The following is a 218,714-nucleotide window of genomic DNA, read 5'->3' on the forward strand; positions in this document are numbered from 1 at the left end:
GCCGGGTGGTGACGCGGGCCAGGCCGGTGCCGCCCGGCGGGGCGACCACGGGCGGCGGGGGCAGCTTGCGCTCGTAGCACCACAGCCCGAACCGCACCGCGGCGGCGGTGGCCACCGACAGCAGGACGGCCGCGTACAGCTCGGGCAGCCGTCCGGGGGTCGCGCTCAGGAACTGGGCGATGAAGTACGTCATGAACGCGAACACGCCGAGGCTGTGACCGCGCGGCCCCCAGCGACGGGCGTACACGCCGGCGCCGACCACCGCGAGGAAGGCCAGGTCACGGGCGACGGGCTGGTCGTGCAGCCCGGCCGCGAGGGCGAGCACGGGCAGCCCGACGGCGGGCAGCAGAGCGGTGGTGGCCATCTGTCCGCGCACGGTGGCGTCGGTGACGGTGAACAGGGCGAGCAGCGCGGCCAGACCGCCGGTGACGGCGCCGACGAGGGAGTGTCCCGCCAGACCGCAGACCACCACGGCGAGGCCCACGCCGAGGACGGCCCGCGTGGCGAAACGCAGCCGCGTCCGCCCCGGGTCCGGAGCCACGAACACCCTCTTCAGCACTGCTTTCCGCCCCCTTGATCGACCGGCATGAAAAAGGCGCCGCGGAATCCGCAGCGCCATCGACGCCTCCATGACAGCATCACTGCCGCCACTGGCTCAAGTGAGCTCGTGATCAATGGGCCAATGGCCTACTCCTTCGGGGCAGAGTCCGGCCGACACCGGGCCAACGGACCACCTCACCTGGTCCAGCCGGGTCGCGGGGTACTGGGCCATTGGTACAGTCGAGGAAGATCAACAAGCCGACGAGGAGGCCGGGCGCGATGGCCGTGGACGAGCTCGACACCCGCATCCTGCGGCTGCTCCTGGAGCAGCCGCGCACCAGCGTGCGCGAGTACGCCCGCATCCTCGGCGTGGCCCGCGGCACGCTCCAGGCGCGGCTGGACCGGCTGGAGCGCGAGGGCGTCATCACCGGCACGGGCCCGACCCTGTCCCCCGCCGCGCTGGGTCATCCGGTGCTCGCGTTCGTGCACATCGAGGTCACCCAGGGCCACCTGGACGACGTGGGCGACGCCCTCGCGTCCGTGCCGGAGATCGTCGAGGCGTTCTCGATCACGGGCGGCGGCGATCTGCTCACGCGGGTGGTGGCCCGTGACAACGAGCACCTGGAGGACGTCATCCAGAAGCTCATCAGCCTGCCCGGCGTCGTCCGCACCCGTACGGAGGTCGCCCTGCGCGAGCGCGTCCCGCACCGGCTGCTGCCGCTGGTGGAGTCGATCGGCAGGGCAGCGCCGAGGTAGGAGAGCCCCAGGCCCGGCGGCGGCCCGAGCGGTGGCCCCGCTTCTAGGAGCGGCGGCGGGGCCTGCCGCGGCTGCCGCTGCTCTTGCCGGTGCCCTTCGCGCCGCCCTTGCCGCCGCCCGTGCGCGGGCGGGAGCCCTTCGCCGGGGCGGGCTTGCGGGCCGCGGGGGGCTTGGGCTTGCCTTCCTTGGCGTCGTCAGGGCGCTGACGGCCGCGCGTGCTGTTGACCGTGCGGCCCCGGACGATGCCGATGAAGTCCTCGACGAGGTCGGTGTGGGAGTCCTCCGGCCAGGACAGGGCCACGCTCGACCGGGGCGCGTCGGTGACCGTGCGGTACGTGAGGTCCTTGCGGTGGTGCAGGCGGGCCAGGGACTGCGGGACGACCAGCACGCCGACGCCCGCCGCGACCAGCTCGATCGCGTCCGCGGTGGTCGCGGGCCGCTCGATGGCCGGCTTGCCCGGCAGCCGCTCCCAGCCGAGGACGTCGTCGAGAGGGTGGAAGACCACGTCGTCGGCGAGGTCGGCGACGGTGACCTCGTCGGCGGCGGTCAGCAGGTGGTCCTTGGGGACGACGACGACCGTCGTCTCCGTGTAGAGGGGAATCGCGCTGAAGACCGTACGGTCCACCGGCAGCCGTACGATGCCGGCGTCCGCCTCTCCCGCGCGCAGCACCTCGGGGGCTTCGGCGGCGGCGACGGGGACCAGGGCGAGCGGGACGTCGGGCAGGCGTTCCTCCCAGGTCCGCACCCACTTGCCGGGGGTCGCCCCGGGGACGTACGCGAGCCGGAACGAGGGGGGATCTTCGGGGCCTGTCACTCCGCCAGGTTACCGGCTGCGGCCGCGGGACCCGCACCCGGCGGAGGCCCGTGACGGGCGGGGACGGCGCTGTCATCGGCGGGCCCAGGTCGCTGCGGTCGGGAGACGGAGGTGCTGTGACCGACGGGCGGCGGGCCACGCTGTGGTCGGCGGGCCCGCACCCGGCGGATAGTCTGGTCGGCATGAAGTCGCACCAGACCACCCAGACGATGAAGCCCGCGACCGCGGCGAAGAAGCTGGGTGTGTACCTCCCCGCCACCCCCGCCGAGTTCCAGGAGGGGGTCGTCACGCGCGCCGAGCTGAACGAGATGCAGGCGAACCCGCCCGCGTGGCTGCGGGAGCTGCGACTCAACGGTCCGCACCCGCGCCCGGTGGTCGCGGCGAAGCTCGGTGTGTCCATCGCGGGCCTGGCCCGCGGCGGTGTCACCGAGGCGCTCACCACCGAGCAGATCGAGGCGCTGAAGGCCGAGATGCCCGAGTGGCTGCAGAAGGAGCGCGCCACCCAGGCGGAGGTCCGCAAGGAGGCGGCACGCCTGAAGAAGCGGGACGCGGAGCGGGCGCAGCAGCAGGGGTGACGGCAGCGGGAGTGACGGCAGCGGGGGTGACGGCAGCGGGGAAATCCGTTTGAGGGGCCCGGTGCTCTCCATGATGATCTCCGTCATGTTCTCGCGCCGGAATCGCCGCCCCAAGACCCCCGCTCTCCTCAAGGCATGGGAGCTGCTGGACTCCCATGATGTGTCAGGTGCCCTGCGGCAGCTGCGGTCGGACACCGACAGCCTGCCGCTGGGCGAGGTGGCGCTGGTGGTCGCGCGGACCGCCGAGGTGGCGGGGTTCGACGACCTGCGGCAGGCCGCGACGGCGCTCGCCGCGCGGCCGGAGCAGGCCCAGGCGCAGTACGACTACGGCTACGCCTGCGTCGAACGCGGAGTGTCCTTCCTGGCCGTGCCCGCCCTGCGCGAGGTGCTGCGCACCAACCCGGAGGCGCTGGGCGTGATGCGCGAGCTGGTCTCGGCGTACGAGCGCGAGGGCCGCCACCGGGAGGCGGTGGAGCTGCTCGGCCGCTACGAGGGCGAGTCCGCGCCCTGGCCGGACCGCTATCTGCTGGTCCACAACGCCCTCATGGCCGGCGACCTGGAGCTGGCCCGCCGCCGGCACGCGCTGCTGGGCGACCCCGACGACGCGCGGTGGCTGCCCGCGCGGCAGCGCCAGACCCGCATGCTGGAGCGCGCCGCGGCGGCCGGTCCGCGGGACCTGTCGGACCTGCGCGGCTGGCAGTACGTGATCGGCGGCACGATCCTCGGCACGCTCTCCCCCTACGGCTTCGGCGCCGGGATGAACGGCCGGTTCGCCTGGCTGCAGGACACGCCGGAGCAGTGTCTGCGCGGGCTGCTGCGGCTGCGGGCGCTGCTCGCCGCCGCCGAGGTCGGCCCGCGGTCGGTGTCCCTGCTGCCCGACCGCGACAGCCAGATCCTCGGGCTGGCCGCCGCGGAGCTGCTGGGTCTGCCGGCGGAACCCTTCGAACCCGGCCGCGAGGACACGGTGGTGATCGCCTACGACCTCACGGTGCTGGAGGAGCCCGGCGGCGAGGTGCTGCTCGAACAGCTGGACCAGCGGGTGCCGGGGCAGGTGCTGCACGAGCACGCGAGCTGCTGGACCAGCGCCCCGGTCGTCACCGCGGACAGCGTGGCGCTGCTGCACCAGTCGGTCACCCCGCCCTGGGGCGAGCGGCTGCGGGTGGGCGAGGACGGCGAGGTGGGGCGGGAGCCGGCCGACTCGCGGCCCGCGTCCCGTGTCGCCGAGGACATCCTGGCCGCCGACCCGGCGCCGGACGAGGGCGACGGCGAGACGCCGGCCGATCCCGACGAGGCGTTCGCCGACTTCGTCGCCAGGGTGCGCGGCACATGGCTGCGGGGCGACCGTACGGGGCTCACGTCCAGCGGTCCGGTCCCGAGCGGCCGCTTCGCCTGACCTCGCCGTCCGACCTCGACAGTCTTGTAATGGTTTCTGCACGAAGCGTGCCCAGTTCTGTCAACTCCCTTCTGTGCAGCGCGGGTTGAGCCATGATCAGAAATGCCCCTGGGCGCGCTTCGGAACTGCCCCGGGGATCCTCATGACTCGGAAAGGCTGCGCATGAGCGTGAAAACCGGTCCCCAGCGCTTCCCCGGCTCCAGTCGTGCCAACTGGTACCAGGACGACTATCCCGGTGACCCGATGGAGGTCAACGTCGTCGTCCTGCACACCACCGAGGGCCGCACGCTCCCGGGGTACGGCGGCGGTGCCGTGGCACCCAACCTGACCGCGGTGCCCGACTTCGGGGCGAAGCGGCTCAGGTGGTACCAGCACTTCGACATCGAGGTCTCCTCCCGGGCCCTGGCCAACCGCGGGGACGGCGTGGAGACGAACACCCTGAACGTCTGCCAGGTCGAGCTGGTCGGCACCTGCGATCCCTCGACGCACGCCAAGTGGAAGAGGGCGGGCCACTCCCACATCTTCTGGCCGGACGCCCCGAAGTGGGCGGTCGACGGCGTGGCGAGATTCCTGTCCTGGATGCACGAGGAGCACGGCGTGCCGCTCAGCGGGCCGCGCTCCTGGCCGTCGTACCCCTCCTCCTACGGCAACGGCGGCGGGCAGCGCATGAGCGGCGCCCAGTGGGAGCGGTTCAAGGGCGTGTGCGGGCACATGCACGTGCCGGAGAACGACCACGGCGACCCCGGCTCGATCGACTTCGCCCAGCTCCTCAAGTACGCCCGTGAGGATCTGGACCTCGGTGACGAGCCCGCCGAGCCGGCGCCGGGCACGCCCCGGCGGCCGCCCTTTCCGGGCCGCAAGGCGTTCCGCACCGGCGCGGTCAACGACCATGTGCTGACCCTCGGCCGGCAGCTGGTCAAGCGGGGGTTCGGCGACCACTACCGGGTCGGGCCGAGCCGCCGGTGGGGCGAGGCCGACCGGCTCAATGTGCGCGACTTCCAGAAGTCCCGCCCCGAGCTGCGGGGTGACGCCGACGGCTACCCCGGTCCGCTGACCTGGCGGCTGCTGTTCTCCTGACGACCCGTTCCCTCCGGCTCCGGTCCCAGCCGCTTCGGTGTCAGCCTGGGCCGGGGCCCATGCCGTTGCCCTGGAGGCGTTCGAGGTCGGAGGGGCGCACCTGGATGACCAGGACCGCGACGAGCGCGGCGACCGCGGTGAAGATCGCCGCCATGATGAAGGCGCTGGAGACACCGGCGGCGAGGATCTCGTGGGAGTACGGCGGTGGCAGCTCGCCGGTGCGCTCGAAGCGCAGCTTCTCGGCCGCGGTCGCCTGCCGCAGGAACAGGGGTATCTGCTTGTCGGCCTCGTTGTTGCTGGCCGTGCCGAACATGGTGACCAGGATGGACAGGCCCAGCGAGCCGCCGACCTGCTGGGTGGCGTTGAGCAGGCCGGACGCCGCGCCCGTCTCGCGGACCTCGACGTTGGACAGCGCCATCAGGGTCAGCGACACGAACTCCATGCCCATGCCCAGGCTGAACACCAGGATCGGGCCGAGGATGCTGCCCGCGTAGGTGGAGTGGACGTCGGTCAGGGTGAGCCAGGCCAGGCCGATGGCCGCCAGGATCGCGCCCAGCACCATGAAGGGCTTGGGGCCGTAGACCGGCAGGAACCGTGAGGCGAGCCCGGCACCGACCGCGATGACCGCGCTGACCGGCAGGAACGCGAACCCGGTGGCCAGCGGGCTGAACTCCAGCACGTTCTGTGTGAACAGCGTGAGGAAGAAGAACATCCCGAAGATCGCCGCCGCCAGGCACAGCATGATGCCGTAGGTGCCCGCCCGGTTGCGGTCGGCGAACATGTGCAGCGGGGTGATCGGCTGTGTGGAGCGGCGTTCGATCAGGATGAACGCGGCGAGGACGACGACGGCCGCGGCGAACGACCCCAGGGTGAGCGGATCGCGCCAGCCCTCCTGCGCGGCCCGGATGAACCCGTACACCAGCAGCACCATGCCCACGGTGGAGGTGAGCGCGCCGAGGATGTCGAAGTGGCCCGGATGGCGCTCGGACTCGCGGATCCAGCGTGGGGTGGCGAGCACGATGAGCAGGCCGATCGGCACGTTGACGAACAGCACCCAGCGCCAGTCCAGCCACTCCACCAGGATCCCGCCCATCAGCAGCCCGATCGCGCCGCCGCCCGCGGAGACCGCGGCGAACACCCCGAACGCCCGGTTGCGTTCCGGGCCCTCGCGGAAGGTGGTGCTGATCAGCGCGAGGGAGGTGGGCGAGGCGATGGCGCCGCCGACGCCCTGCAGGGCACGGGCGGCGAGCAGTTGGCCGGAGTTCTGGGCGAGTCCGCCGAGCAGCGAGGCCACGACGAACAGCAGCACGCCGAAGATGAACACGCGCCGTCTGCCGAGGATGTCACCGGCCCGGCCGCCGAGCAGCAGCAGGCCGCCGAAGGTCAGGGTGTAGGCGTTGACCACCCAGGACAGGCTGGTGGTCGAGAAGTCCAGTGACCGCTGGATCTGCGGCAGCGCGATGTTCACGATGGTGATGTCGAGCACCACCATCAACTGGCAGGACGCGATGACCAGCAGAGCCATCGCGTTTCCGCCGCCACCCTGTTGCGGGGTGGCGGTACGTGCTGCGGGAGTCGGTTGCGGATGGCTGCTGCTCATGGGCGTCACACTGCCCTCGCCGGGAGGGTTCGGTGGACGGTGTCCACCGCTGGTCCACCGTTCGACGGTACGCCCGGGCGAGGGGGGTCACCACTCGATCATCAGCGGGCCGTGAGGGGCGCCGTTCCGCTAAGTGGTCGTCCGTGACGCCCTGTTGCCGGCCTCCCGGCGGGGCCAGGTCAGCAGCCCTCGGGGCCGGTCGGAGCCCCGAGTTCGCCAGGGGCCCGCTCTTCGCCAGGGGCCCGCTCTTCGTCAGGAGGCTCCTAGGAAGCTCACGCGTACCTTGCGCTCGGGGTTGTCCTTGTTGGTGTCCACGAGGCACACCGACTGCCAGGTGCCGAGCTCCAGGCGGCCGCCGATGACCGGAAGCGTGGCGTGCGGGGGTACGAGGGCGGGCAGGACGTGGTCGCGGCCGTGGCCGGGGCTGCCGTGGCGGTGCTGCCAGCGGTCGTCGGCGGGGAGCAGGGTGTGCAGCGCGGCGAGCAGGTCGTCGTCGCTGCCCGCGCCCGTCTCGATGACCGCGATCCCCGCGGTGGCGTGCGGGACGAACACATTGAGCAGCCCGTCGCGGCCGCCCGCCGTCTCCCGCAGGAACGCCTCGCAGTCCGCGGTGATATCGACGACCCGCTCCACGGAGCCGGAGGAGATCCGCAGCACTTTGGTGGTGAAGGCATCTGACATGCCTCCCATCCTGACCCATCCGCGCCCGGCGGCGGCGGACCGGCTGCCGGGAAGATGGGCGGGCCCGCCGCGGTTGGTAGAAGCGTGAACACCACACGTGAGGTCGAGGTCGTCGTCATAGGCGCTGGTCAGGCGGGCCTGTCCAGCGCCTATCACCTGCGCCGCACCGGCTTGACGCCGGAGCGCGACTTCGTGGTCCTGGACCACTCCCCCGGTCCGGGCGGCGCCTGGCAGTTCCGGTGGCCCTCACTCACGTACGGCAAGGTGCACGGCATGCACGCCCTGCCGGGGATGGAGCTGGTGGGCGCCGACCCGGAGCGGGCGTCCTCGCAGGTGATCTCCGAGTACTTCGCCCGGTACGAGCAGACCTTCGACCTGCGCGTACGGCGGCCTGTCGACGTCCGTGCGGTGCGCGACGGAGCGGACGGGCGGCTGCTCGTCGAGACCTCGGCCGGCACCTGGACCAGCCGGGCACTGATCAACGCGACCGGCACCTGGGACCGTCCGTTCTGGCCGCGCTACCCCGGACAGGAGACCTTCCGCGGGCGGCAGTTGCACACCGCGCACTATCCGGGCCCGCGGGAGTTCGCCGGGCTGAGGGTCGTCGTGGTGGGCGGTGGCGCGTCCGGGACCCAGCATCTGCTGGAGATCGCCCCGTACGCGGCCGCGACCACCTGGGTCACCCGTCGGCCGCCCGTCTTCCGCGAGGGCCCCTTCGACGAGGAGGCCGGCCGTGCCGCCGTGGCGCTCGTCGAGGAGCGGGTGCGGCAGGGGCTGCCGCCGAAGAGCGTGGTGTCGGTGACCGGACTGCCGCTGAACGACGCGATCCGGCAGGGGCTGCGGGACGGGGTCCTGGACCGGCAGCCCATGTTCGACCGGATCACACCGGACGGGGTCGCCTGGAACGACGGCCGTGAGGTGGCGGCGGACGTCATCCTGTGGGCGACCGGCTTCCGCCCGGCGATCGACCACCTCGCTCCGCTGCGGCTGCGCGAGCCGGGCGGCGGCATCCGCGTGGACGGCACCCGCGCGGTCGCCGACCCCCGCGTGCATCTGGTCGGCTACGGCCCCTCGGCCAGCACGATCGGTGCCAACCGTGCCGGCCGCGCGGCCGTACGGGACATCGGACGCCTGCTGGCCGGCCCGTCGGTCACGATCCCCCGCCCCACCAGGGACGACGCACCGATCCCCGTCTGACGCCCCGCCAGGTCACGTCGTCCCGGACTTCTCGCCCTTCTTCTGCTGCGCGTTGAACTCGGCGACATTGCGCTGATGTTCGGCGTAGTCGGCGGTGAAGCGGGTGTCGCCCGGCTTGACGGTGACGAAGTACAGCCAGTCGCCCGGCGTGGGACTGATCGCGGCGCGTACGGCGTCCTCGCCGGGGTTGGCGATCGGCGTGGGCGGCAGGCCCATGCGCTGGTAGGAGTTGTAGGGGCTCTCCAGCCGGGTGTCGGCCAGCGTGGTCCGCAGGGTGGAGCGGCCGAGCGCGTAGTTGATGGTCGAGTCCATCTGCAGCGGCATGCCGCGCTCCAGCCGGTTGAAGATCACCCGCGCCACCTTGCCCATGTCCTCCTTGGTCGACGCCTCGGCCTGGACGATGCTGGCGATGGTGACGGCCTGGTAGACGTTCATGGCGTTGCGCTGGGCACCGGCGGCGATGGGGGCTCCGTTGAACTTCTTGTTCGCCGTGTCGACCATGTACGTCAGCAGCGACTCGGGCGTCGCCTTCTCCTGGAGCGGATAGGTCGCCGGGAAGAGATAGCCCTCGGGGTTGCCCTCGGCGTCGTTCGGCAGCTTGAGGTTGGCCTTGGCCAGGGACTTCTTGGTGGTACCGGGCGGCAGTTCGAGGGCCTTGTCGACGGCAGCGTAGATCTGGCTCGCGCGCCAGCCCTCGGGGATCACCAGGGAGGTGGGCTTGGCCTGCTGCTCGCCACCCAGGGTCAGCAGCGGCACCGCCACGGCGGTGCCGGCCACGACGGCCCCGGTCGCGATGAGGACGATGCGGCCCCGGCGCGTCAGTCGGATCGAGCTCCGTGGCGGAGTGTTCATCTGCATGCGGGCACGGTAACCCGCGAATCCCCCCAAACCCGGCATATCTTCATCTTGTCGTCTCCAGTCGGGCGTCCCGTCGGACCAGTGCCGCATACCGTCCGTCGAGCTCCAGCAGCTCCTCGTGGGTGCCCTGTTCGGCCACCCGGCCGCCGTCGAGCACCACGATCTGGTCGGCACCCCGAACGGTGGACAGCCGGTGCGCGATGGTGAGTGTGGTGCGGTCGGCCGACAGCGCGTCGATGGCCTCCTGCACCGCCCGCTCCGTCCGGGTGTCCAGGGCGCTGGTCGCCTCGTCGAGGATCAGCACCGGCGGGTCGCGCAGGATGGTCCGGGCTATGGCGAGGCGCTGCTTCTCGCCGCCGGAGAAGCGGTGGCCGCGCTCGCCGACGACCGTGTCGTAGCCGTCGGGCAGGGCCGCGATGTGGTCGTGGATCTGCGCCGCCTTCGCCGCCGCGTGCAGCTCCTCGTCGGTGGCGTCGGGCTTGGCGAAGCGGAGGTTGTCGGCGACGGAGGCGTGGAAGAGGTACGTCTCCTGGGAGACGACGCCGACCGCCCGGGCGAGGGTGTCGAAGTCGAGGTCCCGCACATCGACCCCGTCGAGGGTGACCCGGCCGCCCGTCACGTCGTACAGCCGCGGCACCAGATGGCCGAGCGTGGACTTGCCCGCGCCCGTGGGCCCGACGACCGCGAGGCTGCCGCCGGCGGGGACGGTGATGTCGATGCCGTCGAGGACCGGTCCGCGCCGGTCGTCACCGTCGTAGCGGAACTCCACGTTCTCGAACCGGATCTCGCCCTTGATCCGGTCGAGACGGACCGGCCGCTCGCGCTCGGTGATGTCGATCGGCAGGTCCAGGTACTCGAAGATGCGCTGGAACAGCGCGAGCGAGGTCTGGATCTGCACCCCGGTGCCGAGCAGGCTGACGGTGGGGCGGAACAGACCCTGTTGCAGCGAGACGAAGGCGACGATCGTGCCCAGCGAGACATCGGGGCCGCCGAGGTGGAGGGCGAGACCGGCGGTCCAGTAGATGACGGCGGGCATGGCGGCCATGACGATCGTGATGACCGCCATCCGCCAGCGGCCCGCCATGTTCGAGCGGACTTCCAGTTCCACCAGGCGCTCGGACTCGTCCGCGAAGGTCTTGGTCAGCGACTCGGCGCGGCCCATGGTGCGGCCCAGCAGGATGCCGCTGACCGAGAGCGATTCGGTGACCGTGGCGGCCATCGCCGCCATCTGCTTCTGACGCTGGGTGGTGATCTTCTTGCGCTCGCTGCCCACACGTCTGCTGATCCAGACGAACAGCGGCAGCAGCGCCAGCGAGACGACCGTGAGACGCCAGTCCAGGGCGAGCATCGCGGCGACGGTGGCGATGACGCCGGTGAGGTTGGAGACCAGGGAGGTCGCCGTCGAGGTGACGGTGGCCTGCATACCGCCGATGTCGTTGGCGATGCGGGACTGGACCTCGCCGGTGCGCGTGCGTGTGAAGAAGGCGAGCGACATGCGCTGGAGGCGGCCGTAGACGGCGGTGCGCAGATCGTGCATCACGCGCTGGCCGACCGTGGTGGAGATCAGGGTCTGCAGCACGCCGAACACGCTGGTGAGCACGGCGCTGAGGATCATGCCGAGGGCGAGCAGGGTGAGCAGGCCGGTGCGCCGCTCGGGGATCGCCTCGTCCAGGATCGCCTTCAGCAGGAACGGCGTGGCGACCGAGACCAGCGAGGAGGCGCCGACCAGCAGGCCGACGACGGCCAGTCGGCCGCGGTACGGGCGGAAGAGCGCCAGGATGCGGCGCACTTGCCGGGGCTGCTCACCCGCGTCCGCGGGCGGCGTCCAGGTGGGTTCACGGTCGGGGTGCATGGGCTCCTACGGGATGGCTTCGACGACGGACACGGATCCTAGCTCATTGTTACCTATACTCACAATGAACGGCATCCTGATATTGTTCCCGCATGACCACCCCAGATTCCGAGGGCCTGCTGGCCGAGCAACTCCTGCGGCTCACGCGCCGGGTGCACCGCATTCAGAAGCGGCATCTGGAGCACCGGGATCTGGGCATCACCCCGGCGCAGTCCCGGCTGCTGCGCACCCTGGCCCACTTCGACTCCCCGCCCCGGATGGCGGATCTCGCCGAACGGCTCGAAGTGGTGCCCCGCGCGGTGACGACGCTGGTCGACGGGCTGGAGGCGAGCGGCAGGGTGCGGCGAGTGCCCGATCCGGCCAATCGCCGGGTGATCCGTATCGAGGTCACCGAGCGCGGGCGCGAGGCGCTGCGCGAGCTCCGCGAGGCGCGGCGGTCGGCGGCCGAGGAGATCCTGGCGCCGCTGACACCGGCGGAGCGGGCGGTGCTGCTGGCGTTGCTGGACACGCTGATCGACGGGGAGGCCGAAGGCGTGGGCGGTGGCGTCGGGGCACAGCGGTGCTGAGACGTTCGGGCTGCCGTCGCGGGTGAGGGGCGGGGAGGCGGGCGGCCCGCCGTCGCGGGTGAGCAGCAGGGGGGCGGTGCGTGCGTCGTGGGTGAGCAGCAGGGGGGCGGTGCGTGCGTCGCGGGTGGGGGCAGGCGGGCGGTACGTGCGTCGCGGGTGGGGGCAGGCGGGCGGTACGTGCGTCGCGGGTGGGGGCAGGCGGGCGGTACGTGCGCCGTGGGTGAGGGGCGGGGGCGCTGTGGAGTGCGCCCCTGCCCCCGCGGTCTCGGCGATGTCAGCAGCGCAGTCGGTCCTGGGTGAGGATTCCCTGAGCCGTCGTCAGCGTCCGGTCGTAGCAGCCTTCTGAGCCGTACAGCCGGTAGCGCTCGCTCGATGTGCCGACCGCGTGCCGCTGGTCGCGCGGCACGTTGATGGTGTACGTGGCGTCACCCGTGTAGGTGTCGTCGAGCCGTGACCAGGCGGTACGGGCCTCGCCTCGGGTCTCGGTGACCGTCGCCCGGTCGCCGAGGGTCAGCACGGTGCGCAGCCGGTCGGCGGCGCCGAGGGTGGTGGTGCCGTCCATCGTGTACGTCCGGTGCTCGCGGGTCGTGCGGGCCGGGCCCGGACCGTCGACGGTGCGCGTCTCGCGGTCCGTCCAGGTGGCGTCCAGCCCGTCCACGCTCTCCCCGTCGGTCCAGCGGTGCACCGAGGTGTTGGCCAGGGTGCGGGAGACGGTGGTGGTGACCCGGCCGTGCGAGGTGTCGAGGTAGCCGGTGACGGTGAGCGCGTGGCCGCCTCGGGTGTCGACGCGGTGCTCGGAACCGGGCGTGTACGTCGAGTCGTCGACGAGCTCGGTGGCCTTGACGGACGTCAGCGCGCCGGGGACATGGGCGCGGCCGGCGTCCTGCCAGACGAGGACGTTCACCGGTGTGCTCCAGCCGCTCTGTCCGGCGGGCACCCCGGCGACGGACACCTCGACGCGGTGCGGGCGGCCGTCGTTGAGGATCCCCGCGAACGGCGTCAGGTCGTACTGGATCGGCTTGATGTCGAAGGCGCGCGGCCCCGGCACGACGTACCAGAGGAAGGGGTTGGACCAGCCGCCCGTCCACACGGTCGGGAACGGGGCGGCGATGCCGGCCAGTCGGCCGTCGACACGGATCTGCACCTCGCGGTAGGGGCCGTCGTCCGCCTTGCAGGAGTACGGGGCGTCGGCGGGCACGGTCAGATACCAGTACTCCTCGCAGCCGCCGCCCGATCCGGTGGCGTACACCTCGGCGACGATGCGTTCGCTGTTGCGCGGGGTGGTGAGGGTGGTCCCGCCTGTGCCGTCCGTGCCGCCCTTGCCGTCCGTGAGCGTCAGGACCTGGTCGGGGACGCCGCGGGGCGCGGGGCCGGACGCGTGGAAGGTGAGGGTGACCTTGACGTCGATGACGCCGGTGTAGACGTCGTTGACGACGTTGCCGATCAGCATCTCCACGTCCCCCGCGGTGCGGAAGGTGTCGCTGTAGCGGGTGACGTCCTTCTCCACGGACCACTCGATGCCGTCCGGGGAGGGCTGCGGTGTCGAGGTGCGCAGGATCTCCACGCCGCCGACATGGACGTAGCCGAGACGGTCGTACTGCCGCCCCTTCACCTTGCCGTCGAGGCGCAGGACGACCTTGCTCCAGCGCTCGCCGCAGCCCTCGGGCGGGGCGTAGGCGCCCTTGTAGGGCGTGAAGTCGCGGAACTGTGCCTCGGCGAGGGTGACTTGGCAGGTCTTCCCGGCGGGCTCGGTCACGGGCGGGGCGGCGGTGACCGGGTCGTGCCAGTCGCTGCCGAACTCGGCGGGGACCTCGGCCGATCGCGCCGGGCCCGCCCCGAGGAGTACGCCCGCCAGGAGGGTCGCTCCTGTGAGCATGGACATGATGATCCGGTTTCTCATGTCCGGTGTTCTACGGGGAGTTGGGCGCGGCCGCAATGAGGCGTCCCCCGTGGCCCGGACCGTACCGGGCAGCGGGAAAAGCGCTTGCCATGCGTCGGCGAATGACGCGAACCTTGCACGGTTTGCTGCCGCGGGTCGGCGGTCGCGCCGCTGCCTCCGGTCGGTGGTCGGTGGTCGTCGCTCGCCGTCGGTCGCTGGTCGCCGGTCGGTGGTCGGCGGTCGGCGGTCGGCGGTTGTCGCTCGCCGCCGGTCGGCGGTCCCGCACACTCCTGTCACGAGCCACTGGGACGTCATGCAGATCCAAGACCTTCCGTATCCCGATCCCGGCGTTCCCGACGTACGCTCGGGGCCCCGGTTCCTGTGGTGGCTCGGCCGGAACCAGCTCGGCGGACAGCTGAAGTCGCTCGCCTGGGGGCTGCTGCACTTCCTGTCCGTCTCCGCGCTGCCGTTCTGCGTCGGCCTCGCCGTCGAGGCGGTCGTCGCGCGCTCCGGCACCCGGCTGGCCGCCGCCGGTGGACTGATGGCGCTTGCTTGCGCGGGCAACGCCATCGGCTCCACCGCCCTGCACCGCGCCGCCGTCACCAACTGGATCACCGCCGCCGCACGCGTCCAGCAGTTGCTGGCCCGCAAGGCCGCCCAGCTCGGCTCGGCGCTCACCCGGCGGGTGGCGGCCGGTGAGGTGGTGGCCGTCTCCACCGGTGACGTGGAGAAGATCGGCTGGTTCGTCGAGGCCATGTCCCGCTTCACCGCGGCCGCGCTCACCGTCGTGGCCGTCTGCGTCGGCCTCGCCGTCTACCAGCCGGCCCTCGGTGTGATCGTCGCCGTCGGCCTGCCCGTCCTGGCGCTCGCGGCACTGCCGTTGCTGCCACGGGCCACCCGGCGCGCCGACCAGCAGCGCGAGAAGGCCGGACGCGCCACCGAGCTCGCCTCGGACACCGTGGCGGGACTGCGCGTCCTGCGCGGCATCGGCGGCGAGGAACTGTTCCTGGAGCGCTACCGCCGTGCCTCGCAGGAGGTGCGCCACGCCGCCGTCCGCAGTGCCCGCATGTGGTCGCTGATCGCGGCCATCCAGGTGCTGCTGCCCGGCCTGCTGCTGATCGTGGTCGTCGCCTACGGCGTCCAGTTGGCCCGCGAGGGGCGGATCGCCGTCGGCGAACTCGTCACCGTCTACAGCTCCGTCATGCTCCTCACGTACCCGCTGCGGCACTTCGAGGAGATCGCGATGGCGTACTCCTTCTCCCAGCCCTCCGCACGCCGGGCCGCCCAGGTGCTGTCGCTGGAGCGGGCCACCGACACCGGCGGATCCCTCGCCGCCGATGTGCCGACCGGCGACCTGTACGACCCGGCGAGCGGTCTGCTCGCCCCCGAGGGCCGGCTCACCGCGGTCGTCTGCGGCGACCCCGACGCGGCGGGGCGCCTGGCCGAACGGCTGGGCGGGCATCCGAGCGAGCCCGGCACCTCGGTCCTGCTCGGCGGGGTGCCGCTGGACGACCTGCCGCTGGACACCGCCCGTACGGCCGTGCTGGTCCAGGACAAGGACCCGGTGCTGCTGTCCGGGACCTTGCGGGAGCTCCTCGACGTACCCGCCTCCGGCGCGGTCGACGCCCAGGAGGCGCTGGCCGCCGCCCAGTGCCAGGACGTACTGACCGCGCTCGTGCAGGGCTCGCTGGACACCGTGGACCCGATGGACGCCCGGATCACCGAACGCGGGCGCTCGCTGTCCGGCGGCCAGCGCCAGCGGCTCGCGCTCGCCCGGTCCCTGGTCACCGATCCCGAGGTCCTGGTCCTGGACGAACCCACCTCCGCCGTCGACTCGCACACCGAGGCACGGATCGCGCAGGGCTTGCGGGACCTGCGCGCCGGGCGCACGACGGTGGTGTTCACCTCCTCCCCGCTGCTGCTCGACCTCGCCGACCGGGTCGTCCTCGTCCACGACGGCGAGGTCGCGGCGGTGGGGCCGCACCGCGAGCTCGTGCACAAGGAACCCCGGTACCGCGCGGTGGTCACCCGCGAGACCGACGACGAACCGAACGCGGCTCCCCTGACGGACATCGCCGGTGGCGGAGCGCCGGACGAGGCCGCCGTGAGCGTTGCCCTGGAAGAGATCGAGGAGACGGCATGATCGGCGTCGCGCCACCGGCGTACGACCCGGCGGCCCCGACGACGGCCAGCACCCTGCCCGTCGGCGCCCCGGCCACCGTACGCGCCTACGTGAAGGAGATGTTCCGGCGGCACCGCCGTGCCTTCCTGCTGCTCACCGGGGCCAACACCGTCGCCGTGGTCACCTCCATTGTCGGGCCCTATCTGCTCGGCGACCTGGTGGAACGCGTCTCGGACGGAGCACGCGAGCTTCACCTGGGCCTGACCGCCTCGCTGTTCGTCGCCGCGCTCCTCGTCCAGGCCCTCTTCGTGCGCGAGGTGCGGCTGCGCGGGGCGATGCTGGGCGAGCGGATGCTGGCCGACCTGCGCGAGGACTTCCTGGTGCGGTCGGTCGGGCTGCCGCCCGGTGTCCTGGAGCGCGCCGGGACCGGTGACCTGCTGTCCCGGATCACCACCGACATCGACCGGCTCGCCAACGCCATGCGCGAGGCCGTTCCCCAGCTGGCCATCGGTGTCGTATGGGCGACGCTGCTGCTGGGCGGCCTGGTCGTGACGGCGCCGCCGCTCGCCGCCGCCGTGCTCGTCGCGGTGCCGCTGCTGTTGATCGGCTGCCGCTGGTACTTCAAGCGGGCGTCCGCCGCCTACCGGTCGGAGGCCGCCGGGTACGCCGCGGTGGCCGCCGCGCTCGCCGAGACCGTCGACGCCGGGCACACCGTCGAGGCACACCGCCTGGGCGAACGCCGGGTGGCGCTGTCCGACCAGAGGATCCGCGAGTGGACCGCCTGGGAGCGCTACACACTCTGGCTGCGGTCGGTGCTCTTCCCGGTCGTCGACGTCACCCATGTGACCGTGATGGGCTCGGTCCTGATGTTCGGCGGCGTGTTCGTCCTCCAGGGCTGGATCGGCGTCGGCCAGATGACGACCGGCGCGCTCATCGCCCAGATGCTGGTCGACCCCGTCGGCCTCATCCTGCGCTGGTACGACGAGTTGCAAGTGGCCCAGGTGTCGCTGGCCCGGCTCGTCGGCGTCCGGGACATCGAGCCCGACGCCGGTGACGACTCCGTCGCCCCGGTGGGGCGGGACGTGGACGCCGACCAGGTGCGTTTCGGCTACCGCGAGGGCGTGGACGTGCTGCGCGAGGTGTCCCTCTCCGTCGCCCCCGGCACCCGGCTGGCCCTCGTCGGGCCCTCCGGCGCGGGCAAGTCCACGCTGGGCCGGCTGCTCGCCGGGATCTACGCACCTCGGGCGGGCAGCGTCACCCTGGGCGGCGCCGAACTGTCCCGGATGCCCGCGGAACGCGTCCGCTCCCACGTGGCTCTGGTCAACCAGGAGCACCATGTGTTCGTCGGCTCCCTGCGCGACAACCTGCTGCTGGCCCTGCCGCAGGCGCGGACGGCGTCCGGTGGGGGGAGCGCTGCGCGCGGCGGGGAGGTGGCCGCCGTCGACGCCGAGCTGTGGGCGGCTCTCGCCGCCGTCGACGCGGACGGCTGGGCGCGGGCTCTCGACGACGGGCTGGACACCGAGGTCGGCTCGGGCGGCCACGCGCTCACCCCGGCCCAGGCCCAGCAGATCGCCCTGGCCCGGCTGGTGCTGGCCGACCCGCACACCCTCGTCCTGGACGAGGCCACGTCCCTGCTCGACCCACGGGCGGCGCGGGACCTGGAGCGGTCCCTGGCCCGCGTCCTGGACGGCCGCACGGTGGTGGCCATCGCCCACCGGCTGCACACCGCCCATGACGCCGACCTGATCGCCGTCGTCGAGAACGGCCGCATCAGCGAGCTGGGCAGCCACGACGATCTGGTCGCCGCCGACGGGGCGTACGCGGCGCTGTGGCGTTCCTGGCACGGGTGACGGGGCGGGGGCGCGGCGCCCCGCACCGACGGCGCTCTGCTCCCGACGGCGCTCTGCTCCCGTCGGCGCCTCGCCGCCCGCGCGCCGATCGGCCGTGAGGGCGCCGTGACGCCGCCGTCGGCCGGGGCGGCTCGCGGCCCGACGGACGCGGGAGCGGAGCCCGGGCGTGGGGGCCGGGGCCGTCGTGTCCCGGACCGCGTGGCGTTGCGCGGTTCCGAAAAAGGGTGGAAGTCTGGAAAGCGGCACCGGTCGCGGGAGCATCCGCCGCCCCGGTGACGCCGTGACGGCTCGGGCCCGCACCCGGCGCGACGACGACGCTCCGTGGCCCCTGGCCTCAGCGGCACCGTCCCCACCACCTGGAGGTACCCGTGAACAGCGCCGACGGATGGGGAGACGACGTCTACCAGCCCGACGCGTCCGACCAGCGCGAGGACACCGGGGTGCTCGACGCCGAGGACACCCTCGAGAACGACGGCGTCGGCGACCCCCTCGACCGTGGCTGGTCCCCTCCGGAGCGACCGTGGGCCGTGGAGCACACCGGCGTGACGGCCGCGGAGCGCGCCCAGGGCGAGAGCCTGGACCAGCGGCTGGCCGAAGAGGTACCGGACACGATGCCCGACGACGGGGACGGCATCGGCGACCGCGACAGCGACGGGGAGCTTCTGGACCACGAGGTCGGCGCGGTCCGCTCGGGCCGCCTGGTGGCCCCCGACGAAGGAGCGCACGAGGACGAGGAGAGCGCCCTGGTCGCCACCGACGTCGGCATCGACGGCGCGGCGGCCTCCGCCGAGGAGGCGGCCATGCACATCGTCGACGAGGAGGCCCTCTACGGCTGACCCCGTGCCCGCCCCTCCCCCGACGCCGAACCAGGAGCCTCCATGCAGCAGGACAAGCACCCCGAGTACCATCCCGTGGTCTTCCGCGACCGGGCCGCCGGATACGCCTTCCTCACCCGCTCCACCGCGAACAGCGACCAGACCATCGAGTGGGACGACGGCGAGACCTACCCCGTGGTGGACGTGGAGATCTCCTCCGAGAGCCACCCCTTCTACACGGGCAAGGCGCGCACGGTCGACTCCGAGGGCCGCGTCGCCCGCTTCGAGCGCCGGTACGGCGGCGGCGAGACCGGCGGTGCCGGCTGACCCGGACCGGGTCCGACGGACAGACCGGTTGCTTTCGGTCCCCGGCGGAGGAACGGCACCGACAGGCGGATCGCTCAGATGACGTTGAGCGCGGCCGCGCCGCCCAGCCCGCCGAGCACCATGAACGCCGGCATCAGCACCTTCAGCTCCACCCAGCTGCCCGCCCGGAACCGCAGGGCCTTGGGCGGTCCGACCGGGTACCAGCGCTTGCGGCCCACCGGGATCGGCCACAGGATCGGGCAGCCCGAGACGGTCAGCGCGTCCCCGATGTCGTGCACCAGCGCGCCGAGCACCACCGGCAGGCCCAGCCACAGATACTCCTGGCCCGGTGTCGTGAACAGCCAGTCCGCCCCGTTCCCCGGCTTGTCCAGCACCCCCGCCAGGATCCACGCGCTGGTCGCGGCCAGCAGCCACACCAGGACATCGCTGCTGGAGCCGCGGGCCGCCCGCCACAGCAGGCCCTCGATCGCCAGCACCATGTGGACGAAGAGGATCGCCAGGACCGCCCAGCGGCCGCCCGAGATCGCCAGCACCGAGGTGCCCGCGCCGATCAGCACCGCCCACAGCCAGGTGTGGGTCAGCGTGCGGTGGCCGCCCGAGCGGCGTGCGTCGCCCTGCTTGCGGGTCGCCTTGTAGACGGCGTAGGAGAGCTTGTCCACGATCTCGCACACACCCCGCGACAGCGGACCGAAGGCGCGCGAGATGGTGGCCGCCTTGTGGTCGAGGTCCGGGGCGAGCGCCGCTCCGGCGCAGATCAGGGAACCGACGAGGAGGACCGGCCAGGGCATCGTGTGCCCGGCCGCCGCGGCGGCCGCTCCGACGCCCAGCCAGGCCGCGGCGCCCGACAGTGAGTGTGCTGGTCCCATCATCGCCGTTGCCCGCCCCGTTCCTGGTGTGCCGCTGTGCAGTTGGCCACGTGGACTGACGCCACGTCGGCGACACAGCGTAGCGTTCGCGATCTTCGGACCGGCATCCGATTCCCGCATCGGGCCTCACGCCAGGCAAGATGGGGGCGTGACCCTCATCGATCAGCTCCCGCCGACCGCCGACCCCGACGCCCTCTACGAAGCCTTCGAGGCGTGGGCCCAGGAGCGGGGTCTCACGCTCTACCCCCATCAGGAGGAGGCGCTGATCGAGGTGGTGTCCGGCGCGAACGTGATCGTGTCGACGCCCACCGGCTCCGGCAAGAGCATGATCGCCGCGGGCGCCCACTTCGCCGCGCTCGCCCGTGACGAGGTCACCTTCTACACCGCCCCCATCAAGGCCCTGGTCTCGGAGAAGTTCTTCGAGCTCTGCAAGATCTTCGGCACCGAGAACGTCGGCATGCTCACCGGTGACGCCTCCGTCAACGCGGACGCTCCCGTGATCTGCTGCACCGCCGAGGTGCTCGCCTCGATCGCGCTGCGCGACGGCAAGCACGCCGACGTCGGCCAGGTCGTCATGGACGAGTTCCACTTCTACGCCGAGCCCGACCGTGGCTGGGCCTGGCAGATCCCGATCCTGGAGCTGCCGCAGGCGCAGTTCATCCTGATGTCCGCCACGCTCGGCGACGTCTCGATGTTCGAGAAGGACCTCACCCGGCGCACCGGCCGCCCCACCTCGGTGGTCCGTTCCGCGACCCGTCCGGTGCCGCTGTCCTACGAGTACCGCCGCACGCCGCTGACCGAGACGCTCACCGAGCTGCTCCAGACCCAGCAGGCGCCGGTGTACATCGTGCACTTCACCCAGGCGCAGGCCGTCGAGCGGGCGCAGGCGCTGATGAGCATCAACATGTGCTCCAAGGAGGAGAAGGAGCAGATCGCCGAACTGATCGGCAACTTCCGCTTCACCACCAAGTTCGGCCGCAACCTCTCCCGCTACGTCCGGCACGGCATCGGCGTCCACCACGCGGGCATGCTGCCCAAGTACCGGCGGCTGGTGGAGAAGCTGGCGCAGGCGGGCCTGCTGAAGGTCATCTGCGGCACCGACACCCTCGGCGTAGGTGTCAACGTCCCCATCCGCACCGTGCTGTTCACCGCGCTGACGAAGTACGACGGCAGCCGCGTGCGTACCCTGCGCGCCCGTGAGTTCCACCAGATCGCCGGCCGCGCCGGACGGGCCGGCTTCGACACGGCCGGCTTCGTGGTCGCCCAGGCCCCCGAGCACGTCATCGAGAACGAGAAGGCGCTCGCCAAGGCCGGCGACGACCCGAAGAAGCGGCGCAAGGTGGTGCGCAAGAAGGCGCCCGAGGGGTTTGTCGCCTGGAGCGAGGACACCTTCGAGAAGCTGATCGCCTCCGAGCCGGAGCCGCTCACCTCGCGGTTCCGGGTGACCCACACGATGCTGCTGTCCGTCATCGCGCGCCCCGGCAACGCGTTCGAGGCCATGCGGCATCTGCTGGAGGACAACCACGAGCCGCGCAAGCAGCAGCTGCGGCACATCCGGCGGGCCATCGCCATCTACCGCTCGCTGCTGGACGGCGGCATCGTGGAAAAGCTCGACGAACCCGACGCCGAGGGCCGCATCGTCCGTCTGACGGTCGACCTCCAACAGGACTTCGCGCTCAACCAGCCGCTGTCCACCTTCGCGCTGGCCGCGTTCGAACTCCTCGACCCCGAGTCGCCGTCGTACGCCCTGGACATGGTGTCCGTCGTGGAGTCCACCCTGGACGACCCGCGCCAGATCCTCGTCGCCCAGCAGAACAAGGCCCGCGGCGAGGCCGTGGCCGCGATGAAGGCGGACGGCGTCGAGTACGAGGAGCGCATGGAGCGCCTCCAGGACGTGACCTACCCCAAGCCGCTGGAGGAGCTGCTCTTCCACGCGTACAACACGTACCGCAAGAGCCACCCGTGGGTCGGTGACCATCCGCTGTCGCCCAAGTCGGTCATCCGGGACATGTACGAGCGGGCCCTGTCCTTCACGGAGCTGGTCTCCTACTACGAACTGGCCCGCACTGAGGGCATCGTGCTGCGCTACCTCGCCAGCGCCTACAAGGCTCTCGACCACAACATCCCCGACGACCTGAAGTCCGAGGACCTGGAAGACCTGATCGAGTGGCTCGGCGAGATGGTCCGGCAGGTCGACTCCAGCCTCCTGGACGAGTGGGAGCAGCTCGCCAACCCGGAGGAGATGACCGCCGAGGAGGCGCAGGAAAAGGCCGACGAGGTCAAGCCGGTCACGTCCAACGCACGTGCGTTCCGCGTCCTGGTGCGCAACGCCATGTTCCGCCGCGTGGAGCTGGCGGCCCTCGACCAGGTCGAGGAGCTGGGCGAGATGGACGCCGACTCCGGCTGGGACGCCGACGCCTGGGGCGAGGCGATGGACAAGTACTGGGACGAGTACGACGACCTCGGCACCGGCCCGGACGCCCGTGGTCCGAAGCTGCTCGTCATCGAGGAGGAGCCGCAGAACGGTCTCTGGCGCGTCCGGCAGATCTTCGACGACCCGAACGACGATCATGACTGGGGCATCAGCGCGGAGATCGACCTGGCGGCCTCCGACGCGGAGGGACGCGCGGTCGTCCGCGTGACCGACGTCGGTCAGCTGTGAGCGCAGGAGAGGCACACCGATGACGAACCCGGCCGAGAGACTTGTCGACCTGCTCGACCTGGAGCAGATCGAGGTCAACATCTTCCGCGGGCTCAGTCCCGACGAGTCCCTGCAGCGGGTCTTCGGCGGGCAGGTGGCGGGCCAGGCGCTGGTCGCCGCGGGCCGCACCACCGAGGGCGACCGGCCGGTGCATTCACTGCACGCGTACTTCCTGCGGCCCGGTCGTCCGGGCGTGCCGATCGTGTACCAGGTGGAACGGGTGCGGGACGGGCGGTCCTTCACGACCCGCCGGGTCACCGCCGTGCAGCAGGGCCGCACGATCTTCAATCTGACCGCCTCCTTTCACAAGCCTGAGGAAGGGAGCTTCGAGCACCAGCTGCCGCCGGCCCGCAAGGTCCCGGACCCGGAGTCCCTGCCGACGGTCGCGGACGAGATCCGGGAGCATCTGGGCGCGCTGCCCGAGCAGCTGGAGCGGATGGCTCGCCGTCAGCCCTTCGACATCCGCTATGTCGACCGGCTGCGCTGGACCAAGGACGAGGTCCAGGGCGCCGATCCGCGCAGCGCGGTGTGGATGCGCGCGGTGGGGCCGCTGGGCGACGATCCGCTGGTGCACACCTGCGCGCTGACGTACGCCAGTGACATGACCCTCCTGGACGCCGTGCGCATCCCCGTCGAACCCTTGTGGGGTCCCCGGGGCTTCGACATGGCGTCCCTGGACCACGCGATGTGGTTCCACCGGCCGTTCCGCGCCGACGAGTGGTTCCTCTACGACCAGGAGTCCCCGATCGCCACGGGCGGGCGGGGCCTCGCCCGTGGCCGGATCTACGACCTGGAGGGCCGGCTGCTCGTGTCGGTCGTCCAGGAAGGACTGTTCAGGGCGCTGGGCTAGGTCGTGTCCGCAAAGTCCCGTCGTCCGCCCGGAGGGCGGGCCCCGCGGCGTCTGGTGCGTGCTCTCGGCGTGCCGGGTGGAAGCCCTCGTACTGGACGTACTTGGGCTTTCTCCCGGTGCGGCGAGAGCGCGTGCCAGGCGTCGCGGGGCAGGCTGGACTTTGCGGACACGGCCTAGGCCCGTTCCTCAGGGCCGTTGCGGGACGGGTGCGGAGCGCCGGCCCCGCCTCCGCGCGCGGCGCAGCCGACCCAGCAGTCCCGTCCGAGTGCGGGTCGGCGGGTTCGGGGGCGTATGCCGTTCCGACTGAGGCGCGGCAGTGTCTCGGGGCGTGGGGTGGTGCGGAGCCGGCGCGGGAGCAGCGGCTCCGGGTGTGCGCTGTTCCTGCGGTGGCGCGGCAGCGGTGGGCCGGGGTGCCGGGCGCGGGGCCGGCCGGTTGCCGCGGGCCTCCGCCAGGGCCGCGGTCAGCTCGGAGCCGAGCCAGGCGATCTCGTGCGGGTCGTCGGCCGTCATGATCCGCTCGGCGGTCTGCGCGGCCGGGGAACCCGGTGCGCCGTGGGTGGCGCGCTCGGGGCGGAAGCGGTTCACATAGGACCGTTCCCAGGGGTCCGTGACGAGCTCCGCGACCGCCGCCGGAGCGAGCAGCGACGCCAGTGCTCCGGCGCGCTGCCAGGGGTCTCCCGTCTGACGGAGCAGGAACCCCAGATGACGTGCCCGCCAGTTGCGGGCCCGCAGGTCGACACCCGCGTCGACCTGGCCCCGCAGTCCTTCGGGCAATCGCCCTTTCAGCAGGGTGGTGTTGTTCTCGTCGGCGGCGAACTCCTCCAGTTCCGCGGCGAGGTAGAGCCAGACCACGGCCCGGTAGCGGTTCAGATAGAACCGCACGGGCGTGATGAGCCCGAGGCGGGCGAGCCGGGTGAACCGGGTCGCGGGGATCTCCATGAGGGCGGCGCCGGCACGGGTGCCGACGACGCGCACACTCTCCTGGAGGCCCTGGGGGAAGTCCGGTCGGGCGCGCAGGCGGTCGATCTCGGTGTGCGGGACGCGACGGCCCCCGCCGCCCTCGTCGGGCACGGTGCGCATACGGCCGAGGTGCACGGCCAGGTCGAACTCGCTGCGCCTGAGGCCCAGTTCACGGGCGGCGCGGCCCGGGGTGCGGGTCTGCCGGTCGGGTCGCGTGAGGGTGTCGCCTGACATGTCGGTCTCCCCCGTGGAGTCGGTGGCTCACGCTCTGTGCGTGGCCGGTGGAAAGACCGTAGCCGCCGCGGCCGATCTCGTGGGGAGCCTGTGGATAACTTCGCGGGGGTCGACAAACCGCTGGTCAAAGGTCCATGTTCGGGGTCTGTTCGGGTTTGCGGGCGTCCACGGCGAGGTGCTCGCCGACCCGGTTGACGAGCAGCGTCATCTCGTAGGCGATCTGACCGATGTCGGCCTCGGCGCCGCTGAGGACGCACAGGCAGCTTCCGCTGCCGGCGGCGGTGACGAACAGCACCGCGTCGTCGAACTCGACCATCGTCTGCCGGACCTGCCCGGCACCGAAGTGGCGTCCCGAGCCCTTGGCGAGGCTGTGCAGTCCGGAGGCCACGGCGGCGAGGTGCTCGGCGTCCTCGCGTCGCAGCCCGGTGCTCGCGCCGGTCACCAGCCCGTCGTTGGACAGCACCAGTGCGTGCCGCACATGGTCGACGCGCTCGGTCAGGTCGTCCAGCAGCCAGCCGAGTCCCTGGTTGTGGGCCATGTTCCGCTCTCCCCGTGTGACGTATCCCCCGTGTCGGAGGACCCTTTGCCAGCCTTCCCCACGAGCGGGCCGCCGGGCAAGGAGAACGGGCCCATGGCGGCGAAGATGACCGACGGCGACCGTCCGCCGTACGGCTTCGGGACAGGCCGGGCGGCCGCCTTCGGTGACGGGGACGGGTCGTCACGGGTCACCCCACGGAGTCGAGCAGCCGGGCGGCGTGCATCCGACCCGCGTACTCGACGAGACTGATCAGTACCTCCTTGCCGGAGTCCCGGTCGCGGGCGTCGCAGAGGACGACCGGTGTGCCCTGGTCGAGGTCGAGGGCGCGCGTCACATCGGCGACGGCGTAGGAGCGCGCTCCGGCGAAGCAGTTGACGGCCACCACGAACGGGATGTGCCGATGCTCGAAGTAGTCGACGGCGGGGAAGCAGTCCTCCAGGCGCCGGGTGTCGGCGAGCACCACCGCGCCCAGGGCGCCCTGCGCCAGTTCGTCCCACAGGAACCAGAACCGGTCCTGGCCCGGAGTGCCGAACAGATAGAGGGAGAGCCCGGAGCGGATGGTGATACGGCCGAAGTCCATGGCGACGGTGGTGGTGACCTTCTGGTCGACGCCGTCGGTGTCGTCCACCAACTGGCCTGCCTGGCTGAGCAGTTCCTCGGTGCGCAGCGGCCTGATCTCGCTGACCGCGCCGACCAGGGTGGTCTTGCCCACGCCGAATCCTCCGGCGACCAGAATCTTCAGGGCCAGGGCGGCTGTCTCGTCGCCCGTGGCGTCGGAGTGCTCGGAGACCATGGATCACTTCTCTCGGGAGTGCCGGAACGGTCGACGTGGGGGAACGGGGCGCCGGGACGACGGTGCGTCGGGGGCGTGTGAAGTCGGTGAGGCACGGCGGGCGTTGGAGCGGTCGGACCGACCTGCCGGTGTGGTCACAGGGCTCTCAAGCCTTCGATCACCTCGCGCAGGATCCGTTCGTCGGGTAGCTGCGCGAGGGGTACGGGGCGGGTGACGGTGACGCAGCCGAGTTCCAGGAGGTCGCCGAGGAGTACCCGTACCACGCCGACGGGCAGGTCGGCGTCGGCGGCGAGTTCGGCGACGGACTGGGTCTCCGTGCGGCACAGGTCGATCAGCGTCCGGTGCTCGGGGCCGAGCGCGGTGTCGTCCTCGACGACGGGTGCGCCGGGGTCGAGGGTGACGAGGGCGATGAGGTCGAAGCGGACTCCGGTGGGGCCGGGCCGGGTGCGGCCGCCGGTCATGGCGTAGGGGCGGACGAGCGGCCCGGCCTCGCCGTCGTACCACTGGCTGCCCGGTTCGATCGGGGCGGTGCCCCAGGTGTCGTCGGTCATCGTCGCGGACCGCCTTCTCCACTCATCTCGCGGCGGGCGGTCGCGCGGTGACGCGCGGCGGTGTGTACAGGTGCTCGCCGACGCGCCGGACCAGGCGGGCCATCTCGTAGGCCACCAGGCCGATGTCGGCGGTCACGGCGGTGAGCAGCGCGAGGCAGGAGCCGTCGCCCGCGGCGGCCACGAACAGGAAGCCGTCGTCCATCTCGACCATGGTCTGGCGCACTCCTCCGGCGCCGAAGTGCCGGCCCGCTCCCTTGGCGAGGCTGTGGAAGCCCGAGGAGACCGCGGCGAGGTGTTCGGCGTCCTCGCGGCTGAGGTCGCTGGAGGCACCCACGGCGAGTCCGTCGTTGGACAGCACCACCGCGTGCCGCACCTCGTGCACGCGCGCCACCAGGTCGTCCAGCAACCAGTCCAGTTCGCCGTTGCGCTGGGCGGTGCCTCTGTGCGGATCCTGGATCATGCGGGGTCTCCTTCGCTGCTGTCGCGGGGTGCCCGGCCCATGGGGGTGGCGCCGCGTCCGGGTTGTCTGCCGCCGCCGCGCGCCCAGCCGTCGCGGTAGGCGGTCATGCGGTCCCGGACGAGTTCGGGGGTGCGGTGGTCGTCGGGGCGAGGTCCGGGCGGGGCCTCCTCGGGGCGGACCTGGCGCAGTTGCGGGGCGAGGGATGCCTGGCGGACCCGGCGGGGGAGGTCGTCAGGCGGTTCGGTGGGTTCGGGAGCGCGGTGCGGATGCAGGGCGGTCACCCCCGGCGGTGTGTGGGTGGCGGTCGGGGCGGGGGCGGCCAGTGCCGGACGGTCGGCGGGGTGGGGGACGGCCTCCTGGTTCCGGGGGCCCGCGGGCACGCGCGCGTAGGCGGCGGCCTGGCTCCCGGTGACGGTGGCGCGCTCGGCGGGTCGGGGCGCGGGGGTGCCTTCGACGGTCTGGGCGCGGGAACGTTCCGTCGCCTCGGTGTGCAGGAGTGCCACGGGCAGCAGGACGACGGCGGTGGTGCCGCCGTAGGGCGAGGGCCTGAGGTGGACCTTGATGTCGTGCCGGGCCGCGAGTCTGCTCACCACGAACAGTCCCAGCCGGTCGCTGTCGAAGAGGTCCAGCGCCTCGGACTGCGCGATCCGCCGGTTGGCCTGGGCGAGGGTCTCCTTGCCCATGCCGAGCCCGCGGTCCTCGATCTCGATGGCGTAGCCGTTGCCGACGGGTTCACCGGTGACGCGCACGCGCGTGTGGGGCGGCGAGAACTGGGCCGCGTTCTCGATGAGCTCGGCGAGCAGGTGGGTGAGGTCGGCGACGGCCGCGCCGACGACGGACGCCTCGGGCAGATGCCGTACCTCCACGCGCGCGTAGTCCTCGACCTCGGAGACGGCCGCGCGGACGACGTCGGTCAGGGAGACGGGCATGCGCCAGGCCCGGCCAGGGGCGGCACCGGAGAGGATGATCAGGCTCTCGGCGTGGCGCCGCATACGGGTGGTGAGGTGGTCCAGGCGGAAGAGGTCGCTCAGTTCGTTCGGGTCGTCCGAGCGGCGTTCCATGCTGTCGAGCAGGCTGAGCTGGCGGTGGACCAGGATCTGACTGCGCCGGGCGAGGTTGACGAAGACACCGGAGATGCCGCTGGCCAGCTCGGCGCGTTCCACCGCCGCGCGCAGGGCGGCCCGGTGGACGGTGCCCAGGGCCTCGGCGACCTGTCCTGTCTCGTCCTCGGCCGGCGGGCCGGGCGGGGCCTCCGCGCGGACGTCGATCTCCTCGCCCGCGCGCAGCTTGCGCATGGCGTCGGGAAGTTTGCGCCGGGCGATGTCCAGAGCGCTGTTGCGCAGACTGACCAGTTCGACGACCAGAGCACGGCCGATGCGCACCGAGATGACCAAGGACGCGGCGACGGCGGCCAGACCGAACAGCACCGCCGCGCCGGCCGGGGTGAGCAGCCCTCGGGCGAAGGGGTCCGCGCGGTCGGCGGCGTCCCGCGCCGCGTCCTGTTCGATGGAGCGCATCGTGTGCTGCACGCGCGCGTGGGCGACGTTCCAGGATGCCTCGGGTGCCGCGTCGACGGCCTTGGCGCCCGGCGTGGCGGTCAGGACCCTGTCCTCCGCGGTGGTGAGCCTGGCGTAGGCGTCGGTGTCGGCGAGTTCGCGCCAGGCGGTGCTTTCGGGGCCGCGCAGATCGGCGACCGCGGACTCGGTGAGGGTGCGCCGGAGGTCCACGGCTCCGGTGAACAGGCGCAGCCGCTCACCGGAGAGGCCGCCCGCCAGGCGCGCCGCGGCCAGCAGCGCGTCCTCGCGGGCCAGTGCCTCGCCCGCGCGGGAGAACTCCAGCAGCACGCGCGCGTGGGAGCCGAGTTCGGCGTCCTGGATGCCACTGAGGGCACCGCCCACGGCGAAGGCGTCGGCGATGGTGCGGGTGTAGCGCGCGTAGGTCTCCTGCCAACCGGCGCGTCCCTCGTCCAGCTCGGTGCGCACAGCGCGCAGCCCCTCGGCGCCGGTGACGAAGGCTTCCAGGCGGCGGGCGACTTGGGCGGGCAGTTCCTGGCCGTCGGCGACGGTGTTGCGGTCCCCGAGCCGCAGCCGGGCCACCGCCCGGTCCGTGGTCCGGGCGAGCCTGTCGAGGTCGCCGCCCCGGCCGGCGGACGGGTCGGTCGCGTGGCGCACCGCCACGGCACGCTCCGCCTGCAGCGCGGCGACGGCGGCCGCGACGGGGGTACGGACCTCGGCGTCGACGCGCTGCAACTGCCGTAGCCGGGCGACGTCCTGGGCGGTGGTGACGGTGGCGTACGCCCACAGGGCGAGTAGCGACACGACCGGCACCATCAGCAGGCAGACGATCTTGGCGCGTACGGTGCGCGGGCGCAGGCGTCGGCGCCCCGCGCGCGTGAGCGCCGCGTGCGGCGGGCCGACTGCGCCTTCGGTGTCCAGCGGGCCGCTCGCGGTGTCGCCGTCCAGCCGTCCGACCGTGTGGCCGGGGTCCAGCGGGTCGTCCGTGGTGCCGGCGTCGAGCGGGCCGGGCGTGGGATCGGTGTGCGGCGGATCGGCCGTGGCGGAGGTGTGCGGCGGATCGGCCGCGGCGGAGGTGTGCGGCCGGTCGTCCATGGGTGCGGCGTACGGACTTCCGTCCATGGGGTCCGAGTACGGCGTGCCGAAGGCGGGCCCGGCGGGGTCCTCGTCGGCCGGTCGTCCGGCGTGGGCGCGGCGGCCGCGCGTCGGTGGGGGCGGCGACGGGGTGCCTGCCCTGGGGGTGCTGCGGGGTGTACGCATGGCGTCCTCGCTCGGAAAGGGGGGTCGGGGTGGCGCGCGCTGTCAGCGGGCGAGTTCCACCGGCCGCTGGGCCGAGGCGGTCGCCTCGCGCTCCCCCGCTGTCGGGGAGAGGGCGACGAAGGCCGAGGTCAGGAAGAGGTAGGACCCGAGGCCGACGGCGAGGGGGAAGATGAACTGCATCGCCGTGGCCCCGGCCAGTACCTCGCCGGAGGGCGTGACACGTACGTCCACCGCGAACATGGCGGTGTAGTGCATGCTGCTGACCGCCGCGCCCATGACGAGCGAGGCGACGCTGACCGCCAGGGGCGACTTGATGTTCAGGGCCGCCCACAGGGCCGCCGTCGCCGCGACCACGGCGATCAGCACCGACAGCGCGACCATGACCGGGTCGTACGTCACGTCCCCGTGCAGTCGCACGGCCGCCATGCCCAGATAGTGCATGCTCGCCACACCGAGGCCGGTGGTCAGGCCGCCGATCAGCAGCGCGCGGCCGCGGTCACGGCCGTAGCCGACCGCGAAGACGCCGGCGCTGACGACGAGCATGGCGACGAGCAGGCTGAGGATGGTCAGCGGTACGTCGTAGCGGATGTCGGTGCCGTGGACGCCGAAGCCGAGCATGGCCACGAAATGCATGGTCCAGATGCCCGTACCGATGGCCGAGGCGGCGGTCAAGAGCCAATTGCGGCGCGAGCGTCCGGTCGCACCGAGGGCGCGCACGGTGCACCGCAGCCCGAGTGCGGCTCCGATGCAGGCCATCGCGTACGACAGCACGGGGGTCAGCCAGCCGAAGGTGGCGTGGTCCAGGTGTCCCATGGCCCCGGGACGCTAGCCGTGGCACGGGCGCACAAAGGGGGCGCATTTCGAAAGGTGCTGGAATATGACGGAGAGATGTTCCGGAACGATCGCGTCCCGCTCGAACGTGTGCACACGGACGTCATCCGTGTCGGTGAGGGATCATGCGGAGCATGAGCGACGACCGTACGCACGTCCAGGAGTTCTTCGCGGCCCGCGCGGCCGACTGGGACAGCCGGTTCCCCGACGACGGCCCCGCCTACGAGGCCGCCGTGGCCGAGCTCGGCCTGCGCGAGGGCGACCGGGTGCTCGACGCGGGCTGCGGCACCGGACGGGCGTTGCCGCCGCTCAGGGCCGCTGTCGGGCCCTCGGGGGAGGTCCTGGGCGTCGATCTCACCCCGGCGATGCTGGAGGCCGCCCTGGCGGCCGGGCGGGACCGGTTCGGGCGGCTCCTGCTCGCCGACGTCGCCGAGCTGCCGCTGCGGTCGGACGCGCTCGACGCGGTGTTCGCGGCGGGGCTCATCGCGCACCTTCCCGAACCGGAGGAGAACCTGCGCGAGCTGGCGCGCGTGGTGCGCCCCGGCGGCACGCTGGCTCTGTTCCACCCGATCGGCCGGGCCGCCCTGGCCGCCCGGCACGGTCGGCAGATCACTCCGGACGATCTGCGGGCGGAGCCCAACCTGCGGCCGCTGCTGGCGCGTTCGGGCTGGCGCATGACGTCCTACGTCGACGAGGACACCCGTTTCCTCGCCCTGGCGGTGCGCGCGGACTGAGCCTCAGATCCGCCCGGCGACCGCGGCGGCGAACGCCTCCGGGTTGTCGAACATGACGTTGTGCCCCGCGCCCGGCACGGTCACCACCCGCACCCCGGCCGCCTCCAACGCCTCACGGCCCGCAAGTTCACCGCTCAGTTCGCCCTGGAGGTAGACGCGCTCGACGGGGGCCGCCTCCAGGATCGCGCGCATCACGGGCGTGGATCCACCGACCAGACCCACCGCGCTGCGGTGCAGCGCGCGCGGATCCGTCAGCCGCATGGTCGCCGCCCACACAGGGCCGACCTTCTCCAACACACGCGCGTACCCCTCGTTCACGAATGCCTCCTCCTCCCAGCCGGAGATACCGCTGCTGGCGGCGGTGACCGGCGGGTGCGCGTCCAGGTTGGCCTCGGTGAGCACAAGGCGGGACACCAGGTCGGGCCGACGGTGGACGAGCACGATCGCGACCGCGCCGCCCATGCTGTGGGCGACCATCTCCGCGCCGCTCAGGCCGGCCGTGTCCAGGGCGGCCGCCAGGGCGTCGGCGTGCGCGTCGAGGGCGTAGGAGAAGCGCTCGGGCCGGTCGCTGATGCCGTGCCCGGGCAGGTCGACGAACAGGCTCCGTCGGCCTGCGAGTTCGGGCCGTGCCGCGACATGAGCGTGGTACACGGAGGACACCGACCCCAGACCGTGCACATACACGCGCGCGGGCTCCTCCCCGGGCACCTCCGTCCACCGGATGCAACTGCCCTGATCGTCGAACTCAGCCTGACGCATCGCGCGCTCCCCCGATTCCGTGCCCATCGCTTGCCGACATCCGGACAATACATCGGGACAGCAGTACCTCGTCAACGATGTATTACCTTGCAGGTGTACTACTTGCATGATGTACACCCTTAGCCGGGTATGTCCTGTGCGATGTATCCCCTAGGCGCTGTACCGCGGGTGCGAGAATGCGGTCATGCTGGAGCTCGCCATCCTCGGATTCCTCTACGACGCCCCGCTGCACGGCTATGAGCTGCGCAAGCGGATCACGGCGCTGACCGGGCATGTCCGGCCGGTCGCGGAGAGCACCCTGTATCCGGCCATCAAGCGCCTTGAGAAGGCGGGCCTCCTGGAGCGCGCCACGGAACCGGGGGCAGGTGCCGCGCCCCGGCACGTCCTGTCCTTGACGGAGGCGGGCCGCAAGGATCTGCGGCGTCGGCTCGCGGAGCCCGACCGGCTCGACATCACCGACGAGAACCGCTGGTTCACCCTGCTCGCGTTCCTGCGACACCTGGACGATCCCGGCGCCCAGGCGGCCGTGCTGCGGCGCAGGCTGGCCTTCCTGGAGGAGCCCGCGAGCTTCTTCTACGACGGGGATCGGCCGTTGTCCGCGGAGGAGCTGGACGACCCGTTCCGCCGCGGCGTCCTCACCATCGCCCGTGCGACGTCACGGGCCGAGTTGTCCTGGCTGCGCAAGACGCTCGGCTCACTCGACGCCTGAGGCCGCAGAGGCGTCCGAAGGGCTGGAGACGTCCAAGTGCCGTACCGGGCACCCGCGGACGCCGGGAACCGGCCAGGTGCCCAGTTCGTTGAGCTCATAGCCGTCGGGATAGCCCTTGATCTCCCAGTTCTGCCGCGCGTAGTGGGGCGCGCGGCGAGGGGGCAGCAGCCGGACGGCACGCCCGCGCAGCCGCACCGCCCGGCGCACGAGCGCACGGGTGGCGGCGGGGGGAGGCGTGTAGCGGAAGGCGCGCAGCAGGGAGTCGTCGAGCAGAGCGAGCGTGGCCGTGCGCAGCACGGGAGCCAGCGGCCGCGGATACCAGGAGGCCATCAGATCGAGCGTGGCGTCGGAGACCCGGCGAGCGCGCTCGTCCCAGGCGAAGTGGGCGGCTTCGTAGGAGTCGAGGCAGTCCTCGAACTCCTCGTAGGTCTCGGGGATGTCCTTGATGCCCATACGCCGGCCCAGGGTGCGGAAGTGGTTGGTCGCGGCCACGGTCTCGTGGCGGGAGAACCTGCGCCAGGCGTAGGCGTCGATCCACCGCTTGGGCATCACCACGAACGTGCTCAGGACGTAGCGCATGTCGTCGTTGCCGATGTCGTAGCTGCGGTGCATCTGGTTGATGCGCCGGATCGCGGTGCGGCCCTGCTCGCTGTCGAAGCCGTGCTCGACCACGGCGTCCAGGAGCAGCGAGGTGTCGTCGTAGCGCTTCTGCGGGCGGTCGGTCAGTTCGGCGGTCTCGGCCAGGAGCGCGCCGATGGACGGCACGGCGTAGGTGCGGTAGAGGGCGAGCTCCAGGGCGCGGGTGTAGTCCCAGGGGAACTCGTAGGCCACGCTGAGCCGGAAGATCTCCGAGGCCTGACCGAACGGGTCCATCCTCCGGATCTGTTCGAGCCGCGCGTAGCGCTTCACCGCACTCCCCCTCTTCTGCCATCGAAGCTCCAACTCTACGTTGAGGAGCAGCAGATGAAACGATCAGTGGTGCAGGTGCACCGCACCGGGAGATTCGACGCAGGGGGAAGGCGGTCAGCATGTTCGACAAGATCCGCGAGGCATGGAAGAAGCGCGTGGCCACGCCGCGAGCGGAGCGGCAGTCCGAACGGCAGTCGGAGCGGGACAAGAGGCCGCACAACCTGTTCGAGGCCGCCGCCGTCTACGTGACGGCCTGCGCGGAGGACGACCAGGACCGGATCGACGAGGCGGCCGGGTGGGTGTCTCCGGAGGCGCTGTCGTTCGGGGTGAACGAACTGGCCTGCCGAGCACTGATCGCGCTCGCGCGGGAGCGCGACGAGCCGCCGGGGACGGTGGCCCGCTCGCTCCTGGGCCTGCCGACGGCCTGATCGAGGTGCGGCCGGAGCCGGTCGATTCATCCCGTCACGCCGGAAAACCGCAGCTCCCGGCTGGTCGGGGAGTCGTGACAACGGAGTGCGGGGCGCATTAGGGTGCGCGCGTTCGAACGAACCACTGGGAGGCTGGCATGGCCGGGACGGACGAGGAAGCCGTCGCCGCCGCGGACGATGCGCTGTATGTGCTCACGGCGGTGCTGCTGACGCCCGCGCAGTTCCCGAGCGTGCTGGGTGACGACTATCCCGAGGCGTGCGCCGCCCTGGGCCTGGCACCGCTCGCCGACGGGTACGGCCTGGTGCTCGGCCAGGACGGTGAGGGCGCGCGGTGGACCATCGTGACCGACGACGTCTCCCTGGTGGCCGTGGCCGTCGCCGCGTGGGACTGCGGGATGGAGTACGACCTGTCGCCGGCCGAGCACACGGTCGTGACGGCACTGCCGGGCTGGCCGCTGGCGCTCGCCGTGGCGGCTCCCGGCGTGCCGGCGCCGCACGATCCCGACCCGGCTGTCGCCGACCGGCCTCCGCTGACCCCGCCGGACACGTCCGTCTGGGGGCCCGCGCAGCGCCGGATGGGTGCCGACGAGGTGGCGTTGCAGTGGGCGTCGTGGCGCGAGCGGATCGACGACTCCGTGTTCTCCGCCGGGAACGGTGCCTCCACGGGGGCGCCGTCGGGCTCCTCCGCGCCGGAGGGCACGGACGCGGGGTCGAAGCCGGGCGGCGCTCGGCACGGGGTACGGCGGGTACTGGCGGAGGCGCGGGCCTACGTGGACACGCCCCCGCCGCTGGGTCGGGTCCGGTCCTCGTTCGCGCCGGGTGACGCGCGGACGCTGCGGGCCGACGGTCCCGGCTGGTCGCTGGTGGCCAGGACGGACGACATCGCGTTCGTGCTGCTCGACGAGGCGCCGGGAGAGGTCCTGCCAGTGGGACGCGGGCCGGAGCTGCCGGGTCTGCTGGAAGCGCTCGACAAGATGGCCGTGCGCCCCAGCTGAGGGGCCGGGCGAGGGGCAGGCCGTACGCGTGGCCAGGGCTGACGCCCGGCCGCCTGACGCCCGACCACGCCTGCGGCCCGGCCACGCGCACTGCACCACCACGCCGCGCTCCTCACACGCGTCCACGCCTCACGCGCGTTACACGACCACGCCGCACCCCTCACGCGCGGCCACGGCCCCTGCACGACCACGCCGCACGCCTGGCCTCCGTGCGCCATCGCCGGACCGCGCGTTGTGCCGGAGCGGCCCCGGCGGCGGCGACTGGTGCGCGCCGGACGGCGCCACGCCGCACGCGGGCGGTCGCGTCTCAGCGGCCGAGTTCCCTGCGGCGCGCACGGCGCAGCCGGCGGCGCTGTGAGGGGTCGAGTGCGAGGTAGGCGGCGGCCGGTATGCCCAGCACGATGAGCAGTGCGGTCCACCAGGGCAGCCAGATCAGCAGGATGAGTCCGACCGCCACACCGCCTGCGGCGATCTTCGCGTTGTTCGACATCGGTGTCGCCTCCTTCGCGGCCACTGCCGCTCTCTGTGGTGAGAACGGGTCCGCGCCTGGCGCGGTTCCGGACCGCGACCCTGACTCGTCCCTGATGCCCGTCCCCCAGTCCTCCCTGAGATGCCCCGGAGGGTGATCCAAGTCACTCCCATTGTCGCCCGAGTCGTCCGAAGGATGCTGTACAGTCGACGACTCGACCCCGGTAGTCAAATTTGAGGAATGCGTCATAGCTCTGCAGCGAAACTCCGTCGCACCATCCTCCGACATCTCCCAACTCGCCTCCTTCCACACCACGTTCGTGACCGGTGATCCCGCCCGTACCGGCACGATGGCCTTCTGGCGTTCCGACGCCGCGCCTGCGCCCGCCACGGTGACGGGATCCCGGGCCGACCTGTCCGTGGTCCTGCTGACCGAGGACGGCGTGGAGCAGGCCGACGTACCCGCCCTGCTGCTTCCGTTGGACGCGGCGCTGCCCGTCCTCACGCGCGCGCGTGTCACCGCGAGCGCCGACCGGGCGACCGTGTTCTGGGGCACCGCGGCCGTGTTCGCGCTGCACCTCACCGCGCGCGGACTCCTGCTGCCCGGACTGTCGGCCGACGACCACGACGCCTGGCGCGCCGGGCCGCTGCTCCCCGAGGACCTGGCCTACCTGCACCGGCTCGCCGCCTCGATGCCGCCGGAGGCGCACGCCGTCCCGGTCGGCGGCACCGGCGCACCACGGCTGCCCGATCCCGAGCGGCTGCTGCGCGCCTTCCTGGACGCCGTCGCCGACACGCTTCCCCGCTCCCCCGCCGCGCCCCTCGTGACCGGCGGGCCCGCCTTCGCCGTGCGCGAGCCGCAGCACCTGCCCGAGTTGCGCGCCTGGGCCGCCGATGTCGCCGCCGGGCACGACGCGGGTGTGCGGATCTCCCTGCGCGTGGAGGTGCCGGGGCTCGCCGACGCGGCCACGGACGCCGCCGGACTGGAGTTCCGGGTGGTGCCCCAGGTGCACAGCCTGAGCGATCCCGCGCTGGTCGCGGACGCCGCCGACGTCTGGGCCACCGACGCCGCCTTCGGCCCCCGCGCGCGCGTGGACGCCCTGCTCGCCCTGCGCCGGGCGGCACGGGCCTGGCCGCCGCTCACCCCGCTGCTGTCGGCGGCCGTCCCCACGGGCCTGGACCTCGCCGACGACGAGGTCACCGACCTGCTCGGCGAGGGCGCCCGCGCGTTGAGCGGCGCCGGGGTGGAGATCCACTGGCCGAGGGAGCTGGCCCGCGAACTGACCACGCGCGCGGTCGTGGGCCCGCCCGACGAGGAGGCCGGGGAGCGCTTCTCGGGCCTGCCGTCGTTCCTGTCCGCGGACGCGCTGCTCGCCTTCGACTGGCGCTTCGCCGTCGGCGACCGGCGGCTCACGCGCGCGGAGCTCGACCGACTGGCCGAGGCGAGCCGCCCCGTGGTCCGGCTGCGCGACCAGTGGGTCCTGATCGACCCTCACGAGGTTCGCCGCGCCCGCGCGCGGCAGGACCGCAAGATCACCCCCATCGATGCGCTCAGCGCCGCCCTGACGGGCTCCGTGGAGGTCGACGGGCACAGCGTCCAGGTGCAGCCGACCGGTTGGCTGGCGACGCTGCGGCAGCAGCTCACGGACCCGCAGCCGCGCGAGCCCATCACCCAGCCCGCGGCGCTGAACGCGACACTGCGCGACTATCAGCGCCGGGGTCTGGACTGGCTGGCGCGCATGACCTCGCTGGGCCTGGGCGGCTGTCTGGCCGACGACATGGGACTCGGCAAGACGATCACCCTGATCGCCCTGCACCTCCATCGGCAGACCGAGGCGGAGACGGCCGGCCCGACGCTGGTGGTCTGCCCCACCTCCCTGATGAGCAACTGGCAGCGGGAGATCGAGAAGTTCGCGCCGGGCACCGCGGTACGGCGCTTCCACGGCCCCCGACGCGACCTTCAGGACCTGGCCGACGGGGAGTTCGTGCTCACCACGTACGGCACGATGCGCCTGGACGCCCGCCGGCTGGCCGAGGTGCCCTGGGGTCTGGTCGTGGCGGACGAGGCGCAGCATGTGAAGAACCCGTACTCGGCGACCGCGCGGGAGCTGCGCTCCATCGGCACGCGCGCGCGCGTGGCGCTCACCGGAACGCCGGTGGAGAACAACCTGTCGGAACTGTGGGCGATCCTCGACTGGACGACCCCAGGGCTGCTGGGCCGTCTCGGCTCGTTCCGCACGCGGTACGCGCAGGCCGTGGAGGGCGGCCACGACCCGGCGGCGGCCGAGCGGCTGTCCCGGCTGGTGAGCCCGTTCCTGCTGCGCCGCCGCAAGTCCGATCCGGGCATCGCGCCCGAGCTGCCGCCCAAGACCGAGACCGACCGCGTGGTGTCGCTCACCCGCGAACAGGCGGCTCTGTACGAGGCGGTGGTGCGCGAGACGCTGGAGGAGATCGCCGGCGCGGACGCCATGGCGCGGCGCGGACTGATCGTGAAGCTGCTGACCGGGCTGAAGCAGATCTGCAACCACCCCGCGCAGTTCCTCAAGGAGGACCGGCCGCGCATCGAGGGCCGTTCGGGGAAGCTGGAGCTCTTGGACGAGCTGCTGGACACGATCCTCGCCGAGGGCCAGGGCGTGCTGGTGTTCACGCAGTACGTGCAGATGGGCCGCCTCGTCGAGCGGCATCTGGCCGGTCGCGGGGTGCCGTCGCAGTTCCTGCACGGCGGGACGTCGGTCGCCGAGCGCGAGGCGATGGTGCGGCGCTTCCAGGACGGCGAGGTGCCGGTGTTCCTGCTGTCCTTGAAGGCGGCGGGCACGGGACTGAACCTCACGCGCGCGGAGCACGTCGTGCACTACGACCGCTGGTGGAACCCCGCCGTCGAGGCGCAGGCCACCGACCGCGCGTACCGCATCGGGCAGACGCGACCGGTGCAGGTGCACCGGCTGATCACGGAGGGCACCATCGAGGACCGCATCGCCGAGATGCTCCGTCGCAAGAGCGCGCTCGCGGACGCCGTTCTCGGCTCCGGCGAGGCCGCTCTGACGGAGCTGACGGACGCGGAACTGGCCGAACTGGTCGAGCTGCGAGGGGGCCTGCGATGACGAGGACCCATGACGAGCGCACGTTCGCCGCGCCGCCGCCCTCGCACGGGCGGGCCTTCGCCGGCACCTGGTGGGGGCGGGCCTGGTTGCGGGCCCTGGAGGACGGCGCGCTGGACACGCAGCAGTTGAAGGCGGGCCGCCGTCTCGCGCGCGCGGGTGCCGTGGGCGCGGTGTCGGTGCGGCCGGGGCGCCTGACCGCCGTCGTGCAGGACCGCGACGGCACGGCGCACCGGGCCGACGTCCTGCTGGAGGAACTGTCCGCCGGGCAGTGGGACCGCTTCCTGGACATGGCCGTGGAGCGGGCCGGGCATGTGGCGGCGCTGCTCGACCGCGACATGCCTCCGCACCTGGTCGAGGACGCCGCCGCCGCGGGCGTCGAGCTGCTGCCGGGCCTCGGCGACCTGGAAGCGGAGTGCGACTGCGGGGCCTGGGACCACTGCCGCCACACGACCGCCCTGTGCTACCAGGTGGCGCTCCTGCTGGACCAGGACCCGTTCGTGCTGCTGCTGTTGCGCGGACGCGCGGAGGCGGCCCTTCTGGAGGAGCTCCAGCAGCGCGGTACCGAGCGGACCGAGGAGGCGGCCGAGCCGGACGGGGTGGACGCCGCCGAGGCGTACGCGGCCGGCGACATCCTGCCCGGTCTGCCCGATCCGCCGGTGCTGCCGGACGTGCCGGGCACACCGCCGTCCCTGGACACCGACACGCCCGCCCCTGCGGGGGTCGACGCCAAGGCGCTGGAGTTCCTGGCCACGTGCGCGGCCGCCGAGGCCCGCCGCCTGCTCTCCGCGGCGCTGACGGACGGACCCGAGCGAGCCCCTGCCGAGGCCGGACCGACGCTCGCCGAGGACGCGGTCCGCCTGGCCGCCGCCGATCCCGGACCGGACGCCCTTCGCCGGCTCGCCGACGGGTCGGGCCGCACGCCCGAGGCGCTGGCCGTCGCCGTACGGGCCTGGCGGCAGGGGGGCGCGGCCGCCCTCTGGGTCTGCGAGGAGGAGTGGACGGTCCGCGGCGACGCTCTCGCACGCGCGCGTGCCGCGCTCGACTCGGCCTGGGAGGAGGGCGAACGCCCGCGGCTGCGGGCCCGCGCCAACCGGTGGACCGTCGTCGACGCACCCCACCAGCTCCGCCTGGACCGCACGGGCCGTTGGTGGCCCTACCGCAAGGAGCGCGGCCGCTGGGTCCCCGCGGGCGCGGCGGCACAGGACCCGGCGACAGCCTTGGCCGCGCTGGGAGCGAGCGGGGGTACGGAGGCGGACTGACGGGCTGTGCGCCGACGAGGTGCCAGGCCGACGGGCGGGCGCAGCGCACGGAGAACCCGGAGCCGTGACGGCCGCGGGAAGCGGCCCCGCGCGCCCCGCTCGTCGCCACCCGCACGACGGCAGGCGAACCAGCCGGTTCCCGGCCCCCGCCCCCCCGTGCCGGGGGCGGCCTGCCCCTGTCCCGGACCGGGCCGGCCGCCTCGGCCGGTTCCCCCAACGGGCGAGTTTCCCCAACCCGCCAGTTTTCCCAACCCGCCGGTTTCCCTGACCCGCCGGACTCCCGAACGGCCGGTTTCCCCAGCCGGCTGGGCCACCGAACGGGTCGGTTCCCCGAACCCGTCGGACTCCCCAACCCGCTCGTCTCCCCAGCCGGCTGGACCCCCGAACGGGCCGGTTCCCCGAACCCGCCGGACTCCCGAACCGGCCGTCTCCCGAACCGCCCGTCTCCCGAACCGCCCGTCTCCCGAACCGCCCGTCTCCCGAACCCACCGGCGGTCACCGGGCGTTGTCAGTGCCCGTTGCTAACGTCGCGACCGTGACAGATCGTGACGCGATGAGGGACGAGCGGCGCACGGCCCACCGTGCGGTGCTCGACCATGTGCTGGCGCTCGTCGCGGACGCCCCGTGGAGCGACTCCCTCGTGCTGCGCGGCAGCATGACCCTGCCCGCGTGGGTGGGCGACGCCGCGAGGGATCCGGTCGACCTCGACTGGGTGGTGCTGGAGGACGTGGTGCTCGTCGATCCACTGGACCCGTACCCGTACGTCGACGCCATCGAGGTCGTCCAGCAGTGGCCGGAGGCGGCGGACGGGGCCGCGCGCTACGAGCTCTGGCGGGAGGAGGAGTTCGGTTCCGACGGCAGCCGCCCGCTGCTGCCCCCGGAGGGCCTGCACTGGGTCCGCGCCGACGCCGAGCTGTCGGACCAGGGCCCCCCGTACGCGGACCTGCTGGAGCGCATACGGTCCCGTCCGCAGGCGGCCCCGGGGATCCTGCTCGACGCGGACGCCGCGCGGACCGACGGGACGTGGACATACGTGGAGTACGACACGCCCGGCGTGCGGCTCGTCGTGCCCTGGCGGGCGGACGGCCTCCCGCCGGGTGAGGTGCGGCTCGACTTCGCCCGCGACGAGCTGCTGCCGAAGCCGCCGGTGTGGACTGCCGTACCCAGGGGTGACGGCGGCGCGCCCGTCGTCGTACGGACCGCCGGGCCCGAAGTGTCGCTCGCCTGGAAGGTGTTGTGGCTGCACACCGACAGCGCCACCCCACAGGGGGCTCAGGGCAAGGATCTCTACGACGCGGTGCTGCTCGCCGAGGCGGCGGGCACGCGTCTGTCCGCACGGCTGCTGCGCAAGGTGCTACGGCGCGCCCTGGGCGACGCGGCCGACGGCTTCGGCCCGGACGACGTCACCGGGTGGCGGGTGGACTGGCACGGATTCCGGGCCGAACACCCCTGGGTATCCGGCACCGCACAGCACTGGCTGGGCCGACTGCACCACGCGCTGGGGGATGTCTTCGCGCGCGATGCGGCCGACCGCTCGTCCGTCGGGGCCGGTTCCTCGTGCGGCGGCTCACCCCGTCGAATATCGGGATGACCTGACGACGGCCCACGGGAAGCACCGGCCGGACGCCCTGGCGGACCGACCGAGCCCCGCCGCAGCCACACGACACGACCGGCCCGGTACGGCCCTGACCGGAACGTCCGCCCCGGCTTCCGTCCTGACTCAGCCGCGCGCCCCCAGCAGATGGTCCATGGCCAGCTGGTCGAGGCGTTCGAAGGCCATCCCGCGTGCGGCGGCCGCCTCCGCGTCGAAGTCCTCGAAGGCGGCGCGGTCGGCGAGGAGGGCCTGCAGACCGTCCGCGGCGGTCGGCTGGGCGAGTTCGTCGAGGCGGGACGCGCGCAGGGCCTCCTGCACCTCCGGATCGGCGCGGAAGGCCGCGGCCCGCTCCTTGAGGATGAGGTAGTTGCGCATGCAGCCCGCGGCGGACGCCCAGACACCGTCGAGGTCCTCGGTGCGCGGCGGCTTGAAGTCGAAGTGCCGGGGCCCGGCGTAACCGGCGCTCTCCAGCAGGTCGACGAGCCAGAACGCGGCGCGCAGGTCACCGGCGCCGAAGCGCAGGTCCTGGTCGTACTTGATGCCGGACTGGCCGTTGAGGTCGATGTGGAAGAGCTTGCCCGCCCACAGGGCCTGGGCGATGCCGTGCGGGAAGTTGAGCCCGGCCATCTGCTCGTGGCCGACCTCGGGGTTCACGCCGTACAGCTCGGGCCGCTCCAGGCGCTCGATGAAGGCGAGGGCGTGGCCGACGGTGGGCAGCAGGATGTCGCCGCGCGGCTCGTTCGGCTTGGGTTCGATGGCGAAGCGCAGGTCGTAGCCCTGGGAGGTGACGTACTCGCCGAGGAGGTCGAATGCCTCCTTCATGCGGTCCAGCGCCACGCGGACGTCCTTGGCGGCACCGGACTCGGCGCCCTCGCGGCCGCCCCAGGCGACGTAGACCTTGGCTCCGAGTTCGACGGCGAGGTCGATGTTGCGGATGGTCTTGCGCAGCGCGTAGCGGCGTACGTCGCGGTCGTTGGCGGTGAAGGCGCCGTCCTTGAAGACGGGGTGGGTGAAGAGGTTGGTGGTGGCCATCGGCACGGTCAGGCCGGTGGTGTCGAGCGCCTGGCGGAAGCGCTTGATGTGCGCCTCGCGCTCGGTGTCCGAGGACCCGAAGGGGATCAGGTCGTCGTCGTGGAAGGTCACTCCGTAGGCGCCCAGCTCGGCCAGGCGCTGCACCGTCTCGACGGGGTCGAGGGCGGGCCGGGTGGCGTCGCCGAAGGGGTCCCGTCCCTGCCAGCCGACGGTCCACAGGCCGAAGGTGAACCTGTCCTCGGGGGTGGGCTGGTAGCTCATGCGCGGCTCCTCGCTCGCTCGCACTATTTCGTCATGGCGGTTTACAAATTAGTATGCCGACGCATCTCAGGGAAGGGACAAGGAGTCCCGGAGAGGTGGAACCGGGTCGCCGAGCCCCGGAAACCATGGAAGAACAGCAGGTCGGATCCCGCCCCCGCAGGCAGCAGCAGATCTCGCAGCCCCGCACCGGATGCGACAGGCACACAGGCACACCACATCGCGAAGCCGCACACCAAGAGGGAGAGCCCGATGTCAGCAGCCGAGGGTCCGCTCGTCGTCGGCGTGGACACGTCCACCCAGTCCACGAAGGCACTGGTCGTCGACGCAGCGACCGGACAGGTGGTGGCGAGCGGACAGGCCCCGCACACCGTGTCCTCCGGCGCGGGCCGGGAGAGCGACCCGCGGCAGTGGTGGGAGGCCCTGTGCGAGGCACTGCGCCAGTGCGGTGACGCGGCCCACGAGGCGGCGGCCGTGTCGATCGGCGGCCAGCAGCACGGCCTGGTGACGCTGGACGAGCGCGGCGAGCCGGTCCGCCCGGCCCTGCTGTGGAACGACGTGCGGTCCGCTCCGCAGGCCCGGCGGCTGGTTGACGAGCTGGGCGGGCCGAAGACCTGGGCCGAGCGCACCGGCAGCGTGCCCGGGGCGTCGTTCACGGTCGGCAAGTGGGCCTGGCTCGCCGAGCACGAGCCGGACGCGGTCCGCGCCACGAAGGCCGTCCGCCTCCCCCACGACTACCTCACCGAACGCCTCACCGGCCTCGCCACCACCGACCGCTCAGACGCCTCCGGCACCGGCTGGTGGGCGTCCGGCACCGAGGCGTACGACGAGGAGATCCTCGCGCACGTCGGCCTGGACCCCGCGCTGCTGCCGCGGGTCGCGCGGCCGGGCGAGGTGGTCGGCACCGTGCGCGACAGCCACGACCTGCCGTTCTCCAAGGGGACGCTGGTCGCCCCGGGCACCGGCGACAACGCCGCGGCGGCGCTGGGCCTCGGGCTGCGGCCGGGCACACCCGTGCTGAGCCTCGGCACGTCCGGCACGGTCTACGCCGTGTCGACCCACCGCCCGTCCGACCCCAGCGGCACGGTCGCGGGCTTCGCCGACGCGCGCGGCGACTGGCTGCCGCTGGCCTGCACCCTCAACTGCACCCTGGCCGTCGACCGCCTCGCCGCGCTGCTCGGCCTTCACCGCGACGCGGTGGAACCCGGCTCCTCGGTCACCCTCCTGCCGTACCTGGACGGCGAACGCACCCCGGACCTGCCGAACGCCTCCGGCCTGCTGCACGGCCTGCGCCACGACACCACCGCCGGACAACTGCTGCAGGCGGCCTACGACGGTGCCGTGCACTCCCTGCTGGGCGCGCTGGACCTCGTCCTCGACGAGGACGCCGACCGCTCCGCACCGCTGCTGCTGATCGGCGGCGGCGCGCGGGGCACCGCCTGGCAGCAGACCGTACGACGGCTGTCGGGGCGGCCCGTGCTGATCCCCGAGGCCCGGGAACTGGTCGCTCTGGGCGCCGCCGCCCAGGCGGCCGGGGTGCTCACCGGCGAGGATCCGGCCGCCGTCGCACGCCGCTGGGACACCACGCGCGGGCCGGTGCTGGAGGCGGTGGAACGGGACGAGGAGACGCTCGCGAGGATCACCGGGGTACTCTCCGACGCGGACCCGCTGCTGAGGCGGGGCACCGGCACACACTGACCGCTCCGGCCCCACCGGCACCTATCGAGGACTGACGGAGGCATGACCGCAACGCCGCACGAAGCCCGTTCCGACGGTCCCGGGCGCGCGCTGCCCGACACCCAGCAGGGCATGCGCCGGCGCAATCTGGCCCGGGTGATGCACGCCGTGAGCGCCGAGGGGCCGCTGTCGCGCGCCGCTGTCGCCTCGCGCATCGGGCTGACCCGGGCGGCCGTGTCGACCCTGGTGGACGAGCTGATCCGCACCGGTCTGCTGGAGGAGCTGGGTCCCGAGCGGCCCGGCCGGGTGGGCCGGCCCGGATCGGCCCTCGCGGTCAGCGGCCGGGGCCCGGCGGGGATCGGCGCGGAGATCGGCGTGGACCACCTCGGGGTGTGCGCCGTGGATCTGCGCGGACAGGTGCGGGCCCGTGCGGTACGGCACGGCACCAACCGCGGACGCTCCCCCGAGCCGGTCGTCGCGGAACTCATGGCTCTGATCAAGGACGTGGTCGCCGAGGCGGACGCCGCGGGCCTGTGGCCGGCGGGACTCGCGGTCGCCGTCCCCGGCCTGGTCGCCAGGGACGCCCGTACGGTGGTGCGCGCCCCCAACCTCAACTGGCAGGACGTGGATCTCGGCGCCCTGCTGCCGCTCGGGTACCCGCTGACCGTCGACAACGAGGCGAACTTCGGCGGGCTCGCCGAGCTCTGGCTGGGCGCGGACACACCGCCGGACTTCCTCCATGTCTCCGCGGAGATCGGCATCGGTGCCGCGGTGGTCGTGGACGGTCAACTGCTGCGCGGGACACGCGGTTTCGCCGGTGAGCTGGGACATGTGCCGGTGCGGCCCGACGGACCGCCGTGTGCGTGCGGGGGGCGCGGGTGTCTGGAGCAGTACGCCGGTGAGGAGGCCGTGTTGCGTGCCGCGGGCCTTGAGCCGGGCGAGGACCGGGTGGGTCTGCTCGCCGGGCGGGCGGCGGACGGCGACACCGCGGTACGCCGGGCGCTGCACGAGGCCGGGGAGGCACTCGGCATCGCGCTGACCGGGGCCGTGAATCTGCTGGACCCGCGGGGTGTGGTGCTGGGCGGTGCGCTGGCCGGCCTCGCGCCCTGGCTGCTGCCGTCGCTGGAGGCCGAGTTGGCGCGTCGGGCGGCCGGTCCGGCGTGCACGGTGTCGGTGTCCCGGCTGGGCTCCGAGGGGCCGTTGCTGGGGGCGGCGCACTGGGTGGTGCGGGGCGTCCTCGACGATCCGGCGGGGGCCGCGGGGCAGCGGTGAGCCCGTCCGCGTCCGCCTCCGCGTGCGGGGAGTCCGCCGGTACGGCGGCGGTGCCACGGCCGATCACCCTTGTGGGTGAGCGACTTGTCCACAGCGGTTCCGCCGTCCACGGAACCCGATCACTTCCTTCTGCCCCACCGCCGGGCCCCGTACGGTGATTCTCGCGAGGCACCGCACACGGTACGACCGCACCCGTCTCGCACCCCGACCACCGGCCCACCGCGGCCTGTCCGCAGAACGGAGTGTGCAGCGATGAGCGATCTGCGCGTCCTGACCGTGCGCCCCGAACCCGGCGAGTACGCCTGGACGTTCGGCGGGGCCCCGCCCATCGCGCGGATCACCCCCGGAACCGTGCTCGACCTGTACACGGAGGACTGCTTCGCCGGCCGGGTCCGCTCGGAGAAGGACCTGGTGTCGAAGGTGTGCGAGTTCCCCTTCCTCAATCCGCAGACGGGTCCGTTCCATGTGGAGGGCGCCGAGCCCGGGGACACGCTCGCCGTGCACTTCGTGTCGGTCGAGCCCGCCCGCGACTGGGCCGCGTCCACCACGGTCCCCCTCTTCGGCGCCCTGACCTCCACCCACACCACGGCCACGCTCCAGCCGCCGCTCCCGGAGCGGGTGTGGATCTGGCAGCTCGACCGCGTCCGGCGCACCGCACTGTTCCGGGCGCACGACAGCGACCTCGAGCTGGAGCTCCCCATGGACCCGATGCACGGCACGGTCGGTGTGGCACCCGCCAACCTGGAGGTCCGCTCGGCCCTGGTCCCCGACGCGCACGGCGGCAACATGGACACCCCCGAAATGCGAGCCGGCGTCACCTGCTACCTCGGGGTGAACGTCGAGGGGGCCCTGCTCAGCCTGGGCGACGGACACGCACGGCAGGGCGAGGGCGAGACCTGCGGGGTGGCCGTGGAGTGCGCGATGAACACCGTCGTCATCGTGGAGCTCCTCAAGGGCATCAGCACGCCCTGGCCGCGCATCGAGTCCGACACCCACATCATCTCCACCGGCTCGGCCCGCCCGCTGGAGGACGCCTTCCGGATATCCCAGCTGGACCTGGTGCGCTGGCTGGTGCGTGACTACGGCTTCAGTGAGCCGGACGCGTACCAGTTCGCAACCCAGGCCGTCGAGTCGCCGTTGGCCAATGTGTGCGACACCAACTACACGTGCGTGGCCAAGATCCGCAAGGACTGGCTGCCGGCCCGCGAGACCCACCGCGGACTGCACGCCCGCCTGCGCGAGACGGCGGCGACGCTCCGCAGCTGATCCCGCGCACCTCCTCCCTCAGCCGTCCAGGCTCCGAAAGGCCGACCTCATGCACCGGGCCACACCGCCCCCGACGTCCCTGCCCCACCCCGGCCGACGCCGCGTGCTCAAGGGCGCCGCCCTGGCCGCACTCCCCTACGCGCTGCTCCCCGAGACCCGCGCGGACGCGGGCACCCAGGCCCCCGACCACCCGTCCGCCACCTGGGAGCCGGCGACCTCCTCCAACTACACCCGCGCCGCCCGCCCCACCGACTACCCGATCGACTTCGTCGTCGTCCATGTCACCCAGACCACCTACGACACCACGCTCGCCGTCTTCCAGAACCGGAGGAAGAAGGTGTCCGCCCACTACGTCGTGCGCTCGGCCGACGGTCACGTCGCGCAGTGCGTCCCCGAGTCCGACATCGCCTGGCACGCGGGAAACTGGGACTACAACACCCGCAGCATCGGCATCGAGCACGAGGGCTGGGTCGACCGGCCCGCGTACTTCACCGATGCCCTGTACGAGAGCTCGGCGCGGCTCACGGCGAGGATCTGCCGCAAGTACGGGATCCCCCGCGATCGTTCGCACATCATCGCCCACTACGAGGTGCCCGGCAGCGACCACACCGATCCCGGGCCGCACTGGGACTGGGGGCGGTACATGAGACTCGTCCGGCGCGCGTGAGGGCACGCGTGAGCCGTCCGGCGACACCCGGTCAGAGGCTGCCCGCCGACAGCCCCCGACCGGGCTGCCGCCCCGGCCGACTCCCGGACCCTCGCACGGACCCGACCCGATACGACTCCCAGACCGTCGAACGGACCCCCACCGATCGGTCCCCGCACCGCCGCACGCGGACCCACCGATCTCCCCCCCCGGCACCGCCCCACGGACCCACCGATCAGCCCCCGCACCTCGCCCCGGACCCACCGATCCGCCCCCGCACCCGCGCACCGCCGCTCCGGCCCGTTCCCGACCCATCGATCGGGTGACCGCTGTCGAAACGGTTGTCGGCGCGGACACCCGGAGTGACGATGTCCCCATCCGCATCGCCCTCCGGGAGGCCGAGTTGACCGATCCCTGGGTGGCCCTGGAGCCAGGGGCCGACCCTGTCGAGCAGGCCCGGATACTGCGCCGGGCGCACGAGACCTTCACCCAGGCAGGTACCGTGCCGCGGCCGGTGCGGTCCGTGGTGGCGGACTCGTGGCGGCGTTCGGCACGGGCGGGGGTCGGGCCGGACGGCACCGCCAGCGTGGAACTGACGGACGGCGACCTCGGTGCCTACCGGGCCGAGCATCCGCTGGCGCGGGTGATGCCGTTGGTCCGGGAGCTGATGGGCACCTTCGCGGTGGACGGCGAGCATCTGCTCGCGGTGTGCGACGCCCACGGCCGGCTCCTGTGGGTGGAGGGCCATCCGACGACCCGGCGGCGTGCGGGACGGATGAACTTCGTGCCGGGCGCGCGCTGGGCGGAGTCCGCGATGGGCACGAACGCTCCGGGTACGGCGGTCGCCGTGGACCGTCCGGTGCAGGTGTTCGCGGCGGAGCACTTCAGCCGGCCGGTGCAGCCGTGGACGTGCGCGGCGGCTCCCGTGCACGATCCGCGCACCGGGCGGGTGCTGGGCGCGGTGGACATCACCGGTGGGGACGGCCTGGCTCATCCGCACAGCCTGGGGTTCGTGCAGGCGGTGGCGCGGGCCGCCGAGTCGCAGCTGGCGCTGCTGGCCCCGCGGCGCCCGCCGAAGGACGGGGAGGTGCTGGAGCTGAGCGCGCTCGGCCGGGACGAGGCGCGGCTGCGGATCGGCGGCCGCGGGATCCGGCTGGGCCGGCGGCACAGCGAGATCGTGGTGCTGCTGGCGTGCCGTCCGCAGGGCCTGACCGGCGACGAGCTGCTGTGCGCGCTGTACGAGGACGAGTCGGTGACACCGGTGACGCTGCGGGCCGAACTCGCCCGGCTGCGCGGGGTGCTGGGGCCGGGGTTGCTGGCCTCGCGGCCCTACCGGCTGACGGTGCCGGTGGAGTCGGACGTCGCGATGGTGGAGCGGCGCCTGGTGGCGGGGGCCGTCACCGCGGCCGCCACGGCGTACGCCGGTCCGCTGCTGCCCGCCTCCCAGGCTCCGGGGGTGGTGCGGTTGCGGCGCAGGATCGCGGACGGGCTGCGGAGTGCGCTGATCGACCGCGGGGACCCGGACCTGCTGGCCGACTGGGCGTACGCGCCGTGGGGCGAGGACGACCTGGAGGTGTGGCGGGCGCTGGCCGCGCTACGCCCGACCGCCGCGGTCCAGGCACGGCTCACCGCGTTGGAGACCGAGCTGACGGCACCGGCGATGGCCCAGGGTGTGGGGCGAGGGTCCCGGCCGGTGAGGTAGGCGGCGAGGCGCCGGTCCCTGGGGGTGGCGCCCTGTCGGGGCTCGGGTCTGCCGGCACTTACAAAGAGGGAAGTACCTGACAAATTTGTAGGTACTTGTCCGCCTCTCCGGGGTGGGAAAGCATCGAGGTCAGGAAGTCAAGGAGTCAAGCAGTCCCCTCGATGACAGGAGCACCACGTGAGTGACGCGGTACCCGTGACCGTTCTGGGTCTCGGTGAGATGGGCGGGGCGTTGGCGGCGGCGTTCGTCGCGGCGGGCCGGCCGACCACGGTCTGGAACCGCACCGCCGCCCGAGCCGACGCGCTGGTCGAACTGGGCGCCGTGCGGGCGGGTTCGGTCAGCGAGGCGGTGGGTGCGAGCCCGCTGGTCGTGGTCTGCCTGCTGGACTACGCCGTCGCCCGCGAGGCCCTAAAGCCGGCGGCCGGTCGGCTGCGCGGCAGGACGGTCGTCAACCTGACCAACGGCACGCCCACGCAGGCGGCACAGATGGCCGCGTGGGTGGCGGAGCAGGGAGGGGAGTATCTGGACGGCGGCATCATGGCCGTACCGACGACGGTGGCGACACCGGAGGCGTTCATCCTCTACAGCGGGGAGGAACGGGTCTTCGAGACGCATCGGGCGGCGCTCGAGGAGCTCGGCGCGGCGAAGTACCTGGGCAGTGACATAGGACTGGCGTCCCTGTACGACCTGGCGCTGCTCAGCGGCATGACGCTGATGTTCGACGGGTTCCATCACGCGGTGGCCATGGCGACGTCGGCGGAGCAGGGCAGCGCCTCCGGTTTCACGGAGCTGCTGGTGCCGTGGCTGACGAACATGGCTCGCCTGTTGCCCGCGTTCGCCGCGGAGGTCGACGCCGAGCGCACCTCGCGAACGACGCCCCAGCTGACCCAGGGGCTCGACGTCCAGGTCTCCGGACTGCTCAACATCATGAACGCCTCCAGGGACGCCGGAGTCAGCACCGCACCGCTGGAGCCGGCGATGGCGGCACTCGAAGGGCTGCTGGAAACGGGACACTCCGAGTGGAGCGCCCCGGCCTCGGTGCGGCAGCTCAAGACGACGTAGGCCCCCGTCCCGGCCCGCGGCGGCCCCGTCGGCCCCCTCCGCAACGTCCTCGCAACGTCCGGTTCCCTAGCCTCCCGGCGAAAGCTGCCCGGCGGTGGGCAGCGGTTCATCGGAAGGCACACCATGACCCGTTACGCGGCGCCCGGCTCGGAGGGCGCGATCGTCTCCTACCAGTCGCGGTACGACCACTTCATCGGCGGGGAGTACGTGCCGCCGCTGCGCGGTGGGTACTTCGAGAACCCGAGCCCGGTGAACGGGCAGCCGTTCACCGAGGTGGCGCGGGGCACCGCGGAGGACGTGGAGCGGGCCCTGGACGCGGCGCACGCGGCGGCGCCCGGCTGGGGGCGTACGTCGGTGGCCGAGCGGGCCGACATCCTGCTGAAGATCGCCGACCGGATGGAGGCGTATCTGGAGCCGTTGGCGGTCGCGGAGAGCTGGGAGAACGGCAAGCCGGTACGGGAGACGCTGGCCGCCGACATCCCGCTGGCCATCGACCACTTCCGCTACTTCGCGGGCGCGATCCGCGCGCAGGAGGGCTCGCTGGGCGAGGTCGACGACGACACGGTGGCCTACCACTTCCATGAGCCGCTGGGCGTGGTCGCGCAGATCATCCCGTGGAACTTCCCGATCCTGATGGCGGCCTGGAAGCTGGCGCCGGCCCTCGCGGCGGGCAACGCGGTCGTCCTGAAGCCGGCCGAGCAGACGCCCGCGTCGATCCACTACTGGCTGAGTCTTGTCTCCGACCTGCTGCCGCCGGGCGTGCTGAACGTCGTCAACGGCTTCGGGGTGGAGGCGGGCAAGCCCCTCGCGTCCAGCCCGCGGGTGGCGAAGGTGGCGTTCACCGGGGAGACCACGACCGGGCGGCTGATCATGCAGTACGCCTCGGAGAACATCAAGCCCGTCACGCTGGAGCTGGGCGGCAAGTCGCCGAACATCTTCTTCGACGACGTGTGGGCGAAGGACGACGAGTTCCGGGACAAGGCGCTGGAGGGCTTCACCCTGTTCGCACTGAACCAGGGCGAGGTGTGCACCTGTCCGTCGCGGGCGCTGATCCAGCGCGGTCACTACGCGGAGTTCCTTGAGGCGGCCGTCGCCCGCACACGAGGGATCAGGCCGGGCCATCCGCTGGACACGGACACGATGATCGGCGCGCAGGCGTCCAACGACCAGCTGGAGAAGATCCTCTCCTACATCGACATCGGCCGGCAGGAAGGCGCCCGGATCCTCACGGGCGGGGAACGCATCGAGCACGACGGCGAGTTGAAGGGCGGCTACTACGTCCAGCCGACGATCTTCGAGGGCGACAACCGGATGCGGATCTTCCAGGAGGAGATCTTCGGGCCGGTGGTGTCGGTGACGTCGTTCGACGGCTTCGACGACGCGATCAGGACCGCGAACGACACGCTGTACGGGCTGGGCGCGGGGGTGTGGACGCGGGACATGAACACGGCGTACCGCGCGGGCCGCGCGATCCAGGCGGGCCGGGTATGGACCAACTGCTACCACGCCTACCCGGCGCACGCGGCGTTCGGCGGCTACAAGCAGTCCGGCATCGGCCGCGAGACCCACAAGATGATGCTGGAGCACTACCAGCAGACGAAGAACCTGCTGGTGTCCTACTCCCCGCGCAAGCTGGGCTTCTTCTAGCAGCCGGAAGGGGCCGGTCATGACCGAGGAGATCCCCCGCGTCGAGCTCACCCCCGCGGCCGCCGAACTGGTGCGGCGGCTGCGGGCCGCGCACGGGCCGCTGATGTTCCACCAGTCCGGCGGCTGCTGCGACGGCAGCGCGCCGATGTGCTACCCGGAGGGCGAGTTCCGTACGGGTGACGCGGATGTGCTGCTGGCCGAGCTGACCGTGGCGGGCGTCGAGGAGCCGGTGACGTTCTGGATGTCGCGCAGTCAGTACGCCGTCTGGAGCCATACCCGGCTGATCGTGGACGTCGTCGAGGGCCGCGGCAGCGGCTTCTCCCTGGAGGCACCGGAGGGGGTGCGTTTCCTCACCCGTTCACGAGTCGTCGGCTCCTAGCCATCCCAGGGAAACCCCTGGGCCACTCGCACAAGCCCCGCGGCCACCCCCGCGACCCCGCGACCCCGCCCCCACGCCCCCGCAGTCATCCCTATGGACCCGCCGTCTGGTGCGATCCCCCCGAATCCTGGACAGTTGACGGGACGTCAGGGGAGGACACCGTATGGCGAGTCGGCGCAGACGCCCCCGCATGGGCGGAACGGCACTGAAGGTTCTCGCGGCACTCGGCGTCCTGGCCGGTGCGTCCCTCGCAGGGGCGCCACCGGCCGGGGCCGCCCCAGGACCGGTGCCGCTGGGGCCGGGGGTCGTCTACGAGACGTACGACATCCCGGCGGCCCAGGGCCCGGCGCGCGCCCATGTGCTGAGCGTCGACCTGCGCGAGCCCAAGGTGCGGCTGGACCTGCTGTACCCCGGCCGGGTGGCGGCGCGGGCCACCGTCTCGGCGCTCGCCACCGCCCAGGGCGCGGTGGCGGGCGTCAACGGGGACTTCTTCAACATCACCGAGGTCCAGCATCCCGGCGTGCAGGCCACCGGCGCGAGCGTGGGCCCCGCGATCGCGGCGGGCCGGGCGCTGAAGGGGGCGGTGCCGAACGGACAGCGGTTCGGGCCCGCGCTGCCGCCGGGCACCACCACCGAGGACGTCATCGGCGTGGGCCGGGACCGCCGGGCCCGGCTGGACCGGCTGACCCTGGACGGCGAGATCGCCACGCCCGAGGGCCGGCTGCCGCTGGGCGGGCTCAACCAGTACGCGCTGCCGGTCGGTTCCGTCGGGGCGTTCACCGAGGACTGGGGCAGCGTCTCACGGATACGCGCGACCTGCGGCACGGACACCCACCGCGCGGCCCCGTGCAGCACGGACACCTATGAGGTGACCCTGCGCGACGGCGAAGTCGTCTCCACCGCCGACACTCCGGGCAGCGGGCCGATCGGCGAGGGCACGACCGTGCTCGTGGGCCGGGAGGCGGGGGCGCAGGAGTTGCGCAAGCTCTCCCCCGGCGAGCGGGTGCGGGTCACGCACCGGCTGAGGACGACCGCGTCGGCGATCCCGCTGCGGTTCGCCGTCGGCGGCTATCCGGTGCTGCGTGAGGGCCGCCCGCTGCCCGGTCTCGACGACCGCACGGCCGCGGTCCGCTCGGCGGCGGGCATCGCCGACGGCGGCCGGCGGCTGCTGCTGTTCACCCTGGACGGCTCCCCGGAGTACCGCACCGGCCTGACGATCGCCGAAGTCGCCGAGACGCTGCGGGACCTGGGCGCGGACCACGCCTTCAGCCTGGACGGCGGCGGCTCCTCCACTCTGGTCGCCCGCGTCCCGGGCACGGACGGCGTCAGCGTCCTCAACCACCCCGGCGCGGGCGCGGAACGCCCCGTACCGAACGGCATCGGCGTGTTCACCAAGCCATGAGCGTCAGGGCCGCAGACTGCCGACGAGGTCCGCCGTCGCGGTGAGGCCGCTGTGGATGGTGGGCGCGATGCTCGTGCTGGCGAGGTAGAAGCCGAGCAGCGCGCACACCAGCGCATGGGAGACCTTCAGGCCGCCGTTGCGCAGGAAGATCACCGCCAGGATCAACAGCAGCAGCACCACAGAGATGGAAACGGCCATCGTCAACCTCCTCCGCCACGCCGGTGACGTCCGGTTCACGGCGTTCGGCCGTAAGTGTGGCGTAGCGGAGGGTTCGTCCGGGCGGCTGACATGTCCCCCGAACGTGTGGTGTCTGCCCTGGGTCGGCCGGTGACGCTCAGCCTCCGTGGGCGTCGAGGAACGCCTCCAGGCCCGCCAGGTCGTCCGTGTTGAGGTGGTCGACGTCGGCGGCGAGCAGCTCGGACCACAGCGCCTCGCGGGCCGGTCCGGGCTGGTCGGGCGTGGCCCAGAACCGGACCCGCTGGCCGCGCTCGTGGGCCGCGCCGGTGATGGCGTGCAGCCTCTGCCGCTCGGCCGGCGGGAACGGGCCGACGCCGAGCCAGGTGAAGGTGCGGGTCCAGTTGTCGCTGATGAGGGGGATGAAGGAGGCGGGCGCGGGGCCGCCGAGGTCGGCGAGGCGGCCGTCGTAGAAGGCCCGGCGCACGGTCTGCGCCTCCATGGGTGTACGGGCGGCGCGGTCGCCGGAGATGACCGCGGTGACCGGGCCGGGAAAGACACGGCCGTGCGCGTACGTGGTGAACAGATGCTTGTAGCGGCGCAGACGGCGGTCGAGTTCCCGGTAGGTCGAGGCGCCCTCGGTCTTGATGTCGATGAGCAGTTGCAGCGGCCGGCGGTGTCCTCGGTACACCGAGCCGTGGTTCGCGCGGACGCGGGCGGCGAGCGGGTCGAGGTAGAGCGACTCCAGGGTGCGGGCGGGGTCGAGGTCCTCGGGGTCGTGGGCGACCAGCAGTTGGTCGCCGACCAGGAAGATGTCGGCCTCCAGGCTGCCGAAGCGGTGGGCGAGGGCGTCGAAGAGGGGGCGGGGGTGCTCGTAGTCGTTGTGGGCGTGGGCCCGCCACAGCGGGGTCGGGTGGTGCTTCTTCCGGCCGGCCGCCAGGGCGTCGGCGCCGGGCAGGGCGACCGCGCCCGCGAGGGCGGTGCCGATGGTGGTCAGGGCTCTGCGACGGGTGGTGAGGGCCATGCGCTGCCTCCCTGTGTGGTGACGATCCCCAGCGAGTATGGGGCGTGGACACCTCAAGGGCAGCGTCCGCAACGGGAGTTGGCCGAACCGCCGTCGCTCGTTCACCGTGCGCACCAGGAGACACGAGGTGGGGTGCGGCGGACACGAAGAAGCCCGCCCCGGAGCCGGGGCGGGCTTCTCGGTGCTGTCGCCGGCTCAGGGCGCCCGCAGATCGACCAGCTCGGCCAGCGCCTCCCGATGCGTGCCGGCCGTCCCGTAGGCGATCGAGTCCGCCTTGGCCCGCTTCAGATACAGGTGGACGGGGTGCTCCCACGTCATGCCGATGCCGCCGTGCAGTTGCAGCGCCTCCTCGGCGGCGCGTACGGCGACGGGTGCGGCATGGGCCTGGGCGACGGCGACCGCCACCTCGACGTCGGCGCCGGTCGTGAGCGCGTCGGCCGCGTTCCGTGCCGCGGCCCGCAGGCCGACGACCTCCAGCCACAGCTGGGCCAGCCGGTGCTTGAGCGCCTGGAACCCGCCGACGGGCCGGTTGAACTGCCGGCGCTCCTTCAGATAGCGCACGGTCTCGGTCAACGCCCACTCGGCGAGGCCCAGTTGCTCCGAGGCCAGCAGCCCGGCGGCCGAGCGCAGGGCGCGGCGTACGGCGGGTTCGGCGTCGCCCACCCGGCGGCCCGGCGCACCGTCCAGCCGTACCGCCGCCACCGGCCGGGTCAGGTCCAGGGACACCTGTGGGGTGACGGTCGCGGCGTCGGCGTCCACCGCGTACAGCCCGCCGTCGTCCGCGGGCACCAGCAGCAGGTCCGCCACGGCGGCGTCCGCGATGCCGGTCAACTCACCGTGCAGTCGGCCGCCTTCCTGCCGTACGGTCTTGAAGGCGCCGCCGGGGGCGGCGTTCAGCGCGACGGCGAGGGCGCCGATACGGCGGCCGGAGGCCAGCTCGGCCAGGAGGTCGTCGGCGCCGCACTCCAGCAGGGCTTCGGTGGCGACGACGGCGCTGGTGAGGTACGGCACGGGCGCGACCGCGCGCCCCAACTCCTCCAGCACGACGGCGACCTCGCGGTGCGTGGCGCCCTGACCGCCGGCGGCCTCGGGCACGAGGAGCCCCCCGAGGCCCATGCCGTCGGTGAGCGCCTTCCATGCCTCCAGGTCGTGCGGGGCGTCGGACTCGGTGCGGGCGATGAGGCCGGGCGCGTCGCAGTGGTCGCCGAGCAGGTCCCGCACGGCGGCGCGCAGCGCCTCTTCCTCCTCCGAGTACAGCAGGTCGGGCTGCGTGCTCATCGGGCCAGGTCCTTCCATGCGACGTCCTTGTCGGTGCGCGGCTCGGCGGGCAGGCCCAGGACGCGCTCGGCGACGATGTTCAGCAGGACCTCGCTGGTCCCGCCCTCGATGCTGTTGCCCTTGGACCGCAGATAGCGGTAGCCGGCGTCGCGGCCGGTGAAGTCGACCAGCTCCGGGCGCCGCATGGTCCAGTCCTCGTACAGCAGGCCCTCCTCGCCGAGGAGTTCCACCTCCAGGCCGCTGATCTCCTGGTTGAGGCGGGCGAAGCCCAGCTTCATGCCCGCGCCCTCGGGGCCGGGCTGGCCGGCGACGAGCTGCTGGCGCAGGCGTTCGCCGGTGAGGCGGGCGACCTCGGCGTCGACCCAGAGCTTCAGCAGCCGCTGGTGCAGGTCGTGGGTGCGCAGTTCGGGGCGTTCGCGCCACGTCCTGGCGACGGGGCCGATCATGCCGCCCTCACGCGGAAGCCGCATGCCGCCGATGGCGACGCGCTCGTTGTTCAGCGTGGTCTGCGCGACCCGCCAGCCGTCGCCGACCTCGCCGAGGCGGTGGGCGTCGGGGATGCGGACGCCGGTGAGGAAGACCTCGTTGAACTCCGCCTCGCCGGTGATCTGGCGCAGCGGGCGCACCTCGACGCCGGGGTCGGTCATGTCGCAGACGAAGTAGGTGATGCCCTTGTGCTTGGGCACGTCCGGGTCGGTGCGGGCGATGAGGATGGCCCAGCGGGCGAGGTGGGCGCTGGAGGTCCACACCTTCTGCCCGTCGACCACCCAGTCGTCGCCCTCCCGCCGCGCCCTGGTGCCGAGCGCGGCGAGGTCGGAGCCGGCGCCGGGCTCGCTGAAGAGCTGGCACCACACCTCCTCGCCGGTCCACAGGGGCTTGAGGAAGCGCCGCTTCTGGTCCTCCGTGCCGTACTGGAGGATCGTCGGGGCGGCCATGCCGAGGCCGATGCCGATGCGGCGCGGGTCGTTGTCGGGGGCGTCCGCGGCCGACAGCTCGGCGTCCACGACGGTCTGGAGGCTGCGCGGGGCGCCCAGTCCGCCGAGGCCCTCGGGGAAGTGGACCCAGGCGAGCCCGGCGTCGAAACGGGCCCGCAGAAACTCCAGCCGGTCCGTGGACGCGGGCGGATGCGCGGCCAGGAACTCCCTGGTACGAGCGCGCAGTTCGTCGGCGCCGATCATGCGGCCGCTCCCTTCTCCGGGACGACGGCGACCCGGCCGGTCGTCACTCCGTCGGCGACCCGCTGCACGGCGGCCGCCGCCTCGCCGAGCCCGACCCGCTCGCTGACCAGCGGCTTGATGGCACCGCGCGCGGCCAGGTCGGTGAGCTGTTCGTGGCAGTGCTGGACCAGCTCGGGGTTCTTGGTGTTGTACAGGCCCCAGTGCAGTCCGAGGATCGCGTAGTTCTTCACCAGCGCGTGGTTGAGCCCCGGAGTCGGGATGGTGCCGCTGGCGAAGCCGACGACCACGATCCGGCCTTCGAAGGCGACGACCTTGGCGGACTGGGCGTACGCCTCGCCGCCCACGGGGTCGTAGATCACGTCGGCCCCGCGGCCGCCGGTCGCCTCCTTGACGGCCGCGACGACGTCCTCGGCACGCCGGTCCACGACCACGTCACAGCCCAGCTCGCGGGCGACGGCGGCCTTGTCGGCGCCGCCCACCACGCCGATGACCCGGGCGCCGGCGGCCTTGCCGAGCTGCACGGCCGCGCTGCCCACCCCGCCCGCGGCGGCGTGCACCAGCAGGGTCTCGCCGGCCTGGAGACCGGCCCGGCGGTGCAGTCCGAACCAGCCCGTCTGGTAGCCGATGTGCAGCGCGGCGGCCTCGGCGTCGTCCAGCGCGTCGGGGGCCGGCAGCAGCGCGGCGGCGTCCGCGACGGCGTACTCGGCGAAACCTCCGTACGGCAGCGCGGGGTTGGCGATGACCCGGCGGCCGTCCTCGGTCTCGCCGCAGATCTCCACGCCCGGCGTGAAGGGCAGCGGCGGCCGGACCTGGTAGTGGCCCCGGCACATCAGGGCGTCCGGGAAGTTGATGTTCGCGGCACGCACCCTGAGCAGGACCTGGCCTTCGCCGGGCGTGGGCCGCTCGACGTCGTCGAGCCGCATCACCTCGCTCGGCTCGCCGTTCTCGTGCACTCGCCATGCCTGCATACGGGGCCTCCACAGACTGCTTCGTCCGACCGGGTCACCGCATACTAAGCGGTCGCTTGCCGATCAGGGAACAGTCCCCCCGCAACCGCCCGGCTCCGTCACGCCCGCTTCGGCCGCGCCCGTACGTGCATCCGCTCCCCCTGCGGCCCGAACAGACTCAGGAACTCCACCGGCCCCTCCCCCGTCGACCCGAACCAGTGCGGCACCCGCGTGTCGAACTCGGCGGCCTCCCCCGCACCGAGCACCACATCGTGCTCGCCGAGCACCAGCCGCAGCTTCCCGGACAGCACGTACAGCCACTCGTAGCCCTCGTGGGTGCGCGGATCGGGCTCCACCGAGCGCGGGGGCTCGACCATCTTGTACGCCTGGAGTCCGCCCGGCTGCCGGGTCAGCGGATACAGGGTCCGGCCGTCCCGCTGGATCGGCCTGGCCCGCACCCGCGGATCCCCGACCGGCGGCGCGCCGACCAGCTCGTCCAGCGGCACCTGGTGGGCCTGCGCGATCGGCAGCAGCAGCTCGAGGGAGGGCTTGCGCAGGCCGGACTCCAGCCGGGACAGGGTGCTCACGGAGATGCCGGTCGCCTCGGACAGCGAGGCGAGCGTCACCTCCCGCTCCTTGCGCAGCCGACGCAGCCGGGGGCCGACACCTGACAGTACTTCGTCCGTGGTCATGGCCGTATTGCAGAATCGGCAACAATATTTGTCAATCCCGCGGGGCCTGCGCGACCGTCTTCCGCAGGAGGTGGTCGAGATGACCGAGACATACGAAGTGATCGTCGTCGGCGGTGGCGCGGCGGGCCTGTCCGCGGCGCTGGTCCTGGGCCGCGCCCGGCGCCGCGTCCTCGTGGTCGACGCGGGCGAGCCGCGCAACGCCCCCTCGTCGCACATGCAGGGCTACCTCGGACGGGACGGGGTGTCGCCGGCCGAGTTCCTGGCGGCGGGCCGGGAGGAGATCGCCCGGTACGGCGTGGACCTGGTCCGGGACCGGGTGGTGGACGCGAGCCGCGACGGGGACTTCACCGTCGTCCTCGCGACCGGACGCACCGTCCGCGCCCGCCGCCTGGTCGTCGCCACCGGCCTCAAGGACGAGCTGCCCCCGGTCGACGGGATCGCCGAGCGGTTCGGCCGGGATGTGCTGCACTGCCCGTACTGCCATGGCTGGGAGGTCCGTGACCAGGCGTTCGGCGTGCTGGCGACCAGCGCCATGAGCGTGCACCAGGCGCTGATGGTGACCCAGTGGTCCAAGGACGTGACGCTCTTCCTGCACGAGGTCGCCGAGTCCGAGCTGTCGGAGCAGGACGTGCGGCGGCTCGGGGCGGCCGGGGTGACGGTCGTGACCGGCCCGGTGGCGGGCCTTGTGACCGAGGACGACCGGCTGACCGGCGTACGGCTCGAGGACGGCACCACGTACGAGCGTCAGGTGCTGTTCGTGGCGCCTCGGGCCGTGCCGCAGACCGAGCTGTTCGTGAAGCTGGGCGCGGAGATGAACGAGACGCCGTTCGGCTCCTACCCGGTGATCGACGAACGCGGTCTGACCAGCGTCCCCGGACTGTGGGCCGCCGGCAACGCCTCCGGGTTCGCCGAGCAGGTGATCAACGCGGCGAGCCGCGGCTACCGGGCCGGGGCCACGATCAACGGCGAGCTCCTCATGGCGGACCTGGACGCGGCGGCCGGGGTGTAGCCGGCGCACCGGCGTTGCACCATGGCTGCATGCTGCTGACCCGGCTCGCCGACGTGTCCCGCGAGGTCGCCGCCACCTCGGCGCGGTCCCGCAAGATCGCTCTGCTCGCCGGGCTGTTCCGGGAGGCGGAGGCGCAGGACGTGCCGATCGTCATCCCGTATCTGGCGGGACGGCTGCCGCAGGGGCGGCTCGGCGTCGGCTGGAAGGTGCTGAGCCGCCCGGTCGCGCCGGCCGCCGAGCCGACCCTGACGGTGCACGAGGTGGACGCGCGGCTCACGGCGCTCGGCGCGGTGTCGGGCGCCGGTTCGCAGGCGGAGCGCGCCCGGCTGGTCGGTGAGCTGATGGGTGCGGCCACCGAGGACGAACAGCGGTTCCTGCTGGGGCTGATCACCGGCGAGGTCCGGCAGGGCGCGCTGGACGCGGTCGCCGTCGAGGGGCTGGCGCAGGCGACGGGCGCGCCGCCCGCGGACGTACGGCGGGCGGTGATGCTCGCCGGGTCGCTCCAGGCGGTGGCCGAGGCGCTGCTGGCGGACGGCCCGCCCGCCCTCGACCGCTTCCGGCTCACCGTGGGCCGCCCGGTGCTGCCGATGCTCGCCCACTCCGCGTCCTCGGTGGCCGAGGCGGTGCAGAAGCTCGGCGCGTGCGCGGTCGAGGAGAAGCTGGACGGCATCCGCGTCCAGGTGCACCGCGACGGCGACTCCGTACGGCTGTACACGCGCACTCTCGACGACATCACGGACCGGCTGCCGGAGGTGACACGGGCGGCCAGGGAGCTGGCCGGGGAGCGGTTCATCCTGGACGGCGAGGTGATCTCCTTCGACGCCGACGGCCGGCCCCGGTCCTTCCAGGAGACGGCCGGGCGGGTCGGCTCCCGTGTCGACGTGGCCACGGCCGCCGAGGCGGTGCCCGTCTCCCCCGTGTTCTTCGACGTCCTCGCCGTCGACGGCCGCGACCTGCTCGACCTGCCGTTCGCCGAGCGGCATACGGAGCTGGCCCGGCTGGTGCCCGAGCCGATGCGGGTGCGCCGCGCCCTCGCGCACGGCCCCGACGACATCCCGGCGGCCGAGGAGTTCGCCGCCGAGACCCTGCGGCGCGGCCACGAGGGCGTGGTCGTCAAGGCGCTCGACGCCCCCTACAGCGCGGGCCGGCGCGGTGCGTCCTGGCTGAAGGTCAAGCCCGTGCACACCCTCGACCTGGTGGTCCTGGCCGCCGAGTGGGGCCACGGGCGGCGCACCGGCAAGCTGTCCAACCTGCATCTGGGCGCACGGCGGGCCGACGGGTCGTACGCCATGCTCGGCAAGACGTTCAAGGGCATGACCGACGCGATGCTCGCCTGGCAGACCGAACGGCTCCAGCAGCTCGCCGTGAAGGACGACGGCTGGGTGGTCCATGTACGCCCCGAGCTGGTCGTCGAGATCGCCTACGACGGTCTCCAGCGCTCCACCCGCTACCCGGCCGGCGTCACCCTGAGGTTCGCGCGCGTGGTGCGCTACCGGGAGGACAAGCGGCCGGAGGAGGCGGACACGGTGGAGAGCCTGCTGGCCGCGCATCCGCAGGTGCGGCCGTGACCGGGCGGCGCAGTGCGGGGCTGCTGGTGTTCCGGCACACCGACGGCGGGCTGGAGGTGTTGCTGGCCCATATGGGCGGCCCGTTCTTCGCGCAGAAGGACGCCGGGGCGTGGACGATCCCGAAGGGCGAGTACGAGCCGGACGAGCCGGCCTGGGAGGCGGCCCGGCGCGAGTTCCGGGAGGAGCTGGGCGTCGCACCGCCGGACGGGGAGGCGGTGCCGCTCGGGGAGGTCCGGCAGCGCGGCGGCAAGACCGTCACGGCCTGGGCGGTCGAGGGGGACCTCGATCCGGCCGCGATCACCCCCGGCACCTTCACCATGGAGTGGCCGCCCCGGTCCGGCCGCCGGCAGGAGTTCCCCGAGGTGGACCGGGTCGCCTGGTACCCCCTGGACCGGGCGCGCGAGGTGATCGTCGGCGCGCAGGCCGCGTTTCTCGACCGGCTGGCTGAGCACTCGCCCTGAGCGGCCCTCCCGCGTTGCGGCTCCGCCCGTGGCGCGCGAAGGTCGAGACACAGCCCGCACCCAGGGAGGTTCTGCCATGCCCATCGCGACGGTGAACCCGGCGAACGGCGAGACGCTGAAGACGTACGAGCCCATGGGCGAGGAGGAGCTGGAGCGCCGGCTCCAGCTCGCCGAGGCCACCTTCCGCACGTATCGCACGAGCACCTTCGCCGAGCGCGCCCGGCTGCTGAACCGGGCCGCCGACCTCCTCGACGAGGACCAGCGGGACATCGCGCGGGTGATGACCACCGAGATGGGCAAGCCGCTGAAGCAGGCGCGCGCCGAGGCCGCCAAGTGCGCCAAGGCGATGCGCTGGTACGCCGAGCACGCCGAGGGGCTGCTCGCCGACGAGGAGCCGGACGCGGCGGACGTGCAGGACTCCGGTGCCTCCCGGGTGCGGGTGCGCTACCGGCCGATGGGCCCGGTGCTCGCGGTGATGCCGTGGAACTTCCCGCTGTGGCAGGTGGTCCGCTTCGCCGCGCCCGCGCTGATGGCCGGCAACGTCGGGCTGCTCAAGCACGCGTCGAACGTGCCGCAGACCGCGCTGTATCTGGAGGACCTCTTCCACCGGGCGGGCTTCACCGAGGGCTGCTTCCAGACCCTGCTGATCGGCTCCGCCCAGGTCGACGACGTCCTGCGCGACGAGCGCGTGAAGGCCGCGACCCTCACCGGCAGCGAGCCCGCGGGGCGGGCCGTCGCCTCCACCGCCGGGGAGATGATCAAGAAGACGGTGCTGGAGCTGGGCGGCAGCGACCCGTACATCGTGATGCCCTCCGCCGACCTGGACCGGGCCGCCGAGGTCGCGGTGACCGCGCGGGTGCAGAACAACGGGCAGTCCTGCATCGCCGCGAAGCGGTTCATCGTCCACACGGACGTCTACGACGCGTTCGCCGAGCGGTTCGTGGCCGGGATGAAGGCGCTGAAGGTCGGCGACCCGATGGAGGAGGACACGCAGATCGGGCCGCTCGCCACCGAGCAGGGGCGGGACGATCTGGAGGAGCTGGTGGACGACGCCACGCGCGCCGGCGCGCAGGCGCTGTGCGGCGGGCACCGGCTGCGCCGGCCCGAGCTGCCCGGCTGGTACTACCCGCCGACCGTGCTCGCCGGGATCACCCGCGAGATGCGCATCCACCGCGAGGAGGCGTTCGGGCCGGTGGCCACGCTGTACCGGGCGGGGGATCTGGACGAGGCGGTGCTGATCGCGAACGACTCGCCGTTCGGGCTGAGTTCGAACGTGTGGACGCGCGAGGAGTCCGACGTGGAGCGGTTCGTCCGGGATCTGGAGGCCGGAGGCGTGTACGTCAACGGCATGACCGCGTCGCATCCGGCGTTCCCGTTCGGCGGGGTGAAGCGGTCGGGTTACGGGCGTGAGCTGTCCGGGCACGGAATCCGCGAGTTCTGCAACATCACCACGGTTTGGCACGGTGCGTGAGTGTTGCGCGGCTACGATCCCCGGTGTGAACCGCGAAGTGACTCTGCCTCTGATCGTCGACGACCGCGGGGCCCTGCAGGTGGCTGCGGCCGATGTGAGCAAGCTGCTGCGTACGGTGGGGGCGCGGTGGGTGCATCTGGTCGAGGCCGGTGAGGACGGGCTCGACGAGGACACGGTGGCTGCGTTGACCATCGAGCTGGCGAAGTTGGCCGACCGGATCGACGTCGCCTGTATCGCTCACAGCAGCGGGCAGAGCTGACTCTCGGGGTTTCGCCGTAGGGGTTCTTCGTCGTTGCCGGGTGCGGGTTCACAGTGGCCTGTCGCGCGGTTCCCCGCGCCCCTCGGGACGTCACCTGTCCCCTTGTGGAGTAGTCCACCGCGAGATCGTCGCCTTCTCGGGTGATCGTGAGGTGAGCACCCTCTGAGGTGAACCACCTTCGAAAGCAGGCACGGTTCATGGCGACTTTGTGCAGACCCTCGGTGTCCGTTCCGGAGCACGTCATCACGATGGAGGAGACGCTGGAGCTGGCGCGCGAGCGTCACGCGGATCACCCTCAACTGCCTCTGGCCCTCCGGCTGATAGAGAACACCGGAGTGCGTACCCGGCACATCGTGCAGCCGATCGAGGAGACCCTGAAGCATCCCGGCTTCGAAGAGCGCAACAAGATCTACGAGGCCGAGGCGAAGGCGCGGGTCCCCGCGGTCGTGCAGCGGGCGCTGGACGACGCCGAGCTCCTCACCAGCGACATCGACGTGATCATCTATGTGTCGTGCACCGGCTTCATGATGCCGTCGCTCACGGCGTGGCTGATCAACGAGATGGACTTCGACAGCACCACGCGTCAGCTGCCGATCGCGCAGCTGGGCTGCGCGGCCGGTGGTGCGGCGATCAACCGGGCCCATGACTTCTGCACGGCCTACCCGGACGCCAACGCGCTCATCGTGGCCTGCGAGTTCTGCTCGCTGTGCTACCAGCCCACCGACATCGGCGTCGGCTCGCTGCTGTCCAACGGGCTGTTCGGTGACGGTATCGCCGCCGCGGTGGTCCGCGGGCGCGGCGGGACCGGCGTACGGCTGGAGCGCAACGGCTCCTACCTGATCCCCAAGACGGAGGACTGGATCGCCTACGACGTCCGGGCCACCGGCTTCCACTTCCTGCTGGACAAGCGGGTGCCGGCCACGATGGAGCCGCTCGCCCCCGCCCTGCAGGACCTCGCGGGACTGCACGGCTGGGACGCCGCCGACCTGGACTTCTACGTCGTCCATGCGGGCGGGCCCCGAATACTCGACGACCTCAGCAAGTTCCTCCAGGTCGACCCGCACGCCTTCCGGTTCAGCCGGGCCACGCTCACCGAGTACGGCAACATCGCCAGCGGCGTCGTACTGGACGCGCTGCGGCGGCTGTTCGACGAGGGCGGTGTCCGTGACCGGGCACGCGGGCTGCTCGCCGGGTTCGGTCCCGGCATCACCGCGGAGATGTCCCTCGGCCGCTGGCAGATCGACGAGACGGCGTGAGATGAGCGAAGAGACGATCACCGAGACCGCGCCACCGGTCCGCGACTGGCCGGCGCTGGACCTGGCCGGCACCGACTTCGACCCGGTCCTGGCCGAGCTGATGCGCGAGGGCCCGGTCACCCGGATCCGGCTGCCCAACGGTGAGGGCTGGGCCTGGCTGGTCACCCGCTACGACGACGTACGGATGGTGACCAACGACCCCCGGTTCAGCCGCGAGGCCGTGCTGGACCGTCAGGTCACCCGGCTCGCCCCGCACTTCATCCCGGCGCGGGGAGCCGTCGGCTTCCTGGACCCGCCCGACCACACCCGGCTGCGCCGCTCGGTGGCGCAGGCGTTCACGGCGCGGGGCGTGGAGCGGATCCGGGAGCGGTCCCGGGCGATGCTGGACGAGCTGGTCGACGAGATGCTCGCGGCCGGTCCGCCCGCCGACCTCGTCGAGGCGGTGCTCGGCCCCTTCCCCATCGCCGTGATCTGCGAGCTGATGGGCGTCCCGGCGGCCGACCGGCACACCATGCACACCTGGACCCAGCTCATCCTGTCCTCCGCGCACGGGGCCGACGTCAGCGAGCAGGCCAAGAACGAGATGGGCGCCTACTTCTCCGACCTCGTCGGCCTGCGCGAGGGCAGCTCCGGCGAGGACGTCACCTCGCTGCTGGGCGCCGCCGTGGGCCGGGGCGAGATCACCCTGGAGGAGGCCGTCGGGCTCGCGGTGCTGATCCAGATCGGCGGCGAGGCGGTCACCAACAACAGCGGGCAGATGTTCCATCTGCTGCTGACCCGGCCCGAGCTCGCCGAACAGCTGCGCGCACGGCCGGAGTTGCGGCCCCAGGCCATCGACGAGCTGCTGCGGTACATCCCGCACCGCAACGCCGTCGGCCTGTCCCGCATCGCGCTGGAGGACGTGGAGATCAAGGGGCACCGCATCCGGGCCGGCGACGCGATCTATGTGTCGTACCTCGCGGCCAACCGCGACCCGGACGTCTTCCCCGACCCCGACCGCATCGACTTCTCCCGCAGCCCCAACCCGCATGTGGCGTTCGGCTTCGGACCGCACTACTGCGTGGGCGGCATGCTGGCCAAGCTGGAGTCGGAGCTGCTGGTCGACGCGCTGCTCGACCGGGTGCCGGGGCTGCGGCTCGGGGTACCTCCGGAGCAGGTGCCCTTCAAGAAGGGTGCGCTGATCCGCGGGCCGGAAGCGCTGCCGGTGACATGGTGAGCGGCGAGGGGCTGCTCGTCCCGCCGGGCCACGGGCGGGTCGTACGGACACCGGCGCAGCACGTCACGTTCAAGGTGACCGGCACGCACTCGCGGACGGCGTCCACCTTCGAGGTGGTCGTACCGCCCGGCTTCGACGTCGGCGCGCATGTCCACACCCGCAGCGAGGAGCTGTTCTATGTGCTCGAGGGCGAGCTGGACGTGCTCGCCTTCGAGCCCAGGGTGCGGACGCCGGACAACTGGCAGCGCTGGGAGTCGGCCTCGGGCCACCGGGTGGTGCGCGCGACGCCGGGCACGGTCATCGTCGTACCGCCCGGTTGCCCCCATGCCTTCGCCAATCCGACGGAGAGCCCGGCGAAGATGTTCTTCCAGGCGTCCCCGCCGCCGGATCACGAGCGCTACTTCGAGGAGCTGCTGGAGATCCTGGGCAGCGGGGGTCCGCCGGACCACGCGGCGATCGAGGAGCTGCGGGCGCGCTACGACATCGAACAGCTGACGCCGCTCAGGCACCGGTGACGGGCACCGGCCCCCGCTCAGGCACCGGTGACGGGCACCGGCCCCGCTCGGGCGCCGGTGCGCGCCCGTCGGCACGAGGGGCGCCCGTCCCGGTCCCGTGAGCCGGGACGCGGCTAGCGGATCGGGACGCCGGCCAGGGTGCGGGCGATCACCAGCCGCTGGATCTCGCTGGTGCCCTCGAAGATCGTGTAGATCGCCGCGTCCCGGTGCATGCGCTCCACCGGGTACTCGCGCGTGTAGCCGTTGCCGCCGAGGATCTGGATCGCCTGGGCGGTGACCTTCTTCGCGGTCTCGCTGGCGAACAGCTTGGACATGGAGCCCTCGGCCGCGGTGAACGGCTTGCCGTTGACCGCCATCCAGGAGGCGCGCCACACCAGCAGCCGGGCCGCGTCGATGGAGGTCCGCATGTCGGCGAGCTGGAAGGCCACGCCCTGGTTGTCGATGATCGGGCGGCCGAACTGCTCGCGCGTCGTCGCGTAGTCGAGGGCGACCTCGTACGCGGCGCGGGCGGTGCCGACGGCCATCGCGCCGACGGCCGGGCGGGACGCCTCGAATGTGGCCATCGCCGCGTTCTTCACGCGCTCGCCGCCCGCTGACTTCGCCTTCTCGCGGGCGCGCGCCAGGCGCTCGTCCAGCTTCTCCTTGCCGCCGAGCAGGCAGGAGCCCGGCACCCGCACGTTGTCGAGGACGACCTCGGCGGTGTGCGAGGCGCGGATGCCGTGCTTCTTGAACTTCTGGCCCTGGGACAGGCCGGGCGTGTTCGGCGGGACGATGAAGGAGGCGTGGCCCTTGGAGCCGAGCTCGGGGTCGACGACCGCGACGACGACATGGACGTTGGCGATGCCGCCGTTGGTCGCCCAGGTCTTCGTGCCGTTGAGCACCCACTCGTCCTTGGCCTCGTCGTACACCGCGCGGGTGCGCATCGAGGCGACGTCGGAGCCGGCGTCGGGCTCGGAGGAGCAGAACGCGGCGACCTTCACGTCGTTCGCGTCGCCGTACATCTGGGGGATCCAGGTGCCGATCTGCTCGTCCGTGCCGTTGGCGAGGACGCCTACGGCGGCCAGACCGGTGCCGACGATGGACAGGGCGATACCGGCGTCGCCCCAGAACAGTTCCTCCATGGCCATCGGGATGCCGAGGCCGGTCGGGTCGAAGTACTGCTGGGCGTAGAAGTCGAGGGAGTAGATGCCGACCTTCGCGGCCTCCTGGATGACCGGCCAGGGAGTCTCCTCACGCTCGTCCCATTCGGCGGCCGCGGGCCGGATGACGTCGGCGGCGAAGCCGTGCAGCCAGTCCCGGACCTCCTTCTGTTCGTCGTTGAGCTCCATGGTGAACTCGGCCATGTCCCCTCCAGCGGCGCACCTGCGTGTTACTTGCGGTAACCGCAGTCTGTTACCGGTGGGTAGGAAAAGTCAACTCGCAGATGAGGTGTTAGTTTGCGCTGGCGTCACCGAAACAGCACGGGTGGGGAGAGCACATGGACACCACGCAGCGGACCGAGCAGCAGCGGTCCGCCGACCGCCGACGCCGCGAGCTGCTGGAGGCCGCGGACAGAGTGGTGCTCCGGGACGGGCCGCAGGCGTCGATGAACGCGATCGCGGCGGAGGCGGGCATCACGAAGCCGATCCTCTACCGGCACTTCGGTGACAAGGGGGGCCTTTACGCGGCCCTTGCCAAGCGGCACACGGATGCGCTGCTGGATTCGCTGCGGGCCGCGCTGGACGCTCCCGCGGAGCGGCGGGAGCGGGTGGAGGCGACGCTCGACACCTACCTCGCCGCGATCGAGGCGCGGCCGCAGGTGTACCGGTTCCTGATGCATCCCTCGGAGGGGTCGCAGGCCGGGGATCAGGGGTTCGACGTCGGCAAGCACTCGGCGCCGTTGCTGCGGCGGATGGGTGAGGAGCTCGCGACCGTGATCGAGGAGCGGGTGGATCTCGGGCCGGGGTCCCAGCAGCTTGCGCGGGTGTGGGGGCATGGGATCGTCGGGATGATGCATGCCGCCGGGGACTGGTGGCTGGGGGAACGGCCCTGTTCCAGGGCCGAGTTGGTGCGGAGTCTTGCCGACCTTCTGTGGGGAAGGCTCGCTGCGGCCGGGGACCGGGTCGGGGGGCCCGGGTTCTGACGCCGTCCGCGGGTCGTGGTGAGTTGCTCGCGCAGTTCCCCGCGCCCCTCAGGGACGCTCACTCCACGGCGCCTTTGCGATCTGTCGCTTCAGCCTTCTGTGACGCCAGCCGGTCACCCTGTCCGCGTAGACCGTTCCGTCCAGATGGTCGCACTCGTGCTGCAGGCATCGCGCGAAGAAACCCGTGCCATGGACGGTGACCGGCTCGCCCGTCAGCGTCACGCCCTCCACCACCGCGTGGTCGTACCGCTCCGTGCCGGCCTCCAGACCCGGCAGGGACAGGCAGCCCTCCGGGCCCCGGACGACCACGCCGTCCGTCGCCACGAGGCGGGGGTTCACGATGTGGCCGAGATGACGGACGTCCTCGTCGTCGGGGCAGTCGTAGACGAACACCCGCAGCGGCTCGCCCACCTGGTTCGCGGCCAGGCCGACCCCGTTCGCGGCGTACATCGTGGCGAACAAGTCCTCGACGAGGGCCGCCAGTTCGGGGCCGAAGTCGGTGACCTCGGCACAGGGGGTGTGCAGGGCCGGGTCGCCGAGCAGGGTGAGGGGCCGGACGCGCCCGCGGGCGCCCGGGATCGAGCCGTTTCGCATGCCCGCAAGGGTACGGTCTGGCAGGTCACGTCCGGTGCGTGCCCGGATCGTGACGGTGCCGCGATTCGGGCACGTGAGTGGATCTCGATAGGCTGAGGCCACACCACGTTGCCGTAAGGAATGTCGGCGCGGCGCGTACGCAAGGAGGATCGAGGACTGATGGCAGGCAACTCGGACCCGCTCACGCCGCGGGCCAAGCTCGCCGTGACCGCGGGCAAGGCGGTCGCGGCGGCATCCCGTGCCGCGGGGCGCGGCAGCGGTTCGGTGATCGGCGGACGGGTGGCCCTCAAGCTCGACCCCGACCTGCTCGCCCGGCTCGCCCAGAACCTGGATGTGGTCCTGGTCTCCGCCACCAACGGCAAGACCACCACCACCCGGCTCATCGCCGAGGCGCTCAGGGCCGCGGGGCCCGTCGTGTCCAACGCGCTCGGCGCGAACATGCCGGCCGGTATCACCTCGGCCCTGGCCGGCGGCTCGGACGCGCGCTACGGCGTGATCGAGGTCGACGAGAAGTACCTCGCGGGCGTCGCCCGGGACACCGACCCGAAGTGCATCGCCCTCCTCAACCTCTCCCGCGACCAGCTGGACCGCGCCGCCGAGACCCGGATGCTCGCCGAGAACTGGCGTGAAGGGCTCGCCGGCTGCAAGGCCGTGATCGTCGCCAACGCCGACGACCCGCTGGTCGTGTGGGCCGCGTCCTCCTCCCCGAACGTGATCTGGGTCGCGGCCGGTCAGATGTGGAAGGACGACGCCTGGTCCTGCCCGTCCTGCGGCGGTGTGATGCAGCGCCCCGGCGACGACTGGTTCTGCGGCGACTGCGGCTTCCGCCGGCCCACCCCGAGCTGGGCGCTGTCCGGCGACCACGTCCTGGACCCGCACGGCTCGGCCTGGCCGATCCACCTTCAGCTGCCGGGCCGCGCCAACAAGGCCAACGCCGCGTCCTCCGCGGCCGTCGCCGCCGTGTTCGGCGTGCCGCCGCAGGTGGCGCTGGAGCGGATGTACCAGGTGCAGGCCGTGGCCGGCCGCTATGACGTCGTCCAGTTCCAGGGCCGCGATCTGCGGCTGCTGCTCGCCAAGAACCCGGCCGGCTGGCTGGAGACGTTCTCCCTCATCGACCCGCCGCCGGCCCCGGTGATCCTGTCCGTCAACGCGCGCAGCGCCGACGGCACGGACACGTCCTGGCTGTGGGACGTCGACTACACGCGGCTGACCGGCCACCCGATCGTCGTGATCGGCGACCGCAGGCTCGACCTCGCGGTGCGCCTGGAGGTCGCCGACCAGCACTTCCAGGTGTGCGACACCCTCGATCAGGCGGTGCAGCTGTGCCCGCCGGGCCGGATCGAGGTCATCGCCAACTACACCGCCTTCCAGGACCTGCGCCGCCGCGTCGGCAACTGACCATCAGGGGACTTTAGTGAGCGACAACCAACTGCGGGTCGTCTGGGTCTATCCGGACCTGCTGAGCACCTACGGCGACCAGGGCAACGTCCTCGTCGTGGAGCGCCGGGCACGGCAGCGGGGCCTGGACGTGGCGCGGCTCGACGTGCGCAGCGACCAGCCGATCCCGACCTCCGGCGACATCTACCTGATCGGCGGCGGCGAGGACCGGCCGCAGCGGCTCGCGGCCGAGCGGCTGCGCCGCGACGGGGGCCTGTACCGGGCGGTGGAGAACGGCGCGATCGTGTTCTCGGTGTGCGCCGGCTACCAGATCCTGGGCCACGAGTTCATCAACGACCTGGGCCAGCGCGAGCCGGGCCTCGGCCTGCTCGACGTGGTCTCGGTACGCGGTGAGGGCGCGCGGTGCGTCGGTGACGTGCTCGCGGACATCGACCCGCGGCTCGGCCTGCCCCCGCTGACCGGCTTCGAGAACCACCAGGGCGTCACCCACCTCGGCCCCACGGCCCGCCCGTTCGCCCAGGTCCGCCTCGGCAACGGCAACGGCACGGGCGACGGTACGGAGGGCGCGTACAACGACACCGTCTTCGGTACGTACATGCACGGCCCGGTGCTGGCGCGCAACCCGCTGATCGCCGACCTGCTGCTGAAGCTGGCGCTGGACGTGAACGCGCTGCCGCCGACCGACGACCGCTGGTACGAGGCGCTGCGGAGCGAGCGCATCGCGGCCGCCCAGCAGCCCGCGTAGCCTTCCCCGAAGCCGCCCGGAGTGCTGTGGCTCCGGGCGGCTTTTCGCGTGAGTTCACCGGGGCTCCAGAGACACGCAAGGAAGCTGCGGCATCCTGGGGACGCGGCCCGCCTGACGGACCGTCTGCTCATATGTGCGGGTATGTCCAGCAGGCGGACGCCCCGTGCGGTTCCACCCCCTCACGCCGGTAGGGTGACCGGGATCAAGCCGGACGACGTGGTCCGGTCCCCGGCCCACGTTGCAAAGGTATTTCGGGCTATGCGCATTGGTGTCCTCACGTCCGGCGGCGACTGCCCCGGCCTGAACGCCGTCATCCGGTCCGTCGTGCACCGTGCCGTCGCCGACCACGGCGACGAGGTCATCGGCTTCCGGGACGGCTGGAAGGGCCTCCTGGAGTGCGACTACCTCAAGCTCGACCTCGACGCGGTGGGCGGCATCCTCGCCCGCGGCGGCACGATCCTCGGCTCCTCCCGCGTCCAGCCGTCCCATCTGCGGGACGGTGTGGAGCGGGCGAAGGGGCATGTGGCCGAGCTCGGCCTCGACGCGATCATCCCGATCGGCGGCGAGGGCACGCTGAAGGCCGCACGGCTGATGTCCGACAGCGGACTGCCGGTGGTGGGCGTGCCCAAGACGATCGACAACGACATCGCCGTCACGGATGTCACCTTCGGTTTCGACACGGCCGTGGGGGTGGCGACGGAGGCCCTCGACCGGCTCAAGACCACCGCCGAGTCCCATCAGCGGGTGCTGGTCGTCGAGGTCATGGGCCGGCACACCGGGTGGATCGCGCTGCACTCCGGCATGGCCGCGGGTGCGCACGCGATCGTGGTGCCCGAGCGGCCCTTCGACATCGAGGAGCTGACCGCGGTGGTCGGCGCGCGGTTCGAGGCGGGCAAGCGCTTCGCGATCGTCGTGGCGGCCGAGGGGGCCAAGCCTCGGCCCGGCTCCATGGAGTTCGACGAGGGCGGCAAGGACATCTACGGGCACGAGCGGTTCGCCGGGATAGCGCGTCAGCTGTCGGTCGAGCTGGAGCGGCGGCTCGGCAAGGAGGCCCGTCCGGTGATTCTCGGGCATGTGCAGCGGGGCGGTACGCCGACCGCGTACGACCGGGTGCTGGCCACTCGGTTCGGGTGGCACGCGGTGGAGGCCGTGCACCGGGGTGAGTTCGGGATGATGACGGCGCTTCGGGGGACGGACATCGTGATGGTGTCGCTGGCCGAGGCCGTGGAGACGCTGAAGACCGTTCCTGCGGAGCGGTACGCCGAGGCGGAGTGCGTGCTCTAGGCAGGAAGGCTCTGGCCGCCCCCGGTGACATGGGTCGCCGGGGGCGGTTCTAGTCTTGGGGCGGACGTTTTCGCACAACCCCCATGAAACAGGAGCCGGCGAGATGGATCACAGCGGGCACGGCATGACGATGGATCTGCCGCCGTTCACGCTGGGGCGAGGGCTTCAGTGGTCGCCGGACCTGTTCTTCCTCGTCGCCTGTCTGGTCGGGCTGGCGCTGTACGGGTGGGGGGTCGTGCGGCTGCGGCGGCGCGGGGACGCGTGGTCGCCGGGGCGGACCCTCGCCTTCGCCACGGGTGTGCTGAGCATCGGGCTGGTGATGTGCACCAAGCTGAACGACTACGGCATGGTCATGTTCAGCGTGCACATGGTGCAGCACATGGTGATCAGCATGCTGTCGCCGATCCTGATCCTGCTGGGCGCGCCGGTGACGCTGGCCCTGCGGGCGCTGCCGCCGGCCGGGCGGGGGCGCAAGGGGCCGCGGGAGCTGCTGCTGGCGCTGCTGCACAGCCGGTATCTGCGGGTGATCACGCATCCGGTGTTCACGATCCCGATGTTCATCGCGAGCCTGTACGCGCTGTACTTCACGCCGCTGTTCGACACGCTGATGGGCTCCAAGGTGGGCCACGCGGCGATGATGGTGCACTTCCTCGCCGTCGGGCTGATCTTCTTCTGGCCGATCATGGGCGTGGACCCGGGTCCGCACCGGCCGGGCTATCTGATGCGGATGCTGGAGCTGTTCGCGGGCATGCCGTTCCACGCGTTCTTCGGTATCGCGCTGATGATGGGCTCGACGCCGATGGTGGAGACGTACGCGCACCCGCCGGCCTCGCTCGGCATCGACGCGCTGGCGGATCAGAACGCGGCGGGCGGCATCGCCTGGGCGTTCAGCGAGATCCCGTCGGTGCTGGTGCTGATCGCACTGCTGTTCCAGTGGTACGGGTCCGAGCAGCGGCAGGCCAAGCGCAAGGACCGGGCCGCCGACCGGGACGGTGACGCGGAGCTGGAGGCGTACAACGCCTATCTGGCCTCGCTGAACGCGCGCAGCCGTTGATCCGGGTCCGGGAAAACCGCACCTGATTCCGCCGTTCCGGGGCACCATGGAGGGTACGGACGGACGAGGAGGGTGTCGCGATGCCCGGTTCCACGGACAGCTCCACGAAGACCATGGGGGTGCTCACCGTCGGCGGACTCGTCGTGGTGACGGCCTACACGGCGGTGCTCGGCAGCAACGGCTGGCTGTGGTTCGGCTGGGTCGTGCTGGGACTGATCACCCTCGGCATGGTGGCCACCCGCACCACATGAGGCTCAGTCCCGGCTGAGCCGGGCGCCCGAGTGCACGCCCGGCTGGTACTTCGGCAGCCGGGCGGTCACCTTCATGCCCGCTCCCACGGCGGTCTCGATGACCAGGCCGTAGTCGTCGCCGTAGACCTGCCGGAGCCGGTCGTCGACATTGGACAGGCCGATGCCACCGGACGGGCTGACCTCGCCCGCGAGGATGCGGCGCAGCAGGCCGGGGTCCATGCCGGCGCCGTCGTCCTCGATGACCACCAGGGCCTCGGCTCCCGCGTCCTGCGCGGTGATCTGGATGTGGCAGGTGTCGGCCTTGCCCTCCAGGCCGTGCTTGACGGCGTTCTCGACGAGCGGTTGCAGGCACAGGAAGGGCAGGGCCACCGGCAGTACCTCGGGGGCGATCTGGAGGGTGACGGACAGGCGGTCGCCGAAGCGCGCCCGGACCAGCGCGAGGTAGTGATCGATGGCGTGCAGCTCGTCGGCGAGCGTGGTGAAGTCGCCGTGCCGGCGGAACGAGTAGCGGGTGAAGTCGGCGAACTCCAGCAGCAGCTCACGGGCGCGCTCGGGGTCGGTGCGCACGAAGGACGCGATCACCGCCAGCGAGTTGAAGATGAAGTGCGGGGAGATCTGGGCGCGCAGGGCCTTGATCTCGGCCTCGATCAGCCGGGTGCGGGAGTCGTCGAGATCGGCGAGCTCCAGCTGGACGGAGACCCAGCGGGCGACCTCCCCGGCGGCGCGGACCAGGACGGCGGACTCGCGGGGCGCGCAGGCCACCAGGGTGCCGTGGACCCGGTCGTCGACGGTGAGCGGGGCGATCACGGCCCAGCGGACGGGGCAGTCGGGGGTGTCGCAGGTCAGCGGGAACGCCTCCCCGCGACCGGTGTCCAGGGGGCCGGCCAGCCGTTCGACGATCTCGGCGCGGTGGTGGGCGCCGACGCCGTCCCAGGCCAGGACACCCCGCTCGTCGGTGAGGCACAGGGCCTCGGTGCCGAGCAGGGAGCGCAGGCTGCGGGCCGACTTGCGGGCGCTGTCCTCGGTGAGACCGGCGCGCAGGGCGGGGGCGGCCAGCGAGGCGGTGTGCAGGGTCTGGAAGGTGGCGTGCTCGACGGGGGTGCCCAGGCCGCCGCCCTGGCTCTCGGGGCGGGCGGTGCGCCGACCCAGCCAGAAGCCGAGGGCGAGCAGCGGCAGGACGGCCACACACAGACCCGCGAGGAACATCGTCATGCCTTGGTCTCCGTCCGCAGCTCCTGGCTGCTCAGCTCCTCCGGCAGATGGAAGCGGGCGAGGATGGCCGCCGTGCCCGCCGGGACGCGGCCCGGTGTCGCCAGGGACACAAGGATCATGGTGAGGAAGCCGAGCGGCACCGACCACAGGGCGGGCCAGGCCAGCAGGGCGTGCAGCGGGCCGGCGCCCGGGAAACCGGACATGGTCGCGGCCACGGACAGGAACGCCGCTCCCCCGCCGACCAGCATCCCGGCGGCCGCGCCCGGCGGGGTGAGCCGGCGCCACCAGATGCCGAGGACGAGCAGCGGGCAGAAGGACGAGGCCGAGACGGCGAAGGCCAGCCCGACGGCGTCGGCCACGGGCAGTCCGCCGACCAGGCTGCTCGCCCCGAGCGGCGCCAGCATGGCGAGGCCGGTGCCCAGCCGGAAGTGCCGTACGCCGCGGGTGGGCAGCACGTCCTGGGTGAGGACGCCCGCGACGGCCATCGTCAGGCCGGACGCCGTGGACAGGAACGCCGCGAACGCTCCCCCGGCCACCAGCGCGCCGAGCAGCTCGCCGCCGACCCCGCCGATCATGCGGCCGGGCAGCAGCAGGACGGCCGCGTCCGCGTCGCCGGTGAGGGTGAGCTCGGGGGCGTACAGGCGGCCGAGGGCGCCGTAGACCGGCGGCAGCAGATAGAAGCCGCCGACCAGGGCGAGGACGGCGACGGTGGTGCGGCGGGCGGCGACGCCGTGCGGGCTGGTGTAGAAGCGGACCACGACGTGGGGCAGGCCCATCGTGCCGAGGAAGGTGGCGAGGATCAGCCCGTACGTGGCGTACAGCGGGCGTTCGTCGCGGGAGGCGGCCAGCGAGGTGGACATGCCGCCGTTGCTGCCGCGGTCGGCGGCGGGGACGGTGGTGCCGGGCGCGAAGGTGAGGCGGGTGCCGCCCTCGATGCGGTGGGTGCCGGTGTCCAGGGTGGTGAGGTCGTCGTCGTGGCGGCGGCCGTCGACGGTGCCGGTGACGGTGGCCGTCAGGGGGCGGTCGAGCTTGAGGTCCAGGCCGGTGTCCACGCGGACGCTGCGCTGCTCGCGGAAGGTCGCCGGTTCCTCGAAGGCGCGGCTCGGGCGGCCGTCGTTCTGCCAGGCCAGGATCAGGAAGAGGACGGGGACGAGGAGCGCGGTGAGCTTGAGCCAGTACTGGAACGCCTGCACGAACGTGATGCTGCGCATGCCGCCCGCGGCGACGGTCGCGGTCACGACGACGGCGACGATCACGCCGCCCAGCCAGTCGGGGGCGCCGGTGAGGACGGTGAGGGTGAGGCCGGCGCCCTGGAGCTGCGGCAGCAGATACAGCCAGCCGACGCCGACGACGAAGGCACCGGCGAGCCGCCGTACCGCCTGGGAGGCGAGGCGTGCCTCGGCGAAGTCGGGCAGCGTGTAGGCGCCGGAGCGGCGCAGCGGGGCGGCCACGAAGAGCAGCAGGACCAGGTAGCCGGCGGTGTAGCCGACCGGGTACCAGAGCATGTCGGGGCCCTGGACCAGGACGAGTCCGGCGATGCCCAGGAAGGAGGCGGCGGAGAGGTACTCGCCGCTGATGGCGGCGGCGTTCAGACGGGGGCCGACGGTGCGGGAGGCGACGTAGAAGTCGGAGGTGGTGCGGGAGATGCGCAGGCCGAAGGCGCCGACGAGGACGGTGGCGACGACGACGAGGGCGACGGCGGGTATGGCGTAGCTGGAGTTCATCGGTCCTCGACGGTCGGGGGGCGCGTCGGCCCTCGGCGCTCATCGGGCGCAGGCGGTGCGTTCATCGGTCCTCGACCAGCCGCACGAAGTCCCGTTCGTTGCGTTCCGCGCGGCGCACGTACCAGCGGGCGAGCAGGACGAGGGGGGCGTACAGGCCGAAGCCGAGGAGGGCCCACTCCAGGCGGCGGGCGGCGGGGATGGCGCTGAAGAGCAGGGGCAGCGGGCCGACGAGCAGGGCGAGGACGGCGAGGGCGGTCAGCGCGGCACGCAGCTGGCTGCGCATCAGGGAGCGCACATAGGTGTGACCGAGGGTGGTCTGCTCGTCGATCTCCGTGCGCGGGCGGTAGTGGGCGGGCGGGCGGCGGGTGCGGCGAGGCGGGCCGGTGACGAGAACACGGGCCGCGGTGGGGTCCTGGGGCACGGTCAGGGCCTCCTCATCAGCAGGTCCCGCAGTTCGCGGGCGTGACGGCGGCTGACCTGGAGCTCCTCGGCGCCGACCATGACGCTGACCGAGCCGGCGTCGAGGCGCAGTTCGGCGATGTGGCGCAGGGCGACCAGATGGCGGCGGTGGATGCGGACGAAGCCGCGGGCGCGCCAGCGTTCCTCCAGGGTGGACAGCGGGATGCGGACCAGGTGGCTGCCCCGGGCGGTGTGCAGCCGGGCGTAGTCGCCCTGGGCCTCGACGTGGGTGATGTCGTCGACGGCCACGAACCGGGTCACTCCGCCGAGCTCGACGGATATGTGGTCGGGGTCGGGTTCGTGCACGGGGATGCGCGGGGCGGTGTCGCTGCGCTCGGCGGCGCGTCGTACCGCCTCGGCGAGGCGCTCCTTGCGGACCGGTTTGAGCACGTAGTCGACGGCCTTGAGGTCGAACGCCTGCACGGCGAAGTCCTCGTGCGCGGTGACGAACACGACCAGGGGCGGCTGGGCGAAGCCGCTGAGCAGCCGGGCGAGGTCGAGTCCGTCGAGACCGGGCATGTTGATGTCGAGGAAGACCACGTCGATGGCCTCGGGTCCGCCGGGGCCGCTCTCCAGGGCGCGGTTGATGCGCCGCAGGGCCTCGGTGGCGTCCGACGCGCCCTCCGCGCTGCCGATGCGGGGATCGGCGTTGAGCAGGTAGAGCAGCTCCTCCAGCGAGGGGCGTTCGTCGTCGACAGCGAGGGCGCGCAGCATGAACGTGGAGTGTAGGAGTAATCCGTACGCCTGGACACGTGCCGGGGCAGGAGCGTTTCCCCTGGATAGGGTGCGGCCATGAACAGCAGGACCACCCCGTTCGACGAGCTCGACCGGAAGATCATCACCGCCCTGATGGCGAACGCCCGGACCAGTTTCGCCGAGATCGGCGCGGCGATCGGACTCTCGGCGACGGCGGTGAAACGGCGGGTGGACCGGTTGCGGGACACCGGGGTCATCACCGGGTTCACGGCGACGGTGCGCCCGTCGGCGCTGGGCTGGCGCACGGAGGCGTATGTCGAGGTGTACTGCGAGGGCGCGGCCCCGCCCCGGCGGATCGCGGACGTGGTGCGCAACCATCCGGAGATCACCGCGGCGATGACGGTGACCGGCGGCGCGGACGCCCTGCTGCATGTGCGGGCGCGGGACGTGGAGCACTTCGAGGACGTGCTGGAGCGCATCCGTGCCGAGCCGTTCATCCGCAAGACGATCAGTGTGATGGTGCTGTCCCATCTGATCCCGGAGAGTCCGGAGGCGGGTGCGTCCCAGCCCGCGCCGGAGGACGCAGCAGGCGTGCGTCCGGCCTGATCAAGACGCAGCATTCCTGCGTGGACACGCAGCTTTCGTTTCTTGTCGCCCGTATCCGTCCGTTCTTACCGTGGTCTCGACCCCGTCGATCACCCCAGGAAGCGGAGGGACCCCTCTGTGACCGACAGCCGTGTGCCGCGCCGGCGGCGTTTCCTCGTCTGCGAACCCAGACACTTCGCCGTGCAGTACGCGATCAATCCCTGGATGCATCCCGACGTCCGGGTGGACGTCGACCTCGCCCAGGAGCAGTGGAGCGCGCTGATCAGCGCCTACCGTGCCCATGGGCACGACGTCGACGCCGTGGAGCCGGTCGCCGGGCTCCCGGACATGGTGTTCGCCGCGAACTCGGCGGTCGTCGTCGACGGCCGGGTCTTCGGCTCCCTCTTCCACGCGCCGGAGCGGCGCCCGGAGTCCGTGCACTACGACACCTGGTTCAAGCAGGCGGGCTTCGACGTGCACCGCCCGGAGTCGGTGTGCGAGGGCGAGGGCGATCTGGTGTGGACCGGCCGCTATGTCCTCGCCGGGCACGGGTTCCGCACCACCCGTGAGGCGCACCGCGAGGCGCAGGAGTTCTTCGGGCACCCGGTGATCAGCCTGACGCTGGTGGACCCGTACTTCTACCACCTGGACACGGCGCTGTTCGTCCTCGACGACGACAACATCGTCTACTACCCGGAGGCGTTCTCCCCGGGCAGCCGCGAGGTCCTCGCCCGGCTGTACCCGGACGCGGTGCTGGCCACCCGCGAGGACGCGATGGCGTTCGGCCTGAACTCCGTCTCCGACGGCCGTCACGTCTTCATCGCGCCCCGGGCCGAGGCGCTCTCGGCACGTCTCGCCGAGCACGGCTATGTCCCCGTCCCCGTCGACCTGTCGGAGTTCCACAAGGCCGGCGGCGGCATCAAGTGCTGCACCCAGGAGATCCGCTGATGACCGCACCCGCCTCCACCCGCTCCTCCGCCGAGCTGATCCGTGCCGAGGAGCCGGTCCTCGCACACAACTACCACCCGCTGCCCGTGGTCGTGGCGAGCGCCGAGGGCACCTGGGTCGAGGACGTCGAGGGCAACCGCTACCTCGACATGCTGGCCGGCTACTCGGCCCTGAACTTCGGCCACCGCCACCCCGCGCTGATCGAGGCCGCGCACCGCCAGCTGGACCGCCTCACCCTCACCTCGCGCGCCTTCCACAACGACCGGCTCGCCGAGTTCGCCGAGCGGCTGGCGGAGCTGACCGGCCAGGACATGGTGCTGCCGATGAACACCGGCGCGGAGGCGGTGGAGAGCGGCATCAAGCTGGCCCGCAAGTGGGCGTACGACGTGAAGGGCGTCCCCGCCGACCGGGCGACGATCGTGGTGGCGGCGGACAACTTCCACGGCCGGACGACGACGATCGTCAGCTTCTCCACGGACGAGACCGCCCGCGCCGGATTCGGCCCGTTCACGCCGGGCTTCCGGATCGTGCCGTACAACGACCTGGCGGCGATGGAGGAGGCGATCGACGAGACGACCGCGGCGGTGCTCATCGAGCCCATCCAGGGCGAGGCGGGCGTGCTGATCCCCGACGACGGCTATCTGGCCGGGGTGCGCGAACTGACCCGCCGCACGGGCTGTCTGTTCATCGCCGACGAGATCCAGTCGGGGCTCGGCCGCACCGGGCGCACGCTCGCGGTGGAGCACGAGGACGTCGTGCCCGACCTGGTGCTGCTCGGCAAGGCGCTGGGCGGCGGCATCGTGCCGGTGTCCGCGGTGGTCGGCAGCCGGGACGTCCTCGGGGTCCTGCATCCGGGTGAACACGGCTCGACGTTCGGCGGCAACCCGCTGGCCGCGGCGGTGGGCACGGCCGTGATCGAGCTGCTGGAGGGCGGCGAGTTCCAGCGCCGGGCGCAGGAGCTGGGCATGGTCCTGCGCGGCGGGCTGACCGAGCTGGTCGGCCGGGGCGTGCTCGGCTTCCGGGCGCGCGGCCTGTGGGCGGGCGTCGACATCGACCCGGCCATCGGCACCGGCCGCGAGATCAGCGAACGGCTGATGCGCGAGGGCGTCCTGGTCAAGGACACCCACGGCTCCACGATCCGCATCGCTCCCCCGCTGACCATCACCGGCGAGGAACTGCGGTCCGCCATCGGGGCGTTGGAGAAGGTACTGGCGTAGGGCCATGATCGGCCACCCTCGGCCGGACCTGTTCCGGCCGAGGGCGCCCGCGCCTACACTGACACCTCACGACAGGCCGGTTGACCTGCGAGAACGTGGCGGTTGTGCCGAGTCACCACAGTGAGGAGCGACGCCTTGTTCTACTACCTGCTCAAGTACGTACTGCTCGGGCCGCTCCTGAGACTGGTGTTCCGCCCCCGGATCGAGGGCCTTGAGCACGTCCCGGCCACCGGCGCGGCCATCGTCGCCGGCAACCATCTCTCCTTCTCCGACCACTTCCTGATGCCGGCCGTCCTCAAGCGCCGCATCACCTTCCTGGCGAAGGCCGAGTACTTCACCGGCCCCGGTCTCAAGGGCCGTCTGACCGCCTTCTTCTTCCGCAGCGCCGGACAGATCCCGGTCGACCGCTCGGGCAAGGAGGCGGGCCAGGCCGCCATCCGCGAGGGCCTGGGCGTCCTGGGCAAGGGCGAGTTGCTGGGCATCTACCCCGAGGGCACCCGCTCGCACGACGGGCGGCTGTACAAGGGCAAGGTCGGTGTGGCCGTCATGGCCCTCAAGGCGGGCGTGCCCGTCGTCCCCTGCGCCATGATCGGCACCTTCGAGGCCCAGCCCCCGGGCAAGGTCGTCCCCCGGATCCACCCCGTCGTCATCCGCTTCGGCGAGCCCCTGGACTTCTCCCGCTACGCCGGCATGGAGAACGAGAAGGCGGTCCTGCGCGCGATCACCGACGAGATCATGTACGCCATCCTCTCCCTGTCGGAGCAGGAGTACGTCGACACGTACGCGGCCGTCGCGAAGGCGCAGGACGCCGAGGCGAAGGAGCGCCGGTTCCCGCGGATGCCGCTGACATGACGGGTCTGCCGTCAGCAGATTCCCTCGGGCGCACGGGAGTCGGGCGCCTACCGTGACGGCATGAGACGAGCTGTGGTGATCGGGGCGACGGGTCAGATCGGCCGCCCCACGGTGACGGCACTGGCACGCGACGGCTGGGAGGTGACGGCCGCCTCACGCGGGGGCGGCCGTGACGCGGCCTGGCCCGACGGGGTACGGGCGGTGCGCCTGGACCGCGAGGACGACAAGGCCCTGGAGGCGGTGCTGGGCGACGGCTGCGACGTGCTGGTGGACATGGTCGCGTTCCGGCAGCATCACGCCCGCCGGCTGACCGGCCTCGCCGACCGGATCGGCTCGGCCGTGGTGATCTCCAGCGTCTCGGTGTACGTGGACGACCGGGGCCGCGGCTTCGACACCCAGGCCGAACCCGACGGCTTCCCGCACTATCCGCTGCCGATCCCGGAGACCCAGCGCACGGTGTCGCCCGGCGAGGCGACCTACAGCACGGCGAAGGCGGCCGTGGAGCGCGAACTCCTCGCCGCCGCCGACCGGTTGCCGACCACGCTCCTGCGCGCCGGCGCGGTCCACGGCCCGCACTGCCGCACCCCGCGCGAGCTCTACTTCGTCAAGCGCAACCTCGACGGCCGCCGCAAGAGGGTCATCTCCTACGGCGGCCGCAGCCGCTTCCACCCGGTCAGCGTTCACACCCTGGCCGAGCTGATCCGCCTGGCGGCGGCCCGGCCGGGCGCGCGCGTGCTGAACGCGGTGGACTCCGAGGCCCCGACGGTCACGGCGATCGCGCGGGCCATCGACGAGGTGATGGGCTTCGAGGCCGAGGACGTCCTCGTCGAGGGCGCCCCACCGGCACCGACCGTGGGGCGGACGCCGTGGTCGGTGCCGGTCCCGATCGTCTGCGACATGACGGCGGCGGAGCGGGAGCTGGGCTACCGCCCGGTGGTGCGCTACGCCGAGACCCTGCCGGAGACGGTGGAGTGCATCGAGCGCCGGCTGGCGGAGGGCGACTGGCGGGAGGTGTACCCGAAGATGTACGCCGCGTACGGCGACCTCTTCGACTACGCGGCGGAAGACGCGTGGCTGGCGCGCAGGTGACGTCCCTCAAGGGACGCGGGGAACTGCCCGAACAGCCACGACGAAACCCGCACAGACCCGCCGGCCCCTACGGCTTGGGCACCGCGTGCGGCGCGCACACGACATCCGCCGCGTCCAGCGCCCCGCTCAGCAGATACGCGTCCACCCGGTCGTTGATGCACGAGTTCACCAGGCTGGTCACCCCGTGCGACCCCGCGCCCTTCTCCGTGATCAGCCGCGAGCCCTTGAACCGCTCGTGCAGCTCGACAGCCCCCTCGTAGGGAGTCGCCGCGTCCCGCTCGGCCTGCACGATCAGCACCGGCGGCAGCCCCTTGCGCGAGCGCACCTCGAGAGGCGTCTGCTGCTTCACCGGCCAGGTGGCACACGGCAGGTTCATCCAGGCGTTGGCCCACGTCATGAACGGGTGGTCCCGGTGCAGCCGCGTGTTGTCCCGGTCCCACCGCTTCCAGCTGGTGGGCCACTTCGCGTCCGCGCACTCGACGGCCGTGTACACGGCGTTGCTGTTCTCGGACGCCGCGTTGCCCGCGGTGTCGGAGAGGTCGGGCGCGGCCGCGTCCACGAGGGCCTGGGTGTCACCGGCGACGTAGCGGGAGAACACCGTGGCGACGGGGACCCACGCGGAGTCGTAGTAGGGGGCGCTCTGGAAGAAGGAGATCAGTTCGGCCGGTCCGACGACCCCGCCGATGGGGTTCTCCTTGGCCGTGGCGCGCAGCTGGAGCCACTTGGTCTGGACGGCCTCGCGGGTGGTGCCGAGGTGGAAGGCGGCGTCGTTGGCGGCGACCCAGTCCTGCCAGTCCTTCCAGCGCATCTCGAAGGCGACGTCCTGGTCCAGGTTGGCCTGGTACCAGATCTTCTCGCGGGACGGGTTGACCACGCTGTCGACGACCATGCGGCGCACATGCGTCGGGAACAGCGTGCCGTAGACCGCGCCGAGGTAGGTGCCGTAGGAGACGCCGAGGAAGTTCAGCTTCTTCTCGCCGAGCGCGGCGCGGATGACGTCGAGGTCGCGCGCGGTGTTCGGGGTGGTCATGTGCGGCAGCATCTCGCCGCTGCGTTCGTGGCAGCCCTCGGCGTACGCACGGGCCAGCCCCCGCTGAGCGCGCTTGTCGGCCTCGCTGTCGGGCACCGGGTCCAGCTTGGGCGCCTTGACGAACTCCTGCGGGTCGACGCAGGAGATCGGCGTGGACTTGCCGACGCCGCGCGGGTCGAAGCCGACAAAGTCGTACGCCTTGGCGATCTTGGCCCAGACCGGCGCCTTGGTCACGACGCGGCGCGGGAAGCGCAGCCCGGAGCCGCCGGGGCCGCCCGGGTTGTAGACGAGGGCGCCCTGGCGCTCCTCGGGGGTGCCGGTGTTGCCGATGCGGTCGACGGCGAGCTTGATCTGCTTGCCGTACGGCTTGGCGTAGTCGAGCGGGACGGTGACCCAGCCGCACTGGATGGGCTTCTCCAGGCCCCAGTCGGCGGGGCAGTCCTTCCAGTCGACGCCCGCCTTCGCGGCGCGGGCCGCGGCGATCGCTGCGCCCTGGGCCTCGCTGTAGGTGCGGTGGCGGGTGTCGGTCGGACTGGCGCTGGCCGTGGGCGCGGTCACCGCCCCGGCGATCAGCGCCGCAGCGATCAGCGCACCGGCCGATCCGGCCGCCGCGGTGCGCCGCTTCGCTCTCATGGCTGTCAAATGAGCCTCCCCGTACAAGGTTTCGACACAAGTACGGGTGATCCTGATGGCTGTAGGGTCCCTGACAACAGGGGTGGCCGGTCTTCTTTGCCAATCCGATAACCGGGACACGGATTCCGGTCAGCGGTACGCGTGCTCCAGCCGTTCCAGCCCCTCCTCCAGCGCCCGGCGCAGCCGCAGGGCGTCCGGGGCGACGGCGCTGATCAGCGCGGCCGGCCCGGCGAGCGGCAGCAGGAACGCGCCTTCGCCCAGCCCTTGCGCCGGCACCGGCCGACCGTCGAATTCCGGCCGTACGACGACCAGTTGCCCCACCGCACGCCGCCCCCCGAGCACGGCCGGACCGTCCCACCCGCCGGGCGCCCCCGGCCCGCAGGCGAGCTCCTGGTCGAGCACCGTGCGCCCGGCGACGCGCACCGTGAGACGGCTGGTGAGCGTGCCGGGTTCCTCCCCCGCCCGCCCGAGGACCTGCTCCTCGCGCAGCACCAGCCGGGCCGTGGCGGCGAGGTCGGCGCGTGTGGTGACGTACAGGTCGCTGCCGCGGGCGGAGATCAACTGCTCGGGCAGCCAGCGCAGTTCGCCGCCGTCGGCGACGTCGAGCCGTACGTCGTAGCGCGCCTCGCCCTTGCTCTGACCGGGCAGGGCGAGGGTGGCGGCGGCAGACCCGACGCGCAGCCGGGCCTCCTCCCCCACCTGCGCCCGCAGGGCGAGCCGGTCCCCGCCGAGCGGCCCGCTCATGGCGCCGACGAGCAGCACGCTCGCCTCCCCCTGGCCGCTGCCCCGGACCCGCCGCAGCGCCAGCGGCCCCTCGCCCTCCAGCACGGGCAAGGACGTGCCGCCCCGCCCGTCGGCGCGTGCGGCGATCCGCGCCGTGGCCCGCACCCCGCTCATCCGCGGCCCCGCCAGGCAGCGAGCCGGTCCCGCACCCAGGCGGCGACCTCACCGACGCCCGCCTCGCTCCGCAGCGACTGGAGGACGACGGGCAGGTCGCGCCGCTGGGCCTCGGCATCGGCGGCCATGCGGGCCAGGTCCGAGCCGACGTACGGCGCGAGGTCGGTCTTGTTGACGACGAGCAGGTCGGCGGTGGTCACGCCGGGTCCGCCCTTGCGGGGGATGTCGTCGCCGCCGGCCACGTCGATGACGAAGATCTGCGCGTCCACCAGCCCCTTGGAGAAGGTGGCGGTGAGGTTGTCCCCGCCGGACTCCACGAGGATCAGGTCCAGCGGTCCGACCTCGTCCTCCAGGTCCTCCACCGCCTCCAGGTTGGCGGAGATGTCGTCCCGGATCGCGGTGTGCGGACAGGCACCCGTCTCCACGGCGGCGATCCGCTCGGGCGGCAGCACGGCCTCGCGGAGCAGGAACTCGGCGTCCTCGCGGGTGTAGATGTCATTGGTGACGACGGCCAGGGACAGCTCGTCCCGCAGGGCCCGGCACAGCGCCGCGACGGTGGCGGTCTTGCCGGACCCGACGGGCCCGCCCAGCCCGATCCGCAGGGCGCGGCGGGACCCGTCGGGACGGTGGGCGTCGGCGCTGAGGGCGGCGGGGCCGGGGTGGGAGTGGTCCAGGTGCATGGCGGCTCCTCTTTCTTGCAGTGCCGATCCGGCGGCCTCGGCGGTGCCGTGCTCGGCTGTCTCACGATTGCTCGCCCGGCGGTCTCGCGGCGGGTCTCCTCGGCCGAGCCGGGCGACTCGGCGAAGGGGCGCAGCCCCTGGGGAGGGGAACGGGCAGGGGCGGCGGGGGCGGGAAATCCCGCAGGGGCGGCGGGGCGGGAAATCCTCAGGACGCGAACAACCGCACGGCCCACCCCGCGTGCGCCTCCGCCGAGATCTCCGTCAGCGGCGCCGACGCGGCGGGCAGCGCCTCGACGCCCTCGCCGACCGCACTGCGGGCCGCCTCCACCGCCCGGTCCGCGACGCGGTCCAGCTCCGGGGCGAGCCGGGCCAGCACGGCGGTCGCCCGGAAGGGGTCGAGGCCGAGCAGCCGTACGACCGCGGTCGCCGGGCCGCTCACACTCTCGTACGCCGCACAGTGCGCCGCGTCGAGCGCCTCCAGCCCGGCCGCGCGGGCCACGCACCCGAGCACCACCGGCTGATGCGCCCCCTTGGGAAACCGCCCCGCCAGGGTCTCGAGCTCCGGTGACGGCCAGGTCGCCCGCGCCGCGCGCAGCAGCTGCCGTCCCAGCTTCCGCGCGGTGACCCGCAGGGCGGGCGACGGCGTCCGCGCGTCGGCGGCCGCGTCCAGCTCCCCCGCGTCCAGGCCCAGCGCGGCCGCCGCGGCGAGGGCCGCCGAGACCAGCCCGGTCGTGTGCAGCCGCCCCCGGCAGTACTCCTCCAGGCTCGCCGCGTCCGTGACGCGCCCGGCCTCGACGGCCGCCTCGGCACCGCCGGAGTGCGCGTGCCCTCCGGCGGGGAAGCGGCCGTCGGCCAGGACCAGTAGCGCAGCCCTGGACATCAGAAGAGGAAGTAACGCTGGGCGAGGGGCAGTTCGGCCGCAGGGGTGGCCTCGACGAGGTCGCCGTCGATGCGTACGGCGAAACTGTCGGGGTCGATGTCCACCCGCGGCCGCGCGTCGTTCTCCCGCATGTCCGCCTTGGTCACGGCCCGTGTGGACTCGATCGCCACGAACCGCTTGCCGAGCCCGAGCCGTTCGGGGAGCCCGTCCGCAAGGGCGAGCGGTGCCACGAAGTTGACGGAGTTGGCCGCGGGGGCGCGGCCGATCGCCCCGTACATCGGGCGCGGCAGGATCGGCTGCGGGGTGGGGATGGAGGCGTTGGCGTCGCCCATCTGCGCGTAGGCGATCTGGCCGCTCTTCAGGACGAGCTGCGGTTTGACGCCGAAGAACGCCGGGTCCCACAGCACGAGGTCGGCGAGCTTGCCGGTCTCCACCGAGCCGATCTCACGGGCGAGCCCCTGGGCGAGCGCGGGGTTGATCGTGTACTTGGCGACATAGCGCCGGACGCGGCGGTTGTCCGCGCGCCCGTCGCCCGGCAGCGCTCCCCGCCGCCGCTTCATCACATGCGCGGTCTGCCAGGTCCGCATGATCACCTCTCCGACGCGGCCCATGGCCTGGGAGTCGGAGGAGATGATCGAGATGGCGCCGAGGTCGTGCAGGATGTCCTCGGCGCCGATGGTCGAGGGGCGGATCCGGGACTCGGCGAAGGCGAGGTCCTCGGGGACGGCCGGGTTGAGGTGGTGGCAGACCATCAGCATGTCGAGGTGCTCCTCGACGGTGTTGAGGGTGAACGGCCGGGTCGGGTTGGTGGAGCTGGGCAGGACGTGCGGCTCGGAGACCACGCTCATGATGTCCGGCGCGTGGCCGCCGCCCGCACCCTCGGTGTGGTACGCGTGGATGCCGCGCCCGGCGATCGCGGCGAGGGTGTCACCGACGAAGCCCGCCTCGTTCAATGTGTCCGTGTGGATGGCGACCTGGATGCCCGTGCGGTCGGCGACGGTCAGGGCGGCGTCGATGACGGCCGGGGTGGAGCCCCAGTCCTCGTGCAGTTTCAGGCCGAGGGCGCCGCCGCGGATCTGGGAGAGCATCGCCTCCTGGGAGACGGTGTTGCCCTTGCCCAGCAGACCGACGTTCACCGGGTGGTGCTCCATCGCCTCCAGCATGCGCGCCAGATGCCAGGGGCCTGGCGTGACGGTCGTCGCCTTGGAGCCCTCGGCGGGTCCGGTGCCGCCGCCGACCAGCGTGGTGATCCCGGACGCCAGCGCCTCGTCGGCGATCTGTGGGCAGATGAAGTGGACGTGCGCGTCGATGGCGCCGGCGGTCAGGATGCGCCCGTTGCCCGCGATGACCTCGGTCTCGGGGCCGATCACCAGGTCGGGGTGGACGCCGTCCATGGTGTCGGGGTTGCCGGCCTTGCCGATGCCGGTGATCCGGCCGTCGCGGATGCCGACGTCGGCCTTGATGACGCCCCAGTGGTCGACGATCACGGCGCCGGTGATCACGGTGTCCGGGGTGCCGTCCGCGCGGGTGGCGCGGGACTGGCCCATGGACTCGCGGATGACCTTGCCGCCGCCGAACACCGCCTCGTCACCGGCGTGTCCGGGGCCGCCGCAGCGGTCCTCCTCGATCTCGATCAGCAGATCGGTGTCGGCGAGCCGGACGCGGTCGCCGGTGGTCGGGCCGAACAGGTCGGCGTAGGCGGCGCGGGAGAGCTCAGGCATCGAGGGCACCTCCGGTCTCCCCGCGCAGGCCGGGCACCACACGAGCGCCGGCCAGCGGCACCAGCTCGACCTCGACCGGGATGCCGGGCTCGAAGCGTACGGCCGTTCCGGCGGCGACGTTCAGCCGCTTGCCGCGGGCGGCGGCGCGGTCGAAGTCCAGGCCGGGGTTGGCTTCCGCGAAGTGGTAGTGGGAGCCGACCTGCACGGGCCGGTCGGCGGCGTTGAGGACGGTCAGCCGGGTGACCTCACGGCCCTCGTTGCACACGATCGCGTCGTCCGCGAACAGGATCTCGCCGGGGATCATCGCCGCCCCCTCACACGATCGGGTCGTGGACGGTGACGAGCTTGGTGCCGTCCGGGAAGGTGGCCTCGACCTGGACGTCGTGGATCATCTCCGGGATGCCGTCCATGACGTCGTCGCGGGTCAGCAGCTTGCGCCCGGAGGCCATCAGCTCGGCGACGGTGCGTCCGTCCCGAGCGCCCTCCAGGATGTGGGAGGTGATGAGGGCGACGGCCTCGGGGTGGTTCAGCTTCAGACCGCGGGCCCGGCGCTTCTCGGCGACGTCGGCCGCGACATGGATCAGCAGCCTCTCCTGCTCGTGCGGGGTCAGTTGCACGTCCCACCTCACCTCTTCGCTCCGGACCGTGCGGGGTCCGGTTGCCGCTGCCACGGGGCAACGTGCCTGGTGGCGTGGTGGGGCAGGCTAGTTGGGCCGCGTTTCGCGCACGTTAACCAAGCTGTGCGGGCGCAACGGGGCCCCCTTCCCCCTACCGGGCCCTGCGCACTCGGGTGGAGTCGGTGTCCAGCGGTGTGCCGTCGGCGCCGGCCGGCACCAGCTCCGGCACCGGGGTGCCGTGCTCGTCGACGAGGACGGAGTGGGCCTCGCCGGGCGCGAAGGCGTGCCGTTCTCCCCACTGGCGCAGGGTGACGATGACGGGGAACAGGGCACGGCCGGCGTCGGTGAGCACGTACTCCTGGCGGCGGCCCGAGGGCGCGGGGCGCTGGGCGAGGAGCCCGTGGGCGGTCAGCTTGCGCAGGCGGTCGGCGAGGATGTTGCGCGCGATGCCGGTCCGGCGCTGGAACTCGGTGAACGACCGCGCCCCGTCCATCGCGTCACGGACGACCAGAAGGCTCCATCTGTCGCCGACCAGGTCGAGCGTGCGGGCGACGGGGCAGTCCGGGTCGGTCCAGTCGACGTCCGGTGCGCCCGCGCTGGCGCGTTCCATGACACCTCCCTATGAGTTGCGGATTGAAACCATCATGCCGTACCGTCAAATTGGTTGCAATCTGCTACTGATCGAGCGGGGGGTGCGATGAACGGATGGCGGCGGTCACTGCTCGCGGTGGTGTGCGGTGTCGCGGTGGCGAGCGTCTATGCCGCACAGCCGGTGCTGGAGCCGATGGGCCGCGATCTCGGTGTCTCGGCGGAGCTCGCCGGGTGGATCGTGGCCACCGGTCAGTTCGGGTATCTGGCGGGGCTCGTGCTGCTGGTGCCGCTCGGCGACGTGGTCGACAGGCGCCGGCTGATCGCCGCGCATCTGGCGGTCACCGCGGCGGGGCTGGCCCTGACGGCCTCGGCGTCGGCCGCGTGGGCGGCCTTCGCGGGACTGGCGACGGCCGGGGCGTTCGCGGTCGTGGTGCAGACGGCGGTGGCCTATGCCGCGTCGGTGTCGCCGCCTTCCGAGCGCGGCCGGAACATCGGCGTCGTGACCTCGGGTGTCGTGGTCGGCATCCTGGGCGCCCGGGTCGTCACCGGCACGCTCGCCGACGCCTGGGGCTGGCGCAGTGTCTACGCGGTGCTCGCGGCGCTGTCGCTGGGGCTGGCGGCGCTCGCCCTCCTCGCGCTTCCGCCGGCGGAACGCCCCGGTCCGCGCCCGCGGTACGGGCAGGTCGTGGTCTCGCTCGGGGCCCTGTTCGGGCAGCGCGTCTTCCTGACGCGCGGGCTCGTCGCGTTCTTCCTGTTCGCCTCGTTCGGGACCCTGTGGAGCGGGCTGTCCCTGCCGCTGGCGGCGGCGCCGTGGCAGTTGAGCGAGAGCCGGATCGGGCTGTTCGGCGTCGCCGGGCTCGCCGGCGCACTCGGCGCGGCCCGCGCGGGACGCTGGGCGGACGCGGGCCGGGCGACCCCGGTGACCGGTCTGGCGCTCGCGCTGCTCGTCGTCTCATGGGCGGCGGTCGCGCAGCTGCCGTGGTCGCTGTGGCTCCTCGCCGCCGGCATCGTGGCGCTTGACCTCGCCGTCCAGGCCGTGCACGTGAGCAACCAGCATGTGCTCACGGCCGCGTTCGCGGACCGCGTCAGCAGCGTCATCGGCGGCTACATGGTGTTCTACTCACTCGGCTCCGCGCTCGGCGCGGCGGCGACCACCGCGGCCTTCACCGCCTACGGCTGGGCGGGCTCCAGCCTCCTGGGGGCCGGGTTCGCGGTGTGCGCGCTGGCGGTCTGGGCGGCGGATGGGCGGACGCCCCGCGTCGGCGCGGCCCCGCGCCCGGAGGCCGGCGGACGCGCCCGTGCCGCGGACCCGGCACGCCCGCGCTGACGGACCGGGCAGGCGCCGGTCAGCTCCCGTCCGGCATGCTCATCAGGGCGCGCAGACCGTCCCGCAGGATCTCCACCGGGGCGGGGCCGAACAGCGCCTGCTGGGCGATGAAGCCGAGCACGGCGGCGATCATCGTGCGGGCCACATGGTCGGGTTCGACGTCGACGCGCATCCGGCCGGACTTCTGGTAGAGCTCCACGATCCGCGCCCATGCCGCCCGCACCGCGCCGTAGCCCTCGCGCAGCACGCCCGCGAGCTCGTCGTTGCGCGGGATCTCCGACCAGACCTGGACGACCAGGCGCGGGAAGGCGGGCAGGCCGTCGACGACGAGGTTGGCGCGCAGGGCGAGGGTCCGGCTGAGGACGGCGGCCACGAGTGCGTCGGGGTCCGGGGGCGGGCTCTGCTCCGCCGCCGCCTCGAAGGCCGCGCGGACCTCGTCCAGCACCTCCGCGACGATCGCCGCGATCAGCTCCTCCTTCCCGCTGAAGTAGCGGTAGACCGCCCCGGCCGACAGATCGACCTCCTTCAGCACGTCCTGCATCGAGGTGGCGTGGAAGCCGTTGCGGGCGAAGCACAGGGCGGCGCCGTCGAGGATCTGCCGGCGGCGGGCGTCGAGGTGTTCCTGGGATACGCGAGCCATGTCAGCAAGTTAAAACGAACGTTCCTTCTTGACAAGAGCGGGCGCGAGGAGCACGGTGAGGAGAAGGCAAAACGAACGATCCTTCTTTTTAGCGCCACCGAGGTATCCCGGAGGGGAATGCCATGTCCACCACACCCTCACCGCACACCCGCCGTCTGATCGCGGTCGTCGTCCTGGTCCCGCTCGTCACGGCCCTCGCCCTGTGGGCCTTCGCCTGGCCCGCCTCCCGCACCGCGCCCCGCGACCTGCCGATCGCCGTGGCCGGTCCCGGCACCGTCGCGGTCCAGCTGGAGCAGCGGCTGGAGCGGCACGAGGGGGCCTTCGAGATCCACCGGTACGCCGACGAGGCCGCCGCCCGCCGGGCGATCGAGGACCGGACGGTCTACGGCGCCGTCGTGGCCGACGAGCGGGGCCCCGCGGTGCTCACCGCGTCGGCGGCGAGCCCGATGGTCGCGCAGCTGCTCCAGCAGGCGGTCGCCAAGCAGGCACCGGCCGGGAGCACGCCCCGGACCGTCGACGTGGTGGCCGCACCCGCGTCCGACCCGCGCGGTGCCGCGCTCAACGCGAGCGTGCTGCCGCTGACGCTGGCCGGGATCGCGATGGGCGCGCTGGTCACCCTGAGCGGACTGCGGGGGATGCGCGCGGTGGCCGCGCTGGCCGGCGCCGCGGTGCTGGTCGGGCTGGTGGGGGCCGCCCTCGCGCACAGCTGGCTGGAGGCGCTGACCGGGAACTGGTGGGCGGAGGCCGGGGTGCTGGGCCTCGCGGCGCTGGCCGTGGGCGCGGCGGTCGCGGGGCTCGCGGCGCTCGTCGGCCCGGCCGGGGTCGGGATCGCGGCCGGTCTGGTGATGCTGCTGGGCAACCCGTTCTCGGGAGCGGCCTCGGCCCCGCAGATGCTGCCCGAGCCCGCCGGAGCCATCGGCCAGTGGATGCCGCCGGGAGCGGGGACCACGCTGCTCCGCTCGGTGTCCTACTTCGACGGCGCCGCGGCCACCGGCCCCGCCCTGACGCTCGTCTGGTGGGCGGTCGTCGGGCTCGGCGCCGTCCTGCTCGGCAACGCCCTGAAGGCCCGCACGAGCCGATCCGAGCCGGCCGAGGAGCGGCGGCCCGTCTACGCCGGCTGACCGGCGTCCCGCGAACCGGCCGCGCGTCCCCGCTGTAGCGGACGGGGGCGCGCGGTCTTCCCGTACGCGCGCGGACGAGGGTGCAGTCGACGGCCGTTCGATCGTTACGCTCGCCGATCCTCCGTACGCGCGCGGACGAGGGCCGCCGGTTCGCATCGGCCGCCGGCCGCAGGTCACCGGGACCACGCGGCACCGGCCGGGACCGCCGGGCCGGCACGCACCCGCCGAGGCGCGCCCCGCCGGCCGCCCCGAAGGCAAAGGCCCTATGAGGCCCCCGGCCCCCGGTGCTCCGCCGCGATTCCGAAGCGCTGCCGTTCGCGGGGAGCGGACGCGGCCTCGCGGACCGCGGAGACGGCACTGATGACCTGCTCCTCGGCCGGGGCGTCCAGCGCGTCGAGTCGCTCCAGGTCGGCGGCGGAGACCAGGGCGACCAGGGGCTTGCCGTGGCGGGTCACGACGACCCGCTCGCCGCCGTAGACCACGCGGTTGATCAGGTCGGCGAGCTCAGCCCGGGCTTGCGTCACCGGAATCTCGTAGGCCATGCTCACCACATTACGTCATGTACGTCCTGTACATTTTTGACAGAGGCACTCCCGCTGAGGAGGCGTGAGCCATGACCCGACCGTCCGCCCGCCCCGTCCTGCCCGAGTTCACCGAGCGCACCGGCTTCGGGCCGCGCACCCAGGACCCCTTCTCGAAGCTGCTGGAGGAACGGATCGTCCTGCTCGGCGCGCAGATCGACGACACGTCGGCGAACGATGTGACGGCGCAGTTCATGTACCTGGAGCACCGGGAGCCGGACCGGGACATCTCGCTCTACGTCAACTCGCCCGGCGGCTCGTTCAGCGCGATGACGGCGGTCTACGACACGATGCGCTACATCAGCTGTGACGTGGAGACCGTCTGCCTGGGCCGGGCCGGCACGGCCGCCGCGGTGCTGCTCGCGGCCGGCACGCCGGGCAAGCGGTTGGCGCTGCCCGGCGCCCGGATCGTGCTCCACCAGCCCGCGCCGGCCGAGCCGATGGAGGGGCAGGCCGGTGATCTCGCCCTGCGGGTCGAGGAGTTGCTGCGGGTCAGGGCCGGCCTGGAGGAGATGCTGGCCCGGCACACCGGGCGCAGCCGGGACCAGGTGAGCGCGGACATCGAGCGCGAGCGCGTCCTGACCGCCCAGGAGGCGCTGGAGTACGGGCTGGTGGACCAGGTCGTCCCGGACCGCCGGGCCACCCTCGCAGCCCCGGCCGGAGAGTGAGGCGCCGATGCTGCCGCCCGAACTGCCGCCGCTGCCCGCGCTGACCCGCGCCGAGGGCGAGTTGATCGACCGTTATCTGGAGACGGTCGACCTGCTCGGCCGGATCAACCCCGCCCACCACCAGGACACCTACGCGGGACTGCGCGCCGCCCAGGCGCTGGTGCGCAAGGCGGTCGAACTGCGGGACGCGCTGGCGCTGATGCACCAGCGGGGCGAGTCGCAGCTGCACGCGCCCACGCTCGCGCGGGCGCTGCGCGTCCTGGACGGGGAGCGCCGCACGGCGCGCGTCGCGCTGCCGCCGCGCTCCGACGACTTGGCGTCCTGACGGTCTTCTAAACGGACCAAAGGACGTACCCCCGTTCGGCGTAGAAACTCCTCGTCTTGCGGGGCGTCAACACTTGCGCCAGCCGCTCGCCCTCGGGATGGAAGCACGCGCTCCGGTGCTGGTCCGGGACCCTTTGGGGGTCTTGACAGACGCTCATCGATCAAGCTGTCCACCCGATTGGGCGAGTGGTGAGTAACAACACAAATCTTCGGTTGCGTTGGGTTTTTCGGACACATGTGAGTGAAGATCCCTGTCTGACGACAAGCCCCCGCCACCGCGGCGGGGCGGTCCGGGCGGACGCCGAGTCCTGCCGCCGCCCGGATGACCGGTCGACAGGAGTGGATCGGCAGGAGTGGAGGACCCAAGCACGACGGTCCGCCGGAACATCCGTTCCGAGTGGTCCTTGGGGTGAAGCCGCCTTCGGGCGGCCGGGCTACTTCGCCAGCCCGAATCCGACAGGTCATCCTTCACAGGCGGCTGACGAAGGGTTGCGCATGACCGCGCAGAATCGTGTCCCGTCGCTCATGGCCCGTGCCGGTACGGCCTCGGCCCTCACCCTGGCCGCCGTGGGCGGCTCCCTGATGGTTCCGGGCGCCGCCTCCGAGGCGCAGGCCGCCACACCGGCGACGAAGGCGCTCCAGGTCGCGGCCTCCAAGAAGGGCTCGCCCTACAAGTACGGCGCCACCGGCCCCCACCGCTTCGACTGCTCCGGGCTGACGCTCTACTCGTACAAGAAGGCGGGCAAGACCCTGCCGCGCACGGCGGCCCAGCAGTACAACAAGACGCGCCACATCTCCGCCCGCAACCGCAAGGCGGGGGACCTGGTCTTCTTCCACTCGGGCTCGAACGTCTACCACGTGGGCATCTACGCCGGGAAGGGGAGGATCTGGCACGCCCCGAAGACCGGGGACGTCGTCAGGCTCCAGAAGATCTGGACGAGCAAGGTCTGGTACGGACGCGTCAGCTGACCCGCTTCCGGGCGGTGGCGGCCTCCCTGACGGGCCGTCACCGTCCGGAACCGCTTCACCGGCCCCCGTCCGGCGCCCCGGTGCGCCGGCGGGGGCTCACGGCTCCTGTTGGCCCGCCGCGGTCACCGGCCGGACCGGGACGGTCCACGGCAGTTCGATCGCGACCGTCTTGCCGCCCTCGCGGGTGGGCCGCACGCGCAGCCGGCCGCCGCACTCCGCCGTCAGCCAGCGGATGATGACCATGCCGCGGCCGTTGTCCTGCTGCACCGCGGCCGGCAGCCGCTTGGGAAACCTCGGGTGACTGTCGGTGACGCCGATGCGCAGCTGTTCGTCACGCTCCAGGCGCAGGTCCACCGTGAAGGTGGGTGACTGCCCGAAGGTGTGCTGTACGGCGTTGGTGGCCAGTTCGGAGACGATCAGCCGTACGCTGTCGGCCACGTCCGCGCCGGACGGCAGACCCCATTCCTCCAGCGTGCCGATGACGAAGGCACGGGCCGCGCAGACCGAGGCGGGATCGCTCGGCAGAGTGACGGATGCTTCCAGGTGGTCTGCCATGGCGACGTCGTCCCTTTCCCACAGGACCGCGGTCCGACAAGGATCGGAGGGTTCGAGTACGGTCCCGGACTGGTGCTTCGTCCGCCAGACTGCCACCCGTGCGCCGGTCACGGTGCCGATCCACCAAGATATGCATATATCTGTCGCTCGAAGCGGTGAACTCTGCGACGGCAGAGCGTATTCGGGCGGCCCGGAAGGAGTAGGGAGGGGACCATGCAGCACGGTCCCGCGGTACGCCGCCGGAAGCTCGGTGCCGAACTGCGCGCCCTGCGCACCCGCACCGGGCTCACCAGTGGCGAGGCGGCCCGGCTGGTGGGCTGGCACCAGTCGAAAGTGAGCCGTATCGAGACCGGCGCCAGCGGCGTGAAACCGTCCGACGTACGGCTGCTCCTGGACGCCTACCGGGTCTCCGACCCCGAACTGCGCGAACTGCTGCTGATGTTGGCGGGCTCGGACGACGGCATCGGACGCCATCACTGGTGGCACGCCTACCGCGGTGTACTGCCGCCCGCCTACCGGGACTTCATCAGTCTGGAGTCACAGGCCAGCGCGATGCGCACACTGGAGACCTCGGTGGTGCCGGGGCTGCTGCAGACGCCCGAGTACGCCCGCGCGGTGACCCGCGCCGCGGTGCGGGGACTGCGCGACGAGCCGGACGAACGGCTGGACGCGCTGGTGCAGGTGCGGCTGGCCCGGCAGGAGGTGCTGCGGGCGCGGCCCCCGCTGCGGCTGAGCGCGGTGCTGGACGAGGCCGTGCTGCGCCGGGAGGTGGGCGGACCCGAGGTGATGGAGCGGCAGTTGCTGCGGCTGCTGGAGGCGGCGCGGCTGCCCCAGGTGCGGATCCAGGTCCTGCCGTTCTCCGCCGGGGCGCATATCGGCATCACCGGGCCTTTCGTTATCTTCTCATTTCCGCGCACTTCTGATCTGGACGTGGTTGTTCTCGACCACATGACGAGTAGCCTCTACCTCGAACGGAAAGAAGACCTGGAGGCATACGTCGAGGCTTTCAACTCCCTCCAGGCACACGCCCTTTCACCCGAGGAATCGTTGGATCACATCGCCGGGATCGTGGACGGCGCGTAAGGAGGCACCATGACCGCACTGCCTCGGAACGTCCCCGTGAGCCATCTGCTGGACGGTGCGCGATGGCTGCGCAGCAGCTACAGCACGGGAGCCAACAACTGCGTCGAGACGGCCCGGCTGGCCGGCCGGCTCGCCGTGCGCGACTCCAAGAGGCCGGAAGGACCCGCGCTGCTCTTCTCCCCCGAGAGCTGGGCGGGTTTCACGGCCGCATTCCACTGACCGCCGTTCTCGATCCTGCGGATCGACCGATCTGAATCGATCGGCGGTGACTTACGGCCGTGGTACGCCGACTCATGGCCGCGTCTCGCCGATCACCCGTACCGCGCGTTCGATCTGTTCCCCGGAGAGGTCCCCGCGGGCCGTCAGCCGCAGCCGGGAGACGCCGTCGGGCACGGAAGGAGGTCTGAAGCAGCCCACGGCCAGCCCCGCCGCACGGCAGTCGGCCGCCCAGCGCACGGCCTGCTCCGGGGACGGCGCGCGCACCGAGACGACGGCCGCGTCCGGACGTACCGCCTCCAGACCCAGGGCCGTCAGCCGCTCGTACAACTCGCTCGCCACCTCGCGCGCCCGCGCCGCACGCCCCGGCTCGCGGCGCAGCAGGCCCAGGGCCGCGAGCGCCGCGCCCGCCGCCGCGGGCGCGAGGCCGGTGTCGAAGATGAAGGTCCGGGCCGCGTTGACCAGGTGGTCGATCACCTTGGCGGGACCGAGCACGGCTCCGCCCTGGCTGCCGAGGGACTTGGACAGCGTGAGCGTCACCACGACGTCGTCGGCCCCCGCGAGCCCCGCCGCCTGCGCGGCGCCCCGGCCGCCCTCCCCCAGCACCCCGAGGCCGTGCGCGTCGTCCACCACGAGCCCGGCGCCGTACTCCCGGCAGGCCCCGGCGAGGGCGGCCAGCGGGGCCGCGTCGCCGTCGACCGAGAACACCGTGTCGGACACCGCGACGGCGGGCCCCTCATGGCCGGCCAGCGCCTTGCGGACGGCGTCGGGGTCGGCGTGCCCGACGACCTGGGTCGTGCCCCGGGCCAGCCGGCAGCCGTCGATGAGCGAGGCGTGGTTGCCCGCGTCGGAGACGATCAGCGAGCCGTGCGGGGCGAGCGCGGTGACCGCGGCGAGATTGGCGGCGTAGCCGGAGGAGAAGACCAGGGCCGCCTCGAAGCCGCAGAACGCGGCCAGCTCGCGCTCCAGCGCCGTGTGCAGCTCCGTGGTGCCGGTGACCAGACGGGACCCGGTCGCCCCGCCGCCCCAGAGCTCGGCCGCCTCCCGCGCCCCCGCGATCACCTCGGGGTGCCGGGCCAGCCCCAGGTAGTCGTTGCTCGCGAGGTCCAGCAGCGGCGAGTCGGCGGGCCGGGGGCGCAGGGTCCGTACGAGTCCGGCGCGGCGGCGCAGCTCAGCGGACTCGTCGATCCAGCCGAACGCCATGGGTCCTCCGGAAGATGTGTAGGCGGCGCACAGACACTAACCGCACTGACCGTCACCCAGGGTGTGGCAATACCCACACACCGAAGGGCCTTCGTTGTGCGAAGTCACATTGGCCCGGGGTACATCCGTACGACAGGATCGGCTCTCATGGATCTGCTGAACACGCTGGTGGACAAGGGGCTTCGGCGCGAGCTGCCGACCCGCGAGGAAGCGCTCGCCGTGCTGGCCACGTCGGACGACGACCTGCTCGACGTGGTGGCCGCGGCCGGAAAGGTGCGCCGCCACTGGTTCGGGCGGCGCGTGAAACTGAACTACCTGGTCAACCTGAAGTCCGGGCTGTGTCCCGAGGACTGCTCCTACTGCTCCCAGCGGCTGGGGTCGAAGGCCGAGATCCTCAAGTACACCTGGCTCAAGCCGGACGAGGCGTCCAAGGCGGCCGCCGCGGGGCTCGCCGGGGGCGCCAAGCGCGTCTGCCTGGTGGCCAGCGGGCGCGGTCCGACCGACCGCGACGTGGACCGGGTGTCGGAGACGATCAAGACGATCAAGGAGCAGAACGAGGGCGTCGAGGTGTGCGCGTGCCTCGGTCTGCTCTCCGACGGCCAGGCCGAGCGGCTGCGCGAGGCGGGCGCCGACGCCTACAACCACAACCTCAACACGTCCGAGGGGACGTACGGGGACATCACGACCACCCACACCTACGCCGACCGCGTCGACACCGTGCAGAAGGCGCACTCGGCGGGTCTGTCGGCCTGCTCCGGTCTGATCGCGGGCATGGGCGAGAGCGACCAGGACCTGGTCGACGTCGTGTTCGCGCTGCGCGAGCTGGACCCGGACTCGGTGCCGGTGAACTTCCTGATCCCCTTCGAGGGCACGCCGCTGGCCAAGGAGTGGAACCTCACCCCGCAGCGGTGCCTGCGCATCCTGGCGATGGTCCGGTTCGTCTGCCCGGACGTCGAGGTGCGGATCGCGGGCGGCCGTGAGGTGCATCTGCGCACGATGCAGCCGCTGGCGCTGCACCTGGCCAACTCGATCTTCCTCGGTGACTACCTCACCAGTGAGGGGCAGGCGGGCAAGGCCGATCTGGAGATGATCGCGGATGCCGGCTTCGAGGTGGAGGGCGCCGGGGAGGTCACCCTGCCGGAGCACCGGGCGGCGGCGGGCGGCGGGTGCGGGTCCCACGCGTCCGCGGGCGGCTGCGGTTCGCACGAGGCCGCCGGTGGATGCGGTGCGCACGAGGCCGCCGGTGGCTGCGGCTCCGAGGCGGGCGGCGGGGTGTGCGGTACGGCCGCTCCCGTGCCGGCCGCCCACGAGCCGCGCCCGGACCTGGTCGCCGTACGCCGTCGTGGTGCCGGCACGGACCTCGCGCCCAATGCCTGAGCTGAGCGTGCCCGAGCTGCTGGACCTGGACCGGCGGCACGTCTGGCACCCCTACGGACCGATGCCCGGCACGGCGGAGCCGCTGGTCGTGGAGTCGGCGAGCGGGGTCAGGCTGCGGCTGGCGGACGGCTCGGGCGAGCTGGTCGACGGCATGTCGTCCTGGTGGGCGGCGATCCACGGCTACCGCCACCCGGTGCTGGACGAGGCCGTGCAGGAGCAGCTCGGGCGGATGAGCCATGTGATGTTCGGCGGGCTGACGCACGAGCCCGCCGTGCGACTGGCGAAGCGACTTGTCGATATGTCGCCCGACGGCCTGGAGCATGTGTTCCTCTCCGACTCCGGCTCGGTGTCGGTCGAGGTCGCGGTGAAGATGTGCCTGCAGTACTGGCGCTCGCTGGGCCGTCCGGAGAAGCGGCGGATGCTGACCTGGCGGGGCGGCTACCACGGGGACACCTGGCAGCCGATGGCCGTCTGCGACCCGGACGGCGGCATGCACGCCCTGTGGTCGGGCGTGCTGCCCCGGCAGGTGTTCGTGGACGCGCCGCCCGCCGGGTTCGAGGAGTCCTACGCCGAACTGCTGCGCTCGGCGATCGCGGAGCACGCCCATGAGCTGGCCGCGGTGATCGTGGAGCCGGTGGTGCAGGGTGCGGGCGGGATGCGGTTCCACTCCCCCGCGTATCTGCGGGTGCTGCGGGAGGCGTGTGACGCGCACGACGTGCTGCTGGTGTTCGACGAGATCGCGACCGGCTTCGGGCGTACGGGCGCGCTGTTCGCCGCCGACCACGCGGCCGTGACGCCCGATGTGATGTGTCTGGGCAAGGCGCTGACCGGCGGTTATCTCAGCATGGCGGCCACGCTGTGCACGCCTCGGGTGGCGGACGGGATCTCGCGGGGCGAGGTGCCGGTGCTGGCGCACGGGCCGACGTTCATGGGCAACCCGCTGGCCTCCGCGGTGGCCTGTGCCTCGCTGGAGCTGCTGCTCGGGCAGGACTGGGCCGGTGAGGTCAAGCGGATCGAGGCGGGCCTCGTCGAGGGGCTCGCCCCGGCGGCGGAGCTGCCCGGGGTGCGGGACGTGCGGGTGCTCGGCGCGATCGGGGTGGTCCAGCTCGACCATCCCGTCGACATGGCGGCGGCGACGGCGGCCGCGGTGCGCGAGGGCGTGTGGCTGCGGCCGTTCCGCGATCTGATCTACACGATGCCGCCGTACGTCACCGGTGACGAGGACGTGGCGCGGATCGCGCGGGCGGTGTGCGCCGCCGCGCGCGAAGGATGAACGGAGAGAGGCACAACATGCCGGTCCTGGTGATCACGGGCACGGGCACGGAGGTCGGCAAGACCGTCACGACCGCCGCGGTGGCCGCCGCGGCGCTCGCGGCCGGGCGGTCGGTGGCCGTGCTGAAGGCCGCGCAGACGGGCGTACGGCCGGACGAGCGGGGGGACGCCGACGAGGTGGCGCGGCTCGCGGGCGCGGTGACGACGGCGGAGCCGGCCCGCTATCCCGAGCCGCTGGCCCCGGCGACGGCCGCGCGGCGGGCGGGGCGCGCTCCGGTGCGGCCGTCGCAGGTCGCGGACGCGGCCGCCAAGCTGGCCACCGAGCACGACCTGGTGCTGGTGGAGGGCGCGGGCGGGCTGCTGGTGCGGTTCGACGACGAGGGCGGCACGCTGGCGGACGCGGCGCAGCTGCTGGGCGCGCCGGTGCTGGTGGTCGCCTCGGCGGGTCTGGGCACGCTGAACACCACCGAGCTGACGGCGCGTGAACTGCGGCGCCGTGGCCTGGAGATGGCCGGCGTGGTCATCGGCAGCTGGCCCGAGGACGCCGATCTGGCGTCCCGCTGCAATCTCGCGGACCTGCCGGAGGTGTCCGCCGCCCCGCTGATCGGCGCCCTGCCCGCGGGCGCGGGCTCCCTCGCGCCGGACCGCTTCCGGGCCTCGGCGCCGGGGTGGCTGGCACCGGGGCTGGACGGGACGTGGGACGCGTCCGCGTTCCGGGAGCGGTGGGCGGCGCCGGCCTTCGGGGCGTAGCGGCGGGGCGGTGCCCTGCGGGGCGTAGAAGCGGTGGTGTCCCGCGGGGCGCAGGAGCGGGGCCGTGTCCTGCGGGGTGCAGGAGCGGTGCCGTGTCCCGCGGGGTGCGGGAGCGGTGCCGTGTCCCGCGGGGTGCGGGAGCGGTGCCGTGTCCTACGAGCGTTGGAGCGGGTCCGTGTCCCGCGGGGCGTAGAAGCGGTGCCGCGTCCTGCGGGGCGCAGGAGCGGTGCCGTGTCCTACGAGCGTTGGAGCCTGGCCGTGTCCCGCGGAGCGCAGAAGCGGGGCCGTGTCCCGCGGGGTGCGGGAGCGGTGCCGTGTCCTACGAGCGTTGGAGCGGGGCCGTGTCCCGCGGGGCGTAGCGCGGCCGGTCGCGGGGGTGGGTGCGGGCGGGGGTGGCGGGGCAGAATCGGCGTAAGGCCCGTCCTCGCAAGGAGGTCCGCCATGCCGCTGTGGTCCGCCGCCGTCGGGAGACCGGCGCGGGATCCCGTGCACCACCCGCTCTTCGCCCGCTGGTACGCCCGGGTCAGCGTGGCCGCCGAGACCCGGATGGGCCTGGCGGGGGTACGCGACCGGCTGCTGTCCGGGCTGTCCGGACGGGTGCTTGAGGTGGGTGCGGGCAACGGGCTGAACTTCGCGCACTACCCCGGCACCGTCGCGGAGGTGGTCGCCATCGAGCCGGAGCGGCTGCTGCGCCGCATGGCGGTGGAGGCGGCGCTGCGCGCGGAGGTGCCGGTCGATGTCGTGCCGGGTGCGGCGGAGGCGCTGCCGGTCAAGAGCGAGGCGTTCGACGCGGTCGTGCTGTCGCTGGTGCTGTGCAGTGTGCGGGACGTGCCGCGGGCCCTCGGCGAGGTGCGGCGGGTGCTCAAGCCGGGCGGTGAGGTGCGGTTCTTCGAGCACGGGCGGGGCGGCGGCCAGGTGATGCGGGCCGCCCAGCGCGCCCTGGACCTCACCGTCTGGCCCCGGCTCAACGGCGGCTGCCATGTGGGCCGCGACCCGGTGGCCGCGCTGCGGGACGCCGGGTTCGCACTCGGGCCGTACCGCAGCCTGCTGATGCCGGAGAAGGGGCCCGTGCTGCCGACGTCGTACTGCGCACTGGGCACGGCGTGGCGGCCGGCCCCGGACGCCTCCTAGACCTCGGTGCTCCACTGCCGCAGTTCGTCCGCGATGTCCTGGACGGACGCCTCACCGGTCTTGACCAGGCGGGCGAGGTCGCGGACCTGTTCGGGCGAGGTGACGACCTTCAGGCCGCTGGCGACGAGATAGGCGTAGGCGACGGCACAGGCGAAGAGGGCGTTGGAGCGTTCCAGCGCCGGGCAGTGGATGAGGAGCTGGAGCAGGGCGGCGGCGCGGGCGTGCGGGGTGTCGTAGACGGGGACGTCGAATATCTCGGCCTGATGGCGTGCGACGGCGGCGACGAGCGCACCCCAGTCGGTGACCTGGGGGTCCCCGGGGGTGTTCTGCTCGGCGAGCATGAGCAGCCAGGCGAGATCGATCCTGAGGGTGCTCAACGGTTCAGCGACGGCCTTCGCGCCGTCCCTCGCCGAACTCCTCGGCGAAGACGGACTCGTAGCTCTTCATGAAGTCGGCGGCGGCCTCCACGAAGGTGTGGCCCACCTCGCCGGTGTCCTGTCTGACCAGCTCTTCGATGTAGCGGTTGACGCTCATGCCGCGCGCGAGGGCGCGTTCGCGGGCCGCGCGGGCCGTGCCCTCGTCCACCCGGACGTTCAGCTGGGTCTTCGCCATACCTTGAAGCTAGCGCCGAGGTGCTAGCACCCGCAAGGGCGCTCGAAAGAGATACCGGGTGTGCACCGGCTCACATTAGGCTCGGGCGGACAGGAAGATGCGCCTCGTCCGCGACGGAATGCGCGTCCTCCCCGACGGAACGCCCGTTGTCCCCGACCGAGGAGGCGGCCTTGTCCACACCTGCCGCGGAGCACGACCCGGGACCACCGCCGGTCGACGGTGTCGCCGCCCGGGCCCGGGGGCTGACCAAGGCGTACGGCTCGGGCGAGACGACCGTGCTCGCGCTGGACTCGGTGGACGTGGACATCGCGCGCGGCCGGTTCACCGCGGTCATGGGGCCGTCGGGGTCGGGCAAGTCCACGCTGATGCACTGTCTGGCCGGGCTCGACACCGTCTCGGCCGGTCAGGTGTGGCTCGGCGACACCGAGATCACCGGACTGCGGGAGCGGGAGCTGACCCGGCTGCGCAGGGACCGGATCGGCTTCATGTTCCAGTCGTTCAACCTGATCCCGACGCTCAACGCGCTGGAGAACATCACCCTGCCCATGGACATCGCCGGGCAGAAGCCCGATCCGGCGTGGCTGGACCGGGTCGTCGACACGCTCGGGCTGCGGGACCGGCTGCGGCACCGGCCCGCCCAGCTGTCGGGCGGCCAGCAGCAGCGGGTGGCGTGTGCCCGTGCGCTGGCCTCCCGGCCCGAGCTGATCTTCGCGGACGAGCCGACCGGCAACCTGGACTCACGGGCCGGTCTGGAGGTCCTCGGCTTCCTGCGCGAGGCGGTGGACGGGCTCGGGCAGACGGTGGTGATGGTCACCCATGATCCCGGCGCCGCGGCCCACTCCGATCTCGTGCTGTTTCTCGCGGACGGACGGATCGTGGACGAGATGCGGCGGCCCACGGCGGAGGCGGTGCTGGAGCGGATGAAACGGTTCGACGTGGGGCGGGGGCCGGCGGCGGGCGCCGGCGGCACGGCGGGCGACGGCGGCACGGCGGGCGACGGCGGCGCGGCTTTCGGGGGCGGGGGCGACGGCGGTCCGGCTTCCCGGCGTCCGGCCGACGAAGACGCGGGCGACAAGGGCCCGGCCTTCAGGCGCCCGGCCGACGGAGACGCGGGCGACAACGGCCCGGCCCCCAGGCGCCCGGCCGACGGAGACGCGGGCGGTCGCGGCTCGCTCGGCGAGGAGGGCTGAGTACCCATGCTCAAGGCGACCCTCCGCAGCTTCCTCGCGCACAAGGGGCGGCTGCTGCTGTCCGCGCTGGCCGTCATCCTGTCCGTCGCGTTCGTGGCGGGCAGCCTGATCTTCTCGGACACCGTGAGCCGCACCTTCGACCGGCTCTTCGCGTCCACGGCCGCCGATGTCACGATCAGCCCGGACGAGACGCTCGACGAGGCGGTGCCCTCGGGCTTCACACCGACCCTTCCCGCGGCGCTCGTGGAGCGGGTGCGGCAGGTGGACGGCGTGGCCGCGGCGCGCGTGGACGTCGACGTCAGCGGCATCACCGTCGTGAACCAGGACAACGAGTCGGTGGGCCCGACCACCGGCGCCCCGACCATCGGCACGGGCTGGAACCCCACCGAGCGCAGCCCCGTGGAGCTGACCTCGGGCACCGCCCCGCGCGGGCCGGGCGAGGCGCTGCTGGACTCGGAGACCGCCGACCGCAAGGACGTGGAGATCGGCGACACGCTCACCGTCATCGCCGCGCCCGGCTCCTTCCGGGTGAAGGTCGTCGGCATCGCCACGTTCACCACGACCAACCCCGGCGCGGCGCTGCTCTTCCTGGACCCGCCGGCCGCGCAGACCCGGCTGCTGGGCGACGCGAAGGCCGCCACCGCCGTCACCGTCGACGCGTCGCAGGGGGTGAGCGACGCCGAGCTGAAGCGGCGGGTGGCCGCGGCCCTCGGCGACAGCGCGGGCCGCTACGAGCTGCGGACCGCCGACGAGCAGGCCGAGTCGGACGTGGAGCAGCTCGGCGGGTTCCTCGACGTCATCAAGTACGTGATGCTCGGTTTCGCCGGGGTCGCCGTGCTCGTCGGCGTGTTCCTGATCGTCAACACGTTCTCCATGCTGATCGCCCAGCGCACCCGTGAGCTGGGCCTGCTGCGCGCGCTCGGCGCCGACCGGCGGCAGGTGCGCCGCTCGGTGCTCACCGAGGCGCTGCTGCTCGGGCTGGTCGGCTCCACGCTGGGGCTGGCCACCGGGATCGGGCTGGCGCTCGGGCTGATCGAGCTGATGGGCCTGCTCGGCATGAACATCCGGGCCACCGAGATGGTGGTCGGCTGGGGGACTCCCGTCGCGGCCTACGTCGTGGGCATGGGCGTCACCTTCGTCGCCGCGTATCTGCCGGCCCGGCGGGCCGCCGCGGTCTCGCCGATGGCGGCGCTCGCGGACGCCGAGGTGGCCGGGGTGGGGCGGCCGCTGAAGGTGCGGGCGGTGGTCGGCGTGGTCGTCGGCGCGGCCGGCGCGGCGGCGCTGGCGGGCTGTGCGGCGGCCTCGCGGACGGCGACGGCGGCCTCGCTGCTGGGCCTCGGGGTCGCGCTGACGCTGGTGGCCACGGTGATCGCGGGTCCGCTGCTGGTGCGGCCGGTGATCCGGGTCCTCGGCGCCGGCTTCCCCGCGCTGTTCGGCACGGTCGGGCGGATGAGCCAGCGCAACGCCCTGCGCAATCCCCGCCGTACCGGTGCCACGGCCGCCGCGCTGATGGTGGGCATCGCGCTGGTGGGCGGGATGTCGGTGGCGAGCGCGTCGATGACCAAGTCGTTCGACGAGCAGATCGACAAGACGCTGGGTGCCGACTTCGTGGTGCAGAACAGCAACTTCGTGCCGTTCCCGACGGAGGTCACCGACAAGGTGCGCGCCACCGAGGGCGTCGGCCTGGTCGTCCGGGCGCGGTTCACCCCGGTCGCCCTGCGGCTGCCCGACGGCGACCGCGTCAAGACCACGGCGGCCGGGTACGACCCGCGGCTCGACGAGGTCGCCAACCTCACCTACGCGCGCGGCGACACCGCGGCGGCGCTGGCCGCCGGGCACCTCGGCATGGACGTGGACTTCGCCCGCGACCACGGGGTGCGGGTCGGCACCGTGCTCCCGGTGGAGTTCCGCGGCGGGCGCGTCGCCGAACTGACCGTGGGCGCGCTGACCGACCAGGAGGCCGCCGAGGGCTTCGGCAACCAGGGCGGCGTCTACTTCGGCCTCGCCACCCTGGAGCGGTACGCGCCGGGCGGGCAGGACTCCGTGGTCTACGTCAACGGCGGCGCGGGCACGGGCGACGACGCGCTGCGCGCCGCCCTGGAGCGGACGCTGGAGGTGTATCCGCAGGTCCAGGTGCGGGACCAGGCCGACTACAAGGAGCTGATCCGTGATCAGATCGCGGTGCTGCTCTACCTGGTCTACGCCCTGCTGGGGCTCGCGATCGTCATCGCCGTGCTCGGTGTGGTCAACACCCTCGCCCTGTCGGTGGTGGAGCGCACGCGTGAGATCGGGCTGCTGCGGGCGATCGGCCTGGCGCGGCGGCAGCTGCGGCGGATGATCCGGCTGGAGTCGGTGGTCATCGCCGTGTTCGGCGCGGTGCTGGGGCTCGGCCTCGGGCTGGTGTGGGGGGTGTGCATGCAGCAGGTGCTGGCGCTCCAGGGCATGGGCGCCCTGGCCTTCCCGTGGGGCACGATCGTCGCGGTGGTGATCGGGTCCGCGGTCGTGGGCGTGGTGGCGGCGCTGCTGCCGGCGGCGCGGGCCTCGCGGATGAACGTACTGGAGGCGATCGCGCACGAGTGAGGTCCGCATGGTGGAATTCCCGGTCCACCCCCGGCGGGCATGATGTGATCGTTCCATGACCGACCTGCGGATACGGGCCGCGGCACCCGACGATCTCGACGCCGTCCTCGCCTTCTGGAAGACGGCCGCCGAGGGCACCAGCATCAGCGACGACCGCGAGGGGGTGGAGCGGCTCGTTGGGCGCGACCCGGAGTCGCTGCTGCTGGCCGAGCTGGACGGGGAGCTGGTGGGCACGGTGATCGCCGGCTTCGACGGCTGGCGCTGCCATCTGTACCGGCTCGCGGTGCATCCGCGGCGGCGGCGCCGCGGGATCGGCTCGGCCCTGCTCACGGCGGCCGAGGAACGGTTCGTACGACTCGGCGGGCGCCGTGGGGACGCGATGGTGCTCACCCGCAACGAGACCGCGCAGCACGCGTGGAGCGCGGCCGGGTACGCGCCCGAGGAGCAGTGGCGGCGCTGGACGAAGCCCCTCACCGACTGACTGCTTTGCCGATCCTTTACCATTGGGTGACCGTGAGCCCTCGTACGGGGGCCACTCCCTTCTCGTGAAAGGTGTGAGCGTCCGCCCATGGGCGAGCCTCCCAGTAGCCGATATCGCGCACGTCCCGCCACCCTGTCCGATCATGGGACGGAGGTGACCCGATGACCGAAGTGCTCCTGCTGCTGGTGGCGATCCTGCTCTCGCTGGCCTGCGGCGCCTTCGTGGCCGCCGAGTTCTCGCTCACGACCGTCGAGCGCGGCGACCTGGAGCAGGCGGTCGAACGCGGCGAGCGCGGCGCGGCCGGCGCGCTGAAGGCCGTACGCAACCTCACCTTCCAGCTCTCCGGCGCCCAGCTCGGCATCACCGTCACCAACCTGGTGGTCGGCATGCTCGCCGAGCCGTCGATCTCGCGGCTGATCTCCGGCCCGCTGAAGTCGGCCGGGATGTCGCAGTCGGCCGCCTCCTCCCTGGCGCTGGTGCTGGGCACCGCGCTGTCGACGGTGTTCCTGATGGTCGTCGGCGAACTGGTGCCGAAGAACTGGGCGATCTCCTCGCCGCTGGCCGTGGCCAAGACGGTGGGCAACGCGCAGCGCTGGTTCAGCCGCGCCTTCCGGCCCTTCATCACCCATCTGAACAACACGGCGAACCGCGTGGTGCGCCGCATGGGCATCGAGCCCGCCGAGGAGCTGGCCTCCGCGCGCGGGCCGCAGGAGCTGGCCGCGCTCGCCCGGCACTCGGCCCGCGAGGGCGCGCTGGAGCCGGACACCGCCGAGCTGTTCGTCCGCACCCTGAACCTGGCCGACCTGACCGCGGAGAACGTGATGACGCCGCGCGTCCAGGTGGTGGCCCTCGACGTCCAGGCGACCTGCGAGGACGTCGCCAACGCCACCCGGGCGACGGGCCTGTCCCGGTTCCCGGTCTACCGCGGCAACCTGGACTCGGTCGTGGGCACCGCGCACATCAAGGACGTCCTGGCGGTGCCCGCCGAGCGGCGCTCGCGGGTCCGGGTCGCCGAGCTGATGCGGGAGCCGCTGCTGGTCCCCGAGACCCTCACCGTGGACCGGCTCCTTGACCGGCTGTCCGGCAAGCGGACCATGGCCGTGATCATCGACGAGTACGGCGGCACCGCGGGCGTCGCCACCCTGGAGGACATCGTCGAGGAGGTCGTCGGCGAGGTCCGGGACGAGCACGACCCGCACGAGACGCCCGACCTCGCCCCGGCCGGCACCGACGAGGACGGCCACGCCCTGTACTCCGCGGACGGAGCCGCCCGTATGGACCAGCTCGCGCGGGTCGGCCTGCGACCGCCCGAGGGGCCGTACGAGACCCTCGCCGGCCTCGTCGCCACGGAACTCGGCCGCATCCCGGCCGACGGGGACAGCCTGCGGGTCGGCGGCTGGCGCCTGGACGTGGTCGACGCGACCGGACGCCGGGCCGCGCGGGTGCTGCTGCACGCGCCGCTGGACGACACCGACGAGCCCGAGGAAGGGGGACGGTGATGGTCGCCGTACAACTGCTGATCGGTCTGGCGACCCTGGTCGTCAACGCCTTCTTCGTCGGCGCCGAGTTCGCGCTGATCTCCGTGCGCCGCTCGCAGATCGAGCCGTACGCCGAGCAGGGCGACCGGCGTGCCCGCAGTGTGCTGTGGGGGCTCGAGCACGTGTCCGCGCTGATGGCCGCGGCCCAGCTCGGCATCACCCTGTGCACTCTGGTGCTCGGTGTGGTGGCCGAACCGGCGATCGCGCATCTGCTGGAACCGGCGTTCCACGCGGCCGGTGTGCCGAGCGGCGCGGGACACGCGGTGTCGTTCGTCATCGCGCTGACCCTGGCCACGTATCTCCACATGCTGCTCGGCGAGATGGTGCCGAAGAACATCGCGCTGGCCGAGCCGGTGCGCAGCGCGCTGCTGCTGGGCCCGCCGCTGGTGACGCTGGCCCGGGCGCTGCGGCCGGTGATCTTCACGATCAACGCCTTCGCCAACGCCCTGCTCAAGCTGATGCGGATCGAGACCAAGGACGAGGTCACGGCGACCTTCTCGGACGCCGAGCTGGCCCGTCTGGTGCGGGACTCCGGTGAGGCGGAGCTGATCGACGCGCGCACGCGGGAGCGGCTGAACGACGCGCTCGAACTGGGGCGCAGGCCGGTGCGGGACGTCGTACTGCCACTGGAACGTGTCGTCTACGCGCGCGTGGGTGTCACTCCGGAGGAGCTGGAGCGGCTGTCCGCCGAGTCCGGGTTCTCCCGGTTCCCGGTGGTGGACGAGGGGCGCCGGATCGTCGGCTACCTCCACGTCAAGGACGCCCTGGACGCCTCCCCGCGGGACGTCGCCTTCCGGCTCCGCGACATGCGGCCCATCGCGCGCGTACGGGAGACCACTCCGCTGGACGACGTGCTCACCGCGATGCGGGGCAGCCGTACGCACCTGGCGGCGGCGCTCGGCGACGACGGGCGGCTGGCGGGGCTGGTGACGATGGAGGACGTGCTGCGGGAGCTGTTCGGGCAGCGGGCGTAGGCGCGTGTGCCGGGGCGGGGCGGATGTCCTCGCTGGGTGAGCGGGGGCGTCCTGGGCAGTCTGCCGGGGCGCCCTCGTCGATGTGCCGGGGTGACCGACCGCTGGGTATGTCGGCGGGTTACGATCGCTGACGCCATGCAGACGAATCCCACCCACAGCAGCCTGGTCGCGGTCGGCGACTCCTTCACCGAGGGCATGTCGGACCTCCTGCCCGACGGCACGTACCGCGGCTGGGCGGACCTTCTCGCGGCGCGGATGGCCGCGCGGACGCCCGGTTTCCGGTACGCCAACCTCGCCGTACGGGGCAAGCTGATCGGGCAGATCGTCGACGAGCAGGTGGGCACGGCCGCCGCGATGGGCGCCGATGTGATCACCCTGGTCGGCGGTCTGAACGACACCCTGCGCCCCAAGTGCGACATGGGGCGGGTGAAGGCGCTGCTGACCGAGGCCGTGGAGCGGCTGACGCCGGCCTGCGAGCAGCTGGTGCTGATGCGCAGTCCGGGCCGCCAGGGTCCGGTCCTGGAGCGGTTCCGCCCGCGCATGGAGGAGCTGTTCGCCTGCATCGACGACCTCGCCGCCCGGCACGGCGCGGTGGTGGTCGACCTGTACGGCGCTCCCGCGCTCGGCGATCCGCGGCTGTGGGACGTGGACCGGCTGCATCTGACCGCCGAGGGCCATCGCCGGGTGGCGGAGGCGGTGTGGCAGACGCTGGGCTACGAGCCGGAGGACCCCGAGTGGCACGTGCCCCCGCCGGCGACCCTGCCGCCGGGCTGGGTCACGCGGCGGGTCGCGGACGTACGCTTCGCCCGGCAGCACCTGCTCCCGTGGATCGGCCGCCGTCTGACGGGCCGCTCCTCGGGCGACGGGCGTCCGCCCAAGCGCGCCGAGCTGCTGCCGTACGAGCTGCCGCTGCCCGGGGACGTCGGCGCCGGCGAGGGCAGGTGACGGGGCTCTCGTAGGTTCCGCCGAACGGGGCCGTGGCGTTGGCCTGCACTAATCGCCAGTAAACTCTGGACACGTGACTTCAGCGCCCGCCAAGCCCCGCATCCCGAACGTTCTCGCCGGACGGTACGCCTCCGCCGAGCTCGCCACGCTCTGGTCCCCCGAGCAGAAGGTCAAGCTGGAGCGTCAGCTCTGGCTCGCCGTGCTGCGTGCCCAGAAGGACCTCGGCATCGAGGTGCCGGACGCGGCGATCGCCGACTACGAGCGTGTCCTCGACCAGGTCGACCTGGCCTCCATCGCCGAGCGCGAGAAGGTCACGCGGCACGACGTGAAGGCGCGGATCGAGGAGTTCAACGACCTCGCCGGGCACGAGCAGGTCCACAAGGGCATGACGTCCCGCGACCTGACGGAGAACGTCGAACAGCTCCAGATCCGCCTCTCGCTGGAGCTGATGCGCGACCGCACGGTGGCCGTCCTGGCCCGCCTCGGCAAGCTGGCCGGCGAGTACGGCGAGCTGGTCATGGCCGGCCGCTCCCACAACGTCGCCGCGCAGGCCACCACCCTCGGCAAGCGTTTCGCGACCGCCGCCGACGAGCTGCTGGTCGCCTACGGCCGCCTGGAGGAGTTGCTCGGCCGCTACCCGCTGCGCGGCATCAAGGGCCCGGTCGGCACCGCCCAGGACATGCTCGACCTGCTCGGCGGCGACGCGTCGAAGCTGGCCGACCTGGAGAACCGGATCGCCGGTCACCTCGGCTTCTCGCATGCCTTCACCTCCGTCGGCCAGGTCTACCCGCGCTCCCTGGACTACGAGGTCGTCACCGCCCTGGTGCAGCTGGCGGCGGCGCCGTCCTCGCTGGCCAAGACCATCCGGCTGATGGCCGGGCACGAGCTGGTCACCGAGGGCTTCAAGCCCGGCCAGGTCGGCTCCTCCGCGATGCCGCACAAGATGAACACCCGCTCCTGCGAGCGCGTCAACGGCCTCATGGTCATCCTGCGCGGCTACGCCTCGATGACCGGCGAGCTGGCGGGCGACCAGTGGAACGAGGGCGATGTGTCCTGCTCGGTGGTGCGCCGGGTCGCGCTGCCGGACGCGTTCTTCGCGCTGGACGGTCTGCTGGAGACGTTCCTGACCGTGCTGGACGAGTTCGGCGCGTTCCCCGCCGTCGTCGCCCGTGAGCTGGACCGCTACCTGCCGTTCCTCGCCACCACCAAGGTGCTGATGGGCGCGGTGCGGGCCGGGGTCGGCCGGGAGATCGCCCACGAGGCCATCAAGGAGAACGCCGTGGCCACCGCGCTCGCCATGCGGGAGCAGGGCGCCGAGCGCAACGACCTGCTCGACAAGCTGGCCGCGGACGAGCGGCTGCCGCTGGACCGTGAGCAGCTGGGCGCCCTGATGGCCGACAAGCTGTCCTTCACCGGCGCCGCCGCCGACCAGGTCGCCTCGGTCGTCGGCCGCGTCGAGGAGCTCGTCAAGCAGCACCCGGAGGCCGCCGGCTACACCCCCGGAGCGATTCTCTGACCCGCTTCACCCGGCAGGAACTGGAGGCCGCCCGCGACCGTCTCGTACCGGACGTCGTCGCGGACGGTCTCCATGTGCTGTTCTGCGGCATCAACCCCGGCCTGATGACGGCCGCGACCGGCCACCACTTCGCCCGTCCCGGCAACCGCTTCTGGCCGGTGCTGCATCTGTCCGGCTTCACGCCCCGGCTGCTGAAACCGGCCGAGCAGCAGGAACTGCTGTCGTACGGGCTCGGGATCACCAACGTGGTGGCCCGCGCGACCGCCCGTGCCGACGAGCTGACCGCCGAGGAGTACCGCGAGGGTGGGCGGCTGCTGGCACTGAAGGTCGCCCGGCTGAAGCCCCGTTGGCTGGCGGTGGTCGGAGTCACCGCGTACCGCGCGGCGTTCGACGACCCGCGGGCCCGGGTCGGGCCGCAGGAGCGGACGATCGGGGACACGCGCGTGTGGGTGCTGCCGAACCCCAGCGGGCTGAACGCGCACTGGACGACCGCGACGATGGCCGAGGAGTACGCCCGCCTGCGGGTGGCGGCGGAGGACTGACCACGCCTCGCCGGGGGCGGCTTGAGCGGGGGCGGCGGCTGGGGCGGGGTCGGGCGGCTGCGCGGGGGCAGTGGCGGTGGGTTTTTGCGGGGCGCCGCGGGCGTGCAGGTCGATGTGAGGGGCTTCGTAGGCTTCGTAAGCCGCTGCGGGCTTCCAAGCCCACGGTGAGCGGCTTCGTGCGGGCGCCGCGGCTTCGCGGCCGACGGTGAGGGGCCTCGTGCGGGTGCTGCGGCTTCGTGGCCGACGGTGCGCGGCTTCGTGCGGGCGCTGCTGCTTCGAGGCCGACGGCGAGAAGCTCCGTACGGCGCTGCGGCTTCCAGGCGCTCCGTACGGCGCTGCGGCTTCCAGACCGACGGTGAGACGCTTCGTACGGGCGCCGCAGGCGACCAGGTCGACGTGGGGGCTTCGTACGGGCGTCGCCAGCGCCCTCCCACGACCTGCGCTTCGAGGCGGTCCGGCCGACGGTGAGGGTTTTCGCCGGTCGGCGGCTCATGGCGGGTCCGTCTCCGTGACGATCGCCAGGAGCCGGGCGTCCTCCGTCTCCCCCCGCGTGGCCACCCCCAGCGCCACCCAGCGTCCGCTGGTGTCGGTGCGCCACAGGGACACCTCGTCCACCATCACGCCCACGCTCCCCCACGGCTCGGGTATCTCCTCACCCCGCTCCATGCGCACCCGGAGGGTCAGCGTGCTCCACGGCGGCTGGGCTCCCCACCTCTGGTCCAGCCGCTGCGCCAGCCCCTCCCGGTACGCCTCCAGGTCCTCCGCCGTGCGCGACCGGTGCGCGGCGTCCCCGTCGCCGGCCGCCAACTCCGCTATCCAGTAGCCCGGTCCTTCCCGTCCCACGTCCGACCAGCCGTGCTCCGCCGGGAAGGGGCGGGAGCACAGCCGGTCGATGGTGTCCAGGTACCGCGCGATGTCCATGCCCCCAGTAAACCCGCCGCCACTGACAATTGGCGGGGCGTCAGCCGGGGGCCGGGGCCTGCCGCGGGTCAGGCGTCGCGGCGCCGTACGCTCCACGCCCCGGCGGCGAGGGCGGCGGCCGCCCAGGCGGCGGTCACGGCGAGACCGGTCCAGGGGCTGAGGGTGCCGTCCCAGGTCTGGTGCAGGGCGACCTGACCGGCCCTGTCCGGCAGGAAGTCGGTGGCCTTCCCCGCCACGTCGCCGATGACGAAGGGGACGACGAGGACGAAGGGGACGATGATCGACAGCGCGCCGACACCGCTGCGCAGCAGCGCCGCGAGCCCGGTGGCGAGCAGTGCCATCAGCCCGAGGTAGATCCCGCAGCCGAGGACCGCGCGCAGTTGCTGACCGGTGGTCAGTCCGTCAGCCGCCGCGCCCATCGAGGCACGGGCCGCCCCGAGGGAGGCGGCCGCGGTCACCAGGCCCACCAGGAACGCCGGTACGCCCACGGCCAGCGCCTTGGCCGCGAACCACCGGCCCCGCCGCGGCACCGCCGCCAGGGACAGGCGCAGGGCGCCCGAGTGGAACTCCGCCGACATGGTGAGCGCGCCGAAGGCGATGACGGCTATCTGGCCGGGCAGCACCCCCGAGAAGGCGGTGAACAGCACGTCGGACTCGGGATCGGAGGCCCCGTCGCCCCCGGCGATCGCCGAGAACGCCGTGGAGACGGCGAGCAGGGCGAGCAGCGCGCCGTAGAGGGAGCGCAGGGTGCCGATCTTCAGCAGCTCGGCGTGCAGGATCGGTGCGAACGGCATGGTCAGGCCCCTTGAAGCTGTGCGGTGTACTCGGTCTCGGACGCGGTCAGGTCGAGGTATGCCTGTTCCAGCGTGCCCTCCAGCGCGGTGAGTTCGAGGAGCGGGACGCCCGCCTCGGACGCGAGCCTGCCGATGTCGGCCACGTGCGCGTGGGGCACGGTCCAGGCTCCGTCGTCGCCGGGTTCGGCGGTGTGGCCGTGCCGGGCGAGGAGGTCCCGCAGGGCCTCGCCGTCCGTGGTGCGCACCCGTACCCGTGGCTGCACGCGCGCGTCGATGAACTCCCGCATCGGCAGGTCGGCGAGCAGCCGCCCGCGCCCGAGGACCACGAGGTGGTCGGCGAACTCGGCGGTCTCGTTCATCAGATGGCTGGAGACCAGGACGGTACGGCCCTCGGCGGCGAGCCGGCGCAGCAGGCCGCGGATCCAGATGATGCCCTCGGCGTCGAGGCCGTTGGACGGCTCGTCCAGCATCACCACCGGCGGATCGCCCAGCAGCGCGGCCGCGATGCCCAGGCGCTGACGCATGCCCAGCGAGTAGGTCCGCACCCGGCGCCGTGCGACGGACTCAAGCCCGGTCTCCGCCAGCACCTCGTCCACCCGCCGGACGGGAATGCGGTTGCTCGCGGCGAGGACGCGCAGGTGGTCACGGGCCGTGCGGGAGCCGTGGGCCGCCTGGGCGTCGAGCAACGCGCCCACCTGGCGCAGGGGTTCGTCGAGATCGGCGTAGGCACGGCCGCCGACGGTGGCGGTGCCCGAGGTCGGCCGGTCGAGGCCGAGCACGAGCCGCATGGTGGTGGACTTCCCCGCGCCGTTGGGGCCGAGGAAGCCGGTCACCCGGCCGGGCCGCACGCCGAAGGTCAGGGCGTCCACGGCCCGCCGGCTGCCGTACTCCTTGGTGAGGTCTTGGACGTCGATGCTGGTCATGGCGTCATCGTGGCCGGTGGGGCGGTTCGGCGGCCTCCCCCGCGGGAGGAGTCCGTCTCCCCCGGACGGGGGAGGGCGTTGTCGGTGCCGGCTGCGAGGATGGACAAGTGATCCGCCTGCTGCGCCCGTTCGCCCGGGCCGTGACGTACACCCGATGGCTGCATCTGTTCATGGCCGTCGTGTGGCCCGCCATGTGGATGTACCTGGACGACAGGCATTGGTGGCTGTCCGCGGTCCTGCTCGCCCTCGCCGGTCTGGTGCCGGGCATGCGCACGGTGGAGGGACTGCAGGCCCGGCTGCTGTTGCTGGGGCAGCGGCAGGGCGGGGACGGGCCGGAGATCGTCACGGCGCCGTCCCGGACGTGGGGTGACCGGGGGCGCACGGTCCTGTGGCTGGAGGCGCGGCTGGCGCTGGGTTTCCTCGTCGGCATGCTGACCGTGCAACTGCCCGTCACCACCGAGATGCTGGTGCGGGCGGGACTGCGGCTGGGCGGCGGTGGTCTCGACGAGGGCGCCGTGCTGCAGATCACCGGGCACCACTGGTGGTACGTCGCGCTGGCGCCGCTGCCGCTGGTCCTGCTGGCCGTGGTGGTCGTATTCTCCGGCGAGCTGATCACCCGCCTGGCCGCGCGGTTGCTCGGCCCCTCCCCCGCCGAGCGGCTGGCCGCCCTGGAGGAGCGCACCGAGCAGCTGCTGGAGCGCAACCGCATCGCGCGCGAGCTGCACGACTCCATCGGGCACGCGCTGACGGTGGCCGTGATCCAGGCGGGCGCGGCACGGACCGCGGGCGACCCGGAGTTCACCGACCGCGCCCTGGCCGCGATCGAGGAGACCGGGCGGGCCGCGCTGGAGGATCTGGACCGGGTGCTGGGTGTGCTGCGCGAGTCGGAGCGGCCGGTGAGCAGCAGACCCACGCTGGCCGACGCCGACCGGCTGCTGGAGTCCGCGCGGGCCTCCGGGGCGAAGGTGGACGCCGAGGTGAGCGGTCCGGTGGAGACGGTGCCGGGGCCCGTCTCGCGCGAGGGGTACCGGATCCTTCAGGAGGCCCTGACGAATGTGCTGCGGCACGCGGGGACCGTACCGGTGGGCGTGCGGGTGGCGGTCTCGGACGGCACGCTCGTGCTGGATGTGCGCAACGCACTGCCCGCGGCGGCCGCGCCGACGCCGTCCGGCGGGCGGGGCAGCGGCCTGCGCGGCATACGTGAGCGGGCGGCCCTGCTGGGCGGCCGGGCCCGCACCGGGCCGGACGAGGGGGACTGGCGGGTACGGGTGGAACTGCCGCTGGCCTGACGGCCGCAGGGGCTCGACGAGGGGGTCGGCGGTGCGGGCGGAACCACCGCTGGAGTGACGGCCGTACGGGCTCGACTAACCTGTCCGGATGCCCGTCACCGTACTCCTCGTCGACGACGAACCGCTGGTCCGAGCCGGTCTGCGGGCCGTTCTCGACGCTCAGCCCGACATCGAGGTGGTGGGCGAGGCCGCCGACGGGGCCGCGGTGATCCCGCTGGTGCGGCAACTGCGGCCGGACGTGGTCGCGATGGACGTGCGGATGCCCCTTCTGGACGGCATCGAGGCCACGCGCGCGGTGCTGCGGACGGTGCCGGATCCGCCGAAGATCCTGGTGGTGACGACGTTCGAGAACGACGAGTACGTGTACGACGCGCTGCGCGCCGGAGCCGACGGGTTCCTGCTGAAGCGGGCCCGGCCGGCGGAGATCGTGCACGCCGTGCGGCTGGTCGCGGAGGGCGAGTCGCTGCTGTTCCCGGCGTCGGTGCGGCAGTTGGCGGCGGAGTACGGGGACGGTGGAGCGGGCGGGGGCGGCAATTCCGAGGCCCGCGCCGCCCTGGAGCGGGCCCGGCTCACCGAGCGTGAGGCGGAGGTGCTGCGGCTGATGACGCGCGGGCTGTCGAACGCGGAGATCGCGGCCCGGCTGACGGTGGGCACGGAGACCGTGAAGTCGCACGTCAGCGCCGTATTGGCGAAGCTCGGGGCGCGGGATCGGACACAGGCGGTGATCGTCGCGTACGAGTCGGGGTTCGTGTCGCCGGGGTGAGCGGCAGGGGGTGAGGGGGCGTGTGAACGGGGTGAGTGAGCGGGGTTGCGGAGAGGGCTGGGCGGACGGCTCGTGTGGAAGGGAGGGAGGCTGTGCCGGCCGCCCGCAGGGCGTGGCCCGTGCCGGACGGGGGAACGTGGTGCTTGCCGCCCGTGGGGCGTGTCCGTGCCGGGTGGCGGAAAGGGGTACTGGCCGCCCGCGGGGCGTGTCCATGCCGGACGGCAGAGCGCGGTACTGGCCGCCCGCGGGGCGTGCCTGTGCCGGACGGCGGAACACGGTCCTGGCCGGCCGGGGAGTGTGCTCGTGCCGCATGGCGGAGCGTGGTCCTTGCCGCCCCGTGGGGTGTGTCCGTGCCGGATGGCAGAGCGCGGTCCTGGACGCCTGCGGAGCGTGCCCGTGCCGGATGGCAAAGCGTGGTCCTGCTGGCCCCCGGCCGGAGGCCCGGTCGGCCGTCGCCGCGGGCTCGGTCGGCCCGTGCAGCGGCCTCGGGGCGGAGCGGGCGGTTCCGGCACTCGCCGGTCCTCGTCGCGCCGAGTACGATCCGGCCATCACGCGCTCGAGCTGGGAGGACGGACGGTGGGGCGGCTGACCGGCGGGGATCCCTCGCTGCTGCGAAGGATCAATTCCGCGGTGGTGCTGCACGCGCTGCGTGCCACGGACTGCGCGACGCTGACGGAGATCACGCGCGTCACCGGGCTGTCCCGGCCGACGGTGGAGGGCGTCGTGGAAGGGCTGATCGAGGCCGGTCTGGTCGTCGAGAAGGCGGCCGAGGAGGGCGCCGCCCGGCGCCAGGGCCGGCCCGCGCGGCGCTTCCGGTTCCGGGCCGAGGCGGGTCATCTGCTGGGTCTGGAGATCGGCGCCCATCGGGTCGCCGCGCTCCTCGCCGACCTGGACGGCCGGGTGCTGGGCGCCCAGGCCAAGGAGGTCGACGAGACCCTCGACGCCGACGAGCGGCTGGAGCGGCTGCGCGGCGCGGTGGCCGAACTGCTGCGCCGGGCCGGTGTCTCACGGGCCTCGCTGCGGGCGGTGGGCGTGGGTACGCCCGGCATCGTGGAGGCCGACGGCACGGTGCGGCTGGGCACCGCGCTGCCCGGATGGACGGGGCTGCGGCTGGGCGAGCGGCTGAGCCGGTCGTTCAAGTGCCCGGTGCTGGTGGAGAACGACGCCAACGCTGCGGCGGTCGCCGAGCACTGGAAGGGTTCGGCGACCGAGTCCGACGACGTGGTGTTCGTGCTGGCCGGGCTGAGCCCCGGCGCGGGTTCGCTGATCGGCGGGCGGCTGCACCGCGGGTACGGCGGGGCGGCCGGGGAGATCGGCGCGCTGCATCTGCTGGGGCGCGAGGTGACCCCGGAGACGCTGCTGTCCACGACGGACCAGCCGCTGCACCCGCTGGACGAGCAGGCGGTCGCCGACGTCTTCGCGCGGGCCCGCAAGGGCGACGACGAGGCCCGCGCGGCCGTCGACCGGTTCATCCAGCGGCTGGTGCACGACGTGGCCGCGCTGGTGCTGGCCCTGGACCCCGAGCTGGTGGTGATCGGGGGCTGGGCGGCGGGTCTGGACGACGTACTCGAACCGTTGCGGCGGGAGCTGGCGCGCTACTGTCTGCGGCCGCCGCGGGTGGCGCTGTCGCTGCTCGGCGAGGCGGCGGTGGCCACGGGCGCGGTCCGGCTCGCGCTCGACCATGTGGAGGAGCAGTTGTTCGCGGTGGAGGGCACGGTGACGGCCCGCCGCTGAACCGGCCCCTGGGGGGAGGCCGGTTCAGCGGGTGCTCAGGACGCCTGGCGCTGCGGGTCCTGGTGGATCTCCACCCCGCCGGAGTCGCCGAAGGTGAGCCGGCAGGTGTCCGCGCGGTAGGTGGCGACGGACAGCGCGGCGGTGCGGCCCTCGGCGAGGAACCGGGTGGTGACGACGAGGACGGGCGCACCGGGCAGCCGGTCCAGTTCCTTGGCGTCGTCCGCGCGGGCCGAGCCCAGCTCGACGGCGCTTTCGTGGCCCTCCAGCTCCAGGCGCTGCAGTTCGCGCAGCACCGCACGCGCGCGTGCCGCGCCCGAGGGGGCGTCTATGCCGGACAGGTCCGGCACCGAGGCCCGCGGGATGTGCAGCAGCTCGGCGGCGACGGGCTGGCCGTGGGTCGTACGGATGCGGCGCACCGTGTGGACGGCCTCGTCGGGCGCGGTCTCCAGGGCGGCGGCGACGCGCGCGGGCGGGACCTCCAGGACGCAGTCGACCGCCTGCCAGACGTCCCCGGACGCGCCGGGCCAGGCGTGGGGTTCGCTGCCGACGTCGACGCCCACGCGGGGCGGGGCGACGGTCGTACCGACACCGCGGCGGCGCTGCAGCCGGCCTTCCAGCTCCAGCTGCTCCAGCGCCTGGCGGAGCGTGGCGCGGGCGACACCGAAGCGGGCCGCGAGATCACGTTCGTTGGGCAGGATCTCGCCCACCGAGAACTCGGAGTCCAGTGCCTCACTGAGCACGGTCTTGAGGTGCCAGTACTTCGGTTCCGGCACCGATTCCAGCTGCGTGGTCCCCACCCTGTCCTCCGCAATCGCCGTGATCCGGCGGCCTTTTAGCGCCTTTGTTTATTAAAGGTTGTTGCACTTATCAGCGACCATAGGACGCCCCCCACCCTTGGTCAAGACCAATCCTCGACACCCTGGGCAGTCGGCGGGGGCGGACGCGGCCGAGCGTTCACAGGGCGTTCGCACGGGGCCGCACGGATGACGTGAAGCCGAAACCCCCGCCACGGCGAGGGGGCTGGTGACCGCGAACCGGGGACTACCCACCGGTAGCAATTGCTGACAAGCTGTCCACCAAGAAGCAAGAGGTGTGTCCCCCGGCAAAGGAGCTGCCCTTGTCCGCCACCGTCACCTTGAAAGTCCCCTCGCCCCGGGGCCGGCGGTCCGTGACCCTCTCCTACGCGCGCGTGGGCAGCGGCGAACCGTTGCTGCTGCTGCACGGAATCGGCCACCACTGGCAGGCGTGGGAGCCGGTCATCGACATCCTGGCCGCCGAGCGGGACGTGATCGCCGTGGATCTGCCGGGGTTCGGCGCGTCCCCTTCCCTGCCGGACGGACTCGCCCACGACCTGTCCACGATGACCACCGCGCTCGCCGCCCTGTGCGAGGCGCTGGACGTCGACCGGCCCCATGTCGCGGGCAACTCCCTCGGCGGGCTGCTGGCCCTGGAACTCGGCCGGGAGAAACTCGTCCGGTCGGTCACCGCCCTGTCGCCGGCCGGCTTCTGGACGCAGGCCGAGCGGCGCTACGCGTTCGGCGTCCTCCTCGCCATGTGGCAGAGCGCGCGGCGGCTGCCGCCGCCCCTGGTCGAGCGGCTGTCCCGGACGGCTGCCGGGCGGACCGTCCTGACGAGCACGATCTACGCCCGTCCCGGCCGCCGTTCACCCGAGGCCGTGGTCGCCGAGACCCTGGCCCTCGCCCGCGCCACGGGCTTCACCGAGACCCTCCGCGCGGGCACCACCGTGCAGTTCACCGACGACGTCCCCGGCATACCGGTCACCGTGGCCTGGGGCACCAAGGACCGGCTCCTGCTGCGCCGGCAGGGCGTGCGCGCCAAGGGCATCATCCCCAAGGCCCGGCTGGTGCGGCTGCCCGGCTGCGGCCATGTGCCGATGAACGACGACCCCGCTCTCGTCGCCCGCGTCATCCTCGACGGCAGCCGCTGACGGCAGGGCGAGGCTCCGCTCGGCGCCGGCCGGGTGCACGCCGGAACCCAGAGCCGCTGCGGCGCCACCAGGGCCGGGGCGGGGCCCGGTGCCCTCGACGGCACGTCCGGCCCCGAACGCGTCTTCGTGAAGGCGCACGGCCGGGCCGGGCGTCGCCAACGTCTCTCCGGCGGGCGGCTACCAGTTCTTCGGCGAGGTCGACATCGACGGCGACACCGCGGGGCTGACGGTGCGGCTGCGGGAGCGGGAGCGGGACGGCGGCGTGTTGTTCACGAAGACGCTCCAACCGGGCCGAGTGGGCCAGTAACTGCCGTACTCTCGTCGGCACGTGTCCCGCACCGGCGTCATCTCCCGGTGCGGGGCACGTGCGCGACCGCTCCCGTCGCCCGTCGGCCGACCGCTGCCGAAGTCCGTCGGTCGACCGCTCCCGGAGTCCGCCGGCCGACCGTCCCCGGAGCCCGTCGGCCGACCGTCCCCGCAGTCCGTCAACCGCCCCTCGATGAGGGCGTTTTCGCAGGTCGGACGGATTGTCAGTGGTCGCCTCTACGGTTTTCCCATGACGCGATCCTTGCAGGCCGTGACCTATCGGCGACCCTCCGTGCTGGAATCATCGGCGGACGGGCGGCGGCTGGGGCTGGAGACCTCCCGCGGGGCGACGCCGGGAGGTGCCGAGGACCATCCGCGGTTCTTCTCCGGGTTCCTGACGTCCCCTCAGGCCGCGTCCGCCGCGCTGCTGGCCGTGGCCGACGTGGCGGCCGCGCGCTACTACCAGCCGCAGCGCCCGGCGTCCCTGGACCCGGTCGTCACGGGCAACGGCGACCGGCTGCGCTTCGAGTCGTTCTCCGGCTGCGGCGGCGTGTACGCCCGGCTCGATGTGCTGGCGCCGGGCCTGGACGGCGGCGCGGTGGGGCACGGCACCACGAACGTGGACGTCAACAACCCCTTGCGCGAGGCGCTGTCGCGGCTGGGCTCGGACGATCCGCTGCACCTGCGTGTGGGCCCCGAGGAGTTGGCGGTGACCACGCTCGGCGGTCCGGTCGTGGAGAAGAAGGTGCCGCTGCCCGACCGATGGCTGCGCGGCTTCGCCGAGGCCCAGGTCGTCGCGGCGGGGTTCGAGCAGCGGGCCGAACTGCCCGCCGCCGAGGCGGTGCGGTTCCTGCGGTCACTGCCGCGCACGGCCTCCTCCGCGCGCGGAGGGGCGTCGACCACGCGCTGGGTGGTGCCCATGGGCAGGATTCTCCGGCCCACGACACGTCCGGTACCGGGCGCGGTGTGTCTGCCGGGCCCGGAGCGGCTGGTGGCGCTGCAGCGCGTACTGCGGTTCGCGACGGCCCTGCGGGTGTACGGCCCGACGGGCGCCGCGCACGCCGCCACGGCGACCGCCTGGGAGGTCGTGCTGCCCGGCATGCGGCTGACCCTGACGCTGTCGCCCGACGCCTCGCGCGGGTTCTCCGGCGAGGGCGGTGTGCTGGAGGCGCTCGCCACCGACGAGGCCGTGGGCGACGCGGAGCTGATCTCCGTGCTGCTGGCCTGGGAGCCACGCGTGGACGTCGCCGAGCTGGCGGCCGACTCCGGGCTTCCGGCGGAGCGGGTGCGGGCGGCGCTGGTGCGGCTCGGCACATCGGGGCGCGTGGGGTACGACGCGGCGGAGGCCGCCTACTTCCACCGGGAGCTGCCCTACGACGCCGAGCGCGTCGAGCGGCACAACCCGCGGCTGCGGTCGGCGCGCTCCCTGCTTGAGGCGGGCGCGGTGGCTGTCGACGGGGTGCTGGCGACGGTCACCGCCGAGGACGGTCATGTGCACCGGGTGCGTGAAGCGGCGGGGGTGCTCAGCTGCAGCTGCCTGTGGTGGGCGAGATATCGAGGCGGGCGCGGGCCGTGCAAGCACGCGCTGGCGGTACGGATGGCACGGCGCGGCGGCGCCGGGAGGACGCCGGGGACGGGATACGACGGGGGTGTGCGATGAACACGGTGACGGAAGCGATGCGGGGCGAGGGGACGCGCGCTGATGAGCCGGTCGGTCTTCTGGATGCCGTGCGGGCGGGGCGTACCTCCGAGGTCGTGAGTCTGCTGGACGGGATGACGGACGCCGAACGGCGGGCGTGTCTCCCGGAGTTGAAGGCGCTGCGCAAGGAGCTGCGGACGGCGCGGTGGACCGCGGAGAGCCGTCGTGCCCTGCCCGCGCTGCACGCGGCCGGAGCGGCGTGCCAGACGGGCGCCGCGGGGGTGGCGAACTGGCTCGCGGCGACCGATCTGCGCTGGGCGCAGGCGTCTCCCCGGCTGCTGCTGCATCTGCTCGGCGACCGGGACCCGCGGTGGCTCGCGGACGTGGCGCACCGGCTGGCCCGGCGGCCGGTCACCGCCCGGGTGCCCTATGAGCTGATGGCCGGGCTGGTACGGCTGGCCGGCTGCCCGGTCCCGGTGACCGACGCCTATGTGCGCGGCTGGCTCGACCACATCGACCAGGGGTGGCGGCACGGCGGCACCAAGCTGGACCGGCTGCGCCGCGACCCGCATCTGGTGCCGCTGGTGGCCGCGCTGATGGAGACGGACGAGGTCGGCAGCCGCCTGGAATGGCCGCACGACGACGGTCCGGACAGCTGGACCGGCGCCCTGGCCCGGCTCGCCGACGAGGGGACGCTGGACCGCGGGACGCTGGTGGACGCCTGCGTGGCCCGGCTGCTGCGCGGCGGTTCCGCCGCCGATCAGCGGGTGTTCCTGCGCCTGCTGGACGCCCTCGCCCTGACCCGCGCCGAGGAGCGGTCACGGGTGGCCGACTGGCTGGCGCTGGCGTCGGACGCGGTGTCCCCGGTGGCCGCGCACGCCCAGAGCGTGCTGGCCGCGCTCGCCCTGGACGGCGACCTCACCACGCGCCGGCTGGCCGACATGTCGGCGGCGGTGTTGTTCCGCCCGGAGAAGAAGCTGGTGCGCTCCCAGCTCGTCCTGCTGGGCAAGGTGCTGCTGCGGTCGCCGGGTGGTGCTCCGGAGCTGCTGCCGGCCGCCGCGCAGGCGTTCGGGCATGCGGACGCGGAGGTGCAGGAGCGGGCGCTGAAGCTCGTGGAGCGGCATCTGGCGAAGCTGGACTCGCCCGCGCTCCGGGGTGAGCTGGCGCTGTCCGCCGAGCAGTTGATCCCCTCCTTGCGCGAGCGGGCGGCCCGCACGCTGGGCCTCGGGCCCTGCCTCGGGGAGCCGGTGGTGCACGAGGAGGTCCTCCCGCCGGTGCCCGAGCCGGTGCGGCTCGCGCCGCCTCCCGAGTCCGCCGCGGAACTCGCCGAGGAGATCGGCGCGGTGATGCTGTCGGGCGGCGACGTGCCGTCGTTCGAGCGGGCCCTGGACGGTCTGGTCCGGCATGCCCACCGCGACCGGAAGGGGCTCGTGGAGGCGCTGGCCCCGGTCGTCGACCGCCGCTGGTGGGCTGCCGCGCCCCCCGTGTACGGGATCCGTCCGGCGGACCACTTCGGGCCCGAGCACCGCGTCCTGTCCACCGCCGCCGAGGCGTTCGACCTGCTCCTGGCCACGCTCCACGGCACCGTGCACACCCCGGCTCTGCGCGCGGCCGCGGCCGACGCGACGCGCGGCCACGCCGAGGACTGCGTCCACGCGCCCCTGGCCCGCGCCTTCGACGCCCGTCTGTGGGAGGTGGCCCACCGGCTGCGCACCGACCCGCTGCCGTTCCTGCTGTCCACGCCGACCTGGAGCACGGGCCTGCTGGAACCCGAGGTCCTGGTGGACCGGCTGGTCGCTTACCACCGCCTGGGAGCACGGCCGGCCGAGCAGGACTTCGCCCAGGCCCTGCTGCGGGTGCGGCGCGCGGACCGCGCCACGGCCGAGCACGCCGCCGAGCGGGCCCTGGCCCTGGGCACGGCGGAGGGCGCGCGGCTCGCACGCCGGCTGACCTCGCCTCCCGCGGAGCCCGCGGGACACACCCGGCGCGAGGGAGCCCTGATCCTGGTGGAGATCGGCGAAGTCGACGACGTGCCCGCGGACTTGCCCGCCGCCCCGCGCTCGCTCGGCGATCCGGTGAGCGTCTCCATGGCCCATCGGTACTGCCACCACTGGAGCGAGGAGATACGCCCGCACTGGCTCGCCCTGCTGCCGGAGCGGCGTGAGGCGGTGGCGGCACGGTTCCTGTGGGACCTCGCGGCGCTCGCCGTCGAGGACAGCCGCGGGGCCGGGCGGCTACTGCCCCTGATCGCCGAGTCCGGCGGGGAGGCGGGGCCCGCCGTGCACCTCGGGATCGCGTACGGGCTCGGGGCCCGGCATGCCGAGGACCGGCTCGCCGCGGTGGACGCGCTGCTGACGCTGACCGCGCGCGGGCAGCTGGTGCCGGAGCGGCTGGGCGCGGCCCTGGGCCGGCTGGTCCGCAGCGGTGCGGTGAAGCCGCTGCGGCTCGCCGAGTCGGCGCGTACGGCCGCGGCCACCGGGGCGAACTCCACGCTGTGGGGCGTCCTGCGGCACACCCTGCCGGTGCTGCTCGCCGACCTGGCCGCCGCCGACGGGGCGAGACCCCAGCGGGGGCTCGGGGACCTGCTGGCCGTGGCCGCCGCCTGTGCCGAGCGGTCCGGGGCGCAAGGGGAACTGCCGTATCTGGAGCGGACGGTGGCGCGACGGGGCTCGTCCCGCCTGGTCGCCGAGGCGCGTCGGCTGCACCGGGCGCTCACCGGGGAGGCGGCGGCATGACGTAGTCGGCATGTCCTTCAGGAGGGGACAACACAAGGGTCAGATGTGGACCACGCAATCGTCAAAAGAGCAATAAAAGGCGCAGAAGCGTCCTTAACCCATCGGACACAAAGCGTTCGTGATCACGCAACACCTTTCCTCCACAGTGTCTGTATGAAGCGAAACATGTCTGATGTGACGCGGGCGCGGCACGGCCGCCCCGTCCACCACTGGCGCCGGGACGTGGTCGAACTCGCCGCCCTGTTCACGGCCGTCGCGGTGGCCGACGCCGTGGCGAACCTGATCGGGCACGGCCCCGACGGCCCCGAGCTGCTGGTGGTCTCGGCGGTGGTGCTGATGGCCACGGCGGCGTTCCACACCTGGTGGGCACGGCGCCACGGGCACGCGCCTCCGACGAGTGATACCGGTGCCCGGCCGCACTCCGCGCAGGGTGCGGCCGGGCAGGGGCCGTCCGCCGAGGGGGCGGCCGGGGAGAGCGCGCTGTGGCGGATGCGGACGACGGTGAAGGACGCGCCCGGTTCGCTGGCCGCGCTGTGCACGGCACTGGCGGAGCGGCGGGTGGACATCCTCACGCTGCAGACGCACCCGCTGGGTGAGGAGACGGTGGACGAGTTCCTGCTGCGCTCCCCCGGCGGGGTCACCGCGTCGGAGATCACCCGCCTGGTGGCAGGGGCGGGCGGGGCCCACACCTGGATCGAACGGGCCGACGCCCACGACCTGGTCGACGCTCCCACCCGGGTGCTGGGGCTGGCCACCCGCACGGCCCTGGACACGGCCGAGCTGCCGCTGGCCCTGCGGCAGTTGCTCGGCCGGTGCACCATCCGTTCGCTGCCGGCCGCGCCGGTCGGCGCCGGGGACGCGGGCCGGACGGACGGTGGTCCGGTGGAGGGCGCGCTGGAGGACACGGTGATGCGTCTGCGGGCACCGGAGGGTGGCGTGATCACCGTGGAGCGGCCGTATCTGCCGTTCACACCGACGGAGTTCGCGCGGGCGCGGGCGCTCGTGGAGCTGGACGCGCGGCTCGGGCCGCGGGTGCCGCGCGGCCAGGACGTGCTGATGCTGCCGGAGGGCAACCCCATCACGGTGCGCCGGGCGGACACGGCGGACCTCGCCGCGGCGAAGGAGATGCACGAGCGGTGCTCTTCACAGACGTTGAGCATGCGGTACCACGGGCCGGTCAAGGATGCCGACCGGTATCTGAACCACCTGCTCAGCCCGCGGTTCGGCCGGACGATCGCCGCGCGGACGGCGTCGGGGCGGATCGTGGGGCTCGGGCATCTGCTGTGGGACGGGGACGAGACGGAGATCGCGCTGCTCGTCGAGGACACCTGGCAGCGGCGGGGCATCGGCCGGGAACTGCTCGGGCGGCTGGTCGCCATGGCGGCCGAGGCGGGCTGCGACAGCGTGTACGCGGTGACGAAGGCCGCGAACACCGGGATGGTCGCGGCGATGCGGGGCCTGGGCCTGCCGCTGGACTACCAGATCGAGGAGGGCACGCTGGTGATCACCGCGCGGCTCGCTCCGCTGGGTGCGCCGGGAAGTGCCGTGGAGGCGGCTCGGCAGCTGTCGGGTGGGGGCGAGTTCAGGGACGAGGCGCCGTAGGGGCGGGGGGCGCGGGGCGGCCGCGGGTTTCGCTGCGGCTCGTCACGCGGTTCCCCGCACCCCTTGAGGCGTTGCCGGACTTTAGGCATTGCCTGCCTGAGGACTTACCGGGCGTGAGGCGCTGCCGGGCTGCTTGAGGCGCTGCCTGGTTGCTTGTGGCACTGCCTGGCCTGAGGTTCTGCCTGGCTTGGGCCGGTGCCGGGCGGCTTGAGGCGTTACGTGGCCTCAGACCTTGCCGGGCAGACCTTGCCGGGCCGTCGGCTCAGGCGCCGACACCGGCACCGGCACCGGCGCCGGCTCAGACGCCGGCCACCGTCTCGCGTGCCGCCCCGGTCCGCGTCGTCGTCGGCTCGCCGAGCGCCCGGTCCAGGTCGGCCCACAGGTCGTCGACGTCCTCCAGGCCCACCGACATCCGCAGCAGGCGGTCGGAGACGCCGGCGCCGCGGCGGTCGTCGGCGTCGACGATGCGGTGGCTGATGGAGGCGGGGTGCTGGATGAGGGTGTCGACGCTGCCGAGGCTGACCGCCGGAGTGATCAGACGGACGTTCGCGATCACCTCGTGCGGGTCGCCGTGCACCTCGAAGGCGACCATCGCGCCGCCGATGCGCGGGTAGTGGACACGGGCGACGCGCGGGTCGGCGGCGAGGCGGCGGGCGAGTTCGGCGGCGTTGTCGGAGGCGGCGCGCACCCGCACCGGCAGGGTGGACAGGCCGCGCAGCAGGAGGTAGCCGGCCAGCGGGTGCAGCACACCGCCGGTGGCGAACCGCACCTGCCGCAGCCGCCCGGCGAACTCCTCGTCGCAGGCGACCACGCCGGCCATGACGTCGCCGTGGCCGCCGAGGTACTTGGTGGCGCTGTGCAGCACCAGACGGGCGCCGTGCTCGGCGGGCCGCTGGAGGACCGGTGTGGCGAAGGTGTTGTCGGCGAGCAGCGGGACCGAGCCGCAGGCGTGGGCGACGGCCTTGAGGTCGACCTCGGCGAGGGTCGGGTTGGCCGGGGACTCGACCATGACGAGACCGGTGTCGGGGCGCAGCGCGTCGGCGATGCCGGCCGGGTCGGTCCAGGTGACCTCGGAGCCGAGGAGTCCGGCCGTGAGCAGGTGGTCGCTGCAGCCGTACAGGGGGCGTACGGCGACGACGTGGCGCAGGCCCATGGAGGCCCGTACCAGCAGGACCGCGCTGAGGGCGGCCATGCCGCTGGCGAAGGCGACGGCGGCCTCGGTGCCCTCCAGCCGGGCCAGGGCGGTCTCGAACCGGGCGACGGTGGGGTTGCCCAGGCGGGCGTAGACGGGCGGGCCGTCCGGTTCGGCGCCCGTTTCGGCGAAGGCGTCGATGCGGGCGGCCTCGCCACGGCTGTCGTAGGAGGGGTAGGTGGTGGACAGGTCGATCGGCGGGGCGTGCAGTCCCTGGCGCGCGAGGTCGTCGCGTCCGGCGTGCACGGCCTCGGTGGCCAGGGCCCGGGATGCGGGGCGCCGGCCGGCAACAAGGCCCTTGGGCGTGTCCATGTCGGTGTCCATGGACGGAAAGGGTGAACACCGGCCGGGTCACAGGAATCGAACACCGTGCTACGTTCGGCGAGTGGCCGAATCTGTCGTACTGGATCCGGTCGATCTTCAGCTGCTGACCCTGCTGCAGAACGACGCACGGACGACCTACCGCGATCTCGCCGCCCAGGTGGGCGTCGCCCCGTCGACCTGCCTGGACCGGGTGACCCGGCTGCGGCGGGCGGGCGTGATCCTCGGGCATCAGCTGAGGCTGGATCCGGCCAAGCTGGGCCGCGGGCTCCAGGCGCTGCTGTCGGTGCAGGTCAGACCGCACCGGCGGGAGCTGGTGGGGCCGTTCGTGGAGCGGATCCGGGCGCTGCCGGAGTCGCTGACCGTGTTCCATCTGACGGGCCCGGACGACTATCTGGTGCATGTGGCCGTGGCGGACATGACGGATCTGCAGCGGCTGGTGCTGGACGAGTTCACATCACAGCGGGAGGTGGCGCGGGTGGAGACCCGGTTGATCTTCCAGCGGTGGGACTGCGGGCCGCTGCTGCCGCCTTCGCCCTCGGCGCAAACAGGGTGACGGGCGGCGTCCCCCTCCACCAGGATGGGCCGCATGTCTCAGACCAAGACCCCGCTGCCCCGTGAGGTCGCCGACGCCTATGTCGACGACCTCGTCGCCCTCGATCCGGTCACCGGTACGTACCTCGGTGTGAAGGAGAGTTCGAGCCGTCTGCCCGACCTCTCGCCCGCGGGCCAGGAAGCGCTCGCGGCGCTCCAGCGGGCCACGCTCGCGCGGCTCGACGAGGCGGAGCGGCAGCCCGGCGCGGACAGTGACATCGAGCGGCGCTGCGCACGGCTGCTGCGGGAGCGGCTGACCGCCGAGCTCGCCGTGCACGAGGCCGACGAGGGGCTGCGGGCGGTCGGCAACATGGCCACGCCCGCCCACTCGGTGCGCGAGATCTTCACCGTCACGCCGACGGAGACCGACGAGGACTGGGCGGCGATCGCCGAGCGGCTGCGCGCGGTACCGGGGGCGCTGGCGGGCTACCGGGAGTCGCTGACGCTGGGCCTGGAGCGCAAGCTGTACGCGGGTCCGCGGCCGACGGCCACGTTCGTGGAGCAGCTCGGCGAGTGGACGGACACCGACGGCGAGGGCCGCGGCTGGTTCGAGGACTTCGTCTCGGCCGGCCCCGAGGCGCTGCGCGCCGAGCTGGACGAGGCCGCGCGCGGTGCGACGGCCGCCGTGGTGGAACTGCGGGAGTGGATGCGGCAGGTGTACGTCCCGGCGATCGAGGGCGCGCCGAACACGGTGGGCCGCGAACGCTACGCCCGCTGGTCCCGCTACTACAACGGCACCGACCTCGACCTGGACGAGGCGTACGCCTACGGCTGGTCCGAGTACCACCGGCTGCTCGGCGAGATGAAGAAGGAGGCCGAGAAGATCCTCCCCGGCGCCGAGACGCCGTGGGTGGCGCTCGCCCACCTAGACGAGCACGGCCGGCACATCGAGGGCGTCGACGAGGTCCGCGAGTGGCTGCAGGGCGTGATGGACCGGGCGATCGAGGCGCTGGACGGCACGCACTTCGAACTCGCCGAGCCGGTACGGAAGGTGGAGTCCTGCATCGCGCCGCCCGGCAGCGCGGCCGCCCCGTACTACACCCAGCCGTCGGAGGACTTCTCCCGGCCGGGCCGCACCTGGCTGCCGACGATGGGGCAGACCCGGTTCCCGGTGTACGACCTGGTCTCCACCTGGTACCACGAGGGCGTGCCGGGCCACCACCTCCAGCTCGCGCAGTGGACGTACGTCGCCAAGAACCTCTCCCGCTACCAGGCCACCATCGGCGGGGTCAGCGCCAACGCCGAGGGCTGGGCGCTGTACGCCGAGCGGCTGATGGACGAGCTGGGCTTCCTGACCGACCCGGAGGAGCGCCTCGGCTATCTGGACGCGCAGATGATGCGCGCGGCGCGGGTCATCGTCGACATCGGCATGCACCTGGAGCTGGAGATCCCGGCGGACTCGCCGTTCCACCCGGGCGAGCGCTGGACGCCGGAGCTGGCGCAGGAGTTCTTCGGCGCGCACAGCAGCCGTCCGACGGACTTCGTGGAGAGCGAGCTGACCCGCTACCTCACGATCCCCGGCCAGGCCATCGGCTACAAGCTCGGCGAACGCGCCTGGCTCCTCGGCCGCGAGAACGCCCGCAAGCGCCACGGCGACGCCTTCGACCTCAAGTCCTGGCACATGGCGGCCCTCTCGCAGGGCTCGCTGGGCCTGGACGATCTGGTGGACGAACTCTCGGCCCTCTGACGAGCGAGCGGGGGCGGCGCGGCGACCGGGCCTTGCCGCCCCCGCGTCCTCACCGCGCCGCGGCCGGGGGCGGGGAACTGCGCGACCAGCCCACGACGGCCGGCGGCCGCGACACCGCAGATCCCCTACGGCCCGAGCCCCCGCTCCCCCAGCGGCGGCGCTTCAGCAGCCGCAGTCCTCCGCGCCCACCGGCGCCGTCAGCGGGTCGGCGTCCCGCTGCTCACGCCCCTCCCACGTCTCGTAGGCGAAGCCCTCCCGCACCCAGTACTCGAAGCCGCCGAGCATCTCCTTGACCTGGTAGCCGAGTTCGGCGAGGGCGAGCGCGGCGCGGGTGGCGCCGTTGCAGCCGGGGCCCCAGCAGTACGTCACGACGGGCACGGACTTGTCGAGGAGCTGCTCGGCCTGCTCGGGGATCTGCGCGGTCGGCAGGTGGACGGCGCCGGGGATGTGGCCCTGGTCCCAGCACTCGGTGGAGCGGGAGTCCAGGACGACGAAGCCGGGGTCGCCGCCGGCGGAGAGGGCGGCGGCCACGTCGGAGACGTCGGCGTGGAAGACGAGGCTGGCGCGGAAGTAGGCGGCGGCCTCGGCCGGGGCGGCGGGGGCGACGCGCAGGACGGGGTTGACGGCGGGGGCGGTGGTGGCGGTGATGGTGGTCATCGCGGGGCCTTTCTCGCTGACTGCTCACTGACGCTCGTCACTGACCGCGCTGTCACTGACTGTTCCGATCCGGTGTCGACGATCAGAAATCTACGGCCGTCGATCCTCGTCCTGAAGGGCCGTTCCCCGGCCTGCCCCTTGATCCGCCGGGGATTCCCCTGCTATCCCTCCCTCATGACCGCGTTTTCCCCGGACGCCACCGACTGGCGCATCCTCGACGTCCTCCAGCGCGACGGACGGGCCAGTTTCGCCGAGCTGGCCCGGGCCGTGTCGATGTCCGCGAGCGCGGTGACCGAGCGGGTGCGCCGGCTGGAGGAGGCCGGGGTGATCCAGGGGTACGCGGCGGTGGTGGACCCGGACCGGCTGGGGCTGCCGATCCTGGCGTTCGTGCGCCTGCGCTACCCCAACGGCAACTACAAGCCCTTCCACGACCTGGTGGCCGCGACGCCGGAGATCCTGGAGGCGCATCATGTGACCGGCGACGACTGCTTCGTCATCAAGGTCGCCGCCCGTTCGATGCGGCACCTGGAGGAGGTGTCCGGGAAGATCGGCGCCTTGGGCTCGGTGACCACCAGCGTCGTCTACTCCTCCCCGCTCCCCCGGCGCCCCCTCGGTCAGTGACCGCGCTGCCGCAGCGCGGACCCCGATCTGCCCTTGACGACCTCCAGCTGCGCGTGGATCCGGCGGCGCAGGTCGGGCACATGGCTGACGATGCCGACGCTGCGGTCGCGTTCGCGCAGTGAGTCCAGGACGTCCAGGACCTCGTCGAGGGTCTGGTCGTCGAGGCTGCCGAAGCCCTCGTCGATGAACAGGGTGTCCAGGCGCACCCCGCCCGCCTCGTCGGTGACGACGTCCGCGAGGCCGAGGGCGAGGGCGAGGGAGGCGAAGAAGGTCTCGCCGCCGGACAGGGTCGCCGTGTCCCGTTCGCGTCCGGTCCAGGCGTCGACGACATGCAGACCGAGACCGCTGCGGCCACGGCCGGAGCGGTCGTCGGAGTGGACGAGGGTGTAACGGCCGGAGGACATCCGCAGCAGTCGTACGGTCGCGGCGGCGGCCACCTGCTCCAGGCGGGCGGCCAGGACGTAGGACTCCAGACGCATCTTGCGTTCGTTGTCCGGCGAGGTGCCCGCGGCGAGGGTGGCCAGCCGGGCGACGCGGTCGTGCTCCTCGCGCAGCGGGGCCAGCCGTCGGACGCCGACGGCCGCGCGCGCGGACAGCTTGTCGAGCTCGGCGCAGCGCCGGGCGGCGGCGTCGCGCGCGGAGGCGGCCTCGCGCAGCCGGCGGGCGGCGTCGGCGGCGGCCTGCTCGGCGCGGGCGAGGTCGGCGGGCGGCAGCTGGGCGGCGGCCGCGGTGTCGGCCTCGGCGAGGACGGCCCGTACGGCGGCCTCCTCCTGCTGCCAGGCGTCCAGGCAGCGTTGCAGCTCACGGTGGGCGGTGTCGTCGAGCAGCGCCTCGGCGGCGGCCCGCGGGGTGTCGAAACCGGCCCGGAAGGCGGCGTCGGCGAGCCGGGCGTCGGCGTCCTTGAGCCGCTGGGCGGCGTCCTCGGCGGCACGGGCGGCGGCCGCCGCGGCGTCGAGCAGCGCGGCCTGCCGCTCCAGCTGCGCGGCCCGCGCGGCAACGCTGTCCAGGGCGCCGCGCGCCTCGGCCAACTCGCCCTCCAGTACGGCCCGTTCCCGGTCAAGCGCGTCGCGGCGGGCCGCGCGGGACGCCGAACGGACCTCGGCCTGCCGGCGGGCGTCGGTGCGCCTGCGGTGCTCCTCCTCGGCGCGGCGCAGCTCCTCGTGGGCGGGGTGCAGGTCGGAGGCCGCCCTGCGGGCCTGCGCATGGCGCCGCTCCAGGTCCTCGGCCTCCTCCCTCAGCTGGGCCGTGGGGCTGTCACCGGCCTCGGCGGTGGCGGCTGCCAGCGCCTCCCTGAGACCGGCGAGGCGGCGCTCGTCCTCGGTGCGCTGCTCCTCGGCGCGTTGGGAGGCGGCCAGCGCCCGCTCCTCCGCGTCGCGGTCGACATGCCCGGCGATCCGGCGGGCGGGCGCCGGGTGCTCGGTGGCGCCGCAGACGGCGCAGGGTTCGCCGTCGCGCAGGCCGGCGGCGAGTTCGGCGGCGATGCCGGTGAGCCGCTGTTCCTTGAGGTCGAGCCAGTGGGCGCGGGCCTGGACCGCGCGCTCGGCGGAGGCGAGGGCCTGCCGCTGTGCGGCCTCGGTGTCGGCGGTGAGCCGGTCGCGGCGTACGGCCGCCTCCAGCCGCCTGCGGGCCGGTTCGCGCTGTACGGCGAGCTGTTCGGCGCGGGTGGCGGCTTCCTGGGCGGCGTCGATACGGGCCTGGAGGGCGGCGCGTCCGGCCTCCCACTCGGCGAGCCAGCCGTCGGCCTCGGCGAGGACGTCCTCGTCGGCGCGCTCCTGCCGGTCGAGTCCCGCCCGTTCGGCGAGGAGTTCGGCCAGTCGCTGCTCGGCGCGCCGGGCGGACTCCAGGCCGCCCAGTTCCTCGGCGGCCCGGCGCGCGGCGGCCGCGAGCCCGGCGGCGCCCGCGTCGGCGAAGGAGGCGGGGAGCAGGGCACGCGCGTGTGCCTCGGCGGCGGCCGCCCCGCGGTGCTCGGCGTCGGCGGCGTCGCGCAGCTCCAGTGCCGGCGCCACCGCCTCCGCCTTGCGGGCCCGTTCCATGCGTTCCCGGTCCGCGCGGTGGGCGTCGGACCGCTCCTGGAGCAGCCGCGCCCGCTCCCGCGCCTCGGCGAACCGCCGTTGCAGCCGGGCGGTCTCGCGTACGTCGGCCAGGGCGCGCTCGGCGGCGGCCTGGGCGGACTCGGCGGCGGCGAGCCCGCAGTGGGCGATGGTGAGCTGCTCGCGCGCGGTGGAGCGGGCCACGGCGGCGGCGCTCAGCACCGCGTCGGCGAGGCCCGGCTCCCCCGGTGCCAGCGCGGGCAGCTCCATGGCGCCGCCCGCGGCCTGCTGCATGCGGTGCGCGTCGGCGAGCAGCGCGGCGTCCCCCTCGCGCACCCCGGCCTCGGCGCCGCGGCGGCGCTCGGCGAGCCGCTTCTCGACGTCGGCGAAGCGCTGGGTGTCGAAGAGCCGCCCGAGGAGCTTGCCGCGGGCCTCGGCGTCGGCGCGCAGGAAGCGGGCGAAGTCGCCCTGGGGCAACAGCACGACCTGGCAGAACTGCTCCCGGCTCATGCCGAGCAGCTGGGTGATCTCCTCGCCGACCTCCTGATGCGACCGGCTGAGGTCGCTCCAGGCACCGGCCTTGTACTCGCGCAGCCAGGTCTGGGCCTTGTCGAGCGTGGTGCCAAAGCCCCGCTTCTTCGGGCGCTCCCAGGGCGGCTGCCGGGTGATCTCCAACCGCCGTCCGGCGACGGTCAGTTCGAGGGTGACAGACGTGCGTGTGGCGGGCGCGGCGTGGTCGCTGCGCAGGGCCGTGCCGAGGCGGGCGCCGGGCACCGAGCCGTACAGGGCGTAGCAGACGGCGTCCAGGACGGAGGTCTTGCCGGCGCCGGTCGGTCCGTGCAGCAGGAACAGTCCGGCGGCGGACAGCGCGTCGAAGTCGACGGTGTGGGAGGCGCCGAAGGGGCCGAAGGCGGTCAGGTCGAGGCGGTGCAGCCTCATCGGGCCACCTCCCGGGCGGCCGCGTCCGCGCGGACGGCGTCGAAGGCGTCCCGCAGCACGGCCCGCTCCCGCTCGTCGGGCCCGGCGCCGCGCACATGGGCCACGAAGTCCTCGGCGATCTGCTCGTCGCTGCGGCCCGCCAGGCGCCGGGCGTAGGAGACCTCGGGGTCGTCGGGTGCCCGTTCGGGCTCGAAGACCAGGCTCAGGGTGTGCGGGAAGCGCTCGGCGAGCCGGGCCATGGGGTCGGCCGGGCGGACGGCGTCGGTGAGGGTGGCCTCCACCCAGGACTCCTCGTGCACGTCCAGGGCGGGGTCGTCGAGCAGTTCCTCCAGGGTGCCGCGCAGCCGGGCCAGCGGGCGCGGCACCGGGCAGTCCACGCGCTCGGCCCCGACGCGCCCCTCCGCGTCCAGGTCGACGAGCCACATGCTCTTGCGGTGGCCGGCCTCGGAGAAGGAGTACGGCAGCGGGGAGCCGGAGTAGCGCACGCGCTCGGTGAGGGTCTGGCAGCCGTGCAGATGCCCCAGCGCCACATAGTCGACTCCGTCGAAGACGCCGGCCGGGACGGCCGACACACCGCCCACCGCGATGTCGCGCTCGCTGTCGCTGGCCTCGCCGCCGGTGACGAAGGCGTGCGCGAGGACGACGCTGCGGGTGCCGCCCGCGCGCGTGGCGAGGTCGGCGCGGACCCGTTCCATGGCCGCGGCGAGCACCGCCTCGTGCCCCGGCTTCTCCACCCCGAACTCGTCCTTGACCAGGGCCGGTTCGAGATACGGCAGCCCGTAGAAGGCGACGTCCCCGAAGGCGTCCCGCAGCACCACGGGTGTCCCGCACGCGGCCGGGTCGGTGCGCAGATGGATCCCGGCCCGCCCGATCAGCCCGGCGCCGACGCCGAGCCGCCGCGCGGAGTCGTGGTTGCCGGAGATCATCACCGTGGGCACACCGAGGTCGGCCAGCCGGTGCAGGGCCTCGTCGAAGAGCTCCACCGCGGCCAGCGGCGGCACCGCCCGGTCGTACACGTCTCCCGCCACGACCACCGCGTCCACCTCGCGCTCGCGCGCGGTCGCGACGAGGTGACCGATGAACTCGGCCTGGGCGCCGAGCATGTTCACCCGGTGGAACGCCCGGCCCAGATGCCAGTCGGAAGTGTGCAGGAGCCTCATGATCCCCGAGACTAACGGCCGGGTCTGACATCGCGGGCGGTTGCTCCCGTATCGCCGGTCATGACCCGCCTCGCATACGTCAGTTATGTCCGGGTTACTCCCGATCGATGCCCCCTGGTGTGCCCTGATACCCCCGTCACACCTGCCGGGCACCCGCCTTTCGCGGCAGGATGGACCAGGTGAGCGGGGACACATACGGCGGGGATCGGATCGACTTCCGTAACGGGACATTCCGGGGCGAGGCGATCGGGAAGAAGGTGGAGCATCACCACCACTACGGACCCATGCCGCACGTAGAGGACGCGCTTCCCCCGGCTGCCGCGGAGTTCACCGGACGCGAGGAGGAACTGGACGCCCTGCTGGCGGCCCTGGCTCCGCACGACGCGCCCCGCGACGACGACCACCGCGGGACGAGCGGCACCGACTCCCGCACGGACGGCACGAGCCGCCACCCGACCAGCGCCACCGACGCCCGCACCGACGCCACCGGCCGCCACCCGGCCAACGACACCGACCCCGACACCCACGACACCAACCGCCCCGCGACCAGCGACACCGACCCCCGCACCGACGACACCGACGACACCGGCGGCACCGACGACACCGGCGACACCGGCGGCACCGGCCGGACCCCTCCCGCCCCTCCCACCCCCGTGCCCGTCACCGCCGTCGCCGGTCTCGGTGGTGTGGGCAAGACCGCCCTCGCCGTGCGGGCCGCTCACGCGGCGCGGGAGCGCGGCTGGTTCCCGGGCGGCGCGCTGTTCGTCGACTGCCATGGCTACGACGAGACGCCCGCCGGCCCCGAACAGCTGCTGGAGGCCCTGCTGCGCGCCCTGGGCGTGGCGGCCGCGCATGTGCCGGGCACGCTGGACGAGCGGGCCGGCCTGTACCGCTCGGTCCTGGCCGAGCGGGCCCGCACGCGCGGCCGGGTGCTGATCGTGGTCGACAACGCCTCGCACCCCGCGCAGGTCAGACCGCTGCTGCCCGGCCACACCGCGCACCGGGTGCTCGTCACCTCGCGGGACACCATGCCCCAGCTCGGCGCCCAGCAGCTGGCTCTGGACATCCTGCGGCCGGAGGTGGCGCGGGACGTCCTGAGCGCGGCGCTGCGCACGGCGGCCCCCGCCGACCCGCGCGTCCGGGACGACCCGGCAGCGACCGGGCGGCTGTGCACCCTGTGCGGGCACCTCCCGCTGGCGCTGCAGATCGCGGCCGCCCTGCTGATCGCCGATCCGGGCAAGCCGGTGGCGGAACTCGTGGCGGAACTGGCCGGCTCCGCCACGGTCCTCGACCACCTGGACGACGGCGAGCGGGGCGTGCGGGCCGCCTTCGACCTGTCGTACCGCCGACTCGGCCCGGGGCCCGCCCGGCTGTTCCGCCTCTTGGCACTCGCCCCCGGCTCGGAGACCGGCGACGAGGCGATCACCGTGCTGTCCGGGGCCGACGCCCTGCCCCGGCGGGACCTCGACGTGCTGGTCCGCGCGCATCTGGTCGCCCCCGGCAGCGTCCGGGGCCGCTGGACGCTGCACGACCTGGTGCGGGCGTACGCCCTGGACCGCGTGTCGGGTCAGCAGGAGCTGCGGATCGAGGGCACGCATGCGCGTGCCCGGCTCCTCGCCCACTACCGGCGGCGGGCCGAGGCCGCCGACTGGTACCTGCAGGGCCGTTCGGGCAAGGCGCCGGACGACGCCGGTTTCGACGGGCCCGAGGACGCGCTGCGCTGGCTCGACGGCGAGCGGACCGGACTGATCTCCGCCGCGCTGTGGGCGGCCGACCCCGCCCACGCCCGCGACGGTCTGGGACTGGCGCTGGGTCTGCACGGGTATCTCACCTGGCGGCGCTACTTCGACGACGCCGTGTCCGTCTACCGGTGCGCCACCGAGGCGGCCCGCGCGCTGGGCGACGGCTCCGCCGCGGGCAGGGGCTACAACCGTCTCGCGCTGGCCCTGCGCAACAACCGCAGGATCGAGGAGGCCGTCGCCGCCCACACGCGGGCCTGCGAGATCCACCAGGAGCTCGGCGACCGGTTCGAGGAGGGGAAGTCCTGGGACATGCTGGGAGTCTCCCTGACCGAGGCACGCCGGTACGACGAGGCGATCGAGGCCCATGAGCGCGCCCGCGCGCTGGTGCACCCGTTCGGTGACGCGCAGGTCGAGGCATCGCCCTGGAACAACCTCGGCCGCGCCCTGTTCAAACTGGGCCGCCACGACGAGTCGGTCGTCGCGCTCACCCGGGCCCGCGAGATGTTCCGTTCGGTCGGCGACCGGCTGCGCGAGGCGACCGCCACCAACAACCTGGGGCGCTCCTTACGGGAGACCGGGCGCCCGGAGGCGGCCCTGGCCGCGCACACCACCGCGCGCGCGGTCTTCGAGGAGCTGGGCGCCCGCGAGCGTCTCGCGACGGCGTGGAACGACTGCGGTACGGCCCTGTCCGCGCTCGGCCGGTTCGACGAGGCCGTCGACGCCCATCTGCGCGCCGTAAGGGAGTTCGAGGAGCTGGGTGACCGGCACCGGCAGGCGGTCGCGGGCAACGACCTCGGCGTCACGCTCCGGCGCGCGGGCCGCCCCGAGGAGGCGCGCGAGGTGCACCTTGCGGCCCTGCGCCTCTTCCGGGAGCTCGCCGACTCCCACCGCGAGGGCGAGACGCTGGCCCACCTCGCCGCCACGCGGGCATGCACGGCGGGCGACCGATGAGGCGGCCGCCCACCCCCACCTCACCGCGCCTCGCGAGGACGAGCTCCCTGGTGCTCCTCCAGCCGACGCCGCTGTGCAACCTCGACTGCCCCTACTGCTATCTCCCCTCCCGAGGGCTCGCCCGCCTCATGGCCCCCGACGTGGCCGACGCCGTCGCCGAGACGGTGGCCGCCTGGTCGGAACTCCACCCGGTCACGGTGCTGTGGCACGGCGGCGAACCGCTCACGGCGGGCGTGGCCGGACTGCGGGGGCTGCTCGACCGGTTCCCCAGGGGCCGCGCGCACCCCGTACGCCACGCCGTGCAGACCAATGCCACGCTGATCGACCACGAGTGGTGCCGGCTGTTCCGCGAGCGACGGATCAAGGTGTCCGTCAGCGTCGACGGCCCCGGCCCGGGCACCGGTCCGGGCACCGCCCCCCACACTGCTCCCCTCGCCGGTCCTCCCACCGGGCGGCCCGACCGCCGCGGCCGGGACAGCACCGACCGCGCGCTGCGCGGCATCGCGCTGCTCAAGGAGCACGGCATCCCGTTCGGCGCCATCGCCGTCGTGTCCGACCCTTCTGCGGGCAGGGCGGCCGACCTGCACGAGTGGTTCACCGCGCTCGGCTGCCGCGTCCTCGGGGTGAACCTGGTGGAACGCAAGGGCGTGAACGACTGGTGCGTCCGCGACGAGGAGAACGTCGCGGACTTCTGGGCGGCGCTGGCCGCCCGCGGACGCGCCGACCGGCGCATGTCGCTGCGTGACCTGGAACATGCCTGGCGGTACGTCAGGGCGGAGCTGTCGGGTACGGCCGGGGGGTGGGCCGGCCTGCCGGCGGATCCGCTGCCCATGGTCACCTGGGACGGCCAGGTGGTCCCGCTCAGCCCGGACCTCGCGGGGTTCTCCTCCGCGCGCCACGGCCCGTTCACCGTCGGCGATGTACGGGAGTCCGGCCTGGACTGCTGTCTGGCCCGCGCCGAGGAGAACCCCTGGGTCGCCGAGGCCCTCGACGGGGTCGACGCCTGCCGGGCGGCGTGCGGGCTGTTCGCCTACTGCCGTGGCGGGCAGGCCGCCAACAAGTACTTCGAGACGGGCCGGCTGGACGCGACCGAGACCGCCTTCTGCCGCACCAGCCGGAAACTCCTCATGGAAGGACTGATGCGCGATGCGGAACGAGCCGCCGGACGGGCCCACGGGAATTGAGGACCGCATCCGGTCGCTGGACGCGGAGCTGCTCCCGCCACCGGACGCCGAGAACCCCGAGAACGGCGAAGGCGAGAACGGCGACGACACGGAGCGCCCCCGTCCCGCCACGCTCTACTCCGGCGGCACCGAACCCCCGATCCTGTCCCCGCAGAACCCCCCGCGGCCGACCCCGCGACCGACCCAGCGACCGTCCCCGTAAGCGGACCCTCAGACGTCTCCGTAGACCTCCCCGCCCAGCTCGAACCCGGCCGTCCCCGCGGTGGCGTCGGCGAGCCAGGCGCGGAAGGCGTCCACATCGGCGTCGGGGAGGCCGATCTCGAGGGTCACCTGCTCGGCGTAGCGCACGTCGCGGACCTCGCGGCCGGTGGCGCGCAGGTCGTTCTGGACCTTGCCGGCGCGCTGGTGGTCGACGGTGACGGTGGCCAGGCGGAAGCGGCGGCGGGTGATCGTGCCGAGGGTGTCGATGGCCTCGCCGACGGCTCCGCCGTACGCCCTGATCAGGCCGCCCGCGCCGAGCTTCACGCCGCCGTAGTAGCGGGTGACGACGGCGACGACGTACCGCATGTCGCGGCGCAGCAGCATCTGCAGCATGGGGACGCCCGCGGTGCCGCCCGGTTCGCCGTCGTCGCTGGCCTTCTGCACCGAGGCGTCGGCGCCGATGACGTAGGCCCAGCAGTTGTGCGTGGCGTCCGCGTGCTCCTTGCGGACGCCCGCGATGAACTCCTGGGCCTCCTGCTCGGTGGCCGCGGGGGCGAGCGCGCACAGGAAGCGGGAGCGGTTGATCTCGGTCTCGTGCACGCCCGCGCGGGCGACTGTGCGGTACTCGTCCTGCATCCCGCCACCCTATGCGCTGCGCGCCGGCCCGCCGGGTCTAGGGCTTCCTGCCCCGCGGCACCACCATCTGGGTCAGCAGGGCGCAGCCGGGGGCGAGGGCCTGCCAGGTGTGGCCGTACCACGCGAGGACGGCGATCGCCGAGGTCGGGAACTTGGTGCGGACCGCGTCGAGGGCGTCGTCCAGGTCGCTGCCGGCGAGGGTGAGGACGAGGTCCTCCAGGCCGGGGTTGTGGCCGACCAGCAGCAGTGTCCGCACCTCGGGCGGGGTCTCGCGGGCCACGGCGAGGAGGTCGGGTACGTCGGCGGCGTAGAGGCGGGAGTCGAGCCGTACCGGTGGGGGCGTGCCCCACTGGGCGGAGGCCAGCTCCCAGGTCTGGCGGGCGCGTACGGCCGTGGAGCACAGGGCGAGGTCGGGCAGGCAGTCGGCGGCGGCGAGCGTCCGGCCGGCCACGGGGGCGTCCCGGCGGCCGCGCGGGGCGAGCGGGCGCTCGTGGTCGGGCACGCCCTGCGGCCGGGCCGACTTCGCGTGCCGCAGCACGACCAGCCGGCGCCGGGGCCCCGCTCCCGCGCGGGGCGTCACGCCGGGGCTCCCAGGTCGCGGGTGAGGTCGAGGCCGAGCAGCCGGTCGGCGTAGGCGTACGTCTCGAAGCGGGCACCGTCCGGCAGTTCCGGACCGGCGTCCTCCACCTGCTCCAGGACCCGCAGGACGGCGGGCAGGTCCAGGTCGTCCTCCCATGCCTCGCGCAGCCGCCCGCGTACCTCGGCGGGGATCGGCCGGGACGGTCCGCGCGCCCATCCGGCGACCGCCCGGCGCCAGCGCAGCAGCGTGTCCCGCGCCTCGGCCAGCGCGACCGCGTCCAGCCGGAGCGGTGCGGTGCGGGGGTGTGCCAGCAGGGCGAGGCGGAGCGCGGCCGGGTCGGCGTCGGCGGCGGTGGGGAGGTCGGGCGGCAGCGCGTGCACGGGCGCGACCGTGACATGGACGCCGTCGGGGGACACGCCCACGCCCCGCCCCTCCTCCACGACCTGGAGGACCTGTGCCTCGCCGAGCCCCACCCCGATCTCCCGGCTGTCCTCGAACGGCCGCACCCCCAGCGCCGCCGCGGCCGCCCGCAGTTCCGTCTCCTGCGGCGCGCCGGTCAGCACGGCCCACACCGGTGTGCCGCCCAACTCCAGCGCGCGCACCAGCAGGTCGGCGACCAGCAGCACACGCAGCGCCGTGAGGCCGGGGCCGGTGGCGTGGGCCTCGATCCGGGTCAGGCCCCGGCGGACGGGGGCGGCCGGGGCGGGCTCGCCGGTACGGGCGTCGATGATGCGCAGCACGAGCCGAGCGTAGGCGCGCGTGCCGCGGTGCGCAGTCCTCTCGTACGCATTCAGGTCAGGGCGTTGCCCGGCCGCGGTGGGAATCCCCGTGCGGCGGACGCTGTTGCCGCCCCTGGGCGGCATCCCGCCCGGCCCCGGACACGACCGGGGGACGACGACGAAGGAGGCCAGGGTGTACGGCGACGCAGCGACGGTCCGCAAGATCCTCACCGAGAGCGGTGACACGTGGGCCGTGGTCGGCCTGTCCGCCAACCGCAGCCGCGCCGCGTACGGCGTCGCCGAGGTCCTCCAGCGCTTCGGCAAGCGGATCGTCCCCGTGCATCCCAAGGCGGAGACGGTCCACGGCGAGCAGGGCTACGCCCGCCTCGAGGACATCCCCTTCGAGGTGGACGTGGTCGATGTCTTCGTCAACAGCGCTCTCGCCGGGGGCATCGCCGACGAGGCCGTGGCCAAGGGCGCGAAGGCCGTGTGGTTCCAGTTGGACGTCGTCGACGAGGCGGCGTACGCGCGCACCCGCGCGGCGGGGCTGGACATGGTCATGGACCGCTGCCCGGCGATCGAGATCCCCCGGCTGCGGTAGCGCGGGCCGCGGGGCGGCCGATCTCGGGCCGGCCCCGCGCTCACGTTCAGCGTGCCGTCGCCAGCAGGAACACCACCGCGCCCGCCACCACCGCGAACGCGCCCGCCATCGTGTGCACCCGCGCCCGGCGCAGGGCGCCGCGGACCTGCCAGGCGTGGGCGAGTTCGAGGAGGTCGCGGCGGCGGCGCAGGGCCTGGTCGGCGTTGGCGCGGGCCAGGCCCAGCCGGTACGTGGCCTCGGCGCGGCGGCGCGGGTCGGTCTCGTGGACGAGGAGCGCCTCCAGGTTGGCGGCGACCCTGCCGTGCAGCCGGCAGGCGGCGTCGAGTTCGGCGGGCGTGGTGCCGAAGGGGCCGTAGAACGCCCTGGGCGAGGCGGCCAGTTCGGTGTGCAGGTCCTTGAGCTCGCGCCGCTCGCGCGGGGTCGGGTCGGTGAGGACCCGCAGGGTCGTCAGGCGCGGGGTCAGGGCCTCGCCGGTGTGCCAGATCGCCCAGGCCACGCCCAGTACGGCCAGGGCCAGCCCGGCCGTCGCCAGCGCCAGGTCGCCGCCGTCGCCCACCTCGCCGATCCCGGCGAACGGCAGACCGCCGAGCATCACTCCGCCGACCGCGGCGAAGGCGGCGATGGTCCAGCGGGCGGTGGTGCGCATGTCGGTGACGGCGAGCTGGGCCGCGGAGACGAGGGGCGCCGCATCGGCCGGCGGCTGCTGCGGGTCGGGTGGGGTGGTCACCCCGGCTCCTGCCCGTCGGCTCCGTCATCGCGGCTCGGACCCCACCCGTCCCGGTCGAACCGGGTTTCGCGGATCAGGCTCCACTCGTCCCAGTCGATCCGGGTGGCACCGCCGACGTCCCCTCCGTAAGGCCCCCACTGTGTCCCGTCGTAGAACTCCACCTCTCCCCGCTCGTTGTACCGCACGCTCCCGATCTCCGGCTCGCCCGAGCCGTCGTCACTCGTCATCCCGCTCCTCCCCCTTGGGCCGCACAGGAGTTGATGTAGTACAGCTCTACCTCAACGACGTCCGCCGAACCCCCGTACCAGAACACGCGGGTGCCACCTGCCCGCCGCAGAAGGCCCGCGGGCGGGCGGAGTTGAGCGCCCGGTCGACGTCCGCGGCGACGAGCCTGCGGTGGTCTCCTGCGGTGAGGGTGCCGTCCCCGGCGGAGCGGCGCGCGGCTCCCCCGCTCAGCCGCACGGCGAAGGTGTGCCGCTTCGGGTCCAGGCCGACCGGGCCCTCGCGGGGGACGCCCAGGGGGGCGGATCGGTAGGCGAGTTCGAGGGTCGGCTCGGCCTGCCTGCCGCGCACCTTACAGGCGCCGGTGTCGCCGTCGGGCAGCCGGCCGCGGAAGGGGCACAGGGTGCACAGCCACCGTACCGCGGGTCCGTCCGGTGGGCGGCCGATCCCCGAGCCCCCGTATCCCAAGCTTGATGCCGCTGACGGGGCGACAGACCGCGCCCGCCGCGCTACACCGGAACCAGGGCGTCCGACGGGGCACGCCCGACACGATGGCGCGGGGTGGTCGCGATGCCGTTCGTCGACGGGAACATCGCCGTCAAGCAGATCGACGCCGAGACATGGGAGCTGCTGGAAGAGGTGGCCTACCGGGGGCGCGAGGACACGTTCACCGTGCCGGTCGGCTTCCGCACCGACTTCGCCTCGGTGCCCACCGTGTTCGTCTGGCTCATCCCCCGCTACGGCGTCTACACCAAGGCCGCCATCGTGCACGACTACCTGTGCCGGGAGGCACCGGTGAGCCGGGCCGAGGCCGACGGGGTCTTCCGGCGCGCCCTGCGCGAGCTCGGGGTGTCGCTGCTGCGGCGGTGGATCATGTGGGCCGCGGTGCGGGCGGGCGGCCGGCTGTCCGGGACCGGCGTGGGCGAGCTGCTGCTGTGGCTGCTGGTGACGGTGCCGGCCGTGGCGTTCCTCGCCGTTCCGGCGGTGGTGCTGACGGTCTGGCTCGCGCTGTTCTGGGTGCTGGAGTGGATCGCGTACGCCTTCGCCGGGCGCCGCACGGCCGGCCGGCGGAACGAGCCCAGCTTCATCGGCGCCCCGCGGTCGGACCAGACCTGACCTCCGCTCATTCCTCGTGCACGGGCCGGCCGGCGATGCGGTGGTCGGCCACGCTCAGCGCCTCGGCGACCAGCCGCCGCAGATGCCCGTCGCGCAGGGCGTAGACCACCCGGCGCCCCTCCTTGCGGGTGCTCACCAGCCCGGCGAGCCGCAGCCGCGCCAGATGCTGGCTGACCGCGGGCCGGGCGGCCCCGCACGCCTGCGTGAGCGTCGTGACGTCCGCCTCTGCCTCGGTCAGCGCATGCAGCAGCGCGAGCCGGGTGCGGTCGCCGAGCAGCGCGAGGAGCTCGGCCGCCAGCGCGAACTGCTCCTCGCCCGGAGTGCGCGGGTGCGCATCATGCGCAGATGACAGGTGCATGCGTGCGTTCATACGCACATAATGGCGCCGAGGAGCGGGTACGTCGAGGAGGGCGCACCGGAAGGGGAACGACGTGAACGACCGGCACGGACACGACGACGCACGCGGACACCACCACCAGCACCCGCACGGTCACGGGCATCACCACGAGCACCCCCAGGGTCACGGGCACGCCCAGAGTCTCGGAGACCACCACGGGCACCCCCACGGTCACGGACACCACCACGAGCACCCCCAGGCTCACGCCACCCCGCAGGGGCACGCGCACCGGCCCGGTGCCCGCACGCGCCGCTCCCTGCGCCACCGGCTGGCCCACCTCCTCACCCCCCACTCCCACGAGACCGCCGACAAACTGGACTCCGCCCTGGAGTCCTCGGCGCGCGGGATGCGGGCCCTGTGGGTGTCCCTGGCGGTGCTGGGCGTGACGGCGCTGGCGCAGGCGGCCGTGGTGGCGGTGTCCGGCTCGGTCGCGCTGCTCGGCGACACCGTGCACAACGCGGCGGACGCGCTGACCGCCGTACCGCTGGGCATCGCGTTCCTGCTGGGCGGCCGTGCGGCCACGCGTCGCTTCACCTACGGCTACGGACGGGCCGAGGACCTGGCCGGTATGGCGATCGTGCTGACCATCGCCGCGTCGGCGGCCTTCGCGGGCTGGACGGCGTTCGAGCGGCTGCTGGACCCGCGGCCGGTGGCGCACGTCCCGGCGGTGGCGGTCGCGGCGCTGGTCGGCTTCGCGGGCAACGAGTGGGTGGCCCGCTACCGCATCCGGGTCGGCCGGGAGATCGGCTCGGCCGCGCTGGTCGCCGACGGACTGCACGCCCGTACCGACGGGTTCACGTCCCTCGCCGTGCTGCTGGGCGCCGGCGGCTCGGCGCTGGGGTGGAGCCTGGCCGACCCGGTCGTGGGGCTGGCGATCACGGCGGCGATCGTGCTGGTGCTCAGGGACGCGGCGCGGGAGGTGTTCCGGCGCGTCATGGACGCCGTGGACCCGGCCCTGGTCGACGCGGCCGAGCGCGCGCTGCGGGCGGTGCCGGGCGTGCGCGGGGTCGGTGAGCTGCGGCTGCGCTGGATCGGGCACCGGCTGCGCGCGGAGGTCGCGGTGGTGGTGGACGGCGAGACGACCGTGCGCCGGGCCCACGCCATCGCCGTCGACGCCGAACACGCCCTGCTGCACGCCGTACCCCGGCTCACCGCGGCCCTCGTGCACGCCGACCCGGCACCGGTCCCGGGCGAGGCGGACCCGCATCTGCCGCTGGCCCACCACGCCACGGCGTAAGCGGAGGACATCAGGCGACGCCGAGCCCTTCCAGCACCACCGCGCCCGGCAGTTCGGCGAACGCCTTGCCCGGCACCAGGAGCTTGCCGCGCCGCCGGCCGCTGCCGACCAGGACGTACGGCAGGTCGACGACGGCGGCGTCGACCAGCACCGGCCATGCCTCGGGGAGCCCGACGGGGGTGATGCCGCCGTACTCCATGCCGGTCTCGCCGGTCGCGGTGTCCATCGGCGCGAAGGAGACCTTGCGGGCGCCGAGGTGGCGGCGGACGACGCCGTTGACGTCGGCCCGCGTGGTGGAGAGGACGACACAGGCGGCCAGGGTGGTCTCGCCGCCGCGCCTGCCCGCCACGACCACGCAGTTCGCGGACTGCTCCAGCAGCTCGCGGCCGTAGTGCTCGACGAAGACGGCGGTGTCGGCCCACTCCGGGTCGGTGTCGACGTAGAGGATCTGGTCGGCGGGCACGCTGCCGCGCCAGTGGCGTACGGCGTCGGCGACGGGCCGGGTCAGCTCGTCGAGGCACTCGGGGGCGGGTACGGCCTGGTCGAAGTCTCCGATGGGTGCGCGCATGCTCGCACGCTAACAGCCGTGTCCCGCCCGCCGCTTGGGCGTCTCAGTGCACGGGCGGCACGGAGACCGCGAGCACCAGTTCGGCCGGTTCGGTGCCGGTGTTGCCGTAGGTGTGCGGGGCCGCGGCCTCGAAGGAGGCGCTGGAGCCGGCCGGGACGCGGTACTCGACGCCGTCCACGGTGAGGGTCAGCTCGCCGGCGGTGACATGGAGGAGTTCGACCGTGCCGACCGGGTGCGGGTCGGAGGAGCTGGACTCGCCCGGCATCAGCCGCCAGTCCCACAGCTCCAGCGGGCCGGGCGACTCGGTGCCGGCCAGCAGCCTGCTGTAGCTGCCGGCGTCGGTGTGCCACAGCCGTACCGTCTGCTCGGCGGGGACGATCCGGACCTTGGGGCCCTGCTCGTAGTCGAGCAGGGTGGTGATGCTGACGCCGAGCGCGTCGCCGATCTTGACGACGGTGCCGAGGCTCGGGTTGGTGCGGGCCTGCTCGATCTGGATGAGCATGCCGCGGCTGACCCCGGCGCGGCCGGCGAGCGCGTCCAGGGTGAAGCCGCGTTCGGTGCGCCAGCGCTTGACGTTGCGCGCCAGGGACTGGGTCAGCAGGTCGAGGTCCGCCACATTCCGTCCAATATTCTGAATGACAGAGTTCAGTCGACTGCACTACGGTGAGGTGCACCCGATCGTTCATCGAACTGTACTGCGAGGCGCCGCGTGACAGCACTCTTCGCCCTGGCCACCAGCCTGCTGTGGGGCCTGGCCGACTTCGGCGGCGGACTGCTGTCCCGGCGCCTGCCGTCGCTGACGGTCGTGGTCGTGTCGCAGACGATCGCGGTGGCCGTGCTGGGGCTGGTCGTGGCGGCCACCGGCGGCTGGAGCGAGGCCGGTCCGCGGCTGTGGTGCGCGGTGGCCGCGGGGCTGATCGGCCCGGTCGCCATCCTGTGCTTCTACGAGGCCCTCGCGCGAGGGCCCATGGGCGTCGTCTCTCCGCTCACCACGCTCAGCGTGGCCGTGCCCGTCTCCGTCGGGCTCCTCCTCGGCGAGCGCCCGCATCTGCTCCAGGCCGCGGGCATCGCGGTCGCCGTGACGGGGGTGGTGCTGGCGGGCGGGCCGCGGTTCGGCGGTGCCTCGGTGCAGCGGCGGACGATCGTGCTCACGCTGGTCGGCGCGCTGGGCTTCGGCGCCTGCGTGGCGCTGATCGCCGAGGCGTCCACCACGCTCACCGGCCTGTTCCTCGCCCTGTTCGTGCAGCGTCTGACCAACGTCGTCGCGGGCGGTGCCGCCCTCTGGGTCAGCGTGCGGCGCGGCTCGCCCGCCCTGCCCGAGGGCGGCTTCCCCTGGCGTGCGCTGCCGATGCTCGCCTTCGTGGGCCTCGCCGACGTCGCCGCGAACGGCACGTACTCCGTCGCCGCCCAGCACGGCCCGGTGACGGTGGCCGCGGTGCTGGCCTCGCTGTATCCGGTGGTCACCGCCCTCGCCGCGCGCGGCTTCCTGGGCGAGCGGCTGCGCGGGGTGCAGGCGGCGGGCGCGGGTCTGGCCCTGATGGGGACGCTGCTGCTGGCGACGGGCTGAGTCGGGGCGACGGCTGCGTCAGGCGCCCGGCTCAAGCTGCGCGAGCCGCGCCACCGCCTCCTCGTCCAGTCCCGACAGGGCGTTGAGCTGGTCCGGGGTGACGTCCTTCGGTATCGGCACCGGCGCGGGCGTGCGCAGCGGCGGCTGCCAGCCGTCGTCGGGGGTCCAGCGTCGTACGATCCGGGCGGGCGCCCCCGCGACCACCGCGTGGTCGGGCACGCTCCCGCGCACCACGGCCCCCGCGGCGACCACGACGTTCCGGCCGATCCGGGCGCCCGGCAGGATCACAGCGCCGGTGCCGATCCAGCAGCCGGGGCCGATCTCCACCGGCTCCATCCGCGGCCACTGCTTGCCGATGGGCTCGTGCGGATCGTCGTAGGAGTGGTTCGTGGACGTGACGTAGACGTACGGGCCGAAATAGCAGTCGTTTCCGATGGTGACCGTGGTGTCGGCGATGACATGGCTGCCGCGGCCGAGGACCACTCCGTCGCCGATGCGCAGGATCGGGTCGGGGCCGAGGTCGAGGTCGGGCATGAGGCCGGCGGTCAGGGTGACCTGCTCGCCGACGATGCAGTGGGAGCCCAGGTGGATCCAGGGCTCGCCGAAGACGGTGCCGAGCGGGAAGGCGAGGCGGGTGGCTTCGCCGAGCGCGCCGAAGCGGAAGCGGCCGGGGTTCTCGGCCGTCACCGAGCCGGTGCGCTGCACCCAGGCCCAGCCCGCGTGGACGGCGCGCTGCGCGAGGCGGCGGCGCCAGGATGAGAACGTGTTCTTGCTCTTCGGCACGGGGTCACGGTACTGAGCCTTCGCCGCCGGGGCGGGGTCGCAGGGCTGTGATCTTCGCCCCAACGGGGTGGCGTACTGTCTGCGGCATGGGACAGCGAGCGTTGATCACAGGTATCGGGGGCAAGGAGCCGAAGGTCGACCCGGAGGCGTTCGTCGCGCCCACGGCCTCGGTGATCGGGGACGTGACCCTCGGGGCGGGGGCGAGCCTCTGGTACGGGGCCGTGGCGCGCGGCGATGTCGAGCGCATCCGTGTCGGGGCGCAGAGCAACATCCAGGACAACTGCACGCTGCACGCGGACCCCGGCTTCCCGGTCAGCATCGGTGAGCGGGTGTCCGTGGGACACAACGCCGTGGTGCACGGGGCGACCGTCGAGGACGACTGTCTCGTGGGGATGGGGGCGACCGTGCTGAACGGGGCCGTGATCGGCGCCGGATCGCTGGTGGCCGCGCAGGCGCTGGTGCCGCAGGGGATGGTGGTGCCGCCCAGATCGCTGGTGGCGGGGGTGCCGGCCAAGGTGCGGCGGGAGCTGACGGAGGAGGAGCGTCAGGGGATCACCTTGAACGGCACGATGTACGCCGAGCTGGCCACGGCGCACCGGGAAGCACACGGCGCGTAGAGGCGGCCGGCCGCCCGCGGGCCGTGCGGGGCTGCTCGTGCCCGCGCCGGGCGGAGCCGCGCACGCACCCGGCGCGGCGCCCTCCTCGGGGGCGTTCTACTCCCCGGCGCCCACGAGCTCCGGCTCCGGCTGTGCGGCCGTCGCCTTCTTCGCCTTGCGCTTGATGATCAGCATCGAGGTGAGGCCGATGAGGACCGCCACGACCAGGCCCAGCCACGAGAAGCGCTTCAGCCACTCCTCGGCGACGACACCGACGTAGTAGATGACGGCCGTGGTGCCGCCCGCCCACAGGATGCCGCCGAAGACGTTGGCGATGAGGAACTTCCAGTACGGCATGTGCAGGACGCCCGCGAGGGGGCCGGCGAAGATGCGCAGGAGGGCGACGAAGCGGCCGAAGAAGACGGCCCACATGCCCCACTTCTGGAAGGAGCGCTCGGCGGTGGCGATGTGGCCCTCGCTGAAGTGCCGGGGGAACCTGCCGCCGAGCCAGGCCAGCAGCGGGCGTCCGCCCTTGCGGCCGATGGCGTAGCCGATGGAGTCGCCGATGATCGCGCCGGCGCTGGCGCAGGTGCCGAGGATCACGGGGTCGATCTCACCGTGCTGCGAGGCGAGCAGCGCCGAGGAGACCAGGATGATCTCGCCGGGCAGCGGGATGCCCAGGCTCTCCAGACCGATGACCACACCGACCAGCAGATAGACGGCGAGGGGTGGCACCGTTTCGAGCCATTCCTGGACGTGCAACGCCGCTTCCTCTCCTGTCCGTGCCCTGTGTTCCCGGCGCGCGCACACCGTGGCGGACGCGCGCCGGGGCAGCCTACCCGGTCAGGGGCACGGGCCGGTGCCGCGGCGGGTGGGGCTCACGGTGTCACCGGTCCACCCGCACGGTCGTGCGCAGCCGCAGGTCCTGGGAGGACGCCCCCACCCAGACGGTCCGCAGCCCGGTGCCGAGGACCCAGGCGTGGCGCTCGGGGTCCCAGGAGGACAGCGTGCGTGCGGCGATCCGCACGGTCGCCCGGCGCCGCTCCCCCGCCGCCAGCGTCAGCCTGCGGTACCCGGCCAGCACCCGCACCGGCTGGTCGAGCCGCAGGTCGGGCGAGGGTCCGAGGTAGATCTGGGGCACGGCCACGCCCTCTCGCCGTCCGGTGTTGCGCACGGTGAAGGACACCTCCAGGCCGTCCCCGTCGGGCAGCACCGAGAGGGAGTCGTAGGCGAAGGAGGTGTACGACAGTCCGTGCCCGAAGGGGAACAGGGGCCGCACCTTCTGGGCGTCGTACCAGCGATGGCCGCAGTGCACTCCCTCCGTGTACTCCTCGACGCCGTCCACGCCGGGGTAGCGGCGCGGGTCCCCGGCGACGGGGTGGGTGTCGTCGTCGGCCGGGAAGGTCTGGGTGAGGCGGCCGCCGGGGTCGCAGTCGCCGAACAGGACGGCGGCGGTGGCGGCCGCGCCCTCCTGGCCCGGGTAGTACATCTGCAGCACCGCTCCCGTGCCCTCCAGCCAGGGCATCGAGGTCGCGGAGGAGGTGTTGAGGACGACGGTGGTGCGCGGGTTGGCGGCGGTGACGGCCCGGATGAGGCGGTCCTGGTTGCCGGGCAGGGCGAGGGTGGTGCGGTCCTGGCCCTCGGTGGCGTCCTCGTAGGCGAACAGCACCACATGGCGGGCCGCGCGCGCCGCCGCCACCGCTTCGGCCACGTCCCGCTCCCGGCCGGCGCCGGTGATGCGGCGCAGCCGGAACAGCAGCCCCGCGGCGCCGCCCTCGGCGGTGATCCGCAGGCGGTGCGCGCCGGGGGCGAGGGTGAGCGTCCGGCGGCGTACGGACAGGCCGTCGGGAGCGGTCGTGAGCAGGCCGCCGGGGGCGTACTCGGAGTAGCCGGGGGCGAGCGGGAAGAGGTCCCGGCCGTCGAGGGACACCCGGGGGCGGCCGGTCGGGGCGCCGGAGTAGTGCAGGACGAACGTCCACTCGTCGGCCTCGTCGAGCGTGAGCGTGCCGTCGTACGTCCAGGTCCGGCCGGCGTCGACGCCCTGGCCCTCGCTGTCGAAGCCGGGGGTGAGGTGCGGGAGGGGCTTGCCGAACAGGTCCTCGCCGAGGGTGTGGGTGACCCGGGTGCCCTGTGCGGCGCGGGCCCTGAGGGCGTCGAGGGGGCGCTCGGCCCGGTCGGGGACGACGTGCGCGCTGCCGCCGCCACTGGCGTAGGGGAGCACGCCGGTCGGGCCGATCACCGCGATGTCGCCGGCGGTCAGGGGCAGGGTGCCGCGTGCGTTGCGCAGCAGGGTGGCGCCCGCCTTGGCGACCTCCAGGGCGACCGCAGCGCCGGCCTGCGGGTCGCGCTCGGGGCGCGGGCGCCGCTCGGGGCGCGGGCGCCGCTCGGCGTCGAGCAGCCCGAAGCGGTCCAGGACGGTCAGCAGGCGGCGCACGGCCCGGTCGACGTACCGCTCGGGCACGCTGCCGTCCCGCACCGCGGTGCGCAGCGCGTCACCGAAGTACCGCCCGTCGGGCATCTCCATGTCGAGCCCGGCGGTGAGGGCCTTGACGGTGCTGTGCGCGGCGGACCAGTCGGTCATCACCCAGCCCTGGAACCCCCACCGCTCGCGCAGGACGTCGTCGAGCAGTTCCGCGTTCTCGCAGGCGAAGGTGCCGTTGACCTTGTTGTACGCGCCCATGACCGCGCCGGTCCCGGCGGTGACGGCGGCCTCGAAGCCGCGCAGTTCGACCTCGTGCAGGGTGCGCTCGTCGGCCCGCACGTCGATGGAGGTGCGGTCCTTCTCCTGGTTGTTCAGCGCGAAGTGCTTGACGGTCGCGATCAGGCCCTCGCCCTGGATGCCCTGGATCTCCGCGGCGACCAGATCGGCGGAGAGCAGCGGGTCCTCGGCGAACGTCTCGAAGTTCCGGCCCGCATAGGGGGTGCGGATCAGGTTGACCATCGGGGAGAGCAGCACGTCCTGGCCGAGGGCGCGGCCCTCGCGTCCGATGACCTGGCCGTAGCGGCGGGCCAGCGCCGGGTCGAAGGCGGAGGCCAGCAGGACGGGGGCGGGCAGGGCGGTGGCGTGCCGGGTGACGCGTACCCCGGCGGGGCCGTCGGCCAGGCGCAGCGGCGGGATGCCGAGGCGGGGCACGCCGGGGACGTAGCCCGCCTGGCCGAGGGGGGCGGGGTCGGTGGCGCCGTGCAGCAGGGAGATCTTCTCGTCGAGGGTGAGCCGCGCGAGGAGGCTCTCGACCCGGCGTCCGGCGCCCTGCTCGGGGCGCCCGGAGGCGTGGACCGGGGCGCGGCTGCCGGTGGCGGCCGCCGCGGCGACGGTGACGGCGATGCCCAGCAGACGCAGGGCGGACCGCCGGGGAACGGGGTGGGACATGGCCGTGACTCCTCGGGTGTGCCGGCACGACGAGCGGACCGCGGCCACGCCCGGCCGCGGTCCGCCCCGTGACCTCACTGTGCGTCAGCCCGCACGTGACGGCCCGTCAGGCTCGACCGGCGGGGTGGCGGGTGGCGGGGTGGCGGGGTGGCGGGTGGCGGGGTGGCGGGTGGCGGGGTGGCGGGTGGCGGGGTGGCGGGTGGCGGGGTGGCGGGAGGAGCGCGAGGGCTCCGCGGGCACGACGGCGACCGCGGGGCGGGCCGGGCCGAGGAGACTCCTCCGCCTCCGCTCCTCCCCCTCCCCTCCCCTCCTCGCCTCGCCTCGCCCAGCAGCCCATGCCACTCCGCACTCACCGCCGTGCACTGGAGGCGCCCCGGCCCGTGCGCCGCGAGAGGCCCCTGCGGACGCGCCCCCGAGAGTCCTGGCGCCCACGCACCGCGAGAATCCCGCACCCCAAGCAACCCGAGAGCCCCCGCACCCCAGGCATCCCGAGAGCCCCCGCGCCCACGCACCCGAGCAAGCCGCCCGCCCCGCACCTCCGCGCCCCAAGAATCCCCGCGCCCAGGCACCCCGAGGACTCACGCCCCCGCACCGGAGAACCCGCGCACCCACGCACCCGAGGCCCCCCACCCCAAGAAGGCCACCCGCCCCGTCCCCAGGGCACGACAAAGGCCCCGGCCGAGGCGGGCCGGGGCCTGAAGCAGGTGGCTCAGCCGTTGGGGCGCAGCGTCCACACCACCGTCATCTCGCTGGTGACGGCGCCGTCCTCCCGCTGGATGGACACGGCCACCGGGAACTCCGGCCGCTTGCCCTCGTCGAGCTCGGCGACGACCTCGGCGACGGGACGACCGAGGGTCGCCGTGGCCTTGACCGGTCCGAGCGCGATCTTCTTGAAGGCGATGTCCGCGTGCACCGGCAGCGGCACGGCCCGCGAGAGCTGGTCGCCGAACGCGGCGAGGACGATGGCGCCGCTGGCCGACTCACCGAGGGTGAACATCGCGCCCGCGTGCGGCCCACCGACGTGGTTGCGGTACTCGCTCTGGTCCGGCAGGGCCAGGACGGCCCGCTCCGGGGTGGTCTCCAGGTACTCCAGGTTCAGGGTGCGAACCATGGGCACCGTGGCGGCGAGCAGCTCGCCGATGGACATCTGATCTGCGCTCATGGCGAGGATGTTACCCGTGAGTAGCCCCGTGGGCCAGAGTCTCCCGGCCCCCGCTCGCTCACGTTGGTACGTCCCTGACAAGGGGCGGTGACCGAATCGTGTCCCCGACGGGACTAGGGTTACGGCACATGTGGCCAGGACAGCAGCCGCCCGGGGGCGAGCAGAACCCGCAGAACAACCCGTACCAGCAGCCGGGGTACCAGCAGCCGAATCCATATCAGCAGCCCGGCTACCAGCAGCAGCCCAACCCGTACGCCCAGCAGCCCCAGTGGGGCGCTCCCCAGCAGGCGGGCATGCCCCAGCCGCAGCCCGGCGGCACGGGCGGCGGTGACGGCAACCGGACGAAGCTGGTGGCCATCATCGCGGCGACGGCCGTGGTGATCACCGCCGGCGTGACCGGTTTCCTGGTGCTGGGCGGCGACAAGGACGACGAGGCGAGCGGCGGAGGCGGCAAGAAGAAGAGCCCGTCGCCGACCGCGTCCGCCGACCCCAGCCCCTCCCAGAGCGGCTCGGACGACAATCCGCGCGGCGGTGACGACCTCAAGCCGACGATCGACGGCTGGAAGGTCGTGGTGAACCCCAAGCGCGGGGTCGCCTTCGACGTGCCGGGCGACTGGGAGGTGCAGTCCCCCACGCTGTCGATCGGCTTCGAGGACGACAAGTCGGACGACGGCAAGCCGCTCATCATGATGTCGGCACCGGCCTACTACAAGTCCAAGTGGTGCACCTCCGACGAGAACAAGGACGGCCGCACCGAGGACGCGCACCTGGCCGCGGTCGGCACCAAGGGCGCCGAGGGCGCCAAGACCACCGACGAGGTCGCGGTCAACCAGGTCCCGTGGTGGGTCTACGGCGGCTACACCCAGCCCGACAAGAAGAGCATCACCTTCGACAAGAAGGCCAAGCCCTACACCACCGCCTCCGGCATCAAGGGCAGCATCGCCTGGGCCCGTTCGACCAACACCCCGCAGAAGGGCAAGTGCGCCAGCGACGGCAAGGCGCTCACCTTCGGCTTCAAGAACTCCGAGGGCGCCTTCGTGGCCTGGAACTTCTACGGGGGCAAGGGCGTGAAGGGCGAGGTGCCCGACGAGACCGTCATGAAGATCCTCAGCACCGTGCGCCTGCACGGCGACCCGACCGAGTGAGCGACCCGGTGACCGGCCCCGCTCCGGGCCGGTCACCGGTCAATCCGTTTGTCATACGGCGGTCGGGGCAGGGATAGTCAGCCGGTGAACTCCGCCGCCGACTCGACCCGCCCCGCCCGCGGCCCGCGCAGACCCGAATGGGCCGGGCGCAACTACAGCCTGCTGACCGCAGCCGCGTTCGTCACCAACCTCGGCACCCACGGTGCCCTGATCGCCGCCGCCTTCGCCGTCCTGGACAGCGGCGGCGACAGCGGTGACGTCGGCCTGGTGGCCGCCGCCCGCACCCTGCCGCTGGTGCTGTTCCTGCTCATCGGCGGCGCCGTCGCGGACCGGCTGCCCCGGCACCGGGTGATGGTCGCCGCCAACGCCCTGAACTGTGTCTCCCAGGGCCTGTTCGCCCTCCTCGTACTGGCCGGCGAACCCCAGCTGTGGCAGATGATGCTGCTCACCGCCCTCGGCGGCACCGGGCACGCGTTCTTCAGCCCGGCGGCCGAGGGCATGCTGCTGTCGTCGGTCTCCGGCGAGCAGGCCGGCCGCGCCTTCGCCGTCTTCCGGATGGCGATGCAGGGCGCCGCGGTCGGCGGCGCCGCGCTCGGCGGCGCGATGGTCGCGGCGATCGGTCCCGGCTGGGTGCTGGCGGCCGACGCCGCCGCGTTCGCCCTCGCCGGCGCGCTGCGCGCCTTCCTCGACGTCAGCCACATCCCGCCGCGTGAGGCGGGCGGCGGCCTGCTCGCCGATCTGCGCGAGGGCTGGCAGGAGTTCATCGGACGTCCCTGGCTGTGGGGGATCGTCCTGCAGTTCTCCATCGCCAACGCCGTCGTCGGAGCCGCCGACGCCGTCTACGGTCCGCTCGTCGCCGAGGAGCATCTCGGCGGGGCCGGCCCCTGGGGCCTCGCGCTGGGCTTCTTCGGGGCGGGCACGGTGGCCGGCGCGCTGCTGATGACCCGCTGGAAGCCACGCCGGCTGCTGTTCGTGGGCACCCTGTGCGTCTTCCCGCTCGCTCTGCCCTCCGCCGCGCTCGCGGTGCCGACGTCGGCCGAGGTGCTGTGCGCGGTGATGTTCCTGACCGGTGTGACCCTGGAGGTCTTCGGCGTGTCCTGGATGACCGCGCTGCACCAGGAGATACCCGAGGACAAGCTCTCCCGCGTCTCGGCCTACGACTGGTTCGGCTCGGTCGCCCTGATGCCGCTGGCGACCGCGCTGGCCGGACCGGCGGAGTCGGCGTTCGGCCGGCCCCAGGCCCTGTGGGGCTGCGCCGTGACGATCGTCGCGGTCACCGCGCTCGTGCTGCTCGTGCCCGACGTACGCCGGCTGCGCCGCCGTACCAAGGAGGTGACGGCGCATCCGGTCCCCGGCGCCCCGAACGGCTCACCCGACACCGAAGGCGCCCTCGGGGGGCACGGGTGACGGTACGGCGTCCTCGTCGCGCACCGGACGTGCGTCACCGATGAACCGGCGCAGCCCGTCGCCCTGTTCGACCCGCGCCGGGAAGGCGTCGGCCGCGGTGCGCCGGGCCAGCACCGCGGTGTCCACCGGCCGGTGCCCGGCGACCAGCACCGCGTTGCCGAACCGCCGCCCCCGCAGCACCCCGGGCTCCGCGATCAGCACCAGCTCCGCGAACACCGCGGCGAAGGTGGCGAGCTGCGAGCGCAGGAACGCGAACGGGGCGGCGTCCGCCAGGTTGGCGACATAGACCCCGTCGCCCCGCAGCACCCGCTCCACCTCCCGCGCGTACGACAGCGAGGTCAGATGCGCCGGCGTCCGGGAGCCCCCGAACACATCTCCCACGATCACATCCGCCGAGTCCGCCGCGGCGCCCTCCAGCCACTCCAGCGCGTCCGCCACATACGCGGTGACCCCCGCGCCCGCGGGCAACGGCAGTTGCTCGCCCACCAGCTCCAGCAGCCCCCGGTCGGCCTCGACGACCTCCTGCCGTGAGCCGGGCCGGGTCGCGGCCACGTACCGCGGCAGGGTGAGGGCACCGCCACCGAGGTGCACGACGTCCAGCGGCCGCGCCTGCGGCGCCACCACGTCCAGCACATGGCCCAGCCGCCGCGCGTACTCGAACTCCAGATACGTCGGATCGTCCAGATCCACGTACGACTGAGGCGCCCCGTCGACGGTCAGCAGCCAGGCCCGCTCCCGGTCGACGTCGGGCATCAGCTTGACCGTGCCGTACTCGGTGACCCGGCTGACGGGGATGGCTTCGTTCACCTGTCCATTGTGCCCGCGGCCACGCTCGGCCCGCCCCGGCCTCTCGGCCCTCCCCCGCTTCTGGGCCCGCCCCAGCTTCTCGGCCCTCCCCCGCTTCTCCGCCCTCCAACGCCCCTCAGCCCTCCCACACCTGCGCGACCCTCCCCGCGTACTCCCGAGCCTGCCCGCGCCCCGCCCGCGCGGCCGCCGCGCGGACCTTGGGATCCAGCGGGTTGCGCCCGAACGCCCGCTTGGCGGCGGCCGAAGGCGTCACGACCGCCACCCGGGCACCGCCCCGCGCCAGCCGCCGCCCCTGCTCGGCGGCCGACACCAGCGGACCGCCCCCGGATCCCACCGGCGCCAGCACGACCACCCGGTCGTACCCCTCGGCGAGCTGCGCGTTGGCCGGCGAGTGCGTCCCGCCGTCCATCAGCCGCCGCCCCCGCACGGTGACCGGCGGCCACACCCCAGGCACCGCGCAGCTCGCCGCCAGCGCGTCCAGCAGCGCGACCCCGCTGTCCCGGTCGAACACCCGCAGCTCCCCGCTCGCGGTGTCCACGGCGGTGAGCCGCAGCGGCCGGTCGGGCCACTCGGGCGTGACGAGACGGCCGGCTATCGCGGCCCGCCGGGCCTCCGCGTCGGGAGTGCGCGCCTCAAGAGCCATCCGCCCGACCCGGCGCCCGTACGCCTCGGGAGTCCGCGAGGCCAGTGTCGCCCAGGCGTACCGCAGGAGCGGACCGGCCCCCAGCCGGCCTCCGATCTCCCCCGTCGGCTCGGTGAGTTGACGCTCGTACGTCTCCTGCGTGCTGTCCAGCGCGAGCAGTTGGGCCCCGACGGTCGCCCCCGCCGACGTACCGATCACGACGTCCGCGTCCCGCAGGTCCGCCCCCGCCTCGCTCAGGCCGTGCAGCATCCCCGCCAGCCAGCCGATGCCGCCGCTGCCCCCGCCTCCGAGCACAAGTGCCTTGCCGCCCATGGTGTCCCCGTTCCTCCACGACCATGTCTGCGCCTGCGATCAAGTCTTGCGCACCCCACTGACAACGGCGGACGCGGGGGCCGCCTCCCCACCGGAGACGGCCCCCGCGCAGGTCAGCCGACCGAGGTCACCGTGCCCGCGGCGACCGTCCGGCCGCCCTCGCGGACGGCGAAGCCGAGGCCCGCCTCCAGCGGCACCTCACGGCCCAGCCGGACCGTCATCGTGACGGTGTCCCCGGGCCGTGCGACGGCGAGTTCACCGAGGTCGACCTCGCCGACCACGTCGGCGGTGCGGATGTAGAACTGCGGCCGGTACCCGGTGGCCACGGGGGTCGTACGGCCGCCCTCGCGCGCCGACAGGACGTACACCCGCGCCTGGAACCGGCTGCTGGGCACCACGCTGCCCGGCGCGGCCACGACGTGCCCGCGGCGCACGGCGTCGCGGGGTACACCGCGCAGCAGCAGCGCCACGTTGTCGCCGGCCTGCGCCTCCGCCATGGGCCTGCCGAAGGTCTCCAGGCCGGTCACCACGGTCTCGACCTCCGCGCCGAGCACCTCGATCCGGTCGCCGACCCGCACGGTGCCGCGCTCGACGGCGCCCGTCACGACGGTGCCGCGGCCCGTGATGGTGAGCACGTTCTCCACCGGCAGCAGGAACGGCGCGTCCAGATACCGCTCGGGCATGGGCACATAGGTGTCCACGGCGTCGAGCAGCGCCTCGACGGACGCCGTCCAGCGCGGGTCGCCCTCGAGCGCCCGCAGCCCCGAGACCCGTACGACGGGCACGGAGTCACCGCCGTAGCCGTGCTCGGTGAGCAGGTCGCGGACCTCCAGCTCGACCAGGTCGGTCAGCTCCTCGTCGCCCGCGTCGGCCTTGTTGAGCGCGACCACGATGTGGTCGACGCCCACCTGCCGGGCCAACAGGACGTGTTCGGCGGTCTGCGGCATGATCCCGTCGAGCGCGGAGACGACGAGGATCGCCCCGTCGAGCTGCGCCGCCCCGGTGACCATGTTCTTGACGTAGTCGGCGTGACCCGGCATGTCGACGTGCGCGTAGTGCCGCGTGTCGGTCTCGTACTCGACGTGCGCGAGGTTGATGGTGATGCCGCGCGCGGCCTCCTCCGGCGCGCGGTCGATGCGGTCGAAGGGCACGAAGGTGCCGGCGCCGCGGTCGGCGAGGACCTTGGTGATGGCGGCGGTCAGCGTGGTCTTGCCGTGGTCGACATGGCCCATCGTGCCGATGTTCAGATGCGGTTTGGTGCGGACGTACGCCGTCTTGGGCATGGCTGTACCTCGAAATCTCTGCGGAAGAGATCTCCACGCGGGAGATGGGGACCCCGAGGACCGGCCGACCCTCCCCCTGCGGGGTCCGCCGGACTGTCCGGAGAGGGTCAGCTTCGGGCGCCGTCGACAGCGGCCGGGAAGATCGCGACGGCAGCCTTCGGCGCATCCGCGACGGCGGATGCTGCGAGCGAAAAGGCGTGCCGGAACATGGCGTCGATCATCGCCGAGACGGGGCCGGGCGTCGAACGGTTTTTCCGCCGGGGGCGGTCAGGGCGCCGCACACGCCGAAGCCCCCCGCGGCGAGGGCCGCGGGGGGCTTCCGGTGAGGCGGTCGGGTGCGGCGGGCGGATCCGGCACCGGGATCCGCCGGATCAGTGGGCCAGTTCGCCCGCGTGCGGGCTCAGCACACCCAGCGTGACCAGGACGACCAGCACGACTCCGAGGGCGATGCGGTACCAGACGAACGGCATGAAGCTCTTGGTGGAGATGAACTTCATGAACCAGGCGATCACCGCGTACCCGGTGCCGAAGGCGATGATCGTGGCGAAGATCGTCGGACCCCAGGAGACATGGTCGTTCTCCATCGCGTCCTTCAGCTCGAACAGACCCGACGCGAGCACCGCGGGGATGGCGAGCAGGAAGGAGTAGCGGGCCGCGGCCTCACGCTGGTAGCCCATGAAGAGGCCGCCGCTGATCGTGGCGCCGGAGCGGGAGACGCCCGGGATGAGGGCGGCGGCCTGGCAGAGCCCGAAGATGAGGCCGTCGCGCACGCCGAGGTCCTGCAGACCCTTGCGCGGCCGCGCCGCCCGGTGCCTGCCGCCGGTCTCGTCGCGCGCGGCCATCCGGTCGGCGATGCCGATGATGATGCCGACGACGATCAGCATGGTCGCGGTGATCCGCAGATCGCGGAACGGCCCCACGATCTGGTCCTTCAGCGTCACGCCGAGCACACCGATCGGGATCGAGCCGACGATCACCAGCCAGCCCATCTGCGCGTCGTGGTCCTTGCGCATCGACTTGTCGAACAGCGAGCGGGTCCACGCCGAGACGATGCGGCCGATGTCCTTGCGGAAGTAGATCAGCACCGCCGCCTCCGTGCCGATCTGGGTGATCGCCGTGAAGGCCGCTCCCGGATCCTTCCAGCCCGAGAAGGCCGCGGTCAGCCGCAGATGCGCGCTGGAGGAGACGGGGAGGAACTCGGTCAGCCCCTGGACGAGTCCGAGGATGAGTGATTCGAACCAAGACATGAAGTTACGGAGTCCAAGTGCCGATCGTGGAAAAGGCGACGGACACACCGGGCCCCCGCGCGCGAGGTGGGTGTGTCGAGGGGCAGCGTAGCGTCCCCGGGTGACATCGGCGGACGCAGGGGCGCCGCGAATGATCGTCGGATGATCGGGCCGGGGTGTTGACGGTCGCCGGGAGGGCACTTACGTTGCACGGGGGAAAGCGCTTGCTATGGGGATGGGCGGGGATTTCCCGCGCCCACCCGTCGCCGCGCTCCCTGCCGTCCGACCGTCCGTTCGCCCCGCCCCTTCGCTCCGCTCGCCGCCTGTCGCCCGACCGCCGTTCGCCCCGCCCCTTCGCTCCGCTCGTCGCCTGTCGCCCGACCGCCGTTCGCCCCGCCCGTCGCCTGTCGTCTCGCCCCCGTTCGCCCCGCCGCCTGTCGTCTCGTCGCCCCGTCGCCCGCTCGTCATCTCGTCGCCCGTCACTCTCACCGCCCGCTCGGCCGCTCGTCGCCGGTCGTCTCACCGCCCGCCGTCCCGCCATCCACGTGCCGCCACCCGCCGTCTCACCGCCGGTTGTCCCACCCCCCGCCGCCCCACCGCCCGTTGTCTCGCCGCAGGAGTGCTGATCACCGCCATGTCCCCGTCCGCGACCTCCGCACCCGACGGCCCCCGCACGCCCCTCGCGGGGCGCCGCGTCCGCGTGGCCGTCATCGGTACCGGCGCCATCGCGCGCGTCTCCCATCTGCCCGCGCTGGCCCGGCTCGCCGAGGAGGGCGAGACGGAGACCGTCGCCGCCGTGGACGTCGACGCCGACGCGGCCCGCGCCTTCTGCGCGCAGGGCGGGATCCCGCACGCCTACGACGACCTGGCGCGGATGCTGCGCGAGCAGCGGCCCGACCTGGTCGTCATCTGCACCCCGCCCACCCTGCACCGCGAGCAGACCGTCGCCGCGCTGCGCGCCGGGGCGTGGGTGTGGTGCGAGAAGCCGCCGGTGCCGTCGCTGGCCGACTTCGCCGCCGTCGAGTCGGCGGAGGGGACGGACGGCGGCCCGTACGCGGCGATCGTCTTCCAGCACCGCTTCGGCTCCGGCGCCGCGCATGTGCGCCGGCTGCTCGCCGAGGGCGCCCTGGGACGGCCGCTGGTCGCGCACTGCCAGACCACCTGGTACCGCGACAGCGCCTACTACGCGGTGCCCTGGCGCGGCCGCTGGGACACCGAGGGCGGTGGTCCGGCGATGGGCCACGGCATCCATCAGATGGACCTCCTGCTCGATCTGCTCGGCCCGTGGCGCGAGGTGCGGGCGATGGCCGGGCGGCTGGTGCACGACGTGGAGACCGAGGACGTCTCCACGGCCCTGGTCCGCTTCGAGAGCGGGGCGATGGCCACCGTCGTCAACAGCGTCCTGAGCCCCGACGAGGTCAGCCGTATCCGCGTCGACTGCGAACGCGCCACGGTCGAACTGACCCACCTCTACGGCCATGCCAACGCCGACTGGCGCATCACCCCGGCGCCCGGCGTGCCCGAGGAGGAGGCCGCCGGCTGGCGGGACTTCGGTGCGGACGTGCCGAGTTCGCACCTGGCGCAGCTGCGGGAGCTGCTGGCGAGCATGCGCGCCGGGCGGCGGCCGCGCAGCAGCGGCGAGGACGGGCGCAAGAGCCTGGAGCTGGTCACCGCGCTGTACAAGTCGGCGTTCACGGACACCACGGTCGAGCGCGGCGGCATCGGCCCCGGCGACCCGTACTACACCGCGTTGCACGGCGGCGCCCCCGGCTGGGCCCCCACCGCGGACGCGGGGGTGCCCGCATGACCACCGCACCGCGCCTCGTCCACACCCACGGGGAGCGCGTCACCGTCACGGACCCGGCGACCGGCGTGGAACTCCTCGCCTACGTCTACCGGCCCGAGGCTGCCTGGGAGGCGCCCAAGCCGTACATCCACCCGCTGCGCACGCTGTCGGGCGCGGTCGTCACCGGCTACCGCCCCCACGACCATCGCTGGCACAAGGGCCTGGCGCTCACCGCCTCCCATCTGTCCGGCGCCAACCTATGGGGCGGCAACACATACGTTCATGGAAAGGGATATCTCGAACTACCGGAGCGCGTCGGCTCGATGCGGCACGTCGCCTTCGACGAGGTCGCCGCGTCCGACGGCCGTGCCGTGATCGCCGAGCGGCTGACCTGGCATCCGTACGACGGCGAGCTGTGGGCCGAGGAGGAGCGCCGGATCGAGGTCCACGACATCGAACCCACCCTCGGTTCCTGGGCGTTGACCTGGACGAGCGCCGTGACCAACCGGCGTGCGCTACCGCTGCGCTTCGGCAGCCCCACCACCGCCGGACGCGAGAGGGCCGGCTACACGGGCCTGTTCTGGCGCGGCCCCCGCGCCTTCCGCGACGGCCGCGTCCTCGCCCCGGACGGCGAGGGTCCGCAGCTGATGGGCCGCCAGGCCCCCTGGCTGGCGTACTCCGGCGAGCACGACGGCGTCGACGGCCACGCCACCCTCGTCTTCGCGCACGCCCCCGAGAACGACCACACGGGCGCGTCCGGCACCCACCCGGCCCACTGGTTCGTACGCAACGACCCCTTCGCCGCCGTCGCCCCCTCCTGGGCCTTCTTCACCGAACTGGAACTCGCCCCCGGCGCCACCCTCACCCGCCGCTACCGCGTCGTGGTGGCCGACGGCGCCTGGGAGCGCAAGGAGATCACCGACTACCTGGAGGCCCACCCGTGGTGAGCCCGGCCCCCGGCAGGCGGGTGCCGGGGGCCGGGGCCCACGCCGAGACGCACGCCGCTCCCCCGCCTAGCCTGGAGGCATGGCCGTGGTGCGGGAGCGCGGGGTCGATGTGGCGTACGCGCGCGTGGGCGAGGGGCCGCCCCTGGTGCTGGTGCACGGGGCCGGGCTGGACGGCCGGATGTGGGAGCCGCAGCTCGAGGATCTGGCCGACGAGTACACCGTGGCCGCGTGGGACGAGCCCGGCGCCGGGCGGTCCTCCGGTCTGCCGCGGGGGTTCACCCTGGAGGACTTCGCGCGCTGTCTCGCCGCGGTGATCGGGGATCTGGACCTGGGCCCGGCCCATGTCGCGGGGCTGTCCTGGGGCGGCACGGTCGCGCTGGAGCTGTACCGGCACCGCCCCGACCTGGTGCGGTCGCTGATCCTGGCGGACACCTACGCGGGCTGGAAGGGGTCGCTGCCGCCCGAGGAGGTCGCCGCGCGCGTGGCGGGGACGCGGCGGATGCTCGCGGTGCCGCGGGAGGAGTTCGATCCGACGCCGCCCGGCCTGTACGCGGGCGACCCTCCGGCGAGGTTCGCCGGCCTGCTCGACGCCATGGCGCGGGACGTACGCCCCGAGACCATCGGCGCCCAGCTGCCCCTGATGGCCGAGGCGGACCAGACCGACCTGCTGCCCCGGATCGCCGTACCGGCCCTGCTGATCTGGGGCGAGCTGGACGCGCGGTCCCCGGTGCACTCCGTCGCCCGCGCCTTCGAGGCCGCGATCCCGGACGCCGAACTGGTGGTGCTGCCCGGTGTGGGCCATATGAGCAACCTGGAGGCGCCGGTGGCCTTCGGCCGGGCGGTGCGGGAGTTCCTGGAGCGCGTTCGACGGACATGAAGTCCGGAGCGCGGGAACGCCTGGAGCGCTGAAGCCCTTGCGGCAGCCGAAGCGGTTCAGGCAGCCGAAGCGGTTCAGGCGGCCGTGGGCCCCGACACCGTCCAGCCGGGACTCTGCGGATGGGCCGTCAGATCCTCGTGCCGCACCTCGCCGCCGCAGGCCCGGCAGGTGACGACCGGCACCAGCTCATGGCCGCAGCTGTGCTCGACCACCATCGGGCGGTCGCCGTCCTGACGCAGATGACGGTCACCCCACTCCTTGAGGATCATCAGCAGCGGCTCCAGCTCCAGCCCGGCCGGCGTCGGCCGGTACTCGAACCGCTGCGGGCGCTCGCTGTAGGCCCGCTTGGTCAGGATCCCGGCGTCCACGAGCCGCCGCAGACGCGTGGCCAGGACATCGCGCGGGGCGCCGATGTTGCGCACCAGCTGGTCGAAGCGCCCGTTGCCCAGGCACACCTCGCGCAGCACGAGCAGGGAGTACTTCTCGCCGACCAGCGCCAGGGTGTCGGCGATCGAACAGGGGCGGGGGTCCTTGGGGGCGGCCATGCGCCCAGTCTAGGTGAGGGTTTGATTTCCCAACCCACAGGGTTTGATTTTCCAACTCATGACGCTATGGTGAGTTTGGATTTCCTACTCACTGGTAATCGCCCCGGCCCGTCCGCCCAGGAGGCCCGCACATGCGTGACGCAGTCATCGTCGAAGCCGTACGCACCCCCATCGGCAAGGGCAAGCCAGGCGGCGCCCTCGCCCACGTCCACCCCGTCGAACTCCTCGCCCACACCCTGCGCGCCCTCGTCGAGCGCTCCGGCGTCGACCCGGCGCTGATCGACGACGTCATCGGCGGCACCGTCGACCAGGTCGGCGAACAGGCCATGAACACCACCCGTTACGCCGTCCTGTCGGCGGGCTTCCCCGAGACGGTCCCGGCGACCACCGTGGACCGCCAGTGCGGCTCCTCCCAGCAGGCCGTGCACTTCGCCGCCCAGGGCGTCATCTCAGGGGCGTACGACCTGGTCGTCGCGTGCGGCGTGGAGTCGATGAGCCGCGTGCCGATGTGGTCCAACGTGCCGCCCGGCGCCGACCCCTTCGGCCCCGGCGTCGCCGAGCGCTACCCCGAGGGCCTGGTCCCGCAGGGCATCAGCGCCGAGCTGATCGCGGCCAAGTGGTCCCTCGGCCGGGAGCGGATGGACGCCTTCGCCGTCTCCTCCCACCACAAGGCGGCCGCCGCCTGGGAGAACGGCCTCTTCGACGCCGAGGTCGCGCCCCTGGAGGGCGTCTCGCGCGACGAGTGCGTACGCCCCGGCAGCACCCCGGAGATCCTCGCCGGGCTCAGGCCCGCCTACCACGACCCCGGCTTCGCCGAGCGCTTCCCGCAGATCGAGTGGAACGTCACCGCCGGCAACGCCAGCCCGATCAACGACGGCGCCTCCGCCGTCCTGATCACCTCCGGCGAGACCGCCGCCCGCCTCGGGCTGCGCCCCCTCGCCCGCCTGCACAGCTTCGCCGTCACCGGCTCCGACCCGCTGCTGATGCTCACCGGGGTGATCCCCGCGACCGAGAAGGTACTGCGCCGGGCGGGACTCTCCCTCGACGACATCGACCTCTTCGAGGTCAACGAGGCGTTCGCCAGTGTCGTCCTGGCCTGGCAGCAGGAGACCGGCGCCGATCCGGCCAAGGTCAACGTCCACGGCGGCGCGATCGCCCTCGGCCATCCCCTCGGCGCCAGCGGCACCCGCCTGACCACCACCCTGGTCCACGCCCTGCACGAGCGCGGCGCCCGCTACGGCTTGCAGACGATGTGCGAGGCGGGTGGCTTGGCCAACGCCATGATCCTCGAGGCCGTCTGAGCAGCGTCCCGCGGGAGCACGGGCAGCGTCCCGAGGGAGCACGGGCAGCCTCCCGAGGAAGCACGGGCAGCCTCCCGAGGAAGCGCGGGAACCACACCGCGCCGAGCGGCGCCGGAAGCCGCGCGACCAGCCGCAACGGCGCCGCAGCCGCCGACCGACCGCCCTCGCCACCTCCCGCGGAGCGCTCAGCGCCCCCGCAGCTGATGCCGCTTGCGCCAGGCCACCACCGCGCCCGCCAGCGCCGGTACGGCGATGCAGGCCATGGCGATCAGGAAGGCCGGCGAGGTCGGCGTGGAGGCGCGGGCGCCGGCGACGACGTAGGCGGCGGTGTTCGGGACGCATCCGAGGGCCGTCGCCGACAGGAAGGGCAGCCAGCCCATCCGGGAGATCGCGGCACAGTAGTTCGCCGCCGAGAACGGCACTCCGGGGAACAGCCGCACCGCCAGCATCGAGCGGAACCCGTGCCGGCTGAGCTGCCCGTCCGCGGCCGTCAGCAGCCGCCCCCGCAGCAGCGGACGCAGCGCGTCCTGCCCCAGCACCCGCCCCAGGCCGAAGGCGATGCCGGCCCCGAGCACCGTGCCCGCCACGGCCGCGCCCAGCCCCACCTGGCTGCCGAACAACGCCCCCGCGGCGAGGTTCAGCAGCGGCCGCGGCACGAACGCCACCGTGCACAGCCCGTACGCCAGCGCGAACACCAGCGCCGCCGCGGCCCCGCCCAGGTGCGGCGGCCAGCCGTCCGCCAGCAGCCGCTGCGGCTCGAACAGCAGCACCGCCGACGCGGCCCCGGCCAGCAGCGCGACGAGCAGCGCGAAGCGCGCCCACGGCGACAGCAGCACGCGAGTGACGCGACCCGCCGGACCAACCGGGAGCGGGGCGGGCACGCCCGCGAGCTCCGCGGCTGCGGCAGGAGGAGAAGAAGCGGTGGCGGTGCCCCCGGAGCGGGTGGTGGCATCGAGCGGCATCCGGTGACACTAACCGACAAACATGTCTGATCGCCGTATGGTTCGTCTCATGAGCGTCACAGGGACCGGCCCCCTCCCGGTGCCCGGCAGCGCGCTGGCCGACACCCTGCTGGACCGGCTGACCGATGTCTTCCCCGCCGCCGCGGACCCGGTGCGAGCGGCGACGATGCGCGCGTACATGAAGGACGTCGCCCCCTTCCTGGGTCTGCCCGCGGCCGAGCGCCGCGCCCTCGCCCGGACCGTCCTGCGGGGCACACCCCGCCCCAACGAGACGGATCTCACGGCGCTCGCCCTGCGCTGCTGGCGGCTGCCGGAGCGCGAGTACCACTACTTCGCCGTCGACTTCCTCAGCCGCCATGCCGGCCGCTGCTCCCCCGGCTTCCTGCCGGTGGTCCGGCACCTGGTCGCCACCGTCTCCTGGTGGGACACCGTCGACGCGCTCGCCGCGCACGTCGTCGGACCGCTGGTCGCCGCCCATCCGGCGCTCACCGCCGACATGGACGCCTGGATCGCCGACGACGACCTCTGGATCGCCCGCACGGCCCTGCTCCACCAGCTCCGCTACGGACAACGCACCGACGCCGACCGGCTCTTCGCCTACTGCCTGCTGCGCTGCGGCCACCCCGACTTCTTCATCCGCAAGGCCATCGGATGGGCCCTGCGCGAGTACGCCAAGACCGACCCGGAGGCGGTGCGCGCCTTCCTCGCCCGCGAGGGCGGCCGGTTCGCGCCACTGAGCGTGCGCGAGGCCCTGAAGAACATCGGCAGGTGAACCGCCGGTCCCGCCGACGCGGAGGCTTCCCGTCCGGGCACTGCCACGGAAATATGTCGTGGCCGATCCCTGCCGTTCGCGTAGCCACCCGGTAGCGCTCTGTCAGTGCTTGCCCCTAGGCTTGCCCGCATGTCCCCCGATTTCGAGGCCCTTGGTTCCGTGCGCCCTGTCGCCGGTCCGGTGCGTTCCGCCGCCGAGGTCAACGAGCGGATCCGTGCGCTGTGGCGGCGCGCGGGCGGTTCCCTCACCGCCCAACAGCGCGCGGAGTACGAGCTGTTGGTGGTCGAGTGGGCCGAGGCGATGCGCGACGGCGTGGTGGAGGCGGCCTGAAGCACCCTCAACCCGGCGAACCAGGCCCCGCACACCTCTTGGCTCCACTCGCCCCGCGCCGGACACTGAGCCGATGACGCAGCGCGTGGAGCTCGCGACCGTGATGGACCGGCTGGCCGTGGACGGGCTGATCACCGACTACGCGGTGGCCGTCGACGACGGCGACTGGACGGCGTACGAGGCGCTCTTCGCGCCGGACGGGCGGGCCGACTACCGGTCGGCCGGCGGGATCGAGGGCCGGGCGCGGGACGTCGCCGTATGGCTGGCGGACAGCCTGCGGCGGTTCCCGATGCGCCAGCATCTGATCGTCAACCGCCGTGTGCGGTTCGGCATCCTGGAACGCGACACCGGCGACACGGCCCGCGTCCAGGCCGACTACATCAACCCCATGGGCCGGCTCGACGACGGCTCGACCGCGCCCGACCTGGTCTGCGGCGGCCGCTACGCGTTCTCCCTGGTACGGACGGACGACGGCTGGCGGCTGCGCGAGGTGATCGTCCGCGAGAAATGGCGGCGTCTGCCGGACCGCTCCGGGACTCCTGTGATCAACTGAGCCGATCAGTCCGCCCGGCGATCACGCACCCCGCCGACGGCTACGGCACCGCTGGATCCAGGCGTCGGGCCCGCTGTACGGAGATCGCCGGCGGGGCGACACTGGAACCCCGAACGGGGTAGGGAGGCGTCTATGAGGACGTTCGGCCACTGGCTCACCTCCCCGTGGCGCCGCTCGGCGCTGGCCGCGCTCGCGGGGGCCCTGCCCATGCTCGCCTTCCCGGCCCCGTCGCTGTGGTGGCTCGCACCCGTCGCGCTGGTCCCGTGGATCCTGCTGGCCCGCACCGCGCCGACCGGGCGCAGAGCGGCGTACGACGGCTGGTGCGGCGGGTTCGGCTTCATGCTGTCCGTGCACCACTGGCTGCTGCCCAACCTGCATGTGTTCACGTTCGTCATCGCGGCCCTGCTCGGCGCGCTGTGGGCGCCCTGGGGCTGGCTGGTGCGGCGCTGCCTGGGCGGCGAGCCCGGGGCGCGCCGGGTCACCGCCGCCCTGTTCGCGCTGCCGTCGGCGTGGCTGGTCGTGGAGCTGGTGCGCTCCTGGCAGGGGCTGGGCGGGCCGTGGGGCATGCTCGGCGCCAGCCAGTGGCAGGTGACGCCCGCGCTGCGGCTGGCGTCGGTCGGCGGGGTGTGGCTGCTGAGCCTGCTGCTGGTGGCGGTGAACGTCGCCGTCGCCGTGCTGGTCGCCCGGCGTGCCGCGCGGCTGCCCGCGCTCGCCGCGCTGCTGGCCGGGGCCGCGGTGACGTCGGCGGCCTGGGCGGGGGCGCCCCGGCCGGACGTCGACCACCGCGTCCGCATCGCCGTGGTGCAGCCCGGAGTCGTCCCCGGCGGCGGACCGGACCGCCGCTTCGCCCGCGAGGAGCAGCTCACCCGCGCGCTCGCCGGACAGGACCTCGACCTGATCGTCTGGGGCGAGAGCAGCGTCGGCTACGACCTGGGCGCCCGGCCCGACCTGGCCCGACGCATCGCCGCGCTGTCCCGCGCGACCGGCACGGACATCCTGGTCAACGTGGACGCCCGGCGCTCCGACCGCCCCGGCATCTACAAGAGCTCCGTGCTGATCGACGCGGACGGCCTCACCGGCGACCGCTACGACAAGATGCGCCTGGTCCCCTTCGGCGAGTACGTCCCCTTCCGTTCCGTCCTCGGCTGGGCCACCTCCGTCGGCGAGGCCGCGGGCGAGGACCGCAGGCGCGGCACCCGGCAGGTCGTCATGGACGTGGACGGGCTGCGGATCGGGCCCATGGTGTGCTTCGAGTCGGCGTTCCCGGACATCAGCCGCAAGCTGGCCGACGGCGGCGCCGACGTCCTGATCGCCCAGTCGGCGACCTCGACGTTCCAGCAGAGCTGGGCGCCGGAGCAGCACGCCTCGCTGGCCGCGCTGCGCGCCGCGGAGACCGGCCGCCCGATGGTGCACGCCACCCTGACGGGCGTCTCCGCCGTGTACGGCCCGGACGGCGCCCGCGTCGGCGACTGGCTGGGTACCGAGGCGAGCGCCACGCGCGTGTACGAGGTGCCGCTGGCGTCCGGCACCACGCCGTACGTCCGCTTCGGCGACTGGCCGGTGTACGCGGCGCTGCTGGTGCTCGCGTTGCTGGCCGTGACGGAGGTCGTCCGCACCCGGCTCAGGCCGCGCCGGAACGCTCCTGAACCGCACGTACCACCCGTTCGCACAACTCGTGCGTGGCCAGCGCGTCCCGCGCGCTGAGCACCTTGCCCGCCCGCACGGCGTCCAGGAAGGCGAGCACCGCCTGCTCGATGCCGCGCTGGCGGGCCACCGGCACCCAGTCGCCGCGCCGCCGGACGCTCGGCTGCCCCTTGTGGTCGATCACCTCGGCGAGGTTCAGCACCTGCCGCTTGGTGTCCTGCCCGGAGACCTCCAGGATCTCCTCGTTGGACCCGCTGAGCCGGTTCATCACCCCGAGCGCGGTGAAGCCGTCCCCGGCGAGCTGGAGCACCACGTGGTGCAGCAGCCCGTCCACCACGCGCCCGCGCACGGTGACGTCGTCGACCCGGCCGGGCACCAGGAAGCGCAGGGTGTCCACGACGTGGATGAAGTCGTCGAGGATCATCGAGCGCGGTTCCTCGGGCAGGCCGACGCGGTTCTTCTGCATGAGGATCAGCTCGCGCGGATGCTCGGCGCACTGCGCGTAGGCGGGCGCGCAGCGCCGGTTGAAGCCGACGGCGAGGGAGACCCCGCGCTCCTCGGCGAGCCGCACCAGCCGTTCGGAGTCGGCGAGTTCGTAGGCGAGCGGCTTGTCGACGTACGTCGGTACGCCCGCCTCCAGGAGCCGGGTGACGATCTCGGGGTGCGCCGAGGTCGGCGCGTGCACGAACGCGGCGTCCAGGCCCTGGGCGAGCAGCGCGTCGAGGTTCCGGTGCCGCTGCCCGGCGGGCAGGTGCAGGCTGTCGCCGACCCGGTCGAGGGTGGCGGGGGTGCGCGTCTGCAGGTGCAGCTCGATCCCCGGCTGCGTCCCGAGGACCGGCAGATACGCCTTCTGCGCGATGTCACCGAGTCCGATGCAGCCGACCTTCACGGGTACTCCTTCGCTCCACGGGTGTCCCGGCAGCATACGGCGCCCGCGGTGGCCACCGGTCGGCGATGGCGCCTGAGTGACCGCGGGGGCACCGTGGTTCGCCCACCGGCCACTGCGGACAGGGTGCCGGTGTCGTGCCCGGTAGGTTGACCCCCATGTCCGTACGCATCACCGGCACTTCCCGCGCCGAACTCGTCGCCGACGCCGCCCTCGCCCTGCTCGCCGAGCGCGGGATGCGCGGACTGACCCACCGGGCGGTCGACGAGTCGGCCGGACTCCCCCAGGGCTCCACCTCCAACCTGGCCCGCACGCGCCAGGCGCTCCTCGAACTGACCGTGCGCCGGCTGGCCGAGCGGGATGCCCGCGTGCTGGGCCTGCACGAGATGCCGGACCCGGCCCGCGGCCGCGACTCCGTGCTGGACGCCCTCGCCCAGGCGATGCACCGCGCCCTCACCCTCAACCGCGAACTGACCCTCGCCCGCTACGAACTGGCCCTGGAGGCCACCCGCCGCCCCGAGCTGCGGGCCTACTTCGACGCCGCCGGCACCGTCTTCCGCGAGCAGCTGAGGACCCTGGTCGTCGCGATGGGCTCGACCGCGCCCGAGCGCCATGTGCTGTCGCTGGTGGCCTGGGCGGACGGGCTGATGTTCTCCTGCGTCGCGGGGTCCTTCAACGCCGAGGTGCCGAGCCTGGACGAGGTGCGGGCCGGGCTGCGCGAGCTCGTCGCCGGCATGCTGACGGCCTGAAAACCGCTGGTGGCCCCGCGCCGGACCGGCGATCATGCGGGCATGACGATCGAGCGCGTGACGCCGGGCCTGACCGACGACGAACGCACCATGCTGGAGGGCTGGCTCGACTACCACCGCGCCACCCTCGCCCACAAGTGCGAGGGCCTGACCGACGAGCAGCTGCGCACGGCGTCGGTCCCGCCCTCCGAGCTGACCCTGATGGGGCTGGTGCGGCACATGGCCGAGGTCGAGCGGATCTGGTTCCGCAAGGTGCTCACCGACGACTCGCCGGGGCCCATCTGGTTCAGCGACGCGGACCCCGACGGCGAGTTCCACCTCACCGAGGCGGACACCTGGACGCAGGCGCACACCGTCTGGCAGGACGAGATCGCGGTCGCCCGGCGCAACGCCGCCGCCTTCGGCCTCGACGACCTCTCCCGCGGCCGCACCCGGCACAGCGACCAGCCGTACAGCCTGCGCTGGATCTACACCCACATGATCGAGGAGTACGCCCGTCACAACGGCCACGCGGACCTGATCCGCGAGCGCATCGACGGCGCCACGGGCTACTGACGTCACCCGGCGGGCCCCCGCGCCCTCCGTACGGGGACGGAGATCACCCGTGCGGGGCATCCTGCGCCTGTCCGCTGTCGCGGAAGGGGGCGGACCCACCAGAGTTGCGCGGGTGCATCGAACGACGACCACCGCAACACTCCTGGTCACCGTGGCCGTCTCGGCCCTCAGCGGCTGTATGACGGTCCAGCGCCCACCGGCCTCCGGCCCGCCCGCGCCCTCGCAGCCGCCGGTACCCCGCCCGGACGGCCACGCCGAGCCGCAGATCGTGCAGGCGCCGGCCCGTGAGGCCCTGGAGCTGGCCGGCGTCCGCCGTACCTCCGCGCCCCCGCCCTCGCCGTCCGCACCGCACACCCCCGCGGCGGAGCCGCCGGCCGCCCGGCAGGCCCCCGCGCAGCCCCCGGCCGAGCACCGCCCCCGCCGCCCCGACCACCCCCGACCGCACCCGCGCCCCGCGAGGCCGGAGCACCCCCGCCCCCGCGTCCCTCCGGTCGACCTCCCCGACGTCGCCGAGTCGGTCCGCGAGAACACCGACGTCTGCGGCCTCGGCAAGAAGTACGGCGGCTGGCGCGCGGACAGCCCGGAGGCACGGACGTGCGAGCAGGTGTACGGCCGGTGAGCAGCCGCAGCCCGCAGCCGCGGGCCCGCCCCTACGGCCGCTGTCTCGGCGGCCCCCACCCCTCGCCCGCCGGCCCGCCCGGCCCCTCCTCGCGAAGGCGCAGCTCCAGGCGGCCGATCGCGGCGCGGACGCCGTCGCCGTAGGTGTCGTCGGCCAGCGCCTCGGACGCCTCGCTGGCCCGCTGGAGATGGGTGCGGGCGGCGTCGGGGCGGCCGAGTTTGACGTAGTCCGCGGCGAGGTTCAGATGCAGGGAGGGGTACAGGGCCCGTACGGCGGGCGCGCCCTCGTGGGCGGCGAGACGGTCGTCCGTCAGCTCCTCCGCGGCCGTGAGGGCCCTGAGGTCCCAGGCCAGTTCGGCGTCGGGATCGTCCTGGGTGTCCGCCATGTAGTGGGCGAGGGTGCACCGGTGCAGCGCGTCACCGTGTTCCCCGATCTCGGCCCACAGCGTCAGAAAGCGCCGCCGGGCCTCCTCGCGGTCGCCCGCGTGATGCAGCATCACGACCTGCCCGATGCGTGTCATCACGGCGTCCGGCGCCGCCTGCTCCTGTCGCTCCGCCACGGGCCCTCCACACTTCCCCGGCACCCATCCGTACTGCCGACGCTCCGAACGCTAACCGCAGCGGGCCCCGATCCCCGCCAGGCGGGCCGGGCGCCGTCCGCCCCGGTTGCCCCGACCGCGGCGGGCCGGCCCCGAGGAGGGCCGGCCCGGTGCGGCACGGTCAGGAGCCGAGGTTCGGGATGCGCCAGTCGATCGGGGTGTGCCCCTGCGCGGCCACCGCCTCGTTGATCTGCGTGAACGGACGCGAGCCGAAGAACTTCTTCGCGGACAGCGGCGAGGGGTGGGCGCCCTTCACCACGACATGCCGGGTCTCGTCGATCAGCGGGAGCTTCTTCTGGGCGTAGTTGCCCCACAGCACGAACACCGCGGGGTCGGGCCGGCCGGCCACCGCGCGGATGACCGCGTCGGTGAACTTCTCCCAGCCCTTGCCCTTGTGCGAGTTGGCCTCACCGGCGCGGACGGTGAGCACCGCGTTGAGCAGCAGCACACCCTGGCGGGCCCACGGCATCAGATAGCCGTTGTCCGGGATGGGCAGGCCCAGCTCCTCCTGCATCTCCTTGTAGATGTTCCGCAGGGAGGGCGGGGTCTTCACACCGGGGCGCACCGAGAAGCACAGTCCGTGGCCCTGGCCCTCGCCGTGGTAGGGGTCCTGGCCCAGGACGAGGACCTTCACCTGGTCGAAGGGCGTCGCCTCCAGCGCGGCGAACACCTCCTCGCGCGGCGGGTAGACGGGACCCTTCGCCCGCTCCTCCTCGACGAACTCCGTCAGCTCCTTGAAGTAGGGCTGCTGCAGCTCGTCGCCCAGAACCCCGCGCCAGGACTCGGGCAGCATGGCGATGTCGGTCACGTCAACTTCCTTACGGTGTGCGGTGGATTCCAAGACGTCCAGCACTCAGAACCTACAACCGCCCACTGACAACGCACCCCCGGGGACCGGCTCCGCACCGGCCCCCGGGCCCGCCTGCCGGCCGGCCTTCAGGCCCCACACCCAGCAGGTCTTGGCTCCGCCTACCAGCTGGTCTTGCGGTACAGCTCCCACATCATCATGATCGTCGACGGGTCCAGCGCCTGCGCCCCGCCGGAGATCTCCTCGCTCGCGGCGACGTACTGCTTGCCCTGCCACAGCGGCAGCAGCTGCGCGTCGTCGACGAGGATCCGCTGGGCCTCCTCGAAGTCCCGCACGACCTGCCCGCGGTCGCTCTCCCGGCGCGAACGCGGCAGCAGGATGCCGGTGATCTCGGGCGCCGGGTAGGGCGTGCCCAGGGCGTTGTCCTTGCCGACGAAGGGGGCGACGAAGTTGTCCGGGTCCGGGAAGTCGGGGAACCAGCCGCGGCCGAACACCGGGTACTCGCCGTTCTTGTAGCCCTCGACGTAGTCCTTCCAGGGACGGCTCTTGAGCGTGATCTCGAACAGTCCGGAGGACTCCAGCTGCCGCTTGAGCTCCTTGAACATCACGGCCGTCTCGGAGCCGTAGCGATCGGTGGTGTACCAGAACTCCAGCGGCACCTTCTCGGTGATGCCGGCGTCGGTGAGGATCTCGCGGGCCTTGTCGGCGTCGGGGTCGCCGTAGGTGTCGAAGAAGCCGGTCGTGTGGCCGGTGAGGCCGGTGGGGACCATGGAGTACAGCGGGTCCACGGTGTCCTTGTAGATCTTGTGGGCGATCGCCGGCCGGTCGACGAGCTGGGCGACGGCCTTGCGCACCGCCTCCTTGCCCGCCCACCGGTCCTTCGGGTTGAACACCAGGTAGCTGATGTCGGTGCCGGAGCCCTCGACGAGCTGGAGGTCCTCGTCGGCGTCCTTGCCCTGGAGGGTGACGATGTCGTCGGCGGCGAGGCCGCGGTAGGTGACGTCGATGCTCTTGTCGCGCAGGGCCTTGACCATGCTGGCCGAGTCCTGGAAGTAGCGGATCGTCACGGCGTCGTTGCGGCGCTCGGCGGTGCCCTTGTAGTGCTCGTTGCGGACGAGTTCGGCCTTGTCGTTCTCGGAGTACGCCTCCAGCTTGTAGGGGCCGGAGCCGTCGATGCGGCCGTCGTCCTCGCGGAGCTCGTCCGCGGGGTAGGTGTCGGGGTCGACGATCGACAGGGCGGGGGTGGCCAGCACGAACGGGAAGGTGGCGTCGGCCGTCTTCAGATGGAACACGACCTCGCGCTCCCCGCGGGTCTCCACCCGGTCCAGGCTGCCGAGCAGTCCGGCGGGGCCGGTGGGCGCCTTGATCTTCAGGATGCGGTCGACGGAGTGCTTGACGGCCTCGGCGTCCAGCTTGCCGCCGTCGGAGAACCGCAGCCCCTCGCGCAGCTCGCAGCGGTAGGTGCGGTTGGAGGTGTCCGTGAAGGCACACTCCTCGGCGGCGTCCGGCTCGGGCACGGTGGCGCCGTCGGGATAGCTCAGCAGGGTCTGGTAGACGTTGCGGAACAGCTCCCAGGAGCCGTCCCAGGAAGCGGCCGGATCCAACGTGCTGGGGGCACTGGTGGTCCCCACCACGATCGGCCCCTGGTCGTCGTCGCCGCCGTCCGAGAACAGGCTGCAGCCGGTGGCCAGGGATATGGACGCGATTGCCGCGATACTCCGCAGGCAACGGTTCCGGTTGAACACGCGCACGCTCCTCGATCTGCCATACCAAGGGTCGGCAGACCCTATCGCAGCGTCCGTAGCGGTTGGAGGGCTCGTTCGGGAGCAACTCGATCACTTTCCCGATGACTACGTTGTCATAACCCCGTGAGCTGCCCCTACGACGACAAAGGCGCCGTTTCCGTCAACCGGGATCCGTCACACACGACGGTCCGGCGGGAAACGGCGCCCCTGTCACTCGCCCCTCGGCGGCGGTCAGCGGCTCACGCGACACCGGCGTTGAGGAAGATTCCGCCGTCGACCACGAGCGTCTGGCCGGTGACCCAGTCGGACTGCTCGGAGGTGAGGAACGCGGCCGCGCCGCCGATGTCCGAGGGCACGCCGAGCCGCTTGAGCGGGTAGGCCGCGGCGGCCTCCTCCTCGCGGCCCTCGTAGAGGGCCTGGGCGAACTTGGTCTTGACCACGGCCGGGGCGATGGCGTTGACCCGTACCTTCGGCGCGAACTCGTGGGCGAGCTGCACGGTCAGGTTGATCATCGCGGCCTTGCTGACGCCGTACGCGCCGATGAACGGCGAGGGCGCGAGGCCCGCGACGGAGGCGATGTTGACGATCGCGCCGCCGTTGTCCTTCTGCCAGGCGTGCCAGGTGCGCTGGGCGAAGCCGAGCGCCGAGATCACATTGGTCTCGAAGACCTTGCGCGCCACGTTCAGGTCGAGGTCCGCGATCGGGCTGTACACCGGGTTCGTCCCGGCGTTGTTGACCAGGAAGTCGACGCGGCCGAAAGCCTCCATGGTGCGCTCGACGGCGACGGCCTGGTGGGCCTCGTCATGGGCCTTGCCGGCGACACCGATGACGCGGTCGGCGCCGAGCTTCTCGACGGCCTCCTTCAGCGCCTCCTCGTTGCGGCCGGTGATGCAGACGCGGTCGCCGCGGGCGACCAGCGCCTCGGCGACGCCGTAGCCGATGCCCCGGCTGGCGCCCGTGACCAGGGCGACCTTGCCGGAGAGTGCGGGGAGTTCAGTCATGTCCGTGTACCTGATCCCTAGTCGAGCGGTCCGCCGGCGACGTACAGCACCTGGCCGGAGACGAAGCCGGCCGCCTCGCCGGTGAAGAAGGCCACGGCGTTGGCGATGTCCTCGGGCTCGCCGACGCGCTGCACGGGGATCATCGAGGCGGCGGCGTTCTTGAAGTCCTCGAAGCCCATGCCGACGCGCTCGGCGGTGGCGGCGGTCATGTCGGTGGCGATGAAGCCGGGGGCGACGGCGTTGGCGGTGATGCCGAACTTGCCGAGCTCCTTGGCGAGGGTCTTGGTGAAGCCCTGCAGACCGGCCTTGGCCGCGGAGTAGTTGGCCTGGCCGCGGTTGCCGAGCGCGGAGGACGAGGACAGGTTGACGATCCGGCCGAAACCGGCGTCGACCATGTGCTTCTGCACGGCGCGGCTCATCAGGAACGAGCCCTTGAGGTGCACGTTCATGACGGTGTCCCAGTCGGAGACGCTCATCTTGAACAGCAGGTTGTCGCGCAGGACGCCGGCGTTGTTGACCAGGATCGTGGGCGCGCCCAGCTCCTCGACGATCCGCGCGATCGCCGCCTCGACCTGCGCCTCGTCGGAGACGTCGGCGCCGACGGCGATGGCCTTGCCGCCCGCCGCGGTGATCTTCTCCACGGTGTCCTTGCAGGCGGCCTCGTCGAGGTCGATCACGGCGACCGCGCGACCCTCGGCCGCGAGCCGTACGGCGGTGGCGGCGCCGATGCCGCGCGCGGCGCCGGTGACTACTGCGACCCGCTGCTCAGTGGTGGACATTGCTGGATCTCCTCGCCCTTGAGAGTACGTGACATGCGGTGGTGAGCGACCGCTTAGTACCTTCAGCAGACGAGACGCTAGAAGCCCTGGCACCCGGTGTCAACGCCATCGGCCCCCATGTGATCCATTCCCCGCCGGCCACCCGATCGGCCCCCTGCCCCGCGCCGCCCCACCGCACCCCTCCTAGCGTCGGAAACGGCCCGTTCGGGCCTGGATCGGAGGTTGTCCCATGCGTATCAGGAACGGCGCCGTCGGCGCCCTGTTCACGCTGACCGCACTCGCCGTGCCGGCCGGTTCCGCGCACGCCCAGGACCTGGACTGCGCGGACTTCGCCTTCCAGGAGGACGCCCAGGCGCAGTTCGACAGAGACCGCGGCGACCCCCATCGGCTGGACGAGGACCAGGGCGCCGACGACGGCATAGCCTGCGAGGCGCTGCCCCGCCGCGGCGGCGCCACCGCACCCACGGGCCCGTCCACCGCCTTGCCGAGCCGGGGCGTCCAGGGCGGCCTCGGCGGTACGTCGTCCGCGGGCGTGGACGGCGGGGACCTCGCCCTCGGTTCGGCCCTGGTCACGGGCGCCGTGGCGAGCGGCTTCCTGCTGCTGCGCCGCCGCGGCCGGACGGGCGCCCGCCCGGCGGACACCCGCTAGGCGGCCCTGGGTCGTCACCTCACCAGCAGGTCCAGCAGGCGCTCCGTCTCGCCGGCCGGGTCCATGGTGAGGCCGGTGTGGACCGGGCCCGGCTGGACGACCGTGGAGCGGGGGGCGACCAGCCAGCGGAAGCGGCGGCCCGCGTCGTCGCCCGCGGCCTGGCCCGCCGCGGGCCCGCCCCCGCACACGTCCTCCACGGCGCGCAGCGCCGCACGGACACCGGACACGTCCGCCGAGGGGTCGAGGGCGAGCAGCCGGGCCTCGTCGAGGTGGGTGCGAGCCCCGACGTAGCCCTTGGCACGGCAGTACACGAGGACGCCCGCGTTGATGCACTCGCCGCGTTCGACGCGGGGGACGACGCGCAGCAGGGCGTACTCGTAGACGTGCCGGTCGCCGCCCTGCCCGGCGCGGGTGATGTGCCGTTCGGTCAGATGGCCGGCGACGTTGATGCGGTCGCTCACTTGATCCCCTCGATGCGTTCGTGGACGACGGGCGCCCGCGCGAGCAGCGGCTCGGCGTAGGCGCGGCGCAGCGCGTCGGTGGTGTCGAAGCCGGGCTCGTCCGCCAGCCACGCCTCGGGGATCTCGGCGGTGACCTCGGCGAGCAGTTCCTCGGTGACCCGGGGCGCCAGCTCGGCGGCGGCCGCGGCCACGTCCGGTGCGAAGGGGGCCAGCGCGTGGTCGGTGGCGTCGTAGGGGCGGGCGGCGGAGGCCCGCGCGCCGGGCCAGTTGTGGTGCCAGATCATGGTGGCGCCGTGGTCGATGAGCCACAGCTCGCCCCGGCGCATCAGCAGGTTGGGGTTGCGCCAGGAGCGGTCGACGTTGCCCACCAGCGCGTCGAACCAGACGATCCGGCCGGCCTGTCGGGCGTCGACCGTGAAGGCGAGCGGGTCGAAGCCGAGGGCGCCGGAGAGGAACTCCATGCCGAGGTTGGTGCCGCCGCTGGACCTCAGCAGGTCCTGGACCTGCTGTTCGGGCTCGCCGAGGCCGAGGACCGGGTCCAGTTCGACCGTGACCAGGCGGGGCATCCGCAGTCCGAGTCGGCGGGCGAGTTCACCGGCGACGACCTCCGCGACGAGGGTCTTGCGGCCCTGGCTCGCGCCGGTGAACTTCAGCACGTAGGTGCCGTGGTCGTCGGCCTCCACCAGGCCCGGCAGCGATCCTCCCTCACGCAGCGGCGTGATGAACCGGGTCGCGGTGACTTCCTTGAGCATCGCCCCAGGTTACTGGGGCCTTCGTCACCGCCGGGACGCGGCCCGGCGCCGTGCGCACTACGTTCGGGTGACGCCACGCGTGGCGCTGAACGGCGGCACCGCGCGGACCGTAACCCTTGACGGAGCCAGGTGACGTCAGCTGAAGGGAACGGCAGCATGACCAGCGAATCGGTTGAGCCCACCACGGGTCCGGCCCGGCGTACCGTCATCGCGGCGGCCGGCGCGGCGGGTCTCACCGTCGCCCTGACCGCGTGCGGGTCGGACGACGGCGACGGCGGGGGGTCCGAGACCAGCGCGGGCACCGTGCTGGGCAGGACGTCGGAGGTCCCCGAGGGCGGGGGCAAGGTGTTCGGTGACGCGAAGGTGGTGGTCACCCAGCCGACGGCGGGCGAGTTCAAGGCGTTCTCGGCGATCTGCACCCACCAGCGCTGCACGGTGAAGGACATCGCGAACGACACGATCACCTGCCCCTGTCACGGCAGCCAGTTCTCGGCGACGGACGGCAGCGTGAAGAAGGGCCCGGCGACCCGGGCGCTGCCGACCGCGAAGATCACGGTGGAGGGGGACACCATCACCCTCGCCTGAGCCGGCCGAGCAGTTCGTCGGTGGTGACGAGGTCGGCCACGAGGGCGAGGGTGTGGCGGATCACCGCGGCGGTGTAGTCGGCGGGCACCCCGGCGATCGCGTCGGTGGGCACGACGACGGTGTAGCCGAGGTTCACCGCGTCGAACACCGCGTTGGGGACGGCCACGTTGGCCGAGACCCCGGTGACGATCAGGGTACGGCGGCCGAGGTTGCGCAGCAATGCGTCGACCTCGGTGCCGTGCAGCGGCGACAGTCCGTGCAGCCTCCGTACGACGAGATCCTCCTGTGCGACCTCGATGGGCGGGGCGATCTCGACCGCCGGAGTGCCGGTCGTCTGCCGTACGGGCAGCCGCTCGGCGGCCCGGAACAGCCGCGCGTGGCGGCCGGCCCCGCGTCCGTCGGGGCGGCGTTCGGCGACGGCGTGGACGATCTGGACACCGCTCGCGCGGGCGGCGGCCACCAGCCGGGCGATCCGGTCGAGCGCCCCGGACTCCCGTGCCGCGCGGGCGAGTTCGGGCAGGGCGGCGTCCGGGCCGACGACGCCCCGCTGGCACTCGACGGTGAGCAGGGCGGTGGCCGCGGGGTCCAGGGTCCCGCGCGGGTCCGGGTACGGCGGCATGGCTCCCCCTTGTCGCGACGGCACGGCTCTCCTGTCGGCGGCGGCACGGCTGTCCTTGTCGGCCGCGGTCCGGCGGGCGAGGGTAGCGGCCGTTGCGTACGTACGGAAGACGGACCATGCTCTTTCTGACGTTCCGTCAATTCACCTGTGGAGGACCGCTGATGCCCGTCACCCAGCGCCGGGGCCGGAAGATCATGATGACGGCCGAGGAGGTGGACGCCTTCCTCGCCGCCGAGCGCACCTGCCGGGTGGCGACCGTCTCCGCCGACGGCACCCCGCACGTCAGTCCGCTGTGGTTCGCCTGGGACGGCACGGCGCTGTGGCTGTACTCCCTCACCCGCAGCAAGCGGTGGGCCGACCTGCGCCGCGACGGGCGGGTGGCGGTCGTGGTGGACGCCGGGCACGCCTACGGCGAACTGCGCGGAGTGGAGCTGACCGGCACCGTCGAGGTGGTGGGCGAGGTGCCGCGCACAGGTGAGCCGCACCCCGGACTCGCCCCCATGGAGCGGCAGTTCGCCCGCAAGTACTTCGACCTCGACGAACTGCCGCACGACGGACGGCACGCCTGGCTGCGGCTGGCACCGGAGTCGGTCAGGTCGTGGGACTTCCGGAAGACGGCGGCTCGGTAGCCGCCCCCGCGCCGGGAACCGCCGCCGAGGCCGAACCCGGCGCCCCCGACGGCCCGTCGACCGAGCCCACCCGCTCCCCCGCCGCCCGCAGCGCCCGTACCGCCGCCCGGATCGACGGCCTGCGGTCGGCGTCGGCCCGCCACACCACGTACACATGGCGCCGCACCCGCTGCCGCAGCGGCACGGTGACGACGCCGCCCGGCATGGGGTGGCGGCCGAGCAGCGGCGCGATGCACACCCCGAGTCCCGCGGCGACCAGCCCCAGCTGGGTGTGCGTCTCGCCCGCGCGGTGGCCGACGATCGGCTCGATGCCGCGCGAACGCAGCGTGTACAGCAGCCACTCGTGGCAGAACTCGCCCTCGCCCCAGGTGATCCACTCGTCCTCGGCGAACTCCTCCAGGTCCACCTCCTCCCGGTCCGCGAGCCGGTGCCCGGCGGGCATCGCCACATCGGCCGGGTCGTCGAGGATGGCCGCCTTGACCAGGCCGTCCGGCAGCGGCATCGGCTTGTTGTACCAGTCGAGCACGACGGCGAGATCGAGATCGCCGCGCACCACGGCCCGGATGCCGTCCTCGGGCTCCAGCTCGCACGAGCGCAGCCGCAGCGCCGGATGCTCCACGCGCAGCGCGGCCAGCGCGGTCGGGAACAGCCCGCGCGCGGCGGTGGGGAAGGCCGACAGCCTCAACTCCCCCACCACCTTCCCCCGCTGCGCCTCCAGGTCGGACTGGGCGAGCTGCACCTGCGACAGGATGCGCGCCGCGTGCTCGGCCAGCAGCCGCCCCGCGTCGGTGAGCCGCACCCCGCGCCCGTGCTTGGCGAGCAGTTGCTGTCCGACCTCCCGCTCCAGCTTGGCCATCTGCTGCGAGACGGCCGACGTCGTGATGTGCAGCCCCTGCGCGGCGCCGCTGACCGAGCCGTGGCGGGCGAGGGCGTCGAGGGTGCGCAGGCGGTCCAGGTTCAACATGTAAGCGATGCTACGAGATAATGTCCGCGAAATCTCTCTTGTGCTACGAGATCATCGGCCGTCATCGTGGACGCCATGACCACCGCCGCAACCGCCGCCGCCTCCCCGCCCTCGCCCTCTCCCCGCCCTCGTCTGGGCTGGCGTCTGCGCTTCGCCGCCCTGTCGTTGATCTGGGGCTTCAGCTTCCTGCTGATCAAGGTGGGCACCGACGGCTACGCCCCGTTCCAGGTCACGCTCGGGCGCCTGGTGTTCGGTACGGCGGTGCTGGCCGCGGCGATGGCGGTGAAGCGGCAGCGGCTGCCGCGCGGCGCCCGCACCTGGGCGCATCTGGCGGTCGCCGCGTTCCTGCTGAACGCGCTGCCGTTCTCGCTGTTCGCCTACGCCGAGCTGACCATCCCCTCCACCCTGGCCGGCATCTGCAACGCCACCTCACCGCTGTGGGGCATGGCGCTGTCCCTGGTCGCCCTCTCCGAGGACCGCCCGACCCGGGTGCGGGTCGCCGGGCTCGGCATCGGCTTCCTGGGCGTGCTGACCGTGCTCGGCGCCTGGCAGGGCTTCGCCGGCCTGGACGCCCGGGGCACCGCGATGGCCCTGCTCGCCTCGCTGAGCTACCCGATCGGCTGGATCTACGTCCGCCGCACCCTGGCCGGGTCCACGTACTCCCACCTCTCCCTGACGGGCGCGCAGTTGCTGCTGGCCACCCTGCAACTCGCCGTCGTCACGCCGTTGTTCACCTCACCGCCGACCCGCTTGGCCGTCGGCCCGCTCCTCGCGATCGCCGCGCTCGGCGCGCTGGGCACCGGGTTCGCCGTGCTGGTCCAGTACGGTCTGGTTGCCGAGATCGGCCCGACGACGGCCCAGATGGTCACGTACTTCATCCCTGTCATCGCCACGGCCGCCGGGGTCGTCCTCCTCGGCGAGTCCCTGACCTGGTCGACCCCGGTCGGCGCCCTGATCGTCCTGGCGGGCGCGGCGCTGACACAGGCGCACCCGAGGCGGCGGCCGCCGCGGGCGCGCGCGGGGTCGGAGCCGACGGAGTCCCGGCAGCCGGTGACCCGCTAGAGCCGGCGGAGCGCCGGTGACCGGGGCCCGCTGGAGCCGACGCAGTGCCGATGACCAGGGCCCGCTGGAGCCGACGCAGCGCCGATGACCAGGGCCCGCCGCAGCCGACGCGGCTCCACGACAACCCGCTGGAGCGCCCCCATGCTCCCGGCGGACCCCGCACCTGGCCCCCGCACCCCGCGCCCCCTGCACCCCCGGCACCCCGCCGAGCCCTACACCCCCCGCCGCCCCGGCACCGGCCCCACCGCGGAGGCGATCGCGTCCGCCAGCGGGCCGATGTCGGCCTCGGTCAGCGTCGAGACGGTCACCCGGACCCCCGGCGGCGACTTCAGCCGGAACCGGGCACCGGGGGCGACCGCCCAGCCCGCGTGCAGCAGCCGGGCGACGGCGCCGGTCTCGTCCGGCACCGGGATCCACACGTTCATGCCGCTGCGCCCGCGCCCGGTCGTCCCGCGCTCGGCGAGCGCACCGATCAAGGCGTCCCGGCGCCGCCCGTACGCCGCAGCGACCGCCCGCGGGTCCACCGCCCCGTCGGACCACAGCCGGACCACCGCGCGCTGGGTGACACGGCTGACCCACCCCGGCCCGAGCCGCTGCCGGCCGCGCACCCGGTCAAGGGTGACCTCGTCGCCGGTGAGCACGGCGAGCCGCAGATCGGGGCCGTACGCCTTGGCGACGGAACGCACCACCGCCCAGTGCCGGGTGGTTCCGGCCAGCGGATGCAACGGGAGGTCGACGATCCGGTGGCCGTGGTCGTCCTCGATCAGCACGGTGTCCGGGTGGGCCCGCAGCACCGCGCGCAGGGCACGCGCGCGCGTGGCGCCGACCGCGGCGCCGGTGGGGTTCTGCGCCCGGCAGGTGACGATCAGGGCCCGCGCCCCGGCCTCCAGCGCCGCCCGCACCTCGTCGGGCAGGGGGCCGTCGTCGTCGACGCCGACGGGCTGCACGCGCAGTCCGAGCGCCGGGACGAGGTCCAGGACGCTGCCCCAGCCGGGGTCCTCCACGGCGACGGTGTCCCCGGGTTTCAGATGCGCGGCCAGGACGCGTTCGATGGCGTCCAGCGAGCCGTTGGTGACGGCCAGCGGGCCCTTCGGCACCCCGTCGGCGGCCAGATCCTCGCGCGCCAGGCGGGCGAGCTCGGGCTCGACCTCCTCGTCGCCGTACAGGACCGGCTGCCGGTCGCCCTGGGCCGCGGCCTCGGCGAACGCCGGGGCCAGCGGGGGCAGGAGCGCGAGGTCGGGATTGCCGCCGGCCACGTCGCGCACCCCCTCGGGCACCTCGACACGGATGGACTCGCGTCCGCTCGTGGCGGGCCGGGAGCGCACCCGGCTGCCCCGGCGGCCGTGGGTCTCGATGACCCCGCGGTCGCGCAGGACCCGGTAGGCGGCCGCGACCGTATTGGGATTCACCCCGAGCCGTTCGGCCAACTCGCGCATCGGCGGCAGGAGTTGCCCCGGTTCCAGCTCCCCGGTGGCCACCGCCCGCTCGACACTGGCGGAAATCTCCGCCGCACCACGGCCCTTGATCGGATATTCTCCTAGCACAAAGAAGATTATGCACTAGTGCAATGGAGAACGCCATGCAGGGGACCCAGCAGCCGACGTCACCCGCCGCCTATACGCCGACCGACCGCACCGTCCCCACCCGCTCCGCCGATCGGGCCGCCTACGACAAGGAGCTGGTGCACGCGATACTCGACGAGGGCTACGTCTGCCACCTCGGCTTCGTCCGCGACGGCGCCCCGGTGGTCCTGCCCACGCTGTACGGCCGGGTCGGCGAGCGGCTCTACGTCCACGGCTCGACGGGTTCGCGCCCGCTGCGGATGACCGGCAAGGCCGATCCGGGACTGGCGGTGTGCCTGACGGTGACCCACGTCGACGGGCTGGTGCTGGCCCGCTCCGCCTTCCACCACTCGATCAACTACCGCTCGGTCGTCATCCACGGCCTCGCCCACGACGTCACCGACCCCGAGGAGAAGCGCGCCGCGCTCGACGCCCTCGTCGACCACGTCCTCCCCGGCCGCGCCGCCGACTCCCGCCCGGCGAACAAGAAGGAGCTGGCCGCCACCGCGGTCATCGCCCTGGACCTGAACGAGGTCTCCGCCAAGCTCCGCACCGGCGGCGTGAACGACGAGCCCGAGGACTACGCCCTCCCCCACTGGGCCGGAGTGGTCCCGCTGCGCAAGGGCTACGAGGCCCCGCTCCCCGACGACCGGCTCGCCGAGGGCACCGCGCTGCCGGACTACCTCTCCGCGGTGCTCTGATGCTGATCCACCCCTGGGACGCGCCGCAGAACGACACCGAGTGGCAGCGCTGGCTCGCCGCGCACGACTTCGGACAGCTCGTCGTCAACGGCCTGCCCGGCGAGCCGCCGCACGCCCAGCCCCTGCACTTCGCCTACGACCCCGAGCGCGGCGACGCCGTGACCCACCTGGCCCGCCCCAACCCGCTGTGGGCGGCCCTGGAGGCGGACCCGGACGTCGTACTGAGCGTCGTCGACGACTACGTCTTCGTCCCCGGTCCCTGGCAGGCCGCCCCGGACACCCCGCCCGAACACGGCACGCCGACCAGCCTCTACGCGGCCGTCCAACTGCGCTGCCGGCGCACGTCGTGGACGATCCCGCCGAGAAGGCCGAGCTGCTGAACCGGCAGATGGGCCACTTCCAGCCGGAGGGCGGCTCGGCGAGCGTGGCAGTGGCCGAGGCGCCGTACGGCCGCATGCTTCCCGGCATCCGCGGACTGCGGCTGGAGGTCACCGGGGTCCGGGCGAAGTTCAAGTACGCCGGCAGCAAGGTGCCGGAGGTTCAGGACCGTATCGCCGACCGCCTCGCCGAGCGCGCGGGCCCCGGCGACGCGGCCGCGCGTGAGCACCTGCTGCGCAGGCGCTCCGCATGACACCGAAGGGGCGGGCCCACACGGGGGTGGGGCCCGCCCCGACGGTCACCTGACGGAAACGCCCAGACGTCCAGGGGACGGGCGTGCGACCGACGGCCCCACCGCCGGCCCGGCCCCGCCGACCGCCAGCCCGGCAACCCGCCAGCCCGGCAACCCGCCTGCCCGCCAGTCCGCCAGTCCGCCAGTCCGCCTACGAGACCGTCCGCCCCGCAGCCGGTTCCCGCTCCGGCTCACCGCTCGCCACCACCTCGGCGGACGCCTTCGCCGGCGTCGAGGACTGCGCGATGAAGGCACCCACCAGCACGACCACACCACCGGCGATCTGCGGGGCCGACAGGTGCTCGCCCAGCAGCACCCAGGCCAGCACGGTGGCGATGACCGCCTCCAGACAGGCCACCACGCCCGCGACCTGCGGTGACAGCCTGCGCACCGCGAGCACCCCGGTGATGTAGGCGACGACCGTGGCGACCAGCACGATCCAGGCGAGCAGGACCGCGGCGGGGACACTGCTGCCGTTCATGGCCGCGCTGCCGCTCAGCACCGACCAGTCCATGCCCCACGGCCGGGCGACCACCGTCAGCACCAGGGCGCCGATCAGCAGCCCGTAGGCGATGACACCGAGCGGGTCGGGTGCCTCCTCGCCGGAGTCGCTGCCCTGGTCGGACAGGACGAAGTAGCCGACCTGGCAGCAGGCGGCGCCCAGCGCCAGCAGTAGACCCAGGGCGTCGAAGCCCAGTCCGGCCCACACCTCCACCACACAGGCCAGCCCGCCGACCGCGAGCACCACACCGAGCGCCGCGGCCCGCGTCACCGGACGCCGCTGCACGAACCGCACCCAGCCCAGCACCAGGGCGGGCGCGAGGTACTCCACCAGCAGCGCGACCCCGACCGGGATCCGGGAGATCGCGGCGAAGTAGCATGCCTGCACACCGGCCACGGCCAGCAGCCCGAACCCGGCGAGCAGCGCGGGGCGGCGCCGCAGCAGCGCACGGTGGCGCCAGGCCAGCGGCAGCATCACCAGCGCCGCGCCGGCCACCCGCAGCCAGACCACGTGCAGCGGCTCCAGACCCGCCTCGATCAACGGCTTGGCCGCGACTCCGGACCCGCCGAACGCGACCGCCGACCCCAGGGCGAGCCCCAGCCCGACACCCTTGCCGTGGCTGCCCGCACCGCTCTTCGTCGTAAGCACCGGCACATGATGACAGGCGATGACATGAGCGTCATCCCCATTGACACCTGTCTCACGCTACGGACGGAGGGGCACCCTCCGCCGCTCAGCACCCCGCCTCGCCCCGCTCAGCACCCCACCTCACCCCGCTCAGGACCGGGCCTCGCCCGACTCAGCACCCCACCTCGCCCCGCTCAGAACCCCACCTCGCCCCGCTCAGCACCCCGCCTCGCCCCACTCGGCGTACTCCCCGGACCGCCCCCGCAGACCCTCCACGCGCAGGAACAGCTCACGGGCGTCGATCCCGGCGCGGCTCAGCACCTCGACGGCACGTGCCTGCGGATCCGCCAGCACACCGGCGAGCAGGTCGAGACAGCGCGGCGGCCCGTCACCGAACCGGACGGCACGCGCGCGTGCGTGCTCCAGCGCGGCGGAGGCGAGCGGCGAGTACCCGTCCACCCCGCTCACCACCGGAACGGCACCGGAGTCCTCCACGCGGCCCTGCCAGCGCAGCCCGTAGCCGATGCTGCGCTGCACGAGATAGCCGAGGAGCCGGGCCACCTGCGCCTCCCCCTCGAAGGCCGCGCACACCTCGGGGTCGGACTCCAGCAGCGAGTGCAGCAGATGGGCGGTGTCGATCTGCCGGTCCCCGTCCCGCAGCGCTCTTCTGCGCGCACCGGCCAGCACCGCGACGAGCTCGGCACCGAGCCCGGCATCGTTGCCGGCGAGGGCGCCGGCCTGGTCACCGGCCGGCTGCCGGGGGATACGGGGTTGCACATCCTCCACCCCATCAGTCCCGACCGCCGGGGTCATCCCCGGCGGGAAGCATTCTCGCGTCCCACGGGGAGTGGACACCGGTGCCCGGGATCTCCTCCTTGGGGATGAGATCCCGCCACAGTTCCGCAAGGGGCGCGCGCCGGTTTGCCTCACGCCCCACAGGCAACCGCGGGCCACCCCCGGCTCGTCCCTCCCTTACGTGGAGAGCGGTTGCTGGCTGGTGGAGCTTCCGGCCGTCGACGGCAGGCAGTACGTGTACCGGGTGTACGCCCCGGAGGACGCACTGCTGGCCGACCTGTTCTGGGAGGCATGGCACTGCCACGACGAGGGCCCCCATCCCCGCGCCTGGGACCTGTTCGACGCGGCGGTGATACGCAAGGTGGGCTGAGGCGGTCCCGGCGTCACGACATCTGACGGCCCATCAGTATTGAAGGTTCGCACCTCCGGGGCTACGTTCCGCGGCACCGCAGCCCGACGCGAAGAGGTGGTCGCATGGCCGAAGTCAGCGCTTGTGCACGGATCGAGGCACCCGCGGAGAAGGTGTGGGCCCAGCTCACCGACTGGTCCGCCTACGGCGAGTGGAACGCGACGCACACCGGCTTCCCCGCGGGCGCGCCCGGGATCCTGGCGGTGGGCACGACGTACACAGAGAACATGAAGCTCATGGGCTTCCCGGCCGAGGTCGAGTGGACCGTGGAGGAACTGGAAGCGGCCCGGCTGCTGGCGATCCGGGGCAAGGGCCCGATGGCGGTGAGCCTCGCCACGCGCTACACCCTCACTCCGCAGGGCGAGGCCACCTCGCTGCGCATCGACGGGGAGTTCACGGGAGCGGCCGTCTCCCTGATGGCGGGCCGCCTCAAGGACTCGGCGACGGCGGCCCTGGAGGAGTCGCTGCGCAGACTGGGCGCCCTGGTGACCTGAGGGGCACGCCGGGCACACGCGAGGGCGCCCCGCGCCGAACGGCACGGGGCGCCCTGACCTCCGTAGTGCGAGGGAGGCCGACCTCCGCAGCGCGAGGGAGGCGTATCGACGACGTATCGGCGTCAGTCCTCGTCGGCGAGGATGAGGTACAGCTTCTTGCGGGCCTCGTTGACGACCGCCAGCGCCTTGTCGCGCTGTTCCTTGCTGCCGGTCCGCCAGACCTGCCCGAATGCCTCCATCAGCCCGAACCCGGCCTGCCGGATCTCCCCCAGGGCTTCCCAGTCGACCCCGCGCCCGGCGTCCTCCCAGGGGGCCTCGGAGCCCTCCTCGGCCGCCGCGCGACCGGCGTCGGTGAGGGAGAACAGCTTCTTCCCGCCGTCGCTCTCACTGACGATCAGCCCCTCGTCCTCCAGCAGCTGGAGGGTCGGGTAGACCGATCCGGGACTGGGCCGCCAGGCCCCGCCACTGCGCTCGGCGATCTCCTGGATCATCTCGTACCCGTGCATCGGCCGGTCCCTGAGCAGAGCCAGAATCGACGCCCGTACATCCCCGCGCCGCGCCCTCCCCCGGGGACCGCCGCGCCCGCGGCCTCCCCAGGGTCCCGGACCGAAGCCGGGGCCGAACCCCGGCCCTCCATGACCGCCGGGCCCGAACGGACCGAAGGCCGCCCGCTGCCCCTCGAAGCCGTGCCCGCCCCGCGAGAAGGGGCCGCCCTGCCGATGTCCGCGCTCGAAACCATGGGTGCGCATCGTCACCACTCCATTCACTCGTTGATCTGTCGCGTATCGTTCGCGATGCTTCAACGATATATCGGAACACTTCTTACGACAACCCCCGACCGGTCCAGAGGCCCGGAATTGGCATTGGCCTGCGGCTTTGCGATCCCTCTACCGTTCGTGCCCATGCGGATTCGAATCGTCGACGCCTTCACCGACCGCCCCTTCGCGGGCAACCCGGCCGGAGTCCTGCTCCTGGACGCCTTCCCGGAGGACGACCGGCTCCAGGACATCGCGCAGGAGGTGAACCACGCCGAGACGGCCTTCGCGCACCCCCTCCCCGAGGGCGGTGACGCCGACTGGGCGCTGCGCTGGTTCACGCCCGTCGCCGAGGTGGCCATGTGCGGTCACGCCACCCTGGCCACCGCCCACGTCCTGCACACCACGGGCGCCCACCGGGGCCCGGTGCGGTTCGCCACCCGCAGCGGGGTCCTCGTCGCGACGCCCGGCGAGGACGGCTGGATCACCCTGGACTTCCCGACCGCCCCGCTCACCCGCGTCGACATCCCCGACGGCATCGCCGAGGCCCTCGGCGCCGCACCGCTCGGCACCTTCGACACCGGCCCGAACGTCGGCGACCTGCTCGTCGAACTCCCCGACGAGAAGACGGTCCTCGGCCTGACCCCCGACCACAAGGCCCTCGCCCGCCACTCCACCCGCGGCGTCATCGCCACGGCCCGCGCCGAGAAACCGTCCGGCGACCACGACTTCGTGTCCCGCTGCTTCTTCCCCAACGTCGGCATCGACGAGGACCCGGTCACCGGCAGCGCCCACACCGCGCTCGCCCCCTTCTGGTCCGAGCGCCTCGGCCGTACCGACCTGACCGGCCTCCAGGCGTCCCCCCGCTCCGGCCTGGTCCGCACCCGCCTCACCGGCGACCGCACCCTGCTGACCGGCCGCGCGGTCACGACGATCGACGGCGAACTGCTCGTCTGACAGCAAGCAGAAGAACTGCTCGCGTGACAGCGAACAGAAAGGGGGCGTACGACGATGCCGTACGCCCCCTTCCTCACGCCCTCACGCCGTCGGCAGCCAGTCCACCTTCCCGGCCAGCAGCCCGTACCCCACGAAGGCCCCGATGTCGAGCAGCGAGTGCGCCACGACCAGCGGCCCCACCCGGCCCCAGCGCCGGTAGAGGTACACGAACACCACCCCCATCACCAGGTTGCCGATGAAGCCGCCGATGCCCTGGTAGAGGTGGTAGGAGCCGCGCAGCACGGAGCTGGCCATCAGCGAACGCCCCGGCGACCAGCCCAACTGGTCCAGCCGGCGCAGCAGATAGGCGACGACGATCACCTCCTCCAGGACGGAGTTCTGGATCGCCGAGAGGACGAGCACCGGATACTTCCACCACACCTCGGGCAGGGCCTCGGGCACCACGGTCAGGTTGAAGCCGAGGGCGCGGGCGGCGAGGTAGAAGGCGATGCCGGTGCTGCCGATCACCGCGGCGATCGCGGCGCCGCGGCCCAGGTCGGGCCAGGGCCGGGTGCGGTCGAAGCCGAGGGTGCGCAGGCTGTGGCCCTCGCGCAGCAGGAAGTGCGCGACGAGCGCGACCGGTACGAGGGCCGTGGTGATGCCGAACAGCTGCCAGGCCAGGTCCAGCCAGGGCCGGCCCGGCGCGGCCGAGGCGTTGAGGGTGGCCGCCTGGTCCTTCAGCCCGCCCGGCCTGGTGACCGACCCGACGAAACTGATCAGCGCGGAGACCCCGCTCGCGCCGAGCGACAGCGCCAGCACGAGCAGTGTCTCGTCCCGCAGAATCCGCCGGGACAGCCCCTCTCCCGCCACCGGTCCGCCCACCGGCCCCACGTCCGCCCGCACACCAGCCTCCCGCCGCGCTCACCCGTACGTCGCCCCATCATCACCTGCCGGAACAGCGGCAAAGACCACGGGGCACGAGAGGGCACGGCGACAGCGGCCCGGGGCACAGAAGTCACCAGCGCGCAAGCGGCACCGCTGCGGGCGTCATCCCAGTCGCGCGGGCTCCGGCAGACCCACCGGCCATGTGTGCACCGGCTCGCCCTGCCGCATCAGCTCGCTGTAGCGCCGGGTGGTCGCGGCCAGCGCCTCCGGCCGCGTCAGCCCGGACTCCAGGGCCTTGTGGAAGGTGGCGACCTGCCAGGAGGCTCCGTTGACGCGCCGCCGGCAACGCTCGTCGATCACCCCGAGATACAGATCGCGGTCGGCCGGCTCCACCCCCCACGCGTCCAGCCCGGCCGCGGCGAGCGGCAGCAGTTCGTCGCGTACGAGGGTGACGGCGTCGATCTCGCCGACACCGCCGTAGCGACCGCGCCGCGGCCAGCGCAGACGGGCGTCGATGCCGAGGCGGCAGGCGGCGTCGAAGTTGGCGGCCGCCGCCTCGAACGGCAGCCTGGTCCACACCGGCCGCGCCTCCTCGGCCAGCGCCCGCACCAGTCCGTAGTAGAAGGCGGCGTTGGCGACGACGTCCGTGACGGTGGGTCCGGCGGGCAGCACACGGTTCTCCACGCGCAGGTGCGGGACGCCGTCGGCGATGCCGTAGACCGGCCGGTTCCAGCGGTAGACGGTGCCGTTGTGCAGGACGAGCTCCCCGAGGCGCGGGACGCCGCCGGCGTCGAGCACCTCCAGCGGGTCCTCCTCGTCGCAGATCGGCAGCAGCGCCGGGAAGTAGCGCAGGTTCTCCTCGAACAGCTCGTACGCCGAGCCGATCCAGCGCTCCCCGAACCAGGTGCGCGGCCGCACGCCCTGGGCCTGGAGCTCGGGCGGGCGCGTGTCGGTGGACTGCAGGAACAGCGGCGGGCGCGACTCGCGCCACAGCTCACGGCCGAACAGGAACGGCGAGTTGGCGCCGACGGCTATCTGCGGAGCGACGGCCACCTGGGCGGCGTTCCACACATCGGCGAACCGGGCCGGGGTGACCTGGAGATGCAGTTGTACGGAGGTGCAGGCGGCCTCGGGGACTATGGAGGTGGACGTGCACGTCAGGCGCTCCACCCCGTCGATGTCCAGCGTGAAGTCCTCGCCGCGGGCCGCGACGATCTGGTCGTTGAGCAGCGTGTAGCGGTCCGCTGCGGAGAGATTCGCGGACACCAGGTGCTCGTGCTCCAGGGTGGGCAGAATCCCGATCATCACGATCCCGGCGTCGAGTTCCGCCGCTTTCCGGTGGGCATATGCCAGCCCGATGCGGAGTTCTTCGGCGAGCCGGTCGAAAACCCGCCCGCCGAGCCGGTGCGGAGCGATGTTCACCTCAAGATTGAACGTGGCGAGTTCCGTTTGGAAATCCTGGCTCGCGATCCGTTCCAGGACTTGCGCATTCAACATTCGCGGCATGCCGTCGGACCCCGCGAGATTCAATTCGATCTCCAGACCCATGAGGTTCTTGGGCCGGTCGAACCGCTTCTCCTCCAGCAGCCGCTCCAGCCCCCTCAGGCACCGCCGGAGCTTGTCCCGGTAGCGCTGCCGATCGGACAGGTCGAACGCGCCTGCCACGACCTTCTCCCCCATCGAAGCGTCCCTCCTCGGATGGGCGGGCCGAGGAACCGGCCGCCGGGTCTGGGTCAGGGGGGATGATGCCCAGCCCGAGCGATCCATAACGCCCCCGCGGCCGCCCTCGTACCGCTACTCTCGTACCACGGGCCACGGCGCGACAGGGGCACATTCCACCGGCAAGCCGCACCCCGCACTTTCCGAAGCCGTTGACTCGTGAAAAACGCCGACGAGAATCGGCCGACCGCGTGAGGTGTGAAGCCCGAGGTCATCGGCTTGCAATGGACGGGGAATGGGTATGATTCCCGCATTCCACCGACCGAATTGTCCCTTGCCGGACTTCACGGTAACCGCTAGAAGAAACATCGACTGAACATTTGTCGTATAAACTCCGCCCACAAGGCAGAAGGTTGGCGCCCGCGGTCGCACGGACCTGCCGTCGAGCCGGTATCCGGCAAGACCGCCCACCCCCGCGTCACAGACCCTGGCCTCCGCCTCTCTGACCTCGTGAGCAGACAGCGTCGTCCGCCCCGCACCGCCCCGCCCTCGCGCCACCCTGCCTGTCGAATGAGAGGCGACCCACCATGCCGCTGCATGTCCCCGAGGCTCCCGCGCCCGCGCTCCGTTCCGTCCTCACGGCCCTCGGTTCCCCCACCGCCGTCCGTGAGGCCCCGACCCCGTCCCTGCGCAGCGCACCGGGACCCGTGACACCCGAACTCCCCCTGCCGGTACACGTCCTGGAGGGGATCACCGCCACGGGCGCGCCCGCCACCAGGCTGGCCGGCTGGCGCTTCCTGATCTTCAGCGGAGAGCATGCCCTGGCCGCCGCCGAGACCAGGCTGACCCCGGACGGCTGGGCGTTCGCCCACTTCTTCGAGGGCCCCTACATCGCCTCCACCGAGCGGGCGTTGCGCCAGGCCGAGAGCCTGCCCCAGGCGTACCAGCCGCGTCTGCTCTCCATTCCCGGCCTGTACATGCTGACGCTGTGGCTGCACGGCGACTGCGCGGCCGACGGCTCCACCGGCGGACCCCGGCCCACCGATCTGCTGGTCCCCCTCGCCCCCGCCCCGCCGGGCATCGCGGCCCACCGGCCGCACCAGGTCGCCGAGTTGCTGCCCCTGCTCACCCGCCGGGTCACGCCCACCGCGCCGCCCCTGATGGGCTCGCCTGCCTGAGCCCCTGCCGCCACTCCCCCGCCCCGCCGCACCCGTCCGTGCGGCGGGGCCCGCTCTTGCTCCGCGCGCCGGGCGCACTCTCGGTTCGCCCGGCGGGGCCCGGCCTCGGCTCGCCCGCCCACTCGTCCGAGCGGAGCGGAGCTCCTACGAGCCCGCGCGCCGCCCACCACCCACCCGGACTAGCCATTTGCGGCCACCAGGAACCATCCGAAAGGACCGTGCAGTTGACGTGAACCGTCCGCGCGGGTGACCGCGTCCTCAACCTGTGAGAAGCGGTGCTGCGAAATCCCTGCGGATCGACGCCCGTGGGGCAACACTTGGTTCCGGACCGACTTATCACAACGGGGGGCGGCCATGAACGACACACCACGCCGCGGGACAGACACCACAGCCAACTCACCCACCACGACAGAGCGAAAGATCCCACCCATGTGCCAGCACCAGCCACCGTGCCCTTCCGCCGACTCCGCCGACCGGGAATCCGCCCGCCTCGTGGCGGCTCACCCTGAGCAGGGTTGGAGCCTGCTGTGCAACGGCGTCGTCGTCTTCGAGGACACCGGTGAGCTCCTGCCGGACGGCCAGATCATCGCCCCGCACCGCCCGCTGGACGCCAGCAGGGTGGCGACAGCCGCCTGAGCAGGTCGGGCGCCCGTCGCCCGACGCACCCAGGGGCCGGCCGCGGCACTCCACCGCGCACCGGCCCCGATCCATGTGTCCGTCGCTTCACCCCGGACGGCGCCCGACGACCGGTGGTGGCGCCGGCGCCGGACGGCGTCGGCATATCGTGCGGGCATGCAGTCCTACACCATCGGCCAGGCCGCCCGGCTGCTCGGCGTGAGCCCCGACACCGCCCGCCGCTGGGCCGACGCCGGCCGCGTGGCCACCCACCGCGACGACAGCGGACGCCGCCTCATCGACGGCAGGGACCTCGCCGCGTTCTCCGTGGAGCTGGCCCAGGCCGCCCCGGCCGCCACCGACGCCGACGAGCCCCCGTACACCTCGGCCCGCAACGCCTTCCCCGGCATCGTCACCGCGATCAAGCTCGGCGATGTGGCCGCCCAGGTGGAGATCCAGGCGGGCCCCCACCGGCTGGTCTCCCTGCTGACCCGCGAGGCCGTGGAGGAGCTGGGCCTGGAGGTCGGCATGGAGGCGACGGCCCGCGTGAAGTCGACAAACGTCCATATCGACCGCACCTGACGGCCGTACGACCGCCCCCGCATGTGCGGACCCACACCCCGTCGAACCCTCGCTCATGCGATGCTCCAGCAGACTTTCAGCCCGCATCTGCGTCAGTATGATCGCCGTATCGGCCGGGCCGCTGAGGCGTGCCCGGTCCCGGAAGTGACGACAGGAGTGGACCTGTGCCGACCCGCCGAACGCCTCTCGCCGTGACGCCCGCCCGGGTACGGACGGTCGCGGCCGGCTCCGCCGCACTGCTGGCCCTGACGGCGTGCTCCTCGTCGGCGGAGTCCGACGGGGCGGGCTCCGAGGTCTCCGGCACGGTCACCGTCTTCGCGGCCGCCTCCCTCAAGGAGAGCTTCACCGAGCTCGGCGAACGCTTCGAGGAGCGGTACCCGGGCACCCAGGTCACCTTCAGCTTCGGCGGCAGCGACTCGCTCGCCGCCAGCATCACCGGAGGTGCCCCCGCCGATGTCTTCGCGGCGGCCGGCCCCAGCACCATGGCGGTCGTCCGGGACGCGGACGCCACCGCCGGCGCCCCCGTGACCTTCGTCCGCAACCAGCTCCAGATCGCCACCCTGCCGGGCAACCCGGACCGGATCACCTCCCTGAAGGACCTCACCCGGCCGGGCCTGAAGGTCGTCCTGTGCGACAAGGAGGTGCCGTGCGGCTCGGCCGCACAGAAGGCCCTCGACTCCGGCGGTGTGAAGCTCACCCCCGTCTCCTACGAGCAGGACGTCAAGGGCGCCCTGATGAAGGTCCAGCTGAAGGAGGCGGACGCCGCGCTCGTCTACCGGACGGACGTGAAGGCGGCGGGCGACAAGGTGCAGGGCGTGTCCTTCCCGGAGTCCGCCGAGGCGATCAACGACTATCCGATCGCCGTACTCAAGGACGCCCGCAACGCCGAAGCCGCGAGGGCCTTCATCACCCTGGTGAGGTCCGCGGAGGGCCGGCGGGTACTGACCGAAGCGGGATTCCTGCAGCCGTGACACCGCAAGACGCCCAGCCCACCACACCGGGGAGACCCGCGCCCCGCCCGGCGCACCGGGTCCCCCTCGCCCTGCTCGTCCCGGCCCTGCTGGGCCTGGCGTTCCTCCTGCTCCCCCTCCTCGCGCTGCTCGTCCGCACACCCTGGAGCACCCTGCCGGACCAGCTGAGCAGCCCCGAGGTCTGGCAGGCACTGCGCCTGTCCCTGATCTGCGCGACCGCGGCCACAGCCCTGAGTCTGATCCTCGGCGTACCCCTGGCCTGGCTGCTGGCCCGCACCGACTTCCCCGGCCGCCGCCTCGTACGGGCGCTGGTGACCCTGCCCCTGGTCCTGCCCCCGGTGGTGGGCGGCGTGGCCCTCCTCCTCGCGCTCGGCCGCAACGGCGTGGTCGGCCAGTGGCTCGATACGTGGTTCGGCGTCACGCTCCCGTTCACCACGACCGGCGTGGTGATCGCGGAGACCTTCGTGGCGCTCCCGTTCCTCGTCATCAGCGTCGAGGGCACCCTGCGCGCCGCCGACCCCCGCTACGAGGAGGCCGCCACCACCCTCGGCGCCTCCCGCCTCACGGCCTTCCGCCGCGTCACCCTCCCCCTCATCGCCCCCGGCGTCGCAGCCGGCTCCGTCCTCGCCTGGGCCCGCGCGCTCGGCGAGTTCGGCGCCACCATCACCTTCGCGGGCAACTTCCCCGGCCAGACCCAGACCATGCCCCTGGCCGTCTACCTCGCCCTGCAGAACGACCCGCCCGCCGCCATCGCCCTCAGCCTCGTCCTCCTCACCGTCTCCATCACCGTGCTGGCAGCCCTGAGGGACCGCTGGCTGACCACGCCATGACCCTTCGCGGCAGTGGCCGGCCACCGCGGCCGTACGGGCACCCCGCCGGCGCGCGGGAGCGACATCCACCCCGCCGGGCCGCCCCACCCGCACCATCGACGAACGGACCGGCCCCCGCCGGACCGCACCACCGGACCCCCTGCCACCGGACACCCACTCCCAGGACGCCACCCATGCCCCGCCCCGACACCGCACCCCCGGACAGCCCCGGTCTGGACGCCCACCTCGTCGTAGCCCGCCCCGCCTTCCGCCTGGACATCACCCTCACCGCGGCCCCCGGCGAAGTCCTCGCCCTCCTCGGCCCCAACGGCGCGGGAAAGACCACCGCCCTGCGCGCCCTCGCCGGTCTCACCCGCCTCACCGCCGGCCACCTCCACCTCGACGGCACCCCGCTGCACCACACCCCACCGGAATCCCGCCCGGTGGGCGTCGTCTTCCAGGACTACCTCCTCTTCCCCCACCTCACCGCCCTGGACAACGTCGCCTTCGGCCCCCGCTGCCAGGGCACCCCGAAACCCCAGGCCCGCGCCCAAGCCGCCCAGTGGCTCAGCCGTATGGGCCTCGCCGACCACACCGCCACCAAACCCCGCCACCTCTCCGGCGGCCAGGCCCAACGCGTGGCCCTCGCCCGCGCCCTGGCCGTCCGCCCCCGTCTGCTCCTCCTCGACGAACCCCTCGCCGCCCTCGACGCCCGCACCCGCCTGGACGTCCGCGCCCAGCTCCGCCACCACCTGGCGGACTTCGAGGCGGTGGCCGTCCTCGTCACCCACGACCCCCTCGACGCCATGGTCCTGGCCGACCGCCTGGTCGTGATCGAGGACGGCCTGATCGTCCAGGAAGGCACCCCCTCCGACATCGCCCGCCGCCCCCGCACCGACTACATCGCCCGACTCGTCGGCCTGAACCTCTACCGCGGCGAGGCCGAAGGCCACACCGTCCACCTGGACGCGGGCCCCACCCTGACGACCACCGAACACCTCACCGGCCCCGCCTTCGTCGCCTTCCCCCCGAGCGCCGTCACCCTCTTCCGCGACCACCCCACCGGCTCCAGCGCCCGCAACCTCTGGCGCTGCCGGGTCACCGGCCTGGAGACCCACGGCGACCAGATCCGCGCAGCCCTCACCGGCGACCTCCCCCTCGCCGCCGACCTCACCACGGTCGCCGCGGCCGAACTCGACCTCCACCCCGGCACCGAGGTCTGGGCGACGGTCAAGGCGACCCAGACCCACGCCTACCCGGCATAGCGAAAGGCCCCACCCCCTGAGGGAGGTGGGACCTCTCACCGATCACAGACATCGGCCGACGGGATCACAGACATCGGCCGAAGGCTCAGGCGTCAGTCCTCGTACGCGTCCAGCGGCGGGCAGGAGCACACCAGGTTCCGGTCACCGAACGCCTGGTCGATCCGCCGCACCGGCGGCCAGTACTTGTCGGCCACGGACACCCCGGCCGGGAAGACGGCCTCCTCGCGCCGGTACGCGTGCGTCCACTCCCCACCGAGCGCACCAGCCGTGTGCGGCGCGTTGACCAGCGGGTTGTCGTCCGCCGGCCACTCACCGGCGCCGACCTTCTCGATCTCCGCACGGATCGCGATCATCGCATCGCAGAACCGGTCCAGCTCGGCGAGGTCCTCGGACTCGGTCGGCTCGATCATCAGCGTGCCGGCCACCGGGAAGGACATCGTCGGCGCGTGGAACCCGTAGTCGATGAGCCGCTTGGCGACGTCGTCCACGGACACCCCGGTCGCCTTGGTCAGCGGCCGCAGGTCGATGATGCACTCGTGCGCGACCAGCCCGCCGGGGCCGGTGTAGAGCACCGGGTAGTGGGGCTCAAGGCGCTTGGCGATGTAGTTCGCGGACAGCACGGCCACCTGCGTGGCCCGCTTCAGCCCCTCGCCGCCCATGAGCCGGACATACGCCCACGAGATCGGCAGGATGCCCGCGGAACCCCACGGCGCGGCCGAGATCGGCCCGACACCCGTCTCGGGGCCGGCCGACGGCTGCAGCGGGTGGTTCGGCAGGTACGGCGCCAGGTGGGACCGTACGGCCACCGGACCGACACCGGGGCCACCGCCACCGTGCGGGATGCAGAAGGTCTTGTGCAGGTTCAGGTGCGAGACGTCACCGCCGAAGTGCCCCGGCTTGGCCAGGCCCACCAGCGCGTTCAGGTTGGCACCGTCGACGTACACCTGACCGCCGGCCTCGTGCACCTGCGCGCAGATGTCGGCGACGTGCTCCTCGAACACACCGTGCGTCGACGGGTACGTGATCATCAGCACCGCCAGCTCGTCGCGGTACTGCTCGATCTTCGCCCGCAGGTCCTCGACGTCGATCTCGCCGTCCTCGGCGGTCTTCACCACGACGACCTTCATGCCCGCCATCACGGCGCTCGCGGCGTTGGTGCCGTGCGCGGAGGACGGGATCAGGCACACGGTCCGCTGCTCGTCGCCGTTGGCACGGTGGTAGCCGCGCACGGCGAGCAGACCGGCCAGCTCACCCTGGGAGCCGGCGTTCGGCTGCAGGCTGACCTTGTCGTAGCCGGTGACCTCGGCGAGACGTTCCTCCAGCTCGTGGATCAGCGTGAGGTAGCCCTCGGCCTGCTCCTCCGGCGCGAAGGGGTGCAGCTGACCGAACTCGGGCCAGGTGACCGGCTCCATCTCGGTGGTCGCGTTGAGCTTCATGGTGCAGGAGCCCAGCGGGATCATGCCGCGGTCGAGCGCGTAGTCGCGGTCGGACAGCTTGCGCAGGTAGCGCAGCATCGCGGTCTCGGAGCGGTGCTGGTGGAAGACGGGGTGGGTGAGGTAGTCGTCGGTGCGCAGCAGCGCCTCGGGCAGCGCCTCCCCGGCGACCGCGTCCAGCGCCTCGACGTCGCCCTCGACGCCGAAGGCGGACCAGACGGCCTTCAGCTGCTCGCGCGTGGTGGTCTCGTCGCAGGCGATCGAGACGTGGTCGGCGTCGACCAGGTGCAGGTTGACACCGTTCGCACGCGCCGCGGCGACGACCTCGGCGGCCCGGCCCTCGACGCGTGCCGTCAGCGTGTCGAAGAAGGAGCCGTGGACCAGGTCGACACCCCCGGCGCGAAGCCCCTCCGCCAGGATCCCGGCGTACCGGTGGGTGCGCCGTGCGATCCCCTTCAGCCCCTCGGGGCCGTGGTAGACGGCGTACATCCCGGCCATCACCGCGAGCAGCACCTGCGCGGTGCAGATGTTGCTGGTGGCCTTCTCCCGGCGGATGTGCTGCTCACGCGTCTGCAGCGCCAGCCGGTACGCCTTGTTCCCGTCCGCGTCCACGGACACGCCCACCAGTCGGCCGGGCAGGCTGCGCGCCATCTTCTCCTGCACCGCCATGTAACCGGCGTGCGGCCCGCCGAAGCCCATGGGCACACCGAAGCGCTGCGTCGTGCCGACCGCGATGTCCGCGCCCAGCTCGCCCGGCGACTTCAGCAGCGTCAGCGCGAGCAGATCGGCGGCGACGGTGACCAGCGCGCCCAGCTCGTGCGCCTGGTCGATGACCGGCTTGATGTCCCGTACGGCACCGGAGGCGCCCGGGTACTGGATCAGCACGCCGTTGATCTCACGCGCGGCGAGGTCGGCAGGGATGCCCTCGCTCAGGTCGGCGACGACGACCTCGACGCCGGTCGGCTCGGCGCGGGTCTCGATCACGGCGATGGTCTGCGGCAGCGCGTCCGCGTCGACCAGGAAGAGGCCCTTCTTGTTCTTCCCCATCCGCCGGGACAGCGCCATGGCCTCGGCCGCGGCGGTGCCCTCGTCGAGCAGCGAGGCGCCGGAGGTCGGCAGCCCGGTCAGCTCGGCGACCATGGTCTGGAAGTTCAGCAGGGCCTCGAGCCGCCCCTGGGAGATCTCCGGCTGGTAGGGCGTGTACGCCGTGTACCAGGCCGGGTTCTCCATGACATTGCGCAGGATGACGGGCGGCGTGAAGGTGCCGTAGTAGCCGAGCCCGATCATGGAACCGAGGACCTGGTTGCGGTCGGCCAGCGAGCGCAGCTCGGCCAGCACCTCCGCCTCGCTGCGCGCGCCCGGCAGGTCGAGGGCGTCGGCGTTCTTGATCACGTCCGGCACGGCTGCGGCGGTGAGCTCGTCGAGCGATCCGTAGCCGACCTGCGCGAGCATCTTGGCCCGCGCCTCGGGGTCGGGTCCGATGTGGCGCTGCTCGAAGGGGATCCCCGTCTCCAGCTGGGAGAGCGGAATGCGGTGGGCGGTCATATTGCGGAGGCCTCCTGGTCCGACGCGACCCTTGAAGGGCACCACGGGGCGGGTACCCGAGCGGCCTCCCCCTCTGTCATCTCGACCTGAGAGCTTCACCGGGCTGCCCGACGGGCCGCCGGCTTTCACCGTCGGTGAGGGCGGAGGTCGTCGACACCCGCCCTGCTTTCCAGAGTGACCTCGCCCGTGCGGTACGTGTGCCTGAGAGATTCCGGGGAGGATTTGCTCCTTCGGCGCCTCCGATGGTCCGGAGGACTCTCCCGCACAGGTTCAACAGCCGTCGGCCAGCCTACCAGCGAGGTCAACGGCCGAGGATTTCGAGTGGCCGCCTTATCCAGTTTGCTCTTTTGTAGTGGTGAGGGATGTGTCGTGAGTCGAGAGCCAGTGGAGGGACCGTGCAGACCGATATCGATCCGCGCAACCTGATCGGCCGCAAGGCGTTCGACCGCAACGGCACCAAGATCGGCACGATCGACGAGGTGTACCTCGACGACGCGACCGGTGTGCCGGAATGGGCGGCCATACGCACCGGGCTGTTCTCCAGAGACGCCTTCGTCCCCCTGGAGCCCAGTGAACTGATCGAGGGCACGCTCCACGTCCCCTTCGACCGAGCGCTCATCAAGGACGCCCCCGACTTCGGCGTCGGCCGCCATCTCTCGCCGGAGCAGGAGCTCCAGCTCTACCACCACTACGGCCTGGACGTCGCCGCTCCCCCGCCGCCGGAGGACCGCGACTTCGGGAACGTGGCCGGCAGGGACGAGCCCCAGTGACCCCGGCCGCCCACCCGTAGGCCCTCACCACGCCTACCCGGCCCGGTCCCCGGGCACGGGCAACCCGGCATGCCCCGGACCGCCTCCCGGCCGCACAGGCGCCGCCGCGCCTCCTGCGCCGCCTCCCGACCCCGCGGGCGTCACCGCGTCCCCGGAACCGCCCCCGGCCTCCCTAGGCCCGCCCCCGGCCGCGACGGGCGCCTCAGCCTCCCCAGAACCTTCCCCGGCTGCCAGGGGCATCCCCGCCTCCCCAGGCCCGCCCCCGGCCGCAACAGCAGCCTCAGCCTCCCCGGAACCGCCCCCGGCCGCGTCACCGGGGAACACCGCCCCACCGGGAACCAACGGCAGCGGATCCGCCGACACAAGATCCGGATCCTCGATCCGGAACGTCCGCACCCGCCCCGGCTCCGACCCCGGCGTCTCGAACCGCACGGTGACCCTCCCGAGCCCGCTGCCCTGCACCCACCCGTGCCCGTGCTCGGCGTGCCGCACATCGTGCCCCGGAGCCCACCGCCGCTCCCGCTCCTCCGCCGGCTCCCGTGCCCCCTCCTCGGCCGTCTCCTCCTCGAGCGCCTGCTCCCTGTCCCCCGCGGCCTGCGCGAACAGATCCTCCTGGGTGAAGTCGGCCAACCCGCTCACCCCGACGCCGAGCAGCCGCACCCCGCCCGTGGTGTCCACGGCGTCCAGCAGCCGCAACGCGGCCTCCCGGACCACCGCCGGGTCGTCGGTCGGCCCGCGCAGCGTCTCGGACCGGGTCAGCGTGGAGAAGTCGTACCGCCGTACCTTCAGCACGATCGTCCGTCCGGACAGCCCCGCCCCGCGCAGCCTGCGCACGCACCGGTCGGCCAGCCGCTGCACCTCAAGGCCGACCCGCAGCCGGTCGTGGATGTCCACGTCGTAGGTGTCCTCGACGGACACCGACTTCGTCTCCCGCTCGGCCACCACGGGTCGCTCGTCGCGCGCGAGGGCCATGGCGTAGAGGGCCTGCCCGTGCGCCTTGCCGACCAGCCGCACCAGCTCGTCCTCGCCCGCCTCGGCCAGTTCCTCGACCGTGTGGATGCCCGCCCGTCTCAGATGGTCCCCGGTCGCCGGCCCCACCCCCGGCAGGGTCCGCACCGACATCGGCCCCAGCAGCTCGCGCTCGGTCCCCGGCTCGATCAGCACCAGCCCGTCCGGCTTGGCCTGCTCGGAGGCGATCTTCGCCAGCATCTTGGACGCGGCCAGTCCGACGGACCCGGTGAGCCCGGTGGCGGCCCGGATCTCCGCGCGCAGCCGCTCCCCCGCCAGCCGCGCCGAGTCCGCGTCCCAGGCCGCCCCACCGGCCTCCAGGTCCACGAACGCCTCGTCCAGGCTGAGCGGCTCCACCAGCGGCGACAGCGCCCGCAGCAACCCCATCACCTGCTCGCTGATCGCCCGGTACAGCCCGAACCGCGGAGAGAGATACGCGGCGTTCGGCGCGAGCCGGCGCGCCTGGGCCATGGGCATCGCCGAGTGCACCCCGAACACCCGTGCCTCGTACGAGCAGGTCGCCACCACCCCGCGTGGCCCGAGGCCGCCGACGATCACGGCCTTCCCGCGCAGGCTCGGCTTGGACGCCTGCTCCACCGAGGCGAAGAAGGCATCCATGTCGAGATGCAGGATCGTGGGCGCGGTTCTCACATCTCCGATGCTGCACCACACCACTGACAACGCCCGTGCGCAGCCGCCGAGCCCCGGCGGACGGATCGCCCAGTAAGGCACTCGGGGGGACGACCCGGAGGGCACCCAGGCGAATCAGCCCGGAACGGACCTCACACGGCCTTGTTGCGCCGCCGCGCCAGCTCGTCCGCCGGATTGTGCCCGACCAGCGTCTCCCCGGTGTCGACGCGCTCCCCGTGCAGCTGCGACAGCGCGCCCTCCACGTCCCGCCACACCACGCCGACGGCGATCCCGAAGACACCCTGACCGCCCTGCAGCAGGGCGTGCACCTCGTCGGGCGAGGTGCACTCGTAGACGGTGGCGCCGTCGCTCATCAGCGTCATGCGCTCCAGGTCGCGAAACCCGCGCTCGCGCAGATGCTGGACGGCGCTGCGGATGTTCTGCAGCGACACCCCGGTGTCGAGGAACCTCTTGACGATCTTCAGGACGACGACGTCCCGGAAGCTGTACAGCCGCTGCGTCCCCGACCCGTAGGCGGGCCGCACGCTGGGCTCCACCAGTCCGGTGCGCGCCCAGTAGTCCAGTTGGCGGTAGGTGATGCCGGCGGCCGCGCAGGCCGTCGGGCCGCGGTAGCCGATCTCCTCGGACACCCCGGGCACCGCCCCTGCGCCGCCGGGCACAGGCGTGGGCCGCTGCGGACCGTGACCGGACACGCCGCCGTGCGGGGGATACCCCCCGCCCGAACGCAGCCGAGAGCTTGAGGGAGGGTACGGGCCGCCCTCCCCCGGACTGCGTCCAGGGGCACCCCCAGCCGTACCGTCGCCGCTGCTTCTCACGCCGACCTCCGTCCTTGACCTGCCCTCTCGACGGTAGGCAGTCACCAAGGGTGCGTCAACGATCGCCACACTCGGCACGCCGAGTGATAATCACCCCAGGAGTGGTTTCCCGTGCCCCACCGCGGGGAAAGGCTAGCCGAATGCGCCCGAAAGAGGCCGCAGGACGCTCTCAAACGCCGCTGGCATGTGCCGCGTTTTTCGGCGGCGACACGCCGTACGGCCGACTCGGCGGATCCCGTCCGCCCAGCCGGCCGCAGCGCGTCTCACTGGCTGCTGGTGCCGAAGTCCTCGGGTGAGATCTGGTCGAGGAACTCGCGGAACTTCTCCACCTCGTCCTCCTGCTCGTCAGGGATCGCGATGCCTGCGTCGTCGAGCACACCGTCACTGCCGTAGATCGGCGTGCCGGTGCGCAGGGCCAGCGCTATGGCATCGGACGGGCGGGCGCTCACCTCGACGCCGCTGGCGAAGACCAGCTCCGCGTAGAAGACGCCTTCACGCAGGTCCGTGATGCGCACTTCGGTGAGCTCCTGGCCGACGGCCTCCAGCACGTCCTTGAACAGGTCGTGGGTCAGCGGCCGTGCGGGGGCCATGCCCTGCTGGGCGAAGGCGATCGCCGTCGCCTCCCCCGGCCCGATCCAGATGGGGAGGTAGCGGTCGCCTCCCACTTCACGCAGGAGCACGATCGGTTGGTTGGAGGGCATTTCGACCCGGACACCTACGACATCGAGCTCGTTCACACAGCAACCCTAGGCCGTGCCCGGGATGTTTGGGTAGTCGGGCCGGGGCGCGCGGCCCGATCCGGGGGACACGGCTCCACCGCCGTTCAAGGCAGCCGCACCCCGAGGGCGCTCTGCACCAGCGCCGCGTGCAGCTTGAGCGCGAGCCCCGCCAGCTCCTTGGCCCGGGCCTCGGCATGCGCCCGCGTCTGCGGGTTGCGGTGCCGGCGGAGCGGGGCCACCACCTGGTCCACCAACCCGGCCTCCCGGTCGGCGGCCGCCTTCATCATCCGCAGATGCCGCGGCTCGATGCCGAACCGGCCCAGCTCCGTCACCAGGGAGGCCACGGTCACCGCCTCGGCGTCGTACACGCCCTCCGACAGCGGCGTGATCAGCCCGTACGACTCCCACTCGGCGAGCTCGGCCTCCTCGATCCCGGCCGCGGCGAGCAGCTGCTCCCGCCCGATCCGGGCCACCGTGGGCGCCTCGGCCGCCTCCGGCAGGGACTCGCCGTCCCGCTGCCGGCCGAGCGCCGGAAGCCGTACGTCCTCGCCGCGCTCCATGGCGTCGAGGTACTCGCGGATCACCTTCAGCGGCAGATAGTGGTCCCGCTGCATCCGCAGCACATGACCGAGCCGCTGCACGTCACTCGCGCTGAACTTGCGGTACCCCGAAGGGGTGCGCTGCGGTTCGATCAGCCCTTCCGACTCCAGGAAGCGGATCTTGGAGATCGTGACTTCGGGGAACTCGTCGCGCAGCACGTTCAGCACCGTGCCGATGCTCATCAGTCCACTGTCCGCGGCGGCGGTGCCGCTCCCGGCACCGCCGCTCGGTGTTTGAAGCATGGACCTTCCCTGGGGTTCCCCGGACGGGTGTCCGGGGTGGGTCAGATGCCCTGCCGGCTGGCGTAGAAGACCAGTCGGTACTTACCGATCTGCACCTCGTCACCGTTGGACAGAGCGACCTGGTCGATGCGCTCCCGGTTGACGTACGTGCCGTTCAGGCTGCCCACGTCGGCGACCGTGAACGAGCCGTCCGGGCTCCGCCGGAACTCCACATGACGGCGCGAGACCGTCACGTCGTCCAGGAAGATGTCACTCTGCGGGTGGCGCCCGGCCGTGGTCAGCTCGCCGTCCAGCAGGAAGCGGCTGCCCGAGTTCGGACCCCGGCGCACGACCAGCAGGGCGGAGCCCAGCGGCAGCGCGTCGACCGCGGCCTGGGCCTCCGGGGACAGCGCCGGGATCGGCGTCTGGCCGGTGGCCTCGGCGTCGTAGGCGTCAAGACCGGAGATGGAGATCGTCGAGGTCGTCTCGGACGCCCGCTCGGGTACGGCGCCCGGCCGCAGCGGCGCTCCGCAGTTGGAGCAGAAGCGGCTGTTCTCCTGATTGCGGTGACCGCACCTCGTACACACCAGGGCCGACATCGGGGAAAACCCTCCACCCGCACTCGAGGACGGTTGGCCGAAACCTATTCCCGCGGCCTGGGCAGGGTCAACCGACGGCGCGCCCTGAGCGCCCGGAATGTCACCGCCCGGACCAGGGACCTGGTCGCGGAACAGCGGGCGCTGGCCCTCTGCGTCGGGCTGCGCGCGGTGACGAGCGGTGGCGCTGCTGTCGCGGCCCTCTCGCGCGCTCTTGCCGAACAACTTCGCAAACAACTTCACGGGCGATTCCCCTTGACCGAAACAGACCCGCCCGTGGGGCAGGACGAACCCTGATTGCACACTCTGGCCGACCCGGACATCCTCACAACGTCCGTATCCACCAGACAGTTTCCACCACGCACCACCCATTCGGTGCGCCGACCCCCCGCAACCTCATGCCCTCGCCGGACGGCCCCCATGCACCCCCGGTTCACTGGGAGGACGACCGAGCGTAGTCAGGCCGCTTCGCCGCCCGCAAGGCGTCCACGACGATCTTGTCGGAACGCTCCACGGTAACCGTGGCCTGCTCCTTCTCCAGCGTCTGCACCACACCTCCAGGGATGTTGAGGGCCGGTTCGAGGTCCTGAGGCTTGCCGATGACCTTGAAACGATAGGGCGCGTTGATCTTGTTCCCGTCGACGCTCACTCCGTCGTCGGAATCCGTCAGATAGGTCCCGGCGACCACGCGCACGCCGTTCACCTGGATCGCCTCCGCGCCGGCGGCGCGCAGCTCCTGGATCGCGTCGAGCAGCATGTCGGCCTCGACCGTGCCCTTGGTGTCGTCGATCGTCATCGTGATCCCGGGCCCCTGCGCGGCCACCGTGCCCGCCAGGACGCCGAGTTGCCTCTCCTTCTCGATGGTCTGTCTGCGGGCCTCCTCCGCCTGGTCCGAGCTGTTCTCCAGCTCGTCCCGCTGCTTCTCAAGACCCCGCTTCTCGTCCTCAAGACGCTGAGTACGGTCATCCAGTTCATCGAGGATGCGCACAAGATCTTCCTGGCGCGCCCCGCGCAGCGCGGAGTCCCCGTCGCTGTTGGACGCGACCTGGATGGCGAGACCGAAGCCGAGACCGAACAACAGCACGGCGACGATGAGTTGGGCCCGCGACACACGCGGCGGCCACAGACCCTTCACGAGCCTCTGGCGTCCGGTGAGCGCGGCCGGCGTGGCCTCCTCGGCCCGCGGCGGTGCCGGAGCGGCCGCCGCGGGCATCTCCTCGGGCAGCTCCCGGCGCAGCCGGTTCTCGGGCGACTCGTCCTGGTTGCTCATCGGCCTCACGCCCGGAACACGTGCCGGCGGATCGCGGCGGCGTTGGAGAAGATCCGGATGCCGAGCACGACCACCACACCGGTGGACAGCTGCGCCCCCACGCCCAGCTTGTCCCCGAGGAACACGATCAGCGCGGCGACGACTACGTTCGACAGGAAGGAGACCACGAACACCTTGTCGTCGAAGATCCCGTCGAGCATGGCCCGCAGACCGCCGAAGACGGCGTCCAGCGCCGCCACCACGGCGATCGGCAGATACGGCTCGACCACCGCCGGAACCTCAGGCCGGACCAACAGTCCGGCCACGACTCCCAGAACGAGGCCCAGTACGGCGATCACGATGTGCCCTTCTCAGCTTGCGGCTGTGCTGTCTCGGTTCTCGGCTGTGCAGTCCGCACGATCAGGCTCGGCGCGGCGGGCAGCCGGAGATCGTCCTCCACGGAGATCGCGGTGCGGATGCCGTAGTTCTCCTGCAGGACGTGCAGATACACCCCGTCGGCGCTGTCCTGGAACCGGGTGCTCAGCTTCTTCCCGTCCCCCACCGCGAGCACCGTGTACGGCGGCACCAGCGGCCTGTTGTCGACCAGTATCGCGTCACCGGCGGCCCTGATCGCGGACAGCGCGGTGAGCCGCTGCCCGTTGATGGCGACGGCCTCGGCGCCCGACGCCCACAGCCCGTTGACCACGCGCTGCAGATCGCGGTCGCGCACCCGCCCCGTGTCGGAGAACCCGGAGCTGCCCCGAGGGTCCCCGTCCCCTCCGTCGCCGGTGCCCTCGGCGTCGTCGACCACCAGCTTCACTCCGGGCCCCTGCACCTCCACGGCACCGGAGAGCAGGCCCAGCAGCTCGGTGCGGCCACCGCCGCCGCTGTGCTTGAGAGCCTCCCGCTGGCGTGCCCCGACGTCGTCCCGCAGCGCCTCCACGGACTTCTCCAGCTCGTCCGCGGCCTCGGTCTCACGGCCGATGCGGTCGATCAGCTCCTCGCGCTCCTTGGCCACCACCGGGGCCTCGACCCGCGCCTGCGCCGCACCGACGGTGACCACGAGCGCCGCCAGCACCAGACCGGCGGCCAGCCCGAGCTTCGCCCGGAGCGTCTTGGGCAGTCCCCCCTCGCCCGCGGACTTCCTGCGGGCCGCCGCCTCCGCGTACCCGTCGTCCAGGCTGTGGTCCATGACGTTGGTGAGCAGCGACATGGACGCGTCCGGGCGCGGGGCGCGCGCCGGAGTGCTCCGAATGGGGGGCTGCTGCGACATGCAGCACATCGTCGCACGTCGCGGCCGGTACCTCCGAACGGCCCCACCGGCGTGCCGGACAGGCCCCCTTGGGGGCACTTGTCCGGCACGCGCGTGTGCTGCCTTTTCTACCGTCCGGCGCTGTCCACGACGGCCGACCACTCGTCGAGCAGCGCCTGCGCGGAGGCGTCGTCCGGGCCCTCGGCCCACAGATGGGTGACGGCCTCGGCCGGGTCGGGCAGCACCATCACCCAACGCCCGTCCGTCTCGACCACACGGACACCGTCCGTGGTGTCCACGAAGCGGTCTCCGGCCGCCTCGACGACCCGCCGCATCACCAGCCCCTTGACGGCCCACGGGGTCGCCAGATCGCGCTTCAGGACGTGCGCACGCGGAATCCGCGCATCGATCTGGCTCAGCGTGAGCTGCGTCCGCGCCACCAGCCCGATCAGCCGTACGAAGGCCGCCGTACCGTCGAAGACACCGCTGAACTCGGGGACGATGAAGCCGCCCTTGCCGTCGCCGCCGAAGATGGTCGACTCGTCCCGCCCCACGCGCGTGAGGTCATCGGGCGAGGTCGTCGTCCACTCCACCTGCGTCCCGTGGTACGCCGCCACCTGCTCGGCGATCCGCGTGGTCGTCACCGGCAGCGCCACCCGCCCGCTGCGCCGCTCGGCGGCCACCAGGTCGAGCATCACCAGCAGCGCCCGGTCGTCCTCGACGATCCGCCCCTTCTCGTCGACGAGCGACAGCCGCTCACCGACCGGGTCGAACCGCACCCCGAACGCGGCCCGCGCGGACGCCACGATCTCACCCAGCCGCACCAGCCCCGACCGCCGCGCATCGGCCGTCTCGGTCGGCCTGGACTCGTCCAGACCCGGGTTGATCGTCAGCGAGTCCACGCCGAGCTTGCCGAGCAGACTGGGCAGCACCAGCCCGGCGCTGCCGTTGGAGGCGTCCACGACGACCTTCAGCCCCGACTCGGCGATCCCGGTGGTGTCGACATTGCGCAGCAGCGAACCGGTGTACGAATCGAAGACGCTCGCCGGGAAATGCAGATCCCCGATCTCTCCCGGGAACGCCCGCCGGTACTCCTGCCGCGCGAACACCCGGTCCAGCTTCCGCTGGCTGGCCTGCGACAGATCCGCGCCCTGCCCGTCGAAGAACATGATGTCCACCGAGTCCGGCACTCCGGGCGTCGTCCGGATCATGATCCCGCCGGCACTCCCCCGAGCCGTCTGCTGCCGCGCGACGGGCAGCGGAACGTTCTCCAGGTCCCGTACGTCGATGGCGCTGGCCTGCAGGGCGGAGATCACCGCCCGCTTCAGCGCACGCGCGCCACGGGAGTGGTCGCGGGCCGTGGTGACGGTGGAGCCCTTCTTCAGCGTCGTGGCGTACGCGCCGGCCAGCCGTACCGCCAGCTCGGGCGTGATCTCCACGTTCAGGATCCCGGAGACACCACGGGCGCCGAAGAGATGCGCCTGGCCCCGCGACTCCCAGATCACGGACGTGTTGACGAAGGCACCGGCCTCGATCGTCTTGAACGGGTAGACCCGCACATTCCCCTGCACGATCGATTCTTCGCCGACCAGGCACTCGTCACCGATGACGGCGCCGTCCTCGATCCGCGCCGCGCGCATGATGTCGGTGTTCTTGCCGACGACACATCCGCGCAGATTGCTGTGCTGGCCGACATACACGTTGTCGTGCACCACGGCCTTGTGCAGGAACGCCCCGCTCTTGACGACGACGTTGGATCCGACGACGGTGTGCTCCCGGATCTCGGCGCCGGCCTCGACCTTGGCGTAGTCACCGATGTACAGCGGTCCCCGCAGCACGGCGTCGGGGTGCACTTCCGCACCCTCGGCGACCCACACACCGGGCGAGATCTCGAAACCGTCGATCTCGACGTCGACCTTGCCCTCCAGGACGTCGGCCTGGGCCTTCACATAGCTCTCGTGCGTGCCGACGTCCTCCCAGTAGCCCTCGGCCACAAAGCCGTAGATGGGCTTGCCTTCCTTCATCAGCTGCGGGAAGACATCGCCGGACCAGTCGACCGGCACATCGGCCTCGACGTAGTCGAAGACCTCGGGCTCCATCACATAGATGCCCGTGTTCACGGTGTCGGAGAAGACCTGCCCCCAGGTCGGCTTCTCAAGGAACCGCTCGACCTTCCCCTCTTCGTCCACGATGGTGATGCCGAATTCCAGCGGATTGGGCACACGCGTCAGACAGACGGTGACGAGCGCGCCCTTCTCCTTGTGGAAGTTGATCAGCTCGGTGAGGTCGAAGTCGGTGAGCGCGTCCCCGGAGATGACGAGGAAGGCGTCGTCCTTCAACGCCTCCTCGGCGTTCTTGACGCTTCCGGCGGTACCGAGTGGCTTCTCCTCGTTGGCATAGGTGAGCTCCATCCCGAGCTCTTCACCATCGCCGAAGTAGTTCTTGACCAGCGATGCCAGGAACTGGACAGTAACGACGGTCTCGTTGAGCCCATGCCTTTTGAGCAGCCGCAGAACGTGCTCCATGATCGGCCTATTGGCCACCGGCAGGAGCGGCTTGGGCATGCTTGAGGTCATGGGACGAAGGCGTGTGCCTTCGCCACCGGCCATCACGACGGCCTTCATGTCGGAAGCGTCCTCCTCGAAGAGACGACGGTATAGCCGACTTCACCCGTCCGAATTGTCCCGCACATTTCCGGTGCGGGCCATCGCGCCGTTACGGCCGCGTCAATCCGCGAGTTCAATCGGCCATGGCGTCCGCACGAACGAGACGGCGGACCTGTACCACGTAGAGGACTCCTGCCCACCAGTAGAGCGTTGTACCCCATCCTGCGAACGCCCATCCGAAAACTGCGGCGAGTGACGAGATCCAACCGCTTCCGTCACTGAGCAGGAGCAGTGGGAAGGCGTACATCAAGTTGAATGTAGCCGCCTTCCCGAGGAAGTTCACCTGCGGCGGCGGATACCCATGGCGCCTGAGGACACCCACCATCACCAGCAGGACCAGCTCGCGCGCGAGTAGTACCGCGGTCAACCAGAGCGGCAGAATCTCCCGCCAGGTCAGGCCGACCAGGGTCGAGAGAATGTAGAGCCGGTCAGCCGCCGGGTCCAGGAGCCGGCCGAGGCTGCTGATCTGGTTCCACCGACGGGCCAGCTTGCCGTCCAGGTAGTCGCTGATCCCGCTCAGAGCCAGCACAAGCAGCGCCCAGCCGTCGCTCTTCGGCCCGCCGAACTCGGGCCGGAGGATCAGCCACAGGAAGACGGGCACGCCGACCAGCCGCGCCATGCTGAGGATGTTCGGGATGGTGAGCACCCTGTCCGTCTGGACTCGGGTCTCCTGGACCTCCACCCGGGGGCCTCCTGCGGTAAACGTGCGAACGATGCCCCCTGACCTTACCTCAACGCAAAAAAGCTCCGGCCCTCGGGTTATCAACCCAAGGGCCGGAGCTCTAAAAGGAGTTCGGCGGCGTCCTACTCTCCCACAGGGTCCCCCCTGCAGTACCATCGGCGCTGTAAGGCTTAGCTTCCGGGTTCGGAATGTAACCGGGCGTTTCCCCTACGCTATGACCACCGAAACACTATGAAACTGTCAACCGGAGCCGTAACCATGACTACAACGGTTGTTCGTGGTTTCAGAACCAACACAGTGGACGCGAGCAACTGAGGACAAGCCCTCGGCCTATTAGTACCGGTCAACTCCACACGTTACCGTGCTTCCATATCCGGCCTATCAACCCAGTCGTCTACTGGGAGCCTTACCCCATCAAGTGGGTGGGAGTCCTCATCTCGAAGCAGGCTTCCCGCTTAGATGCTTTCAGCGGTTATCCCTCCCGAACGTAGCCAACCAGCCATGCCCTTGGCAGAACAACTGGCACACCAGAGGTTCGTCCGTCCCGGTCCTCTCGTACTAGGGACAGCCCTTCTCAAGACTCCTACGCGCACAGCGGATAGGGACCGAACTGTCTCACGACGTTCTAAACCCAGCTCGCGTACCGCTTTAATGGGCGAACAGCCCAACCCTTGGGACCGACTCCAGCCCCAGGATGCGACGAGCCGACATCGAGGTGCCAAACCATCCCGTCGATATGGACTCTTGGGGAAGATCAGCCTGTTATCCCCGGGGTACCTTTTATCCGTTGAGCGACGGCGCTTCCACAAGCCACCGCCGGATCACTAGTCCCGACTTTCGTCCCTGCTCGACCCGTCGGTCTCACAGTCAAGCTCCCTTGTGCACTTACACTCAACACCTGATTGCCAACCAGGCTGAGGGAACCTTTGGGCGCCTCCGTTACCCTTTGGGAGGCAACCGCCCCAGTTAAACTACCCATCAGACACTGTCCCTGATCCGGATCACGGACCCAGGTTAGACATCCAGCACGACCAGACTGGTATTTCAACGACGACTCCACCTGAACTGGCGTCCAAGCTTCACAGTCTCCCAGCTATCCTACACAAGCCGAACCGAACACCAATATCAAACTGTAGTAAAGGTCCCGGGGTCTTTCCGTCCTGCTGCGCGAAACGAGCATCTTTACTCGTAGTGCAATTTCACCGGGCCTATGGTTGAGACAGTCGAGAAGTCGTTACGCCATTCGTGCAGGTCGGAACTTACCCGACAAGGAATTTCGCTACCTTAGGATGGTTATAGTTACCACCGCCGTTTACTGGCGCTTAAGTTCTCAGCTTCGCCTGGACGAATCCAAGCTAACCGGTCCCCTTAACGTTCCAGCACCGGGCAGGCGTCAGTCCGTATACATCGCCTTACGGCTTCGCACGGACCTGTGTTTTTAGTAAACAGTCGCTTCTCGCTGGTCTCTGCGGCCACCCCCAGCTCACGGAGTAAATCCGATCACCAGGAATGGCCCCCCTTCTCCCGAAGTTACGGGGGCATTTTGCCGAGTTCCTTAACCATAGTTCACCCGAACGCCTCGGTATTCTCTACCTGACCACCTGAGTCGGTTTAGGGTACGGGCCGCCATGAAACTCGCTAGAGGCTTTTCTCGACAGCATAGGATCATCCACTTCACCACAATCGGCTCGGCATCAGGTCTCAGACACATGGTGTGCGGATTTGCCTACACACCGTCCTACACCCTTACCCCGGGACAACCACCGCCCGGGATGGACTACCTTCCTGCGTCACCCCATCACTCACCTACTACCAGCTCGGGTCACCGGCTCCACCACTCCCCTTCACCCGAAGGATCCGGGGCGGCTTCACGGGCTTAGCATCACTGGATTCGATGTTTGACGCTTCACAGCGGGTACCGGAATATCAACCGGTTATCCATCGACTACGCCTGTCGGCCTCGCCTTAGGTCCCGACTTACCCTGGGCAGATCAGCTTGACCCAGGAACCCTTAGTCAATCGGCGCAAACGTTTCTCACGTTTGTATCGCTACTCATGCCTGCATTCTCACTCGTCAACCGTCCACGACTACCTTCCGGTGCCGCTTCACCCGGCAGACGACGCTCCCCTACCCATCAACACACCCGTTGGGGCTATATGTGTCAATGACACGACTTCGGCGGTACGCTTGAGCCCCGCTACATTGTCGGCGCGGAATCACTAGACCAGTGAGCTATTACGCACTCTTTCAAGGGTGGCTGCTTCTAAGCCAACCTCCTGGTTGTCTGTGCGACTCCACATCCTTTCCCACTTAGCGTACGCTTAGGGGCCTTAGTCGATGCTCTGGGCTGTTTCCCTCTCGACCATGGAGCTTATCCCCCACAGTCTCACTGCCGCGCTCTCACTTACCGGCATTCGGAGTTTGGCTAAGGTCAGTAACCCGGTAGGGCCCATCGCCTATCCAGTGCTCTACCTCCGGCAAGAAACACACGACGCTGCACCTAAATGCATTTCGGGGAGAACCAGCTATCACGGAGTTTGATTGGCCTTTCACCCCTAACCACAGGTCATCCCCCAGGTTTTCAACCCTGGTGGGTTCGGTCCTCCACGAAGTCTTACCTCCGCTTCAACCTGCCCATGGCTAGATCACTCCGCTTCGGGTCTTGAGCGTGCTACTAAAAACGCCCTGTTCGGACTCGCTTTCGCTACGGCTTCCCCACCCGGGTTAACCTCGCAACACACCGCAAACTCGCAGGCTCATTCTTCAAAAGGCACGCAGTCACGAGACACCAGCAAGCTGATGTCCGACGCTCCCACGGCTTGTAGGCACACGGTTTCAGGTACTATTTCACTCCCCTCCCGGGGTACTTTTCACCATTCCCTCACGGTACTATCCGCTATCGGTCACCAGGGAATATTTAGGCTTAGCGGGTGGTCCCGCCAGATTCACACGGGATTTCTCGGGCCCCGTGCTACTTGGGTGTCTCTCAAACGAGCCGCTGACGTTTCGACTACGGGGGTCTTACCCTCTACGCCGGACCTTTCGCATGTCCTTCGCCTACATCAACGGTTTCTGACTCGTCCCACGGCCGGCAGACCGTGGAAGAGAGATCCCACAACCCCCACGACGCAACCCCTGCCGGGTCTCACACGTCGTAGGTTTGGCCTCATCCGGTTTCGCTCGCCACTACTCCCG

210 protein-coding genes, 2 rRNA genes, 3 pseudogenes and 3 riboswitches (2 of these 218 running past the window's edge) are annotated in these 218,714 nt (G+C 72.7%); of the genes and pseudogenes, 114 read left to right on the forward strand and 101 right to left on the reverse strand.

All coding sequences use genetic code 11. The features are described 5' to 3' along the window. Positions 1-559: the start of an FUSC family protein gene (locus ACSU6M_RS04255; protein ID WP_437067165.1), read on the reverse strand. The gene continues 971 nt to the left of window position 1, outside the view; only the first 559 of its 1,530 coding nucleotides appear in the window; the start codon lies at positions 557-559; its stop codon lies beyond the left edge, outside the window. Positions 560-819: 260 nt separating this feature from the next. Here ACSU6M_RS04255 and ACSU6M_RS04260 point away from each other — a divergent pair, with 260 nt between their 5' ends. Continuing rightward, positions 820-1,296 (forward strand): Lrp/AsnC family transcriptional regulator, encoded by a 477-nt coding sequence (locus ACSU6M_RS04260; protein WP_437067167.1) that lies wholly within the window; start codon positions 820-822, stop codon positions 1,294-1,296. Between the two features lie 43 nt (positions 1,297-1,339). Here the strand turns inward: ACSU6M_RS04260 and ACSU6M_RS04265 are convergent, their stop codons facing one another. Next, positions 1,340-2,110 (reverse strand): LysR substrate-binding domain-containing protein, encoded by a 771-nt coding sequence (locus ACSU6M_RS04265; protein WP_437067169.1) that lies wholly within the window; start codon positions 2,108-2,110, stop codon positions 1,340-1,342. A gap of 182 nt (positions 2,111-2,292) precedes the next feature. Here ACSU6M_RS04265 and ACSU6M_RS04270 point away from each other — a divergent pair, with 182 nt between their 5' ends. The 3 genes from ACSU6M_RS04270 to ACSU6M_RS04280 all read left to right on the forward strand — a co-directional run bounded on the left by ACSU6M_RS04270 (position 2,293) and on the right by ACSU6M_RS04280 (position 5,155). Next, positions 2,293-2,685: a DUF5997 family protein gene (locus ACSU6M_RS04270; RefSeq protein WP_437067171.1), complete on the forward strand. Its 393-nt coding sequence runs from the start codon at positions 2,293-2,295 to the stop codon at positions 2,683-2,685. An 85-nt stretch (positions 2,686-2,770) separates the two neighbouring features. Then, positions 2,771-4,078, forward strand: coding sequence for a tetratricopeptide repeat protein (locus ACSU6M_RS04275; RefSeq protein ID WP_437067173.1), 1,308 nt, complete (start codon positions 2,771-2,773; stop codon positions 4,076-4,078). A 162-nt stretch (positions 4,079-4,240) separates the two neighbouring features. Further along, on the forward strand, positions 4,241-5,155 hold the full coding sequence (locus ACSU6M_RS04280; RefSeq protein ID WP_437067175.1) for a peptidoglycan-binding protein: 915 nt from the start codon (positions 4,241-4,243) through the stop codon (positions 5,153-5,155). Positions 5,156-5,195: 40 nt separating this feature from the next. Here the strand turns inward: ACSU6M_RS04280 and ACSU6M_RS04285 are convergent, their stop codons facing one another. Then, positions 5,196-6,680 (reverse strand): MFS transporter, encoded by a 1,485-nt coding sequence (locus ACSU6M_RS04285; RefSeq protein WP_437067176.1) that lies wholly within the window; start codon positions 6,678-6,680, stop codon positions 5,196-5,198. Between the two features lie 327 nt (positions 6,681-7,007). Next, positions 7,008-7,436, reverse strand: a complete 429-nt coding sequence (locus ACSU6M_RS04290) for a secondary thiamine-phosphate synthase enzyme YjbQ (protein WP_437067178.1) — start codon at positions 7,434-7,436, stop codon at positions 7,008-7,010. A gap of 84 nt (positions 7,437-7,520) precedes the next feature. Here ACSU6M_RS04290 and ACSU6M_RS04295 point away from each other — a divergent pair, with 84 nt between their 5' ends. Further along, entirely contained in the window at positions 7,521-8,633 is a 1,113-nt protein-coding gene (locus ACSU6M_RS04295; protein WP_437067180.1) for an NAD(P)-binding domain-containing protein, read from the forward strand. Positions 8,634-8,645: 12 nt separating this feature from the next. Here the strand turns inward: ACSU6M_RS04295 and mltG are convergent, their stop codons facing one another. Continuing rightward, positions 8,646-9,491 (reverse strand): endolytic transglycosylase MltG, encoded by an 846-nt coding sequence (mltG, locus tag ACSU6M_RS04300; RefSeq protein ID WP_437067181.1) that lies wholly within the window; start codon positions 9,489-9,491, stop codon positions 8,646-8,648. Positions 9,492-9,534: 43 nt separating this feature from the next. Continuing rightward, positions 9,535-11,343 (reverse strand): ABC transporter ATP-binding protein, encoded by a 1,809-nt coding sequence (locus tag ACSU6M_RS04305; RefSeq protein ID WP_437067183.1) that lies wholly within the window; start codon positions 11,341-11,343, stop codon positions 9,535-9,537. Between the two features lie 92 nt (positions 11,344-11,435). On the opposite strand from ACSU6M_RS04305, the gene ACSU6M_RS04310 reads away from it, so the two are divergent. After that, positions 11,436-11,909 carry a MarR family winged helix-turn-helix transcriptional regulator gene (locus ACSU6M_RS04310; RefSeq protein ID WP_437067184.1) on the forward strand — a complete coding sequence of 158 codons (474 nt, stop codon included), beginning with the start codon at positions 11,436-11,438 and terminating at the stop codon, positions 11,907-11,909. 274 nt (positions 11,910-12,183) lie between these two features. Here the strand turns inward: ACSU6M_RS04310 and ACSU6M_RS04315 are convergent, their stop codons facing one another. Further along, positions 12,184-13,809 carry a peptide-N4-asparagine amidase gene (locus ACSU6M_RS04315; protein ID WP_437067187.1) on the reverse strand — a complete coding sequence of 542 codons (1,626 nt, stop codon included), beginning with the start codon at positions 13,807-13,809 and terminating at the stop codon, positions 12,184-12,186. 292 nt (positions 13,810-14,101) lie between these two features. On the opposite strand from ACSU6M_RS04315, the gene ACSU6M_RS04320 reads away from it, so the two are divergent. The 4 genes from ACSU6M_RS04320 to ACSU6M_RS04335 all read left to right on the forward strand — a co-directional run bounded on the left by ACSU6M_RS04320 (position 14,102) and on the right by ACSU6M_RS04335 (position 18,902). After that, entirely contained in the window at positions 14,102-15,931 is a 1,830-nt protein-coding gene (locus ACSU6M_RS04320) for an ABC transporter ATP-binding protein (RefSeq protein ID WP_437067189.1), read from the forward strand. Beyond that, positions 15,928-17,760 (forward strand): ABC transporter ATP-binding protein, encoded by a 1,833-nt coding sequence (locus ACSU6M_RS04325; RefSeq protein ID WP_437067191.1) that lies wholly within the window; start codon positions 15,928-15,930, stop codon positions 17,758-17,760. Before ACSU6M_RS04320 ends, ACSU6M_RS04325 begins: the two co-directional genes overlap by 4 nt. A 368-nt stretch (positions 17,761-18,128) precedes the next feature. Beyond that, positions 18,129-18,596 (forward strand): DUF5709 domain-containing protein, encoded by a 468-nt coding sequence (locus tag ACSU6M_RS04330; RefSeq protein WP_437067192.1) that lies wholly within the window; start codon positions 18,129-18,131, stop codon positions 18,594-18,596. A gap of 42 nt (positions 18,597-18,638) precedes the next feature. Continuing rightward, positions 18,639-18,902, forward strand: a complete 264-nt coding sequence (locus ACSU6M_RS04335; protein ID WP_437067194.1) for a type B 50S ribosomal protein L31 — start codon at positions 18,639-18,641, stop codon at positions 18,900-18,902. 74 nt (positions 18,903-18,976) lie between these two features. Here the strand turns inward: ACSU6M_RS04335 and ACSU6M_RS04340 are convergent, their stop codons facing one another. After that, positions 18,977-19,771: a metal-dependent hydrolase gene (locus ACSU6M_RS04340; RefSeq protein ID WP_437067196.1), complete on the reverse strand. Its 795-nt coding sequence runs from the start codon at positions 19,769-19,771 to the stop codon at positions 18,977-18,979. Positions 19,772-19,916: 145 nt separating this feature from the next. Here ACSU6M_RS04340 and ACSU6M_RS04345 point away from each other — a divergent pair, with 145 nt between their 5' ends. Then, positions 19,917-22,430, forward strand: a complete 2,514-nt coding sequence (locus tag ACSU6M_RS04345; RefSeq protein ID WP_437067198.1) for a DEAD/DEAH box helicase — start codon at positions 19,917-19,919, stop codon at positions 22,428-22,430. A 19-nt stretch (positions 22,431-22,449) separates the two neighbouring features. Next, positions 22,450-23,319 carry an acyl-CoA thioesterase gene (locus tag ACSU6M_RS04350; RefSeq protein WP_437067200.1) on the forward strand — a complete coding sequence of 290 codons (870 nt, stop codon included), beginning with the start codon at positions 22,450-22,452 and terminating at the stop codon, positions 23,317-23,319. A gap of 186 nt (positions 23,320-23,505) precedes the next feature. Here ACSU6M_RS04350 and ACSU6M_RS04355 read toward each other — a convergent pair whose 3' ends face one another. The 7 genes from ACSU6M_RS04355 to ACSU6M_RS04385 all read right to left on the reverse strand — a co-directional run bounded on the left by ACSU6M_RS04355 (position 23,506) and on the right by ACSU6M_RS04385 (position 30,442). Continuing rightward, complete coding sequence (locus ACSU6M_RS04355) at positions 23,506-24,513, reverse strand: DUF6397 family protein (protein ID WP_437067202.1); 1,008 nt, start codon at positions 24,511-24,513, stop codon at positions 23,506-23,508. 124 nt (positions 24,514-24,637) lie between these two features. Continuing rightward, positions 24,638-25,051: a roadblock/LC7 domain-containing protein gene (locus ACSU6M_RS04360; RefSeq protein WP_437067204.1), complete on the reverse strand. Its 414-nt coding sequence runs from the start codon at positions 25,049-25,051 to the stop codon at positions 24,638-24,640. A gap of 187 nt (positions 25,052-25,238) precedes the next feature. Next, positions 25,239-25,844 carry a GTP-binding protein gene (locus ACSU6M_RS04365; protein ID WP_437067206.1) on the reverse strand — a complete coding sequence of 202 codons (606 nt, stop codon included), beginning with the start codon at positions 25,842-25,844 and terminating at the stop codon, positions 25,239-25,241. Between the two features lie 134 nt (positions 25,845-25,978). Continuing rightward, on the reverse strand, positions 25,979-26,395 hold the full coding sequence (locus ACSU6M_RS04370; RefSeq protein ID WP_437067207.1) for a DUF742 domain-containing protein: 417 nt from the start codon (positions 26,393-26,395) through the stop codon (positions 25,979-25,981). Positions 26,396-26,417: 22 nt separating this feature from the next. Next, on the reverse strand, positions 26,418-26,855 hold the full coding sequence (locus ACSU6M_RS04375) for a roadblock/LC7 domain-containing protein (RefSeq protein ID WP_437067209.1): 438 nt from the start codon (positions 26,853-26,855) through the stop codon (positions 26,418-26,420). After that, positions 26,852-29,629: a sensor histidine kinase gene (locus ACSU6M_RS04380; protein WP_437067211.1), complete on the reverse strand. Its 2,778-nt coding sequence runs from the start codon at positions 29,627-29,629 to the stop codon at positions 26,852-26,854. Before ACSU6M_RS04380 ends, ACSU6M_RS04375 begins: the two co-directional genes overlap by 4 nt. A gap of 42 nt (positions 29,630-29,671) precedes the next feature. Further along, positions 29,672-30,442, reverse strand: coding sequence for an MHYT domain-containing protein (locus tag ACSU6M_RS04385; RefSeq protein ID WP_437067213.1), 771 nt, complete (start codon positions 30,440-30,442; stop codon positions 29,672-29,674). Positions 30,443-30,594: 152 nt separating this feature from the next. Between ACSU6M_RS04385 and ACSU6M_RS04390 the strand changes: the two genes are divergently transcribed. Further along, on the forward strand, positions 30,595-31,194 hold the full coding sequence (locus tag ACSU6M_RS04390; RefSeq protein WP_437067214.1) for a class I SAM-dependent methyltransferase: 600 nt from the start codon (positions 30,595-30,597) through the stop codon (positions 31,192-31,194). A 3-nt stretch (positions 31,195-31,197) separates the two neighbouring features. Here ACSU6M_RS04390 and ACSU6M_RS04395 read toward each other — a convergent pair whose 3' ends face one another. Then, complete coding sequence (locus ACSU6M_RS04395) at positions 31,198-31,953, reverse strand: alpha/beta fold hydrolase (RefSeq protein WP_437067216.1); 756 nt, start codon at positions 31,951-31,953, stop codon at positions 31,198-31,200. Between the two features lie 184 nt (positions 31,954-32,137). On the opposite strand from ACSU6M_RS04395, the gene ACSU6M_RS04400 reads away from it, so the two are divergent. After that, positions 32,138-32,662 (forward strand): PadR family transcriptional regulator, encoded by a 525-nt coding sequence (locus ACSU6M_RS04400; RefSeq protein WP_437067217.1) that lies wholly within the window; start codon positions 32,138-32,140, stop codon positions 32,660-32,662. Here ACSU6M_RS04400 and ACSU6M_RS04405 read toward each other — a convergent pair. Beyond that, entirely contained in the window at positions 32,648-33,571 is a 924-nt protein-coding gene (locus ACSU6M_RS04405; RefSeq protein WP_437067219.1) for an oxygenase MpaB family protein, read from the reverse strand. The genes ACSU6M_RS04400 and ACSU6M_RS04405 overlap by 15 nt on opposite strands. A 119-nt stretch (positions 33,572-33,690) precedes the next feature. Here ACSU6M_RS04405 and ACSU6M_RS04410 point away from each other — a divergent pair, with 119 nt between their 5' ends. Together ACSU6M_RS04410 and ACSU6M_RS04415 are read left to right on the forward strand one after the other, a co-directional pair. Beyond that, positions 33,691-33,999: a hypothetical protein gene (locus ACSU6M_RS04410; protein WP_437067220.1), complete on the forward strand. Its 309-nt coding sequence runs from the start codon at positions 33,691-33,693 to the stop codon at positions 33,997-33,999. A 137-nt stretch (positions 34,000-34,136) separates the two neighbouring features. After that, complete coding sequence (locus ACSU6M_RS04415; protein WP_437067221.1) at positions 34,137-34,994, forward strand: hypothetical protein; 858 nt, start codon at positions 34,137-34,139, stop codon at positions 34,992-34,994. 307 nt (positions 34,995-35,301) lie between these two features. On the opposite strand, the gene ACSU6M_RS04420 is transcribed toward ACSU6M_RS04415, so the two are convergent. After that, positions 35,302-35,484 (reverse strand): hypothetical protein, encoded by a 183-nt coding sequence (locus ACSU6M_RS04420; protein ID WP_437067222.1) that lies wholly within the window; start codon positions 35,482-35,484, stop codon positions 35,302-35,304. A gap of 328 nt (positions 35,485-35,812) precedes the next feature. Here ACSU6M_RS04420 and ACSU6M_RS04425 point away from each other — a divergent pair, with 328 nt between their 5' ends. The 3 genes from ACSU6M_RS04425 to ACSU6M_RS04435 all read left to right on the forward strand — a co-directional run bounded on the left by ACSU6M_RS04425 (position 35,813) and on the right by ACSU6M_RS04435 (position 41,413). Further along, entirely contained in the window at positions 35,813-38,563 is a 2,751-nt protein-coding gene (locus tag ACSU6M_RS04425) for a DEAD/DEAH box helicase (RefSeq protein WP_437075005.1), read from the forward strand. Further along, the gene (locus ACSU6M_RS04430) at positions 38,560-39,822 is read left to right on the forward strand and encodes an SWF or SNF family helicase (protein ID WP_437067223.1); all 1,263 of its coding nucleotides are present in this window, start codon (positions 38,560-38,562) and stop codon (positions 39,820-39,822) included. The genes ACSU6M_RS04425 and ACSU6M_RS04430 overlap by 4 nt, the downstream gene beginning before the upstream one ends. Positions 39,823-40,357: 535 nt before the next feature. Beyond that, complete coding sequence (locus ACSU6M_RS04435) at positions 40,358-41,413, forward strand: nucleotidyl transferase AbiEii/AbiGii toxin family protein (RefSeq protein ID WP_437067225.1); 1,056 nt, start codon at positions 40,358-40,360, stop codon at positions 41,411-41,413. A 129-nt stretch (positions 41,414-41,542) separates the two neighbouring features. Here the strand turns inward: ACSU6M_RS04435 and xylA are convergent, their stop codons facing one another. Then, positions 41,543-42,709 (reverse strand): xylose isomerase, encoded by a 1,167-nt coding sequence (gene xylA / locus ACSU6M_RS04440; RefSeq protein ID WP_437067226.1) that lies wholly within the window; start codon positions 42,707-42,709, stop codon positions 41,543-41,545. A gap of 249 nt (positions 42,710-42,958) precedes the next feature. Between xylA and xylB the strand changes: the two genes are divergently transcribed. The 9 genes from xylB to ACSU6M_RS04485 all read left to right on the forward strand — a co-directional run bounded on the left by xylB (position 42,959) and on the right by ACSU6M_RS04485 (position 53,759). Beyond that, positions 42,959-44,404, forward strand: coding sequence for a xylulokinase (gene xylB / locus ACSU6M_RS04445; RefSeq protein ID WP_437067228.1), 1,446 nt, complete (start codon positions 42,959-42,961; stop codon positions 44,402-44,404). Between the two features lie 42 nt (positions 44,405-44,446). Further along, entirely contained in the window at positions 44,447-45,655 is a 1,209-nt protein-coding gene (locus ACSU6M_RS04450) for an ROK family protein (RefSeq protein WP_437067230.1), read from the forward strand. A 252-nt stretch (positions 45,656-45,907) separates the two neighbouring features. Beyond that, complete coding sequence (locus ACSU6M_RS04455) at positions 45,908-46,921, forward strand: acetamidase/formamidase family protein (RefSeq protein ID WP_437067232.1); 1,014 nt, start codon at positions 45,908-45,910, stop codon at positions 46,919-46,921. A 49-nt stretch (positions 46,922-46,970) separates the two neighbouring features. Continuing rightward, complete coding sequence (locus ACSU6M_RS04460; protein WP_437067234.1) at positions 46,971-47,588, forward strand: N-acetylmuramoyl-L-alanine amidase; 618 nt, start codon at positions 46,971-46,973, stop codon at positions 47,586-47,588. A gap of 382 nt (positions 47,589-47,970) precedes the next feature. Further along, positions 47,971-49,269 (forward strand): GAF domain-containing protein, encoded by a 1,299-nt coding sequence (locus ACSU6M_RS04465; protein ID WP_437067236.1) that lies wholly within the window; start codon positions 47,971-47,973, stop codon positions 49,267-49,269. 177 nt (positions 49,270-49,446) lie between these two features. Beyond that, on the forward strand, positions 49,447-50,331 hold the full coding sequence (locus tag ACSU6M_RS04470) for an NAD(P)-dependent oxidoreductase (protein ID WP_437067237.1): 885 nt from the start codon (positions 49,447-49,449) through the stop codon (positions 50,329-50,331). A gap of 123 nt (positions 50,332-50,454) precedes the next feature. Then, positions 50,455-51,978, forward strand: a complete 1,524-nt coding sequence (gene exaC, locus ACSU6M_RS04475; RefSeq protein WP_437067239.1) for an acetaldehyde dehydrogenase ExaC — start codon at positions 50,455-50,457, stop codon at positions 51,976-51,978. Positions 51,979-51,997: 19 nt separating this feature from the next. After that, positions 51,998-52,357, forward strand: coding sequence for a DUF779 domain-containing protein (locus ACSU6M_RS04480; protein WP_437067240.1), 360 nt, complete (start codon positions 51,998-52,000; stop codon positions 52,355-52,357). 190 nt (positions 52,358-52,547) lie between these two features. Further along, the gene (locus ACSU6M_RS04485) at positions 52,548-53,759 is read left to right on the forward strand and encodes a phosphodiester glycosidase family protein (RefSeq protein WP_437067242.1); all 1,212 of its coding nucleotides are present in this window, start codon (positions 52,548-52,550) and stop codon (positions 53,757-53,759) included. A 3-nt stretch (positions 53,760-53,762) separates the two neighbouring features. Here ACSU6M_RS04485 and ACSU6M_RS04490 read toward each other — a convergent pair whose 3' ends face one another. The 6 genes from ACSU6M_RS04490 to ACSU6M_RS04515 all read right to left on the reverse strand — a co-directional run bounded on the left by ACSU6M_RS04490 (position 53,763) and on the right by ACSU6M_RS04515 (position 59,052). Next, positions 53,763-53,957 (reverse strand): hypothetical protein, encoded by a 195-nt coding sequence (locus ACSU6M_RS04490; protein WP_437067244.1) that lies wholly within the window; start codon positions 53,955-53,957, stop codon positions 53,763-53,765. 136 nt (positions 53,958-54,093) lie between these two features. Further along, positions 54,094-54,957, reverse strand: a complete 864-nt coding sequence (locus tag ACSU6M_RS04495; RefSeq protein WP_437067246.1) for a phosphatidylinositol-specific phospholipase C/glycerophosphodiester phosphodiesterase family protein — start codon at positions 54,955-54,957, stop codon at positions 54,094-54,096. A gap of 195 nt (positions 54,958-55,152) precedes the next feature. Then, positions 55,153-56,235 carry an acyl-CoA dehydrogenase family protein gene (locus tag ACSU6M_RS04500; protein WP_437067248.1) on the reverse strand — a complete coding sequence of 361 codons (1,083 nt, stop codon included), beginning with the start codon at positions 56,233-56,235 and terminating at the stop codon, positions 55,153-55,155. Continuing rightward, a complete protein-coding gene (locus ACSU6M_RS04505; protein ID WP_437067249.1) occupies positions 56,232-57,413 on the reverse strand; it encodes an acyl-CoA dehydrogenase family protein in 1,182 nt (393 codons plus the stop codon). The genes ACSU6M_RS04500 and ACSU6M_RS04505 overlap by 4 nt, the downstream gene beginning before the upstream one ends. Then, entirely contained in the window at positions 57,410-58,381 is a 972-nt protein-coding gene (locus tag ACSU6M_RS04510) for an NADPH:quinone oxidoreductase family protein (protein ID WP_437067251.1), read from the reverse strand. Before ACSU6M_RS04510 ends, ACSU6M_RS04505 begins: the two co-directional genes overlap by 4 nt. A 98-nt stretch (positions 58,382-58,479) precedes the next feature. Beyond that, a complete protein-coding gene (locus ACSU6M_RS04515) occupies positions 58,480-59,052 on the reverse strand; it encodes a helix-turn-helix domain-containing protein (RefSeq protein WP_437067252.1) in 573 nt (190 codons plus the stop codon). Between the two features lie 79 nt (positions 59,053-59,131). Between ACSU6M_RS04515 and ACSU6M_RS04520 the strand changes: the two genes are divergently transcribed. From ACSU6M_RS04520 to ACSU6M_RS04555, 8 genes are all read left to right on the forward strand, one after another. Next, positions 59,132-60,061, forward strand: coding sequence for an NAD(P)/FAD-dependent oxidoreductase (locus ACSU6M_RS04520; protein WP_437067253.1), 930 nt, complete (start codon positions 59,132-59,134; stop codon positions 60,059-60,061). A 29-nt stretch (positions 60,062-60,090) separates the two neighbouring features. After that, positions 60,091-61,629, forward strand: a complete 1,539-nt coding sequence (locus ACSU6M_RS04525) for an ATP-dependent DNA ligase (RefSeq protein WP_437067254.1) — start codon at positions 60,091-60,093, stop codon at positions 61,627-61,629. Continuing rightward, positions 61,626-62,090: an NUDIX domain-containing protein gene (locus tag ACSU6M_RS04530; RefSeq protein WP_437067255.1), complete on the forward strand. Its 465-nt coding sequence runs from the start codon at positions 61,626-61,628 to the stop codon at positions 62,088-62,090. Before ACSU6M_RS04525 ends, ACSU6M_RS04530 begins: the two co-directional genes overlap by 4 nt. A gap of 76 nt (positions 62,091-62,166) precedes the next feature. Then, positions 62,167-63,561: an NADP-dependent succinic semialdehyde dehydrogenase gene (locus tag ACSU6M_RS04535; RefSeq protein ID WP_437067257.1), complete on the forward strand. Its 1,395-nt coding sequence runs from the start codon at positions 62,167-62,169 to the stop codon at positions 63,559-63,561. Positions 63,562-63,586: 25 nt separating this feature from the next. Continuing rightward, entirely contained in the window at positions 63,587-63,820 is a 234-nt protein-coding gene (locus tag ACSU6M_RS04540) for a DUF6213 family protein (RefSeq protein ID WP_437067259.1), read from the forward strand. A 167-nt stretch (positions 63,821-63,987) separates the two neighbouring features. Continuing rightward, a complete protein-coding gene (locus tag ACSU6M_RS04545; protein ID WP_437067260.1) occupies positions 63,988-65,076 on the forward strand; it encodes a type III polyketide synthase in 1,089 nt (362 codons plus the stop codon). 1 nt (position 65,077) lies between these two features. Continuing rightward, positions 65,078-66,292, forward strand: a complete 1,215-nt coding sequence (locus tag ACSU6M_RS04550; RefSeq protein ID WP_437067261.1) for a cytochrome P450 — start codon at positions 65,078-65,080, stop codon at positions 66,290-66,292. Next, positions 66,286-66,807 (forward strand): cupin domain-containing protein, encoded by a 522-nt coding sequence (locus tag ACSU6M_RS04555; RefSeq protein ID WP_437067263.1) that lies wholly within the window; start codon positions 66,286-66,288, stop codon positions 66,805-66,807. The genes ACSU6M_RS04550 and ACSU6M_RS04555 overlap by 7 nt, the downstream gene beginning before the upstream one ends. A 113-nt stretch (positions 66,808-66,920) precedes the next feature. On the opposite strand, the gene ACSU6M_RS04560 is transcribed toward ACSU6M_RS04555, so the two are convergent. After that, positions 66,921-68,150, reverse strand: coding sequence for an acyl-CoA dehydrogenase family protein (locus tag ACSU6M_RS04560; protein ID WP_437067265.1), 1,230 nt, complete (start codon positions 68,148-68,150; stop codon positions 66,921-66,923). Positions 68,151-68,284: 134 nt separating this feature from the next. Between ACSU6M_RS04560 and ACSU6M_RS04565 the strand changes: the two genes are divergently transcribed. Then, entirely contained in the window at positions 68,285-68,929 is a 645-nt protein-coding gene (locus ACSU6M_RS04565) for a TetR family transcriptional regulator (RefSeq protein WP_437067266.1), read from the forward strand. A gap of 48 nt (positions 68,930-68,977) precedes the next feature. On the opposite strand, the gene def is transcribed toward ACSU6M_RS04565, so the two are convergent. Beyond that, a complete protein-coding gene (gene def / locus ACSU6M_RS04570; RefSeq protein WP_437067267.1) occupies positions 68,978-69,523 on the reverse strand; it encodes a peptide deformylase in 546 nt (181 codons plus the stop codon). Positions 69,524-69,682: 159 nt separating this feature from the next. Here def and ACSU6M_RS04575 point away from each other — a divergent pair, with 159 nt between their 5' ends. The 5 genes from ACSU6M_RS04575 (at position 69,683) to ACSU6M_RS04595 (ending at position 74,255) form a co-directional block, all read left to right on the forward strand. Continuing rightward, complete coding sequence (locus ACSU6M_RS04575) at positions 69,683-70,921, forward strand: MurT ligase domain-containing protein (protein ID WP_437067268.1); 1,239 nt, start codon at positions 69,683-69,685, stop codon at positions 70,919-70,921. Positions 70,922-70,937: 16 nt separating this feature from the next. Continuing rightward, complete coding sequence (locus ACSU6M_RS04580; protein ID WP_437067269.1) at positions 70,938-71,666, forward strand: type 1 glutamine amidotransferase; 729 nt, start codon at positions 70,938-70,940, stop codon at positions 71,664-71,666. Positions 71,667-71,924: 258 nt separating this feature from the next. Further along, positions 71,925-72,950 (forward strand): 6-phosphofructokinase, encoded by a 1,026-nt coding sequence (locus ACSU6M_RS04585; RefSeq protein ID WP_437067270.1) that lies wholly within the window; start codon positions 71,925-71,927, stop codon positions 72,948-72,950. A gap of 103 nt (positions 72,951-73,053) precedes the next feature. Then, positions 73,054-74,004: a cytochrome c oxidase assembly protein gene (locus ACSU6M_RS04590; protein WP_437067272.1), complete on the forward strand. Its 951-nt coding sequence runs from the start codon at positions 73,054-73,056 to the stop codon at positions 74,002-74,004. A gap of 80 nt (positions 74,005-74,084) precedes the next feature. Next, positions 74,085-74,255 (forward strand): hypothetical protein, encoded by a 171-nt coding sequence (locus ACSU6M_RS04595; RefSeq protein ID WP_437067274.1) that lies wholly within the window; start codon positions 74,085-74,087, stop codon positions 74,253-74,255. A gap of 3 nt (positions 74,256-74,258) precedes the next feature. Here the strand turns inward: ACSU6M_RS04595 and ACSU6M_RS04600 are convergent, their stop codons facing one another. The 4 genes from ACSU6M_RS04600 to ACSU6M_RS04615 all read right to left on the reverse strand — a co-directional run bounded on the left by ACSU6M_RS04600 (position 74,259) and on the right by ACSU6M_RS04615 (position 78,364). Next, on the reverse strand, positions 74,259-75,467 hold the full coding sequence (locus ACSU6M_RS04600; protein ID WP_437067275.1) for a sensor histidine kinase: 1,209 nt from the start codon (positions 75,465-75,467) through the stop codon (positions 74,259-74,261). After that, complete coding sequence (locus ACSU6M_RS04605) at positions 75,464-77,191, reverse strand: cation acetate symporter (RefSeq protein ID WP_437067277.1); 1,728 nt, start codon at positions 77,189-77,191, stop codon at positions 75,464-75,466. The genes ACSU6M_RS04600 and ACSU6M_RS04605 overlap by 4 nt, the downstream gene beginning before the upstream one ends. 61 nt (positions 77,192-77,252) lie before the next feature. Next, a complete protein-coding gene (locus ACSU6M_RS04610) occupies positions 77,253-77,612 on the reverse strand; it encodes a hypothetical protein (protein ID WP_437067278.1) in 360 nt (119 codons plus the stop codon). Positions 77,613-77,614: 2 nt separating this feature from the next. Continuing rightward, positions 77,615-78,364 carry a LytR/AlgR family response regulator transcription factor gene (locus ACSU6M_RS04615; RefSeq protein WP_437067280.1) on the reverse strand — a complete coding sequence of 250 codons (750 nt, stop codon included), beginning with the start codon at positions 78,362-78,364 and terminating at the stop codon, positions 77,615-77,617. A gap of 78 nt (positions 78,365-78,442) precedes the next feature. Here ACSU6M_RS04615 and ACSU6M_RS04620 point away from each other — a divergent pair, with 78 nt between their 5' ends. The 5 genes from ACSU6M_RS04620 to ACSU6M_RS04640 all read left to right on the forward strand — a co-directional run bounded on the left by ACSU6M_RS04620 (position 78,443) and on the right by ACSU6M_RS04640 (position 83,037). Continuing rightward, a complete protein-coding gene (locus ACSU6M_RS04620; protein WP_437067282.1) occupies positions 78,443-78,952 on the forward strand; it encodes an Lrp/AsnC family transcriptional regulator in 510 nt (169 codons plus the stop codon). Positions 78,953-79,069: 117 nt separating this feature from the next. Further along, positions 79,070-79,879, forward strand: a complete 810-nt coding sequence (gene ddaH / locus ACSU6M_RS04625) for a dimethylargininase (protein ID WP_437067284.1) — start codon at positions 79,070-79,072, stop codon at positions 79,877-79,879. Continuing rightward, complete coding sequence (rocD, locus tag ACSU6M_RS04630) at positions 79,879-81,096, forward strand: ornithine--oxo-acid transaminase (RefSeq protein ID WP_437067285.1); 1,218 nt, start codon at positions 79,879-79,881, stop codon at positions 81,094-81,096. Before ddaH ends, rocD begins: the two co-directional genes overlap by 1 nt. A 135-nt stretch (positions 81,097-81,231) precedes the next feature. Beyond that, on the forward strand, positions 81,232-81,948 hold the full coding sequence (locus ACSU6M_RS04635) for a lysophospholipid acyltransferase family protein (RefSeq protein WP_437067287.1): 717 nt from the start codon (positions 81,232-81,234) through the stop codon (positions 81,946-81,948). 60 nt (positions 81,949-82,008) lie between these two features. Beyond that, on the forward strand, positions 82,009-83,037 hold the full coding sequence (locus ACSU6M_RS04640; protein WP_437067289.1) for an NAD-dependent epimerase/dehydratase family protein: 1,029 nt from the start codon (positions 82,009-82,011) through the stop codon (positions 83,035-83,037). Positions 83,038-83,104: 67 nt separating this feature from the next. Here ACSU6M_RS04640 and ACSU6M_RS04645 read toward each other — a convergent pair whose 3' ends face one another. From ACSU6M_RS04645 to ACSU6M_RS04680, 8 genes are all read right to left on the reverse strand, one after another. Then, positions 83,105-84,700 (reverse strand): alpha/beta hydrolase, encoded by a 1,596-nt coding sequence (locus ACSU6M_RS04645; protein ID WP_437075007.1) that lies wholly within the window; start codon positions 84,698-84,700, stop codon positions 83,105-83,107. Positions 84,701-84,829: 129 nt separating this feature from the next. Continuing rightward, positions 84,830-85,597, reverse strand: a complete 768-nt coding sequence (locus ACSU6M_RS04650) for an urease accessory protein UreD (protein WP_437067290.1) — start codon at positions 85,595-85,597, stop codon at positions 84,830-84,832. Further along, positions 85,594-86,277 carry an urease accessory protein UreG gene (ureG, locus tag ACSU6M_RS04655; protein ID WP_437067292.1) on the reverse strand — a complete coding sequence of 228 codons (684 nt, stop codon included), beginning with the start codon at positions 86,275-86,277 and terminating at the stop codon, positions 85,594-85,596. The genes ACSU6M_RS04650 and ureG overlap by 4 nt, the downstream gene beginning before the upstream one ends. Before the next feature lie 205 nt (positions 86,278-86,482). Further along, positions 86,483-87,157, reverse strand: a complete 675-nt coding sequence (locus tag ACSU6M_RS04660; protein ID WP_437067294.1) for an urease accessory protein UreF — start codon at positions 87,155-87,157, stop codon at positions 86,483-86,485. Next, on the reverse strand, positions 87,157-88,878 hold the full coding sequence (locus ACSU6M_RS04665; protein ID WP_437067296.1) for an urease subunit alpha: 1,722 nt from the start codon (positions 88,876-88,878) through the stop codon (positions 87,157-87,159). The genes ACSU6M_RS04660 and ACSU6M_RS04665 overlap by 1 nt, the downstream gene beginning before the upstream one ends. Beyond that, positions 88,871-89,182, reverse strand: a complete 312-nt coding sequence (locus ACSU6M_RS04670; protein WP_437067298.1) for an urease subunit beta — start codon at positions 89,180-89,182, stop codon at positions 88,871-88,873. The genes ACSU6M_RS04665 and ACSU6M_RS04670 overlap by 8 nt, the downstream gene beginning before the upstream one ends. 10 nt (positions 89,183-89,192) lie before the next feature. Beyond that, complete coding sequence (locus ACSU6M_RS04675) at positions 89,193-89,495, reverse strand: urease subunit gamma (RefSeq protein ID WP_266394040.1); 303 nt, start codon at positions 89,493-89,495, stop codon at positions 89,193-89,195. Positions 89,496-89,646: 151 nt separating this feature from the next. Beyond that, positions 89,647-90,105, reverse strand: a complete 459-nt coding sequence (locus ACSU6M_RS04680) for a winged helix-turn-helix transcriptional regulator (protein ID WP_437067300.1) — start codon at positions 90,103-90,105, stop codon at positions 89,647-89,649. Between the two features lie 87 nt (positions 90,106-90,192). Between ACSU6M_RS04680 and ACSU6M_RS04685 the strand changes: the two genes are divergently transcribed. Continuing rightward, on the forward strand, positions 90,193-91,413 hold the full coding sequence (locus ACSU6M_RS04685; RefSeq protein WP_437067302.1) for an MFS transporter: 1,221 nt from the start codon (positions 90,193-90,195) through the stop codon (positions 91,411-91,413). A gap of 19 nt (positions 91,414-91,432) precedes the next feature. On the opposite strand, the gene ACSU6M_RS04690 is transcribed toward ACSU6M_RS04685, so the two are convergent. Continuing rightward, positions 91,433-92,053 carry a TetR/AcrR family transcriptional regulator gene (locus ACSU6M_RS04690; RefSeq protein WP_437067303.1) on the reverse strand — a complete coding sequence of 207 codons (621 nt, stop codon included), beginning with the start codon at positions 92,051-92,053 and terminating at the stop codon, positions 91,433-91,435. A gap of 122 nt (positions 92,054-92,175) precedes the next feature. Here ACSU6M_RS04690 and ACSU6M_RS04695 point away from each other — a divergent pair, with 122 nt between their 5' ends. Then, a complete protein-coding gene (locus ACSU6M_RS04695; RefSeq protein ID WP_437067305.1) occupies positions 92,176-93,174 on the forward strand; it encodes an ABC transporter permease in 999 nt (332 codons plus the stop codon). A 263-nt stretch (positions 93,175-93,437) separates the two neighbouring features. Here ACSU6M_RS04695 and ACSU6M_RS04700 read toward each other — a convergent pair whose 3' ends face one another. Continuing rightward, complete coding sequence (locus ACSU6M_RS04700) at positions 93,438-93,716, reverse strand: type II toxin-antitoxin system Phd/YefM family antitoxin (protein ID WP_437067307.1); 279 nt, start codon at positions 93,714-93,716, stop codon at positions 93,438-93,440. 71 nt (positions 93,717-93,787) lie between these two features. On the opposite strand from ACSU6M_RS04700, the gene ACSU6M_RS04705 reads away from it, so the two are divergent. The 3 genes from ACSU6M_RS04705 (at position 93,788) to ACSU6M_RS04715 (ending at position 95,716) form a co-directional block, all read left to right on the forward strand. After that, positions 93,788-94,423, forward strand: coding sequence for an ATP-dependent Clp protease proteolytic subunit (locus ACSU6M_RS04705; RefSeq protein ID WP_437067309.1), 636 nt, complete (start codon positions 93,788-93,790; stop codon positions 94,421-94,423). Positions 94,424-94,430: 7 nt separating this feature from the next. Next, positions 94,431-94,748 (forward strand): hypothetical protein, encoded by a 318-nt coding sequence (locus ACSU6M_RS04710; RefSeq protein WP_437067310.1) that lies wholly within the window; start codon positions 94,431-94,433, stop codon positions 94,746-94,748. Positions 94,749-95,052: 304 nt separating this feature from the next. Then, positions 95,053-95,239, forward strand: a riboswitch (cyclic di-AMP (ydaO/yuaA leader). A gap of 3 nt (positions 95,240-95,242) precedes the next feature. Further along, the gene (locus tag ACSU6M_RS04715) at positions 95,243-95,716 is read left to right on the forward strand and encodes a C40 family peptidase (RefSeq protein ID WP_437067312.1); all 474 of its coding nucleotides are present in this window, start codon (positions 95,243-95,245) and stop codon (positions 95,714-95,716) included. Positions 95,717-95,812: 96 nt separating this feature from the next. Here ACSU6M_RS04715 and ACSU6M_RS04720 read toward each other — a convergent pair whose 3' ends face one another. Continuing rightward, positions 95,813-96,271, reverse strand: coding sequence for an ATP-binding protein (locus ACSU6M_RS04720; protein WP_437067314.1), 459 nt, complete (start codon positions 96,269-96,271; stop codon positions 95,813-95,815). A 213-nt stretch (positions 96,272-96,484) separates the two neighbouring features. Here ACSU6M_RS04720 and ACSU6M_RS04725 point away from each other — a divergent pair, with 213 nt between their 5' ends. Further along, positions 96,485-97,354: a helix-turn-helix domain-containing protein gene (locus ACSU6M_RS04725; RefSeq protein WP_437067316.1), complete on the forward strand. Its 870-nt coding sequence runs from the start codon at positions 96,485-96,487 to the stop codon at positions 97,352-97,354. A gap of 9 nt (positions 97,355-97,363) precedes the next feature. Beyond that, a complete protein-coding gene (locus ACSU6M_RS04730) occupies positions 97,364-97,573 on the forward strand; it encodes a DUF397 domain-containing protein (RefSeq protein ID WP_437067318.1) in 210 nt (69 codons plus the stop codon). Positions 97,574-97,645: 72 nt separating this feature from the next. On the opposite strand, the gene ACSU6M_RS04735 is transcribed toward ACSU6M_RS04730, so the two are convergent. Beyond that, a complete protein-coding gene (locus tag ACSU6M_RS04735) occupies positions 97,646-98,773 on the reverse strand; it encodes an 8-amino-7-oxononanoate synthase (protein ID WP_437067320.1) in 1,128 nt (375 codons plus the stop codon). A 147-nt stretch (positions 98,774-98,920) separates the two neighbouring features. Between ACSU6M_RS04735 and bioB the strand changes: the two genes are divergently transcribed. The 4 genes from bioB (at position 98,921) to ACSU6M_RS04755 (ending at position 103,303) form a co-directional block, all read left to right on the forward strand. Continuing rightward, on the forward strand, positions 98,921-100,150 hold the full coding sequence (gene bioB / locus ACSU6M_RS04740; protein WP_437067322.1) for a biotin synthase BioB: 1,230 nt from the start codon (positions 98,921-98,923) through the stop codon (positions 100,148-100,150). Then, positions 100,143-101,423, forward strand: coding sequence for an adenosylmethionine--8-amino-7-oxononanoate transaminase (locus ACSU6M_RS04745; protein WP_437067323.1), 1,281 nt, complete (start codon positions 100,143-100,145; stop codon positions 101,421-101,423). The genes bioB and ACSU6M_RS04745 overlap by 8 nt, the downstream gene beginning before the upstream one ends. Next, complete coding sequence (gene bioD / locus ACSU6M_RS04750; RefSeq protein WP_437067324.1) at positions 101,420-102,172, forward strand: dethiobiotin synthase; 753 nt, start codon at positions 101,420-101,422, stop codon at positions 102,170-102,172. Before ACSU6M_RS04745 ends, bioD begins: the two co-directional genes overlap by 4 nt. A gap of 441 nt (positions 102,173-102,613) precedes the next feature. Next, positions 102,614-103,303: a class I SAM-dependent methyltransferase gene (locus tag ACSU6M_RS04755; protein WP_437067325.1), complete on the forward strand. Its 690-nt coding sequence runs from the start codon at positions 102,614-102,616 to the stop codon at positions 103,301-103,303. On the opposite strand, the gene ACSU6M_RS04760 is transcribed toward ACSU6M_RS04755, so the two are convergent. Continuing rightward, on the reverse strand, positions 103,300-103,680 hold the full coding sequence (locus ACSU6M_RS04760; protein WP_437067326.1) for a fic family toxin-antitoxin system, toxin component: 381 nt from the start codon (positions 103,678-103,680) through the stop codon (positions 103,300-103,302). The genes ACSU6M_RS04755 and ACSU6M_RS04760 overlap by 4 nt on opposite strands. A 4-nt stretch (positions 103,681-103,684) precedes the next feature. After that, positions 103,685-103,915 (reverse strand): antitoxin, encoded by a 231-nt coding sequence (locus tag ACSU6M_RS04765; RefSeq protein ID WP_437067327.1) that lies wholly within the window; start codon positions 103,913-103,915, stop codon positions 103,685-103,687. A gap of 170 nt (positions 103,916-104,085) precedes the next feature. Here ACSU6M_RS04765 and ACSU6M_RS04770 point away from each other — a divergent pair, with 170 nt between their 5' ends. The 8 genes from ACSU6M_RS04770 to mug all read left to right on the forward strand — a co-directional run bounded on the left by ACSU6M_RS04770 (position 104,086) and on the right by mug (position 113,681). Continuing rightward, positions 104,086-105,105 (forward strand): ABC transporter ATP-binding protein, encoded by a 1,020-nt coding sequence (locus tag ACSU6M_RS04770; protein ID WP_437067329.1) that lies wholly within the window; start codon positions 104,086-104,088, stop codon positions 105,103-105,105. A 6-nt stretch (positions 105,106-105,111) separates the two neighbouring features. Continuing rightward, positions 105,112-107,685: an ABC transporter permease gene (locus ACSU6M_RS04775; protein WP_437067331.1), complete on the forward strand. Its 2,574-nt coding sequence runs from the start codon at positions 105,112-105,114 to the stop codon at positions 107,683-107,685. A gap of 55 nt (positions 107,686-107,740) precedes the next feature. Beyond that, positions 107,741-108,166 carry a GNAT family N-acetyltransferase gene (locus ACSU6M_RS04780; protein WP_437067333.1) on the forward strand — a complete coding sequence of 142 codons (426 nt, stop codon included), beginning with the start codon at positions 107,741-107,743 and terminating at the stop codon, positions 108,164-108,166. Positions 108,167-108,327: 161 nt separating this feature from the next. Further along, a complete protein-coding gene (locus ACSU6M_RS04785; RefSeq protein ID WP_437067334.1) occupies positions 108,328-109,665 on the forward strand; it encodes a hemolysin family protein in 1,338 nt (445 codons plus the stop codon). Continuing rightward, positions 109,665-110,678: a hemolysin family protein gene (locus tag ACSU6M_RS04790; protein ID WP_437067336.1), complete on the forward strand. Its 1,014-nt coding sequence runs from the start codon at positions 109,665-109,667 to the stop codon at positions 110,676-110,678. Before ACSU6M_RS04785 ends, ACSU6M_RS04790 begins: the two co-directional genes overlap by 1 nt. 135 nt (positions 110,679-110,813) lie before the next feature. Continuing rightward, positions 110,814-111,623 carry an SGNH/GDSL hydrolase family protein gene (locus ACSU6M_RS04795; protein ID WP_437067338.1) on the forward strand — a complete coding sequence of 270 codons (810 nt, stop codon included), beginning with the start codon at positions 110,814-110,816 and terminating at the stop codon, positions 111,621-111,623. A 73-nt stretch (positions 111,624-111,696) separates the two neighbouring features. After that, positions 111,697-113,139, forward strand: a complete 1,443-nt coding sequence (gene purB, locus ACSU6M_RS04800; RefSeq protein ID WP_437067340.1) for an adenylosuccinate lyase — start codon at positions 111,697-111,699, stop codon at positions 113,137-113,139. Beyond that, positions 113,136-113,681 (forward strand): G/U mismatch-specific DNA glycosylase, encoded by a 546-nt coding sequence (gene mug, locus ACSU6M_RS04805; RefSeq protein WP_437075009.1) that lies wholly within the window; start codon positions 113,136-113,138, stop codon positions 113,679-113,681. Before purB ends, mug begins: the two co-directional genes overlap by 4 nt. Before the next feature lie 489 nt (positions 113,682-114,170). Here mug and ACSU6M_RS04810 read toward each other — a convergent pair whose 3' ends face one another. The 3 genes from ACSU6M_RS04810 to ACSU6M_RS04820 form a co-directional block, all read right to left on the reverse strand. Continuing rightward, a complete protein-coding gene (locus ACSU6M_RS04810; RefSeq protein ID WP_437067342.1) occupies positions 114,171-114,602 on the reverse strand; it encodes a hypothetical protein in 432 nt (143 codons plus the stop codon). 68 nt (positions 114,603-114,670) lie between these two features. Next, on the reverse strand, positions 114,671-115,396 hold the full coding sequence (locus tag ACSU6M_RS04815; RefSeq protein ID WP_437067344.1) for an ABC transporter permease: 726 nt from the start codon (positions 115,394-115,396) through the stop codon (positions 114,671-114,673). Between the two features lie 2 nt (positions 115,397-115,398). Beyond that, positions 115,399-116,319, reverse strand: coding sequence for an ATP-binding cassette domain-containing protein (locus tag ACSU6M_RS04820; protein ID WP_437067345.1), 921 nt, complete (start codon positions 116,317-116,319; stop codon positions 115,399-115,401). 107 nt (positions 116,320-116,426) lie between these two features. Here ACSU6M_RS04820 and ACSU6M_RS04825 point away from each other — a divergent pair, with 107 nt between their 5' ends. The 3 genes from ACSU6M_RS04825 to ACSU6M_RS04835 all read left to right on the forward strand — a co-directional run bounded on the left by ACSU6M_RS04825 (position 116,427) and on the right by ACSU6M_RS04835 (position 120,105). Beyond that, the gene (locus ACSU6M_RS04825; protein ID WP_437067347.1) at positions 116,427-117,608 is read left to right on the forward strand and encodes a sensor histidine kinase; all 1,182 of its coding nucleotides are present in this window, start codon (positions 116,427-116,429) and stop codon (positions 117,606-117,608) included. Between the two features lie 88 nt (positions 117,609-117,696). Continuing rightward, on the forward strand, positions 117,697-118,371 hold the full coding sequence (locus ACSU6M_RS04830) for a response regulator transcription factor (RefSeq protein WP_437067348.1): 675 nt from the start codon (positions 117,697-117,699) through the stop codon (positions 118,369-118,371). 576 nt (positions 118,372-118,947) lie between these two features. Then, on the forward strand, positions 118,948-120,105 hold the full coding sequence (locus tag ACSU6M_RS04835; RefSeq protein ID WP_437067350.1) for an ROK family transcriptional regulator: 1,158 nt from the start codon (positions 118,948-118,950) through the stop codon (positions 120,103-120,105). A gap of 35 nt (positions 120,106-120,140) precedes the next feature. On the opposite strand, the gene ACSU6M_RS04840 is transcribed toward ACSU6M_RS04835, so the two are convergent. After that, on the reverse strand, positions 120,141-120,902 hold the full coding sequence (locus tag ACSU6M_RS04840; protein WP_437067352.1) for a GntR family transcriptional regulator: 762 nt from the start codon (positions 120,900-120,902) through the stop codon (positions 120,141-120,143). Between the two features lie 320 nt (positions 120,903-121,222). Between ACSU6M_RS04840 and ACSU6M_RS04845 the strand changes: the two genes are divergently transcribed. The 5 genes and pseudogenes from ACSU6M_RS04845 (at position 121,223) to ACSU6M_RS04865 (ending at position 128,335) form a co-directional block, all read left to right on the forward strand. Continuing rightward, on the forward strand, positions 121,223-122,053 hold the full coding sequence (locus ACSU6M_RS04845) for an alpha/beta fold hydrolase (protein WP_437067353.1): 831 nt from the start codon (positions 121,223-121,225) through the stop codon (positions 122,051-122,053). 60 nt (positions 122,054-122,113) lie between these two features. Further along, positions 122,114-122,360: pseudogene (locus tag ACSU6M_RS04850) on the forward strand (alkaline phosphatase D family protein); the annotation flags it as partial. A 249-nt stretch (positions 122,361-122,609) separates the two neighbouring features. Further along, the gene (locus ACSU6M_RS04855; RefSeq protein ID WP_437067355.1) at positions 122,610-124,019 is read left to right on the forward strand and encodes an SWIM zinc finger family protein; all 1,410 of its coding nucleotides are present in this window, start codon (positions 122,610-122,612) and stop codon (positions 124,017-124,019) included. Continuing rightward, positions 124,016-126,733, forward strand: a complete 2,718-nt coding sequence (locus ACSU6M_RS04860) for a DUF7824 domain-containing protein (protein WP_437067357.1) — start codon at positions 124,016-124,018, stop codon at positions 126,731-126,733. Before ACSU6M_RS04855 ends, ACSU6M_RS04860 begins: the two co-directional genes overlap by 4 nt. A gap of 165 nt (positions 126,734-126,898) precedes the next feature. Beyond that, entirely contained in the window at positions 126,899-128,335 is a 1,437-nt protein-coding gene (locus ACSU6M_RS04865; protein WP_437067359.1) for a GNAT family N-acetyltransferase, read from the forward strand. 298 nt (positions 128,336-128,633) lie between these two features. Here the strand turns inward: ACSU6M_RS04865 and ACSU6M_RS04870 are convergent, their stop codons facing one another. Beyond that, on the reverse strand, positions 128,634-129,851 hold the full coding sequence (locus ACSU6M_RS04870) for a trans-sulfuration enzyme family protein (RefSeq protein WP_437067361.1): 1,218 nt from the start codon (positions 129,849-129,851) through the stop codon (positions 128,634-128,636). A gap of 61 nt (positions 129,852-129,912) precedes the next feature. On the opposite strand from ACSU6M_RS04870, the gene ACSU6M_RS04875 reads away from it, so the two are divergent. Continuing rightward, positions 129,913-130,404: an Lrp/AsnC family transcriptional regulator gene (locus ACSU6M_RS04875; protein WP_437067363.1), complete on the forward strand. Its 492-nt coding sequence runs from the start codon at positions 129,913-129,915 to the stop codon at positions 130,402-130,404. Between the two features lie 33 nt (positions 130,405-130,437). Continuing rightward, entirely contained in the window at positions 130,438-132,129 is a 1,692-nt protein-coding gene (locus tag ACSU6M_RS04880; protein WP_437067364.1) for a DUF885 domain-containing protein, read from the forward strand. Positions 132,130-132,291: 162 nt separating this feature from the next. Here ACSU6M_RS04880 and ACSU6M_RS04885 read toward each other — a convergent pair whose 3' ends face one another. Further along, positions 132,292-132,786, reverse strand: coding sequence for a rhodanese-like domain-containing protein (locus tag ACSU6M_RS04885; RefSeq protein ID WP_437067365.1), 495 nt, complete (start codon positions 132,784-132,786; stop codon positions 132,292-132,294). Positions 132,787-132,960: 174 nt separating this feature from the next. Between ACSU6M_RS04885 and ACSU6M_RS04890 the strand changes: the two genes are divergently transcribed. Further along, positions 132,961-133,407: an Lrp/AsnC family transcriptional regulator gene (locus ACSU6M_RS04890; protein WP_437067367.1), complete on the forward strand. Its 447-nt coding sequence runs from the start codon at positions 132,961-132,963 to the stop codon at positions 133,405-133,407. Here ACSU6M_RS04890 and ACSU6M_RS04895 read toward each other — a convergent pair. Beyond that, positions 133,401-136,376, reverse strand: a complete 2,976-nt coding sequence (locus tag ACSU6M_RS04895) for an AAA family ATPase (protein WP_437067368.1) — start codon at positions 136,374-136,376, stop codon at positions 133,401-133,403. The genes ACSU6M_RS04890 and ACSU6M_RS04895 overlap by 7 nt on opposite strands. Beyond that, complete coding sequence (locus ACSU6M_RS04900; RefSeq protein ID WP_437067370.1) at positions 136,373-137,536, reverse strand: exonuclease SbcCD subunit D; 1,164 nt, start codon at positions 137,534-137,536, stop codon at positions 136,373-136,375. Before ACSU6M_RS04900 ends, ACSU6M_RS04895 begins: the two co-directional genes overlap by 4 nt. Before the next feature lie 179 nt (positions 137,537-137,715). On the opposite strand from ACSU6M_RS04900, the gene ACSU6M_RS04905 reads away from it, so the two are divergent. Genes ACSU6M_RS04905 through ACSU6M_RS04915 form a run of 3 tightly spaced genes read left to right on the forward strand, consistent with a single transcriptional unit; the run spans position 137,716 to position 141,615 of the window. Beyond that, positions 137,716-140,229, forward strand: a complete 2,514-nt coding sequence (locus tag ACSU6M_RS04905) for a tetratricopeptide repeat protein (protein WP_437067371.1) — start codon at positions 137,716-137,718, stop codon at positions 140,227-140,229. Positions 140,230-140,279: 50 nt separating this feature from the next. Beyond that, positions 140,280-141,413, forward strand: coding sequence for a cyclophane-forming radical SAM peptide maturase AmcB (amcB, locus tag ACSU6M_RS04910; RefSeq protein ID WP_437067373.1), 1,134 nt, complete (start codon positions 140,280-140,282; stop codon positions 141,411-141,413). Then, positions 141,376-141,615 carry a hypothetical protein gene (locus ACSU6M_RS04915; protein WP_437067375.1) on the forward strand — a complete coding sequence of 80 codons (240 nt, stop codon included), beginning with the start codon at positions 141,376-141,378 and terminating at the stop codon, positions 141,613-141,615. The genes amcB and ACSU6M_RS04915 overlap by 38 nt, the downstream gene beginning before the upstream one ends. A gap of 8 nt (positions 141,616-141,623) precedes the next feature. Here the strand turns inward: ACSU6M_RS04915 and ACSU6M_RS04920 are convergent, their stop codons facing one another. Genes ACSU6M_RS04920 through ACSU6M_RS04930 form a run of 3 tightly spaced genes read right to left on the reverse strand, consistent with a single transcriptional unit; the run spans position 141,624 to position 143,570 of the window. After that, positions 141,624-142,250 carry a YigZ family protein gene (locus ACSU6M_RS04920; protein WP_437067377.1) on the reverse strand — a complete coding sequence of 209 codons (627 nt, stop codon included), beginning with the start codon at positions 142,248-142,250 and terminating at the stop codon, positions 141,624-141,626. A 37-nt stretch (positions 142,251-142,287) separates the two neighbouring features. Next, positions 142,288-142,830, reverse strand: coding sequence for a SixA phosphatase family protein (locus ACSU6M_RS04925; protein WP_437067379.1), 543 nt, complete (start codon positions 142,828-142,830; stop codon positions 142,288-142,290). Beyond that, positions 142,827-143,570, reverse strand: coding sequence for a hypothetical protein (locus ACSU6M_RS04930; protein WP_437067381.1), 744 nt, complete (start codon positions 143,568-143,570; stop codon positions 142,827-142,829). Before ACSU6M_RS04930 ends, ACSU6M_RS04925 begins: the two co-directional genes overlap by 4 nt. A 172-nt stretch (positions 143,571-143,742) precedes the next feature. On the opposite strand from ACSU6M_RS04930, the gene ACSU6M_RS04935 reads away from it, so the two are divergent. Further along, positions 143,743-144,150, forward strand: a complete 408-nt coding sequence (locus tag ACSU6M_RS04935; protein WP_437067383.1) for a CoA-binding protein — start codon at positions 143,743-143,745, stop codon at positions 144,148-144,150. A 46-nt stretch (positions 144,151-144,196) separates the two neighbouring features. Here the strand turns inward: ACSU6M_RS04935 and ACSU6M_RS04940 are convergent, their stop codons facing one another. From ACSU6M_RS04940 to ACSU6M_RS04950, 3 genes are read right to left on the reverse strand one after another with little or no spacing between them, the layout of a single operon-like run. Beyond that, positions 144,197-144,877 (reverse strand): hypothetical protein, encoded by a 681-nt coding sequence (locus ACSU6M_RS04940; protein WP_437067384.1) that lies wholly within the window; start codon positions 144,875-144,877, stop codon positions 144,197-144,199. Next, on the reverse strand, positions 144,874-145,104 hold the full coding sequence (locus ACSU6M_RS04945) for a hypothetical protein (RefSeq protein ID WP_437067385.1): 231 nt from the start codon (positions 145,102-145,104) through the stop codon (positions 144,874-144,876). The genes ACSU6M_RS04940 and ACSU6M_RS04945 overlap by 4 nt, the downstream gene beginning before the upstream one ends. Positions 145,105-145,150: 46 nt before the next feature. After that, positions 145,151-145,450 carry a hypothetical protein gene (locus ACSU6M_RS04950; protein ID WP_437067387.1) on the reverse strand — a complete coding sequence of 100 codons (300 nt, stop codon included), beginning with the start codon at positions 145,448-145,450 and terminating at the stop codon, positions 145,151-145,153. Positions 145,451-145,669: 219 nt separating this feature from the next. Between ACSU6M_RS04950 and ACSU6M_RS04955 the strand changes: the two genes are divergently transcribed. Then, entirely contained in the window at positions 145,670-146,215 is a 546-nt protein-coding gene (locus ACSU6M_RS04955; RefSeq protein ID WP_437067388.1) for a DUF1353 domain-containing protein, read from the forward strand. 7 nt (positions 146,216-146,222) lie between these two features. Here the strand turns inward: ACSU6M_RS04955 and ACSU6M_RS04960 are convergent, their stop codons facing one another. Further along, positions 146,223-146,585 carry an ArsR/SmtB family transcription factor gene (locus ACSU6M_RS04960; protein WP_437067389.1) on the reverse strand — a complete coding sequence of 121 codons (363 nt, stop codon included), beginning with the start codon at positions 146,583-146,585 and terminating at the stop codon, positions 146,223-146,225. A 61-nt stretch (positions 146,586-146,646) separates the two neighbouring features. Between ACSU6M_RS04960 and ACSU6M_RS04965 the strand changes: the two genes are divergently transcribed. After that, entirely contained in the window at positions 146,647-147,849 is a 1,203-nt protein-coding gene (locus ACSU6M_RS04965) for a cation diffusion facilitator family transporter (RefSeq protein ID WP_437067390.1), read from the forward strand. A gap of 10 nt (positions 147,850-147,859) precedes the next feature. Here the strand turns inward: ACSU6M_RS04965 and ACSU6M_RS04970 are convergent, their stop codons facing one another. Beyond that, positions 147,860-148,417: a YbaK/EbsC family protein gene (locus ACSU6M_RS04970; protein WP_437067392.1), complete on the reverse strand. Its 558-nt coding sequence runs from the start codon at positions 148,415-148,417 to the stop codon at positions 147,860-147,862. 43 nt (positions 148,418-148,460) lie between these two features. Further along, positions 148,461-149,033 (reverse strand): helix-turn-helix domain-containing protein, encoded by a 573-nt coding sequence (locus ACSU6M_RS04975; RefSeq protein WP_437067394.1) that lies wholly within the window; start codon positions 149,031-149,033, stop codon positions 148,461-148,463. A gap of 93 nt (positions 149,034-149,126) precedes the next feature. Here ACSU6M_RS04975 and ACSU6M_RS04980 point away from each other — a divergent pair, with 93 nt between their 5' ends. Further along, positions 149,127-149,984: an EamA family transporter gene (locus tag ACSU6M_RS04980; protein ID WP_437067395.1), complete on the forward strand. Its 858-nt coding sequence runs from the start codon at positions 149,127-149,129 to the stop codon at positions 149,982-149,984. A gap of 18 nt (positions 149,985-150,002) precedes the next feature. Here ACSU6M_RS04980 and ACSU6M_RS04985 read toward each other — a convergent pair whose 3' ends face one another. Then, on the reverse strand, positions 150,003-150,767 hold the full coding sequence (locus ACSU6M_RS04985; protein WP_437067397.1) for an acyltransferase: 765 nt from the start codon (positions 150,765-150,767) through the stop codon (positions 150,003-150,005). Positions 150,768-150,853: 86 nt separating this feature from the next. On the opposite strand from ACSU6M_RS04985, the gene ACSU6M_RS04990 reads away from it, so the two are divergent. Beyond that, positions 150,854-151,384, forward strand: coding sequence for a gamma carbonic anhydrase family protein (locus tag ACSU6M_RS04990; RefSeq protein ID WP_437067399.1), 531 nt, complete (start codon positions 150,854-150,856; stop codon positions 151,382-151,384). Positions 151,385-151,480: 96 nt separating this feature from the next. Here the strand turns inward: ACSU6M_RS04990 and ACSU6M_RS04995 are convergent, their stop codons facing one another. The 3 genes from ACSU6M_RS04995 to ACSU6M_RS05005 all read right to left on the reverse strand — a co-directional run bounded on the left by ACSU6M_RS04995 (position 151,481) and on the right by ACSU6M_RS05005 (position 155,880). Next, entirely contained in the window at positions 151,481-152,125 is a 645-nt protein-coding gene (locus tag ACSU6M_RS04995; protein ID WP_437067401.1) for a DedA family protein, read from the reverse strand. A 124-nt stretch (positions 152,126-152,249) separates the two neighbouring features. Next, positions 152,250-154,733, reverse strand: a complete 2,484-nt coding sequence (locus ACSU6M_RS05000; RefSeq protein WP_437067403.1) for a beta-glucosidase family protein — start codon at positions 154,731-154,733, stop codon at positions 152,250-152,252. Between the two features lie 709 nt (positions 154,734-155,442). Continuing rightward, the gene (locus tag ACSU6M_RS05005) at positions 155,443-155,880 is read right to left on the reverse strand and encodes a DUF4442 domain-containing protein (protein ID WP_437075011.1); all 438 of its coding nucleotides are present in this window, start codon (positions 155,878-155,880) and stop codon (positions 155,443-155,445) included. Between the two features lie 143 nt (positions 155,881-156,023). Between ACSU6M_RS05005 and ACSU6M_RS05010 the strand changes: the two genes are divergently transcribed. Beyond that, positions 156,024-157,040 (forward strand): hypothetical protein, encoded by a 1,017-nt coding sequence (locus ACSU6M_RS05010; protein ID WP_437067405.1) that lies wholly within the window; start codon positions 156,024-156,026, stop codon positions 157,038-157,040. A gap of 84 nt (positions 157,041-157,124) precedes the next feature. After that, complete coding sequence (locus ACSU6M_RS05015) at positions 157,125-158,447, forward strand: MFS transporter (RefSeq protein ID WP_437067406.1); 1,323 nt, start codon at positions 157,125-157,127, stop codon at positions 158,445-158,447. Here ACSU6M_RS05015 and ACSU6M_RS05020 read toward each other — a convergent pair. From ACSU6M_RS05020 to ACSU6M_RS05035, 4 genes are all read right to left on the reverse strand, one after another. Next, on the reverse strand, positions 158,409-159,254 hold the full coding sequence (locus ACSU6M_RS05020) for a spermidine synthase (RefSeq protein ID WP_437067407.1): 846 nt from the start codon (positions 159,252-159,254) through the stop codon (positions 158,409-158,411). The two genes, ACSU6M_RS05015 and ACSU6M_RS05020, sit on opposite strands and share 39 nt — an antisense overlap. A gap of 115 nt (positions 159,255-159,369) precedes the next feature. Further along, positions 159,370-160,209 carry a patatin-like phospholipase family protein gene (locus ACSU6M_RS05025; protein ID WP_437067409.1) on the reverse strand — a complete coding sequence of 280 codons (840 nt, stop codon included), beginning with the start codon at positions 160,207-160,209 and terminating at the stop codon, positions 159,370-159,372. Between the two features lie 113 nt (positions 160,210-160,322). Then, positions 160,323-161,492 carry an elongation factor Tu gene (tuf, locus tag ACSU6M_RS05030; RefSeq protein WP_437067411.1) on the reverse strand — a complete coding sequence of 390 codons (1,170 nt, stop codon included), beginning with the start codon at positions 161,490-161,492 and terminating at the stop codon, positions 160,323-160,325. A 371-nt stretch (positions 161,493-161,863) separates the two neighbouring features. Then, positions 161,864-162,739 carry an undecaprenyl-diphosphate phosphatase gene (locus ACSU6M_RS05035; RefSeq protein ID WP_437067413.1) on the reverse strand — a complete coding sequence of 292 codons (876 nt, stop codon included), beginning with the start codon at positions 162,737-162,739 and terminating at the stop codon, positions 161,864-161,866. 613 nt (positions 162,740-163,352) lie between these two features. On the opposite strand from ACSU6M_RS05035, the gene ACSU6M_RS05040 reads away from it, so the two are divergent. The 3 genes from ACSU6M_RS05040 (at position 163,353) to ACSU6M_RS05050 (ending at position 166,328) form a co-directional block, all read left to right on the forward strand. Then, entirely contained in the window at positions 163,353-164,525 is a 1,173-nt protein-coding gene (locus ACSU6M_RS05040; protein ID WP_437067415.1) for a Gfo/Idh/MocA family protein, read from the forward strand. Next, the gene (locus tag ACSU6M_RS05045) at positions 164,522-165,451 is read left to right on the forward strand and encodes a PmoA family protein (RefSeq protein ID WP_437067416.1); all 930 of its coding nucleotides are present in this window, start codon (positions 164,522-164,524) and stop codon (positions 165,449-165,451) included. Before ACSU6M_RS05040 ends, ACSU6M_RS05045 begins: the two co-directional genes overlap by 4 nt. A gap of 79 nt (positions 165,452-165,530) precedes the next feature. Continuing rightward, complete coding sequence (locus ACSU6M_RS05050) at positions 165,531-166,328, forward strand: alpha/beta fold hydrolase (protein WP_437067418.1); 798 nt, start codon at positions 165,531-165,533, stop codon at positions 166,326-166,328. Between the two features lie 74 nt (positions 166,329-166,402). On the opposite strand, the gene ACSU6M_RS05055 is transcribed toward ACSU6M_RS05050, so the two are convergent. Beyond that, on the reverse strand, positions 166,403-166,873 hold the full coding sequence (locus ACSU6M_RS05055; protein WP_437067420.1) for a winged helix-turn-helix transcriptional regulator: 471 nt from the start codon (positions 166,871-166,873) through the stop codon (positions 166,403-166,405). A 131-nt stretch (positions 166,874-167,004) separates the two neighbouring features. Here ACSU6M_RS05055 and ACSU6M_RS05060 point away from each other — a divergent pair, with 131 nt between their 5' ends. Then, the gene (locus ACSU6M_RS05060; RefSeq protein WP_437067422.1) at positions 167,005-168,174 is read left to right on the forward strand and encodes a thiolase family protein; all 1,170 of its coding nucleotides are present in this window, start codon (positions 167,005-167,007) and stop codon (positions 168,172-168,174) included. 185 nt (positions 168,175-168,359) lie between these two features. Here the strand turns inward: ACSU6M_RS05060 and ACSU6M_RS05065 are convergent, their stop codons facing one another. After that, the gene (locus ACSU6M_RS05065) at positions 168,360-169,136 is read right to left on the reverse strand and encodes a TVP38/TMEM64 family protein (RefSeq protein WP_437067424.1); all 777 of its coding nucleotides are present in this window, start codon (positions 169,134-169,136) and stop codon (positions 168,360-168,362) included. Between the two features lie 49 nt (positions 169,137-169,185). Here ACSU6M_RS05065 and ACSU6M_RS05070 point away from each other — a divergent pair, with 49 nt between their 5' ends. The 4 genes from ACSU6M_RS05070 (at position 169,186) to lnt (ending at position 172,495) form a co-directional block, all read left to right on the forward strand. Further along, positions 169,186-169,908: a DNA alkylation repair protein gene (locus ACSU6M_RS05070; RefSeq protein ID WP_437067425.1), complete on the forward strand. Its 723-nt coding sequence runs from the start codon at positions 169,186-169,188 to the stop codon at positions 169,906-169,908. Between the two features lie 129 nt (positions 169,909-170,037). Then, positions 170,038-170,238, forward strand: coding sequence for a hypothetical protein (locus ACSU6M_RS05075; RefSeq protein WP_437067426.1), 201 nt, complete (start codon positions 170,038-170,040; stop codon positions 170,236-170,238). Positions 170,239-170,311: 73 nt separating this feature from the next. Further along, positions 170,312-170,791: a nuclear transport factor 2 family protein gene (locus ACSU6M_RS05080; protein ID WP_437067428.1), complete on the forward strand. Its 480-nt coding sequence runs from the start codon at positions 170,312-170,314 to the stop codon at positions 170,789-170,791. 132 nt (positions 170,792-170,923) lie between these two features. Continuing rightward, complete coding sequence (gene lnt / locus ACSU6M_RS05085) at positions 170,924-172,495, forward strand: apolipoprotein N-acyltransferase (protein ID WP_437067429.1); 1,572 nt, start codon at positions 170,924-170,926, stop codon at positions 172,493-172,495. Here lnt and ACSU6M_RS05090 read toward each other — a convergent pair. Then, positions 172,413-173,324 carry a Gfo/Idh/MocA family protein gene (locus ACSU6M_RS05090; protein ID WP_437067430.1) on the reverse strand — a complete coding sequence of 304 codons (912 nt, stop codon included), beginning with the start codon at positions 173,322-173,324 and terminating at the stop codon, positions 172,413-172,415. The genes lnt and ACSU6M_RS05090 overlap by 83 nt on opposite strands. A 155-nt stretch (positions 173,325-173,479) precedes the next feature. Between ACSU6M_RS05090 and ACSU6M_RS05095 the strand changes: the two genes are divergently transcribed. The 3 genes from ACSU6M_RS05095 (at position 173,480) to ACSU6M_RS05105 (ending at position 175,244) form a co-directional block, all read left to right on the forward strand. Beyond that, positions 173,480-174,070 (forward strand): TetR/AcrR family transcriptional regulator, encoded by a 591-nt coding sequence (locus tag ACSU6M_RS05095; RefSeq protein ID WP_437067432.1) that lies wholly within the window; start codon positions 173,480-173,482, stop codon positions 174,068-174,070. Between the two features lie 42 nt (positions 174,071-174,112). Beyond that, complete coding sequence (locus tag ACSU6M_RS05100) at positions 174,113-174,625, forward strand: DinB family protein (RefSeq protein ID WP_437067434.1); 513 nt, start codon at positions 174,113-174,115, stop codon at positions 174,623-174,625. A 112-nt stretch (positions 174,626-174,737) separates the two neighbouring features. Then, positions 174,738-175,244, forward strand: coding sequence for a hypothetical protein (locus ACSU6M_RS05105; protein ID WP_437067436.1), 507 nt, complete (start codon positions 174,738-174,740; stop codon positions 175,242-175,244). A 31-nt stretch (positions 175,245-175,275) separates the two neighbouring features. Here ACSU6M_RS05105 and ACSU6M_RS05110 read toward each other — a convergent pair whose 3' ends face one another. The 5 genes from ACSU6M_RS05110 to fabG form a co-directional block, all read right to left on the reverse strand. Continuing rightward, the gene (locus tag ACSU6M_RS05110; RefSeq protein ID WP_437067438.1) at positions 175,276-175,803 is read right to left on the reverse strand and encodes a hypothetical protein; all 528 of its coding nucleotides are present in this window, start codon (positions 175,801-175,803) and stop codon (positions 175,276-175,278) included. A 160-nt stretch (positions 175,804-175,963) separates the two neighbouring features. Next, positions 175,964-176,650: a uracil-DNA glycosylase gene (ung, locus tag ACSU6M_RS05115; protein WP_437067439.1), complete on the reverse strand. Its 687-nt coding sequence runs from the start codon at positions 176,648-176,650 to the stop codon at positions 175,964-175,966. 161 nt (positions 176,651-176,811) lie between these two features. After that, positions 176,812-178,395 (reverse strand): ABC transporter substrate-binding protein, encoded by a 1,584-nt coding sequence (locus ACSU6M_RS05120; RefSeq protein WP_437067441.1) that lies wholly within the window; start codon positions 178,393-178,395, stop codon positions 176,812-176,814. A gap of 239 nt (positions 178,396-178,634) precedes the next feature. Then, positions 178,635-179,396 carry an SDR family oxidoreductase gene (locus ACSU6M_RS05125; protein WP_437067443.1) on the reverse strand — a complete coding sequence of 254 codons (762 nt, stop codon included), beginning with the start codon at positions 179,394-179,396 and terminating at the stop codon, positions 178,635-178,637. A 17-nt stretch (positions 179,397-179,413) separates the two neighbouring features. Further along, complete coding sequence (gene fabG, locus ACSU6M_RS05130; protein WP_437067444.1) at positions 179,414-180,175, reverse strand: 3-oxoacyl-ACP reductase FabG; 762 nt, start codon at positions 180,173-180,175, stop codon at positions 179,414-179,416. 229 nt (positions 180,176-180,404) lie between these two features. Here fabG and ACSU6M_RS05135 point away from each other — a divergent pair, with 229 nt between their 5' ends. After that, complete coding sequence (locus ACSU6M_RS05135) at positions 180,405-180,824, forward strand: excalibur calcium-binding protein (RefSeq protein ID WP_437067446.1); 420 nt, start codon at positions 180,405-180,407, stop codon at positions 180,822-180,824. 14 nt (positions 180,825-180,838) lie between these two features. Here the strand turns inward: ACSU6M_RS05135 and ACSU6M_RS05140 are convergent, their stop codons facing one another. Together ACSU6M_RS05140 and ACSU6M_RS05145 are read right to left on the reverse strand one after the other, a co-directional pair. Beyond that, positions 180,839-181,255, reverse strand: coding sequence for a DUF3037 domain-containing protein (locus ACSU6M_RS05140; protein WP_437075013.1), 417 nt, complete (start codon positions 181,253-181,255; stop codon positions 180,839-180,841). Positions 181,256-181,281: 26 nt separating this feature from the next. Beyond that, complete coding sequence (locus tag ACSU6M_RS05145; RefSeq protein ID WP_437067448.1) at positions 181,282-182,037, reverse strand: HipA family kinase; 756 nt, start codon at positions 182,035-182,037, stop codon at positions 181,282-181,284. A gap of 156 nt (positions 182,038-182,193) precedes the next feature. Here ACSU6M_RS05145 and ACSU6M_RS05150 point away from each other — a divergent pair, with 156 nt between their 5' ends. Then, on the forward strand, positions 182,194-182,622 hold the full coding sequence (locus ACSU6M_RS05150) for a Rieske (2Fe-2S) protein (RefSeq protein WP_437067449.1): 429 nt from the start codon (positions 182,194-182,196) through the stop codon (positions 182,620-182,622). Here the strand turns inward: ACSU6M_RS05150 and ACSU6M_RS05155 are convergent. Then, positions 182,609-183,241, reverse strand: coding sequence for a cysteine hydrolase (locus tag ACSU6M_RS05155; RefSeq protein WP_437067451.1), 633 nt, complete (start codon positions 183,239-183,241; stop codon positions 182,609-182,611). The two genes, ACSU6M_RS05150 and ACSU6M_RS05155, sit on opposite strands and share 14 nt — an antisense overlap. Positions 183,242-183,402: 161 nt before the next feature. On the opposite strand from ACSU6M_RS05155, the gene ACSU6M_RS05160 reads away from it, so the two are divergent. Then, entirely contained in the window at positions 183,403-183,870 is a 468-nt protein-coding gene (locus ACSU6M_RS05160; protein WP_437067452.1) for a pyridoxamine 5'-phosphate oxidase family protein, read from the forward strand. On the opposite strand, the gene ACSU6M_RS05165 is transcribed toward ACSU6M_RS05160, so the two are convergent. Continuing rightward, positions 183,833-184,834, reverse strand: coding sequence for a LysR family transcriptional regulator (locus ACSU6M_RS05165; protein ID WP_437067454.1), 1,002 nt, complete (start codon positions 184,832-184,834; stop codon positions 183,833-183,835). The genes ACSU6M_RS05160 and ACSU6M_RS05165 overlap by 38 nt on opposite strands. Positions 184,835-184,909: 75 nt before the next feature. Here ACSU6M_RS05165 and ACSU6M_RS05170 point away from each other — a divergent pair, with 75 nt between their 5' ends. Further along, positions 184,910-185,896: a DMT family transporter gene (locus tag ACSU6M_RS05170; RefSeq protein WP_437067455.1), complete on the forward strand. Its 987-nt coding sequence runs from the start codon at positions 184,910-184,912 to the stop codon at positions 185,894-185,896. A gap of 212 nt (positions 185,897-186,108) precedes the next feature. Here ACSU6M_RS05170 and ACSU6M_RS05175 read toward each other — a convergent pair whose 3' ends face one another. Next, positions 186,109-187,440: an aminotransferase class I/II-fold pyridoxal phosphate-dependent enzyme gene (locus ACSU6M_RS05175; protein ID WP_437067457.1), complete on the reverse strand. Its 1,332-nt coding sequence runs from the start codon at positions 187,438-187,440 to the stop codon at positions 186,109-186,111. A gap of 35 nt (positions 187,441-187,475) precedes the next feature. On the opposite strand from ACSU6M_RS05175, the gene ACSU6M_RS05180 reads away from it, so the two are divergent. Beyond that, positions 187,476-188,159 (forward strand): pyridoxamine 5'-phosphate oxidase family protein, encoded by a 684-nt coding sequence (locus ACSU6M_RS05180; protein WP_437067459.1) that lies wholly within the window; start codon positions 187,476-187,478, stop codon positions 188,157-188,159. Further along, positions 188,159-188,790: pseudogene (locus ACSU6M_RS05185) on the forward strand (FMN-binding negative transcriptional regulator). The gene ACSU6M_RS05180 and the pseudogene ACSU6M_RS05185 overlap by 1 nt, the downstream one beginning before the upstream one ends. A 190-nt stretch (positions 188,791-188,980) precedes the next feature. Here the strand turns inward: ACSU6M_RS05185 and ACSU6M_RS05190 are convergent. Then, positions 188,981-189,985 (reverse strand): EamA family transporter, encoded by a 1,005-nt coding sequence (locus ACSU6M_RS05190; protein ID WP_437067461.1) that lies wholly within the window; start codon positions 189,983-189,985, stop codon positions 188,981-188,983. A gap of 189 nt (positions 189,986-190,174) precedes the next feature. Then, complete coding sequence (locus tag ACSU6M_RS05195; protein ID WP_437067462.1) at positions 190,175-190,735, reverse strand: Clp protease N-terminal domain-containing protein; 561 nt, start codon at positions 190,733-190,735, stop codon at positions 190,175-190,177. Between the two features lie 199 nt (positions 190,736-190,934). Here ACSU6M_RS05195 and ACSU6M_RS05200 point away from each other — a divergent pair, with 199 nt between their 5' ends. Both ACSU6M_RS05200 and ACSU6M_RS05205 read left to right on the forward strand, forming a co-directional pair. After that, positions 190,935-191,123, forward strand: a complete 189-nt coding sequence (locus ACSU6M_RS05200; RefSeq protein WP_437075460.1) for a hypothetical protein — start codon at positions 190,935-190,937, stop codon at positions 191,121-191,123. A gap of 104 nt (positions 191,124-191,227) precedes the next feature. Continuing rightward, complete coding sequence (locus ACSU6M_RS05205; RefSeq protein ID WP_437067464.1) at positions 191,228-191,656, forward strand: type II toxin-antitoxin system Rv0910 family toxin; 429 nt, start codon at positions 191,228-191,230, stop codon at positions 191,654-191,656. A 122-nt stretch (positions 191,657-191,778) separates the two neighbouring features. Here ACSU6M_RS05205 and ACSU6M_RS05210 read toward each other — a convergent pair whose 3' ends face one another. Further along, the gene (locus ACSU6M_RS05210; RefSeq protein WP_437067465.1) at positions 191,779-192,405 is read right to left on the reverse strand and encodes a PadR family transcriptional regulator; all 627 of its coding nucleotides are present in this window, start codon (positions 192,403-192,405) and stop codon (positions 191,779-191,781) included. Between the two features lie 153 nt (positions 192,406-192,558). On the opposite strand from ACSU6M_RS05210, the gene ACSU6M_RS05215 reads away from it, so the two are divergent. Further along, positions 192,559-193,368 (forward strand): PhzF family phenazine biosynthesis protein, encoded by an 810-nt coding sequence (locus ACSU6M_RS05215; protein ID WP_437067466.1) that lies wholly within the window; start codon positions 192,559-192,561, stop codon positions 193,366-193,368. 81 nt (positions 193,369-193,449) lie between these two features. Here the strand turns inward: ACSU6M_RS05215 and ACSU6M_RS05220 are convergent, their stop codons facing one another. Together ACSU6M_RS05220 and ACSU6M_RS05225 are read right to left on the reverse strand one after the other, a co-directional pair. After that, complete coding sequence (locus ACSU6M_RS05220) at positions 193,450-194,250, reverse strand: CPBP family intramembrane glutamic endopeptidase (RefSeq protein WP_437067468.1); 801 nt, start codon at positions 194,248-194,250, stop codon at positions 193,450-193,452. Positions 194,251-194,394: 144 nt separating this feature from the next. Then, on the reverse strand, positions 194,395-195,912 hold the full coding sequence (locus tag ACSU6M_RS05225; RefSeq protein ID WP_437067470.1) for a glutamate--cysteine ligase: 1,518 nt from the start codon (positions 195,910-195,912) through the stop codon (positions 194,395-194,397). A gap of 566 nt (positions 195,913-196,478) precedes the next feature. On the opposite strand from ACSU6M_RS05225, the gene ACSU6M_RS05230 reads away from it, so the two are divergent. From ACSU6M_RS05230 to ACSU6M_RS05255, 6 genes are all read left to right on the forward strand, one after another. Further along, complete coding sequence (locus tag ACSU6M_RS05230) at positions 196,479-197,069, forward strand: hypothetical protein (RefSeq protein WP_437067471.1); 591 nt, start codon at positions 196,479-196,481, stop codon at positions 197,067-197,069. 429 nt (positions 197,070-197,498) lie between these two features. Continuing rightward, positions 197,499-197,705, forward strand: a complete 207-nt coding sequence (locus ACSU6M_RS05235) for a DUF5999 family protein (RefSeq protein ID WP_437067473.1) — start codon at positions 197,499-197,501, stop codon at positions 197,703-197,705. Between the two features lie 156 nt (positions 197,706-197,861). Continuing rightward, positions 197,862-198,266, forward strand: coding sequence for a TOBE domain-containing protein (locus ACSU6M_RS05240; protein WP_437067474.1), 405 nt, complete (start codon positions 197,862-197,864; stop codon positions 198,264-198,266). 164 nt (positions 198,267-198,430) lie between these two features. Next, positions 198,431-199,237: a molybdate ABC transporter substrate-binding protein gene (modA, locus tag ACSU6M_RS05245; RefSeq protein ID WP_437067475.1), complete on the forward strand. Its 807-nt coding sequence runs from the start codon at positions 198,431-198,433 to the stop codon at positions 199,235-199,237. Next, positions 199,234-200,067: an ABC transporter permease gene (locus ACSU6M_RS05250; protein WP_437067477.1), complete on the forward strand. Its 834-nt coding sequence runs from the start codon at positions 199,234-199,236 to the stop codon at positions 200,065-200,067. The genes modA and ACSU6M_RS05250 overlap by 4 nt, the downstream gene beginning before the upstream one ends. A gap of 173 nt (positions 200,068-200,240) precedes the next feature. Continuing rightward, complete coding sequence (locus tag ACSU6M_RS05255; protein ID WP_437067479.1) at positions 200,241-201,311, forward strand: ABC transporter ATP-binding protein; 1,071 nt, start codon at positions 200,241-200,243, stop codon at positions 201,309-201,311. Positions 201,312-201,403: 92 nt separating this feature from the next. On the opposite strand, the gene gcvP is transcribed toward ACSU6M_RS05255, so the two are convergent. Next, positions 201,404-204,289: an aminomethyl-transferring glycine dehydrogenase gene (gene gcvP, locus ACSU6M_RS05260; RefSeq protein ID WP_437067481.1), complete on the reverse strand. Its 2,886-nt coding sequence runs from the start codon at positions 204,287-204,289 to the stop codon at positions 201,404-201,406. Positions 204,290-204,352: 63 nt separating this feature from the next. Beyond that, a riboswitch (glycine riboswitch) is annotated at positions 204,353-204,468 on the reverse strand. Next, positions 204,469-204,562: riboswitch (glycine riboswitch) on the reverse strand. Between the two features lie 122 nt (positions 204,563-204,684). On the opposite strand from gcvP, the gene ACSU6M_RS05265 reads away from it, so the two are divergent. Beyond that, a complete protein-coding gene (locus ACSU6M_RS05265; protein ID WP_437067482.1) occupies positions 204,685-205,059 on the forward strand; it encodes a PRC-barrel domain-containing protein in 375 nt (124 codons plus the stop codon). 255 nt (positions 205,060-205,314) lie between these two features. On the opposite strand, the pseudogene ACSU6M_RS05270 reads toward ACSU6M_RS05265, so the two are convergent. From ACSU6M_RS05270 to ACSU6M_RS05325, 12 genes and pseudogenes are all read right to left on the reverse strand, one after another. After that, a pseudogene (locus tag ACSU6M_RS05270) lies at positions 205,315-206,718 on the reverse strand (DNA polymerase IV); the annotation flags it as partial. Positions 206,719-206,849: 131 nt separating this feature from the next. Next, positions 206,850-207,533, reverse strand: a complete 684-nt coding sequence (locus tag ACSU6M_RS05275) for a MerR family transcriptional regulator (RefSeq protein WP_437067484.1) — start codon at positions 207,531-207,533, stop codon at positions 206,850-206,852. 263 nt (positions 207,534-207,796) lie between these two features. Beyond that, complete coding sequence (locus ACSU6M_RS05280; protein WP_004002801.1) at positions 207,797-208,270, reverse strand: bifunctional nuclease family protein; 474 nt, start codon at positions 208,268-208,270, stop codon at positions 207,797-207,799. An 86-nt stretch (positions 208,271-208,356) separates the two neighbouring features. Next, positions 208,357-209,094, reverse strand: coding sequence for a transcriptional regulator FtsR (ftsR, locus tag ACSU6M_RS05285; protein ID WP_437067485.1), 738 nt, complete (start codon positions 209,092-209,094; stop codon positions 208,357-208,359). 41 nt (positions 209,095-209,135) lie between these two features. Beyond that, positions 209,136-210,041, reverse strand: coding sequence for an FHA domain-containing protein (locus ACSU6M_RS05290; RefSeq protein ID WP_437067487.1), 906 nt, complete (start codon positions 210,039-210,041; stop codon positions 209,136-209,138). 61 nt (positions 210,042-210,102) lie between these two features. Beyond that, complete coding sequence (locus tag ACSU6M_RS05295; RefSeq protein ID WP_437067489.1) at positions 210,103-210,939, reverse strand: DUF881 domain-containing protein; 837 nt, start codon at positions 210,937-210,939, stop codon at positions 210,103-210,105. Between the two features lie 5 nt (positions 210,940-210,944). Then, on the reverse strand, positions 210,945-211,277 hold the full coding sequence (locus tag ACSU6M_RS05300) for a small basic family protein (protein ID WP_009343209.1): 333 nt from the start codon (positions 211,275-211,277) through the stop codon (positions 210,945-210,947). After that, entirely contained in the window at positions 211,274-212,191 is a 918-nt protein-coding gene (locus tag ACSU6M_RS05305; protein ID WP_437067490.1) for a DUF881 domain-containing protein, read from the reverse strand. The genes ACSU6M_RS05300 and ACSU6M_RS05305 overlap by 4 nt, the downstream gene beginning before the upstream one ends. 107 nt (positions 212,192-212,298) lie before the next feature. Continuing rightward, positions 212,299-214,794, reverse strand: a complete 2,496-nt coding sequence (locus ACSU6M_RS05310; protein WP_437067491.1) for a sugar phosphate nucleotidyltransferase — start codon at positions 214,792-214,794, stop codon at positions 212,299-212,301. Between the two features lie 115 nt (positions 214,795-214,909). Beyond that, the gene (locus ACSU6M_RS05315; protein ID WP_437067493.1) at positions 214,910-215,518 is read right to left on the reverse strand and encodes a CDP-alcohol phosphatidyltransferase family protein; all 609 of its coding nucleotides are present in this window, start codon (positions 215,516-215,518) and stop codon (positions 214,910-214,912) included. A gap of 109 nt (positions 215,519-215,627) precedes the next feature. After that, positions 215,628-215,744: ribosomal RNA gene (rrf, locus tag ACSU6M_RS05320) — 5S ribosomal RNA — on the reverse strand. A gap of 87 nt (positions 215,745-215,831) precedes the next feature. After that, positions 215,832-218,714, reverse strand: a 23S ribosomal RNA gene (locus tag ACSU6M_RS05325); it runs 239 nt beyond the window's last position.

It is taken from the genome of Streptomyces sp. enrichment culture (assembly GCF_964272895.1).
Taxonomy (GTDB): Bacteria; Actinomycetota; Actinomycetes; order Streptomycetales; family Streptomycetaceae; genus Streptomyces.

Excerpts from the sequence above, each read along its gene's own strand:
- ACSU6M_RS04565 (WP_437067266.1), top strand. The coding sequence starts at position 68,285 with ATGGACACCACGCAGCGGACCGAGCAGCAGCGGTCCGCCGACCGCCGA.
- ACSU6M_RS04830 (WP_437067348.1), top strand. The coding sequence starts at position 117,697 with ATGCCCGTCACCGTACTCCTCGTCGACGACGAACCGCTGGTCCGAGCC.
- ACSU6M_RS05290 (WP_437067487.1), bottom strand. The coding sequence starts at position 210,041 with ATGGGTGGTGCGTGGTGGAAACTGTCTGGTGGATACGGACGTTGTGAG.
- ACSU6M_RS04590 (WP_437067272.1), top strand. The coding sequence starts at position 73,054 with ATGGATCACAGCGGGCACGGCATGACGATGGATCTGCCGCCGTTCACG.
- ACSU6M_RS05145 (WP_437067448.1), bottom strand. The coding sequence starts at position 182,037 with ATGCTCAAGGAAGTCACCGCGACCCGGTTCATCACGCCGCTGCGTGAG.
- ACSU6M_RS05180 (WP_437067459.1), top strand. The coding sequence starts at position 187,476 with ATGCAGGGGACCCAGCAGCCGACGTCACCCGCCGCCTATACGCCGACC.
- ACSU6M_RS04495 (WP_437067246.1), bottom strand. The coding sequence starts at position 54,957 with ATGGCCCTCACCACCCGTCGCAGAGCCCTGACCACCATCGGCACCGCC.
- ACSU6M_RS05045 (WP_437067416.1), top strand. The coding sequence starts at position 164,522 with ATGACCACCGCACCGCGCCTCGTCCACACCCACGGGGAGCGCGTCACC.
- ACSU6M_RS04375 (WP_437067209.1), bottom strand. The coding sequence starts at position 26,855 with ATGATCCAGGATCCGCACAGAGGCACCGCCCAGCGCAACGGCGAACTG.
- ACSU6M_RS04730 (WP_437067318.1), top strand. The coding sequence starts at position 97,364 with ATGACCGCACTGCCTCGGAACGTCCCCGTGAGCCATCTGCTGGACGGT.
- ACSU6M_RS04365 (WP_437067206.1), bottom strand. The coding sequence starts at position 25,844 with ATGGTCTCCGAGCACTCCGACGCCACGGGCGACGAGACAGCCGCCCTG.
- ACSU6M_RS04650 (WP_437067290.1), bottom strand. The coding sequence starts at position 85,597 with ATGAGCGGGGTGCGGGCCACGGCGCGGATCGCCGCACGCGCCGACGGG.
- ACSU6M_RS05040 (WP_437067415.1), top strand. The coding sequence starts at position 163,353 with ATGTCCCCGTCCGCGACCTCCGCACCCGACGGCCCCCGCACGCCCCTC.
- ACSU6M_RS04370 (WP_437067207.1), bottom strand. The coding sequence starts at position 26,395 with ATGACCGACGACACCTGGGGCACCGCCCCGATCGAACCGGGCAGCCAG.
- xylA (WP_437067226.1), bottom strand. The coding sequence starts at position 42,709 with ATGAGCTACCAGCCCACCCCCGAGGACAGGTTCACCTTCGGCCTGTGG.
- ACSU6M_RS04680 (WP_437067300.1), bottom strand. The coding sequence starts at position 90,105 with ATGGAACGCGCCAGCGCGGGCGCACCGGACGTCGACTGGACCGACCCG.
- ACSU6M_RS04720 (WP_437067314.1), bottom strand. The coding sequence starts at position 96,271 with ATGGCAGACCACCTGGAAGCATCCGTCACTCTGCCGAGCGATCCCGCC.
- ACSU6M_RS05295 (WP_437067489.1), bottom strand. The coding sequence starts at position 210,939 with ATGAGCAACCAGGACGAGTCGCCCGAGAACCGGCTGCGCCGGGAGCTG.
- ACSU6M_RS04355 (WP_437067202.1), bottom strand. The coding sequence starts at position 24,513 with ATGTCAGGCGACACCCTCACGCGACCCGACCGGCAGACCCGCACCCCG.
- ACSU6M_RS04400 (WP_437067217.1), top strand. The coding sequence starts at position 32,138 with ATGCTGGAGCTCGCCATCCTCGGATTCCTCTACGACGCCCCGCTGCAC.
- ACSU6M_RS04775 (WP_437067331.1), top strand. The coding sequence starts at position 105,112 with ATGCTCAAGGCGACCCTCCGCAGCTTCCTCGCGCACAAGGGGCGGCTG.
- ACSU6M_RS04690 (WP_437067303.1), bottom strand. The coding sequence starts at position 92,053 with ATGGCTCGCGTATCCCAGGAACACCTCGACGCCCGCCGCCGGCAGATC.
- ACSU6M_RS05060 (WP_437067422.1), top strand. The coding sequence starts at position 167,005 with ATGCGTGACGCAGTCATCGTCGAAGCCGTACGCACCCCCATCGGCAAG.
- ACSU6M_RS05125 (WP_437067443.1), bottom strand. The coding sequence starts at position 179,396 with ATGACTGAACTCCCCGCACTCTCCGGCAAGGTCGCCCTGGTCACGGGC.
- ACSU6M_RS04505 (WP_437067249.1), bottom strand. The coding sequence starts at position 57,413 with ATGATCGGCGCCGACGAACTGCGCGCTCGTACCAGGGAGTTCCTGGCC.
- ACSU6M_RS05255 (WP_437067479.1), top strand. The coding sequence starts at position 200,241 with ATGCCCCGCCCCGACACCGCACCCCCGGACAGCCCCGGTCTGGACGCC.
- ACSU6M_RS04745 (WP_437067323.1), top strand. The coding sequence starts at position 100,143 with ATGCCTGAGCTGAGCGTGCCCGAGCTGCTGGACCTGGACCGGCGGCAC.
- ACSU6M_RS04855 (WP_437067355.1), top strand. The coding sequence starts at position 122,610 with ATGACGCGATCCTTGCAGGCCGTGACCTATCGGCGACCCTCCGTGCTG.
- def (WP_437067267.1), bottom strand. The coding sequence starts at position 69,523 with ATGCGAAACGGCTCGATCCCGGGCGCCCGCGGGCGCGTCCGGCCCCTC.
- ACSU6M_RS04390 (WP_437067214.1), top strand. The coding sequence starts at position 30,595 with ATGAGCGACGACCGTACGCACGTCCAGGAGTTCTTCGCGGCCCGCGCG.
- ACSU6M_RS05035 (WP_437067413.1), bottom strand. The coding sequence starts at position 162,739 with ATGTCTTGGTTCGAATCACTCATCCTCGGACTCGTCCAGGGGCTGACC.
- ACSU6M_RS04560 (WP_437067265.1), bottom strand. The coding sequence starts at position 68,150 with ATGGCCGAGTTCACCATGGAGCTCAACGACGAACAGAAGGAGGTCCGG.
- ACSU6M_RS05065 (WP_437067424.1), bottom strand. The coding sequence starts at position 169,136 with ATGCCGCTCGATGCCACCACCCGCTCCGGGGGCACCGCCACCGCTTCT.
- ACSU6M_RS04665 (WP_437067296.1), bottom strand. The coding sequence starts at position 88,878 with ATGCCTGAGCTCTCCCGCGCCGCCTACGCCGACCTGTTCGGCCCGACC.
- ACSU6M_RS05000 (WP_437067403.1), bottom strand. The coding sequence starts at position 154,733 with ATGTCCCACCCCGTTCCCCGGCGGTCCGCCCTGCGTCTGCTGGGCATC.
- bioD (WP_437067324.1), top strand. The coding sequence starts at position 101,420 with ATGAACGGAGAGAGGCACAACATGCCGGTCCTGGTGATCACGGGCACG.
- ACSU6M_RS05235 (WP_437067473.1), top strand. The coding sequence starts at position 197,499 with ATGTGCCAGCACCAGCCACCGTGCCCTTCCGCCGACTCCGCCGACCGG.
- ACSU6M_RS05310 (WP_437067491.1), bottom strand. The coding sequence starts at position 214,794 with ATGAAGGCCGTCGTGATGGCCGGTGGCGAAGGCACACGCCTTCGTCCC.
- ACSU6M_RS04735 (WP_437067320.1), bottom strand. The coding sequence starts at position 98,773 with ATGGCGTTCGGCTGGATCGACGAGTCCGCTGAGCTGCGCCGCCGCGCC.
- bioB (WP_437067322.1), top strand. The coding sequence starts at position 98,921 with ATGGATCTGCTGAACACGCTGGTGGACAAGGGGCTTCGGCGCGAGCTG.
- ACSU6M_RS04350 (WP_437067200.1), top strand. The coding sequence starts at position 22,450 with ATGACGAACCCGGCCGAGAGACTTGTCGACCTGCTCGACCTGGAGCAG.
- fabG (WP_437067444.1), bottom strand. The coding sequence starts at position 180,175 with ATGTCCACCACTGAGCAGCGGGTCGCAGTAGTCACCGGCGCCGCGCGC.
- ACSU6M_RS04755 (WP_437067325.1), top strand. The coding sequence starts at position 102,614 with ATGCCGCTGTGGTCCGCCGCCGTCGGGAGACCGGCGCGGGATCCCGTG.
- ACSU6M_RS04900 (WP_437067370.1), bottom strand. The coding sequence starts at position 137,536 with ATGAGGCTCCTGCACACTTCCGACTGGCATCTGGGCCGGGCGTTCCAC.
- lnt (WP_437067429.1), top strand. The coding sequence starts at position 170,924 with ATGAGGACGTTCGGCCACTGGCTCACCTCCCCGTGGCGCCGCTCGGCG.
- ACSU6M_RS04725 (WP_437067316.1), top strand. The coding sequence starts at position 96,485 with ATGCAGCACGGTCCCGCGGTACGCCGCCGGAAGCTCGGTGCCGAACTG.
- ACSU6M_RS04990 (WP_437067399.1), top strand. The coding sequence starts at position 150,854 with ATGGGACAGCGAGCGTTGATCACAGGTATCGGGGGCAAGGAGCCGAAG.
- ACSU6M_RS04695 (WP_437067305.1), top strand. The coding sequence starts at position 92,176 with ATGTCCACCACACCCTCACCGCACACCCGCCGTCTGATCGCGGTCGTC.
- ACSU6M_RS05240 (WP_437067474.1), top strand. The coding sequence starts at position 197,862 with ATGCAGTCCTACACCATCGGCCAGGCCGCCCGGCTGCTCGGCGTGAGC.
- ACSU6M_RS04555 (WP_437067263.1), top strand. The coding sequence starts at position 66,286 with ATGGTGAGCGGCGAGGGGCTGCTCGTCCCGCCGGGCCACGGGCGGGTC.
- ACSU6M_RS04960 (WP_437067389.1), bottom strand. The coding sequence starts at position 146,585 with ATGAACGCACGCATGCACCTGTCATCTGCGCATGATGCGCACCCGCGC.
- mltG (WP_437067181.1), bottom strand. The coding sequence starts at position 9,491 with ATGCAGATGAACACTCCGCCACGGAGCTCGATCCGACTGACGCGCCGG.
- ACSU6M_RS04780 (WP_437067333.1), top strand. The coding sequence starts at position 107,741 with ATGACCGACCTGCGGATACGGGCCGCGGCACCCGACGATCTCGACGCC.
- ACSU6M_RS05170 (WP_437067455.1), top strand. The coding sequence starts at position 184,910 with ATGACCACCGCCGCAACCGCCGCCGCCTCCCCGCCCTCGCCCTCTCCC.
- ACSU6M_RS04320 (WP_437067189.1), top strand. The coding sequence starts at position 14,102 with ATGCAGATCCAAGACCTTCCGTATCCCGATCCCGGCGTTCCCGACGTA.
- ACSU6M_RS05210 (WP_437067465.1), bottom strand. The coding sequence starts at position 192,405 with ATGCGCACCCATGGTTTCGAGCGCGGACATCGGCAGGGCGGCCCCTTC.
- ACSU6M_RS04810 (WP_437067342.1), bottom strand. The coding sequence starts at position 114,602 with ATGGACATCGCGCGGTACCTGGACACCATCGACCGGCTGTGCTCCCGC.
- ACSU6M_RS04335 (WP_437067194.1), top strand. The coding sequence starts at position 18,639 with ATGCAGCAGGACAAGCACCCCGAGTACCATCCCGTGGTCTTCCGCGAC.
- gcvP (WP_437067481.1), bottom strand. The coding sequence starts at position 204,289 with ATGACCGCCCACCGCATTCCGCTCTCCCAGCTGGAGACGGGGATCCCC.
- ACSU6M_RS04325 (WP_437067191.1), top strand. The coding sequence starts at position 15,928 with ATGATCGGCGTCGCGCCACCGGCGTACGACCCGGCGGCCCCGACGACG.
- ACSU6M_RS04385 (WP_437067213.1), bottom strand. The coding sequence starts at position 30,442 with ATGGGACACCTGGACCACGCCACCTTCGGCTGGCTGACCCCCGTGCTG.
- ACSU6M_RS04425 (WP_437075005.1), top strand. The coding sequence starts at position 35,813 with ATGGCCTTCTGGCGTTCCGACGCCGCGCCTGCGCCCGCCACGGTGACG.
- ACSU6M_RS05305 (WP_437067490.1), bottom strand. The coding sequence starts at position 212,191 with ATGTCGCAGCAGCCCCCCATTCGGAGCACTCCGGCGCGCGCCCCGCGC.
- ACSU6M_RS04410 (WP_437067220.1), top strand. The coding sequence starts at position 33,691 with ATGTTCGACAAGATCCGCGAGGCATGGAAGAAGCGCGTGGCCACGCCG.
- ACSU6M_RS04870 (WP_437067361.1), bottom strand. The coding sequence starts at position 129,851 with ATGGACACCGACATGGACACGCCCAAGGGCCTTGTTGCCGGCCGGCGC.
- ACSU6M_RS05080 (WP_437067428.1), top strand. The coding sequence starts at position 170,312 with ATGACGCAGCGCGTGGAGCTCGCGACCGTGATGGACCGGCTGGCCGTG.
- ACSU6M_RS05205 (WP_437067464.1), top strand. The coding sequence starts at position 191,228 with ATGGCCGAAGTCAGCGCTTGTGCACGGATCGAGGCACCCGCGGAGAAG.
- ACSU6M_RS04600 (WP_437067275.1), bottom strand. The coding sequence starts at position 75,467 with ATGACGATGTTCCTCGCGGGTCTGTGTGTGGCCGTCCTGCCGCTGCTC.
- ACSU6M_RS05150 (WP_437067449.1), top strand. The coding sequence starts at position 182,194 with ATGACCAGCGAATCGGTTGAGCCCACCACGGGTCCGGCCCGGCGTACC.
- ACSU6M_RS04785 (WP_437067334.1), top strand. The coding sequence starts at position 108,328 with ATGACCGAAGTGCTCCTGCTGCTGGTGGCGATCCTGCTCTCGCTGGCC.
- ureG (WP_437067292.1), bottom strand. The coding sequence starts at position 86,277 with ATGCACCTGGACCACTCCCACCCCGGCCCCGCCGCCCTCAGCGCCGAC.
- ACSU6M_RS04890 (WP_437067367.1), top strand. The coding sequence starts at position 132,961 with ATGACCGCGTTTTCCCCGGACGCCACCGACTGGCGCATCCTCGACGTC.
- ACSU6M_RS04270 (WP_437067171.1), top strand. The coding sequence starts at position 2,293 with ATGAAGTCGCACCAGACCACCCAGACGATGAAGCCCGCGACCGCGGCG.
- ACSU6M_RS04415 (WP_437067221.1), top strand. The coding sequence starts at position 34,137 with ATGGCCGGGACGGACGAGGAAGCCGTCGCCGCCGCGGACGATGCGCTG.
- ACSU6M_RS04480 (WP_437067240.1), top strand. The coding sequence starts at position 51,998 with ATGACCGAGGAGATCCCCCGCGTCGAGCTCACCCCCGCGGCCGCCGAA.
- ACSU6M_RS04515 (WP_437067252.1), bottom strand. The coding sequence starts at position 59,052 with ATGACCACGGACGAAGTACTGTCAGGTGTCGGCCCCCGGCTGCGTCGG.
- ACSU6M_RS04500 (WP_437067248.1), bottom strand. The coding sequence starts at position 56,235 with ATGAGCACGCAGCCCGACCTGCTGTACTCGGAGGAGGAAGAGGCGCTG.
- ACSU6M_RS04360 (WP_437067204.1), bottom strand. The coding sequence starts at position 25,051 with ATGGCCCACAACCAGGGACTCGGCTGGCTGCTGGACGACCTGACCGAG.
- ACSU6M_RS04765 (WP_437067327.1), bottom strand. The coding sequence starts at position 103,915 with ATGGCGAAGACCCAGCTGAACGTCCGGGTGGACGAGGGCACGGCCCGC.
- tuf (WP_437067411.1), bottom strand. The coding sequence starts at position 161,492 with ATGCCCAAGACGGCGTACGTCCGCACCAAACCGCATCTGAACATCGGC.
- ACSU6M_RS05055 (WP_437067420.1), bottom strand. The coding sequence starts at position 166,873 with ATGGCCGCCCCCAAGGACCCCCGCCCCTGTTCGATCGCCGACACCCTG.
- ACSU6M_RS04790 (WP_437067336.1), top strand. The coding sequence starts at position 109,665 with ATGGTCGCCGTACAACTGCTGATCGGTCTGGCGACCCTGGTCGTCAAC.
- ACSU6M_RS05165 (WP_437067454.1), bottom strand. The coding sequence starts at position 184,834 with ATGTTGAACCTGGACCGCCTGCGCACCCTCGACGCCCTCGCCCGCCAC.
- ACSU6M_RS05050 (WP_437067418.1), top strand. The coding sequence starts at position 165,531 with ATGGCCGTGGTGCGGGAGCGCGGGGTCGATGTGGCGTACGCGCGCGTG.
- ACSU6M_RS04715 (WP_437067312.1), top strand. The coding sequence starts at position 95,243 with ATGACCGCGCAGAATCGTGTCCCGTCGCTCATGGCCCGTGCCGGTACG.
- ACSU6M_RS04670 (WP_437067298.1), bottom strand. The coding sequence starts at position 89,182 with ATGATCCCCGGCGAGATCCTGTTCGCGGACGACGCGATCGTGTGCAAC.
- ACSU6M_RS05075 (WP_437067426.1), top strand. The coding sequence starts at position 170,038 with ATGTCCCCCGATTTCGAGGCCCTTGGTTCCGTGCGCCCTGTCGCCGGT.
- ACSU6M_RS04620 (WP_437067282.1), top strand. The coding sequence starts at position 78,443 with ATGAACAGCAGGACCACCCCGTTCGACGAGCTCGACCGGAAGATCATC.
- ACSU6M_RS05230 (WP_437067471.1), top strand. The coding sequence starts at position 196,479 with ATGCCGCTGCATGTCCCCGAGGCTCCCGCGCCCGCGCTCCGTTCCGTC.
- ACSU6M_RS04970 (WP_437067392.1), bottom strand. The coding sequence starts at position 148,417 with ATGCGCGCACCCATCGGAGACTTCGACCAGGCCGTACCCGCCCCCGAG.
- ACSU6M_RS04315 (WP_437067187.1), bottom strand. The coding sequence starts at position 13,809 with ATGAGAAACCGGATCATCATGTCCATGCTCACAGGAGCGACCCTCCTG.
- ACSU6M_RS05010 (WP_437067405.1), top strand. The coding sequence starts at position 156,024 with ATGTGGCCAGGACAGCAGCCGCCCGGGGGCGAGCAGAACCCGCAGAAC.
- ACSU6M_RS04705 (WP_437067309.1), top strand. The coding sequence starts at position 93,788 with ATGACCCGACCGTCCGCCCGCCCCGTCCTGCCCGAGTTCACCGAGCGC.
- ACSU6M_RS04260 (WP_437067167.1), top strand. The coding sequence starts at position 820 with ATGGCCGTGGACGAGCTCGACACCCGCATCCTGCGGCTGCTCCTGGAG.
- ACSU6M_RS04520 (WP_437067253.1), top strand. The coding sequence starts at position 59,132 with ATGACCGAGACATACGAAGTGATCGTCGTCGGCGGTGGCGCGGCGGGC.
- ACSU6M_RS04275 (WP_437067173.1), top strand. The coding sequence starts at position 2,771 with ATGTTCTCGCGCCGGAATCGCCGCCCCAAGACCCCCGCTCTCCTCAAG.
- ACSU6M_RS04450 (WP_437067230.1), top strand. The coding sequence starts at position 44,447 with ATGACCGCAACGCCGCACGAAGCCCGTTCCGACGGTCCCGGGCGCGCG.
- ACSU6M_RS04510 (WP_437067251.1), bottom strand. The coding sequence starts at position 58,381 with ATGCAGGCATGGCGAGTGCACGAGAACGGCGAGCCGAGCGAGGTGATG.
- ACSU6M_RS04815 (WP_437067344.1), bottom strand. The coding sequence starts at position 115,396 with ATGCCGTTCGCACCGATCCTGCACGCCGAGCTGCTGAAGATCGGCACC.
- ACSU6M_RS04340 (WP_437067196.1), bottom strand. The coding sequence starts at position 19,771 with ATGATGGGACCAGCACACTCACTGTCGGGCGCCGCGGCCTGGCTGGGC.
- ACSU6M_RS04945 (WP_437067385.1), bottom strand. The coding sequence starts at position 145,104 with ATGACGAGTGACGACGGCTCGGGCGAGCCGGAGATCGGGAGCGTGCGG.
- ACSU6M_RS04535 (WP_437067257.1), top strand. The coding sequence starts at position 62,167 with ATGCCCATCGCGACGGTGAACCCGGCGAACGGCGAGACGCTGAAGACG.
- ACSU6M_RS04490 (WP_437067244.1), bottom strand. The coding sequence starts at position 53,957 with ATGGCCGTTTCCATCTCTGTGGTGCTGCTGCTGTTGATCCTGGCGGTG.
- ACSU6M_RS04485 (WP_437067242.1), top strand. The coding sequence starts at position 52,548 with ATGGGCGGAACGGCACTGAAGGTTCTCGCGGCACTCGGCGTCCTGGCC.
- ACSU6M_RS05135 (WP_437067446.1), top strand. The coding sequence starts at position 180,405 with ATGCGTATCAGGAACGGCGCCGTCGGCGCCCTGTTCACGCTGACCGCA.
- ACSU6M_RS04820 (WP_437067345.1), bottom strand. The coding sequence starts at position 116,319 with ATGACCAGCATCGACGTCCAAGACCTCACCAAGGAGTACGGCAGCCGG.
- ACSU6M_RS04285 (WP_437067176.1), bottom strand. The coding sequence starts at position 6,680 with ATGGCTCTGCTGGTCATCGCGTCCTGCCAGTTGATGGTGGTGCTCGAC.
- ACSU6M_RS04305 (WP_437067183.1), bottom strand. The coding sequence starts at position 11,343 with ATGCACCCCGACCGTGAACCCACCTGGACGCCGCCCGCGGACGCGGGT.
- ACSU6M_RS05155 (WP_437067451.1), bottom strand. The coding sequence starts at position 183,241 with ATGCCGCCGTACCCGGACCCGCGCGGGACCCTGGACCCCGCGGCCACC.
- ACSU6M_RS05025 (WP_437067409.1), bottom strand. The coding sequence starts at position 160,209 with ATGGGCGGCAAGGCACTTGTGCTCGGAGGCGGGGGCAGCGGCGGCATC.
- ACSU6M_RS04880 (WP_437067364.1), top strand. The coding sequence starts at position 130,438 with ATGTCTCAGACCAAGACCCCGCTGCCCCGTGAGGTCGCCGACGCCTAT.
- ACSU6M_RS04585 (WP_437067270.1), top strand. The coding sequence starts at position 71,925 with ATGCGCATTGGTGTCCTCACGTCCGGCGGCGACTGCCCCGGCCTGAAC.
- ACSU6M_RS04550 (WP_437067261.1), top strand. The coding sequence starts at position 65,078 with ATGAGCGAAGAGACGATCACCGAGACCGCGCCACCGGTCCGCGACTGG.
- ACSU6M_RS04280 (WP_437067175.1), top strand. The coding sequence starts at position 4,241 with ATGAGCGTGAAAACCGGTCCCCAGCGCTTCCCCGGCTCCAGTCGTGCC.
- exaC (WP_437067239.1), top strand. The coding sequence starts at position 50,455 with ATGACCCGTTACGCGGCGCCCGGCTCGGAGGGCGCGATCGTCTCCTAC.
- ACSU6M_RS04860 (WP_437067357.1), top strand. The coding sequence starts at position 124,016 with ATGAACACGGTGACGGAAGCGATGCGGGGCGAGGGGACGCGCGCTGAT.
- ACSU6M_RS05070 (WP_437067425.1), top strand. The coding sequence starts at position 169,186 with ATGAGCGTCACAGGGACCGGCCCCCTCCCGGTGCCCGGCAGCGCGCTG.
- ACSU6M_RS04645 (WP_437075007.1), bottom strand. The coding sequence starts at position 84,700 with ATGAGAGCGAAGCGGCGCACCGCGGCGGCCGGATCGGCCGGTGCGCTG.
- ACSU6M_RS04660 (WP_437067294.1), bottom strand. The coding sequence starts at position 87,157 with ATGTCCAGGGCTGCGCTACTGGTCCTGGCCGACGGCCGCTTCCCCGCC.
- xylB (WP_437067228.1), top strand. The coding sequence starts at position 42,959 with ATGTCAGCAGCCGAGGGTCCGCTCGTCGTCGGCGTGGACACGTCCACC.
- ACSU6M_RS05225 (WP_437067470.1), bottom strand. The coding sequence starts at position 195,912 with ATGGGGGAGAAGGTCGTGGCAGGCGCGTTCGACCTGTCCGATCGGCAG.
- ACSU6M_RS05095 (WP_437067432.1), top strand. The coding sequence starts at position 173,480 with ATGTCCGTACGCATCACCGGCACTTCCCGCGCCGAACTCGTCGCCGAC.
- ACSU6M_RS04640 (WP_437067289.1), top strand. The coding sequence starts at position 82,009 with ATGAGACGAGCTGTGGTGATCGGGGCGACGGGTCAGATCGGCCGCCCC.
- ACSU6M_RS04895 (WP_437067368.1), bottom strand. The coding sequence starts at position 136,376 with ATGAGGCTGCACCGCCTCGACCTGACCGCCTTCGGCCCCTTCGGCGCC.
- ACSU6M_RS05005 (WP_437075011.1), bottom strand. The coding sequence starts at position 155,880 with ATGTCCATCGGCGAGCTGCTCGCCGCCACGGTGCCCATGGTTCGCACC.
- ACSU6M_RS04420 (WP_437067222.1), bottom strand. The coding sequence starts at position 35,484 with ATGTCGAACAACGCGAAGATCGCCGCAGGCGGTGTGGCGGTCGGACTC.
- ACSU6M_RS04955 (WP_437067388.1), top strand. The coding sequence starts at position 145,670 with ATGCCGTTCGTCGACGGGAACATCGCCGTCAAGCAGATCGACGCCGAG.
- ACSU6M_RS04615 (WP_437067280.1), bottom strand. The coding sequence starts at position 78,364 with ATGCTGCGCGCCCTCGCTGTCGACGACGAACGCCCCTCGCTGGAGGAG.
- ACSU6M_RS04795 (WP_437067338.1), top strand. The coding sequence starts at position 110,814 with ATGCAGACGAATCCCACCCACAGCAGCCTGGTCGCGGTCGGCGACTCC.
- ACSU6M_RS04460 (WP_437067234.1), top strand. The coding sequence starts at position 46,971 with ATGCACCGGGCCACACCGCCCCCGACGTCCCTGCCCCACCCCGGCCGA.
- ACSU6M_RS05100 (WP_437067434.1), top strand. The coding sequence starts at position 174,113 with ATGACGATCGAGCGCGTGACGCCGGGCCTGACCGACGACGAACGCACC.
- ACSU6M_RS04290 (WP_437067178.1), bottom strand. The coding sequence starts at position 7,436 with ATGTCAGATGCCTTCACCACCAAAGTGCTGCGGATCTCCTCCGGCTCC.
- ACSU6M_RS04700 (WP_437067307.1), bottom strand. The coding sequence starts at position 93,716 with ATGGCCTACGAGATTCCGGTGACGCAAGCCCGGGCTGAGCTCGCCGAC.
- ACSU6M_RS04430 (WP_437067223.1), top strand. The coding sequence starts at position 38,560 with ATGACGAGGACCCATGACGAGCGCACGTTCGCCGCGCCGCCGCCCTCG.
- ACSU6M_RS04525 (WP_437067254.1), top strand. The coding sequence starts at position 60,091 with ATGCTGCTGACCCGGCTCGCCGACGTGTCCCGCGAGGTCGCCGCCACC.
- ftsR (WP_437067485.1), bottom strand. The coding sequence starts at position 209,094 with ATGCTTCAAACACCGAGCGGCGGTGCCGGGAGCGGCACCGCCGCCGCG.
- ACSU6M_RS04865 (WP_437067359.1), top strand. The coding sequence starts at position 126,899 with ATGTCTGATGTGACGCGGGCGCGGCACGGCCGCCCCGTCCACCACTGG.
- ACSU6M_RS04310 (WP_437067184.1), top strand. The coding sequence starts at position 11,436 with ATGACCACCCCAGATTCCGAGGGCCTGCTGGCCGAGCAACTCCTGCGG.
- ACSU6M_RS04685 (WP_437067302.1), top strand. The coding sequence starts at position 90,193 with ATGAACGGATGGCGGCGGTCACTGCTCGCGGTGGTGTGCGGTGTCGCG.
- ACSU6M_RS04380 (WP_437067211.1), bottom strand. The coding sequence starts at position 29,629 with ATGCGTACACCCCGCAGCACCCCCAGGGCAGGCACCCCGTCGCCGCCC.
- ACSU6M_RS04710 (WP_437067310.1), top strand. The coding sequence starts at position 94,431 with ATGCTGCCGCCCGAACTGCCGCCGCTGCCCGCGCTGACCCGCGCCGAG.
- ACSU6M_RS04885 (WP_437067365.1), bottom strand. The coding sequence starts at position 132,786 with ATGACCACCATCACCGCCACCACCGCCCCCGCCGTCAACCCCGTCCTG.
- ACSU6M_RS04915 (WP_437067375.1), top strand. The coding sequence starts at position 141,376 with ATGCGGAACGAGCCGCCGGACGGGCCCACGGGAATTGAGGACCGCATC.
- ACSU6M_RS04920 (WP_437067377.1), bottom strand. The coding sequence starts at position 142,250 with ATGCAGGACGAGTACCGCACAGTCGCCCGCGCGGGCGTGCACGAGACC.
- ACSU6M_RS04575 (WP_437067268.1), top strand. The coding sequence starts at position 69,683 with ATGGCAGGCAACTCGGACCCGCTCACGCCGCGGGCCAAGCTCGCCGTG.
- ACSU6M_RS04595 (WP_437067274.1), top strand. The coding sequence starts at position 74,085 with ATGCCCGGTTCCACGGACAGCTCCACGAAGACCATGGGGGTGCTCACC.
- ACSU6M_RS05160 (WP_437067452.1), top strand. The coding sequence starts at position 183,403 with ATGCCCGTCACCCAGCGCCGGGGCCGGAAGATCATGATGACGGCCGAG.
- ACSU6M_RS04455 (WP_437067232.1), top strand. The coding sequence starts at position 45,908 with ATGAGCGATCTGCGCGTCCTGACCGTGCGCCCCGAACCCGGCGAGTAC.
- ACSU6M_RS05215 (WP_437067466.1), top strand. The coding sequence starts at position 192,559 with ATGCGGATTCGAATCGTCGACGCCTTCACCGACCGCCCCTTCGCGGGC.
- rocD (WP_437067285.1), top strand. The coding sequence starts at position 79,879 with ATGACCGCACCCGCCTCCACCCGCTCCTCCGCCGAGCTGATCCGTGCC.
- ACSU6M_RS04605 (WP_437067277.1), bottom strand. The coding sequence starts at position 77,191 with ATGAACTCCAGCTACGCCATACCCGCCGTCGCCCTCGTCGTCGTCGCC.
- ACSU6M_RS04395 (WP_437067216.1), bottom strand. The coding sequence starts at position 31,953 with ATGCGTCAGGCTGAGTTCGACGATCAGGGCAGTTGCATCCGGTGGACG.